Consider the following 163,799-nt stretch of genomic DNA (forward strand, 5'->3'; position numbering starts at 1 on the left):
GGACGCCAGGTCATGTTCATCGCAGTCGCCGTCTTCGGCTGGATCCGCTGGCGACAAGGCAAACGTGACGCCGACAGCCACGGCGTGGCCGTTGTGCCCCGCTGGGCGGGGCCGCGTGCGCGCATCGTCCTGGTGGTGACCCTCTTCCTCGGAACGGGCCTTCTCACGCCGCTCTTCTCCGTCCTTGGCTCCTACCCGCCGGTCTGGGCCGACGCCTGGACGTTCGTGGGCTCCCTGCTTGCGACCTACGGCATGGCCAAGGGCTGGACGGAGTTCTGGCTCATCTGGGTGGCTGTGGACGTGGTCGGTGTTCCGCTGCTGTTCAGCGCTGGATACTACGCCTCCGCGGTCATGTATCTCTTCTACGGCTTCTTCACGCTCACGGGCTTCTTCGTCTGGTGGCGGGCGCAGCGACGGGAGGCCGAGGGCGGCGCTCTGCGGGCGGCCCCGAGCACGACGGCGGGGGCTCACTGACATGATCACCTCGCCACAGCATCGTGCGGCCCTGCCGGCCGCAGAGGACACCGCCATGCGAGAGGCGCTGGCGGCGGCCCTCCATGGCCCCCGGGGCGCCAATCCACTCGTCGGCGCCGTCATCCTGGACGCGGAAGGGCGGGTCCTCGTGACGGGTCATCACCGCGGTGCCGGGACCCGCCACGCGGAGGCGGACGCCCTGGCCCAGGCCCGGGAACAGGGCATCGACGTCACAGGCGGCACCATCGTGGTGACCCTCGAACCGTGCAACCACCAGGGCCGGACCGGACCCTGCGCCCAGGCCATCATCGATGCGGGACTCGCCCGGGTGGTGTACGCCATCGATGATCCACACGATCCGGCGGCGGGAGGCGCCACGACGCTGCGTGAGGCCGGCATCGACGTGGAGAGCGGGCTCCACGCCGAGGACGCCACCGCCCTGAACGCGCGCTGGCTGCGCGGCGTCGTCGAGCGCCGTCCGTTCGTGACCCTCCACATCGCCCAGACCCTTGATGGTCGGATCGCCGCCGAGGACGGCACCAGCCAGTGGATCTCCGGCCCCCAGTCCCTGGCCCACAACCACGGCATCCGTGGCAGGATCGACGCGATCCTGGTGGGATCCGGCACTGTCGCCATCGACGATCCGCGCCTCACGGCCCGCACCCCGGACGGTGAGCTCTCCGCGCATCAGCCGGTCCGTGCCGTCATGGGCCTCAGCCCGGTTCCGGACGGCGCCGCGCTGATCGGCACCGACGGACGGTTCATGCACCTGGTGACGCGGGACCCCCGGGAAGCCCTGGGCCTGCTTTTCGAGTCGGGCGTCCGCCACGTCATGGTCGAAGGCGGCAGCCGGATCATCGGAGCCTTCCTCGCCGCGGGACTCGTGGACGAACTGGTGCTCTACCAGGCCCCGACGCTTCTGGGCTCCGGCAAGAATTCCGTGGGCGGGCTGGGTATCGGGACCCTGGCCGATGCACAGGCCTGGGCCTGGGACCACTCCGACGGCGGCGCCGTGCGGCACCTCGGCCGCGATCTTCTTCTCCACCTCCAGCCGGCAGCGCCGGCACAGTAAAGGATTCATCCATGTTCACCGGAATCATCGCCGAACGCGGCACCGTCGCCGCCGTGAGCCGTCAAGAAGGCAGTGCCGTCCTGACCCTCGATGTCCCCAGCATCGCGGACGATCTTGGCCTCGGAGGCTCGATCGCGGTCAACGGGGTCTGCCTGACCGCCATCACCCGCGACGGCGGGCGGATCGACGTCGACGTCATGGGGGAGACCCTGGACCGCACCACCGTCGGTTCCCTGCAGCCGGGCGACAAAGTCAACCTGGAACGCTGCGTGCCGGCCGGCGGCCGCCTGGACGGCCACGTCGTTCAGGGACACATCGACGGCGTCGGAGCGCTGCTCGAGCGTGAGAACCAGGGGAATTGGGACCGCCTGCGCTTCAGCATCCCGCAGCCGCTGGCCCGCTATGTCGCGGAGAAGGGCTCCATCGCCATCGACGGGGTGTCCCTCACGGTCACCGCAGTCAGCCCTGCCGACGCGCAGGACGCCTGGTTCGAAGTGGGCCTGATCCCCATCACGCTCGCCGAGACCGGCCTGGGCGCCAAGCAGCCCGGCGAGGGCGTCAACCTGGAGGTCGACGTCCTGGCCAAGTATGCGGAACGTCTGATGGCCTTCATCGCCCGTCCTGCCGTCGCCGGCTCCACCGAGGGGAGTGCGGAATGAGCGTCGCACCCGAGACCCCACTCGACTCCATCGAGGACGCCGTTCAGGCGATCGCCCAGGGGCGCGCCGTCGTCGTCGTGGACGATGAGGACCGCGAGAACGAAGGCGACATCATCTTCGCCGCCGCCTACGCCACGCCCGCCCTCATGGGCTGGACCATCAGGTACAGCTCCGGCGTGATCTGCGTGCCGCTCACGGGCGAGTCCGCGGACCGTCTCGGACTGCCGCCCATGGTGGAGGTCAACCAGGACGCCAAGGGCACCGCTTACACGGTCAGCTGCGACGCGGCCCACGGTGTCTCCACCGGGATCTCCGCCACGGACCGCGCCCACACCGCACGCCTGCTGGCCGATCCGGGCAGCCTCCCGGAGGATCTCAGCCGTCCCGGGCATATTTTCCCGCTCCGTGCCGTTAAGGGAGGAGTGCTGGTCAGGCCCGGCCACACCGAGGCCGCGGTCGATCTGTGCCGCCTCGCAGGGGCTGCGGAGGTCGGCGTGATCGCGGAGATCGTGCACGACGACGGCGAGATGATGCGCCTGGACGCGCTGCGGGAGTTCGCGGCCACCCACGGCTGTCCACTGGTGTCCATCGCGGACCTCGCCGAGCATCTTCGTAGCATGGAGGTCCAGGCTTGAGCGTCGCAGTGGAAACTTCAGGAGGAAACATGAGCCCGGAAAAGACTCACCGCAAACACCCCGTCAGCGGGGGACCCATCGTCAAGCTGCCCACCGCCTTCGGCGAGTTCGTGGCGCAGGCGTGGACCGATGACGCCACCGGGATCGAGCACCTGGCCGTGAGTTCGCCGCAGGCTCCGGTCAATGGCCAGGCGCCGCTGGTCCGGCTGCATTCCGAATGCCTCACGGGCGACGTGTTCGGCTCGTACCGCTGTGACTGCGGCGAGCAGCTGGCCCTGGCGCTCAACCTCATCCGCGAGCAGGGCGGCACGCTGCTCTACCTGCGCGGCCAGGAGGGCCGCGGCATCGGGCTGGCCAACAAGATGAAGGCTTACGCCCTCCAGGAGGCGGGTTTCGACACGGTGGAGGCCAACGAGCAGCTCGGCCTTCCGGTGGACGCCCGGTGCTACAAGGCGGCCGCCCAGATCCTGGCGGAGATGGGCCTGACGGAGATCCGGCTCCTGAGCAACAACCCGGACAAGGAACAGCGCCTGGCCGCGGCGGGCGTGACCGTCGTGGAGATGGTCCCCACCGAGGTGCCCAGCCGCGAGGAGAACCTCCGGTACCTGCGCACCAAGAAGGACCGCATGTCCCACCGCCTCCGCCTCGAGGCTGAAGACGTGGAGCTCCAGGGCGGAGCCTCCTGACGGAGGAGTCCGTCATACGAGGTCACAGACGGCCTTCCCGGCGCCCCAGGCGCCATTCCCATCGACCCAAGCGAAAGCGAGCCCAACCATGAGCGGTCACGGCGCCCCCACCCTCACCCTTGACGCGACGACGACGGCGGCCCCCGTACGGGTGGCGATCGTCGCCGCCAGCTGGCACCGGGAGGTGATGGACGGCCTGCTGGCCGGCGCGCGTGCCGCTGCGGCGGATGCCGGCCTGCCCGAGCCCGTGGTGGTGACCGTCCCGGGCACCTTCGAACTCAGCGTCGCCGCGGCCCGCCTGGCTCCGCACTATGACGCACTGGTGGCGCTCGGCGTCGTGATCCGCGGTGGCACGCCGCACTTCGAGTACGTTTGCCAGTCCGCCACGCAGGGCCTCACCCAGGTTTCCGTGACCACCGGTGTCCCGGTCGGCTTCGGAGTCCTGACCTGTGACAACGAACAGCAGGCGCTTGACCGGGCCGGACTTCCCGGCTCGTCCGAGGACAAGGGCCGCGAAGCCCTCGAAGCCGCCGTCGCCACGGCTCTGACACTGCGTCTCGCGGCTCCCCAGGTGGACTGACCGGTCCCATCGTGAGGCGGATCACGCGCCCATAGGGTGTAACGCCCCGGCCCGTTTCGGGCCGGGGCGCCGGTTCACAGTAGGCTAGGCACGTGAAGAATTTCGAGGCACTCTTCGCTGAATTGAGCGAAAAAGCCGCAACCCGTCCGGAAGGTTCCCGTACTGTCGCGGAACTGGACTCCGGTGTCCACGGGATCGGTAAGAAGGTTGTGGAAGAGGCCGCCGAAGTCTGGATGGCGGCGGAATACGAGTCCGATGAAGCGGCTGCGGAGGAGATCTCCCAGCTGTTCTACCACCTGCAGGTCCTCATGATCGCCAAAGGCCTGCGCCTCGAGGACGTCTACAAGCATCTCTAGCCGCTCGGCGCGCTCTGCGCCCGGCGGCTCTCTTCCGTGCCCGGGCTCCGATGCGAGTCCGGACACGGCTGAAGTCTCACGACCACAGACCCATCCGGGCGCGCCGCGCCCAGTGACGAAAGATGCTTGAACCATGTTGCGTGTAGCAGTTCCCAACAAGGGCTCCCTGTCCGAAGCCGCCGCCGAGATGCTCGCCGAAGCGGGATACCGCAAGCGGCGGGACAACCGTGAACTGGTCATGGTGGACCCGGACAACGATGTGGAGTTCTTCTTCCTCCGCCCCCGTGACATCGCCGTGTACGTCGGCCAGGGCACCCTGGACGTCGGCATCACCGGCCGCGACCTGCTCCTGGACGCCCAGGTGGAGGCCGTGGAGCTCCTCGAACTCGGCTTCGCCGCCTCCACGTTCCGCTTCGCCGGCCCCGTCGGCGACTTCCGGGACGTCACCCAGCTCGCCGGCAAGCGCCTGGCCACCAGCTATGACGGCCTGCTGCGCGACTATCTCGCGGGCCTCGGGATCGACGCCCGCGTGGTCCGCCTCGACGGCGCCGTCGAATCCTCCGTGCGCCTCGGCGTCGCGGACGCGATCGCCGACGTCGTGGAGACCGGCAACACCCTCAAGGCCGCCGGGATGGAGATCTTCGGCGAGCCGATCCTGAAGTCCCAGGCCGTGCTGATCGGCCGTCCCGGGGAGCGCAACGCCGCCGCTGAGGTCCTCATCCGCCGCCTGCAGGGCGTCCTGGTGGCCCGGCAATACGTCCTGGTGGACTACGACATCCGCAAGGACCTGGTGGAAAAGGCCGCGGCACTGACCCCCGGGCTGGAATCGCCCACGGTCTCCCCACTGCGTGACTCCGACTGGGTGGCGGTGCGGTCCATGGTGCTGAAGAAGTCCACCAACCAGGTCATGGACGAGCTCTACGACCTCGGGGCACGCGCCATCCTGGTCAGCAGCATCCACGCCTGCCGCATCTGAGCCGAGCGGGACGAAGAGAGGAAACGCCATGGCCGTCGCCATCCGTGTCATCCCCTGCCTGGACGTCGACGCCGGACGCGTCGTCAAGGGCGTCAACTTCAAGGGCCTGCGTGACGCGGGGGACCCTGTGGCACTGGCGCACCGCTACGACCGCGCCGGTGCCGATGAGCTCACCTTCCTGGACGTGACCGCGAGCTCCGGCAATCGCGAGACCACCTTCGACGTGGTCCGCCGCACCGCCGAAGAGGTCTTCATCCCCTTGACCGTGGGCGGCGGCGTCCGCGGCGTGGCCGAGGTGGACAAGCTGCTGCGCTTCGGCGCGGACAAGGCCTCCATCAACACGGCCGCGGTGGCCCGCCCCGAGGTGATTGATGAGATCACCCGGCACTTCGGCTCCCAGGTGCTCGTCCTGTCCGTCGACGCGCGGCGCGTGAACCCTGCTGAGGGTGCCGGCACGCCGTCGGGCTTCGAGGTCACCACGCACGGTGGCCGCCAGGGCACCGGGATCGACGCCATCGCCTGGGCGAAGGAAGCCGCCGACCGCGGCGTGGGGGAGATCCTCCTGAACTCGATCGACGCGGACGGCACCAAGGACGGCTTTGACCTGGAGATGATCCGGGCCGTCCGTGCGGCGGTCAACATCCCGCTGATCGCCTCCGGCGGTGCCGGCGTGCCGGAACACTTCCCGCCGGCCATCGCCGCGGGAGCGGACGCCGTCCTGGCGGCGTCGATGTTCCACTTCGGGCCGGACGACATGATCGCCCAGGTCAAGACCGCCATTCGGGAGGCCGGGTACGAGGTCAGGTAGGACCGAGCGACGAAGGGCCCGGCCGATGGCCGGGCCCTTCGTGCTGTCGGAGTTCAGTGCCGTCCGGAACCGGACGTTCGGAACGTGTCAGACGCCCAGCGCGGCGGACCGCAGCAGCGCGATCGCGTCCGGACGGCCCTCGAAGGAGACCAGAGCGTGGGAGGCGCGTCCGTAGGCGTGCATCATGAGTTCGCCGGGGTCTCCCAGAATCGCGACGGAATCCGGGGCCCGGCGTGCGACATGCCGCGGGCCGTTCGGGCGGACCAGGACGATCCCGAGGTCCACTCCCCGGTAGAGGAGGGCCGCACGGCGGATGAGGTCGGTCCACAGCGCTTCCGCGTAGTCGGCGTCGAGTGTGCGGGGCGCCCAGCGGTCGCCGGCGCGGCGGATGTCCTCCGCGTGGACGAAGAACTCCGCCAGATTGCCCAGCTCGGCCAGCTGGGGGACACGCCAGGGAGAGAGCCGTCCGGGGCCGGCGCGGAACTCCTCCACCAGGCTGCGGTAGGCGTCGCCGTCGAGGGTGGCGGCCAGTTCGGACACGGCACGCCCGGTGGCGGGGGCGAAGGCCTTCACGGCGAGGCCCAGGGCGCGCCGAGGGCTTGTCTCGCGGAGGTGGAGATGCGCCAGCAGATGACGGGTGTCCCACCCCTCACAGAGCGTGGGCGCATCTGGCCCGGCCGCGAGCAGGGTCTCGGCCAGGAAATCTCGGGAAGGTGCCACAAATCGCATCGATGTGAACGTAGCACGAGACGTCCTTCCGGGACGTGCATGACGCACTGTCGGCCTCCTCACGCACGGGCGGCGGTCTCGCCCGTACTAGACTGGAGGACGATGTCTGAGCAGCCCATTCCCGTATCTTCCGGCGTTTCCGGGGCCTCTGAACTGGACCCGGAAATCGCCGCCCGCCTCAAGCGTGATGACCAAGGCCTGGTGGCCGCGGTGATCCAGCAGCACGACACCTCCGAGGTGCTCATGCTCGGCTGGATGGACGACGAGGCCCTCCACCGCACGCTCACCACGGGCCGGGTCACTTTCTGGTCCCGTTCGCGGCAGGAGTACTGGCGCAAGGGGGACACCTCCGGGCACGTCCAGTGGGTCCGTTCCGTGGCTCTGGACTGCGACGGCGATGCCCTGCTGGTACGCGTCGACCAGGTGGGCGCGGCCTGCCACACGGGAACGCGGACCTGCTTCGACGGCCGGCAGCTGCCCGCCGTCGTCGGCCACGCCGATGCGACGACGGAAGGTGCGCTGTAGTGCTGGAGACCACGGCCCTGACCCCCAGCCTGAACGAATTCCGCGCGCTGGCGCGCGAGCACCGGGTCATCTCGGTGACCCTGAAGGTCCTGGCGGACGCCGAGACCCCCATCAGCCTCTACCGCAAGCTGGCGCTGGCCGAAGACGGCACGGCCCGGCCGGGCACCTTCCTCTTCGAGTCGGCCGCCGTCGGCGGTTCCTGGAGCCGGTACTCCTTCATCGGCGCGCACAGCCGCGCCACGCTGACCACGCGCGACGGCGAAACCCACTGGCAGGGCGAGCCCCCTCTCGGGGTGCCCACCTCCGGAAGCCCCGCCGAAGCCCTGCGCCTGACCCTTGAGGCGCTCCGCACCGAGCGTCACGCCGAGCTGCCGCCGCTGACCTCCGGCCTGGTCGGCTTCGTCGGCTGGGAGGCCGTGCGTCACTGGGAGAAGCTGCCGAATCCGCCCCAGGACGATCTCAAGCTGCCCGAGATGGCGTTGAACCTGGTGAGCGACATCGCCGTGCATGACAATGTGGACGGTTCGGTCCTCCTGGTGGCGAACGCCATCAACATGGATGACAGCCCCGAGCGGGTCGATGAGGCCTATCAGGACGCGGTGCAGCGCCTCGACGCCCTGCTGCACCGTCTGCAGGCGCCCGCCGCCGCGGCGGTCTCCGCGCTGGCCCCGGCCGCCGACTACCTGGAGTCCGTCCGGCACCGGTGGCCCGAGGACCAGTACCTGGCCGCGATCGACCGTGGCAAGGAGGCGATCGTTGACGGCGAAGTCTTCCAGGTGGTCATCTCCCGCCGCTTCGAACTGGACGTGCAGGCGGACGCCCTGGACATCTACCGGATGCTGCGCAACAGCAATCCCAGCCCGTACATGTACCTCTGCAACTTCCAGGACACGGACGGGCGCGACTATGCGATCATCGGCTCCAGCCCCGAGGCCCTGGTCGCCGTGAAGGACCGGGAGGTCATCACGCACCCGATCGCCGGCTCCCGCCCCCGCGGCAAGACCCACGACGCGGATCAGGCCCTGTCCGAGGAACTCCTGGCGGACACCAAGGAACGCGCCGAGCACCTGATGCTCGTGGACCTGTCCCGGAACGATCTCTCCCGCGTCTGCACCGCCGGCACCGTCGATGTCACGCAGTTCATGGAGGTGGAGCGCTTCAGCCACATCATGCACCTGGTCTCCACCGTGGTGGGGCAGCTCGCGCCGGCGTCCACCGCCTATGACGTCCTCGCCGCGACGTTCCCCGCCGGCACCCTCTCCGGGGCCCCCAAGCCCCGTGCTCTGAGCCTGCTGGACGAACTCGAACCGCACCGCCGCAGCGTCTATGGCGGCGTGGTCGGCTATCTGGACTTCGCCGGGGACATGGACATGGCCATCGCCATCCGCACCGCTCTCCTGTTGGAGGGCACCGCCTACGTCCAGGCGGGCGGCGGCATCGTCGCCGACTCGCACAAGCCGGATGAGGCGCTGGAGACCGTGAACAAGGCGGCCGCACCGCTGCGCGCCGCCCATGTCGCTTCGGCGTTGCACGCCGCCGAACCCGGCCTCGCCGCGGGCCTCGCGGACGCGGCGTCGTGATCGTCACCCCCGCCCCGCGATGGAGCCGCAAGGCCACCGTCGTCCTGATCACCCTGCTCCTTGCCGCCGCCGCGTTCGGCACCACGACGCAGAGCTGGATCAATGTCACCCTCGCCCAGAGCGGGGTGCGCATGCCGGACCTCCACGTGGCCGGCAGCAAGGCGGCCACCGCCGTGACGGCGCTGGCCGTGGTCGGCGTGGCAGGCTCGCTCGCGATCACCATCGCGGGGCGGATCGCCCGCTGGGTCATCGCAGTGGCCATCGCCCTCGCCGGCATCGGCATCGTGGCGGCCGGGCTGACGGTCATCACTGACCCGCACGCCGCGGCCGACGGGGAGATCGCACGTCAGACCGGCGTGTCCAACGGCCCGGCAGGGGTGGCTCTGACGGCCCTCCCGGCGGTCGCCGTCGTGTGCGGCGCTCTGCTGGTGCTGTGCGCGCTGTGGCTGCTGGCCGCCTCGCGTCACTGGGTGAGCCGTGGAAAGTACGACGGCGCCGGCTCCAAGGGGGCGGCACGCCCCGCCGCCCGGGACGCCTCCGAAGCCGCTGACGACGATCCTCTCGACGCGATCGACAGCTGGGACCGACTGAGCCGCGGAGAAGACCCCAGCTGAGTGTCGGGAGCGTCCCCGCCGTGGTGGATCCGCCGCGGCGCCGGCGCGTGATTCCAGCATCCGGGCACCGCTGCCGTCCTGCGCCGGCGGACGCCCGATCAATGGCAGAATGTAATCAGTTCCATCCTTGAGGAGTATCACCATGACCAACACCGTCTCTTCCGAGACCACCGCCTCGCACGCCGACGAGATCGGCCACGGCAACAGCCCGGCTGCGTGGACCTGTGTCGCCATCATGCTGGTCGGCGCCCTCGTGTCCTCCATCGCCTTCGTCCTGGCCAGCAGCCCGGTCTTCTGGGGCGGCATCGCCGTCATGGTCATCGGCCTCATCGTCGGTTTCGCCCTGCGCAAGGCCGGTTACGGTGTCGGCGGCAGCAAGCTGAAGAACGGCCACTGATTCTGTGACCGTCCTCGACGACATCATCGAGGGGGTCCGGGAGGATCTCCAGGCGCGGCGTCTGCCGCAGCGTGACATCGAGTCGGCGGCCCGTGCCGCGGCCCCGGCCCGTGACGCCTGGCTGGCCCTCGGCGGCGGCGAGGCGGACCCGGGACTGAGGGTCATCGCGGAGATCAAGCGCCGCAGCCCGTCCAAGGGGGACCTTGCCGGGATCGTGGATCCCGCGGCCCTCGCCGAGGAGTACGTCGCGGGCGGCGCTTCCGTGATCTCCGTCCTGACGGAGCAGCGGCGCTTCAAGGGAAGCCTGGCCGATCTGGACGCCGTGCGCGCCAGGGTGGACGTCCCGTTGCTGCGCAAGGACTTCACGGTGGACGAGTACCAGATCTGGGAGGCCCGTGCCCACGGTGCGGACCTGATCCTGCTCATCGCTGCGGCCCTGGACGATGCTCAGCTGAAGGGATTCAGCGAGCTCGCTCACGAGCTCGGCATGAACGTCTTGCTGGAGACCCACACGCGTGAGGAGATCGACCGCGCGGCGGCGGCCGGCGCCAGGATCATCGGCGTGAACGTGCGCAATCTGAAGACCCTGGATGTGGACCGCTCCGTCTTCGGCGGACTCGCCGCCTCGATCCCGGCAGGTGCCGTCGCGGTCGCCGAGTCCGGTGTCCGCGGTGTCGAGGACGTCACCCACTACGCCTCGCAGGGCGCTCAGGCGCTCCTGGTCGGCGAGGCCCTGGTCCGGACCGAGGATCCGCGAGGGCTCCTGCGGGAGTTCCGCGACGCGGGATCCGCGGCCATGGCCACGCGCCTGGCCTAGGCGCAGCAGACAAACACCCGACGGCGGCCACTGTGCCGCCGTCGTCGTCAATCATCACGAGTAAGGACGGTGAGTGCGATGGCTGAGGACGCCGCGCAGAACCCCGGGCAGAACGCGGAGGGGATCCTGGACGGGGACCCCGCCGAGAGCTTCCTGTCCCAGTACGGACACCTCCGCCATGCGGAAGGCCCCTACTTCGGTGAGTACGGGGGGCGCTGGATGCCTGAGTCCCTCATCGCCGCGCTCGATGAGCTCGAGGACACCTTCACCAAGGCGAAGGCCGATCCCGACTTCCTGGCCGAGATCGCCGAGCTGAACAAGAACTACTCGGGCCGCCCCAGCCTTCTGACCGAGGCCAAGCGCTTCTCCGAGCATGCCGGGGGAGTCCGCGTGTTCCTCAAGCGCGAGGACCTCAACCACACCGGTTCGCACAAGATCAACAACGTGCTCGGGCAGGCGCTCCTGGCCAAGCGCATGGGCAAGACCCGTGTGATCGCCGAGACCGGCGCCGGCCAGCACGGCGTCGCTTCCGCCACGGCGGCCGCCCTGCTCGGCCTCGAGTGCGTGGTCTACATGGGCGCGGAGGACTGCCGCCGTCAGTCCCTGAACGTAGCCCGGATGCAGCTCCTGGGCGCCACGGTCATCCCCGTGACCAACGGCTCGCAGACCCTCAAGGACGCCATCAATGAGGCGCTCCGGGACTGGGTGACCAATGTGGACCACACCCACTACCTGCTGGGCACCGCGGCCGGAGCCCACCCGTTCCCGGCAATGGTCCGCTTCTTCCACGAGGTCATCGGCGAGGAAACGCGCGAGCAGATCCTGGCTCAGACCGGCCGTCTGCCGGACGCCGTGTGCGCCTGCATCGGCGGCGGCTCCAACGCCATTGGCATCTTCCACGGCTTCCTGGACGATCCGGGCGTGGCCATCTACGGCTTCGAGGCCGGCGGCGACGGCGTGGAGACGGGCCGTCACGCGGCCACCATCACGCTGGGACGCCCCGGCGTGCTGCACGGCGCCCGCTCCTACCTCATGCAGGATGAGGACGGCCAGACGGTGGAGTCGCACTCCATCTCGGCCGGCCTGGACTACCCGGGCGTGGGCCCGGAGCACTCCTACCTGCACGATATCGGCCGCGTGACGTACGAGCCGATCACGGACACCGAGGCCATGGACGCCTTCAAGCTGCTGTCGCAGACCGAGGGGATCATCCCGGCCATCGAGTCATCGCACGCTCTGGCCGGCGCGATCAAGGTCGGGCGCCGCCTGGCCGAGGGCGTGGCGGATCCGAGCGAACTCATCGTCATCGTGAACCTCTCGGGGCGCGGTGACAAGGACGTCCAGACGGCGGCGGACTGGTTCGGGATGCTCGACGAGGACGGCAACGTCCGGGGCACCACCCTCTCGACCCGTCACTCCGCCGCGGGTGAGGAGAAGAAGGCATGATCGAGTCCAAGGCAGCCGCCGCCATCGACCGGGCCAAGGCCCAGGGCCGCGCGGCACTCATCGGTTACCTCCCGGCCGGCTACCCGGACGTGCAGGCCAGCATCGACGCCGGCATCGCTCTGGCACGCAACGGCGCGGACATCATCGAGATCGGCATCCCGTACTCCGATCCCGTCATGGACGGCCCGGTCATCCAGGCCGCGACCACCGAGGCGCTGGCCAACGGCTTCCGCGTCGCGAGTGTCTTCGACGTGGTCAAGGGCATCACCGACGCCACCGACGCCGCAGTGGTGGTCATGACGTACTGGAACCCGGTCATGCGCATGGGCGTGGACGAGTTCTCCCGCCGCCTGGCCGAGGCCGGGGGAGCGGGCCTCGTCACGCCGGACCTCATCCCGGATGAGGCCGCCGAGTGGATCGCGGCCTCGGACAAGTACTCCCTGGACCGGATCTTCCTGGTGGCGCCGTCCTCCAGCCCGGAACGCCTGGCCATGACGGTCGCGGCGAGCCGCGGATTCGTCTACGCCGTCTCTGTCATGGGCGTCACCGGTGCCCGTGGCCAGGTCAGCAACGTCGCGGAGAGCCTCGTGGCCGCCACGCACGACGCCGGCGCGGAGCGCGTCTGCGTCGGCCTGGGCGTCTCCCGTGCGGAGCACGTCCGCGAGATCGCGGCGTACGCGGACGGCGTCATCGTCGGCTCCGCCCTGGTCTCCGCACTGCGTGACGGCGGCGTGCCCGCCGTCGAGGCTCTCACCCAGGAGCTCAGCGCCGGCTTCACTCCGGTGGCCTGAGCGGACCGGCTTCCCGGATCAACGCCCCGGTGGCGGCTCAGTTCTTGAGCCGCCACCGGGGCGTTTGCCGTCGTGGACCCCGTCATGACGAGGGAATGTCATGTAACGGAAGAAAGCATCCAGAATGCGGAATCGTTCGTCTCAGATGCTGGTCCCCGTGGTACTCTCGCTGAAACACCAGACGAGGCCGCGGACAACGAAGTTCCCGCAGCAGAGACCTCCGCTGAGGATCCCACCCCCCGATCCGGCGATGCGGACACCATCCAGAAGCCCACCCGCCCGGCACCCGGGGCTGAGAGCCGGCTTCGGCCCGTCACCCTCCCTGAACGCTCATGCAGCAGACCGGTCCGGGTGTCACCCTTCGTCTGGTGCCCACTGGTGACCTACAATCGCTAGTGTCAATTGCCTGTTGCGCCGGTCACAGTGGCCCGCGCACGACAGGGGCCAACGGTGTCCCCTCCATCAGCACGACCAGGAGGAAGGACGCTACGTCATGACTCATACGCGAAACCCGGTTCCCGGGCCGGAGGCACCCGCTTCCGGCACCGCCGAGAACCCGTTCGTGCGCTTCGCGGCTCAGCCTGAAGCAGGCGGCCTGTATCGGCCCGAGCAGGAGAAGGATGCCTGCGGTCTCGCCGTCGTCGCCACCCTGCGCGGCGAGCCCGGCTACGACATCGTGGCCAACGCCCTCCACGCACTGCGCAAGCTGGAGCACCGCGGCGCCGTGGGCGCCGACGAGGGCACCGGCGACGGCGCCGGGCTTCTCACCCAGATCCCGGACGAGTTCTTCCGGGCCGTTCTGGACTTCGACCTCCCGGCCGCCGGTCAGTACGCCGTCGGCACGGCCTTCCTGCCGGCCGTGGCCGCGGAAGCCGATGCGGCCCGCGCCGGGATCGACGGACTCGCCCGTGAAGAGGGCCTGACCGTCCTGGGCTGGCGCGAGGTCCCCGTCCAGGCAGAACTGGTCGGCGCCATGGCACGGGCCTGCATGCCGTTCTTCGCCCAGCCGTTCTTCGCCACCGCCGACGGCGCCGACGTCGGCCGGGACGAACTGGACCGCCGCGTCTGGCGGATCCGCAAGCGGGCGCAGAACCGCTACGGTGTCTACTTCCCGTCGCTGTCCAGCCGGACGATCGTCTACAAGGGCATGCTCACCACGGCCCAGCTGGAGCCGTTCTACCCGGATCTCTCAGACACCCGTTTCAAGTCGAAGCTGGCGATCGTCCACTCGCGCTTCTCCACCAACACCTTCCCGTCCTGGCCGCTGGCCCAGCCCTTCCGCACCATCGCCCACAACGGCGAGATCAACACGGTCAAGGGCAACAGGAACTGGATGCGTGCCCGGCAGTCGCAGCTCTCCAGCCCCCTGCTGGGGGACGCGCCGGAGGAGCTCTTCCCGGTCTGCACCCCCGGCGCCTCGGACTCCGCCTCCTTCGACGAGGTGGCCGAGCTGCTGTGGCTCTCCGGCCGCCCGATCACCCACGCCGTGATGATGATGATCCCGGAGGCCTGGGAGAACCACGCCTCCATGGATCCCGCACGCCGGGCGTTCTACGAGTACCACTCGATGCTCATGGAGCCGTGGGACGGTCCCGCGGCCGTGTCCTTCACGGACGGCACACTGGTGGGCGCCACGCTGGACCGCAACGGCCTGCGCCCGGGACGCTACTGGATCACCGAGGACGGCATGATCGTCTTCGCCTCCGAGGTGGGCGTCCTGGACATCGAGCCGTCCAAGGTGGTCAAGAAGGGCCGTGTCTCCCCGGGCAAGATGTTCCTGGTGGACACCGGTGAGGGCCGGATCATCGCCGATGACGAGGTCAAGGCCGAGATCGCCGCCTCCAATCCGTGGGCCGAGTGGGTGGAGCACAACCTCATCAAGCTCGACGACCTGCCGGACCGCGAGCACGTGGTCCACACTCCGGCTTCCGTGAACATCCGTCAGCGCACCTTCGGATACACCACCGAGGAACTCAAGGTCCTGGTGGGTCCCATGGCCCGTACCGGCGCCGAGCCGCTCGGCGCCATGGGCTCCGACACGCCCGTCGCGGTCCTCTCGGAGCGCCCCCGTCTGCTCTTCGACTACTTCGTGCAGTCCTTCGCCCAGGTGACCAACCCTCCGCTGGATGCCATCCGCGAAGAGCTCGTCACTTCCATGCGCTGCGCCGTCGGGCCCAATGGCAACATGCTGGACACCGGCCTGATCCGCCAGCCGCAGATCGCCCTGCCCTTCCCGGTCATCAACAACGACCAGCTGGCCAAGATCGCCAATATGGAAGACCCGGACGGCGGGAAGATCGCAATGAAGGTCCGCGGCCTCTACCGCCCCGAGGGCGGTGAGCAGGCCCTGCGCACCCGGATCAAGGAGATCTGCGAGCAGATCTCCGGAGCCATCAACCGCGGGGTGCAGTACGTGGTCCTCTCCGACCGTGATTCGAACCCGCAGTGGGCCCCGATCCCGTCCCTGCTGCTCCTCTCCGCGGTGCACCACCACCTGCTCCGCAGCGCCAACCGCACCAAGACCGCCCTGGTGGTCGAGGCCGGCGATGTCCGCGAAGTGCACCATGTGGCCGTGCTCATCGGCTACGGCGCCTCCGCCGTGAACCCGTACCTGGCCATGGAGAGCGTCGAGGAGCTCATCCGCACCGGCGACCTCCACGGGGTCTCCCCGGAGGCGGGCGTCTACAACCTCATCAAGGGGCTCGGCAAGGGCGTCCTGAAGATCATGTCCAAGATGGGCATCTCCACCGTGGGTTCGTACTGCGGCGCGCAGACCTTCGAGGCGTTGGGCCTGGCCCAGGACCTGGTGGACGAGTTCTTCGCGGGCACGCACTCCCAGCTGGGCGGCGTCGGCCTGGACGTCATCGCCCAGGAGGTCCTGACCCGGCATCGCTTCGCCTACCCGGAGGAGGGCATCGAGCTGCCGCACAGCCCCTTGTACGGCGGTGGCGAGTACCAGTGGCGCCGTGACGGTGAGCCGCACCTGTTCGACCCGCAGACGGTGTTCCGGCTGCAGCACTCCACCCGTGAGCGCCGCTATGACATCTTCAAGGAGTACACGCAGGGCATCGACGACCAGTCGGGCAAGCTCATGACACTGCGCGGCCTGCTGAAGTTCAAGGACGGGCTGCGCGCGTCCGTACCGCTGGAGGAGGTCGAGCCGGTCTCCTCGATCGTGAAGCGTTTCTCCACCGGTGCCATGAGCTACGGCTCCATCTCCAAGGAGGCGCACGAGACCCTCGCGATCGCCATGAACCGGCTGGGCGCCAAGTCCAACACCGGTGAGGGAGGTGAGGACGTGGACCGCCTGCTGGACCCGGAGCGCCGCTCCGCGATCAAGCAGATCGCCTCCGGCCGTTTCGGCGTGACGAGCCTGTACCTGAGTAACGCGGACGACATCCAGATCAAGATGGCCCAGGGCGCCAAGCCCGGTGAGGGCGGCCAGCTCATGGCCCAGAAGGTTTACCCGTGGGTGGCCCGGACCCGTCACTCGACGCCCGGCGTCGGGCTCATCTCCCCGCCGCCGCACCACGACATCTACTCGATCGAGGACCTCGCGCAGCTCATCTACGACGCCAAGCGCTCCAACCCCTCGGCGCGCGTGCACGTCAAGCTGGTCTCCGAGGTGGGCATCGGCACGGTGGCCGCGGGCGTGACGAAGGCGAAGGCCGACGTCGTGCTGGTCTCCGGGCACGACGGCGGCACGGGCGCCTCGCCGCTGAACTCGCTCAAGCACGCGGGCGTGCCGTGGGAGCTCGGCCTGGCCGAGACCCAGCAGACGCTCATGCTCAACAATCTGCGCGATCGCGTCGTGGTGCAGGTGGACGGCCAGCTCAAGACCGGCCGCGACGTCGTCATCGCCGCCCTGCTGGGCGCCGAAGAGTACGGCTTCGCCACGGCTCCGCTGGTGGTCTCCGGGTGCATCATGATGCGCGTCTGCCACCTGGACACCTGTCCGGTGGGCGTGGCCACCCAGAACCCGGAGCTGCGGTCCCGCTTCAGCGGCAAGCCCGAGTTCGTGGTGAACTTCTTCGAGTTCCTGGCGGAGGAGGTCCGTGAAATCCTCGCCGAACTGGGCTTCCGCAGCCTGGAGGAGGCGATCGGCCACTCCGAGTTCCTGGACAAGCAGGCGGCGATCAAGCACTGGAAGGCCTCCGGCCTGGACCTGGACCCGATCCTGAACGGCCTGGACTTCGATGAGGACGCGCCGCTGCGCAACCTCACCGGCCAGAACCATGAACTCGACCAGCACTTCGACCAGCAGCTCATCCGGCTCTCCGCCGATGCGCTCGAGCGCCGGGAACCCGTCAAGATCTCCTTGGACGTGGTCAACACGGACCGCTCGGTCGGCACCATGCTGGGACACGTGGTCACCAAGACCTTCGGCGTGGACACCCTGGCCCCGGACACCATCGACGTGACCCTGACAGGCACGGCCGGCCAGTCGCTGGGCGCCTTCCTGCCGGCCGGCATCACGCTGCGGCTCGAGGGTGACTCGAACGACTACGTCGGCAAGGGCCTCTCCGGCGGCCGCATCATCGTCCGCCCGGACCGGAAGAACGTGTTCGCCGCCGAGCGGAACGTGATCGCGGGCAATGTGATCGGCTACGGTGCCACGAGCGGCGAGATGTTCCTGCGCGGCCAGGTGGGCGAACGCTTCCTGGTCCGCAACTCCGGGGCCACCGCGGTGGCCGAGGGCATCGGCGACCACGGCTGCGAGTACATGACGGGCGGCCAGGCCCTGGTCCTCGGCCGCACCGGCCGGAACTTCGGCGCCGGCATGTCCGGCGGCACTGCCTACGTCCTGGACCTGCAGCCCCACAAGGTGAATGCGCAGGCGCTGGACAACGGCGAACTCAAGCTCCTGGACCTGGACGAGGAGGACCGCGACATCGTGCTCGGTCTCCTCAAGCGCCACGCCGAGGAGACCGGTTCCCAGCTGGCCGTCCGCCTGCTGGAGAACTTCGACGACACCGCGGCCCGGATCACCAAGGTCCTGCCCCGTGACTACGCGGCCGTTCTGCAGACCCGTTTGGACGCACTCGAAGAGGGCCTCGACCCCGATGGCGAAGAAGTGTGGTCCCGTATTTTGGAGGTAACCGGTGGCTGATCCCCGTGGCTTTCTGAAGGTCCGCGAACGCGAGACCCAGCCTCGCCGCCCCGTGCCGGTCCGCATCATGGACTGGAAGGAAGTGTACGAGGCCCAGGAGAAGGGCGTCCTGAAGAGCCAGGCCGGCCGCTGCATGGACTGCGGTGTGCCGTTCTGCCATCAGGGCTGCCCGCTTGGGAACCTCATCCCGGAGTGGAACGATCTGGTGTGGCGGGACCGCGGGGAGGACGCGATCGAGCGCCTGCACTCGACCAACAACTTCCCGGAGTTCACCGGCCGTCTGTGCCCGGCGCCCTGCGAGTCGTCCTGCGTGCTGGGCATCAACCAGCCCGCCGTGACGATCAAGCAGATGGAGGTCTCCATCATCGATGAGGCCTTCGAGCAGGGCTGGGTCACTCCGCTGCCGCCCACGCGGCTGACGGGCAAGACGGTGGCCGTGGTGGGCTCCGGCCCGGCCGGCCTGGCCGTCGCCCAGCAGCTCACGCGGGTGGGTCACACGGTGGCAGTCTACGAGCGCGACGACAAGATCGGCGGCCTGCTCCGCTACGGCATCCCGGACTTCAAGATGGAGAAGGAGCAGCTGGACCGCCGTCTGGAGCAGATGACGGCCGAAGGCACGCGGTTCCGCCCGGGCGTGAACATCGGCGTGGACGTCACGTGGGAGCAGCTACGCCGCCGGTACGACGCCGTGGTGGTCACCACCGGGTCCACCGTACCCCGCGACCTGCCGATCCCCGGCCGTGGGCTGGAGGGCGTGCACTACGCCATGGACTACCTGGTGCCCTCCAACCGTGTGGTGGCCGGCGAGCAGCCGGAAGGCCACATCGACGCCCGCGGCAAGCATGTGGTGATCCTGGGCGGCGGCGATACCGGTGCCGACTGCATCGGCACCGCGCACCGCCAGCAGGCGGCGTCGGTCACCACCCTCGCCATCGGCAAGCAGCCGCCGAACGAGCGGCCCGTGCACCAGCCGTGGCCGATGTTCCCGAACCTCTTCGAGGTGGCCAGTGCGCACGAGGAGGGCGGCGAACGCACCTACCTCGCCTCCACGGTGGAGTTCGTGGGGGAGGACGGCCGCCTGACGGGCGTGAAGGTCGCGGAGACCGAGTTCGTGGACGGCAGGCGCGTGCCGAAGGCGGGTACGGAGCGGGTCATCCCCGCGGATCTGGTCTTCCTGGCACTGGGCTTCACCGGCCCGGAGCCGTCCGGGATCACGGAGCAGATCAGCGCCGAGTTCGACGGACGCGGTAACATCGCCCGGGACGCGGCGTACATGACCACCACGGAGGGCGTCTTCGTGGCGGGCGACGCCGGCCGCGGCCAGTCACTCATCGTCTGGGCGATCGCGGAAGGCCGCGCGTGCGCGGCCGCGGTGGACCGGTTCCTCATGGGGAGCACGATCCTGCCCGCTCCCGTGGCGCCCACCGACAAGGCCATCTCGCTTCTCTAGGCGGGCCGGTCACCCGGATTTCAACTGAAACAAATTCTTTAGTACGTGCGACGGACTAGGTTAGGTATATGAGACGCGCAAAGATTGTGGCCACCTTCGGGCCGGCACTGGGCACCTATGAGAAGGCCGTGGAGGTCATCCAGGCCGGCATGAACGTGGCCCGCTTGAACATGAGCCACGGCGACCACTCCATGCACGATGTCAACTACGAGAACATCCGCAAGGCCTCGGCCGAGCTGGGTGTGGCCGTGGGCATCATGGCGGACCTCCAGGGACCGAAGATCCGCCTGGGCAAGTTCGTCAATGACGAGAAGCACTACCTGAATGTCGGTGACCGGTTCACCATCACCACGGAGAACGTGCCCGGCACCAAGGAGATCTGCTCCACCACGCTCAAGAGCCTCACCGAGGACGTCAAGCCCGGCGACACCCTGCTGATCGACGACGGCAAGGTCGCCCTGAAGGCGCTCACCGTGGACGACGTCAAGGTCGTGGCCGAGGTGACGGTGGAGGGATACGTCTCCAACAACAAGGGCATCAACCTGCCGGGCGTGGCCGTCAACGTGCCCGCGCTGAGCGAGAAGGACGAGACCGACCTCCGCTGGGCCCTGGCCCGCGGCGTCGACATGATCGCCCTCTCCTTCGTCCGGGATGCGAGCGACATCAGCCGCGTGCACGAGATCATGGAAGAGGAAGGCCGGAAGATCCCGGTCATCGCCAAGATCGAGAAGCCGCAGGCCGTGGAGCAGCTGCACGAGATCGTGGACGCCTTCGACGCCATCATGGTGGCCCGTGGCGACCTGGGCGTCGAGCTTCCGCTCGAAGAGGTGCCGGTGGTGCAGAAGAAGGCCATCGCCGAGGCCCGCCGCTGGGCGAAGCCGGTCATCGTTGCCACCCAGGTCCTCGAGTCGATGATCGACAACCCCCGCCCGACCCGTGCCGAGGCCTCCGACTGCGCCAACGCTGTTCTGGACGGCGCCGACGCGGTCATGCTCTCCGGTGAGACCAGCGTGGGCAAGTACGCGATCGAGACGGTCAAGACCATGGCCCGGATCATCGAGTACACGGAGGAGACGGCCCTGGACCTGGTCCCGGCGCTCGGCTCCAAGCCGAAGACCCGTGGCGGCGCCATCACCCTGGCCGCGGTGGAGATCGCCGACCAGCTCGACGCCCGCTACATCTGCACCTTCACGCAGTCGGGTGACTCGGCCCGCCGTCTGTCCCGTCTGCGCCCCAAGAAGCCGATCTTCGCCTTCACTCCGGTGGAACAGGTCCGGAACTTCATGGCCCTGACCTGGGGCATCAAGCCGATCCAGGTCCCCATGGTGGGTCACACGGACGCGATGACCGCGCAGGTGGACTCCTTCCTGAGCGAGGAGAAGCTGGTGGACGACGGCGACCTGGTGGTCATCGCGGCCGGCTCGCCTCCCGGACAGGCCGGTTCGACCAACTCCATCAAGGTCCACAAGATGGGCGATCTGGCCGATATGGACAAGGCCGGGATGGAAGACCGCCGCGAGCCGATCGGGCCGTGGCCGACCAAGAAGAAGAACAAGAACAAGAAGCAGTAGTCATCGCTTCTGCGCAGGGGCGGTCCGCACGGGCCGCCCCTGCGGCGTCTCCACGAGGCACCGGGGGAGAACGACGGCGCCGCTCACCGAAGAGGTGAGCGGCGCCGTCGTGCATGAAAGGGAGGTGCGTCAGTTGACCTGGTTGATGATGGTCTCCGCGACCTCCCGCATGCTGAGGCGGCGGTCCATGGAGGTCTTCTGGATCCAGCGGAAGGCCTCGGGCTCGGTCAGACCCATCTTGGTGGTCAGGAGGCTCTTGGCGCGCTCCACGAGCTTGCGGGTGGCGAACTGCTCCTTGAGGTCGCCCACCTCCTTCTCCAGCGCCTTGATCTCCTCGTGCCGGGACAGGGCGATCTCGATGGCGGGGATGAGGTCCGCAGGGGTGAAGGGCTTGACCACGTAGGCCATGGCGCCGGCCTCGCGGGCGCGCTCCACGAGTTCCCTCTGGCTGAACGCAGTCAGCAGCACCACGGGGGCGATGCGGGCCTTGGCGATCTTCTCGGCAGCGCTGATGCCGTCCATGACGGGCATCTTGACGTCCATGATCACCAGATCGGGACGGTGCTCCTCGGCGAGTTCGACGGCGCGCTGGCCGTTGTCCGCCTCGGCGACGACGTCGTAGCCCTCGCCACGGAGGATCTCGATGATGTCCAGGCGGATGAGGGTCTCATCCTCGGCGACGACGATGCGCTTGGCCGGGAGAGAGGTCTCCGGGGCTGGTTCCTGGGCCGGGGATTCGCTCACAGGGTCTCCTTTGTGATGGGAACGGGACTCGGGTTCAGGTCTCTGGCTCCGTTGCCTGAAGGCCCTGAAGGGCAAATTGACGATCTAAGCCTATCGCCCTGTAGAGTTATCAGTCGTACGCGGGCCTCAAGGCCGCGTCGGTGCCTGCCCGAGTGGCGGAATTGGCAGACGCGCCGCACTCAAAATGCGGTATCGAAAGGTGTGTGGGTTCGAGTCCCACCTCGGGCACCAAATATGCCGTATGCGAACAGTGGACATGATCCATGGGCTTGCGGCTTGCAGTAGTTGATGAATGACCAAGAGCCTCGTCCTTAGGGACGGGGCTCTTGCTCGTTGTTGGAGTGCTGTGTGTGATGGCCGGGAACTGAGTGAACCGAGACGTCACCGCGCCGCGGCCGGATCACACGTGGGTCACGGACTTCACCTCCATGTGCACGTGGCCGGGCTGGGTGCATGTCCCGTCCATCCTCAACGTGTTCTCACAGCGGATCATGGCTTGCCATGCGCAGACCACCAAGCACGTCGACGTGGTGATGATCCCACTGCGCATGGCGCTGTGGGACGGCGGCTGGCAAGGGCGTCCCGTCGGACTTGGTCGGCTCCGGTATCACGGCGATGCCGGATCCCAGTACACCTCGATCGTGCTGACCGAGCATCTCGCGCGCGAGCAGATCGCCCTCTCGCTCGGGTCCGTCAGCGACGCCTATGGCAACGCGCTCATAGAGACGATCATCAGGCTTTGCAAGGCCGAAGGCGTACGCATGACATCGTCCACGACAGCGGGCTGGGTCGACTGTCACAGCCAATGCCGGTTGCCCGGCAGTCTCGGAATGGTCAGCCACACCGAATACGAGACCACCTACTGCGCGGCCTTCACTCGAGAGCCGCTCCCCGCATCTAGGCGGCTGAAACCCGGGACGGTTCACCCGGACGTTCTCGCTGGCTCGGACAGGCTCGTTGCAACCGGCGTCCGCCCCGGCCGCACTTCGTGGGCATCGGAGCGGAATCGGTGGCGATGACACGGATCCTGTCAGTCCCACCAGAGCTGGAATACGTCGCTCGCGGTGTTCGGAGCGTTTAGCTGTTCGAGGTCATCGCAAGCGGCTGCGAGCTCAGCTCGATACGCTGAGCGGTGCGGTTCATCGGTGGGAGGATTGACGACCACCAGCGTCAGGGTTGCTCGGTCAGTATCAGATAACCCGACGACTTCCGCTCCCCATAGTCGGTGCCACCGAGCCAGCACCAGGGAAAGTGCGGCCCGGCTGCCGGCATTGTCCGCGCCGTCCCACTCAAGTAGGGCCGGGATCCGGAACGACTCGGCACGAACCGCCATCCAGGTTCCCCCGTGGGCTGAGAGGAGACCTTCAATGTCTAAGGGCTTCGAAAGCTGAGCAGCAGTCGTGGCCGGTTGAGCCGTGGGATCCAGATGGAATTCCCGAAGCGCCTCGGTCTCCGTCAACTCCGTCATTTCGGTGACGGAGTCATATCCAGACTCCTCAATCTCCGCCAGCTGCGCGGAGAGATCATCCCCTGATAAGGGCCCCTCTGAACCCCAGCGGAAGATACTCCACTGCCCAGGCGATTCCAATTCTGCAAGCACTCGGCCGACCTTGGGATCTGGCTCGTCCCACACGGTGAAATCAGTCCCTCGGAAGCTGAAATCCTCCGGCATGTCCTTCCTCTCCTGTCCTGTCGTCACGACAATCATTTCATCCGGGAAACTCCGTTGACCGGCCCGGAACGATCCCCTTCCAGGCCTGAACCTGTTCGAGTGTGAAGCTGTACGTCGGCGGGTCATCATTCACGAAATAGTCCACCAGGAGACCTCGTGGACCGTAGAAGTCTTCGTTGAACACATCGATCCCCAGAGTCTGGCAGTACCGCTCCAGCATGTCCGAGGTGAAACGGTCCCGGACCCGGCGATTCTCGTAAGCCTCTGGCTCCTCGTAAGGCTGCACCTCTCCAAAGGAGTAAAATTCCCACTTGCTTCCACCACCGTGCACGGCCTGCAAGCCACGGATCTGGACAACTTCGCCTTGATCATTCGGCGCGAAGTAGTCAAATCTGCACCCTCCGTACCGGCCCTCACTGATTCCCTTGAGTTTCGGGCTGTTCAGGGTATGCGGAACGGCAGAAAGTGCCGCCGCCTCAACACCGGCATACTTCGCGACCATCTCGGCGGTGACTCCGGCGCCTGAGTCACCAACAGCATTATTGGTTAAAGCCACCCAATCGCTGTGCGTTTCCAGCAAGAGAACACGCCCGTTAGCACCCATTTCGAACGGGGCCAGGGACGCCTCCCACTGATGGACCCGACCGTTGACCTCGGTCACAGTGACCTGCCGTTCCAGTCTGTGATACCACGTCGCCAGCACGTCCGCGGCATGTTCCAACGGTGCCCTGATGAACCCGATTTCATCGGTCATCGGGGCGTAGAGCTCATTCGCCAGTGTCTTCACAGGTCATCCCGCCTCTTCATGTTCAGCCAATACCGTCCCACACATAGACGTGGCTGTTCGGGCCATTGTCACGCAGCGGAGTGAGCGGCAGGGCCAGACCGACTGCCTTGATCTTCATTCGCACTGTGGTCCGGACCCACTTGAACCCCCTGGCCAAGCCGCGGATGCTGGCTCCTGCCCGGCACTTCGCATCAGGGTCGAGGCGCACTGAAACTTGCCCCGGGGGTACGGGGAGTTAGTGGCTACTGGCGGCCAAATGTTGACGCTGGACTTCCAGACGTTGATTTCGGAGGCGGATAACAGGGGATGTCACCCCCCATCCGGTGGGTGACGAATCTGTCCTGGTGGGCAGAAGTTCCGACCTGCCATGCGGATGGGACCCATGAACGTCAGAAGACTCCTTCCCCTGCCCGCCGCCATCGTGCTCACGGCTTTGGCTCTCACTGCATGCCAATCGGATGCCCGAACCCCGGCTGCCAGTGAAACGGCGTCCGAGGCCGCCGCATCCGCATCAGCTGCGGCGCATGATGTGAAATCCATCCATTCTCCCGGCATCGTTGCCATCGACGAGAGACTTTCCGACGGCCAGTGCTCGGTCAAGGCCGTCAACGCCTCCTTGGGCGAGTACTTGCCGGACCCGATCTGTACACCCGGCGCCGTGGATCCAGCGGTCACCCAGGGCGACATCGACTCGACCATCTGCACGTCTGGCTACGCGGCAACGGTCCGCCCTCCCGCCTCGGTCACCGGCAAGGTGAAATCCGACAGCTTGCGTGAATACGCCCAGAGCGCCTCGAATACGACGGAACTCGACCACCTGATCAGCCTTGAGCTGGGTGGCACCAATTCGGTGTCCAATCTGTGGCCCGAGCAGAACAAAGCCGGAGCCACGGGCACCACGAACCCGAAAGACGAGGTGGAGAACATCTTGCACAAGGCCGTCTGCTCTCACTGGACCACCCTTGCGGCCGCCCAAGAAGCCATCGCCAGCAACTGGGTCACCGCGGTCAAGGATCTCGGCCTTTAGCCTGAAGGCACTCACAATAACCCGAGGATGCCCAGCTGCGGTCCATTCTGAATGTCCGGTAGCAGGAGTACAGTCCCGGCTATGGCTATTGCACGCATCCCCAACACCGTCATCGATTGTCCCAAACCCCAGGTCCTCGCCGAGTTCTACGGCGCCTTGCTCGACTGGCCGGTCCAGGGGGACCGGGACTGGTGCACGATCCGCGCCGACTACGGCGACTCGATCAGCTTCCAGAGGGTCGAGTCCTACAGACCGCCTCAATGGCCCGGCCAGGAGGTGCCGCAGCAGATGCACCTGGACGTCACCGTGGACGATCTCGATACGGCGGAGGCCGCCGTTCTGGATCTCGGAGCGACCAAGGCCGAGTATCAGCCGGGCGCGACCTTCCGGGTGTTCCTGGACCCGGCCGGCCACCCGTTCTGCCTGTGCCTTCCATGAGGCGAACTCCGGTTTCATCAGGAACTCCGCCATTTCGGCAAATGGATTGATAAAGAAAAAACGAGTACCCACTACTCGTGCCGTGGAGGCTCGCCGAACTTAAGCTCGAGCTTATGGGGCGCCGGGCGCGCTCTTCGCTGAGGACAAAGACGTCCGGCCCGCATGAACTATTGTTCGTTCGGAAATGAGCAATCCCATGGAAAAGAAAACGCTCAGAGAACTAGGTGCCGGCCTCGCCTCGCTCGGACTGATCCTCAGTGGGGTCAGCGCGGCACAGGCAAATCTTGCCGGCAGCACGTTCGAAGGAAACGACGGAAATCTGGTCACCAACACGCCCGGTAACAGTGACTGGGCCAGTCTGGATGTCGCGGGCATCGTCAACAAGGGCGTCGACAAGGCGTCCGGCAGCAGCGATAACGCTTTCGGTCAGGGGACCAAGGAGGACAGCTCCGCCGTCTCCGTGGTCACCGGGTCCATTCCCCCCAATAAGAACGACCTCACCCGGTTCTATGAGGCATCCGAGACGCCCTCCAATGGGCACACGTACCTCTATCTGGCCTGGGAGCGCCTGGTCAACATCGGCAACGCCAATCTCGATTTCGAGATCAGCCAGAATGTGACGGCCGGGTTCACCACCTCCACCACAGGGCCTGTGACCCTCAACCGCACCGCCGGTGACCTTCTGGTCTCCTACGACTTCGGCGGCAGCGGGACACCGACTCTGGGTATCAACACCTGGCTGACCGCTGCCGCGGGCAATACGGTGAGTCAGTGCTTCTCCGCTAACACCCTTCCTTGCTGGGGCAAGCATCAGACGCTCGGCTCGTCGTCATCTGAAGGCGCCGTCAACACGGTTCCAGTGGTCGACCCTCTTCAGCCTGGATCGCCGACGCTCGGCGTCGGCCTCTTCGGTGAGGCGGCGATCGATCTGACGGCGGCCGGCGTGATCCCTGTGGGGACCTGTGAGTCGTTCGGCAGCGCATTCGTCAAGAGCCGCTCGTCGTCCTCCTTCACGGCCGAGATCAAGGACTTCATCGCCCCGGTCCCGGTCACGATCAACAATTGCGGAAGCATCACCATCAAAAAGGTCACTCAGAACGAACCTGTCGGTGGGATGCAGTCGTTCACTTACACGACGTCGTCCAACCTGACTGGCTTCAGCCTGAGCAATGGCGGGTCCAAGCAGTTCAAGGCCCTCCCGACGGGGACTTACAGCGTGACGGAAGGCGACCAGTCGGCGCCCTGGAACTTCGTCTCCCTCAGCTGTGACACCTCATCAGGCGTCACCAAAACCGGACAGTCGGTGTCGATCGTGCTCGGCACTTCTGAGAACGTGACCTGTACCTACACCAACCACTACACCAACAGTCCGACGGTTGCGACCGTGCTGGTGCCCGCGTCACCGATCACGGTCGGCGGCACCATTCATGACACGGCGACCCTGAGCGGCGCGACGGCGACCGCCGGCGGCACCGTGACCTACAAGTACTACAGCAACAACACCTGCACGGGTGGCACCCAGGTGGGCCTGCCGGTGACCGTCACCAACGGCGTCGTGCCCAACTCGGACCCTGTCACCTTCACCACTGCCGGCACCTACTACTGGCAGGCCATCTACAGTGGCGACCCTGACAACGCGAAGGCAAGCAGTCCCTGCACGTCCGAGCAGCTCGTGGTCAACAAGGCACAGCCGACCGTCTCGACCAACCAGGATCTTATCCCGAACGACAACTTCGTCCTGTCGTCCGGATACAACCCCAGCGGGTCGATCACCTTCAATCTGTACGCCCCGGGTGACGCCATGTGCACCGGGCCCGTGGTCCTGACGCAGACCGTCACGGTCAGCGGCAACGGCACCTACAGCACCACCAACAGCACCGTCCACGCCACCCTGGTGGGGACCTACCGGTGGATGTCCACCTTCACTCCGGGTGCCTCCGATGTGAACAACCTCCCCGTCACGTCCGGCTGTGGCGTGGAGAGCTTCACCATCAACAACGGGTGATCCGCTTCCTGAACAACTCAGAACGGGGCGGCGCCCCCGGTCGATGACCGGGGGCGCCGTGCTGTCATACGGTACCGGGAGCCTACGGCGCGATCACCGTGAAGACCGCATCCGTCCGGTTGGAGAGGTCCCCGTCATTGGCACGGATGGACAGGGATGCGAAAGAGGACCCGAGCGCGGCCAGACCGGAATAGTCGCCCAGGAAGAAACCGCCGGCATTCGGTGCGGTCATCAGGTCGAACGGACCGGCCACGCGTGTCTCATTTCCGAACACCGGCGCGCCCAGCGGGGACATGGTGACCCAGTGGTCCGTCGGAAGGGTGCTCACATTGCCGACCGTGAGGTCGCGGAAGTCGTCATAACTTACGGCCACCGTGCCGCCCGCGACGCTGACGCCGGGGTTGAACGCCGGGACGCCCTTCGGCGTGTTGACCCGCGTCGGTGCGCTCCAGCTCGACCCGCCGTCGGTCGACGTCGAGAGTGCGACCTCGTCGTAGTGCCCGCCGTTGAACCTCGAATCCTGCCACACGACGTACAGCTGCCCGCTCACCGGGTCCACGGCCGCCTCCGGAATGATGTCGCCCGTCCGGATGGCCGCGCCGGTGTTGGGATCGGTCACGCCCGCAGTGTTGAGGCTCGCGATGATCTGCGGCGCAGTCCAGGTGGTCCCGCCGTCGGTGGACCTGGAGTACGCCACATTGGTCCCGTGCAGGCTGCCAAGGCCGTTCTTGCCAGTGCCGGTGATGAAGTCGAAGAAGTTGTAGAGCGTGCCGCCCGGGCCCACGACGATCTGATTACCGATGGTTTGCTGCTTGTTGGCCGTGGGGACGATGACCTTGGGTGCGCTCCACGTGGCGCCGAAGTCCGTGGTCTTGGAATACAGCGTCGGCCCCGTGTAGGCAGTCGCATGGGCCACTGAGCGGGGATTGCCGTTCGGTGAGACGAGGCGGTCCCAGACCGCGTAGGCCGTGCCGGGGATCGCAGGATCCGCCGTGACCGATTCCTTGTCATTGAAGAACTGCGGGGAGCCGAGGTCCTGGATGAGGGCCTTCGGTCCGCTCCAGGTGGCGCCGCCGTCTCTCGAGGTGGAGGCCAGGACGGCGTTGTCGTAGCCGACCCCTTGGAACGAAATGGAGACCGAGTACGCGGTGCCGTCCGGCCCGATCGACACCCATGGGTCCGACGCCCGGTCATAGCGTGACGGTCCTCCCGGGGCGCACGCCGAGAACGGCTGGGGCGTCTCATGCCAGGTCACGCCCCCGTCTTTGGAGTAGCCGGCCACGAGGCCGTGCGCGCCGCCGTCGGACCAGCGGTCCTGCTGCCACGCCCCGATGATGTTGGCCGGATCGGCCGGATTCACGGCCACCCAGGGTTCGACTTCGGCGTTCAGGTAGTTGATGGCGCCGGGTGCGGCGCCCAAGGTGCATGCCGAGAGCGGGTTGGCGCCGCTCACGACGACGGGCGGGAGGACCGTTGCGGCGGACGCCCCAGGCATGTTGAGCAGAAGGGCGGCCGGCAGGAGGGCGAGCAGTGCGGGCGCGCGGAGGCGGTGGGAGGTCATGGGTTTCTCCTTGGGTGCGGAGAGGGGGCTACGGGCTTCGCCGGGGTCAGGTGGCTTCGGCGGGCGGATGCGTTCCGGGAAGTCGAGCGTGCCGTGCACTCGCGGTGCACGCTGTCGGACCCATTCGCTTGTCACCTCATGGATCCATCGATCCATCGGTTGCGGCACATCACTTCTGATCGGGGCCGCCGAGGCCCAGACTACGCCCGGGACTCAGGGTTGAGAAGGGGCCGCTGAACCGGGGACGCCCTCTGCTCTGCTGGTCGGGATGCCGTGCGACGCCGCCCACTCCGTCACGTCGCGCCGCTCGATCGCGGTGGCCATGAGCTCCGGGAACTGGTCCGGTGTGCAGGCGAAGGCGGGCACCCCGACGCCGGCGAGCCGCGCGGCGTGGGCGGAGTCGAAGGACGGATGACCGTTGTCGCTCAGCGCGAGCAACGCGATCATGGTGGCCCCGGAGCCGACGATGCTTGAGGCGCGCCGGACCATCTCCTCGGCGATGCCTCCCTCGTAGAGGTCGCTGATGAGGATCAGGACCGTCTCATCCGGCGTGCTGATCTGTTCCTGACAGTAGACGAGGGCGCGATTGATGTCGGTGCCGCCGCCCAGCTGCACACCGAACAGCACGTCGACAGGATCATCCAGTTCCTCGGTCAGATCTACCACTTCGGTGTCGAAGACCACCATGCGGGTGCGGACCGTGGAGAGCGACGCCAGCACGGCGCCGAACACGCTCGCATAGACCACGGACTCGGCCATCGATCCGGACTGGTCGATGCACAGGATGATCTCCCGCTGGATCTCCGAGCTGCGCCGGGCGAAGCCCACCAGCCGTTCCGGAACCACCGTACGGTACTCCGGCTGATAGTGCTTGAGATTGGCCGCGATCGTCCGGTTCCAGTCGATGTCACGGTGCCGTGGGCGACGGGTCCGGGCGGCCCGGTTGAGGGCACCGCTGACCGCCTGCACCGTCTTGGAGCGCAGCCGTTCCTCGAGTTCCTTCGTCACGTGCCGGACCACCTCCCTGGCGGTATCCCGGGACCGCTCCGGGATGGCGCGTCCGAGGCCGATCAGGGTGCTGACGAGGTTGATGTCCGGCTGCACGGTGCGCAGCATCTCCGGCTCGAGGAGCAGCTGCCGCAGCCCGAGCCGGTCCATCGCATCCGCCTGCATCACCTGGACCACGGAGGAAGGGAAGTAACCGCGGATGTCTCCGAGCCAGCGGGCCACCCGCGGGCTGGACGAGGCCAGGCTCCCCGGGCCCTTCCGCGGCGATCCGTACAACTCGTCCAGGGCACGGTCCCGGCGGAGATCGGTGTCCGTCAGCCGGATGGCGCCGCCGGCGCCCGTCGTGATGCCATCGGCGTCATCCCCGCCGAGCACCAGCCTCCAGCGGGTCAGGCGGTCCCGCTTCCCGGGCTCCGTATCCGTCATGCGATCTCCTCCCAGCCGAGATACCGTGCCATGGTCTGAAGCGCCGGTCGCGCGGACGTGAGGTCCGGCGTCGTGGCCTCCGCGTGCAGTGCGCCGCCGTGGTGGCTCAGCTGTTCACCGAGCTCCCGGCGCTCGGGGCGGCCGAATGCCGAGAATGTCCGCCGGAGGAGGGGGAGCACGTCCTCGAACGTCTTCTCGTCGACGCCGGCGAGCCACTCATCGACGATCCGCAGCAGGTGCCGGTCGTGAATCAGCAAGGTGGCGTCCCCGGACAGGAGGCCGTCCAGCCAGGCGGCCGCGTGCGGAGCGGGGGCGGCCACGGACAGCCTGCGGCTGAGGCGGTCCCTGACCTCGTCCCCGTCCACCCGGCCCGCGTCGAGCAGCAGCCTCGTGGCGCGGCCCGTGACCGAACCGTGGAGCAGCTCGGAATCGGCGACGGTGCCCAGGGCCCGGAGCCAGTCATCCGGGGCGAGGTCCGGCACCAGGGACAGGCCGAGGTGTGCGGAGTCGATGGAGCGGCGCATGTCCCGGGCGCCGTCGTCGTCCAGCCCGGCACAGGCGGTCGCGAGGCCCACACCGGCCCTGACCACCACGGCGTCCAGGATCCTCCGGACCTCGGTGACGTCCACTCCCCGGACATTCCCGTACCGGCAGGTCCTGGCGAGCGGCTCCACGGTGTTCAGCAGCGCGGGAACATCCTGCTGCAGCGCCGAGCGTTCCGAGAGGACGGCCATGACCCCGGAGATCCCGTCGGGCAGCTCCGCCAGCAGACAGTTCCCGAGCAGGCTGCTGAGCTCGGCCAGGCTGCTCGCCGCCCGGGCTCGCTCTGTCACGGCGGTGGCGGCCCCGGCGGCCACCGTCGTGCCGAATCGGCCCGCCTCGACAACGGCCACCGCGAGTTCCGGCCGCCAGCAGATCGTCCAGACTTCCTTGAACGTGCCCGTGGTACGGCCGGTATCACTGGGAACACCCCACCCGATCCCGAGCAGGAGCAGACGGTGGAGCAGGACCGAGCGCGCCAGCTGAAGAGGCTTGCGCAGGTCCAGCGTCAGGACCTCCTCCAGCGGGGTGGCCTTCAGCCGCAGTGTCCGCTGAGCCGCGGTGAGATCCGCGGCCAAGGGAATGGTCGGGGTCTCTTCGGGGACGTTTCCCATCCCGCGGCCCACGGTCAGTTCCCGGCGGACGAGGTCCAGTGGCAGCGGAGAACCTTCGCAGAGGACCGTCTGGACCGCTTCGTCGAGTTCGGCGAGTCCAGGACCCGGGCGGCCGCGCAACGCGGCCAGAGCCTCCGCCATCCGGTTCGCCTCGATCACGGACGCCGTGGAGGCGTCCAGGTTCTCCTTCCGCAAGGCATGGGCCACCCGGACCAACCACGTGGTGGAGACGGAGCGTTCCGGGTCCCCGGCTGACCAGTGCTCGAAGAGGTGCTGGTACCACCCCGGCGCGGTGATCCCGGCACCATACCCACTGCTGCGGCTGAGCCGCTCCGAGGTCCACGGCACCCATGTCGCGGCGACCTTCACCTTGGGGAGCCCGGTCAGCAACCGCGCGTCGGCGGACGCCGGCGGGAACGACTCCGGCACCAGGGCCGGGGCGTGGTACGCACCGCAGACCACCACCACCCGACGGTGCCCCTCCCGGAGCACGCCGCGCATGATCCGCCGCATGGCCGCTTCACGGCGGCTGTTCTCGACGACGTCGGGGTGGTCGCCGCGCCGCTCGTCCAGTGAACGGACCTCAACCACGGCCTCGGTCAAGGCGGTGAACCGGTCCACAGGTCCCGCGCCACGGTGCTCGACGGCGTCCTCCCACCACCGCTCGGCGTCACCGTAGCCGGCGGCGCCGGCCAGGATGGCGATCGCGTCCGGACGGTACGCCTCAGCGGACTCGACGTCGGCATCCTCACCCACGCGCTCGCCGTCGTCCGCGGACGGAGACGCTTCGGCCGCCGCGCGAAGCGCGAGAGTGTGGGCTGCGGGCAGATCGATGGCCTGGACCCGCACACTCGCGGAGATCGCCCAACGGATCGCGATCCACTCCGGGGAGTACGCGGCCATCGGGTAGAACGACGCCGAGCGCGGCTGATCCGCCGCATAGATGAGACCAGCCACCGGCGGCACCATGTCGGGGTCGCCGAGGAGGTGCAGGAGGCCGTCGAGCTCCGGTGGCCCTTCCACCAGGACAGCGTCAGGGCGGAGCTCCTCCAGGGCCTCGGCGACGGACCGCGCCGATCCGGGACCGTGGTGCCGGATCCCGAGGACGTGAACCTCGGTCATGGATCAGTCCAGCTCGTCGAGCTCGCGGCAGGCGCGGTACAGATCGGTCCAGTCCGGGCGGTTCCGGACCACGGTTTCCAGGTACTCCTGCCAGATCACGCGATCCTGCACTGGATCCTTGATGACGGCACCCACCAGGCTCGCCGCCACGTCATGGGCCCGCACCGTCCCGTCGCCGAAATGGGCCGCGAGCGCCAGCCCGTTCGTCATGACCGAGATGGCCTCCGCCGTGGAGAGGGTCGCCGACGGGGACTTCACGGTGGCGCGCCTGTCCTCCGTCATGCCGGCACGGAGCTCACGCATCACGGTCACCACGCGCCGGATCTCCGTCAGGGCGCTCAGCTCGGCAGGGAGTTCAAGGGCCGCGCCGAGGCTGCGGACACGGCCGGAGACGATCTCGACTTCACGTTCCAAGCTGTCAGGCAGGGGCAGCACCACCGTGTTGAAGCGGCGCCGCAGTGCGGACGAGAGATCGTTGACGCCCTTGTCCCGGTTGTTGGCCGTGGCGATGACATTGAACCCCTTGCGCGCCTGAATCTCCGTGTCCAGTTCCGGGACGGGCAGGGTCTTCTCGCTGAGGATCGTGATCAGTGAATCCTGCACATCGGACGGGATCCGTGTGAGCTCCTCCACCCGGACCAGGGTTCCGGTCTCCATCGCACGCATGACCGGACCGGGGACCAGAGCCGCACGGGACGGGCCTTCCGCCAGCAGGCGCGCGTAGTTCCAGCCATACCGCAGGGCCTCTTCGGGAGTGCCGGCCGTGCCCTGCACCACAAGGGTGGAGGACCCTGAGATCGCGGCCGCCAGGTGCTCGCTGAGCCAGGTCTTGGCCGTGCCCGGGACGCCGAGCAGGAGCAGCGCACGGTCCGTGGCCAGGGAGGCGACGGCGATCTCCACCAGCCGCTCGGACCCCAGGTACTTCGGAGTGATCACGGTCCCGTCCGGGAGGGCTCCGCCGAGGATGTACCGGGTCACGGCCCAAGGGGACAGGCTCCAGTGCGGGGGCCGTGGCCTGTCATCGAACGTTGCGAGTGCGGCCAGCTCATCGGCGTGGCCTTCCTCGGCATGAGCGCGAAGAACATCGGCCACTGCGGGTGCATCGGTCATCGGAAGGCCTCCGTCAGGGATCGTCGGATCGAGTGATATCTGGTGATGTCGCCGAGAACGCGGCGGCACGCGTCGTCGTCGGGTGGTTCATGGCGCAGCGCGCGGTGCTTCAGCGTCTCGGGTGTCAGGCACAGGGGCAGGAAGGACGCCGTTCCGGCGGCCAGGGTGCCTCCGTCCTTGGTGAGGATGCGATCCAGCACGGCGGTGGAAAGTTCGCCGCCCCACGGCCGGGGCAATCCGTGAAGCAGCTGGAACACGGTGGCGGGGAGCGTGGAGCCGGTCTTGAGAAGCCGCACCAGGTGCTGTTCGCGTTCCTCCCCCGGAAGGTGCCCCAGGAGCTCCGCGTCCTCCCGGAGGTCCAGCAGTGCACGGATCCACGGAAGGTCACCCCGGATCCCGGCCGTGGTGGCGAGCGAATCGATGATGCGGGAATCACTGCGCAACATGCCGAGGACCGTGGCCGGCGGCCCGCCGGCCACCCGCGTCCAGACCTCCAGAGGAGCGCCCCTGATGATGACATGAAACTGCGCGACCCGGTCCGGATGACCGGTGCGGGGATCCGCTGGCACACCGTCCCGTACTGCCGCGTCGTCGGGCACACCCGGAAGGCTGATCTGGAAGTGCTTGCGCGGCAGCCGCTTGACCTGGAGCAGAGGCTCAAGGCGCGCCGCCATGCGAGCGGCGCGTGCGCTCGCAGGCTCGTGGTTCAGCAGCTCGACGGCGGTCTCCCGCACGCTCTTCGCTCTGTCATCCAGGGCCGCCTCCAGCAGTGGCTCGTCGTCGGCCTGGAGATTCTCTGCGAAGGCGCCCAGCCGGGCCGCGCGTTCGCGGGCCGTGAGTGACTTCCATTCCGCAGCGAGCTGTTCGCGTGCCCGGGCCGGGTCCAGGCGCCGGAGGGTTTCGAAGTCCTCGGCGGAGCCGGGCCGCTCCGCCGTCGCAACCGGGTCTTCCGGCCCCGTCCCGTCCAGGGACGTGTCCCGTCTGAGTTCCTGCAGCCAGAGGCCCCGTGCGCCGATGGCGGGGTGCAGATGCCCTGCCAGGGACGGACGTGAGCCGGCCAGGGCGAGCAGGGCGGGAAGGAGCCGGTGAGGGACTCTCCGCCCGGCCGCGGCAGCGGTGCGCAGCCACTCCTGGACCAGGTGGTCCCGCAGTTCCTTCCCCACTGGCGGCTGATTGAGCAGCAGTTCCAGCAGCCGTGCGGCCTCGGGCGGCGCGGCCGGGCAGTCGTCCGCCCCGGCCGGCCGGACCATCAGGTGATCCGATCCGCCTGCCACGCGAGCAGCCCGGGTGGCCACATCCGCCAATGCGGCTTGGTCCAGCAGGAGTGCTTCAGGGGAGACCGCGTCGGGAGGACAGACGCCGAGATCCACCGGAGGAGTGGGAGCGGGGTGGCGGCCCGTGCCGAGGAGAGCGGAGGTGCGGAGCTCCGTCAGCCAGCTCATGGGACCACCACCGTGCCGCCGATGACCAGTGACAGCGGCCGCACGTGGCCGTCCTCAAGCTCGCCGAAGAGGTCCACGGGATGGCCTCCTGTGAGCGCCAGCAGCGAATCCATCGGGGCTTCGATCAGTGGGAGGGCATCGCCGACCGCATCGATCAGCCAGCCTGGTCCGTCCGGATGGATGCGCACGCCGGCCAGGAGCACCGGATGGCGTTCGCGCCACGGGGAGACCGCCACGGCGGCCGACTCCTGCCGCAGCGCTTCGGCCACGCTGCAGCCCGTGCCAAGGCCGGGGGACGTTCCTCCCGGAAGGAGGGGAGCGGTGAAGAGGGCCCGGCGCGGCGCGGACCCCGGGTAGCGTGCCACCGTCGAGTCCACCAGGGTGCCGGCCAGTTGGGGCGCGGCGAGACCTTCGCCTCCTGCAGCGAAGTCGAGCACGACGACGATCCCGCCGTCGGGGCCGCGGAACCAGGTCCGCTGCTGCTGGATGCGTCCGTCCGAGCTCCGGTGAGCGCCCAGTGCCAGCCACGGACCGGCCATCGCTTCGGAGCCCTCGACCTCGGCGGACGGGATGGGCCATCCCAGCGCCACCCGAAGGTCCGCGAGTTCGTCGGCCGACAGCCGGTCCCGGCCCTCCCAGGCCTTCGTCATGGCCCACCAGCGGCCGGCGCACAGCAGCAGGTGGTCCGCCCAGTCGGCGCGGCCATGGACGGCCGACCCCATGGACCGCACCTGATCGGCGAGCCCGGGAAGCTGGGCATCCACCAGGCGTGCCGCGACCCCGTCCCACCAGCGGTACGGCTGTGACCGGGCCGAGGCGAGGCCTGTCCGCATCAGATCGCCCAGCCAGCGTGAGAAGTCCGAAACGCCCGCGTCCATGAGTTCCAGGCGGCCGGCGAGACGCTTCTCCTGCGCTGCCACGTCAACCGTCCGGTCCGCGCTTCGCTGCTCCCTGGCGGTGGCACGCGCTGCACGCTGCGCCGCCCAGTCCTGTGCGAAGTCGGCGGTTTCGGCTCCTGTGGCTGCCGCTTCACCGCGCGACCAGAGGAGCAGCAGGGCGAGGGCGTGCTTGCAGGGGAACTTCCTGCTGGGGCATGAACACCGGTAGGCGGGGGCGGAGATGTCGATGCTGACCTGGTAGGGCGTCTTGCCACTGCCCTGGCACTTGCCCCACACGAGGACGTCGTTGCTTCCGGTCTCCGACCAGGGGCCTGGCCGGGCCAGTTTTCGGGCGGCGACGAGCGAAGACTCATCCGGCGCGGATTCGATGACCCGTGCTTCGCTCCAACCCCCCATGCCGGATATTGTGCCCGACTTCCCGCCCGGGGGACAGCGGATCAACCGTCCGGCGTGGCGGGCGGCGGGATCCGCCGCGGGGAGGTGGCGTCACCCGGCCTGGTGACGCCACCTCCCGACGGTGCATCAGCGCGCTGTGCGGCGCAGGTGCTCATTCACCGCGAGCAGGTGCTGCCGGTGCGGCTGCACCACATGCTCGGCGTACTCCGGGTGCTTCGGGAGCCAAGCCGCCACGTAGGGGCACACCGGGACGACGGCGAACCCGGAGGCGATGACATCATCCACCGCGGCGCGGACCAGCACCGAGGCAAGACCCTGGCCGCCGTACTCCTCGTCGACCCCGGTGTGGAACAGCACGCGCTGAGAGGCGCCGTCGTCGTGCACGTCCACATAGGACTCTTCGCCGATGACCTTCTCCTGCGTGCCGTCCTCGCCTTGGTCCAGTAACACGTACCGGGACTCTCCGGGCCGGTCCTGAACGGTGAAGCGTTCCTGTGTCATAGCAGCCTGCCATCCTTTCCCCGGGGGCGGACCGGGTGTTCACTCAGAATCGAAATGCGGTTGAAGGCGTTGATGGTCACCGCGATCCACTCCGCCGCGGCGAAGGCATCGTCCCCGAGTTCACCTCGGGCGGCCTCGAGATCGGCCTTGGACTCCTCGGTCAGCGGCAGGAGCGTGGCGGCTTCTGCGATGGCCAGCACGGCGATCTCTCGGGCGCTGTAGACCTTCGTCTCCCGCCAGGCAGGGAGAAGATCGAGCTTCTGCTGCGGGATGCCGGAAGAGAGGGCCTCCCGGGAGTGCAGGTCCAGGCAGAAGGCACAGGCGTTCAACTGGGACGCGCGGACCTTGATGAACTCGGTCTCCTGGGCGCTGAGCCCGTGCCGGGTGGCGGCCTCGGCCACCACCGCCGAGTAGGCCCGGGCGGCCGCCCAGGCCTCGGGGACCGATTTGTCCAGATACGGTCGCATTCCACTCCTCACCATTCATGCCAGGTCGGAAGGACCCGGCGGTTCCAGTCAACCAGGTTCCCGGGCCGGACATTCCCGAGGGGTCTTCGTGTCCGTGAAAGTCACCGTTCACAGGAGGCGCCGTGTGTGAAAAGATCCGGGCATGGGGGAGCAGGAGTGGGGCGACGGACGCCCGGACGAGGACGGCGCGGTGCGGCCTGAGCCGCGGAAAGCCCCCGAGCGCATTCCCTTGTGGAAGCTCGAAGAAATGATGGGGGACCGGCCTGCGCCGCCGGAGCCCTGGCGGGCCTCCCCACCGCCGGTGGTGACCGCGAAAGGCACGCGGCGGCGTCGCCGGAGAAGGGTGATCACGATCTCCGGTGCCGTGATCCTCGCGCTGGTCCTCTTCGTCGCCGCGCCGGACCTGGGCCGTCTCGCCCGCTTCGCGGGCCTCATGGGACCGGACGTTCCGGCGGCCGCCGCACCGGGCGACATCCTGTCCGGTGGGGCGGCCATCCGGCCCGCCAACGGTCCGCCGCCGGGCAGTGGCGAACACCCGTCGCCGCTCGGCAAACCGGAGCGTGCACCCGCATCGGGCGGGCCCTTCGCCTACATGCAGCTGCAGACCGACGGTAAGCCGGTCACGTACGACCCCTGCCGGGAGATCCACTATGTGACCCGCTCGGATCACCAGCCGGAGGCGGGTCCCAGCCTGATCGAGCAGGCGGTCCGGGAGGTCTCACGGGTCACGGGATTGCGTTTCGTCAATGACGGCACCACCACGGAGAACCCCACCCAGGGCACGGTGACCTTGGGTCTGGGCGGGAGTGAAGGTGTGGCCGTCGGGAGCACAGGGGCCACGTACGTGACCGGTCAGGTGACTCTCAATGCGGCCGGGATGGTCAAGGTGATCCGGCGGGACGGACTGATCACCGCACGCGCGGTCGTCGAACACGAGCTCGCCCACGTGGTGGGCCTGAGCCACGTCGAGGATCCGACTCAGCTCATGAATCCGGTGGCCACGCCGGGCGTCGTCACGTTCGGGAACGGGGACCTCACCGGGCTGGCCACCCTCGGTACGGGCCCGTGCCGTCCGGATCTGTGACAGGGTGCCAGCTCACTTCCCGTCGAGCAGCCGGGCCGCCAGGCCGAGCTCGCCGCGCTTCATCACACGTCCGTGCGCGGCGGCGAAAAGGGGTGCCAGGACCGGGCTGAGCCGGATCATCCACGGCAGGACCGGCCTGACCCGCCATTCGATCCTGAGCACCGTAGCGCGCCCGCCATCCGCAGGGCTGAGCCTGAGGCGGCCGGTGCCGAGCAGGTCTCCGCCGGCGTCGGCGTCCAGAAGGTGAGGCGCAAGCAGGTGGCGCGGCTGGATGTCCACGCGCAGGCGATAGCCGAGCCCAGAGCGGAACTCGAGCCGCGCCGTCGTCGTCCGGAGCGACGGCGGCGAGCCGGACGCGAGCGGTGCCGTGAGCCTGCACCCGGGCCACCAGGGGAGAGGGCCGACCGGAAGACTCAGGTCGGTGATGACGGCCCAGACGTCTTCCACGGGCGCGGGGAGGTGCCACTCGGAACGCAGATCATAGAGATGAGGACTCCGGGCGGTGTCTGATCGGGTGGGCTGTGAGGCCATGCACGCACCCTACTCCGGGAGTCCAGGTCGTGAGACGGGGCGGGGAATGAGAAAAGGCTCCCGGTCATCGACCGGGAGCCTTCCGCTTTGTGCGCGGAGGGGGACTTGAACCCCCACGCCCTATTCGGGCACTAGCACCTCAAGCTAGCGCGTCTGCCATTCCGCCACCCGCGCATTCAGGTGATCCGGTCGGCTTCTTCAGCGTTTCCGCTGTTCAGCCCGCCGGGGCAACGAGAAATACTCTACACGCTTTTCGGGGAAAGGTGAAATCGGCGCTGACGTGGGCGGACGTGGGTTGCGGATGGTGAAGGATCTCCATGGACCGCCGGACTTGAGCACTACCCTTGAGGAAACGACATCCCCGCGCGGCACGGAAAGGCGACACATGAGCACCCCTGAGAACGGAACCGGATCCCTCGCCGAGACGGAAGTGGTGGACATCTGCCGCGAGCTGATCCGTTTCGACACCACCAACTTCGGTGACAACAACGGCCCGGGGGAGCGCGCGGCCGCCGAGTACGTGGCGGGACTCATGGCCGAGGCGAAGCTGGAACCGGAGATCTTCGAATCCTCGCCGGGCCGGGCCAGCGTGGTCGCCCGGATGGAAGGCCAGGACCCTTCTGCGAGCGCGTTGGTGGTCCACGGACACCTGGACGTGGTTCCGGCTCTGCGGGATCAGTGGAGCGTGGACCCCTTCGCCGCCGAGGTGAAGGACGGGATGATCTGGGGCCGCGGCGCCGTGGACATGAAGGACATGGACGCCATGATCCTGGCCACGCTGCGGGACTTCGCCCGCCGTGGCATCCAGCCCAAGCGGGACATCGTCTTCGCCTTCTTCGCGGACGAGGAGGCCGGCGGCGATTACGGTGCCCGCTACGCCGTGTCCAAGCGGCCCGAACTCTTCGACGGCGCCACCGAGGCGATCTCCGAAGTCGGCGGATTCTCCTCCACTATCGGCGGCAAGCGCGCCTATCTGCTGCAGACCGCGGAGAAGGGCCTCTCCTGGCTCCGCCTCGTCGCCCATGGCCGCGCCGGCCACGGCTCCCAGATCAACACCGACAACGCTGTCACCCGCCTCGCCGCCGCCGTCGCCCGCATCGGCCAGCATGAGTGGCCCATCGAGCTGACCGACACCACGCGCCGCTTCCTGGACGGGGTCACCGAGCTGACCGGCGTCGAGTTCGACGCCGGCAACCCGGACGTCCTGCTCAAGGAACTCGGCACCGTGGCCCGCTTCGTCGGCGCCACGCTGCAGAACACCGCGAACCCCACGCTCCTGAGCGGAGGCTACAAGCACAACGTCATCCCGGAGACCGCGGAGGCTCTGGTGGACTGCCGGACACTGCCCGGTCAGCAGGAGCAGGTCTTCGAAATCATCAAGGAGCTCGCGGGCGAGGGTATCGAGCTCAGCTACGTGAACAAGGACGTCTCCCTGGAGGTCCCGTTCTCCGGGAACCTGGTGGACGCCATGGTGGACTCCCTGAAGAAGCACGACCCGGAGGCCACCGTTCTGCCCTACACGCTCTCCGGCGGCACGGACAACAAGTCTCTGAGCCAGCTCGGCATCACCGGCTACGGCTTCGCCCCGCTCCGCCTTCCCGAGGAACTCGACTTCACCGGCATGTTCCACGGGGTGGATGAGCGGGTCCCGCTGGACTCCCTCAAGTTCGGCACCCGCGTCCTGTCCGATCTGCTGGCCGGCTACTGAGACCCGTCATGATCGACGCCGCCGCCATCCTGCCGGACGCGCTGCTGGAGCGGTTCCGCGAACGGGCCGCACGCTACGACGCGGAGAACTCGTTCTTCCATGAGGACCTGCAGGAGCTGAAGGACGCCGGGTACCTCCGCGCGTTCGTCCCGGTGGAGCTCGGCGGACTGGGAGGCGGGCAATGACGCGGTCCTCTTCGACTCGCGCACCAGCGCGGTGCCCGACGGCGACGGCGGCTACCGCTTCACCGGCACCAAGATCTTCACGAGTCTCTCTCCCGCCTGGACTCGCCTGGGCATCTTCGGCAAAGACGAAAGCGGCACGGAGCCGGTGCTGGTCCATGCGTTCATCACCCGTGAGACGCCCGGTTACCGGATCCTGGATGACTGGGACACTCTGGGCATGCGGGCCAGCCAGTCCTGCACCACGGTCCTGGACGGCGCCCACGCGCCGGCCGACCGAGTGTTCGGCAAGCTCCCCGTGGGCCCCAATGCGGACCCGCTGATCTTCTCGATCTTCGCGTGCTTCGAGACCCTGCTGGCCGCGGTCTACACCGGCATCACGGACCGGGCGCTCGAGCTCGCGGTGGCGAACGCCACGCGCCGAACCTCCTTCAAGAACGGCGGCGCCAGCTACGCCCAGGACCCGGACATCCGCTGGAAGGTGGCGGACGCGGCCATCCTCCGGGAGGGGATCGGTCCGCAGCTGGACTCGATGGCCCGGGACGTGGACGATCTCGCAGACCACGGGTCCCAGTGGTTCGCCAAGCTGGTGGCACTCAAGGTGCGGGCCACGGAGACCGCACAGGAGGTGGTCCGTCTGGCGATCCGGGTGTCCGGTGGCGGCAGCTACTACCGGGGCCGGGAGCTGGAACGGCTTTACCGGGACGTGCTGGCCGGGCTCTTCCACCCCTCTGACGACGAATCGGCGCACGGAACGGTGGCCACGGCGTGGCTGGGGCCGCTGAGCAAGGACTGAGGATTCTCAGATGGTGCGGGCGACATTCATGACCTTGCGCCGCATCCAGTAGCGGCGGTGGCCGCCCAAGTACAGGACGGAGCGGTGCAGCTCCCACTTCCCGTACTCGCTGTGCTCCAGCACCCGGCGCCGCGCGTCAGGCAAGGACTCGTCCCGGTCGACGCTGATCACCAGGTACTCATAGTTCTGTCCCTGGTACAGGCGCTGCTCCACGGACCGTGGCAGGATCTGTTCCTTCATGTGAGATGTCTACCACTGTTGTCTGGCAAAATCCGCAACCCGTGAAGCATTCCTGCATCTCAGCAGGCCATCCGGCCCCGGACCCCCGGAGGCCATGACGTAATGTCTAGTCCATGACGTGGATCGAAGCCGTACTCCTGGGGCTGGTGCAGGGATTGACCGAGTTCCTCCCCATCTCCTCCAGTGCCCACCAGCGCATCCTGGGCGAATTCCTCCCCGGTGCGTCGGACCCCGGAGCGGCGTTCACCGCCATCACCCAGCTCGGCACCGAGACCGCCGTCCTCCTCTTCTTCTGGAAGGACATCGTCCGCATCGTCAAGGCCTGGTTCGGCTCGCTGCGGGGAGGCGTGCCTCGGGACGACCCGGACGCCCGCATGGGGTGGCTGGTGATCTTGGGCAGCATCCCCATCGTGATCCTCGGCCTGGTCTTCCAGCACTACATCGAGAACACGTTCCGGTCCTTGTGGATCGTGGCCACCACGCTCATCGTCTTCGGCATGATCCTGGCCGTGGCGGACGCCTACGGACGCCAGGACCGTCAGCTGAAGGACCTCACGGTCAAGCACGGCATCCTGTACGGCCTCGCACAGGCGCTGGCGCTCATCCCCGGGGTGTCCCGTTCCGGAGGCACCATCACCGCGGGGCTCTTCATGGGCTACACCCGCGAGGCGGCGGCACGGTATTCGTTCCTCCTGGCCATCCCCGCCGTCTTCGGCTCCGGCTTCTACGAGCTCGTCAAGGTCCTCAAAGGTTCCGAAGCCGCCGGCCCGTACGGCCTGGGTGAAACCGCCGTGGCCACGCTGATCGCGTTCGGCGTGGGCTACGTGATCATCGGCTGGTTCCTCAAGTTCATCTCCAGCCGCGGATACCGCTCCTTCGTCTGGTACCGCATCGGCCTGGGAGCCGTGCTTTATGTTCTGCTCGGATTCGGGGTCATCCCGGCCTGAGCGATAGTCTGAAGGGCGTGAAAGCCTGGAAGACGCGTCCCGTCCCCGAACTGCCGGGGCACATGTCCCCGGTGTCGATCTTCGACACTTCCCGCGGAGGCCCCGCCGTCATCGAGCCGCAGGCGCGGCAGTCAATGTACGTCTGCGGCATCACCCCGTACGACGCCACCCACATGGGCCACGCGTCGACGTATCTGGCCTTCGATCTCCTGAACCGCGCCTGGCGCGATGCCGGTAGCCAGGTCGACTACGTCCAGAATGTCACCGACGTGGATGACCCCCTCCTGGAACGCGCCACGGCCACCGGCCAGGACTGGCGCGAGCTGGCCGTGGACCAGACCGAGCTGTTCCGCGAGGACATGGAGGCGCTCAATGTGATCGCCCCCGCCCACTACATCGGTGCCGTGGAGGCCATCGAGTGGATCGTCCCCGAAGTGGAGCGCCTGGTGGAGGCCGGGCTGGCCTACCGGGTGCAGGGCACCGGAGGCGAGCCGGACGGGGATGTCTACTACGACGTCGCCGCCGCGGCCGTCGTGGGACAGCATGTCGAGGCCTGGGAGCTGGGATCGGTGTCCGGCCTCAGCGAGGCGGAGATGCTTCCGCTGTTCGCCGAGCGCGGCGGTGACCCGGAGCGTCCCGGCAAGCGCAATAAGCTCGATCCGCTGCTGTGGCGCGTGGCGCGGGACGGGGAGCCGTGCTGGGATGGCGCGACACTGGGCCGTGGACGCCCCGGCTGGCACATCGAGTGCACCGTGATCGCCCAGCGTTTCCTGCCGTCCCCCTTCACCGTGCAGGCCGGCGGTTCGGATCTGATCTTCCCGCACCACGAGATGGGCGCGGGGCACTGGTTCTCCCTCTCCGGAGAGCCGATGGCCCGGCACTACGCCCACACCGGCATGGTCGGCCTGGACGGTGCCAAGATGAGCAAGTCCCTGGGCAACCTGGTGCTGGTCTCCTCTCTGCGCCGGCAGGGCGTCGAACCGGCGGCCATCCGCCTGGCCGTGTACGCCAACCACTACCGCACGGACTGGTTCTGGACGGACGATCTGCTGCAGCAGGCCCAGGAACGGCTCGCCACGTGGCGTGAGGCATTGGAGCACGCACCCGACGGCACCGCAGGTGCGCTTCTCGCAGCCCTCCGTGCACGCCTCGCGGATGACCTCGACGCGCCAGGTGCCCTGGCCGCCGTCGACGATTGGGCACGCCAGGCGCTCGACGCCGGCGGGCCTGCCAGCGCGGTGGACGCGAACCTCGTCTCCGATGCGGTGAGTGCGCTGCTGGGCATCGAACTCTGACCCCCTTTCAACGGCTGAGGGCCGGTGACGGAGCATCCGTCACCGGCCCTCAGCCGTTGAGCGTCCCGGACGCGCGCCTCTCAGGAGGCGTCGGGATGCGGGTGCCCGTGGCCCTTGCCGCGGCGGCGGAGATAGCGCTCGAACTCCCGCGCGATCGATTCGCCGGTGGCCTCCGGCAGTTCCGCGGTGTCCGTGGCCTCCTCCAGCTGGCGCACATACCCCGCGATGTCCGGATCGTCCGCCGCGAGCTCATTGACCCCGCGTTCCCAGGCCTCGGCGTCCTCGGCCAGGTCCCCGGGCTCCACGGGGACCTGGAGCAGTTCCTCGATCCGGTGCAGCAGCGCCAGCTGAGCCTTGGGCGACGGGGACTGCGCCACATAGTGTGGCACGGTGGCCCAGAGCGACACGGCCGGAAGGCCGGCCAGGCGCGCCACCTCGCCCAGCACCCCGATGATCCCGGTGGGCCCCTGGTACGTGGCGGGTTCCAGGTTCAGACGCTCTTGCAGCGCCCGGTCATCCGTGGTGACGGTGACCGGCAGAGGCCGGGTGTGAGGCACGTCCGCCAGCAGGGCCCCCAGAAGGAGGACCCGGTCCACGCCGAGTTCCTCGGCCCGGGCGAGGATCTCCGCCGTGAACGCGCGCCAGCGGTAGGAGGGTTCGACGCCGCTGACGAGGATCACGTCCAGGGGAGCGCCTGGGACGCTGGCACGGTGGATCCTGGTGCCCGGCCAGCGCAGCTTGCGTTCGCCGGACCCCGTGGTGCGGACGGTGGGCCTGGTGAACTGGAAATCGTAGTAGTCGTCGGGCTCCAGGACGGAGACCTTCTGCGCGTGCCACGCCTTGGACAGGAACCGGATGGTGTCGCTGGCGGCCTCTCCCGCATCGTTCCAGCCCTCGAAGGCGGCGATGAGAACCGTCCTGCGCGTCCCGTCCCCGTCGCGGGGCAGGAACGCCTCGTCGGAAGGACCGTGCTGGTCGTCGTAGCTCTCCATGGGGACTACCCTACGACGGAGATCCCGGGCTCTGTCACCTGGAGTCCCGGCAGAGCGGCAGGGTGCCGCCACGTAGACTGAACACCATGCTTTCCACCGCTCCACCGCCCCTGGCCGAACGACGTCCCGGAACGCTTCTGCGCGCCGCACTGTGGGACATGGACGGGACCCTGGTGGACACGGAACCTTACTGGATGGCGGCCGAACACGAACTCGTGGAGAGCCACGGGGGTGTGTGGAGCAAGGAGCAGGCGCTCCAGCTGGTGGGCAACGCCCTGGAGGACAGCGCCCGCGTCCTGCAGAAGGCCGGTGTGGGCCTGTCCGTGCGTGAGATCGTCACCACCTTGTCCGGGCGTGTCATGGAGCGCATCAGGGAGGCGGTCCCGTGGCGCCCGGGCTCCCGCGAGATGCTGGATTCCCTGGTCGGCCAGGGGGTCCGCTGTGCCCTGGTCACCATGAGCGAGCGCCCGCTGGCGAGCCTGGTGGTGGAGCAGCTGCCCAGGCCGTACTTCGAGTTCCTGGTCACCGGGGACGACGTCGCCAGGGGCAAGCCGGACCCGGAGGCGTATCTGCGGGCCATGGAGCTGATGCGCGCTGCCGAGCCGGCATTGGACGTGGACAACTTTGTGGCATTCGAGGATTCCGTGCCGGGCGTCAGCGCGGCTCTCGCCTCCGGTGCCGTCACCATCGGCATCCCTCATGCGGTGCCGCTGCCGGACTTCGCCGGCCGCTACAGCACCTGGGAATCCCTGCGCGGCAAGGACGCCGGCAGCGTCCAGGACGTCCTGGACGGCCATTGGGCGGGAATCGACGACGGCGGGCGGCAGGCGCCGGCCGGCAAGGTCAGCGCGTGAACCGGATCGCGGGCAGGGAGGGCATCCAGCTCGGAAAGCTCTGGGGCGTGCCGATCGTCCTGGCGTACTCCTGGGTCATCATCGCGGCGTTCACCGTGGTCTCCTTCGGCCCGATGCTGCTGGCCACGATGCCGGGCCTTGGCACGTGGGCGTACGCCGTCGCGCTGAGTTACGCGATCCTGCTGCTCCTCTCCGTGCTGGTGCACGAGCTTGCCCACGCATTTTCTGCCAAGGCGTTCGGCTGGGCCACGGAGAAGATCGTGCTGAACCTCTGGGGCGGGCACACGCAGTTCAATGAGTTCACCGCCACGCCGTGGCGCTCGGTGATCGTGGCCTTCGCCGGGCCGTTGGCAAACTTCATCCTGGCCGGTGCGGGCTGGATCGTCACGGTGTCCGCCGAGCCGTCCGGCGTGCCGGGCATCCTCTGGGGGATCTTCACCTGGACGAACTTCGTGATCGGGATCTTCAACATCCTCCCCGGCCTTCCGCTGGACGGCGGCCGCCTGGTCGAGAGCATCGTGTGGCGCGTGAGCGGGAGCCGCGAGAAGGGCACCATCGCCGCGGGCTGGACCGGCCGGGCCATCGTCGCCGTGATCGTCCTCTACTTCATCGTGTGGCCCTACCTTCAGGGGAACGGCCTCGACTTCAAGTTCGCGATCATCACCCTCCTGGTGGCCGGATTCCTGTGGATGGGCGCCAGCGAGGCCATCCGTTTCGGCGCCATGCGCCTGAGGCTGCCGACCGTCGTCGCGGGCGCCCTGGCCGAGCCCGCCCTCGGCGTCCCCGCGTGGGCCACCACGGCCCAGGTCCTCGATCAGCTTCGCATGGCTCCCGGCGTGAGCCTCGTGCTGACCGGTCCAGACGGCGCGCCTCAGGCACTGCTGGACGCCGCGGCACTCGCCCGGGTGCCCTCGGAGCTACTGAGCACGACGGCGGTGGAATCGGTCAGTATCCCGCTCGTGGCGGGCGCGTACGTGCCGGAGCACGCCTCCGGCAAGGAGCTCATCGACTACCTCTCCACCGTGGACGGACGCGAGTACGCCGTGGTGGATGCCCAGGGCCGGGTCACAGGCCTTCTGCGCCAGGCGGTTCTCGTCGCCGCCATCACCGGCAAGGCGGGCCGGGGCCCGGCCCGCTGACGGTAGAGTTGGTCACCGGACAAAACGCCCACGCCCGTTCCCGGGCACAGGAGAAGGACTTCACATGAGCACGCAGGACACCCCCCAGGCACCCGCCACCGACAGCCGTCAGGCAGTCGGCGCCGCCCGTCGCCGGGGACCGTTCCGGGTGGGGGAGCGCGTGCAGCTCACCGACGAGAAGGGGCGGATGAACACCATCACCCTGGAACGCGGCGGAGCCTTCCACACCCACCGTGGATTCCTGAACCACGATGACCTGATCGGCCAGCCGGACGGCTGCGTGGTGCACAACAACATCGGCCAGCAGTATCAGGCCCTCCGTCCGCTGCTGAGCGACTTCGTCCTCTCCATGCCGCGAGGCGCCGCCGTGGTCTACCCCAAGGACGCCGGCCAGATCGTCACCATGGCGGACATCTTCCCCGGCGCGCGCGTCGTCGAGGCCGGTGTCGGTTCCGGTGCCCTGTCCATCTCTCTGCTCCGCGCGGTTGGCGACCACGGCTACCTGCACTCCTTCGAACGCCGTGAGGAATTCGCGGACATCGCCCGAGGCAATGTGGAGACAATCTTCGGCGGCCCGCACCCGGCCTGGCAGATCAGCCTGGGCGATTTCCAGGACGAGGTGGTCAAGGCCGAGGAGCCCGGCAGTGTGGACCGGGTGGTCCTGGACATGCTCGCCCCCTGGGAGTGCATCGACGCCGTGGCCACGGTCCTGGCACCCGGCGGCGTCTGGATCAACTACGTCGCCACCGTGACCCAGCTGTCCCGCACCGCGGAGGCCATCCGCGCCGACGGCCGCTTCACCGAGCCCGACGCCTGGGAGTCCATGGTCCGCGGCTGGCACCTGGAAGGCCTGGCGGTCCGCCCGAACCACCGCATGGTGGGCCACACCGGATTCCTCCTGGTCACGCGTCGGCTCGCCGACGGCGTGGACGGACTGACGCTGAAGAAGCGAGCCAAGACCGAATTCACCGAAGAGGACATGAACGCATGGACGCCGGCGAGCGTCGGTGAGCGTCCGTACTCGGACCGCAAGCTCCGCCGTGCGGCCCGTGACGCCATCGCCGGCACCCGCGTGGAGGACGATTCCACGCCTGAAGAGGCTGAATAAGCGCAGGTGACGGCGCGGTAGTCACATCGTGGGCACGCCGGGGTGTCTCCACGCCTGAAGCGCTAGGCTCGATGGTGCAGGCATGAAGACTTTCCACGAGAGGGCTGGCCACCATGAGCGAGGAGCACCACGGGAACCCCGGTGACACCGGTCGTCCCACCCCGGACAGCACGGCGCAACTGAGCATCGCCGAGCGGCAGATCAACGTTCTGCGGGACAAACTCCGCAACGTGGACCGCCAGCTGTCCTCGGCCACCCAGCACAACTCGCGCCTCGTGGGCATGCTGGAAACGGCCAAGACGGAGATCCAGCGCCTCAAGGCGGCTCTGGAGCAGGAGGGGCAGCCCCCGTACAGCTTCGCGACCATCCTCCAGCTCAATCACCGGCGTGAACCCGCGGCCGGGGCCAGCGCGAACGCGGCCGTGGAGGAGTCCGTCGACGTCTTCAATGCGGGACGCAAGATGCGCGTCGGCATCAGCCCCCTGGTCAACATCAACCAGCTGGCCGTCGGCCAGGAGGTGCTCCTGAACGAGGCGCTGGTCATCATCGCCGGGCTCGGCTTCGAGCAGGCCGGCGAGGTGGTCACGGTCAAGGAACTGATCGGCCACGATCGCGTGCTGGTGGTCGGGCGGACCGACGACGAGCGCGTCATCCGGCTCTCCGGACCGCTGCGCCACCACGGCGTGCGGGTGGGAGACGCCGTCGCCGTGGACAGCAGGACCGGTTTCGCGCTGGAGAAGGTGGACCGCAGCGAGGTCGAGACCCTGGTGCTGGAGGATGTGCCGGACATCAGCTATGAGGACATCGGAGGCCTGGGCCCCCAGATCGAACAGATCCGGGACGCCGTGGAGCTTCCGTTCCTGCACCCGGGCCTGTACCGGGAACACGGGCTCAAGGCCCCCAAGGGCATCCTGCTCTACGGCCCTCCCGGCTGCGGCAAGACCCTGATCGCGAAAGCCGTCGCCAACTCGCTCGCCGCGCGCGCGGCGGAACGGTCCGGAGCGGCCGAGCTGAAGAGCTACTTCCTGAACATCAAGGGCCCCGAGCTGCTGGACAAGTACGTCGGCGAGACGGAACGCCACATCCGCCTGATCTTCGCACGCGCCCGGGAGAAGGCCAGCGACGGCAGCCCCGTGGTGGTCTTCTTCGACGAGATGGACTCCCTGTTCCGGACCCGTGGCACGGGTGTCTCCTCGGACGTGGAGACCACGATCGTCCCGCAGCTGCTCAGCGAAATCGACGGTGTGGAGCGCCTGGACAACGTCATCGTGATCGGCGCGTCCAACCGCGAGGACATGATCGACCCGGCCATCCTGCGCCCCGGCCGTCTGGACGTGAAGGTCAAGATCCAGCGTCCCGACGCCGAAGCCGCCGCGGACATCTTCGCGAAGTACATCACCACGCAGCTCCCGCTGCACCCCAACGACCTGGCGGAGCACGGCGGTGACCACGAGGCCACGGTGCGCGGCATGATCCAGCGGACGGTGGAGTCGATGTACTCCACGGACAAGTCCAACGAGTACCTCGAAGTGACCTACGCCAACGGGGACAGCGAGATCCTGTACTTCAAGGACTTCAACTCCGGCGCCGTCATCCAGAACGTGGTGGACCGGGCCAAGAAGTCCGCCATCAAGGACCTGCTGACCACGGGGGAGAAGGGTCTGCGGATCGAGCACCTGCTCCGCGCAGTGACGGACGAGTTCCGCGAGCATGAGGACATGCCCAACACCACCAACCCGGACGACTGGGCCCGCATCTCCGGCAAGAAAGGCGAACGGATCACCTACATCCGCACCATCGTGCAGGGCAAGGGCGGCCAGGAACCGGGCAAGACCATCGAGACGGCCAGCAACACGGGACAGTACCTGTGACCGCGGGCGCCTTCCCCGACGGAGGAGGCCACGGCGGGGTCCGTCGTGTCATGGGTTCGGAGACCGAGTACGGCATCCACGCGCCCCTGACGCCGACGGCGAACGCCACGGTGCTCTCCGCCCGCGTGATCGAGGCCTACGCCCGGCTGAACTCGTCCCGCCTGGCCGGTGAGGCCGGTGCCCGCCGGGCGACAGCCGGCTGGGACTACAGCGACGAGGAGCCGCTGCACGACGCCCGCGGGTGGACGATGCCACGCAACCGCGCCCACTACAGCCAGCTCACCGACGTCGAGCCCGTCCTGGACGCCACGGCCGTGGCCCTGGCGCATGGCCGCGCGGAGCTGGACTACTCGGATGTGGAGTCCGCCGAGCAGCCGCTCATGAACATGGTGCTCGGCAACGGCGCCCGCTTCTACGTGGACCACGCCCATCCGGAGTACTCCAGCCCAGAGGTGACCGGTCCGCGGGACGCGGTCATCTGGGACGCGGCCGGTGACCTCGTGGCGCTGGAGTCGGTCCGTGCTCTGCAGGAGGCTGACGGGACCGGCCCGGTCAACCTCTACAAGAACAACACGGACAACAAGGCCGTCTCCTACGGCAGCCATGAGAACTACCTCATGCCGCGCGAGGTGCCGTTCTCCTCGATCGCTGAGGGGCTCATCCCGTTCTTCGTCAGCCGGCAGGTCCTGTGCGGCTCGGGCCGCCTGGGCCTCGGCCAGGACGGCCGTGGGGTGGGCTATCAGATCAGCCAGCGTGCGGACTTCTTCGAGGCGGAGGTGGGCCTGGAGACCACCATCCGCCGCCCGATCATCAACACGCGGGACGAGCCGCACGCCACGGCGGACAAGTACCGTCGTCTGCATGTCATCATCGGCGACGCCAATCTGTCCCAGTACGCCAACTACCTCAAGTTCGGCACCGCCTCCCTCGTCCTGGGGCTCATCGAGGCGGGCCGTGTCCCGAAGCTGCAGGTGTTCGAGCCTGTGGCCGCGCTGCAGGACGTTAGCCACGACACAAGCCTGCAACACCGGGTGCGCCTCATTGACGGTCGGCGGCTCACCGCCGTCGAGCTCCAGTGGCTGTACTTCGAAGCGGCCAAGAGCTTCGCCGAAGAGACCGGTGCCGGGCATCCGAGCCAGGGCGACGGCGAGACCCACGCGCTGCTCACCGCCTGGGAGGAGACGCTGGGCTGGCTGGAGTCCGGTGACGAGCGGGCCGCGCAGCGCGTGGAGTGGCTGGCCAAGCTGCGGCTGCTGGAGGGGTACCGCGACCGCGGTGGCCTCGCCTGGAACGACGCCAAGCTGGGTCTGATCGATCTTCAGTGGTCCGACATCCGCCCGGAGAAGGGCCTCTACCACCGCCTCGCCCAGCACGGCCGGATGGAGAAGCTCGTCGACGACGCGGAGATCGCGGCCGCCGTCACGGCGCCCCCTGAGGGCACGCGTGCCTTCTTCCGCGGGATGTGCCTGAGCCGATTCCCCCGTGAGGTCACGGGGGCCAGCTGGGATTCGGTCATCTTCCGCCTCCCTCGCCAGTCCCGTTCCACCCGTATCCCCACCCGGGAGCCGTTGCGGGGCACCCGGGAACTCACCGGGGCGCTCTTCGACGCGCACCAGGACGCCGAGGACTTCCTGAGGGCTTTGCAGCAGCAGTGATCCGCCCCTGCGGACGCTCTGCGCGGCATACTGCGCACCCCGTCCCGAAGTGGCAGGATGACAAGTAGAAGAGAACACCACGAGGCTTCAGGAGGAGTCATGGCAGGGCAGGAACAGATCAACCCGAGCTCCCGCAACGAGGAGCAGGCCGAAGAAGCGGACGCCGCGATCCCCACCAGCCCCGCCGCCCAGTCGAGCGCGGCGACCCAGGGTGTGGACGATCTGCTGGATGAGATCGACGGCGTGCTGGAGAAGAACGCCGAGGAGTTCGTCAAGGGCTTCGTCCAGAAGGGCGGCCAGTAGGCCGTGTCCGGGGACGCCGTCCGCCTGGCGGCCGAGGCCAGCTCCTCGTTCCTGGAGCACCTCTCCGCGACAAGGCCTGAGCTGCTGCCCTTCGGGGTCACCCCTGTGGGCGGTGCGGCCGCGCTGCAGGTGCCGCACGCCACTACGATCGTGGCGCTCCAGACCGCCTCGGGTGTGCTGATGGCGGGGGACCGGCGAGCCACGATGGGCACCTTGATCGCCTCCCGCAGCATGGAGAAGGTCTTCCCGGCGGACGAGAGTTCCGTCATGGGGATCGCCGGGACGGCGGGTCTCGCGGTGGACATCGTCAAGCTGTTCCAGGTGGAACTGGAGCACTACGAGAAGATCGAAGGAACCCAGCTGAGCCTGGAAGGCCGGGCCAACCGCCTGGCCGCCATGGTCCGCGGGAACCTGAGCATGGCCATGCAGGGCATGGCGGTCGTGCCGCTGTACGCCGGCTATGAGCCCTCCGCTCCCACGGGGCGGATCTTCTCCTATGACGTCACGGGCGGCCGGTACGAGGAGCATGAGCACCACAGCGTCGGCTCCGGTTCCACCTTCGCCCGGGGCGCGCTCAAGAAGCTCTGGCGGCCGGGCCTCGAAGAAGGGGACGCCGTCCGCGTGGCGGTGGAGGCGCTGTATGACGCCGCGGATGACGATTCGGCGACGGGTGGCCCCGATCCGGTGCGCCAGCTCTGGCCGGTGATCTATGTGGTGGACGACGGCGGCAGCCGCCGGGTGTCCGAAGACGTGGTGAAGGAGGCGGCAGCGGCCGTCGTGGCCGGGCGCAGTGCCCAGAGCCGGGAGGCCTGAGATGTCGCAGCAGTTCTACGTCTCGCCCGAGCAGATCATGAAGGACCGGGCGGACTTCGCGCGCAAGGGCATCGCCCGCGGCCGGTCCGTCGTCGTGCTGTCCTGCGCGGCCGGCATCGCACTGGTGGCGGAGAACCCTTCGAGTTCCCTCCACAAGATCGGTGAGATCTACGACCGCATCGCGTTCGCCGCGGTGGGCAAGTACAACGAGTTCGAGAGCCTGCGGCAGGCCGGGGTGCGCTACGCGGACGTGAGGGGATTCTCCTATGACCGCAGCGACGTCACTGCCCGTGGCCTGGCCAGCGTCTACGCCCAGAGCCTCGGCACCGTCTTCACCGCCGAGCAGAAGCCGTTCGAGGTGGAGCTGGCCGTGGCGGAAGTCGGCAGGACCCAGGACGAGGACCACATCTTCCGGCTCACCTTCGACGGGTCGATCGCCGATGAACGCCACTTCGTCGCGATGGGTGGCCGGGCGGACAAGGTGACGGCGGCGCTCGAGGAGGGGTGGCGTGATGGGCTTGGTCTCGGGGAGGCCCTCCGGCTTGCCACCCGGGCTCTTGTCGCCTCGCGTCCGGCGCCGGGGAACGGCGCGTCGGCCGGTGATGGCGAGGCCCCGGCTTCCGAAGCCGCGCAGCCGGCCGAGGCTTTCGCACTGGAGGCCGCGGTGCTGGACCGTGAGCCGGGGCGCTGGAGGTCCAAGCGGCGGGCCTTCCGGAGACTGGACGCTGCGAGGCTCAAAGAACTTCTTCAGGAGTGAGGCCGTTTCCTGCAGAGAACGGTGGCACCACGGTGAAAGGACGGCATGGACCGACGGATTTTTGGCATTGAGACGGAGTTCGGCATCTCCTATGTGGGGAGCAATACCCGCCGTCTGGCCCCGGAGGAAGCGGCCCGGTACCTGTTCCGCAAGGTGGTGAGCTGGGGGCGATCGTCCAACGTCTTCCTGGCGAACGGCTCGCGCCTCTACCTCGACGTCGGTTCGCATCCGGAGTACGCCACCGCGGAATGCGACGCCCTGCCCCAGCTGATCGCGCACGACAAGGCCGGCGAGCTGATCCTGGACGAGCTCTGCCAGGAGGCGGAGCAGCGGCTGGCCGCGGACGGTTTCGAGGGGAAGATCTTCCTCTTCAAGAACAACACCGACTCCGCAGGGAACTCCTACGGCAGCCACGAGAACTACCTGATCCCGCGCAAGGGCGAGTTCAACCGCCTGGCCGACGTGCTGATCCCGTTCCTGGTGACCCGTCAGCTCCTGGTGGGCGCCGGCAAGATCATCAACACCCCGCAGGGATCGCTCTACGCGTTCTCTCAGCGGGCCGACCACATCTGGGAGGGTGTCTCCTCGGCGACCACCCGCTCCCGTCCCATCATCAACACCCGCGACGAGCCGCACGCCGACGCCGAGTACTTCCGGCGCCTGCATGTGATCGTGGGGGACTCCAGCATGTCGGAGACCACGGCCCTGCTGAAGACCGGCTCCGTCGACCTGGTTCTGCGTGCCCTGGAGGGCGGCGCGCTCATGCGGGACATGCGGATGGAGAACCCCATACGCAGCATCCGGGAGATCTCCCGTGACCTCAGCGGCCAGGTGCTGGTCCGGCTGGCCACTGGCCGGCAGCTGACGGCGCTGCAGATCCAGGAGGAGTACCTCGAATGGGTCACCGCATTCGTGGCCAAGGAGGGCGCGCACCACCCGCACGTGGAGCGGATCCTCGGCCTATGGCGCCGGACCCTGGACGCCATCCGTGTCGGTGACACCTCCGGCATCGACACGGAGATCGACTGGGCCATCAAGAAGAAGCTGATCGACGGCTACGCCGCCCGGCACGGGCTGGACCTCGATTCGCCGCGGCTGGCACAGATCGACCTGACCTATCACGACATCTCCCGCCAGCGAGGCCTGTTCTACCTCCTGGAACGCAAGGGCCTGGCCCAGCGGGTGGTCAGCGATGAGGAGATCCGTACGGCGGCCATGACCGCACCGCAGACCACGCGTGCCAAGCTCCGCGGCGAGTTCGTCCGGCGCGCCCAGGAACTCGGACGGGACTACACGGTGGACTGGGTCCACCTGAAGCTCAATGACAGGGCGCACCAGACCGTGATCTGCAAGGATCCCTTCGCCTCCACGGACTCCCGGGTCGACGCATTGATCGCCGGGATGAGCTGAGGCACAGGCCCTACCCAGTCTGCTCCGTTACGATGGTGGGCGTGCCGTTCCCTGGAACCGCACGCCCGCCTCTCGTTCTCTAGTGGAAAGACGACCATTGCGACGTATTCTCGCGGCCCTCGTCCCTGCGGTGCTGCTGCTTTCGGCCTGTGGCTCTTCAGATTCCGGGCCTTCCAGCCAGTCAGCCGGTGACACTTCCAAGCTGAGCACCGTCAAGGTCACCGACCAAGGCTCCGACAAGGCTCCCAAGGTGGAGTTCGCCAAGCCCCTCTCCGTCACCGAGCCCACTATCAAAATGATCCACGATGGCAGCGGCGACAAGGTCAAGGCAAACCAGAGGGTGGAAGTAGGCCTGGTGGTGTACAACGGCAAGGACGGCTCCCAGCTGGCCGACGACTACGTGTCGAATCACCAGCAGGTGGCGCTTAACGATTCAATGAAATCCGGCAACGCCCCGCTCTACAATGCAATGGTCGGGGCCAAGGTCGGCTCCGATCTCGTTTACGCTCTTCCGCCGGATGCGAGCAGCAACGCTCCTGCCACGCAGTTGTACATCCTGCACCTGTTCAAAGCTCAGGACATCACTCCGCCCCTGAGCAAACCGGAAGGTGATACAGTCACACCGCCTGCCGGACTGCCCAAGGTAACAACGGATAGCAAGGGTGTCCCGCAGATCGATATCAAGGGTGCAGATAAGCCGAAGAGCGTCGTGTCCCAAGACTTGATCAAGGGCAAGGGCGCGCCGGTTGAGGCCTCGGACACCGTCGTGGTGAACTATGTCGGCGTGAACCTCTCTGATGGGGTCAAGTTCGACTCGAGTTTCGACAGTGGGCAGCCGCTTGTTAAGCCCTTGAGCAGCTTGATTCCAGGATGGGCCAAAGGCCTGACCGGCAAGACGGTCGGTTCCCGTGTGCTCTTGGTCATCCCCGCCACTGATGCATATGGAGATCAAGGTCAGGGCAAGGCGAAGGGCGACCTCGTCTTCGTCGTCGACATCCTCGGTGTTCAGTAACACCCTCCAGTAAGCACTGACCTACAACACCCTCACTCACCCGAACCCCAAGGAGCAGCCATGTCCTTCGGACAGCGCAACTATGACCGCACCAAGCCGGAGATCGAGTTCCCGGAAGGCGAGGTTCCCAGCGAACTGCGCATCATCGACCTCATCGAGGGTGACGGCGCCGAGGCCACTCCGGGCTCGACCGTCTCCACCCACTACGTGGGCGTCGCCTGGTCCACCGGCGAGGAGTTCGACTCCTCCTGGGGCCGCGGCGCACCCTTGGACTTCCGCGTCGGCGTCGGCCAGGTCATCCAGGGCTGGGACCAGGGCCTGCTCGGCATGAAGGTCGGTGGCCGCCGCCGCCTGGAGATCCCGTCGGAGCTCGCCTACGGTTCCCGTGGCGCCGGTGGAGCGATCGCCCCCAACGAGTCCCTCATCTTCGTGGTGGACCTGGTCGGCGTCCGCTGATCCTCCCGGGAGCCGTTGCGCTCTCGGCGAAAGGAAGGGGCCGTTCCGTCAAGGGCGGTCCCTTCCGCGTATCCGGGGCCGGTGGTTCAGTAAGCTGGGCGGGTGTCCGCACGTAAGACCGAACGCATCCTCAACCTCCTGATCGCCCTGCTGTCCACCCGCAGGGGGCACACGCGCGCCTACCTGGAGTCCACCGTCTACGCCTACTGCCGCGAGGAGGGGATCGCAGGCCCGGCACTCGAACGTATGTTCGAACGGGACAAGGCGGAGCTCCGTGACATGGGTGTCCCTCTCGAAGCGGTGGTGGACGCCGACCTTGACGTGGACGACTCCACGGGCGTCCGGTACCGGGTCAGCCCGTCCGAGTATCTCCTTCCGGAGCTCCGTCTGGACGCCCAGGAGCGGTTGCTGCTCCAGCTGGCCGCCCAGCTGTGGGAGCAGGGCAGCCTGCGGGCCGCGGGAAGCTCGGCCCTGCGCAAGCTCGCGGATGGGGAGGCGGCCGACGACGCCGCGGTGCCGCCGATGCTGCCGCGCGTCACCACCGGCGGTGCCGCCCTGGAGGCCCTGCACGCTGCGCTGAGCCGCAGAAGTCCGGTGGAGTTCTCCTACCGCGCGGGTGGAGCCGCGCAGAGTGAGCCCCGGCGCCTTCACCCCTACGGCCTGGGCAATCGGGCGGGCCAGTGGTACGTGGTGGGCCTGGACCTGGACCGTGACGCCGAACGCACCTTCCGGCTCGGCCGGATCACCAGCGATGTCAAGATCCTGGGGGGAAAGCCGTTCGAGCGTCCGGCGGACTTCTCCATCGGTGACTCCCTGCGGCGCATGGAGGAGTACCCGGCGCAGCGGGTGACAGTGGCCCTCGCGTCCGGGCTCGGCGCAGACTGGCGCCACCGCGCCGTCGTGCTCGACGGTGATCTGGCGGCGCTCGAGTACCGTGATGAGGCGGCACTGCTCGATGAGCTGAGCACGCAGGCCGCGGTCGCGCAGGTCGTCTCCCCGCAGCGGCTCCGGGACGAAGTCACGGCGCGGCTCGGCCGCGCGGCGGCGGCCATGGAGCTGCCTGTCCCACCGCTCGAGTTCCACAAGCCGCCGGCCAAGCGCGGTCCCAGGACCACTGCCGAGTCCACGGTGAGGCGTCTGCTGGCCATGATCCCGTTCCTGGCCCGGCATGGCGGTATCAGCAAGCAGGAGCTCGCGGCCGAATTCGGCATCACGCGGCAGCAGCTCGAGGACGACCTGCTGCGCATCATGATGGTGGGCCGTCCCGAGGGATACCACGATGATCTCATGGACATCGTGGATGACGGCGACCGCGTCTGGATCGACAACGCCCTCGACTTGTCCCGGCCGGTCCGGTTCTCGCCGGAGGAGGCCTGGACCCTCCTGGTCGGGCTGGAGGCCCTCGCTGAGCTGGACGTCGCCGGCGACCGCGACGCCGTCGAGCAGCTCCGGCTGCGCCTCGGCGCCGCTTCCGGGGACGCGCTGGAACTGGCGTCCGCCATCGCGGTCCGCATGGCTCCGGAAGGCCGGGAGGCCGGTTACCTGGCCGCGCTCCGGGATTCCATCGCGGCCGGCCACAGGGTCCACATCGGCTATGTGGTGCCGAGCCGGGACGAGGTGACCGAACGCCTGATCGATCCGCGGAGTCTCCGCTCCGCGGGGCAGCGCTGGTACGTGGAAGCGTGGTGCCACCAGGCGGAGGGCTGGAGGAACTTCCGTCTGGACCGGATCACCGCGCTGCGCCGCACCGAGGAGCCCGTGGATCCCACGATCTGGGAGGAGCCGCCGGGAGAGGGCGTCTTCACGCCCAGCCGGGAGGACGCCTGCGTCACGGTCGTGTTCGCCCGGGAGTCCCGCTGGCTCGCCGGCCGCTATGGCGCCCTCCGTACCTCCGAACTTCCCGACGGCGGCCTGCTGGCAGAGCTGTCAGTGGCTTCACGGCCGTGGCTGGCCGGGCTCGTCGCACTGAGCGGGGGTGAAGTCAGGGTGGTGGCGCCCGCGGGAATGGTCGCCTTCACGCAGGAATGGCTCCGTGAGGGCCTGGGACGTTACCGGGGGACCGGCGGGGTCCTGCTCACGGACGGTGTTCCCGGGGACGAAGGGTAGGCTGGGTTGATGCCGTGGTGGTCGTGGATCGTGATCTGGGTGGTGCTTCTGGCGCTCACCGCATTGCTGTTCGTCCTGCTCGGTATCAAGCTTTTCCGGCAGTTCACGAAGATGATGCACGAGTTGGGCACGGCGGCGGATATGCTGGCCCGGTTGGACTCCGGGGCCGATCCCGCTCCTGCCGGGCGTGAGCCGGTGGTGCTGGGCATCTACGAGGAGCCGGGGGACATGAAGACCCGCTACGACGCCGGCAAGGCGGAGCGGCGAGAAGAGCGCCGGAAGCGCCGGGTCGCCCGCCGGACAGCAGCTCACCGGCCCCAGAATCTGCGCGATCTTGGACTGTGAGCGCACTATGATTTTAAGGAAATAGAAAGGACCCGGACATGGGACGACTTTTCGATGGCCCTTGGCCCATCGTCATCATCATCATCGTGGCGCTGTTGCTCTTCGCAGCGCCCAAGCTTCCGCAAATGGCCCGGAGTCTCGGACAGTCCATGCGGATCATGAAGTCCGAAGTCAATCAGATGAAGGATGAGGGCAAGGCGAAGTCGGCGCCGGCTGCATCGGACGAGCCCGTCGAGGGCAAGGTCGTGAACCACCCGGAGGCCGGCAAGGACAACGGCGGGGAGCAGAACCCGCCGTCCAGCAACGCCTGAGGACCGTGGCACTGACCAAAGGCCCTCGGAAGAATCCCGAGGGCCGCATGGCCCTCATCGAGCACTTCAAGGAGCTGAAGAACAGGCTCATCAAGAGCCTGATCGCGCTGGCGCTGGGCACCGTGGGGGGCTGGTTCCTCTATCCGCCGGTCATCGACGCCCTGTCGTCTCCGCTGGAGCAGATCGCCCGCGAGATGCACCGCAACGCCTCGATGAACTTCGCCTCGATCGCCTCGCCGTTCGAGTTCAAGCTGCGGATCGCTCTGCAGATCGGCCTGATCATCTCGAGCCCCGTCTGGATCTACCAGGTCTGGGCGTTCATCACACCCGGCCTGACCCGCAAGGAGCGGAAGTACACGCTCGCGTTCATGGCGGCGGCCATTCCGCTGTTCCTGGCCGGCGTGTATGTGGCGTGGTCCGTCATCCCGAACATCGTCCGGGCGCTGCTGCAGTTCACGCCATCCGAGGGCGTTTCCAACCTGATCACGGCGGACGAGTACTTGACGTTCGCCACACACACCATGCTCTTCCTGGGTATCTCCTTCCTGGTGCCAGTGGTGCTGGTGGGCGTGAACATGCTGGGCATCCTGAGCGGCAAGACCATCATGAAGGCGTGGCGGGTCACGGTGTTCGCCGTATTCGTCCTGGCGGCCATCGCCGCCCCGGGGGCTGACGCGCTTTCGATGTTCATGCTTGCGGTGCCGTTGCTGGCACTGTTCTTCCTGGCCATCGGCATCTGCCTGATGAACGACAGGCGACGTGCACGGCGTGAGTCCCAGGCGAACGAGGAGACGGACAGCTCGGCGGACACCGCCACGCCGTTCGAGGATCTCGGCAAACTCTGAAGTCCACCACGCTCCGGCCGGCCACTGCCCTGCAGAGGCCGGCCGGAGTTTTCTGTGCCGGGAATCTCAGCCCGGCGGCGCACCGCCGTCCCTCGGTGCCGATACCCTGAAGGAATGTCCCCGATGAACGAGCCCCAATCGCCGGCGGAGAAATACCAGGCCGCCCTGGTCCGGAACCGGGACAGCAAGAGCCTGCTGCACGCCTTCCGATCCACTCTCGCGTTCGACCTTGATGGATTCCAGGAGGAGTCGTGCCGTGCTCTGGAAGCCGGGCGGGGCGTCCTGCTTGCCGCCCCCACGGGCGCCGGCAAGACCATCCTCGGCGAATTCGCCGTCTTCAGTGCCCTGCAGCGCGGGCTCAAGGCCTTCTACACCACGCCCATCAAGGCACTGAGCAATCAGAAGTTCGGTGAACTCGCGGAGAAGTACGGCCCGGAGAATGTCGGGCTGCTCACCGGCGACAGCAGCATCAACGCCCACGCCCCGGTGATCGTCATGACCACCGAGGTCCTGCGCAATATGCTCTACGCGGACTCGGACAGCCTTGACTCCCTGGGCTACGTGGTGATGGATGAGGTCCACTACCTGGCCGACCGCTTCCGGGGCGCCGTCTGGGAGGAGGTCATCATCCACCTCCCGCGGAGCGTGCAGTTGGTCTCCCTGAGCGCCACGGTCTCCAATGCCGAGGAGTTCGGCGCCTGGCTCTCCACCGTCAGGGGGGACACGGCGATCGTGGTCTCTGAGCACCGGCCGGTTCCTCTGTGGCAGCACGTCCTGGCCGGCCGCCAGGTGCTGGACCTCTTCGCCGAAGGCACCGAGCCGCTCGACGAGGCCGGCCCCGGCCCGGCCCCGGGTGCCGAGGTCAATCCTGAACTGGTGAAGCTGGCCCGCGGGTCCACCCGCCGTGCGCCGCACGCGGTGCGGGCCCGCGGCCGCCGTGAACGGTCGCAGGGCCGGCCGGAGCCACGCACGGCGCCGGCCGTGACCCGCGCGTCGCGCCCCGCCGTCGTCCGCACCCTGGAGTCCCAGGGACTGCTTCCGGCGATTTTCTTCATCTTCTCCCGTGCCGCGTGTGACGCGGCCGTGCAGCAGTGCGCAGCGGCCGACGTCTGGCTGACCACCGAGCGGGAGCGCCGCATCATCGCGTCCCGGGTGGATGAGGCGAGCCGTGACATCCCCGGCGAGGACCTGGACGTGCTGGGCTTCTGGGCCTGGCGCGATGGCCTGATCCGCGGCATCGCCTCCCACCACGCCGGCCTGCTCCCCGCCTTCAAGGAGACCGTGGAGAGGCTCTTCGCGGACGGGCTGGTCCGGGTGGTGTTCGCCACGGAGACCCTGGCTCTGGGTGTGAACATGCCTGCCCGGTCGGTGGTGCTGGAGAAGCTGGACAAGTTCAACGGCGAGAGCCGCGTCAACATCACCGCTGGGGAGTACACCCAGCTCACCGGCCGTGCAGGCCGCCGGGGGATCGACGTCGAAGGCCACGCCGTGGTCCTCTGGCACGAAGGCATCGACCCGGCCGCGGTGGCCGGCCTGGCATCCAGGCGCACCTACCCGCTGAACTCGAGCTTCCGGCCCGGGTACAACATGTCCATCAACCTCCTGGCCCAGTTCGGCAGGGAACGGTCGCGGGAGATCCTGGAGTCCTCTTTCGCGCAATTCCAGGCGGACCGCTCCGTGGTGGAACTCGCCCGCGAAGTGCGCAGCCGTGAGGAGTCCCTCGCCGGGTACGCCGAGGCCATGACCTGCCACCTGGGCGACTTCCAGGAGTACGCCCGGCTGCGCAAGGAGCTCTCCGATCTGGAGGGCAAGGCCGCCAAGGAGAACAAGCGGGCCGCACGGAACTGGATGGTGTCCTCGCTCAGCCGCCTGATGCCGGGCGACGTGATCCACCTGGACAGTGAGCGTGTGCAGGGCTACGCCGTGGTGCTCAACGCCGACCCCGCGGCTCACGAACCCCGGCCGGCCGTGCTGACCAACGACCACCAGCTGCGGCGCATCGGCCTGGCCGATCTGCAGGGGCCGATCGAGCCGTTGTTCCGGGTCAGGATCGGCAAGAGTTTCAATGCCAAGACCCCCAAGGACCGCCGGGCTCTGGCCTCCGCCATGCGGCACGAACTGCACAAGCGCGGGATCCTGGACGGGCATTCGGCCTCGTCCACGTCCGGCCGGCGGCGGCCTCCCGGGGGCCGGGGCGGGGACGTGGAGGCGCGGATCGCCCAGTTGCGCAAGGAACTCGCCGCGCATCCCTGCAATGGCTGCCATGACCGGGAGAATCACGCCCGCTGGGGCGAGCGCTGGTGGAGGCTCCGCGAGGAGACGGACACCCTGCTGGCCCGGATCCAGGGCCGGACGAACACCATCGCCCGGACCTTCGACCGGTTGTGCGGGCTGCTGGACGAGTTCGGCTACCTCGAAGAAGTGGACGGCCGCGTGCAGATCACGGCGCCAGGGCGCCGGCTGCGCAGGATCTACGGCGAACGGGACCTGCTGATCGCGCAGGCACTGCGCGAGGGCGCGTTCAACGATCTGGACGCCGCGGAGATGGCGGCCTTCGCCAGCGTGCTGGTCTTCCAGGCCAAGAGGGACGACGGCGGCCTGCCGCCCCGGATGCCCAGCATCTCCTTGGAGAGCGCCGTGGAGACCGTGGTGCTGGAGTGGGAGAAGCTGTCCGAGGCGGAGGCGCAGCACAAACTGCCCGTGACGGGTGAGCCGGAGCTGCGGCTCGTGTGGCCGATGTACAAGTGGGCCAAGGGCCGCAGGCTACAGGATGTCCTGTCCGGGACCGAGCTCGCGGCCGGCGATTTCGTCCGCTGGGTCCGGCAGGTCATCGACCTGCTGGACCAGGTTGCGGCGGTGCCCGAACTGGACACCCGGGTGAGCAGGATCTGCCGTGAGGCGATCACCAAGATCAAGCGGGGAGTGGTCTCCTACTCCTCGTTGACGGACTGACCGAGACGGAACGGCGCGCGGGCAGAGGGTCCGGCGCGGGCAAGGAATCGAGGACGGGAATGACGCAGGGCCAGAACGGCACGAACCGGCTGAGGCTGTACGTGAACGGCAGCATCTACTCCGCGGCGGACCCGTTCGCCACGGCGATGCTGGTGGACGGCGGCACCGTGGCGTGGATCGGCTCCGAAGAGGCGGCCAAGTCGCTGCACGACGAGCGGATGGAGCTGGTGGATCTGCGCGGCGCGCTCGTCACGCCGGGGTTCGTGGACTCCCACGTCCACCTCACGGAGACGGGCCAGGGCCTGACCTCCCTGGACCTCGGCGGGGTGCGCCACCGGAATGAACTGCTGGACCTCGTGGCAGGACTCGGCGCCACCCTTCCGGCCGGGGAGACCCTGTTCGGCCACTCCTGGGACGAGACCTCGTGGTCCGACCCCACACTGCCCACCCTCGCCGAGCTGGACAACGCCGGCGGTGGGCGCGTCCTGTACCTCGCGCGGGTCGATGTGCATTCCGCACTGGTGAGCTCGGCGTCGCTGGAGCGTGCCGGATCCCTGGAGGGTCTCCGCGGCGCCGGCGAGGGCGCCGTCGTACGACTGGAGGCCCACGCCGCGCTCCGCCGCCGGCTCCGTGACTTCACCCCGGCGCAGCGCCGGACGTTCCAGCAGGCCGCCCTGGACGAGGCCGCCCGGCACGGCCACGTGGCGCTGGCCGAGATGTCCGGCCCGTCCATCGCGGGTGTGCAGGACCTCCGTGCGGCTGTCGCATGGAACGACGACGCCGCGGCCTCTCCGCTGATCCTTCCCTACTGGGGCGAAGCGGTCGGCAGCGCCGAGGAGGCGCGCGTGCTCCTCGACGCCCTGGGCATCCCGGTGCTCGGGCTGGCCGGTGACCTCAACATCGACGGCTCGCTCGGCTCCCGGACAGCCCTCCTCCGGGAGGACTACACGGATCAGGCCGGGCACCGCGGCTCGCAGTACCTGGACGCCGAAGCCGCGGCCGCCCACCTGGCGGCGTGCACCGAACTCGGACTCCAGGGCGGCTTTCATGCGATCGGGGACGGAGCACTCGACGTCGTGGTCGAGGCGCTCAGCAGGACCTCGGAGAGGCTCGGAGAGTCCGCCGTCCGACGCGCCGGCCACCGGGTGGAGCACGCGGAGATGCTGTCCGCGGAGCATATCCAAGAGTTCATCCGGCACTCCGTCACGGTCAGCGCGCAGCCGGCTTTCGACGCAGCCTGGGGTGGCCCCGACGGCATGTACGCGCGGCGTGTGGGGGAGCGCTGGGCGGCCATGAACCCGTTCGCCACGCTCTTCCGGGAGGGCGTCCCGCTCGCCTTCGGCAGCGACGCCCCCGTCACCCCGCTGCGCCCCTGGGCGAGCATCAGGGCCTGCCTGGACCACCGGACAGAGGGCCAGGGCATCTCCGCGCGGGCCGCCTTCATCGGCCACACGCGCGCCGGCTGGCGTGCCGCACGGGACGTCAACCCGCTCAACGGGCAGCTGGTTCCTGGGGCCCCTGCCAACTATGCCGTGTGGGAGGTCGAGGAACTCATGGTGCAGGTGGCCGATGACCGGGTGGCATCCTGGAGCACCGACCCCCGCGCCCGGACGCCACTTCTCCCGGCCCTGGACGGTGCGGAACCGAGGTGCCTGCAGACGGTCGCCGCCGGGCGCGAGCTGTACCGCGCCGAGGGACTCTGAAGGAAATCCACCACATCTCCTCTTCGGCTCAACCGGTGGATGACCTGGGGCGATAGGAGTCAGCCCAGTTCAGTGCCGGGGTTGACACGCTCCGGCAGCACCGTAGAGTAATACTCCAACGGATGGCTCCAGATCTTATCGGTCATCCAGCCTCGGGCGGGTCACGGGGCGCGTTCCTCCTCACGGAGGATGCCCTGCGGCTCCGAAGACGGCGCGCCTGGACGGGCCTGGTGGAAGCGGAAAACAGTGACAGCGGACGAGTATGCCGTCTGTGACTGGACCCGTACCGCCAGGCCCGTTCTTGTGCGTGGCCGGGACGCGGGAGATGCCCCCGCGGCTGTCCTATAATGAATCTTTGCGCCCCTCGTGAAAAGACACCTCCACAGGAACGGGCGTGTGCCCAGCCTTCCCGAGAAGAATGGAATGTGCCTTTGCGCGTCCTGACCATCATCCCCACGTTCAACGAGCTCGAGTCCCTCCCGAAGACGCTCGGCCGGGTCCGTGCCGCCGTGCCGGCCACGGATGTCCTGGTGGTCGACGACAACAGCCCGGACGGGACCGGCCAGCTGGCCGATCGCATGGCTGCTGAGGATTCGCAGGTCAAGGTGCTGCACCGCAAGGGCAAGGAGGGCCTGGGCGCCGCGTACATCGCCGGCTTCAAGTGGGGACTGGACGAGGGCTACGACGTCCTCGTGGAGCTTGACGCGGACGGCTCGCACCAGCCGGAGCAGCTGCCCCGCCTCCTGCAGGCCATCGAGGACGGCGCGGATCTGGCCATCGGCTCCCGCTGGGTTCCGGGCGGGACGGTCGTCAACTGGCCTGCGCACCGCCAGTTCATCTCCAAGGGCGGCTCGTTCTACGCGCGGACCATGCTCGGCCTCCCGGTGAAGGACCTGACCGGTGGCTTCAACGCCTTCCGTGCGTCCACCCTGCACACGATCGACCTGAACCAGGTGGAGTCGAAGGGCTACGGCTTCCAGGTGGACCTCAAGTGGCGCACCGCCAAGGCCGGGCTGGTCGTCAAGGAGGTGCCGATCACTTTCGTGGAGCGCGAGTTCGGTACCTCGAAGATGAGCGGCAACATCGTCGTCGAGGCGATGGTCAACGTGACCAAGTGGGGCCTCGGCGCCCGCTTGGCGAAGCTGACCGGCAAGGGCGGCCGCTGAACGGCGGGGACTCCCTGAATAACGGCTGAGGGCCGGAACCCGATTCGGGTTCCGGCCCTCAGCCGTTGATGCGTCGTCAAGCCACGCGAAAGCCGCTCAGCTGGCGCGGGAACCGCGGCGCTCGCGCAGGATCTTCAGGCGGTCTTCCAGGATCTGCTCCAGCTCCGGGATGGAGCGCCGTTCCAGCAGCATGTCCCAGTGGGTGCGTGCGGCCTTCTCATTGGCGTCCACGGGCTTCTCGCCGTCCACCAGGATGGCTTCCTTGCCGGTCTTCGAGGTCCAGACCGGGGGGATCTCCGCCTCGGCGGCGAAGGTCACGAAGACCTGCTCGCCGTCCGCGCAACGGTACTCCACCCGCTGGCGGGGGGCCGGCTCCACACCGGATTCGCTCTCCATGCTCTGTGCGCCCAGGCGCATGCCACGAAGGCTGCGATCGCTCATTCTCTCTCCCTCACTCGCCCCGACTGTGGCGCCAGGCCACGTCCTGACCTGTGCAACGCCCTGCGGGCCCGGCTTGTTCCCAGGCCAGGGCATAACCACACCATTTTAGGCCATGACGGCCCGCGGGCAAGAACGGGGTGGGAGGGCAAGCCCTCCCACCCCGTCAACGGTCAGTGACGCGGGGCGCCGGACGCGCCGTCGTCGCTGCTCTCCGGCGCCAGCGTGCCCAGCACGCCGCCGATGCCCTTGAGCGCCTCGCCCACCTCGCTCGGGATGATCCAGAGCTTGTTGGACGAGCCCTCGGCCAGCTTGGGGAGGGTCTGCAGGTACTGATACGCCAGCAGCTTCTGATCCGGCTTCCCGGCGTGGATGGCGTCGAAGACCTTCTGAATGGCCTGGGCCTCACCGTCGGCCCGGAGGATGGCGGCCTTGGCGTCGCCCTCCGCCTGGAGGATCGCGGCCTGCCGCTCACCCTCGGCCGTCAGGATCTGGGATTGCTTGGTGCCCTCCGCGGTGAGGATCGCGGCGCGGCGGTCACGCTCTGCGCGCATCTGCTTCTCCATGGAGTCCTGGATGGACAGGGGCGGGTCGATCGCCTTCAGTTCCACACGGGACACGCGGATTCCCCAGCGGCCGGTGGCCTCGTCGAGCACGCCGCGCAGCTGCCCATTGATCTGGTCACGGCTGGTCAGGGCCTGCTCCAGGTTCAGGCCACCCACCACGTTACGGAGCGTGGTGGTGGTCAGCTGCTCCACGGCCTGGATGTAGTTGGCGATCTCATACGTCGCGGCGCGAGCGTCGGTGACCTGGAAGTAGACCACGGTGTCGATGGAGACCACCAGGTTGTCCTCGGTGATCACGGGCTGCGGCGGGAAGGAGACCACCTGTTCACGCAGGTCCAGGAGCGGCAGGAGCCGGTCCACGAACGGGATCAGGATGGTCAGGCCGGGGTTGAGCGTGCGCTGGTACTTGCCCAGTCGCTCGACGACGCCGGCCCGTGCCTGCGGCACGATCCGCACCGAGCGGACCAGCACGATCAGGACGAAGATGACCAGGATGATCAGGAGGAAGGACAGGACGACGGGTAACGGATTCAACATCAGGAACCTTTCCTGGTGGATGGGAACCGGCCAAACGGATGGCCGGGGGACTTCAGGATGCGGCGTCCGGGGAGGTGGTACCGGGTGCGGACAGGCCGACGACGGCGTGCGCGCCGTCGATCTTCTGCACCTGCGCCGACTGGCCGGGGGAGAGAGGGGCGCCGTCGGTGCGTGCGCTCCACACGTCGCCGCCGATCTTCACGAGGCCGCCGCGGGCGGTGACCTCTTCGAGGACCACCACGGAGGCGCCGATGAGGCGGTCGACATTGCTCAGGGAGTCCGGCGGCCCCTTGCGCAGGTGCCGTAGGGCCAGCGGACGCACGAACAGGATCATCAGGAGGGCGGCCACGCAGAAGACCACCACTTGGAGCCAGAACGGCGCGCCGGTCAGAGCCACGAGCAGGGCGATCAGGGACGCTCCGGACAGCATGAGGAAGATGAAGTCCAGGCTGAGAAGCTCGATCACCGCGAACACCAGGAGTGTCACGAGCCAGAGCGCCCACAGGTTGTCGATGAGCCAGTTCATCCATCCCCCTTCGCTGCGGGGCGTTGCGGCCGCCAACTGCGGCAACGAGTCCCCACGATCGTTTCCTTCATCCTAGCCACAGGGCGGCGGGACGAGGTGAGCGCGTGTCGCGGTTCAGGAGTCCGTGGCCGGGCCGGGGCGCGGTGCGAACACGGAAAGGGTGAAGGACGCAGTCACCGGGGTCGCGTCCGGCAGGCCGGCGACCCGCTCCCGGAGCTGCTCCAGGCTCTGATGGTGTCCGGCCGGACCCATCAAGGTGACGGCGGCGACGTCGTCGCGGCTCAGCCGCAGCCCGGCGTCCACGGAATGCCGTTCAGCGAGGGTGAAGTGGCTGCCCATTCCGGCGTCCAGGCGGTCCAGTTTGCCTTCCTCGATGTCCAGGAGCCCGGCCGGTCCCGCGATCTCTCGGAGGTGGCCCGGCTGAGGTGTGACCACCAGGACCGAGCCGTCGGCGCGCAGGACACGGTGGAACTCCGCGGGGTTCCGGGGGGCGAAGACCACCGTCAGCGCATCGACGCTCGCATCCTGCAGAGGAAATGGCTTCCAGACGTCCCAGACGAAGACGGCGGCGTCCGGGTTGAGGCGGGCGGCACGGCGCAAGGCGAACTTGGAGATGTCGAAAGCGACGGCGCCGGGGCCGTCACCGGGTGCCGGAGTGCCGGCCGCGAGCGCTGCACACAGCGCATGAAGGTAGTAGCCGGTTCCCGCCCCGGCGTCGAGGAGGACGCTCTCAGCGAGCGGACGGGGCAGCCGGCGCCGCAGGACTTCCGCCATGGCGGTCACCAGCGACTGGTAGTGGCCGCGTTCCAGGAAGGAACTGCGTGAGGTGGCCATCTGGGCCGAGTCTGCCGTGAAGGAGGTGCCTTTGCCGGTCAGGAAATTGTAGTAGCCCTGACGCGCCGCATCGAAACCGTGCCTCCGCGGGCACTCCAGATGCGCATCCTCGGTGGCGAGGAAGGGCTCACCGCAGTGGGGGCAGCGTAGCAGCGCCCGTACGCGCTCCTTCACGCGTCGAAACCCAGGCCGGTGCGTGCGCCCTCGATGCCGGGTGCGGCCCAGTAGGTGCCGTACTCGCTGTTGAAGCAGAGCGAGCGTGTCACGGCCTTGTCCACGTACAGGGTGCCGTCCAAGTGGTCGGTCTCGTGCTGGACGATCCGCGCCTGCCAGCCGTGGAACTCCTCTCGGCGCGAGGACCCTCCGGGCTCGGTCCATTCGAGCTCCACCCGGTCCGGCCTCCGGACCACGGCCTGCAGCCCGCTCACCGAGAGGCAGCCTTCAAAGAAGGACGCGGTCCCGTCGCCGAGAGGGCGGTACCGGGGATTGAGGATCGCGAAGTAGGGCAACGGCAGGCGGTCACGCTCCGCCGCAAGATCCTCCGGCACCGGCCACTGGTCCTCCAGCACTGCGATCCGCAAGGGAATGCCCAGCTGAGGGGCTGCGAGCCCGACGCCGGGAGCGTCATGCATCACCAGGCGCATGAGTTCCAGGAACGCCTCGAGCTCCTCGCCGTCCAGCTGCCCGGTGAAGTCCCGTGCCTGTTGGCGCAGCACGGGATGGCCGGCCTGGACGATCTGCGCCGGACCGGGTGCGTCGAGCAGGGTCAGCACGGCCTGGCGGATCTCGGCATCGCTCACGACCGGGGTGGGGCTGGGCACGGGGTGGCCTTTCGGTGGTGCGGGACGGGAACGGCCGGCGCGCGGGCGCGGCTAGGATTGCAGTCTATGACAGTGAGAACACCCCGCGAACTGGTGCTGGAGTACGTGGCCGCGGTCGGCCGCCAGGCCCCCGTGGACGAGCTGGCCGCCTTCCTGACGGACGATTTCCACCTGCTGGAATGGCCCAACGCCCTCACCCCGGAGCGCTCGATGCGGAACCGCACCCAGGTGCTGAAGGGGCTTGAGCAGTCCCACCTGGTGGTGGGAGAGCAGGAGCACACGGTCCGGCGGGTCGTGGCCGACGGTGACACCGTGGTGGTCGAACTCGACTGGGAGGCCACCTCACGCATGGATCTGCCGCACTGGTCCGTCGGGGACCGGATGAAGGCCCGCATCCTGTCCGTCTTCACCGTGCGCGACGGGCTGATCGCCGCTCTGGACAGCTTCGACAGCTACGAGACTCAGGGCTGAGAAGCCCCTGGGGCCGAGAGCGTCTGGATGAGCCGGAGGAACGACTCACCGTCCGGGCTGAGACTCGTCCGTGCCGGCCATACCGCCCGCAAGGACCGGGCGAGGCGCAGGCCGGGTGTCCGGACCTCCACCAGCCGTCCGGTGCTGAGTTCGGCCGCCACGGCCAGGCGGCTGACGACGCCGGGGCCCAGGCCGGCCACGACGCTCGCCACGAGGGCGGCGTTGCTCCCCACTTCCAGGTACGACGGCAGGGAGCCGCCGGGCGCGAGTCTGGCGAGAGCCTGGTCCGTGACCTGCCGTGTCCCGGAACCCTCCTCCCGCACCACGAGGGTGGCGGACAGCAACTCGGCGGCGTCAACCTGCTGTGCCGCGGCCCACGAATGCGAGGGTGGCACCACCAGGAGCAGGTCGTCGCGCATGACGTCCAGGTAGCGGTGCCCGGTCCGCACCGTCGGTCCCTCCACGAAGCCCAGCTCTGCGGTTCCCTCCTGCAGGCGGCCGAACACGGACGCCGAGTTGCCGACGTCGAGCGTGATGGTCAGGCTGGGAAGCTGCTGGCGCGCGGTGGCCAGCCAGGCGGGCATGAGGTGCTCCGCCACTGTGAGACTGGCGCAGACGCGGAGCGTGCCCCGTTCCTCCGCGAGCGCCTCCACGGCGTGCCCTAGCTGCGCCGCGGCGGCCAGGACCTCGGAGGCCAGTCCGGCGAGCACCAGGCCCCGGTCCGTGAGGCGGCTGCCGCGGGGAGAGCGCACCACCAGGGGGAATCGGGCGCTGCGCTCCATCGACTCCAGAAGGCGTGACGCGTTCGGCTGGGCCAGGCTGAGCGTCCGGGCGGCCTCCCCGATGCTCCCGGAGCGCGCCAGGGCGTCGAGGAGCCGGAAGTGCCGGAGATCCCAGTCGTGAATGCTCATATCACCATGATATGAGTCCATGCTGAATCAGCGTCTACTGGGAGACCGCCGGACTTGAAAGCATGGCTTCATGCCCACTTCGCGTCAACTCCCCGGCCTGATCATCGCATTGAGCGTCGCGCTTCTGACCTGCCTCCTCGCGGTGGCCGTTCCCCAGCTGAGTGCCCTTCTGGTGGCCATGGTGGCAGGCGTGGCGGTCCGCAATCTCGGGCTGCTGAAGGGCCAGCATGATGCGGGGATGGCCTATGCGGCGCGGGTCCCGCTGCGGGCCGGCATCGTCCTTCTGGGCCTCCAGCTCTCCATCCCGATGCTCCTGTCGCTTGGCTGGGGCGTGCCTGTGCTGGCGATGGTGGTGGTGACGGTGGGAATCATCGGCACCGTTGGTCTGGGACGGCTGCTGGGTGTGGAGCGGCGCCAGGCGCTGCTGATCGCCTGTGGCTTCTCGATCTGCGGTGCCGCCGCGGTGGCCGGGGTGGAGTCCACGGTCGAGGCTGACGAGAAGGAGACCGTGACGGCGGTGGCTCTGGTGGTGCTGTTCGGCACGCTCATGATCCCTGTGCTTCCCATGCTCGCCGGTTTCCTGGTTATCTCCGAACACACGGCGGCGCTCTGGGCCGGGGCGTCGGTGCACGAGATCGGCCAGGTGGTGGCCATCGGAGGGATCCTCGGCGGGTCCTCCCTGGGACTGGCGGTCACCATGAAGCTGGCCCGCGTCCTCATGCTCGCCCCCGTCACGGCCATCCTCTCCCTGACCGGCGCCCGCCGGGGTGGCGAGCTGACGGCTGCGTCCGCGGAGGCCGGAACAGCCAAGCGCCCGCCCGTGGTGCCGCTCTTCCTGCTCGGGTTCCTGGCCGCCGTCGTGCTGCGCAGTGTGGTGCCGATGCCGCAGGACCTCCTTCAGCTCGCCTCTCTGCTGCAGCAGTTCCTGCTGGCCGCCGCCATGTTCGCGCTCGGCGCCGGCGTGCACGTCAAGAGCCTGCTGTCCCGTGGCGGCCGCCTGCTGGCGCTGGCTGTGGGGTCCACCGTGCTGGTGGGCGCTGTGGGCCTGGCCGGCGCTACGCTCATCGGCTGACGTCAGCCACCGAGGACCTGGCGCAGATGCCGTGCGATCGCAGCGTCCGCCTCCGCCTCGGACGGCAGGGCCTCAGCCCAGAGCCCCCGCTGCAACAGTCCTTCCAGGAAGGACACCAGATCCTCCGCCGCGACGGCGGGATCCGGGGCGCCGAGATCCTCGAACAGCCGTGCTGCCGCCGGGACGGAGAAGAGGCTGTGTGCGAGAGCCCGCCGGACGTCCTGGTCGAGGCCCGGCTCGCCCAGCAACGCGGCGCGCGCCAAGGCCTGGTTCCTCCGCGGGCCGAGTAGCTCCAGCAGCTGGCCCGACACCAGCCGGGCTGCCGCGTCGTGGGCCGGCAATCCGGCTGGCCGGGGTGCGGAGAGTGCCCTGGACAGGTGCTGCCGGGAGTCCTCCGCCAGCCATGCGGCGGTGGCCATCAGGAGAGCGTGGCGAGTCCTGAAGTAGTACGAGGTGGAGCCGAGGGCCAGGCCGAGCCTTCGGTCGATCCCGTGGTGGGTCAGGCTCCGAAGGCCTCCATCGGCCAGAATCTCGATCGCGGCCCGGCAGATCAGTGTTCTGCGGTCGTCCATGACCCTCCTCCCTCTATAGATGTAGAGTACCGGCATGCGGACACTGTGGACCAGGCCGGTGAAGGCGGCGCCTCGGGTGACTCTGGGGCGGTTACTGGGCGCGGCCGAGGACGACGGGATCACTCTGGACGGGCAGCAGCTGTCCATCGCCCGGGCGCTCTGCGGCTCGAACACGGAGTCCGTGTACCTGTGGGGAGGCGTCGGCCGGGGCAAGACCTGGCTCATGGATGCCTACTTCGGTTTGCTGCCCTCGGCGAGCACGCGCCGTCGTCATTTCCATGCGTTCCTGGACGATGTCCACCACGCGCTGAATGCGCGTGCGGGCCGCTCTGCGGAGGCTCTTGACTCCCTGTCCGAGGGGCTGGATGTGCTGCTGCTGGACGAGTTCCACCTCCACGACGTGGCTGACGCCCATCTGATGAACCGCTGGTTGCCTCGGGCCCTGGAATGCGGTCTCAGGGTGCTGGCCACCTCGAACTACCCACCTGAGGCTCTGCTGCCTGATCCGCTGTTCCAGCACGTGGCCGAACCGGTCATCGCCACACTCGCCTCACGGTTCACCGTCCTGGAACTCACCGGCGGTCCCGACTACCGCGCGGAGACGACACAGAGGCGGAGCGATGGATGGGGTCCAGGAGCCACCACGCCGCAGGTGTTGCGGAGTATCGCGTTGCCGTTGGGCGGTGGACGGTCCCTCTCCGCGGGCGAAGGCGTTGAGGGCGAGTTGATCACGACGTTCCGCGAACTGTGCGAGGCGCCTCTCTCCGTGGCGGACTACCGCGCCGTGGCGGCCCACTATGGGAGTTGGGCCATTGGGGACGTCCCGGGCCTCGAGTCCGTGGGGCGCGAGCCATTGCAGCGCTTCGCCCTGTTGGTGGACGTCCTCTGCGATGAGCGCGTCGACGTCTGTTTCATCTCGCAGGCTGCGCGCCCGCAGGCGGGCACGCTGGTGGCCCGGCTGAGGGACAGCGATCGTATGACGAGCAGGCTCGCCATGCTGGCGGGCAGGCCCTTCGCTTCATCTTCAGTGAATACATAGAATTCACAAGCGTTCACCGTTAGGCTCGCGCTCATGAACAACCCCTTCCGGCCCACCGCCGGCGCCACCCCTCCCGAACTCATCGGACGGGAGGGCCTGCTGGATGAGTTCGTGTACGGGCTGCGGCTCGGCTCGGGTGCACCGGGCCTGCTGACCATCTTCACGGGTGTCCGTGGTGTGGGGAAGACGGTCATGCTCGGGGCTGCCGAGGATGCCGCGCTCGCATCCGGCTGGGCCGTGATCTCGGAGACGGCCACGCCCGGATTCGTGGCGCGGATCGGGGAGCACATGCGCCGTCTGGCGCAGGAACTGGGGGAGGGGCGTGCGAGCCGGCGAGTGACCGCTCTGTCGGTGGCCGGTTTCGGCATCACCACCCAGCTCGCTCCCGAGGAGCAGGTCCAGTGGCGTGACCAGGCGATCGCGCTCCTGGCCCTTCTGTCGCGGCAGGGCACGGGGCTGATCCTGACGGTGGATGAGATCCATGCCGCCAACCGGGGAGAGCTGGCGCTCCTGGCCGCCGACGTCCAGCACCTCATCCGCGAGGGCCTGCCGATCGGCCTGATGTTCGCAGGCCTTCCATCCGCCGTCTCCGACCTCCTCAACGAAGGCGTGGCGACCTTCTTGCGCCGCGCCGACCGAATCGACCTGCACGCGGCGGCGGTCGACGACGTCGCGCGCTCTTTGCGCGAGACGCTCGCCGAGGGCGGCTGGCGGCTCACCCCGGAGCGGGCACGGCGCGCCGCCGACGCCACAGGCGGCTACCCGTTCCTGATCCAGCTGGTGGGCTACTTCCTGTGGAAGGAGGCCGAGGTGGGTGAGCTGGACGACGACGCCGTAGGACGCGCCGTGCTCGCCGCGCGCCGTCGTCATGACCGGACGGTGATCGAGGCGGCGCTCGCGTCCGTCTCGGCACGCGACCGGGAGTTCCTGGAGGCGATGGCCGAGGATGACGGGGGAGTCTCCGCCAGCGGGGACATCGGTGACCGGCTCGGCATGCGGGCCAGTGCGGTGGGGAACTACCGGACCCGGTTGATCGACGCCGGACTGGTGGAGCCGGCCGGGCACGGGAAGCTCCGCTACGCGATCCCGGGCATGGGGGACTACTTCCGGACCCGGTGACCCGGCCGGTTCAGCGCAGGACCCGGGCCGCCTCGTGCCGCAAGGCCGCTGCGACGGTGCTCAGGGCCGTGGACGCGACGGACCACTGCTGCCAGTGCAGTTCCACGTCCACGGGATGGCGCCGGTCCAGGACCACCAGGCGGCCGGCGGCAAGCCCGTCCTCCGCCTGGATGTCCGGGAGCATGGACCAGCCAAGGCCCAGCTCGGTGGCCTTGACGAACTCCGCGCTGGACGGGATGTGGGTGCACGGTGGTTCCGGTCTGCCGTCAGGAAACCAGGCGTCCAGGAACCGGTGCTGCATGGTGTCCTTGCGGTTGAAGTTGAGCATCGGGGCCCAGGCGAGGGAGTCGGCTGTGAGCCCGTCCGGGAATCAGCGGTCACGGAACGCCGGGCTCGCCATGGCGTGATAGCGCATGACGCCGAGCGGAGTGACCCGGCACCCGGGCACTGGGCTGGTGTCGGAGGTGATGGCGGCCATGGCCACGCCTTCGCGGAGCCAGGAGGTGGTGTGGTCCTGGTCGTCCACCAGGAGATCGAAGCTGACCTCATGCACCTGTGCGAGCGCGGGCAGGACCCAGGTGGCGAGCGAGTCCGCATTGACCACCAGGGGAACCCGGGCGCCGCTCGATGCTTCCAGACCGAGCTCCACTGAGGTCTCCTGCTCCAGCAGCGCGATCTGGCGGGCCAGGCGCAGGACGGTGCGCCCCGGCGCGGTGGGCGCGGCGGGTTTGGTGCGCAGGAGCAGGACCATGCCGAGCTGCTGCTCGAGAGCCTTGATCCGCTGGCTGACGGCGGAGGGGGTCACGTGGAGCGCCGCTGCGGCCGCATCGAAGGTGCCATGTTCGACGACGGCGCTCAGCGCGCGCAGTTGCTCCGGGTGGGCGATCACCTTAGCAAGTCTAATGGTGCTTCAGAATGTATAGCTTCCCTTAGATGGAGCGCCTGGATAGCGTTTCATCCGTGATTCTCAGTGTTCTTCCCATCTTCCTCGCCGGCCTGGGTGCCGGACTGTCCCTCATCATCGCCATCGGCGCCCAGAACGCGTTCGTCCTGCGGCAGGGGCTGGCGCGAGAACACGTGGCACCGGTGGTGCTGCTGTGCATGGCGAGCGATGCAGTGCTGATCTTGGCGGGGATCAGCGGCATCGGGGTGGCGATCAATGCGGCGCCCTGGATTCTTCAGGTGGCCAAATGGGCCGGTGCGGCATTCCTTCTGGTGTACGCGTTCATGGCGGCGCGGCGGGTCATGAGCAAGGACGCGCTGGTGTCTGCTGAGGGTTCCTCCGGTGCGGGGCTCTGGGCGACACTGGCCACGGTTGCGGCCCTCACCTGGCTCAACCCTCACGTGTACCTGGACACGGTCCTGCTGCTCGGTTCACTTGGGGCCGCGCATGGCGACGGGCGGTGGGCGTTCGGCGCAGGGGCTGCGCTCGGGAGCGTCCTGTGGTTCAGCCTGCTGGGATTCGGGGCACGTTTTTTGGCGCCGGTCTTCGCCAGGCCGTGGGCGTGGCGCCTGCTGGACGGTGCGATCGCCGTGACGATGGTCCTCATCGCCGCCCAGCTGGTGCTGAGCACCTGAACGGCGGGGCGATGTCAGGTGTGCACGAACTCCACGTGATGGATGCCGGCACGCGGTGGAGTCTACCCACGGTGTCCCTGGCGGTCCTCACCGGCGATCCACACCGCTGAGGACCACCAGGTCCTCATCAGGCTCCCTGCGTCAGATCCGCCACGGCGAAGCTCCACAGCTCAGCACCGGTGCCGACGGGGCGTTGGCGCGGTGCGTCGTCGCCCTCGGGCTTCCGGTGGCCGTGCCCGAAGGAGGCGGAGGCCTTCCAGGCTTCGAAGCTCTCTTCGTCGGCCCAGCGGGTGATGACCAGCCAGACGTTCCGGCCGTCGGTCGGCTGCAGGAGCTCGAAACCTTCGAAGCCGGGCTGGCCATCCACCGCGCCTGCGCGGGCGGCGAAGCGCTTGGCGAGTTCGTCGCCGGAGTCGGCGGGAACGGTGATGGCGTTGATCTTGATGACACTCATGACCCCTATTCTCACCCCTCAGATCATTGCTCCAGGTCAGCAGTGTGTTTCCTGACCGTTAACCGGATGGTTGCGCGGAGGCCGCCATGAGTTGGGTCCGGAGGAACCACATCTGGGTACCGTCACCGCTTGGCATCATCACACCGCACCGGGGACGCCACCCCACCACCGAGAGGCACTTCCTATGAGCAATGACCGTCCGGAATCGAATGGACTCTCCCGCCGCAATCTGTTCCGCGCCACCGGCGGGTCCGCGGCCGCCGTCGCGATTGTCGGCCTGGGTGAAGGCGCGGCGCAGGCCACAGCCACGCAAACCGCCAACGTCGCCGGGCTGAAGGCCGTGGGCCCGCACGCCTTCACCGCCCGAACGGTCGGAGCGGAGATCCGCGGCGCGGTCTCCGGCCCCATCCGCATCCTCCCGCTGAACCGCGCCAAGTTCCTGGCGGGTGCCCGCTTCGACCTTCGGGTCGAAGCGTCCCGAGTGGACCCGGCCACCGCCCGCATTGAGATCTCCGTCTCCGGTCCCAAGGGCCCCGCCGCCATTCTCGCCGGCGAGCCGGTCCGGACGAGCAACGCCGCGGACAGTCTTGAGGTCACCTACCGGCAGCTGTCCTACCCGTACGACGGCGACTTCACCGTCCGCGTGCGCGTCACCTCTGGCGGGAACACCACGGAGTTCTCCGTCCAGCATGAGGTGGTGCTCGCGAAGACCCAGGGACGCAAGGCGCGCAACGTCATCTTCTTCCTGGGCGATGGCATGGGCCAGGGCGCCATCACCGGCGCCCGCATCCTGTCCAAGGGCATCACGGAAGGCAAGTACAACGGCCTGCTGGAGATGGACCAGATGGAGGCGCGCGGCATCATCAGCACCTCCGGCTCGGACTCGATCGCCACGGACTCCGCCAACTCCATGCACGCTTACATGACCGGTCACAAGTCAGCCGTGAACGCACTGGGTGTCTACGAGTCCAACGCCACGGACGTCAACAAGCACCCCCGCGTGGAGACCATGGCGGAGCTGCTCAAGCGCAGCAAGGACATGGCGATCGGGGTCGTGACCACCGCGGAGATCCAGGACGCAACCCCGGCGGCCGTCATGGCCCACACCCGCCGCCGCAGCGAGTACATCGAGATCATGGACCAGATCCTGGACCCCGTCCGCACCCCGGACGTCCTCATGGGCGGCGGCATGGCCTACCTGATCCCGCAGAGCCAGAAGGGTTCCAAGCGCAAGGACGAGCGGAACCTGATCAACGAGTTCCGCACCAAGGGTTTCGCCGTGGCCACCAACGCCACCGAACTCCAGCAGGCCGTGAAGGGACGAGCACCGGAGAAGCTCCTGGGCCAGTTCCAGATGAGCCACCTGAACGTGTACCTGGACCGCGCCGTCCTGAAGGACCCGAAGGTCCTGGGTGACTGGAAGGACCAGCCCAAGCTCACGGACATGACGGCCGCGGCGCTGAAGGTCCTGTCGAAGAAGCCCAACGGCTTCTTCCTCATGGTGGAGGGCGCCTCGATCGACAAGCAGGAACACCCCATGGACGGCCCCCGGGCCCTCTATGACACCATCGAGTTCGACCAGGCTATCGGTCTGGCGAAGAAGTGGGCCGCCGAGAACGGCGAGGAGACCCTGATCGTGGTCTGCGCGGACCACAACCACTCCATGAGCATCGTCGGCACACACGACCGTCGCAAGGACCAGGACCGTCCCGCCAACGGCGTGTACGGCGAGGCCGGCTTCCCCACATACACGGACGGCAATGGAGACGGCTTTCCGGACGACCCCAACCCGGAAATCGGCCTCTTCTTCGGCTGGAACAACCACCCGGACCACACGGACCACTTCCTGCCGAACCCGGTCCCGGTGCAGCCGTCCCTCCTGGACGCCTCCGGCAAGGCCGTTCCCAACCCGGCCCATCAGCCGGGCGGTGAGTTGCAGCAGGGCAACCTGCCATACACGGAGACCAACTGCGTGCACTGCGTGGATGACGTCGCCCTCGTGGCATCCGGCCCCGGCTCGGCGGACTTCAATCGCTTCCACGACAACACCGAGGTGTTCTTCAGCGTGGTCAACGCCCTCGGCCTGAAGGTTCCCACCGCCCGCCAGGGCGGCAAGGCGCAGGACAGCCAGGCGGGCAACGCACAGAAGTGACACCCAGTGGGTGGCCGGGTGATCCCCAGCCACCCACTGCCGTGCCCGGCGCCCTCCCGGCGTCCTATGCGGACGTGGGGAGGGCGCCGTCGTGCGTGGGCTTCACCTGCAGCTGAAGGCGCAGCCGCGGCGTGGTGAGCAGTTCACCCGTGACGGTCACGCACAGCGCATCGATGTCCCAGCGCGAGCAGGCCGCCTCGAGCGTGCGGTGGCCGCCCGCCATGATCGCGGTGGCCAGGACGTCCGCGGTGACGATATCCGGTGCCAGCACCGACACCTGGCTGAACGGCGTGCGGCCGGAAGCACTCCAGATGTGACTCCCGCGCTCGGACACTCCCGAGGTCGCCAGGGCTCGTTGCCCGGGCAGCAGCTCGATACCCGCGAGGACCTTGGAGCGGTCCTCCGGATCCACGATGCCCACCTTCCACGGGGCTCCGTAGTTGTGGCCGCCCACCAGGACATCACCGCCGGCGTTCAGCAGCCAGTCGTGAAGACCTGTCTGCTTCAGGATGTTCCCTGCTCCTTCGATCGCCTCCGCTTTCACGATTCCGGCGAGATCCAGGATGCCGTCCGGGCTCCGCACGCTGAAGGCACCCGCCGTGGCCTCTTCCCATCCGAGTGCGCGGTGGAGGGTGGCCCGGAACTCGGGCCCTGCGGTGAGGGAGCTCAGATCTCCCCGGGCCACGCGGCTCAGCTCGGAGTCGGCGCGGTAAGAGCTGAAGCGTGCGTCGCGGGAGGTGAACTCCTCCCGGACGGCGCGTTCCAGGGACGCGGGAAGCTCCGGTCCCGGCCGCAGAACGCTGATCACGGTGCCCATCGAGGTGAACACGAGACGTGCCATGTGTCCTCACCCTGCTTGATCCAGGGCCGCCTGAAGCGAGGTCAGGTAGCCCTCAGAGGTGTAGGTAGCGCCGGAGACGGTGTCCACCGACGCGGATTGAGCGGTCAGGACCTCCTGGCGGAGGATCGGGGCCGCATAGTTGCTGATCTGTACCGACCGTCCCTCCCGGTCGGTCAGCTGCAGGGCCGTCACATCCGTGATCTTGCCCTGAGACAGGGTCACCTGCACCTGCACGTTGCCGTACTGGGTGCTCACGACACTTCCAGTGTAGGTGCCTGAAGCCTTGCCGGCAGAGGCGGTCGACGACGGCGCGGGGCTCGCGCCGCCGGTGGAACCTGAGCCGGCCGAGCCGGAGGTACCGGAGGAAGCGGTACCGCTGCCCGGCGTCGTCGTCCCCGTGGTCGTCGCGGCAGCCGCGACGTGGACGGCCTTCGGGGCACCGCTGAGGCTCCAGGCACCGATGAGGATCGCTGCGGAGGAGAACACACCGCCCAGAACTGCTCGCGTTCTCATGAGTCGAACCTCTCGAGGTGGATCTGATGGTCTTCCAGTCCAAGGGCCTTCGCCTCCTGCGCTACGAGCTCGGCCCAGGGGCCAGGGCCGCAGATGTACAGATCGGAGTGCAGAATTCGCGGGAAGACCGACTGGAGGGACACCCCGCGCCGGACGGCATCCGCGGAGAGCCAGGAAGACGTGGCGCGGGAACGCGGACCGACATCCGCGAAGGCGGTGCCGCCGTGCCATTCGCACAGCGTGTGCAGCTCCTCCCAGAGGTAGAGCTGGGATTCGTCGGAGGCGCGCACCAGCAACGCGGTCTCCCCACCCGAATGGCGGGAATCCTCCAGCAGCGCTCGCAGCGGGGTGACTCCGATACCGGCGCCGACGAGGGCGAGGTTCGGAGCGGAGCGGGCGTGGCGTGAGAACAGCCCGTACGGGCCTTCGAACCAGACGCGCGTTCCCCGCCTCAGCCCGGCGAGCCCGGCCGTCCCGCTCCCGGCGCCCCGGACGGTGATCCGCAGCAGATCGCCGTGGGGCATCGCGGAGAAGGACAAGGGGTGGGAATGCCACCAATTGCGGGCCGACCAGAATCGCCAGGTGGCGTACTGCCCGCCGGCGATGCCGAGCCGCCCGAGCTCGCGGCCGCGGAGGTGGATCGAGATGACGTCCGGGGCCAGCCGTTCGACCGAGACCACGCGGAAGTCGTGGCGCAGTGACAGGAGCAGCGGCTTCGCGAAGCGGTACCAGGCGGCGGCACCATAGGCGAGGAGGTAGAGGGCGATCCAGTAGATCCGCTCCACCGTGCCGGCTGCGAGGACTCCGCCGTAGCTGAGTTCGTGGGGGAGTGCGAGGAGCACTGCGGCGTAGCTGAGAAGGTGGATCAGATGCCAGGCCTCATACGGGAACTTCCTGCGCACCGCCACGAGGGAGGTCACGACGACGGCGAGCAGCAGTGCCAGCGCCAGGTACGCGAGGATCATGTCACGGTTGGAGAGGAAGGCGGCGGTCTCTCCGACGACGTCGAGGCCGTCCGTCGCGGCGTATCCGAGGGTGAGGAGCGCGGCATGCGCCAGGATGAGGTACAGGACCGGCTTTCCGAGGCGCCGGTGCCAGCCGATGGCCACGTCCTGCCCCACCGCCCGGTCCAGCCAGGGGATGCGGGCGGCCAGCAGGAGCATGATGAGGATGAGATTGGTTCCGGCCAGGCCGGCGATGATGCCCAGGGCGGTGACGGCGTCAGCCTTGCTGTGGATCTGGGAGACCCCGCCGCTGAGCAGATAGAGGGCTACGGCGCCAGCCGTCGACGCCCAGCAGAGAACGACGGCGAGATCCGCGGCGAACAGGCGCCGCCGGAGCGCAGAGCGGTAGTCCTCGGACGGCGCGGAGGCGGCCTCCGGGAGGCTCCACCCCCGTTCCGCGATGCCGGTGTTCATGATCGTTCTCCTGGGGCCGGGCGGCCGGCCGGCGAATGACCGCCGGCCGCTGTCTCATGCCTTCCATGGTGGTCCCGGGAACTATGCGGTGGCTGTGAAGCGGCTTTCCTCCGCCGGAGCGGTCAGGAGACTTCGAGGACCGTCCCCTTGGTGAGAGCGATCAGGCCGTCGAACGTGAGTGGCATGACCGTGTGGGGAGTGCCCGCAGCGGTCCAGACCTGTTCGTAGTCGCCGAGGGAGGAGTCCACAACAGTCGAAATCGGGCGCGGGTGGCCCACCGGCGCCACTCCGCCGATCGCCTGACCGGTGATGGAGCGAACTTCTTTCGCATTGGCCATGCGGACTTCGATCGCTCCGATCGCGGTGGCGAGGGTGGGGAGGTCCACGCGGTGCCGTCCGCTCGTCATGACCAGCACGGGGTCGCCGTCCGCGATGAAGAGGAGGCTGCTCGCAATCGCACCGACCTCGCAGCCGAGCAGTCGCGCCGCATCGACCGCGGTGTGGGCGGAGTCCGAGAGCTCGCGGACTCTGGTGTCCAGACCGGCGTCCAGGACATTTCGGAGGACGATCTGGCTGCGTTCAGGCAGTTCGGAGGTATCCACGGGGTTCCTTCCAGACGAGACGTCGGCTGCTGCGGGTCCCGTCAGGAGCCTTCGAGAACCGTCTTCGCCTTGCTGAGACCGGCGACCTCGGAGTCCATGGTCTTCTGCACCATGCCGGCCATCACCACAGCCTTCAGGCCGCCAAGTTCGGCAGAGAGGGAGAACGTGACCCGTGCGCCGCCGTCAGTGGATTCCACCCGGTATTCGCCGCGTGGCCGCACGGGCCCCGCGATGCCTTCGAAGCCGACGCGGTTCGGCGGGTCGTAGGCGGTGACGCGGACATCGGCCGGGATGGCCCTGCCGCCAGGACCCGAGACGGTCTGACGGTATTCGACACCGACGGCGAGGTCGCCCTGCCGCTCAATGGACTGGACCCCGGTGCGCCACTTCGGGTCGTTCTCGGCGTCGGCGAAGAACACGAAGACCTCCTCGACGGGCTTGGCGATCACGATGCTGTTGCTGGCGCTGACGGTTTTCGACATGAAACCAATCCAACAGGGCAGGACGGTGCGTGGCAAGAGTCCTGGGCAGTACCCTCCGCCGGGCGTTCTCAGACCGCCAGGATCGGCTCTCCTCGGTGGCGGGCCGCTTGCAGCACCATGGCGCGGAAGCGTTCAGTCATGGGCGGGAGGGCGTCGAGGGGGAACCATGCGACGTCGCTGGACTCGTCGTCAGCAGGGTGCGCGAAGCCGCTCACGTAAGGACATCGGAAGACGATCTCCAGGTATTGTGCCTGGTCTCCGTTGACGTGCACCACGGGAGGTGTCACGCCGAAGGTGACCAGGGAGCCCAGCTCGCACGTCACTCCGGTTTCTTCGAGGACTTCCCTGAGCGCCGCCGTCGTCGGCAGCTCGCCGGGGTCCATGATCCCGGTGACGGGCGTCCAGCGGCCGTTGTCCGAGCGCTTCACCAGCAGGACTTCGGCATCGCGGACGACGACGGCGGTGACACCGGCCAGCCAGAGCGGATCGTGTCCGATCTTCTCGCGGAGGCGGAGGATGAAGTCGGGGATCGGCATGACTTCACGGTATCGCGTGGCGGGGGCGGCGGTCCCTTGTGGCGCGAGCGGGGGACTGTCAGACTGGGCGGCTATGGAGCACATTGCCCGGGTTGAGCTGCGCGGAGCAGCACGTGAGGTGGTGGTCTTCCTCGAAGGCGTCAGCGACGTCGCCGCCGTCACCGTGCTCGCCGAACGCGCGGGAGTTGACCTCGCGCGTGTGGAACTGGTCAGTCTCGACGGGGTCACCAACATGCGGAAAGCCCTGACCGAGTGTGTCCTGGAACGTCCGGACGCCGGGACGTTCGGCCTGTGCGACGGCGGTGAAGTCCGATTTGTGATGAAGGCGCTGCACGCCGTGGGCCATCCGGTGGCCGACGTCGGTGAGTTGCCGGAATTCGGATTCTTCGTCTGCCGGGCCGACCTTGAGGACGAACTGATCCGCGCCCTCGGCCCTGACAGGGTGCTTGGCGTGATCGACCGGCTGGGCCTGCGCGTGAAGCTTGACACCCTGCAGCAGCAGCCGGCGTGGTCCAGCCGGCCGCTGGCGGAGCAACTGCACCGCTTCTGCGGAGTCGCGTCGGGCCGCAAGGAACTGCTGGCAAGGGAACTGGCTCGCGAACTCGCCGAGGACGAAGTGCCGGAACCCTTGAGGATGCTGGTGGCGCGGCTTCCGAGGTGACGCCGGTCCGGGGGAGTGGGGCCGTCAGGGGATCTGCTGCATGGCGGGATAGCGGCCCGAGCGGAGTGCACGGGCTTTGGCCTTGGTGGCTTCCTCTTCGCGGTTCTTCGGAGGCGTGGTGGCGACCAGTCCGTCCAGGAGGTGCTGGGTGATGTGTGCGATGTCATGGACCGCCTGATCGAACGCCGGCTGATTGGCCTTGGACGGCTTGGTGGTTCCGGCGATCTTACGGACGTATTGCAGGGCTGCGGCAAGCACCTCATCCGAGGTGGCGGCCGGTTCGAAGTTGTGGAGTGTGTGGATGTTGCGGCACATGATCCGACGATACGCCGACGCGGCCTCCACTGGGCTCACTCGAGACGGGCGAACGGTGCGGCATAGCGGAAGCGGCCGCGAGCGCCGTCATCGGCCGGGAGCAGGCGGACCTGGAAGAAGTCCTCCCACTCCGGCTCCGGGGCGGCGATGCCATGCCGGCTTGCAGGCTCCCAGCCGCGTTGGCCGTAGAAACCCGGGTCGCCGAGGAGGGCGATGAGACGCTCGTCTTCGCCGGTCGCGGCTTTGACGACTTCCTTCAGGAGACGAGAGCCGATGCCGTGCCCCTGGTGATCGGGGCTGACGGCCAGCGGTCCGAGGCCGAGCACCGGGATGTCCGGCGAGCCCGGGTCTTCGGGAGCGAGCCAGGCCCGGGTGCACAGCACGTGACCCACCACCGAACCATCGAGCTCGGCGACGAGGGCCAGCTCAGGCAGATATCCGGCGTCACTGCGGAGCCATTCGACCAGGACGGCTTCGCCGGGATCCCCGGTGGCGTCCAGCGGCGGAGCGGCGTGGCCGGCGCCGCGGAACGCTGCCGCCACCACGGCTCGCACCGCCGCGTAGTCGCTGGGACGCTCTGGTCTGACTGTCATCGTCTGACGTACATGGTCCGGTCCGGAAGCGTTCATGGTGCGAGCCTACGCCGCCGGGAGCCTGTTCAGGATTCCGTGAGCGACGCTTCCGGATCGTCCAGCTCCGCGACGAGCTTGGTGAGGCGAAGTGCCACCAGCTTGCCCAGTTCCACCCGGATCTCGTCGTTCTCGGCCTCGGGGGAGTGCGTCACCCTGCGCCGGAGTGCCGCCAGCATGTCGTCATTGGTCAGTCCGGTCGCGTAGATGAGGACGACGTGGCCGAACTTCGCCTCGTAGGCGTCCTGGGCCTCGTTGAGCTCCTGCAGCGCCTCCTCGTCCCGGTCCATGCGGGCGGATTCCTGCTTGGCCCAGCGCAATCGCCGGCCGCTGAAGCCGTCGTGGCGGGTTCCCAGGCGCCTCAGTCCCACGTGGGATGCGACCACATTGTCGTCGCTGAGCGCGGTTACAGCAGACTGAGCCTTCGTGATCAGGTCGTCGAAGTCGGCAAACGGTCTCTGGCGTTCGACGTCGACGGCCCAGTCTTCCACGGGAAGATGGCACAGTTCCGGCAGGACCTTGATGAACTCGTCATGGGAAAGTTCGTTGAGCCGCTGGACTCCAAGGGATCCGATCGATGTGTTCACAGCAGTTTCCTTTCATGGCCGGAATCCCTGACGTCCAGGTTCACGAAGCGTCTCATGCGGTCCGAAGGAAATCCATACTTTCGTCAGACGTCTTAGGAATATGACGTCCGCTCGACTCGCGTGCCTCCAGCAAACAGGCGTTTCCTGAACCGCTTCCTCGCCCGTCGGCGATAAGCCGATAATCCACATTATGTCAACTAATGTTCTGAGAACCCTCCCCGCCGAGGTGACCGGCTCCATCGCAGGCCACCGCGCCTTCGCCGGTGGGGCCCACCGGTATCCGGCGGACCCCACTGATCAGAGGCGCTCACTTACCGTCGTCCGAGCGCCTCCAGCACCGCTTGGGCCGCATTGTGCCCGGCGATGCCGCTGACGCCGCCGCCACGCACGGCACCCGAGCCGCAAAGCAGGATGCGGTCGTGCTCCGTCGCCACACCCCAGCGCTTGGCCGGGGTGTCGAGAACCTCGTCGTCCTCCGCGAATGGCCATGACAGCGGCGCATGGAAGATGTTGCCGCCCGGCATCGCCAGGGCCTCCTCGAGGTCGAGCGTGGTCTTCGTCTCGACGCACGGATTGCCCTCGCCGTCGAGCATGAGGACGTCCTCGATCGGCTCCGCCAGCACCGAATTGAGCGAGTCGAGCACGGCACGCTGCAGCCGCGCCCGCATCTCGTCATTGTTCTCGGCCGTCAGCAGACGATCCGGCACGTGCAGGCCGAACACCGTCAGGGTCTGCGCGCCCTGTGCCGCCAGTTCGGGCCCCAGGATCGACGGATCGGTGAGCGAATGGCAGTAGATCTCACAGGGCAGGATCTCCGGCACCTCGCCCTGATCCGCCTCGTGATAGGCCTGGGCGAGCTGCGAGTATTTCTCGTTGATGTGGAACGTCCCGCCGAATGCCGCTTCGGCCGCGATGTTCTCATCGCGAAGCTTCGGGAGCCTCTTCAGCAGCAGGTTCACCTTCACCTGGGCCCCCTCCGGCCGCTCGGAGCGGTCTTCCGGCTTGCCCAGCAGGCGGTTGAGGACATAGGGGGCGACGCCGGCCAGGACAGTGCCGCCGACGACGGCGCGTTGCGCTCCTTCGTGCGTGAACCTGACCTCGCCGTCGGGGCTGATCGAGGAGACTTCGGCTCCGGTCAGGATGACTGCGCCCGCTGCGCGGGCTGCGTCCGCCAGCTGTCCAGTCACCTGTCCCATGCCGCCGACCGGTACGTCCCAGTCCCCCGTCCCGCCGCCGATGACGTGGTACAGGAAGCACCGGTTCTGGGCCAGGTCCCCGTCCCGGGTGTCTGCGAAGGTGCCGATCAGTGCGTCAGTGGCCACCACTCCCCTGACCAGGTCGTCTCCGAGGCGCGATTCGATGAGTTCACCGATGGGACGCTCGAACACCGACTCCCAGAGCGCGTCGTCGTTCAGGCGCGCTTTTGCCTCACTGCGGGTGGGCAGCGGTTCGGTGACGCTCGGCCACATCGCCTCAGCCACTCGAAGCAGGTCGGAATTCAGTGCGGAGAACGCCGCGGCGTCATCGCTCGCGCCGATCCGCGTAAAGGAGTCCTTCGTGATGTGAGGATCGCCGTTGTCGATCAGCAGGCCGAGCCCACTCTCGTCGCCCGGCACCGGCGTGTACGAGGAGTAGCGGCGCCGGGCCAGCGTGAGCTCGAGTCCCAGATCCTCCTTGATCCGTTCGGGCATCAGGCTCACCAGGTAGGAATACCGGGAAAGCCGTGCGCTGAGCCCCGTGAACGCCGTCTTGCTGACGGCCGCTCCCCCGGTCGAACCGAGGCGCTCCAGGACGGCCACGGAAAGCCCAGCCTTCGCCAGATAGGCGGCGGCGGTGAGCCCGTTATGGCCACCCCCGACGATCACAGCATCGTAGTCAGGGGCCGGTGTGGTTGCGGACATGCACATCATCGCCTTCTCGTCGTTCCAAATTGACTGACTGATCAGTCAGAGTGAGAGCCTACACACGCCCATGTTCCGTGTAAACGGTGTTGCTGCGAATCCAGCGGGGAGCTACGCTACGCTGGCCTCGCGGCGGATAGGATCGAGCGATGGTGAGCAATCGAACCCAGGTGCGGCGCGAAGAGATCCTTGAGGCGGCCATTGAGCAGTTCACGGTCCGCGGCATTGCGGGAATCCGCGCGGCCGACGTCGCGAAGTCGCTCGGTGTCAGTAACGGCCTGATCTTCTACCACTTCGAGAGTAAGGACCAGCTCATCGCGGAGGCGTTCGCCTTCGTGGTCGATCATGGCCTTCAGGCGCTGCGTGCGATCGTCAAGGACGATCAGCCGGTCCTCGGCCGGATGGGCCGCGCGCTCAGCCTCTATGGCCCGGATGATGAGGTGACGGGCTGGAGGATCTGGGTTGACGGATGGTCTGCGGCGCAGCGGAACGACGCCCTTCGGGAGACCATCGTCCGGCTAAACGACTCCTGGGAGGACGCGTTCCTGGAACTCGTCCTCGACGGGATCAAGGCCGGGGTGTTCCGCATCGCCGATCCGGAGGCCGCCGTCGTCGGGATTATCGGAATTCTGGACGGCGCGGCCGTACAGGCCGTCGTGCGTGGCGGCAGCGACCGGATGCGTCGGCTGCGGCGCGCGGCAGCACGCGCCGTCGTCGACTCACTCGGGCTGAACGATGCCGACCGGGCAGCACTGATGGAGTCGATGGTCCAGGCGGCCTAGCCGGGAGCAAGACCTCCCTTGCCAACTGACTGGTCAGTCAGTGTAGTGTGTCTCACACCCTGGATCCCAGGGTTCCCCGGCACCGCGCAGGCAAAGGACCACCATGACGTTCACTCCGAAATCCGTCACCAGAACCGCTGCACTCTTCGCCGTATCGTTACTGGCTCTGACCGCGTGCACGAACGCTTCCGCGGGCGGCGCCGCGGACGCCAGCGGCTCGTCCACCTTCGATCCGGCGGCCGTCGCGAAAGATGAGGCTCTCGCCTCCCAGGTCCCGGCCGCCATCAAGGCGCGGGGAACGCTGCTGGTCGGCTCCGACACCACCTATCCCCCGGCCGAGTTCCTGGGCGGTCAAGACGGGCACACCCCCACCGGCTACGGTGCTGATCTGGCCCGCGCCATCGGCGCCAAGCTGGGTCTGAAGACCGAGATCCAGAGCGCCGACTTCAGCGGAATCCTGTCCTCCCTGGGTCCGAAGTACGACCTGGGGGTGAGCTCCTACACCATCACGAAGGAGCGGATGCAGGCGGTCAACTTCGTCAGCTACTTCAACGCCGGAACTGCGTGGGCGGTCAAGAAGGGCAACCCCAAGGGCTTCTCACTGGAGGATGTCTGCGGCAAATCCATCGGTGTCCAGACCGCCACCATTCAGGAGGACCCGGATCTCAAGGACCGGAGCGCGAAGTGTGTGGCCGCCGGCAAGAGCCCGATCAACGTGGTCTCGCTGAAGGACCAATCGGACGTCACCACCCGGCTCGTCAACGGAGGCCTGGACGCCATGGCGGCGGACTCTCCGATCATCGGGTACGCCATCCAGCAGACCGGAGGGCAGCTGGAAAAGCTCGGCTCGACGTACGATTCCGCCCCCGAAGGCATCGCGATCGCCAAGACGGACACCTCGTGGGCGGCGCTCGTCCAGAAGGCCGTGTCCGAGCTCATGGCGGACGGCAGCTACAAGAAGATCCTGGACACCTGGGGCACCGCCGATGGCGCCATCTCCTCCAGCCAGGTGAACCCTGCCGGCGCCTGATTCCGGCAACCTGACAGGAGGGGCACGGTGCTGCATCCTCGGATGCCGCACCGTGCCCTTTCCCGCCGTGGAAGCCTCAGTCCGCGGCTCCGTCCAGGAACGCCTTGAGCAGCGGCCCGCTGGTCTCGGCGCCGAATCCGCCGTCGTCCACGAAGACGGCCACTGCCAGATCTCCGTGTGTGGCGACGATCCATGCGTGGGTCTTCGGCGGATTCTCGGTCCCATACTCGGCCGTACCGGTCTTGGCGCCGACCGGAGCTCCGGAGACCGACGAGAGGAAACCGGCGTGGCCGGACGTGACCACGGCTCTCATGAGCTGGCGGAGCGGGGCCGCCTCCGCCGCGGTGATCGGCTTGTCGATCACCGGCGCCGACGGCGATGACGAAGCGGCGCCCGTCTCCCCCGCCACCAGGTGCGGAGTCACCGGTGCGCCCTTGGCGACGGAAGCGGCCATGACCGCACCGGCCAGCGGTGAGAGGAGGATCTTCCCCTGTCCGATCATGGAAGCGGCGTGTTCGGTGCCGGAAGCGGTCTCTGGGACGGACCCCAGGAACGCGTCGAAGCCGAGGTCGCTCTCGGGAAGACCGACGCCTAGGCCGCGGGCGGCGCTTTCCTGCTGCGCTTGCGTGACGGTGTCGCGTGCGTTGATGAAGGCGGTGTTGCACGAATGGGCGAACGCGGTCTCCAGTGGAACCTGCCCCATCGCCGACTCCGGATAGCCGGGGGCGTTCTTGAACACCCGCCCGTCCACCGTCACGGACGGAGTGCAGGACACGGTGGAGGATGGCGACTTGCCGTCGCGGACCAGCGCCAGTGAATCCACGATCTTGAACGTGGACCCCGGCGCGTACTGGCCGAGCATCGCGGTGTTGTAACCGTTGCTGCCCGGTCCTGACGCGGCCGCGAGAACGGCGCCGTCCGAGGGGCGGATCGCCACGAGAGCCGACGCCGTATTCGTGACCTTGGACAGGGTGCTGTCCGCCAGCTGCTGCAAGCGCACGTCCAGTGTTGTCTTCAGCGGCTGACCGGGTGTGGGCTTCTCCTCGAACAGGACCCTCGAGTCCTTCTGGGTGTCGGCCTCCTGAGAGGAGGACCCACTCTGTGCTTTCACGGCGTGGACCTCCACCCCGGACGTCCCACGGAGCTGCCGGTCATAACGTGATTGGAGGCCGCCGAGGCCGGCCATGTCGCCGGCCTTCAGCTCACCCTTGGATTTCTCCACCTGCTCCGCCGTGACCTCGCCGACCGTTCCGAGCACCGCGCGCGCGAACGTCCTGTCCGGCGCCAGAGCGAGGGTGCTGTCCACGGTGCGAGCTCCGGGGATGGATGCGAGCTTGTCCGGGGTGAGGGCCTTGGCTTCCGGGGAGTCCGCACGGTAGGTGATGGCTGACACGAACGCCTGCGCGCCTGCCGTCTTGACTCGGGCGGCGAACTCGCCCGCGTCAACGTCCGCGAGCTTGGCCAGCTGCCCGGCCACTGCGACCGGGTCCTTGCCGCCCAGTCGGGACTTGTCCAAGCCCAGTTCCAGCACAGGGCGGTTCGTCACCAGCACCGCATTTCCGGCGCCGGTGATGTCCGCTCGGGGCGGGGCGGTGGTCGAGACCGTGAGCGTCTCTCCTTGCTGCAGCCCCGGGGCCAGAAGATCTGGCTGCCACTGGGTCTTCCAGCTGTCGCCGTCCTTGCCCAGGTGCGCCTGGGTGGAGTACTTCCAATGACTCCCGGAGAGCGGCCAGTCGAAGGTGAGCGACGCCGTGGCCTTCTGCCCGTCCAGATTCACGGACGAGACGGTCACCACTGGGCGGGACGAGCCCATGCCGGCCGTGATCTCCTTGAGTGCCGCCGGCACGTCCGAAGTCCCGCCGGCGTCGAAGGGTGCCTTTCCGGCGTCCAGCGCGGCGAGGGCGGAGGCCAGCTGCTGCGAGGCCGCCTCGGCGCCTTTCCTCCCGTCATCGCAGGCGGTCAGGCCACCCACGAGGAGGGCGGCGGTCACTGTGCTGATGATGATCCGTGTTTTCCCCACGTGCGCCATTATGCCGCGGGGCTCCGACATCGTCGGCCGCAGGCCACTGTGACATGCGGGGATATTGCTTCGTTGTCTGAATCTGGGGGATCTGGTATAAGCGCGGAGAACGGCGGATAATCGATTCTAGGTCATGGCATTCGCCACGTACCTGCATAAACTGGAAAAGAGGAGCAGACCATGAGTTTCCTGGCTTTCCTTGTACTGGGTCTCATTTGCGGTGCGATCGCCAAGATGATCATGCCCGGTGAGCACGGCGGTGGTTGGGTTACCACTTTGATCCTGGGCGTTGTCGGGGCCATCCTGGGCGGCTGGATCGGCGGCGTCGTCTTCAACGTGGGATTGGCGGGCTTCTGGAGCCTGCAGACTTGGATCCTGTCCATTGTGGGTTCGGCCGTGGTGCTGTTCCTCTTCGGCCTCTTCAGCCACAGGGGACATGAGCACCGGACCAGCCACTGATCCCCAGGTATATGAAGGGACCGGCGTCTCGCGTCGGCCCCTTCCTTGTGTCCTGGACCTGGGCCGCGAACGCTAAACTGGAACAGCCATGCAATGTGACTATTTCGACGCCGGAACGTGCCGTTCGTGCACGGAGATGGGCGTCCCTTATCCGGACCAGTTGGAGCGCAAAGAGCGGCATCTCCGTCAGCAGCTTTCAGGGCTTCCGGAGCCGGTGTGGCTTCCGACCTTCGCCGCGAGCGAGTCGGGCTTCCGGAACAAGGCCAAGATGGCCGTGGCCGGAACGGCCGCAGAGCCGACGCTGGGCATTCTCGACACCGATGGCGCCGGGATCGACCTCCGCTCCTGCGGCCTGTGCTCCCCCGGCCTGACCGCAGCCCTTCCGGTGATCGCCGGCTTCATCACGCACGTGGGGCTGGAACCGTATTCGGTCCCACGGCGGCACGGCGAACTGAAGTACGTCCTTCTGACGGAGTCCCCCGACGGAGAGCTCATGCTCCGCTTCGTGCTGCGCAGCGCACGTCAGGTCCCGGCCATCCGCGAATCGCTGCCCTGGCTGTGTGAGCGACTGCCCACCGCCGTCGTGATCTCCGCGAACATCCATCCGGAACACAAAGCGGTTCTGGAAGGCGAGGAGGAGATCCTCCTGACGGAGCAGGAATCGCTTCCCATGCGCCTGGACGATGTCACGCTGCATTTGCGGACACGAAGCTTCTTCCAGACCAACACGGCGGTGGCGCGAGAGCTCTATCGTCAGGGCGGCGCCTGGGTTCAGGAGATCGCGCCGGCGAGCCTCTGGGACCTCTATTGCGGTGTGGGCGGCTTCGCGCTGCACACGGCCTCCCGTCTGCAGGAGCACGACGGCGGAGCGGCCGCACGCGGCGTCACCGGCATCGAGCTGAGCGGGGAGGCCGTGGCCAGTGCGCGCCTCAGCGCGGCCGAGGCGGGACTGGCCGGCGTGAACTTCCTCGTCGGGGACGCCACGGCGTTCGTCCGCGAGCAGACCTCGCTCCCCGAGATGGTCATTGTGAACCCGCCGCGGCGTGGGCTCGGCCCCGAGCTGGCCGATCTTCTCGAGGCCTCCTCGGTGGAGCACGTGGTCTATTCCAGCTGCAATGCGGTCACCCTGGCCAAGGACCTGGCGCGCATGCCGAGCCTGGTCCCCCAGCAGCTCCGGCTCATGGACATGTTCCCGCAGAGCCACCACTACGAGACGATGGTGTTGCTGCGCCGTCGTCCTTCCTGACCTCCGGAGGTTGACATGAAAACCCGTGGCAAGTCCGCGAAACTCTGGCTGGCGATCGTCCTGGACGCGGCCCTGATCCTGCTCTTCGCCGGGATCGGACGCGACGCCCACCACCAGGGCGAGGGTGTGCTCGGCATTCTGGCCACCGCCTGGCCCTTCCTCGTTGGGGCTGCCCTCGGCTGGGGTGTCGTGCGGGCGTGGCGCTCTCCCTCCCGCATCTGGCCGGCCGGCGTCGGCGTGTGGCTCGGGGCGCTCATCGGCGGAATGCTGCTCCGCGCGCTGACGGGTCAGGTGGTGGTGCTCGCCTTCATCATCGTGGCGTCCCTCTTCCTGGCGTTGATGCTCCTGGGCTGGCGCGTCGTCTGCCTCATCATCTCCGCGCTGCGGTCGAAGCTCAAGACGCTGTAATAGAGTTCTCCCAAAGCATCACCCGACGTCGACGCCAGGAAGGCCAGCCGTGATCACCGCTTTCGTGCACATCAAGACGGACACCTCATCGATTCCCGAGTCCGCTCAGCAGATCGCCGCCATCGAGGGCATCGAGGAGGTCTACTCCGTCACCGGCGAATGGGATCTCATCGCCATCGCCAAGGTCAGCAGGCATGAGGATCTCGCCGACGTGATCGCCGACCGTCTGTCCAAGGTCCCGGCCGTCGTTCACACCACCACGCATATAGCGTTCCGCTCGTATTCCAAGGCGGATCTCGACGAGGCGTACTCGATGGGTTTCGAGGGCTGACCGCCCGCAAGAATGTAACGACAGACGAAGGGGCACCGGATCATTCCGGTGCCCCTTTCTCGTCATTGACCGCGGTGGCGGCTCAGCTGCGGCTCGCGGCGACCCAGCGTTCGAGCACCTCGGCCGCTGCGCCGGAGTCGATGGATTCTTCGGCCGTCTTCTGCGCGGCGAGCAGCCGGTCCGTCAGAGAACCATCGTGGGCCGGGTCTGCGGCGACCAGGCCGGCGGCGGCATTGAGCACGACGGCGTCGCGCACGGGTCCGCGTTCTCCGGCCAGGAAGCGGCGGACGAGCTGAGCATTGCTCTCCGCGTCTGAACCTTTGAGTGCCTCGACGGGGACCAGGCCGACGCCGAAGTCACGGGGGTCGAAGCGGTGCTCGGTCACCGCGCCGTCGCGCACCTCCCAGATGGTGGACGAACCGGAGGTGGTGATCTTGTCCCGGCCGTCGTCACCGCGGAACACCAGCCCCCGTGTGCCTCGCCGGGCCAGCACCCCCGCCATCAGCGGGGCCATCCGCTCATTGGCCACCCCCAAAGCCTGCGCCGTGACGCCGGCCGGGTTGGTCAGCGGTCCGAGGACATTGAAGGAGGTCGGAACTCCGAGCTCCTTCCGGACCGCGCCCGCATGCCGGAGTGAAGGGTGGAACACCTGGGCGAAGCAGAGGGTGATCCCCACTTCGCGGGCGATCTCGGCCACGCGCCGCACCGGCAGATCCAGTCGCACGCCGAGAGCTTCAATCACATCCGCCGACCCGGTCTTGGTGGAGGCCCCCCGATTGCCGTGCTTGACGACCGTGTGTCCCGCGCCGACCACCACGAGGGAGGACATCGTGGAGATGTTGACGGTGTCCAGGCCGTCACCGCCGGTGCCGACGATGTCCAGGGCATCGCCCGGGACGGTGATCCGCTCCGCGCGGGCCAACATGGCCGCGGCCAGGCCGTCGATCTCCTCGACGGTCTCTCCCTTCGCGCGAAGGCCGACGAGAAAACCGGCAAGACGCGCCGGAGTGGCGGCCCCGTCCATGACCTCGCCCATGGCCCACTCGGTGGCCTCGGAGGGCAGATCCTCGCCCTTGATGAGGCTGCCGATCAACAGTGGCCAGCTCCAGGGAACTCGCGGGGTCTGAACGTCGTTAGTCACAGTACAGATCCTATCGACGCATGGCCGTCACGCCCGCAATGTGAACTGCCGCACGGTCCCGGAGCCGGAAATCCGCGGCTGTTTTCGCAGCTCTGTAGAAAAAGTCGGGCGAAACGGCGCTTTGCGTTGGGCAGTGCGCGGTTTTGCAGACATAATGTCTATGTGACCACAGCGACTCATGCCCCCAGTACCCCGGCGCATCCCACGCTGAACAGGCCAAACATGGTTTCCGTTGGGACCGTGGTGTGGCTGTCCAGCGAGCTGATGTTCTTCGCCGGCCTTTTTGCCATGTACTTCACCTTGCGCTCCACCTCCGGTGAGTTGTGGAGCGAGGAGACTGCGAAGCTGAACTTCCCCTTCGCGCTGGTGAACACCATCGTCCTGGTGCTCTCCTCCTTCACCTGCCAGATGGGTGTCTTCGCGGCCGAGCGCCTGCAGCCCCGTCGCTCGGGAGGCCTGTTCCAGTTCGCCCGTTGGGGTATGAACGAGTGGTTCATCCTGACGTTCCTCATGGGCGCCTTCTTCGTGGCCGGTCAGTCCACGGAGTACGCCATGCTCACCAGCGAGCACGTGACCCTGAACGCCAACGCGTATGGCTCCGCCTTCTACATGACCACGGGCTTCCACGGCCTGCACGTCATCGGCGGTCTGATTGCCTTCCTGTTCATCCTCGGCCGCTCGTTCGCGGCCAAGAAGTTCGGTCACTTCGAAGCGACATCCGCGATCGTGACCTCTTACTACTGGCACTTCGTGGACGTCGTGTGGATCGGCCTCTTCCTGGTCATCTACGTCCTGAAGTGACAAGTTCCTTGAGCACGGAACACGGCAAAGAAAACACCGCACCTGCCGGGCAGGCATGTGCACGATCGATCGAAGGAACCACCAAGTGAAGGCACTCTCCCTGAAGCGACGTCATCCGCTCGCGGCAATCGCCTTGCTGTTGTTGGGCCTGCTCTTCACCGGTGGCCTCTATGCTGCGGCCTCCACGGCAAACCAGGCCAAGGCCGACACTCAGAGCTACAGCGCCAGCGATGTCGCTGAAGGCAAGAAGCTCTTCGTGGCCAACTGCTCCACCTGCCATGGCATGGGTGCCTCCGGCACTCAAGCCGGTCCGTCTCTCGTGGGCGTCGGCGCCGCGGCTGTCGACTTCCAGGTCGGCACCGGCCGTATGCCCATGCAGATGGACGGCCCTCAGGCCCAGGTCAAGCCGGCTCAGTTCAACGAGGAGCAGACCCACCAGCTGGCCGCCTACGTGGCGTCCCTGGCCCCCGGCCCCAGCGTGCCGGACGCTCACATCACCGATGGTCAGGGCGACGCCGCCAAGGGCGGCGAACTGTTCCGCGTGAACTGCGCCATGTGCCACAACGCGGCCGCCGCCGGTGGCGCGCTGACCCGCGGCAAGTACGCCCCGAGCCTGCATGGCGTTTCGAGCGCGCACATCTACGAGGCCATGGTCACCGGCCCGCAGAACATGCCCGTCTTCAGTGACGCCAACATCTCGCCGGAGAGCAAGCGCGACATCATCACCTTCCTGAAGACCATCGAGAGCAACCCGTCCCCGGGTGGAGCCGAGCTCGGCTCGCTGGGTCCGGTCTCCGAAGGCCTCTTCGTCTGGACCGCAGGTCTGGCAGTGATCATCGGCTTCACCATCTGGCTGACGTCTCGCAGCAGCTGACGCCGCAGCAACACTTGGCCGCTGTTCTGACGGCGGCGTAGACATTGAAGATCCTCGGCAATAGCCGAACTCAGAGAGGGAAAAAGGGGAACCATGGGCAACCATAGTGACGGCAGCTCGACAAGCTCGAGCACCGTAGCTACGGCTGGTCAGCACGATGAAGGGGCATTCCAGGATCCTGGAATTCCTCCTCACCGTCCTCGACTCGCCGACAAAGACCCCAAGGCCGCCAAGCGAGCGGAGCGCCAGGTCGCAGTCCTGTTCATCGTGTCCGTGATTGGCACCTTGGTCTTCCTGGTGACGTACTTCGCCATCGACCTGACCAATACGTCGACCACTGGCACGATCGGCCTGCAGAACATGCTGCTGGGCATCGGCACCGCCTTCGCGATGCTCGGCATCGGCACCGGCATCGTGCACTGGGCCAAGACGCTCATGCCCGATCATGAGGTGTCCGAGGACCGCCACGCGCTGCGTACCGAGGAGGACCGTCAGGCCGCGGTGGCGATCGCCGACACGATCATCGAGGAATCCGGCATCAAGCGCCGCCCGCTGATCCGCAACACCCTCCTGGGTGCGGTGGCTCTGGCTCCCCTGCCGGCCCTCGCGGTCTTCGGCGATCTGGGCCCGCGCCCGGACGACAAGCTGGCCCATACCATGTGGGCGCCTCAGAACGGCAAGCTCAAGCGCCTCACCCGTGACCCCGACGGTACGCCCATCAAGGCGTCCGACGTCACCATCGGGTCCGCCTTCCACGTGATCCCCGAGGGGCTCAACGAGCTGGAGAGCGGCAAGCTGAACGAGAAGGCAAAGGCCGTCGTTCTGCTCATGCGCCTGAACCCGGATGAGCTGAACCCCTCCAAGGGTCGCGAGAACTGGGCCTACAACGGCATTGTCGCGTACTCCAAGATCTGCACGCACGTGGGTTGCCCGGTGGCACTCTACGAGCAGCAGACGCACCACCTGCTGTGCCCGTGCCACCAGTCGACCTTCGACCTGACGCACGAGTGCGCCGTGATCTTCGGCCCGGCCAGCCGCCCGCTGCCGCAGCTGCCGATTTCAGTCGACGAAGAGGGCTACCTGGTGGCCACGAGCGATTTCCACGAACCTGTCGGACCGAGTTACTGGGAGCGTGACGAGCATGAGCGCCGTCTCGACAGCTGAGCAGTCCACCTATCAGGCCGAGACGAAGTTCGGCCGCTTCACCGATTTCGTCGACCAGCGTGTCGGCGGATCGGGCATCCTCAAAGAGTTCGGCCGGAAGGTCTTCCCCGACCACTGGTCCTTCATGTTCGGTGAGGTGGCCCTGTATTCCTTCGTCATCCTGCTGATGACGGGCACCTTCCTGACGTTCTTCTTCGACCCCTCCATGGCGGAGACCCACTACCACGGCAGTTACTCGCCGCTGTACAACGTGGAGATGTCGGTCGCGTACAACTCCTCGCTCAACATCTCCTTCGAGGTGCGCGGCGGTCTGTTCATGCGTCAGGTGCACCACTGGGCGGCCCTGCTGTTCGTGGCCTCCGTGTCCGTGCACATGCTGCGCGTGTTCTTCACCGGCGCGTTCCGCAAGCCGCGTGAACTCAACTGGGTCGTGGGCGGTGTCCTGATCATCCTCGCGATGGCCGCAGGCTTCACCGGCTACTCCCTCCCCGACGATCTGCTCTCCGGCAACGGCCTGCGCATCATCGACGGCGTCATCAAGTCGATCCCGGTGATCGGTACCTGGATCTCGTTCTTCCTCTTCGGCGGTGAGTTCCCGGGGACGGCCATCATCGGCCGCCTCTACGTACTGCACATCCTGCTGGTGCCGGCCCTGATCCTTCTGATGGTCGCAGTCCACCTCTTCATGGTGGTCGTCCACAAGCACACGCAGTACCCCGGCCCGGGCCGCAACGACCGCAACGTCGTCGGCTACCCGCTCGGCCCGGTCTACGCCGCAAAGGCCGGTGGCTTCTTCTTCATCGTGTTCGGTGTGATCGCCCTGATGGCCGGTTTCTTCACCATCAACCCGATCTGGAACTACGGTCCGTACGACCCCTCCCCCGTGTCCGCAGGCACCCAGCCTGACTGGTACATCGGCTGGGTCGACGGCGCCCTGCGCCTCATGCCCGGTGTGATCGGCGCCGTCGACGGCTACCGCCAGCACTTCGAGTTCATCATCTTCGGCCACGTGCTGACGCTGAACGTGCTCCTTCCGGCGCTGGTTCCGGCCGGCATCGTGTTCACCGTTCTGTTCACCTACCCGTGGATCGAGCGCTGGATCACCAAGGACGACCGCGAGCACCACGTGCTGGACCGCCCGCGCAACGCCCCGACCCGTACCGCCATCGGTGTGGCCGGCTTCATCTTCTACTGCGTGATGTGGGCCGCGGCCAGCTCCGACCTCATCGCCACGCACTTCAAGGTGTCGCTGAACGATGTGACCTACTGGCTCCGTGCCCTGTTCTTCATCGGCCCGGTCCTCGGTTTCATCGTCGCGAAGCGTGTGGCCCTTGCCCTGCAGCGCAAGGACCGGGAGATCGCCCTGCACGGCCGCGAGACCGGCCGCATCGTGCGCCTGCCGCACGGTGAGTTCATCGAGGTCCACGCCCCGCTCAACGACTACAAGCGCTACCGTCTGGTGTCCTTCGAGTCGCCCAAGCCGCTGCCGGCCCAGCCGAACTCCCACGGCGTGGTGGACCGCAAGGAACGCCGTCGCGCGAAGTTCTCCACGTGGTTCTTCGAGGATCGGGTCGCCCCGATCACGCCCGCCGAGCTGGAGGCCGCGCACGCACACGGCCACCACGGTGAGGTCGAGTCCGGCGAAGAGACCAAGAGCCTGAGCCACTAGGCCAAGGTCTCCCCCGAAACGAAAGGCCCCTTCCAGAGATGATCTGGAAGGGGCCTTTCGCGTGCCCGGACACTGTCCCGTGAGAGCTGTGCTGTCGCCGGCCTGCCCGGTAGGAGCAGCCGGCCTTACGGCCGCGGCGGTGGGGCCGCGCGGTAGTTGCGTGGGGACTTCTTGCCCTGCCGCTGCAGAGGAACGCGCAGGGAGTAGCGATCGGCGCGGTAATAGGACACTGAATAGTCCACCACGGTGTCCGCGACGTAGGCATGGCGCTGGATCTTCAGCAGGGGCGAGCCGATGTCCACCTTCAGCAGCGTCGCCACGGACGGGCTGGCTGCAGTCGCCTCCACGATGTCCTCACCCCAGTCCATGACGAGCCCGTAGCTGGCCTCCAGCTCGCCATAGAGGGAGACGGGCGCCTTCCCCGCGGTGATCCCGGGAGCCCGTGACGAGAGGATGAAGTTCTCATCGACGCTCATCGGTTCGTTGTCGGCCAGCAGCAGGCGGCGGAAGCGCACCACGGGTGTCCCCTCGGCGACCTCAAGCTCCCGCGCGAGGTGAGGATTGGATCGGATCTCCTCGAAGCTCAGAACCCGTGACGTGGGCACCATGCCGCGCCGCTGCATCTCCTCGCTGTAGGAGGTCAGCTTCAGCTGGAGGTCGACCTTGGGCCGGTGGACGAAGGTGCCCACTCCCACCATGCGGTCCACGATATTGTCACGGGCCAGAGAGTCGAGTGCTTGCCGGACCGTCATGCGGGCCAGGCCGAAGCGGTCGCACAGGGCGCGCTCCGACGGCAGTTCCGTGCCCGGCTGGCAGCTGGTGTCGATGAAGGTCAGCAGAAGCGATTTGAGCTGCTCATAGAGCGGCACAGGGCTGTTCCGGTCAATCTCTCCGGCGATGGCTGAGGCGGCGGGGGGCATCGGGTCTCCCTGAGGGCGGCGTGCGTCGGACAGCTACTATTCTTATTCAGATAGCTGTACCGGTCTAATGAATCCGAGGAGAACACGTGCCCGTTGTCCGTGCCCGAGTCACTGCCGCCATCGGGCTGCACGCCAGGCCAGCGGCGGAGTTCGTCCGTGCCGTGGCCGAGACGCTGCTGCCCGTCACCATCGCCAAGCCCGGGGAATCGCCAGTGGATGCAAGGTCCCTGCTCGAAGTGATGACTGCGGACTTCGCCTCCGGAACCGAGGTCGTGCTGGCCCTGGACGACCACGAGCACCCCTCCCCTGCCGCTCTGGCGAGCCTGGAGGGTCTGAAGGACCTTCTGGAGTCCCAGGGATGATGAAAACCGCCGGGAGGCTCTGACGAGCCTTCCCGGCGGTCTTGATGCGAAACGACGGCGGCGCCCTCCCGAAGGAGAGCGTCGCCGTCGTCGTTCAGCTGCGAAGCGGAGCGTCAGTGAGCGTGGTCACCGCGGCTGTACTCGAAGACCCAGCCGACCAGGGCCACGACGGCCAGGCCGGCGGCCACGAACAGGATCCAGAAGCCGACCGCCAGGCCGAGGAACCCACCGGCGCAGGCGAGGCCCAGAACCAGCGGCCACCAGCTCCAGGGGCTGAAGTGCCCCTGCTCGCCGGCACCCTCATGGATCTCGGCGTCATCGCGGTCCTCGGGACGCATACCGACACGCTTGCCGGTGAAGCCGAGGTAAGCGCCGATCATGCCGGCCAGGCCGCCCACGAGCAGGATGCCCAGGATGCCGACCCACTCTTTCCAGTCGGTCAGGAAACCGTAGACGATGGAAACCGGGACGAAGAAGAAGACGCCGGTTCCGAAGAGCCAGGATTCGATTTTCACTTGGCTGCTCCCTTCGGTGCTGCGTGCGCGCCGGCCGGGGCGAGCTCCGGGTGGTGGAGGTCGAGAGCCGGACGCTCCGAACGGATGCGCGGGATGGACGTGAAGTTGTGACGCGGCGGCGGGCAGGACGTGGCCCACTCGAGCGAGGCACCGAAGCCCCACGGGTCATCCACGGTGACCTTCTTGTCACTGCGCCAGGTGATGTACACGTTCCAGAAGAACGGGATCAGGGAGGCGCCCAGGACGAAGGAGGAGATGGTGGAGAACTGGTTCATGGCCGTGAAGCCGTCCTGCGGCATGTAGTCCGCGTAACGACGGGGCATTCCGAGAACGCCGAGCCAGTGCTGGATCAGGAAGGTGCCGTGGAAGCCCAGGAACAGGAGCCAGAAGTGGATCTTGCCGAGGCGCTCATTGAGCATCTTGCCCGTCCACTTCGGCCACCAGAAGTAGAAGCCGGCGAACATGGCGAACACCACGGTACCGAACACCACGTAGTGGAAGTGAGCCACCACGAAGTAGCTGTCGGACAGCTGGAAGTCCAGCGGCGGGGAGGACAGGATGATGCCGGTCAGACCGCCGAAGAGGAAGGTGACCATGAAGCCGAGGCTCCAGAGCATCGGGGTCTCGAAGGTGATCGAGCCGCCCCACAGGGTTCCGATCCAGTTGAAGAACTTCACGCCGGTCGGAACGGCGATCAGCATCGTCATGAAGGAGAAGAACGGCAGCAGCACGGAGCCGGTCACGTACATGTGGTGGGCCCACACGGTGACGGACAGCGCGGCGATGGAGATGGTCGCGTAGACCAGGCCCTTGTAACCGAAGATCGGCTTGCGGCTGAAGACCGGGAAGATCTCGGAGACGATGCCGAAGAACGGCAGGGCGATGATGTAGACCTCGGGGTGGCCGAAGAACCAGAACAGGTGCTGCCAGAGGACCGCACCGCCGTTCTCCGGATCGAAGATGTGAGCGCCGAAGCGGCGGTCGGCGCCGAGACCGAACAGAGCGGCAGCCAGCGGCGGGAAGGCCATCAGGACCAGGATCGCCGTGATCAGCGTGTTCCAGGTGAAGATCGGCATGCGCCACATGGTCATGCCCGGGGCACGCATGCAGATGATGGTGGTGATGAAGTTGACCGCGCCCAGGATGGTGCCGAAGCCGGAGAGGCCCAGGCCGAACACCCAGAGGTCACCGCCCACGCCCGGGGAGAACGTGGTGTTGGACAGCGGGGCGTAGGCGAACCAGCCGAAGGAGGCGGCACCCTGCGGGGTGATGAAGCCGGAGACGGCGATCGTGGAGCCGAACAGGAAGAACCAGAAGGCCAGCGCGTTCAGACGGGGGAAGGCGACGTCAGGGGCGCCGATCTGCAGCGGCATGATGACGTTCGCGAAGCCCGCGAAGAGCGGGGTGGCGAACATCAGGAGCATGACGGTGCCGTGCATGGTGAACAGCTGGTTGTACTGTTCCTTCGTCTGCAGGATCTGCATGCCGGGCTCGAAGAGCTCCGCACGGATGAGCAGCGCCATCACGCCGCCCAGGCAGAAGAAGATGAACGAGGCGATCAGGTACATGTAGCCGATCGTCTTGTGGTCGGTGGACGTGATCCAGTTGACCACGATCCGGCCCTTGGACTTCGGCACCACGGGTGCGTCCAGGACCCCTGCGGGTTGAGTGTAGGTAGCCACGGCTGTCCCTTAGTTCTTTGCGTTCAGGTTCGGGTTGCGGTCGTACTTGTTGCCAAGCTCGCCCGTGTTGCCCTGCTGCTGGAGCTGTGCCATGTGGGCCTGGAACTCCGACTCGGAGACGACCTTCACGCGGAACAGCATCTCGGAGTGGTACTCACCGCAGAGCTCGGCGCACTTACCGTCGTAAGTGCCTTCCTTGGTCGGCGTGAAGTCCATGTAGTTCGTCTTGCCCGGGATCATGTCGCGCTTCTGCAGGAAGGCGGGGACCCAGAAGGAGTGGATGACGTCACGGGAGTTCAGCTCAAGCTCGACGCTCTTGCCGACCGGCAGGTACAGCGTGGGGAGCTTGTCCTTGTCCACGTCGTTACCGGTCAGGTGCGCCTGGACGCCGCCTTCGTAGACGGCCGTCTTGACGACGTCACCCTGCTTGTAGTTGAAGTCCCAGGCCCACTGCTTGCCGCGGACGTCGATGACGACGTCGGCCGGCTTGGAGCGGTCGTCGATGGCCTGCTGGTCACGATCCGTGAAGTAGAAGAAGACCAGGACCATGAACAGAGGAATGGTCAGGTAGAAGACTTCAAGCGGAAGGTTGTAGCTCAGCTGCTTGGGGAATCCGGTGGTGCCCTTGCGGCGCCGGTAGGCGATGATGCACCAGATGATCAGACCCCAGGTGACGAAGCCAACGGCAATGGCGGCAATCCACGAGTTCACCCAGAGGTCGATGATGCGGCCAGTGTGGTTGGTGACGTCCTTGTCGGACGGCAACCACCCCCTGGCGACCTCCGATGAACATCCGGTCAATGCCAACGCGCCGGCCACGGCGACGCCGGTGATCGCCGTGATCTTCCCGCGTCGGCTGCCGGTTCGGTTCTGCGAACTCACAGACGGCCCTTCCTCTTTGTTTCAGCATGTGGCCCCGTTTTTTGGCACCACTGCGTTGAGTTTTACTACCCGATGTAGAGCTTACCGCTAGCCACGGTGTTTTGCTCACACGACAGCCGTGTGCCCCGCACATTCTTGGATCGAATGGCGAGGCACACGGCTGTCGGGAGGAGAAGGCTCAGTGGAACGAGTCACCACAGGCGCAGGAGCCGCCCGCATTGGGGTTGTCGATCGTGAATCCCTGCTTCGAGATGGTGTCCTCGAAGTCGATGGAAGCACCGTTGAGGTACGGGACGCTCATCTTGTCCACCACCACCTCGACACCGTCGAAGTCACGTACGGCGTCGCCGTCCAGGATCCGTTCGTCGAAGTAGAGCTGGTAGATCAGGCCGGAGCAACCGCCGGGCTGCACGGCGACCCGCAAGCGGAGATCCGTACGGCCTTCCTGCTCCAGGAGGCTGCGGACCTTGTCCGCAGCCACATCACTGAGATTGACCTCGTGGCTGGGAAGGCCGTCCTCGATGGTGACAGCGACGTTCTCGCTGGTGCTGGTGCTCATGGCGCATACTCCTCTACACGGTGTCGTCCCAGGCCTGTCATGACCCGGACATCTCTCTCTATGCTACGGCGGATAGTCCCCTGCCTTAACACTTGTCTCAACGCGGATGCGGCCCGGGTTCTTCCCCGGGCCGGACCGGGATCAGGCTCCCGCGTTCAGTGCGGCCAGCAGAAGCGCCTCGGCCAGCACGGCCTTGCGGAACTCCTCGATGTGCAGCGACTCGTTGGCGCTGTGAGCACGTGAGTCGGGATCCTCCACCCCGGTGACCAGGATCTGGGCCTCCGGGTAGATCTCCACGAGCTCGGCGATGAACGGGATGGACCCGCCGATGCCGGTGCCCACGGACTCCGTTCCCCAGGCCTGGGCCAGGGCACCCATCATGGTCCGGGCGGCCGGTGAATCCATGTCGACGGCGAAGGGGTTGCCCATCTCGCCCGGGGTGAAGGTCACCTGCGCGCCGAACGGGGCATTCGCTTCCACGTGCGCCCGGACCGCTTCCATCGCGGTGGCGGGATCCTGGCCTGGAGCGATGCGGAGGCTGAACTTGGCGCCGGCGACCGGCAGGAGCGTGTTGCTCGCAACGGCGATGCTGGGTGCATCGATGCCGATGATCGACAGCGCCGGCTTGGTCCAGATCCGGGAGGTGAGGCTCCCCTCCCCCGCCAGCGTCACGCCGTCGAGCACGGACGCATCGGCGCGGAAGTCCGCCTCCGGCATGTCGACGTCGGTCTCATCGGTGGAGACCAGCCCGGCGATGGCGACGTTGCCCTTCTCATCATGGAAGGTGCTGATCAGGCGCGCCAGCAGAGTCGGCGCGTCCAGCACAGGACCGCCGAACATGCCGGAGTGCACGGCGTGATCCAGCACGCGGACTTCGATCACGCCGTCCACCAGGCCGCGGAGGCTCGTGGTCAGGGCGGGGATCCCCACCTTCCAGTTGCTGGAGTCGGCCACGACGATCACGTCGGCCGCGAGTTCGGCCTGGTGCTCCTCGAGGAACGCCCGGAACGTCGGCGAGCCGGCCTCCTCCTCGCCTTCGATGAAGAGGGTCACGCCCAGCCCGAAGTCCTTGCCCAGGACCTCGGCCACGGCCGCACTGGCGGCCATGTGAACCATGATCCCGGCCTTGTCATCGGCGGCGCCACGCCCGTACAGGCGGCCATCACGTTCGACGGCGATGAACGGCTCCGAATTCCACAGGGCCGGATCCCCCGGCGGCTGGACGTCGTGGTGGGCGTAGAGGAGAACGGTCGGCTTGCCGGTCTCCGCAGGGCGGCGCGCGACGACGGCGGGCCCGCCGGGCGTGCCGTCCGCCTTAAGCGCGCGGTGGATCCCCACCTCGGGGAAGCCGGCCGCGGTGGCCAGCGCGGCGACGGCGTCCGCACTGCGGTCCAGCTGGGCGGCGTCGAAGCTCGCCCAGGCGATGCCGGGGATGGCGACGAGTTCCTTGAGAGTCGCCAGGGTGGAAGCGAAGGAGGCGTCGACGGCGGCGCGCAGTGCGTCGGCCTGTGGGCCTGCCACGGCCACGGGAAGTTCCTCGTGAGTTGTCATGAGCCTAAGCCTAGTGCGCGGTGAGGAAGCCGGATGAGATCTCCGAGTATCCTTGGGGGGTGTTTGGACGTAAGAAGGAAGAGTCCCAGTCGCCCGCGGAGACGGAGGCCTCCCCCGGCACTTCCGTCGTCGGCAAGGGCGCGCCCACCCCGAAGCGCAAGGATCAGGAGGCCGCGCGGAAGCGGCCGCTGGTCCCCGAGGACCGGAAGGCCTCGAAGCAGGCCGAGCGGCTTGCCGTCGCCGAGCAGCGCTCCAAGGTGCGCATGGCCATGGAGACCGGCAACGAGCAGTACATGCCTGCCAGGGACAAGGGGCCGCAGAAGCGCTTCGCACGTGACTTCGTGGATTCCCGCTTCAGCGTTGGTGAGTTCCTGATGTTCGCGGCGCTGATCTTCGTGGTGGCTTCGCTCATCGTGCCGCAGCGCAGCGACGGGCAGTGGATCATCCTCGCCGCGTTCTGGGTCGTGTTCGCCGTGGTGTTCGTGGACACCTTCATCCTGAGCCGTCGGCTCAAGAAGGCCCTGAGCAAGAAGTTCGGCCAGGTGGAGCGCGGCACCGTCTGGTACGGCTCCATGCGGTCCCTGCAGTTCCGCAAGCTCCGCCTGCCCAAGCCGCTGGTCTCCCGCGGACAGCGCCCCGAGTGACCGGGGCCTGAGCTGATGGAAAGGGCCGGGCCCGAACCGTGAACGGTTCGGGCCCGGCCCTTCGACGTATCGGAGGCTTCAGGCGCGGAGCTTCGCGAGGCCCTTGTTGATGTGCCCGGCCCAGAACGGCCCCTCATACAGGAAGGCCGTGTACCCCTGGACAAGATTCGCCCCGGCGTCCAGGCGGGCCTGGACGTCCTCAGCCGTTTCGACGCCGCCCACGGAGATGATCACCATCTCCGCCGGCACCTGCCCACGGAGGCGGCGCAGAACCTCGAGGGAACGGTGCTTCAGCGGTGCGCCGGAGAGCCCGCCTGCGCCACACGCCTCGACCTTGCCGGCCGGCGCGGTGAGGCCTTCGCGGCCGATCGTGGTGTTGGTGGCGATGATGCCGTCCAGGCCCAGATCGATGGCCAGCTGCGCGACGTCGTCGAGGTCCTGGTCGTTGAGGTCGGGGGCGATCTTCACGAGCAGGGGAACGTGCCGCCCCGCACTGCGGTCGGCCTCCTCAGCGACGGCGGCGAGGAGGGGACGCAGGGACTCCACGTTCTGCAGCAGGCGGAGGCCGGGGGTGTTCGGCGAACTGACGTTGACCACCAGGTAGTCGGCGTGTGGGGCGAGGGTCCGGGTGCTGATCAGGTAGTCGTCCACGGCGTGTTCGAGTTCCACGACCTTCGTCTTGCCGATGTTCACGCCGATCACCGGCCGCACGCCCGGGTACTTGCGAGCAAGGGCCGCACGCGCGGCGGCGATGCGCGGCGCGACGTCCGCGGCGCCGTCGTTGTTGAATCCCATGCGGTTGATGACCGCGCGGTCCTCCACAAGGCGGAACAAGCGCGGCTTCTCATTGCCGGGCTGTGCAGCACCGGTGATGGTGCCCGCTTCGATGTGACCGAAGCCCATGGCGGCCAGCGCCTCGATGGCCAGGCCCTCCTTGTCGAAGCCGGCCGCGAGACCGAAGGGGGAAGGGAAGTCCAGGCCGAGGGCACGTGTCCTGAGCAACGGACGCGGGCGGTTGATGCGGTGCAGCAGTCCCCCGGCCCCGGCCGTGTTGAAGAAGCGGATGGCCTGGTAGCCGATCCGGTGGGCCTTCTCCGGATCCATCCAGGAGAACGCGAGTCGGAAGACGGTGGGGTAAATGCGCATGACCCCATTTTTCCTTTGCCGGTGCGGCACCACCAAACCGGGGGTGTTTTCAGGCTCCGGGCATAGGATGACGGCAAGCGCGACGGTCCGTCAGGAGGGGCGATGGAGTGGAAACCGGACATTCTGGGACCGGCCTTCGAGTCGCTCGAGTTGCACGCGCTGCGGGACGGGGTGCGGCAGACGTCCACCCTCATCCGGCACCTGCCCTCTGGCGGGGGCGGATCCGAGCGGGGGACGGTCCTCTTCCTCCATGGGTGGAGTGATTACTTCTTCAATCACGAACTTGCGGAGTTTTTCGCGGGCAACGGCCTGCGCTTCTATGCGCTGGATCTCCACAATCACGGCCGCAGCCTCCGCGCCGACACCCCCGGCGGTTACGTCGCGGATCTGGACCACTACGACGCCGATGTGCTGGCTGCGCTGGAGGCGATCGGCGCCGAGCGGCCGGCCGGTCCACTGATCCTCATGGGGCACTCCACCGGCGGGCTGGTGGCCGCTCTGTGGGCGGCCCGGCATCCCGAGCGGGTAGATGCACTGATCCTCAACAGCCCTTGGCTCGAGATGCACGGCAGTTCCGTGGTCCGGCACGCTGCACGCTCCCTCCTGGCGCCGCTGTCCCGGGTCCGGCCGGAAACGATCCTGAGGCTGCCCGAGCGGGGCTTCTACTGGCGCAGCATCAGTTCGGAGGCGGAGGGCGAGTGGGATCTGGACGCCAAATACCGGCCTCCCCTGGCCTTTCCGGTCCGCGCCGGCTGGCTCAGTGCCGTGCTGAGCGGGCAGGGGCGGGTGGCCCGGGGACTGGAACTGCCGATGCCGATTCTGGTCATCCTGTCCTCGGCGAGCTCCAACGGACCGCTCTGGCGTGAGGACATGAGGCGCAGCGACGCTGTCCTGGACGTCAACACGATGGCTCTGCGCGCCCTTGAACTGGGACGATCTGTGACCCTGGAGCGCGTGGACGGAGCCCTGCACGATGTCTTCCTCTCCCCCGCCACGGTGCGGCAGGAAGCCTATGATCGGCTCAGCCGTTGGCTCCGCATCCTCTGAGCCGGGATCGCCTCCATGAAAGGAACACTGGATGAACGACCTTCTTGCGCCCGCACGCGTGTGGAGCCAGGACGTCCTGTTCAATGACTTCGAACAGTGCACGCTTCCTCTGGGAGAGGACGAGGAAGGCCCCGTCTGGGCGACGCTCGTGCGCCGCAAGGAGCACCGCAACCTCTCCCACGCCGCACGCGAGCATGCCTGGCCGACGTGGCTGTCGGCCGTCCGCCGCCGGCACGGCGAGCGTCATGCACCGGCGGTACGGGACGTGGTCCTGTACCTGCACGGCTGGGCGGACTACTTCCTGCAGACGGAACTGGCCGACTACATCGAGGACCACGGTGCCGGCTTCTACGCCTTGGACCTGCGGAAGTTCGGCCGGAGCCTGCAGGAACATCAGACCGCGGGATTCACCCACGATCTGGACCTCTACGATCAGGACATCGAAGCCGCTTTGCAGGTGATCGAGGCGGAGGAAACGGCCCGGGGCGTGGATCCCGCCCAGCTCCGGATCCATCTGCTGGGGCATTCGCTGGGCGGCCTGATCGCCCCTCTCTGGGCCCATCGGCATCCGGGACGGCTGGCCAGCGTGATCCTCAACTCGCCCTGGCTGGAACTGCAGGGCAGTTCGCTCGTCCGCTCGATCGCGAGCCAGTTGGTGGAGCCGTTCGCGCGGGCGGATCCCAAGCACGTCTTTCCTCTGCCGGAGATGCCCGCGTACTGGAAGAGTGTCAGTGACAAGGCCTACGGTGAATGGCACATCGTCTCGGCCTGGCGGCCACGGGAGTCCTTCCCCATCCGGGCGGGGTGGATCCGTGCGGTGATGAACGGGCACTCCCGGGTCCAGCGCGGTCTGGACATCGATGCCCCTGTGCTGGTGCTGCTGAGCCAGCGCAGCAAGATCCAGGCGGAGTATACGGACGAGCTGAAGACCCTGGACGCCGTGATCGACGTCCACGAGACGGCGAAGAGGGCCCTCGGGCTGAGCCGGAAGGTCGCGGTGTTCCGCTACAAGGGCGCCATCCATGACATCTTCATGTCCGCTCGCGACGTGCGTGAACAGGCCTACAAGGAGTGCATGGACTGGCTGGTTCAGACGGCCGCGGAATCCACGGCCGCGCCGTAGCGGCGGTCGCGCCGGGCATACGTCTCCACGGCCTTGTACAGTGTGGTGCGGTCCACGTCCGGCCAGAGCTCATCGAGGAAGACGAACTCCGCATAGGCCGACTGCCAGGGCAGGAAGTTGGAGAGTCGCTGTTCCCCCGAGGAACGCATGAAGAGATCCACGTCCGGCAGATCCGGCTGGTACAGATACTTCTGCACGGTCTTCTCCGAGATCCCACCCGGCTTGAGGCGGCCCTTGGCCACGTCCTCGGCCATGCGGTTGAAGCCGTCCACGAGCTCGGCGCGGCCCCCGTAATTGATGCACATGGTCAGCACACACTGCGTGTTGCCCCGGGTGAGGCGCTCGGCGTCCTGGAGTTCTCGGATCACGGAGCCCCAGAGCCGGGGCTTGCGTCCGGACCACCGGACTTCCACGCCCCAGCGGTTGAGCTGGTCCCGCTGCCGGCGGAGCACGTCCTTGTTGAATCCCATGAGGAAGCGCACCTCCTCCGGCGAACGCTTCCAGTTCTCGGTGGAGAAGGCGTAGACGGTGACGTATTTGACCCCGAGTTCGATGGCGCCGGCCACGACGTCGAGAAGCGCGGGCTCCCCCGCCTTGTGCCCCTCGATGCGTGGCAGGCCGCGCTGATTGGCCCAGCGTCCATTGCCGTCCATCACGATCGCCACGTGTTCCGGGATCAGCTCCGCGGGGATCCGTGGCGGGACGGCTCCGCTCGGGTGAGCATAGGGGGGCTCATAGCGCTGCGTGGACTGCTCTTTGAAGGACACGGGTGCTGATTCCTTGCTCATGGCTGACGGTCGACATGCTGCAGGGACTTCACCCTGCGCTCCAGGTGCCATTGTAGATAGGCCGTGACCAGTCCCGCGGCCTCGCTACGCTCCCGCGGTTCGGAGGCCGCGGCGGTCTCCCAGTCCCCGCTCAGGAGTGCGGCAAGCAGCACGATCGTGCCGGGGGCCGGGGCCGGCGAGCCCGGGGGCCTGCAGTCGGCGCAGACCACTCCGCCGAGGGCGGCGTTGAATGCCGTGTGCGGCCCGGGGGCGTCGCACCGGGCGCAGGAAGTGAAACTCGGCGCCCAGCCTCCCGTGGCGAGTGCCCTCAGCAGATAGGAGTCGAGGATGAGGCCCGGTTCCTGAGCACCACGGCTGAGCGCGGCCAGCGCGCCCACCAGGAGCTGGTACTGGGCGGTGCCGGACTCGCCGTCGACATCGGTGAGCTTCTCCGCGGTCTCCGCCATGGCGGTGGCGACCGTGTACCGGGAGTAGTCGGAGGCGATGGCATGGCCGTACGCGCCCTTGCTCTGCGCCTGCGTCACCACCTCCAGGCTCCGCCCCGGGACGAGCTGCAGATCGGCCACCATGAACGGCTCCAGCCGGGAGCCGAATCGGCTGCTGGTGCGGCGAACTCCACGCGCGACGGCGCGGACCTGGCCGTGGTGCTTGGTGAGCAAGGTCAGGATGCGGTCGGCCTCCCCCAGCTTGTGAGTGCGCAGGACGACGGCGTCATCACGGTACGCGCGGGAGGTGAAACTAGCTTCTGCCACAAGATCCATTCTCCCACCGTGGGGGCGTGCCGGGACGCGGCAGGCCCCGGGTGTCCGCGCCGGATGGCGGCGGAAGCCCGGGGCCTGGAGGACCGGATCAGATGGAGCGGTCTCGGATGGCACGGTTGACGGCCGAGACCACGGCCCTCAGAGAGGCGGTGCTGGTGTTCGAGTCGATGCCCACGCCCCACAGGACGCGCTCACCGACGGCGCACTCGACGTACGCGGCGGCCAGGGCATTGCCGCCTTCGCTCAGCGCGTGCTCGCTGTAGTCGAGGACCCGGACGTCCACGCCGTCTTTGCTCAGGACGTTCAGCAACGCCGCGATGGGTCCGTTGCCGTGGCCCGTCCGCTCGATCTGCTGACCGTCCACGCGCATGGTCGCATGCAGGGTGACCGCACCGTTCTCATCGGACTCGGTGCGGGTGGCGCCAAGGGTGTAACGGCCCCACTGCTGCTCCGAGTCCTTGGCGGGCAAGTATTCGTCCTGGAAGATCTCCCAGAGCTCGGACGCGCTGACCTCGCCGCCCACCGTGTCCGTCCGGCGCTGGATGACACCGGAGAACTCGATCTGGGATCGGCGGGGCAGGTCCAGGTGGTGCTCGGACTTGAGCAGGTACGCGACGCCGCCCTTGCCGGACTGCGAGTTCACCCGGATGACGGCCTCGTAGCTCCGGCCGACGTCCTTGGGGTCGATGGGCAGGTACGGGACCTGCCAGGTGAAGTCGTCCACCGCGACGCCGGCTTCCACGGCGTCCGCTTCCAGGGCCTCCAGACCCTTCTTGATGGCGTCCTGGTGGGAACCGGAGAACGCGGTGAAGACCAGGTCACCGCCGTACGGCGAACGCTCCGGGACGGGCAGCTGGTTGCAGTACTCGACCGTCCGGCGGACCTCGTCGATGTCGGAGAAGTCGATCATCGGGTCCACGCCCTGGACGAACATGTTCAGGCCCAGGGTCACCAGGTCCACGTTGCCGGTGCGCTCACCGTTGCCGAAGAGGCAGCCCTCGATGCGGTCGGCGCCGGCCAGGTAACCGAGCTCGGCCGCGGCGACACCGGTGCCGCGGTCGTTGTGCGGGTGCAGGGACAGGATGATGCCCTCGCGGGGGTGCAAATTGCGGTGCATCCACTCGATCGAGTCGGCGTAGACATTCGGCGTGGCCATCTCGACCGTGGCCGGCAGATTGATGATCACCTGGCGGTCGGCGGAGGCTTCGAAGATGTCGGCCACCGCGTTGCAGACCCTGGCCGCGTATTCCAGCTCGGTTCCGGTGAAGGACTCCGGGGAGTACTCGTAGGTGACGTTGGTGTCGGTCAGCGTCTCCTCGTACTTCTTGCACAGGCGGGCGCCCTGCAGGGCGATGTCCAGGATGCCGTCCTCGTCCTGCTTGAACACGACGCGGCGCTGCAGGGTTGAGGTGGAGTTGTAGAGGTGCACGATCACGTTCTTGGCGCCGTTGATGGCCTCGTAGGTCCGCTCGATCAGGTGTTCGCGGGCCTGGGTCAGCACCTGGATGGTCACATCGTCCGGGATGTGGCCGCCGTCGATCAGCTGGCGCACGAAGTCGAAGTCCGTCTGCGACGCGGACGGGAAGCCGACCTCGATCTCCTTGTAGCCCATGCCGACCAGCAAGTGGAACATCTTCATCTTGCGCGCGGGGCTCATGGGATCGATGAGCGCCTGATTGCCGTCGCGCAGATCGACCGCGCACCAGCGGGGTGCGGTGGTGATGCGCTTCTCCGGCCAGGTCCGGTCCGGCAGGTCGACGGTGATCTGCTCGTGGAAGGGGACGTAACGGTGGATCGGCATGCCCGAGGGCTGCTGTGCATTTCGCATGGTGTTCCGGTGCCTTACTCGTGGTGTTCTTCGACGTGGCCGGGCGCAACGGACTCCGCGACGAGGAAGCCCGGCTTCATGGAAGCGTAGTTTCAGGCCTCGCCACGGCAGCTAAGAAGAAGCAGCCCTGCATGCACGTGGCCAGCGTAGCACGCCCCTAGGATGGTGGTGTCCCGCATCACCACGATGTCCAGCATGTGGCCCGGTCAAGGGCCAGTCCCCTCAGGAGAGCCCGTGAACCCATCCGGAATCGACCTCGCCCAGTCCGCTCCCTCGATCCGCCCCCAGGACGATTTCTACCGCCACGTCAACGGCACCTGGCTGGAGAAGACCGCCATCCGTGACGATCGCTCCCTGGAGGGCACCTTCACGGCGCTGCGCGATTCCTCCGAGGAGGCCGTCCGCACGATCATCGAGGACGCGGCCTCGCGCGGGCAGGAGGAGGGCGGTCTTGCGGCGCAGATCGGTGGGCTGTACGCGAGCTTCATGGACGAGGAACGGCTGGAGACCCTCGGCCTCGCTCCCCTGCGTGCCCGGCTGGACGCCCTGGAGGAGCTGAACAGCCCGGACGACGTCGTGCGCCGCATCGGCGAGCTGTTCCGCGCCGCGGTCCCGGGACTGTTCTACATCTACCCCTCCCCCGACGCCGGGGACCCCACCCGCGTCCTGGCATATCTGGGCCAGTCCGGTCTGGGCCTGCCGGACGAGAGCTACTACCGGGAGGAGCAGTTCGGGGAGACGGTGTCCAAGTACCAGGCCTACCTGGCGGACCTCTTCTCTCTGGCGGGCCGCACGGATCCCTCCGGGGCGGCCGAACGCATCGTGGCCCTGGAGCGCCGGATCGCTGCGGCCCACTGGGACAAGGTCACCCTCCGGGACCCGCAGAAGACGTACAACCTCCGGACGGCGGACGAAGTCGTGTCGGCGTTCCCCCTCGCGGCGACCTGGTTCGGCGCGGCCGGTATCGCCGAGGACGCCTGGCGCGAGGTGGTGCTGAGCACGCCGGACTTCTTCCCGGCCATGGTGGAGCTCCTGAACAGTGAGCCGGTGGAAACCTGGCGTGAGTGGCTCGCGGCGAAGGTGCTGGACTCCGCGGCGCCCTATCTCTCCCGTGACTTCGTCCAGACGCACTTCGCCTTCCATGGCACCGTCCTCAGCGGCACCCCGGAACTGAAGGACCGCTGGAAGCGCGGCGTCGCCGTCGTCGAGGACGCCCTGGGTGAGGCGATCGGCGAGCTGTATGTCCGTGAGCACTTCCCGGAGAGTCACAAGGCCCGGATGCAGGAATTGGTGAGCAACCTCGTGGAGGCCTACCGGGAGAGCATCACCGGGCTGGACTGGATGGGCGAGGAGACCAAGGAGAAGGCGCTGGCCAAGCTGGCCGCCTTCCGGACCAAGATCGGCTACCCGGAGAAGTGGATCGACTACTCCGCCGTCGTCATCGATCCCATGGACCTGATCGGCAATGTGGAGCGCGCCCACAGCGCGGACGTGGACCGGCATCTCGACGAGATCGGCAAGCCCGTGGATCTGGGCAAGTGGCTCATGACGCCGCAGACCGTCAACGCCTACTACCACCCGGTGCTCAATGAGATCGTGTTCCCGGCCGCGATCCTGCAGCCGCCGTTCTTCCAAGCGGACTCCGACGATGCCGTGAACTATGGCGCCATCGGCGCCGTGATCGGGCATGAGATCGGGCATGGCTTCGACGACAAGGGTTCACAGTACGACGGCGACGGCGCGCTCCGGAACTGGTGGACGGATGCGGACCGCGAGGCGTTCGAGGCCCGGACCGGCAGGCTGGTGGACCAGTTCAACGTCCTGGAGCCGTCCGAAGCGCCGGGCCACCCGGTGAACGGCGAACTCACCCTGGGCGAGAACATCGGCGATCTGGGTGGCCTGGGCATCGCCTTCAAGGCGTACCAGGCGTCGCTGGACGGCGCGGAGGCCCCGGTGCTGGACGGGCTGAGCGGCGCGCAGCGCTTCTTCTTCGCCTGGGCCACGGGCTGGCGTCAGGTGATCCGCAGCGAGGAGGCCATCCGGCGCGTGACGATCGACCCGCACTCCCCCAACGAGTTCCGGGCCAACGCGATCGTGAAAAATCTGGACGCCTTCCACGAGGCGTTCGGTGTGAGTGAAGGCGACGGCATGTGGCTGGCCGAGGACGAGCGCGTCCGGATCTGGTGACCATTCCCTGAACGGAGCCGGAACAGGAACGGCAAGGGGCGGGTGGCATGATCGCCACCCGCCCCTTGCCGTGTCTCATCGGTTCCGGCCGGCCCGGTCCGGCCTATCCCGTGTAGGCCGTCTGGCAGGTGCTCTGCGCCGCGGTCTGGCCGACGATGTCGCTGGGCAGCTGGACCGTCTGGTATGCGGTGCCGCTGGCGAAGTCCGTGCCCACGTACACCTGGACACCCAGGATGTCCGGGCTCGGCTTGAGCTGCGTCAGCGGGATCCCGAGATCGGCTGCGACCTTCTTGGCCGCACCCTGGTACTGCGAGGAGTAGTACACGATCGTCTGGTCCACGGAGTCACCGGGGATGGCCGCCTGCACCAGGAAGCCCTTGGCCTGGAGGAAGGTGTTCAGCTCGGCGCTCCGGCCCGGGACGCCGGTGCCGTTGGCCACGGTGACGGGGGCCTGCGACTGGTCGGGGCCGGCCGGCGTCGGGGTGCCCGTGGGCGTCGGTGTCGGCGTCGGGCTGGCGGAGGCGCTCGGCTTCGGGCCGTTGGGGTTGGTCAGATCGACGCCGTCGCGGAGCGCCTTGAAGAGCTGCGAGGCTTCCGGTTCCTTCGGCTGGACCCAGGCCGCCGGGTTGACGACGGCAGGCTCCCACGGCACGGTCACGAAGGCGACCTTGGAAAGGTCCACCTTCGCCAGACGCTGGGCGATCGTGATCAAGGTCTGAGGATCAGCAAGGCCGTCGTCCACGGTCAGGTTCTTGGTCACGGTGTCCGCGATCCCGAGCAGCTTCGGCACATCCGTCAGCGTGCCGTCGCTGCGCACCTTGCGGGCCATCGACGCCAGGAACTGCTGCTGCGACTTGATCCGGCTGATGTCACTGCCGTCACCCACACCGTGGCGGTTCCGCAGGAACGCGAGGGCCTGCGCCCCTTCCACCATGGACTTGCCGGCAGGAAGCTTCAGCCCGGAATCAGGGTCGTCGATGGCCGCATTGACGCAGACCTCGACGCCACCCACCTGCTTGGACAGCTCGGTCACGGCGTTGAAATCGGCCAGCATGAAGTGGTCGATCTGTTCCCCCAGCAGCTTGCTGACGGTGTCCACCGAACACCCCGGACCAGCCTCGGACATGGCGCTGTTGACCTGGGCGTTGTCATGGGCCGGGTAGACCTTGCCCGTCTTCGGGTCCGTGCACTGCGGGATGGAGACCACCAGGTCACGCGGGATCGAGAGGACACTGACGCGCTGGTTGTCCGCGGAGATGTCCATGACCATCATGACGTCGGAGTTGCCGTAGCCTCCGGACTGGTCCACCGAACCCCACGCCCCGTTCTTCCCGGCACGGGTGTCGGTGCCCATGATCAGGATCTGCATCCGGTCGGTCGGTTTGCTGACCGGGACCTCCTTGCCGGAGGCGGACAGGGGCGCCTTGCTGACGTTTCCCTGCAGGCGGAAGTACCAATAGCCGGCGAATCCGAGGGAGGCGACCAGAACAACGCTCAGCGTTCCGGCCGTGATCTTCATCCAGAGGGGCATGCCGCGGCGGAGGCCGAGGTGCCGTGCGCCGGGGACCTGGGAATCGGATGCGTGCGCGCGCGCTTTGCGGCGCTGGGCGTCAGCCCGGCGCTTGACTTGAGAAGGCGTGGTCACTCGCGACCCTTTCGAAGCAGACAGAACTGTCCAATTCTAGGGGCCGATCCTGCGATTCGCCTGGCAAGACGGCTCATGGCTCCATGGAACCGCCGCCTCAGAAGCCCAGGCGGCCCAGCTGCTTGGGGTCCCGCTGCCAGTCCTTGGCGACCTTGACGTGCAGATCCAGATAGACCTTGGTGCCGAGCAGTGCTTCGATGCCCTTGCGCGCGCGGGTCCCGACCTCCTTGAGACGCGAGCCGCCCTTGCCGATGATGATGGCCTTCTGGGAAGGCCGCTCCACGAACAGGTGGACCCGGACGTCCAGCAGGGGGTTGTCCTCGGAACGGCCTTCCCGCGGAAGGATCTCCTCCACCACGACGGCGAGTGAGTGCGGCAACTCGTCCCGCACGCCTTCCAGCGCGGCCTCGCGGATCAGTTCGGCGACCATGACGGCCTCCGGCTCATCCGTCAGCTCACCGTCCGGGTACAGCGGAGGGGAGGAGGGCATGTGGGAGATCAGCACGTCCTCCAGGGTGGCCACCTGGAAGCCGTCCTTCGCGGATACGGGGACGATGTCACGGAACCCGTCGTCGCCGAGCACTTCGCGGCCCAGTGCGGCGACCGCCAGGAGCTGCTCGGCAAGGGCCTCGCGGCTGACCAGGTCGGCCTTGGTGACCACTGCGATCACCGGCTTCCGGCCGAGCAGCGCCAGCTGCTGGGCGATGAAGCGGTCACCGGGCCCGACGGCCTCGTTGGCCGGCAGGCAGAAGCCGATGGCGTCGACCTCGGACAGCGTCGCCGCGACCAGATCATTCAGGCGCTGCCCCAGGAGCGTCCGGGGACGGTGCAGGCCGGGCGTGTCCACCAGGACCAGCTGGGCGTCGTCGCGGTGCAGAATGCCACGGATCGTGTGACGTGTGGTCTGGGGCTTGTTGGAGGTGATCGCCACCTTCTGGCCCACCATCGCGTTCGTGAGGGTGGACTTGCCCGCATTGGGACGGCCCACCAGGATGGCGAATCCGGCACGGTACCCGTCCGGCACCGCCCCCGTCATCAGGCCTTTCCGCTGTTCCGACATTCAGTCCACTTCCTCCCGGGCGGTAGCGCCCCCGTTGTCGGCGTCAGGCGCAGCCTGAGCCAGAACATGATTGACGCGATTGCGTCGTCCTTCAATACTGTGCGCCTCCAGGCGCAGACCGTGAGTGTAGGCCACACTGCCGAGAATGGGAACCCGGCCGAGCGCTTTGGCGAGCAAGCCGCCCACCGAGTCGACGTCGTCGTCCTCGATGTCCTTGTCGAAGAGCTCGCCCAGGTGATCGATCGGCATCCTCGCGCTGACACGGTAGGTGCCGGGCACCAGCTGCACCGCTTCCGCGGCCTCGGAGTCGTACTCGTCCACGATCTCGCCCACGATCTCCTCGATGAGGTCCTCGAGCGTGACCAGGCCCGCGGTGCCGCCGTACTCGTCGATCACGATGGCCATGTGAACCTGCTCGAGCTGCAGTTCCTTGAGCAGCTCGGCCACCGGCTTCGACTCGGGGACGAACCGCACGGGACGGGCCAGCGCGGCGAGCGAGCCCGTCGCCGCAGCATCGGAGCCGAAAAGAGCCGCGGCGACGTCCTTCAAGTACAGGATGCCCAGCACGTCGTCGGCGCTCTCCCCCACCACGGGGACCCGTGAGCTGCCGCTGCGGAGGAATAGCCGCATGGCCTGCTCCAGACTCTGGTTCTCGTGGATGTGCACGATGTCCGTCCGCGGCACCATGACGGCGCGCACCAGCGTGTCCTCGAGGTCGAAGACACTCTGGATGAGTTCGGCCTCGCCCTCTTCGATGAGTTCAGAGTCGCTGGAGCGTTCGAACAGGGCCCGCACCTCGGCGCCGGTCAGGGAGCCGAGCTCGTCCTGCAGGTCCACATCCCGGTCCGAACCGGGGAGCACCGCCGCGCCGAAACGCTGCAGCCAGTCCGGGACTGGGCCCAGGACCTGGCGCAGCAGGTGGACCAGCCAGGCCGTGTGGCGGACCGTCCCTTCCGGGTGCTGCCGGCCCAGACGCCTCGGCGAGACACCCACCAGGACGAAACCCACCACGGCCATGACGGCGGTGGCGATGAGGCCGGTGAGCCAGAGATTGTCGATCAGTTCCGTGACGGCCAGCGTGAGCGCGACGGCACCCGCCATCTCAAACCAGACGCGCCAGAAGCGGAGTGCCCGCAGGTGGGCCTGCGGATCGTCGAAGACCCGGTCCACGGCGTCCCCGGGGCGGGATTCCCGCAGCTCGTCCAGATCGTGGCGGGGCAGGAAGGCAAGCGCGGATTCGGCGGCCGAGAGGACCGCTCCGACGACCAGGAACAGGACCGTCAGGAGCAGCAGCACGGCAAGGGTCATTCGGTGGTCTCCAGGGGGGCGTCCTTGCCCAGGAAGGAGGAGAGCAGCTGGCGCTGCAGCCCGAACATCTCGGCCTTCTCCTCCGGTTCGGCATGATCGAAGCCGAGCAGGTGCAGGATGCCGTGGGTGCACAGGAGGAGCATCTCCTCGGCCGTGCTGTGGCCGGCGCCGCGAGCCTGGACCTCAGCGACCTGCGGGCAGATGGCGATGTCGCCGAGCATGCCGGCGGGCGTGATCCGGCCCGGGGCACCGGGCGTGAGCTCATCCATCGGGACGGACAGCACGTCCGTGGCGCCGGGCTCGTCCATCAGCTCGATGTGCAGCTTCTCCATGACCGACTCGTCGACCAGCAGGACGGAGAGCTCGGCCTCCGGGTGGATGTAGAGCTCCTCGAAGATGAAGCGGGCCAGACGGACCAGTTCCTCGGCGTCGACGTCCACGCCGGATTCGTTGTTGACCTCAATGCTCATGGATGACTCCTGAATTCTCCGCAGGGGCCGGAGCCTCCTGCTGCTGACGCGGCGTCGGCTGATGCCGGCGGCCCTGCTGGCGCTCCTGGGTCTCGTCCCAGCGGTTGTAGGCCGTGACGATGTCACCCACCAGCCGGTGCCGGACGACGTCGCTGGCGTCCAGGACTGAGAAGTGGATGTCCTCGATGCCGTCCAGGATCCCCTGGACGATCCGCAGACCTGATCTGGTGCCCATCGGCAGATCCACCTGGCTGGTGTCACCGGTGACCACCATCTTGGAGCCGAAGCCAAGACGGGTCAGGAACATCTTCATCTGCTCCGGGGTGGTGTTCTGCGCCTCATCGAGGATGATGAAGGCATCGTTGAGGGTGCGGCCGCGCATGTAGGCGAGCGGCGCCACCTCGATGGTCCCCGCCGCCATCAGGCGGGGGATGGCCTCAGGGTCCATCATGTCGTGCAGCGCGTCGAACAGCGGCCGCAGGTACGGGTCGATCTTGTCGCTGAGGGTTCCGGGAAGGAAGCCGAGGCGTTCGCCGGCCTCAACCGCGGGACGGGTCAGGATGATCCTGCTGACCTCTTTGTTCTGCATCGCCTGAACGGCCTTGGCCATGGCCAGATAGGTCTTACCCGTGCCCGCGGGGCCGATACCGAACACGATCGTGTTCTCATCGATCGCATCGACGTAGCTCTTCTGATTCATCGTCTTCGGCCGGATCGTGCGTCCACGGCTGGAGAGGATGTTCTGGGTCAGGACCTCGGTGGGGCTGGGGACCGAGCGCGCCTGGAGCATGGACAGGAGCTGGGTCACCAGATCACGGGTCACCACGGTCCCCCGGGACGCCAGCGACTGCAGTTCCTGCACCACACGGTGTGCCATCCGCACCTCGTGTGCCGGGCCCTTGAGGCTCAGCTCATCGCCCCGCACGTGAAAGGCGACGGCCGGGAATGCCGTCTCGAGGCCGCGGATGGATTCATCGTGTGCACCGAGCGCGCGGACCATCTCCTCGCTGCTGCCGAACACCAGCACCTCCGTCCGGGCCATGGGGGTGCTGTGCGGGAACTCGGCGCGGCCGCTCAGGGGGCCTGCTGCCATGGATTCTTCGCTCATGATGCCGGCCCTGGCGACCGGGTCCGCCTTTCCTGGAGGTGTCCGGCCGTGGAATTCACGGCCATCGTTCAGTCTACGTCAGGCCGGTGGACGGTCACGGCTTGGCCACGGGTGGGTATCGATCGGGTTGCACTTCCGCGAGGGCCCCGGCCCGGGTGCCGGGGCCGCTCCGGCATGTGGCAAGGTGGTTTGGGGGCTTGCCATGTGCAGCCCTTTGTGCTGTCCGGACCGGCGGCACGGCGGAAACGGACCGGATGGCGGGTGAGAGCATGGCGATGGACAAACGGCCTACGACGGCGCGGCGTCTCCGCGGCGCTCTCGCGGCGGCCGCGCTGGGCCTTCCTCTGCTGCTGTCCGCCTGCTCGGCGTCGCAGTCCTCCACCGTCTCTTCGGCCCTGCCGGAGCCCTCCGTGTTGGCCAGCTCCGTCCCCGAGGCGACCGCGACGCTGCCGGGTGGCTCCGCGGATCAGGCGACGCAGTCGCAGGCACAGATCTACTGGATCGGCCGGACCGGCGGGAACGCCTATCTCTTTCCCGAGCCACGCAAGACGGACAAGAACTCAGACCCGGTGACGGCGGCGCTGACGGTGATGATGGGCCAGAAGCCCACGGATCCGGACTACTTCACGGCTTGGCAGCCGCCGCACCGCGTCGCGGCCTCCATCTCCGGCACCTCGACCATCACCGTGGATGTCAGCAGCGACGCGTTCTCAAGGAACCTCGATCCCTCGATGGCCAAGCGCGCCATCCAGCAGCTTGTGTTCACGGCGGCCTCCGCCGCGCTCACCTCCGGGATGGTCGACGGGGGTGCCGAGCCCGACGTCGTCCTCCTGATCGACGGCCGCAGCGACGTCAAAGCCTTCGGCAGCATCGCGCTCGGCCAGAGCTTCCACCGGGAGACCGCCTATCTCTCCCCCGTCAGTATCACCAGTCCCCAGGAAGGGACGACGGCCGGCGCCGGCCCGCTCACGTTCAGCGGGATGGTGCTTGGCAGTTCCCTGGACGTCCGTTGGAAGGTGGTCCGCCTCGATGTCCAGAACGGCCAGCCGGACGTCGTGTCCGCGATGACCACGGCACACCTGGAGTCCGCGGGAGTCGGACGTTTCTCCGCCACGGTCAAGCTGACTCCGGGCCGTTACGAGCTCTCCGTGAGCAAGGACGGCGCACCGGGCACCCCTGCCGTGGTCGATACGAAGACGATCACCATCCGCTGAGTGGCACTCCCGGGACACCGGCCCCGGGCCGGTGGCTCACCAGCGGCCCAGGACCGTGCTCGCCACGACGATCGCCGCGGGTCCGGCGCTGCTGGACCGGAGCACGTGAGGGCCGAGCAGCGCGGTCTTCGCACCCGCCTCGCGGAACTTCGAGACCTCTTCGGGACTGATTCCGCCCTCCGGGCCGACGATCAGCAGGATCTCGGCGTCCTGGGCCTCGGTGCCACCCACTTCATCGCCCAGCCTGAGGCTGAGGGATTCCGCGGCGTCCTCGTGGAGGATGTACGCGTGGGAGGCCCGGGCGATGCGTCTCACCAGCCCGGCCGTGTCGACGGGGTCCTCGACCGCCGGTGTCCGGGAGCGGCGGGACTGCTTGGCCGCCGCACGGACCACGGATCTCCACTTGGCCAGGGCCTTGGCCGCGCGGTCACCTCGCCAGCGGACGATGGAGCGGTCGGCCTGCCAAGGCAGGACACCGTCGACGCCGAGCTCCGTGGCGCTCTCGATCGCCTGCTCATCGCGGTCGCCCTTCGCCAGCGCCTGGACCAGGACGATCCGCGGAGCGGGCGCCGGCTCACGGTGAACGTGCGCGACAGTGACCACCAGCTCGTCGCCGTGGGCGGACTCCACGGTCCCCGTGACCCGGGTCCCGTGTTCATCCACCAGGTCCACACCCTCGCCCGCAGCCAGCCGCTTGACGGTGGCCGCATGGCGCGCCTCGGGGCCGGTGAGCATCACGGACCCTCCCGGGACCGCAGACGCGAGGTCCTCGGGAGTGGCGAAGAAGACCGGATTGCTCATCTCAGAGATTGCCGAGCTTGTCGCGCAGCTTGGCGAACATCCCACCGCCGCTGTTCAGCTTGCCCGGGGTGAACTCCTCGTCCCGGAGCCCGGCCAGCTTCCTCAGCAGCTCCTCCTGCTCGGCGTCGAGCCGGGTGGGCGTCTCCACCTGGATCCGCACCTTCAGATCGCCCCGGCCATAGCCGCGCAGGTGGGTGACGCCGAGTTCGTTGAGCGTGATCACCTCGCCCGTCTGGGTGCCGGGCTTGACGCTGATGTTCTGGGCGCCGTCGAAGGTCTCCAGCTCGATGTCGGTGCCGAGCGCCGCGGCGGTCATGGGGACCTTCAGGGACGCGTGCAGATCGTCGCCCTCACGCGTGTAGGTCTTGTCCGCGTTCACCTTCACCTGGACGTACAGATCGCCGGAGGGACCGCCGGCGATGCCGGCCTCGCCGTGCCCGGAGAGCTGGATGCGGGTGCCGGTGTTGACACCGGCGGGCACCTTGATGGACAGCGAGCGGTGCGAACGGACCCGGCCCTGGCCGTTGCACTCGTTGCAGGGGTCCTTGATGACGGTGCCGAAGCCCTGGCAGCTCGGGCAGGTCGAGGCGGTCATGACCTGGCCGAGAATGGAGCGGACGGGCCGCTGGATCTGGCCGGCTCCGTGGCATATGTCGCAGCGTTCGGGACTCGTGCCCGGCTGGCAGCACGTACCGTCGCACGTCTGGCAGACCACGGCGGTCTCCAGCTCGAGGGTCTTCTCGACGCCGAACACGGCGTCCTTCAGATCGATGCGCACCTCGATGAGGGCGTCTTGACCGCGGCGGACCCGGGAGGCCGGTCCCGCGGCCGAGCCGCCGCCGAAAAAGGTGTCGAAGATGTCCTGGAAGGCGAAGCCACTGCCCGAGTACCCGCCGAAGCCGGTGTCGGTGCCGTTCTCATTACCCGTGGTGTCGTAGACGCGGCGCTTCTCCGGGTCGGAGAGCACCTCGTAGGCGTGGGTCACGGCCTTGAACTTCTCGGAGGCATCCTCACCCGGGTTCACATCCGGGTGCAGGGTCCGGGCCAGCTTGCGGTAGGCCTTCTTGATCTCTTCCCCACTGGCGTCGCGGGGAACCCCGAGGACTTCGTAGTGGCTGCTCACGTGTCTCTTCTTCTCTTCCTGTTTTGCGTACCGGATCCAGGAACGCCGCCGGCGCTCAGTTCGCCAGGATCCGTGACAGATAACGGGCCACGGCGCGTACCGCGGCCATCGACGACGGGTAGTCCATGCGGGTCGGGCCCAGGACGCCGACCTTGGACACGGCTCCCCTGCCGTAACCGGTGGCGACCACTGAGGTCCCGGCCAGTTCGTCGAAGGGGTTCTCGCGTCCGATGCTGACCGCCACACCGTGCTGGTCCTGGTGCATCTCGGTGAGGAGCCGCAGCATGACCACCTGCTCCTCCAGCGCCTCGAGGACCGGTCCGATGCTGAGCGGGAAGTCCATCGTGGCGCGGGCCAGGTTCGCGGTGCCGGCCAGGACGATGCGGTCCTCCGTGCCCGCCTCGGCCAGCGTCGTCAGCGCGGCGGCCAGATGAGCGGCCGCAGGCTGGAGTGCGGGAGCGAACGTGGCGGGAAGGCTCTCCAGCGCCTCGCGGAGGCCGTGCACGGCGCGGCCCGATCCTGCCGTGAGGAACGCCGTCCGCAGCTGGGCCACGTCATCCTCGGTCACCGCCTGCCCCAGGTCCACCACCCGCTGCTCGACGCTGCCGGCGTCGGTGATGAGGACGGCGAGGACCTGTGCGGGTCCCAGAGCGACGATCTCCAGGTGGCGGACGCGCGCCTGGCTGGCCGTCGGGTACTGGACGACGGCGACCTGCCGGGTCAGCTGGGACAGCAAACGCGCGGAGCGCTCCAGGACGTCGTCGAGGTCGTCCGCCTCATCGAGGAAGGTGTGGATGGCGCGCCGTTCCGGCGCCGAGAGAGGCTTCACCGAGGCGAGCTGGTCCACGAAGAGGCGGTATCCCTTGTCCGTGGGAATCCTGCCCGCGCTGGTGTGCGGGGCCGCGATGAGCCCCTCCTCCTCGAGGGCGGCCATGTCGTTGCGGATCGTTGCGCTGGAAACCCCCAGCTGATGGCGTTCCACCAGGACCTTCGAGCCCACGGGCTCTCGGTAATGGACGTAGTCCTCCACGATGGCGCGCAGCACGGCGAGCCGGCGGGGATCGCTCACGCTGTCACCTCCACTGTTCTGGCCTTCGGCGTTTCTCTTAGCACTCTACCTCTCCAAGTGCTAATTCTAGTATGTCCGCCGCGACACGGGCGCACCGTTGTCCATTCACTGCAGGGAGCACATCATGTCCATCCACACCTGGGGGCCGCAGGAGCTCGGCAAGCCCGTTCAGCGGACGCTCCGGGAGGTCCCAGTGGAACTCGGGATGGTGCTGGAGGATGTCCAGACCGGTTGGGTGGGCGCCGTGACCCGGGTGGAGAAGTCCGGTGGCATGCACATCCTGGCGCTGGAGGACCGGCGCGGCAAGGCACGCTCATTCCAGTTGGGCTTCGGTTTCCTTCTGGACGGGGAGCCCGTGAAGATCACGCCCCCGCAGGCCGCGAAGACGCCGCAGGGCCCGCGGCGCACCGCCAGCGGGTCCATCCAGGTGGACGCCAAGGCGCGGACCGCACTGGCCAGCCGCATCTGGGTGGAGGGCAAGCACGACGCCGAACTCGTGGAGCGTGTGTGGGGTGACGATCTGCGCGTGGAGGGCATCGTGGTCGAGCCTCTGCACGGCGTGGACGACCTGGAAGCGGCGGTGCGCGCCTTCGGGCCCGGGCCGGGGCGCAAGCTCGGCATCCTGGTGGACCACCTGGTGCCGGGTTCCAAGGAGCAGCGGATCGTGGATTCACTCCTGAAGCACCCGGGAATGGCGCAGCACGTCCTGGTGGTGGGTCACCCGTACGTCGACGTCTGGCAGGCCATCAAGCCCCAGACGCTCGGGATCCCCGCCTGGCCGGAGATCCCCCGCGGCATGGACTGGAAGACCGGGATCCTGAAGGCCTTCGGCTGGCCGCACGCGACTGCGGAGGATGTGGGCCTGGGGTGGCAGAAGCTCCTCTCCACGGTGCGCAGCTACGCGGATCTGGAACCCTCGCTGCTGGGCCGGGTCGAGGAAGTCATCGACTTCCTCACCGCCTGAGCCGCCAGCCACTATGCTGGAGGAGAACTCTCGGCCGTGGTGGATCCGCGGTGGCTGGAACTATCTCAGGAGTAACGCCGGTGTCGGACGCATCTGGACCACAGTCGCAGGGTAACCCCTCCGGGAGGCCCGGCCCCGATGGAGCTCCGGGCGCGTCCCGGCGCGGACCGGGAGGGTCGGACTACTCCGGAACCAGCGCCGTGCCGGAACCGCTGAGCCCGTCCGAGGACCGGCAGTGGGCGATGCTGGCGCACTTCGGCGGCATCCTGGGTTTCGTCCCGTCATTGCTGATCCATCTGATCTTCAAGGACCGCGGGCCGTTCACGGCCCAGGAGTCCAAGGAAGCCCTCAATTTCACGCTCCCCCCGACCCTCGTCGCGGTGGTCGCGAACATCCTCAGCCTCATTCCGTTCATCGGCGGGGCGTTCGCGGTGATCGCTGCGCTGATCTGGATCGCACTGACGATCTTCTCCGTGAACGCCGGCATCCATGTGAACCGTGGCCAGCCGTACCGCTACAGATTCAACCTCCGCCTGATCAAGTAGGAGGCACACAGAAGGCCCGCACCGATCGGTGCGGGCCTTCTGTGTCTGTCAATCCGGCAGCAGGCGGCGGACGACGGCGTCGGCCAGCAGGCGGCCGCGCAGGCTCAGCCGCACGGAGCCGGCGAAGGCGGCCTTGGCGTCGATGAGGCCGTCGGCGATCAGACCCGCGACGGCGGCACGGCCTTCCGCCCGCAGCGTCGCCGTCGGCAGCCCCTCGGCCAGCCTCACACGCAGCAGGACGTCCTCGACATAGCGTGCGCCGTCGTCGAGCACCTCCTTGCCCGCGGCGGGCGAGACGCCCGTGGCCAGGCGCTGGGCGTAGGCGCGAGGGTGTTTGACGTTCCACCAGCGAACGCCGCCCACGTGCGAGTGCGCGCCGGGGCCGATGCCCCACCAGTCACTGCCGCGCCAGTAGGCGAGATTGTGCCGGCACTCCTGGTCGGCTGTGCGCGCCCAGTTGCTGACTTCGTACCACTGCAGCCCACCGGCGGAGAGCCGCGCTTCGGCGTGCTCGTACTTGTCGGCGTGGTCGTCGTCGTCGACGTCGGGGACCTCACCGCGGCGGATCTGCGCGGCCAGCTTGGTGCCGTCCTCGATGATGAGCGCGTAGGCGCTCAGATGATCCGGCTCGCACGCGAGTGCGGCGTCCAGGGACCGCTCCCAGTCGGCCAGGGACTCCCCCGGTGTGCCGTAGATGAGGTCGAGGCTGACGTTCAGGCCCGCGGCCCGCGCCCACTCGACCACCTGGGGCACCCGCTCCGGGCGGTGCACCCGGTCCAGGACCTTCAGCACATGCGGCACGGCGGACTGCATCCCGAAGGAGACCCGCGTGAAGCCGGCCTCGGCTAGACGTGCCAGCGACTCCGGCGACACGGTCTCGGGGTTGGCCTCCGTGGTGACCTCTGCGCCTTCGGCAAGGCCCCACAGCTCGCGTGCCCGGCCCAGCAGGCCACCGAGCTCCGCGGCGTCGAGCAGGGTGGGGGTTCCGCCGCCGAAGAAGACGGTGGACACCTCCCGGGCGGGCAGGCCGGAGCGTTCCAGCACACCGGCCGCGAAGTCGAGCTCACCGAGGGCCGTCCCGGCGTACTCCGCCTGGCTGGCCCCGCCGCCGAGCTCCGTGGCCGTGTAGGTGTTGAAGTCGCAGTAACCGCAGCGGACCGTGCAGTACGGGACGTGGATGTACAGGCTGAAGGGACGCTCCGCCGCACCGACGGCCGCCTGGGCGTCCAGGAGGCCGTCGGCGGGCGCGGGGTCCCCGAGGGGCAGCACGCTGGGCATGCGTTACTTCTTGGCCTTGTCCTTGCCGGTGTTCTCGTCGTTGCTCAGGGCGGCGATGAACGCCTCCTGCGGCACTTCGACGCGGCCCACCATCTTCATGCGCTTCTTGCCTTCCTTCTGCTTCTCCAGCAGCTTGCGCTTACGGCTGATGTCGCCGCCGTAGCACTTGGCGAGGACGTCCTTGCGGATGGCGCGGATGTTCTCGCGGGCGATGATGCGGGCACCGATGGCGGCCTGGATGGGGACCTCGAACTGCTGGCGCGGGATGAGCTCACGGAGCTTGGAGGTCATCATGACGCCGTAGGCGTACGCCTTGTCACGGTGGGTGATGGCGCTGAACGCGTCCACGGTCTCGCCCTGGAGGAGGATGTCCACCTTGACCAGATCGGCCACCTGGTCCCCGTCCGGCTTCCAGTCCAGCGAGGCGTAGCCGCGGGTCTTGGACTTCAGGGTGTCGAAGAAGTCGAAGACGATCTCCGCCATCGGAACCCAGTAGCGCAGCTCCACGCGGTCCTCGGAGAGGTAGTCCATGCCGCGCATCTGGCCGCGGCGGGACTGGCACAGCTCCATGATGGCGCCGACGAATTCGTTGGGGGCCAGGATGGTTGCCGCGACCATCGGCTCGCGGACCTCGTGGATCTTGCCGGTGGGGAATTCGCTCGGGTTGGTCACGATCGCCGTGGACTTGTCCTCCAGCGTCACCTCATAGACCACGTTCGGAGCCGTGGAGATGAGGTCGAGATTGAACTCACGCTCCAGACGCTCACGGACGATCTCCAGGTGGAGCAGGCCGAGGAAGCCCACGCGGAAGCCGAAGCCCAGGGCCGCGGAGGTCTCCGGCTCGTACACCAGCGCGGCGTCGTTGAGCTTGAGCTTGTCCAGCGCCTCGCGCAGCACCGGGTAATCGGTGCCGTCCAGCGGGTAGAGGCCGGAGAACACCATGGGCTTGGGATCCGCGTAGCCGCCCAGGGCCTCCGTGGCCGGCTTGGCCAGATTGGTGACCGTGTCGCCGACCTTGGACTGGCGGACGTCCTTCACGCCGGTGATGAGGTAGCCCACCTCGCCGACGCCCAGACCGCGGGTGGGCTCCGGCTCGGGAGAGCTGACGCCGATCTCCAGGAGTTCGTGGCTGGCCTTGGTGGACATCATCTGGATGCGTTCGCGCGGGGAGAGCTTGCCGTCGACGACGCGCACGTAGGTGACGACGCCGCGGTAGGTGTCGTAGACGGAGTCGAAGATCATGGCCCGGGCCGGCGCGTCGGGGTCCCCGACGGGGGCGGGAAGCTCGCGGACGATCTTGTCCAGGAGGCCCTCGACGCCCACGCCGGTCTTGCCGGAGACCAGCAGGACGTCCTCCGGGTCGCCGCCGATCAGACCGGCCAGCTCGGCGGCGTACTTCTCCGGCTGGGCGGCCGGGAGGTCGATCTTGTTCAGGACCGGGATGATGGTGAGATCGTTCTCCATGGCCAGGTACAGGTTGGCCAGGGTCTGAGCCTCGATGCCCTGCGCCGCGTCCACCAGGAGCACCGCTCCCTCGCAGGCGGCGAGGGAGCGGGAGACCTCGTAGGTGAAGTCCACGTGGCCCGGCGTGTCGATCATGTTCAGGGCGTAGCTGGTCCCGTCCAGCTCCCAGGGCATGCGCACGGCCTGCGACTTGATGGTGATGCCACGCTCACGCTCGATGTCCATGCGGTCCAGGTACTGGGCCTTCATGTCCCGCGACTGGACGACGCCTGTCAGCTGCAGCATACGGTCCGCCAGGGTGGACTTGCCGTGGTCGATGTGCGCGATGATGCAGAAGTTGCGGATCAGCGCCGGATCGGTCGCGGCGGGCACCGGTGCAGTGCGGGCCATGGGAGACACTCGGGAGTCCTTACTGTTGCCTGTGGAAGCGGCCCTGCCGTGCGCGCACCGCCGGGGCGGAGGGCACGGCCGCAGGGCCAGGGAATCAATCCCCTATTCTCCCACGTTTCCCGCCCGGGTGCGCACCTCCATGCCAGACGCGCCCACGCCTTGTGGCGGCCTTCAGTAGTCTGTGGGCATGGCGAAGCTGCTGACCAGAATCCTGCGTGCACTGGGTCTCGGACGGAAGAGCACCCCGGGCGCTCCGACGGTGGCGAGGTATCCGGGTGACTACCGGGGCAAGGTCTCGGTCACTTACTCCCCCGCGCCCGATGGACGCCCGGATCCCGGGGAGGTCGTCTGGACCTGGGTGCCGTTCGAAGAAGACCATTCGCAGGGCAAGGACCGCCCCGTGCTGTTGATCGGCCGGGACGGGCGGTGGCTGCTCGGACTCATGCTGACCTCCAAGGACCGGAACAACACGTCCCACCAGGACCCCAACTACGTCGACATCGGCATCGGCCTCTGGGACCGGGCCGGGCGGCCCAGCGAGGTGAAGGTGAACCGGGTGCTCAGGGTGGATCCCGGCTCCATCCGGCGGGAAGGCTCGGTCCTGGACCGGGTGCGGTTCCAGCGTGTCGTCGCAGGTCTGCGCGGAGCCGGGCACTGAGGTCCCGATCGCCCCTCCGACACGCGGTTCCCGCTCCGGGGCCGGATTTCTGCTAAGATATTCTGCTGTGTGTCCGTACAGGTCGACGGACACTGATGATTGGCTGCCATAGGCATCCCCACGCCGCTCAGTCAATGGCCAATCTGACGCCCTCTAGACCCATCCGTCATAAAAAGAGAGTTCACTAAGTGGCTAACATCAAGTCTCAGAAGAAGCGCATCCTCACCAACGAGAAGGCTCGCCAGCGCAACGTCGCTGTCAAGTCTGAGCTCAAGACCCTCATCAAGTCCGTCAACGAGGCGGTCGAGGCTGGTAACAAGGAAGCCGCTGAGTCCGCCGTGAAGGCGGCCAGCCGTAAGCTGGACAAGGCTGTCAGCAAGGGCGTCATTCACCGGAACAACGCTGCCAACCGCAAGTCCGCCATCAACAAGAAGGTCAGCGCCCTCTAAGGAGCCCTTCCTGGCGGTGCCTGCACAGCCTGTGCACGTACTTCGCGAGAGGCCGGTCCGAATGGACCGGCCTCTCGTCGTTTAAGGCGAGTGTCACGCTCCCCCGGAGAGCGGGAGCCGTCAGCGGGCGCTCACGGAGGTGGCCACGAGGTGGACGATCCGCTCCACCGCGTAGACGGGGTCCCGGGAGAGTCCCTTCACCTGGGCGTCCGCCTCCGCCACGGCACGGATGCAGATCCGCAGCCGTTCCGGGGTCCATCGCCTGATGTCGCGCTGAGCCTGTTCCACCAGCCATGGCTGCATGCCGAGGTCCCGGGCGAGCTGCGCGGCGGATCCTCTGCTGCCGGCCACCCGGGCCAGCGTCCGCAGCTTTGCGGCGAGGGCGGCCACGAGCGGCACGGGATCCGCGCCGGTGGCAAGGGCGTGGCGGAGCGTCGCCAGAGCTCCGGCCGCATCGCCGTCGAGGGCCTTGTCGGCCACCTTGAAGGCGCTGGCCTCCACCCGTCCGCCGTAGTACTGCTCAACGGTCTCCGCCGTGACTGCACCGCTGGTGTCCTCCATGAGCTGCTGGCAGGCCGCCGCCAGTTCAGCGGTCTGGGAGCCCACGGCCTGGACCAGGGCGAGGACGGCGGGTCCTTCGATCCGGCGGCCGCCGGCACGGAACTCGGCACTCACGAAGGCGTTCTTGTCCGTATCCTTCTTCAGCGGCTGGCAGTCGACGACGGGCCACGCCGCCTTCACGGTGTCCAGGAGCTTCTTGCCGCGGGTACCGCCGGCGTGACGGAGCAGGATGACAGTGTCCTCGGCACCCGATCCTGCCAGCGCAAGTGCGTCTGTGAGGAACGCGTCGTTCATCGCCTCCAGGCGGCTGACCTCCAGCAGCTTGTACTCGCCGAACAGGGACGGGCTGCTGGCGAGAGCCAGCGATCCCGGCGCGTACTCCCCGGCGTCAAAGGACGTGACCTCCAGATCCGGGTGCGCGGCCCGAAGCTGTTTCCTCAGCAGATCCCTGGCCCGCTGGGCGAAGTACTCCTCCGGCCCGGACAGCAGAACGATCGGCGCAGGGGTCACGTCCCGCCAGCTGAGTGCGGTGCTGCTTGCGGCCTTCGCCATGGTTTCGGCTCCGTCTTCGTCCGTTGTCAGGTCCCTACGATCTTAACGCGCCACGCCGCGGATTCCGGGCCAGGGAGCGGTGCAGCCACCGGTAGGCGGCGGCCACCTTGCCAGGATGTGCCAGGGCCCACAGGATGGCGCACTCCAGAACGCCCAACGACGCCATGGTCGCCATGCCCCACGGACCCGGTGGCCAGTCCAGGACGGCTCCCGGCAGCTCCGCCAGGCTGCGCGCGATCCCCCAGATGGCCGTGGTGCACCACGAGGCGGGCACGAACAGCATCTCTCCCAGCACAGTGGAGACCGGCAGAAGCAGGAGAGCCCCCATGCCCAGCAGGGTCACCGGTGCGACAAGGGGTGCAGCGAGCAGATTGGCGGGTACCGCATAGGGCGTCAGCTGAGGCTGCAGGAGGACGAGAAGCGGTGAGCAGGCCGTCTGTGCCACCAGGGGGATGGCCAGCATGAGGGCTGGTCCGTACGGCATGATCCGGCTGAGCAGGCGAGCCATCGGACGGCCCGCCAGGACGATTCCGCCCGTGGCGGTCACGGAGAGAGCGAAGCCGGGGTCGAGGGAGAGAGCAGGTTCGGTGAGCAGTAAGCACGAGGCGCTCACGCACAGCAGAGGGATCCCCCGTGCGCCGTGGCCGCCCGCGAGCACACCGAGAGCGGCGGCCGACATCACAGCGGCCCGCAGGACACTCGAATCAGGGCCGATGAGGATGACGAACGCCCCCAGCCCGGCCAGGCCCGCAGCAGCCGCCGGGACGCGTGGCAGGCTCAGCGATCTGGCGCCGAGGAGGATCGCCGCGAAGACGATGCTGCAGTTCGCGCCGGAGACGGCGGTGAGATGTGTGAGCCCGGTGGAGGTCATCACGGCGATGAAACCGGGACCGTTCCGGGACCGCTCCCCCAGGACCATCCCTTCCAGCAGACTGCCTGGTTCTCCCGGGATCGCGGCGCTGCGCTGGAGGAAGGAGGTCCGGATGCCGCCTAGAAAGGATTCCAAGCGGCTCGGAGCCTGAAGCACGAGCGGCGCTCTCAAGACCGTGCCCTCGAGCCTGCCCGGCCTCTCGGGCTTGCGTGAGAGCCGCACCAGGGCCTCCAGCCGGGTGCCGACGGCAAGAGTGTCGTGGGGGCATGCGGTGGAACAGCGGAGCCGGATCTGAGCCACGACGGGGTTGGAGACGCCACGGTCCCCGATGCGCTGAAGGACGGCCGTGGCCATACAGCCCTGCCCGCATCGGTCCCCCTCCGCGGGGCTTTGTTCCGGCTCGGACGGCTCGGCGGGCCCCGTCACCACCAGTTCCACCGTGCGCACGGCTCCGGCATCCGCGGCGGCGATCACGGAGGATCCGACGGGATCCATCAGCCGGATCAGACCGAGGGCCGAGCCGAGCACCAGGATCACCGAGGAGAGCAGCGCGGTGTTCAGGAAGCCGCCACGCGACCGGTCTGGTTCCCGGCGCGTCCGCTGGACGGCGAGCAGCACCGTTGTCAGAGCGCCGCCGACCGCGCCCAGAGCCAGGACGTGCGGGAAGCTCCGCCATGTGACGGCCGCACTGACCGCCCAGAGCGCGAGCATACCGGGAATCAGACGGACGTCCTGAACAGACCGCGACACCTCCAGGACACGCCGCAGGCGCTCCTCCCGGTCGCGCAGAGTTAACAGGAACCGCTGGAGGATGCGGACCGGGCGCCCGGCTCGATCAGGAGGCCCCATCTCAGCCCAGGCTCACCAGCGGAAGAAGCTGTTCCAGCAGCTTGGGGCCGATCCCATCCACGGCGTCCAGGTCCTCGGTCCGGGTGAACGGGCCATGCTCCTGGCGCCAGGCGACGATCCGTTCAGCCAGGACCTTCCCGACCCGGGGAAGAGACATCAGCTCCTCCACCGATGAGCTGTTCAAGCCCACGACGGCGGCTCCCCCACCTGGAGCGGCCCCGGCGGCGCCGGCAGCGGCCTGTCCCTGAGATCTGGCAGGCTTCTCATCCTGGGCGAGCACGTGAATGTGCAGACCGTCGGTGACCTCGGCGGCGAGATTGACCGTCTCGAGCTGTGCACCGGGCTTCGCGCCACCGGCGGCCTCGAGCGCCTGGAAGACGCGCGCGTGTTCGGGAACCTTGACCACCCCCGGCTTCAGGACCGCTCCGGAGACGTGGACGAGCAGCTGCCTCGGCGGGCTCTGTGCCGGCGGCGGAGACTGGAGCGCCGGAGTGCCACCGCCCGGAGGACGGGACGCGCCCGGGCCAGGGGCGGGGACGGAGGCGGGACTGAGCAGCCACCAAGTGATCGGCACGCCGAGCACCAAGACCGCCAGAAGCGCGACGACAGCGCGCCATGGCGTTCCGGAGCGCAGCCGCGCACTCCTGTGGGCCCTCTGCCTCTCTGCGAGACCGGACGGCCCGCCGCCCCCGGGCACCGGGTCCGGTGGCACGGTCCCGGATGCCGCTCCGTGATTGAGGAGCAGATCCAGGCGTTCCGCCGTGGACCCCTGATCTCCGCTTCCGTGCCGCCGTCCGGTCCCCGATGAGCTCATGCAGCGAGGATACGGAGCACGGCGTGCGCCGCGGTTACCGGACACTCCTATGGGGACAAACGCTCCGGCGGCAACTGTGCGCTGACGATGGCCAGGACACCGAGGCCCACATGGGCGGCCAGAACCGCCGGAAGCGAGCTGATGACGGGAGGAGGTGCCTCGGGAAGCCTCGCCTGCAGCCGGTCGGCGAGTTCCCGGGCGGCCTGGGCGGAGCCGAAGTGATGGACCGCCAGCCCCAGAGAGGACTCAGGGATGTCCGCTGCGGCAGCGACAGCCAGCTCCTCGAGGCGGGCCAGGGCCCTGGCCGAGGACCGGACCTTCTCCACGGGCACCACCCGGCCGTCCGCGATCCCGAGGATCGGCTTGATCGCCAGCATGGTCCCCAGCCAGGACGCAGCTCCACCGATCCGCCCGCCCCGCCGGAGCTGCTCCAGGGACGGGACGTAGAAATGCACGGTGCTGCTCGCCAGGGACGTCTCCGCAGCGGCCTTCACCAGTTCGGAAGGCGCGCCTTGGGACGCCATGGCGCAGGCGGCCTGCACGGCGAAGCCGAGGCACATCGCCGCGGTCCGTGAGTCCACCACGTCTACGGGGACCGGGCAGCTTTCAGCGGCCAGACGTGCGGCGTCAGCGGTTCCTGACAGCTCACGGGAGAGGTGGACCGAGACGATGGCGCCATAACCGGCCGCGGCGAGGTCCCGGTAGGCGGCGGCCAGCGTCGCCGGTGACGGGCGGGAGGTCTTCACCGGCTCCCCCACCGCCATGGCGAGGCTCAGGCGCTCGAGGAGGGCGCCGTCGTCGTCCGCCAGATCGGCCGAGGAGAAGATCTCCTCCCCCACCATCACGGGAAGGGGGACGTGCCGGAACCACGGAGGCGCCTGCGCGAGCCATTCGGCGGGCAGCGCCGCGGCGGAGTCGGTCACCACGGCCACCCGGACGGCGGGCGGCTCCGGCACGCCCTTGCCCCGCGGCCCCCGGGCCGTCTGGCGAGGGGGCCGGAGACCGGCAGAGCCGAGGGCACGGAACGCTTCGAGGCGCTCGAGCAAGCGCCCCCAGCTCCACACCCCCGGCTCTGCCTTCACAGTCGCAAGCCTATTCAGGCCGGGACGATGTTGACCAGCTTCGGTGCGCGCACGATCACCGTGCGGATGCCGCGCCCGTCGAGGATGCGCTGCACGTTCTCCGAGGCCAGCGCCAGTTCGCGCAGGGCGTCCTCGGTCACGTCCGCCGGGACCTCCAGGCGGTCGCGGACCTTGCCCTGGACCTGGACCACGGCGGTCACGGTGTCCTGAACCAGCAGGGCCGGGTCGAACGACGGCCACGCGGCGTTGGCCACGAAGGTCTCCCGGCCCAGCAGGTGCCACATGTCCTCGGACGTGTACGGCGCGAACAGGGACAGGATGACGGCGACCGTCTCCGCGGCCTCGCGGACGGCCGGGTCCGCCGCGCCGGCACCCGAGTCGATGGTCTTGCGGGTCGCGTTGACCAGCTCCATCAGGCGCGCGACGACGACGTTGAACTTGTTCGCGGCGAGGAGCTCCTCGGCGTCGGCGATGGTCCGGTGGGTCACCGAACGCAGGGCCTTGTCACCGGAGGCGACCGGGGTGCCCGGCTCGCTCGCGACATCCTGGGCCAGGCGCCAGGCGCGGGCCAGGAACTTGGCCGAGCCGCCCGGGGAGACGTCGGCCCAGTCGACGTCGTCCTCCGGCGGGGAGGCGAAGATCATGGTCAGGCGGACGGCGTCCACGCCGAACTTGTCCAGCTGTTCGCCCAGGTCCACACCGTTGCCGAGGGACTTGCTCATGGCCTTGCCGCCGTTGAGGACCTGGCCCTGGTTCAGGAGCGCGGTGAACGGCTCGGTGGCGTCCAGCATGCCCAGGTCGTGGATGACCTTGGTGAAGAAGCGCGCGTAGAGCAGGTGCAGGATGGCGTGCTCCACACCGCCCACGTACTGACCCACCGGCATCCAGGTGTTGACGGCCTCCGGGTCGAACGGGCCCTCGGTGTAGTCCGGCGAGGTGAAGCGCAGGAAGTACCAGGACGAGTCGACGAAGGTGTCCATGGTGTCGGTGTCACGCTTGGCTGCGCCACCGCAGTTCGGGCAGCTGACATTGACCCAGGCTTCGGCGGCGGCCAGCGGGGAGGTGCCCTTGGGGGCCAGATCCTCACCGCGCAGGTCGTCCGGCAGGCGGACCGGCAGGTCCTCGTCCGGGACGGGGACCTCGCCGCAGGATTCGCAGTGGATGATCGGGATCGGGGTGCCCCAGAACCGCTGACGGCTCAGCAGCCAGTCGCGCAGGCGGAAGTTCACAAAGCCCTCGCCGGTGCCCTGGCGTTCCAGGATGGCGATGGCGGCCGGGAGGGCCTCGGCCTTGCTCAGTCCGTTCAGCTCGCCGGAGTTGATCAGGGTGCCTTCACCTGAGGTCGCGACGCCGGATTCGGCCGGGTTCTCCTCGCCGGTCTCCAGCACTGCGCGGACCGGGATGCCGAAGGCCCGCGCGAAGTCCAGGTCACGCTGGTCGTGGGCGGGAACAGCCATGATGGCGCCCGTGCCGTAGTCGGCCAGGACGTAGTCGGCAGCCCAGACGGGCAGCTTCTCGCCGTTGAGCGGGTTGATCGCGTAGCGGCCGGTGAACACGCCGGTCTTGGGGCGTTCGGTGGACTGGCGCTCGATCTCGGAGAGGGCCTTGACCTGCTCGCGGTAGGCGTCCAGTGCCTCGGCGTGCTCCGGGGTGACCAGCTCGACGGCCAGGTCCGAGTCCGCGGCGACCACGAAGAAGGTGGCACCGTACAGGGTGTCCGGGCGGGTGGTGAAGACAGTGGTCTCGCGTTCGGACTGCTCGCCGGCGGCTTCGATGACGAAGCGGACGTGGGCGCCTTCGGAGCGGCCGATCCAGTTGCGCTGCATGGCGAGCACGCGCTCGGGCCAGTGGCCTTCCAGCTGGTCCATGTCATCCAGCAGACGCTGGGCGTACTCGGTGATCTTGAAGTACCACTGGTTCAGGGACTTCTTGGTCACGGGGGTGCCGCAGCGCTCACAGGCGCCGTTGACGACCTGCTCGTTGGCCAGCACGGTCTGGTCCTTGGGGCACCAGTTGACCGGGGAGTCCTTGCGGTAGGCCAGGCCCTTCTCGTAGAAGCGCTTGAACAGCCACTGGGTCCAGCGGTAGTACTCGGGGTCCGAGGTGTGCAGACGGCGGGACCAATCGGCGGAGATGGCGTACCGCTTGAACGACGCTGCCTGGGTGTCGATGTTGGTGTACGTCCACTCGCTCGGGTGGGCGTTGCGCTTGATGGCCGCGTTCTCAGCCGGCAGGCCGAAGGAGTCCCACCCGATCGGGTGCATGACATCGTAGCCCTGCAGACGCCAGTAACGGGAGACGACGTCGCCCATGGCGAACGCCTCGGCGTGACCCATGTGAAGATCGCCGGAGGGGTAAGGGAACATGTCCAGCACGTAGCGGCGCTCGCGCGACCCGTCATCGACAGGGATGAACTGGGGGTTCTCGTCCCAGGCCTTCGCCCAGGCGGCCTCGATGGCGGCGAAATCGTATCCGCGCTCCCGCGCGGACTCACCGCCCATGGTCTCTTCAGCTTCTACGCTCACTCGTACTCTCTCACCTTCGCCGGCTCCGGCATCGTTCCTGCCACACTCCACACACACAAAAGCCCCTCAACCCTCGTCAGCAGCCGGCGCTGCGACAAGGGTTCAAGGGGCGGCCGTCCATCACGGGCCACAATGACCCGGAGGACGGCTAGCTAAGGAGGAGGATGACGTGCATGCCTTCCACTTTACCGCACCTCAGACCGCGGGTTTCCAGCAGGCCACGCGCGTTGCGGGGCACAATCCTCCTCCACCCGCTCGAGGCGAGCAGGAGTTCGGCTCCTGAGGGTGGCCGCACAGTGCCCGGGTGCGGCATCGGGCGTCCGCGTAGCGGGCGGGGTACTGTGCGGCCACCCTCAGGCGGAAGGGAGAACTACTTCACGTCCTCGTCCACCCACTCCATGGACTTCGTCACCGCCTTCTTCCACAGACGCAGCTGACGCGCGCGCTCGGCCTCGTCCATGCGCGGCTCCCAGCGCTTGTCCTCGCCCCAGTTGGCGGACAGCTCGCCGAGGTCCTTCCAGAAGCCGACGGCCAGCCCGGCCGCGTAGGCGGCGCCGAGGGCCGTGGTCTCGGTGACCACGGGGCGGACCACCGGGACGCCGAGGATGTCGGCCTGGAACTGCATGAGAGCATCGTTGGCGACCATGCCGCCGTCGACCTTCAGCTCGGTGAGCGGTACACCGGAGTCCGCGTTCACGGCGTCCAGGACCTCACGGGTCTGGAAGGCCGTTGACTCCAGCGCGGCCCGGGCGATGTGGCCCTTGTTGACGTAGCGGGTCAGGCCCACGATGGCGCCGCGGGCGTCCGAACGCCAGTACGGAGCGAACAACCCGGAGAACGCCGGGACGATGTACGTCCCGCCATTGTCCTGAACGGACGCCGCCAGCTGTTCGACCTCGGGCGCCGAGGTGATCATGCCGAGGTTGTCCCGGAGCCACTGGATCAGGGAACCGGCGACCGCGATGGAGCCTTCCAGCGCGTAGTGGGCCGGCTCATCGCCCAGCTTGTAGCCGACCGTGGTCAGCAGGCCGTTCTTGGAGTGGACGATCTCGGTGTCCGTGTTGAAGATCAGGAAGCACCCGGTGCCGTAGGTGTTCTTCGCCTCGCCGGCCTGGAACGCGGCCTGGCCGAAGGTGGCGGCCTGCTGATCGCCGAGGATGCCGGCCACCGGGACCTCACGCAGCAACTGGGAGGTATGCACCGAGCCGTAGACCTCGGAGGAGGATTTGATGGCGGGGAGCATGGAGGCCGGAACGCCGAAGGCGTCCAGGATGTCCAGATCCCAGGACAGGGTCTTCAGGTCCATGAACATGGTGCGGGAGGCGTTGGTGACATCCGTCGCGTGCACGCCGCCGTCGACACCGCCGGTGAGGTTCCACAGGACCCAGCAGTCGGTGGTGCCGAAGAGCAGGTCCCCGGCCTCCGCCTTCTCGCGGGCGCCCTCGACGTTGTCCAGGATCCACTTGACCTTGGTGCCGGAGAAGTAGGTGGCCAGCGGCAGTCCCACCTTCTCCTTGAAACGGTCGACGCCGCCGTCGGCAGCCAGCTCGTCCACGATCGGCTGTGTGCGGGTGTCCTGCCAGACGATGGCGTTGTAGACCGGCTCACCGGTGTTCCGGTCCCAGACGACGGCGGTCTCGCGCTGGTTGGTGATGCCGACGGCGGCGATGTCGTGGCGGGTCAGGTTCGCCTTGGACAGGGCGCTGGCGATCACCTCGCGGGTGTTGTCCCAGATTTCGGTGGCGTCGTGCTCCACCCAGCCGGCCTGCGGGAAGATCTGGGCGTGCTCCATCTGACCGCTGGACACGATGGTGCCCTTCCGGTCGAAGACGATCGCGCGGCTGCTGGTGGTGCCCTGGTCGATGGCGATGACGTACTCAGACATGTGATTCCTCAGTTCCTTCTCAAAGCTCGTGGACACGGTTACTAGGCTGCTGCGGTGAAGACGATCGGCAGGTGGGACGTGAGACCGCCGATGACTCCACCGATGATGGGGCCTGCGACGGGGACCCAGGCGTAGCCCCAGTCGCTGGCGCCCTTGCCCTTGATGGGAAGCAGAGCGTGGGCGATGCGCGGGCCGAGGTCACGGGCCGGGTTGATCGCGTAGCCGGTGGGACCACCGAGGGAGGCGCCGATGCCGACGACGAGCAGGGCCACCGCGAGCGGGCCGAGCTGGTTGGGGGACGTTCCGAAGGACAGGATGACGTAGACCAGCACGAAGGTGCCGACGATCTCGGTCAGCAGGTTCCAGCCGTGGCTACGCATGGCCGGACCGGTGGAGAAGGTGCCCAGCGTATTGGCCGGGTCGGGCTCCACGTCGAAATGCTGCTTGTAGGCCAGCCAGCAGACGACGGCGCCGAGGAAGGCACCCGTCAGCTCGCCGCTCAGGTAGGTGAGGATCGACGCGGCGTCCACGGGGACGCCGGGCACGAACTCCTTGGCACCCGATGCGGCGATGCCGAGGGTCACGGCCGGGTTCAGGTGGGCCCCGGACTTGGCGGCCACGAACACGCCGGCGAAGACCGCGAGGCCCCAGCCGAAGTTCACGAACAGGAACCCGGTGCCGTTGCCCTTGGTCCCCTTCAGGGCCGTATTGGCGACGACGCCACAGCCGAGGAGGGTGAGCATTGCAGTACCGAAGACTTCCGAGAGGAAGACGATTCCAAGAGACATCATTGACTCCTTGAGATGTGCTGTACTCACCGGGCCGGCGCCCGGTGGCTGTTCGCCCCGAAGGGCTACGCGACCAGGCTGTCCAGCTGCACGAGGTGCAGTCGCTCCAGGACATCGGCCGCGTGGTTGCACTCCTCCACGATCCGATCCTTGTCCCAGCCGAGCTGATCTGACAAGGCCTCGGCCGTTTCGCGGAGGAGCTCTCCCGTGACCAGGCCACGGAAAGCGAGGGAGGTGCGGCGGATGAGGACATCCACCAGGTGTCCGATCTGCTCGTGCCGCGCCATCCATTGGAGTTCGCGCACGCTCAGTTCGTGGGTCGAGTGCAGGAGGTGGTCCTCGCCGTGCGACAGGAAGGAGATGACCTCGTCGGCACGGGTGCCATAGCGCGCGAGGAGGGTGCTCACCCGGGCGGCGTCCAGGCCGCGCTCCGCGCTCAGGCGGGCCTTGATCCACTGCTGCACGCCGGCGTCGTCGGCCGGGAAGCCCGCGCCGCCGCCGATGGCGAGTTTCGCCGTCGACACCTCACGGCGAGCGCCGATCACGGCCAGGACTTCGTCGGCGAGGTGTTCGGACAGGGCGCGGAACGTGGTCCACTTGCCGCCGACCAGGCTCAGGACGGTGGCCTGGGCGGAGCCGAAGGACTGCATGCGCTTCTCGATGCGGTAGTCGCGGGAGACGAAGCCGGGGGCGGTGTCGTCGTGGCGCGGGAGGGGCCGGACGCCGGAGAAGGTGTAGACGATCTGCTCGCGACTCACGGCGATGTCAGGGAAGACGTGGGAGATCAGTTCGAAGAAGTATTCGATCTCCTCTTCCGTGCACACGGCGTCCTGGTTCATATCGGCGTCGATGTCGGTGGTGCCCACCAGGACGCGGTCACCCATCGGGTAGATGAGGACGATGCGCCCATCGGTGTGCTCGAAGAAGATCTCCCGCCCGCCCGTGGCGGCGAGGAGCTCGGGGTGGTCGAGCACGATGTGCGATCCCCTGGTTCCTCCCATGAAGCGGGTCGGGGAGCCGAGTGCGCCGTTGCTCTCATCGACCCAGGCACCGGTGACATTCACGACGACGTCCGCGGCGAAGTCGAACTCCTCCCCCGTCAGTTCGTCACGCAGACGCACGACGCCGGATGGGGACTCTGCGGCGCCGACGACGCTGAGGTAGTTGGCGGCGCGGGCCGTCTGGCCGCCGGCCGTGAGGCCGTCGTTCAGGACATCCAGGGTGAGACGTTCGGGATTGTGCACGGAGGCGTCGAAGTAGCTGGCCGCGTACTTGATGCCCGGGTTCAGCCGCGGCAGTTCCTGCAGGGCCTTCTCACGGCTGCGGAACTGGTGGCGAGGGACGCTGCCGCCGTCCCTGGAGAAGGAATCGTAGAGGCTCAGGCCGAGCTTGATGAGGAAGGCGCCGCGCTCCTGCGGCTTGCCCTGCCGGTGGGTCAGGAAGCGCAAGGGGGCGCTGAGGACGCCGGAGAAGGTGCTGAAGATGGGGATGGTGGTTTTCAGGGGCTTGACGTAGTGCGGGGCGATCTTCATCAGGCGGTTTCGCTCCACCACGGATTCCTTCACCAGGCGGAACTCGCCGTTCTCCAGATACCGGATGCCGCCGTGGATCATGTGGGATGAGGCACCGGAGGCTCCCTGGCAGTAGTCGCCGCGTTCCACGAGCACCACGTCCACACCCTGCAGCGCCAGATCACGGAAGGTGCCCACGCCGTTGATGCCTCCGCCGATGATCAGGACCGTGGCCGAGGGGCGGTCTGCGATGGCCTTGACGGCTTGGCGGGTCTGCTGGGTGCGGGGGGCTGCGTTCTGCTGCGGGGACATCGTCTCTCCGGGATCGGTTCACGTTTTTCGGTGCGCCTCAACGGCACGTCCCCTATTCTTGGAAGCGGTGAAAATTATCGTCAAGCTGAATGCACGAACGTGCAGAAAGGGTTCCGATGCGTAAGGACGGGGATGTCCTCAAAGCGGCTCAGCTCTATTACCTCCAGGACCTGACCATGGACGCGATAGCCCGGGAACTGCGCACTTCGCGCTCCACCGTGTCGCGTCTGCTGGCCACCGCACGGGAGACGGGCCTGGTGCAGATCGAGGTCCGCTCGAGCCTGGACATGGCACCTGAGCTTGAACACTTGATCAAAAAACTCTTCGGGGTGACCGCCCATGTGGTTCCGGTCCCCAGCAGTGTCGGTGAGGCCGAGGCCCTGGACCGGGTGGCCCTGTACGCCGCACGGACGATCACCCCGCATGTGGACTCGAACGCGGTCATCGGCGTGGCCTGGGGTGCCACGATGAGCGCCGTGAGCCGTCACCTCACCAGCAAGCCCACCCATAACAGCGTGATCGTCCAGCTCAACGGCGCGGGCAACACCCACTCCACCGGCATCTCCTACTCGAGCGAGATCCTCCACCGCTTCGGGCGAGCGTACGGGGCGAGGGTGGAGCAATTCCCCTTGCCTGCCTTCTTCGACCACGTCGAAACCCGGCAGGCGATGTGGCGCGAGCGCAGCGTGGAGCGCATGCTCGATCTCCAGTCCCGCATGAGCATGGCCCTGTTCGGCGTCGGCAGCGTCGAATCCGGCTACCCCAGCCACGTCTATGCCGGCGGCTACCTGGAGCGTGAAGACCTGCTCTCCCTGGCCGGGCACCAGGTGGTGGGCGACGTTGCCACCTATTTCTTCCGGGCGGACGGCTCCACCGACGGGATCCCCCTGAACGGCCGGTCCACCGGCCCGAGCCACGAGCAGCTGAAGAAGGCGCCCCGACGCGTCTGCGTGGTTTCCGGCGCGGGGAAGATCAATGGACTGAAGGGGGCGCTCGCGGCCGGCCTGGTGACCGAGCTGATCCTGGACGAGAAGACCGCGCGCCTGCTCGTGGAGAGCTGAGCCCGGTCCCTGTGATGACCCGCGGGTTCGGTAGAGTCTTTGACCATGAGCCGCATTCCCACCGTCGCCCTGAATAACGGGGTGGGCATCCCCCAGCTCGGCGTCGGACTGTACAAGGTCGCCCCCGAGGTGCTGCTGGATCTGGTGCCGACGGCGGTCGACGCCGGCTACCGGCATTTCGACACCGCCTCGCTGTATGGCAATGAGCTAGCTCTCGGGCGTGCTCTAGGCGCCGTCCTGGAGGACGGCAGCCTCGGCCGTGAGGACCTCTTCATCACCAGCAAGGTCTGGAACGACGATCAGGGCTACGACGCCACGCTCCGCGCGTTCGACGACTCCATGGTGAAACTCGGACTGGACGTCCTGGACCTCTACCTCATCCACTGGCCGGTGGCGGACCGCGGTCTCTACGCGGACAGCTACCGGGCCCTGGAGACCTTGTACCGCGAGGGCCGGGTCCGGGCCATCGGAGTCTCCAATTTCCAGCCGGGACACCTCCAGAGGCTCCTGGACGAGTGCGAGGTGGTCCCCGCCGTGAACCAGGTGGAACTGCACCCGTGGCTCCAGCAGCGGGAGCTCCGCTCCTTCCACGCCGGCCACCGGATCGCCACCGAATCGTGGAGCCCGCTCGCCCGTGGCCGCATCCTTGAAGACCCCGTCCTGCTGGAGCTGGCCGCACGCCATGGACGGACCGTCCCCCAGATCGCCCTGCGCTGGCAGCTCCAGGAAGGCCTGGTCGTCTTCCCCAAGGCGAGTTCGGCCGAGCGTCTCCGCGAGAACGCGGCACTCTTCGACTTCACGCTGGACGACGCCGAGCTCGGACTCATCGCCGGCCTGGACCGGGGCTTCCGCAGCGGCTCACACCCGGACGACGTCCAGTGAACGGGACCCTCGCCCCGGACACCGGCGGATTCATCTCCTCCGGATTGCAGACCCGGGAATCCCGCCACGAGGTGGAGCTGCCGGACGGCCACGTCGCCTACTGGGACCATGCCCCGGCCGAACCGGGCCCCTCCACACGGACCATCCTGGTCATCCACGGATTCCGGGGCGATCACCACGGGCTCCTGCGCCTGGTGGACCTGATGCCGCAGCACCGCTTCATCACGCCGGACCTGCCCGGTTTCGGGGCCTCCGAGGCGTTCCGGTCCCGAGAGCACTCCCTGGACGGCTACGCCGAGTTCATCTCCGAGTTCATGGACGCCCTCGGCCTCGGCCCGGACACCGTCCTGCTGGGCCACTCCTTCGGCTCCCTGGTCTGCAGCCGCTTCGTCACCGCCCATCCGGGCCGGGTCACCCCGCTGATCCTCATCAACCCGATCGCGGCGCCCGCCCTGGAAGGCCCCAAGGCGCTCCTGACCAAACTCGCCATCGCGTACTACCGCGCGGCGGCTGCGCTTCCCGAGCCAGCCGGGCACGCCCTGCTGGCCAACCCGACGATCGTGCGGGTCATGAGCGTGACCATGGCCCGGACCAAGGACAAGCCGCTCAGGCGTTTCATCCACGCTCAGCACGACGCCTACTTCAGCGACTTCGCCAGCCGGGAGAGCCTGCTCGAGTCGTTCCGGGCGTCCGTCTCCGGCACGGTGACCGAGCTGGCCGGCAGGATCACCCTGCCGACCCTCCTGGTGGCCGGCTCCACCGATGAGGTGGCCCCCCTGCCCGCCCAGGAGAAGCTGCAGGACGCACTGCCGGATTCCCGGCTGGTGGTGATCGACGGCGTCGGGCACCTCATCCACTACGAGACGCCACGGATCGCCGCCGCCGCTATCGAGAACTTCCTCCAGGAGCACCCCGCATGAAACTGGTGATCGACGCCCGCTTCACCCGCACGGACCACCATGACGGCATCAGCCGCTACGGCGCCAGCCTCATCGAGGCCTGCGCCAAGGTGGCCGACGTGACCATGCTGATCCACGACGAACGTCAGCTGAACCTCCTGCCGGAGGTGCCGTACGTCAAGATCGGCAGTCCCCTCTCCCCCCTCGAACTCTTCGTGGCCCGCAAGGTCAACGCGCTCGGCGCCGACGTCGTCGTCTGCCCCATGCAGACCATGGGCTCCTGGGGCCGCAAGTACGGACTCATCCTCACCCTGCACGATCTGATCTACTATGAGCACCCGGCGCCCCCCGGCTTCCTCCCGGCACCTGTCCGCGCGCTCTGGCGGCTCTACCACAAGGCGTACTGGCCGCAGCGGGTCCTGCTCAACCGCGCGGACGTGGTCGCCACGATCAGCCGGACCACGGAGTCCCTCATGGCGAAGTTCCGGCTCACCCGCCGTCCCGTGCGGATCGTCGGCAACGCGCCCCAGCCCGGCGCCGTGCCCCGGCCGGTGGGCGAGGAGCCTCTCAAGGAACTCGTCTACATGGGCTCCTTCATGGAGTACAAGAACGTGGAGACGCTCATCCGCGGCATGGCGGGGCTGCCCGGCTACACGCTGCGGCTCATGAGCCGCGTCTCCCCCGAGCGCCGCGCCCAGCTGGAGGCGCTGGTGCCCGACGGCGCGCAGGTCGTCTTCCAGAACGGCGTGACGGACGCGGAGTACGAGGAGTTCCTCCGCCGATGCACGGCCCTTGTGACGCTGTCCAGGGCGGAGGGCTACGGGCTCCCGCTCGTGGAGGCCATGTCACTCGGCACTCCCGTGGTGGTGGCCGACACGCCGATCTTCCGCGAAGTCGGCGGGGACGCCGCCGCCTACGTCCCGGCGGAGGACCCGCGGGCATTCGCGGACGCCGTGCGCGCACTGGAGGACGACGACGCCTGGACGGCGAGGAGCGCGGCCTCCCTGGAGCAGGCGGGACGTTTCTCCTGGGACCGCTCGGCGCAGGAGCTGCTGGCCGCGGCTGACGAAGTGCTGCGCCTGCGGGCAGGCCGCTGAGCGGCGCTCAGGCCATTCCGCGGATCAGAGCAGGTCGACGCCATCGAAGCGCACCTGTGCGGGTGCGTGGCTCCGTTTGGCCGACGCCGCGGCCTTGGCGGCCCGCAGCAGCCGTGCGGCCTCCGCGGCCATCGCGTACGGGATGAACGCCAAGGTCCGGTACTCCTCGCCCACCGGGACGGGCCCGACGGTGCGCACACCGGAGCCCTCACCCTGCAGAGGCAGGAGCGACTCCTGCAGATAGGCCACGGCCTCTTTGGGGCCAGTCAGGGCCGCCACACGGACCGCGGGCGGCAATCCGAGGCTCCGGCGCTCCTCCAGCTCCCGGGAGGCGAAGGACGCCGGGTCCCAGCGGACGAGTGAACCCACCGCGGTATCCTGATCCGCCGTCACCATGACCACGCCGCCGTCCTTGGCCGGCCGGACCAGGGCCGCCGCGTTGAACCAGCGGCGCACGGTCTCCTCCACCGCCCGCAGGTTCTCCCTGCGGAGCATCTGATCGCCGTCCAGCAGAAGGGCCGCGGAGTAACCCTCGGGAGCCACGGGTTCCGCGCCGAGTGTCGCGACCACCAGTGTGCCCGCCCCGCTCGCCTCGTCCTTGACCCGCCCGGCGGAGGAGGAGATCACGCGCGCCCCGGGGAACGCCCGGCCCAGCTGCTCGGCCGTGCGCAGCACCCCGTGCCCCGTCACCGTGTACCGGCCGGAGCCGCACTCACGGCACGTCATCACGCGCTGCACGGTGCCGCACCAGCGGCACTCCGGTGCCGCGCCCTGCGCCGGGACGTGCAGCGGCCCTTCACAGGCGGTGCACCGGAACCGGGTCCCGCACTGGGCGCAGAGCAGCGCCGGGGCGTAGCCGCCCCGCGCCACCTGGATCAGCACGGGCCCGAGCGCCAGCGCATCCTTGGCCGCCTGCCAAGCCGCATGCGGGAGCCGGGCGGCCGTGCTGAGAGGGTCACGCTCCTGGTGATAGGAATCGGCGGTGTTGACCACCCGCGGGGTCACGGCGCGCAGCAAGTGACGTTCCGCCTCGACCGACCGCGCCCACCCGTTCTCCACGAGCCTCTGTGCCTCGGTGCTGCGGGCATGAGCCGCCAGGAGACACGCCGCACCGTCCCCCTGCGAGGCTCTCAGCATGAGAACGTCGCGGACGTGCGGATAGGGGGCGCGGGGTTCGGCGTGGACGTCGTCCCCGTCGTCCCACAGTGCCACCAGGCCGATGCCGCTCAACGGTGCGTAGGCGGCCGCCCGCGTGCCGATCACCACCCGGGCGTAGCCACCCAGCACGCGCAGGTACTCCCGGTAGCGGACGGAGGGGCCGTCGTCGGCCGTCAGCCTGGCGACCAGGCCACGGGGCACCAGCTCGGTGACCGCCCGTTCCAGCCGTTTCAGATCCCGCTGGTCCGGCACCACCAGCAGGGCGTTGCGGCCGGAGCGGAGGGCCGCGGCGGCGGCCTGCGCCAGGACGTGGGGCCAGGCGTGCGGCCCGTAGCCCTCGGGGACGGTCACGGCCGCCCTGGGGTTCTCCCCCGTGGACAGGTGATGGATGAATGCGGCGCCGTTCCGGAGCCGGTCCCAGGAGGGAGCTCCGCCGTCCGGAAGTGCGCCGGCATCGGCGGCCCCGGCGAACGGAATCCAGTCCTTCTCGCAGCTCGCGACACGGCCGGGGACGGCCAGGCGCAGCACATCGCTCACCGAGCCGGCGCAGCGCGCCGCGACGGCGCGGCAGAGCTCCAGCACCCCGGGCGTGAGCACCGGCACCGGCGAGATCACCTTGTCCAGGACGCTCAGGCGCGTGCCGACGTCGCTGTCCGCTCGCCGCTCCACGATGTAGCCGTGCAGCTCACGGCCTGCGAAGCTCACCCGGACGCGCGCACCGGCCACGGCCTGCTCGTCGAGGGCCTCCGGGACGAGGTAGTCGAAGGTCCGGTCCAGATGCGGCAACGGGGATTCGACGACGACGCGCGCCACAGGGTCCTGGGCGGCGGGCTTCTCCGCGGGGTCGGCAGGACGCCACGGCTCTGCGGGCGCCTGGCCGGCGTGTGCCGGGTCCTCAGGATCCGGTGCGGGGAAGAGTCCGTCCTGCACGGGGCCTCACCGGCCTAGGCGTTGAAGAACGCCTTGAGGTCATCGACCTTGTCCAGACGCTCCCAGGTGAAGTCCGGATCCTCACGGCCGAAGTGGCCGTGGGCCGCGGTCTTGGCGTAGATGGGACGCTTGAGGTCCAGGGCGTCGATGATGGCGCGCGGGCGGAGATCGAAGACCTCACCGATCGCGGCGCTGATCTGCGCGGGGTCGACCGTCTCCGTGCCGAAGGTCTCCACGTAGATGCCCACGGGGCGGGCCTGGCCGATGGCGTAGCCGATCTGGATCTCGGCGCGGCGGGCGAGCCCGGCGGCCACGACGTTCTTGGCCACCCAGCGCATGGCGTACGCGGCGGAGCGGTCCACCTTGGACGGGTCCTTGCCTGAGAAGGCACCTCCACCGTGACGGGCGAAGCCGCCGTAAGTGTCCACGATGATCTTGCGGCCCGTAAGGCCGGCGTCGCCGACCGGGCCGCCGATGATGAACTTCCCGGCCGGGTTCAGGATGTGATGGGCGGCGGAGGTGTCCAGTTCGGCGGCGGCGAACACGGGCTCGATGACGTGGCTGGCCAGATCGGCTCGCAGCTGCTCAAGGCTCGCGTCCTCGGCGTGCTGGCTTGAGATGACCACGGTCTCGACGGAGACGGCCTTGTCGCCGTCATAGCCGACCGTGACCTGGGTCTTGCCGTCGGGACGCAGGTAGGCGAGCTCGCCGTTCTTGCGGACCTCGGTGAGGCGCTCGGAGAGGCGGTGGGCCAGCCAGATCGGTGTGGGCATGAAACTGGAGGTCTCATCGCTGGCATAGCCGAACATGATGCCCTGATCGCCGGCACCTTGGAGGTCGTAGTCGTCCTGCAGACGGCCTTCGCGCGCCTCCACGGAGTTGAACACGCCGTCGGCGATGTCATTGGACTGCTGGCCGATGGACACCGAGACGCCGCAGCGGGCGCCGTCGAAGCCGTTCGCCGAGGAGTCGTAGCCGATGCCGAGGATGGTCTCGCGGACGATCTGCGGGATCTCCACGTAGGCGTCCGTGGTGACCTCGCCGGCCACGTGCACCAGGCCGGTGGTGGCCATGGTCTCCACGGCGACGCGGGACTCGGGGTCCGCGGCCAGCAGCGCGTCCAGGATGGAATCGCTGATCTGGTCACAGATCTTGTCCGGATGTCCCTCCGTGACGGATTCGGAGGTGAAGAGCCGGAGGCCGGAGTGCGCGGAGTTCTGCATGGCGAAGGTCACCCGTACACTCTACCGGCCCGGTGGGTTCCCCCCGATTCCAGCATGACGATATGTGGACAGCCCCGGGCCTCTCAGACACCCAGCTCAGCGGCGACGCGGAGGATGATCGCCTGGGCCACCGTGTTCTTGGAGCCTTCGACGTGTTGCATCTCACTCGCCGTGCGGGACAGGATTTGAACGGAGTTCTCGTCCTGGCCGAACACCTTGCTCTCCCCCACATGGTTCACCACCAGGAGATCGCAGCCCTTGCGCTCCAGCTTCTGGCGCGCGTAGTCGAGCACACTGCCCGCACCGTCCCCGGTCTCGGCCGCGAATCCGAGAATCAGCTGGGACCGCTTTTCGCGGTTCCGGAGAGTCACGAGCTCGGCGAGGATGTCCGGATTGCGCACCAGCTCGATGACCGGATCGTCCCCGTCGGCGCGCTTCTTGATCTTGGTCCCAAGGCGTTCCGCGGGACGGAAATCGGCCACGGCCGCGGCCATGAGCACGACGTCGGCATTGCCGGTCTCCTCCACCAGGGCACTGCGGAGCTCCTCCGCGGTGCCCACGCGCAGCACGCGGACGCCGGCCGGCAAAGGCACCTCCACATGCGCGGCCACGAGCGTCACCTCCGCGCCGGCGTCTCGGGCCGCGGCTGCCAAGGCCACGCCTTGCTTGCCGGAGGAGCGGTTGCCGAGGAAGCGCACCGGATCCAGCGGCTCCTGAGTGCCGCCGGCGGAGACCAGGACCCGGCGTCCGGCGAGGACGCCCGGACCTCCGGACGATGCCGGCGGCTCCTGGTCCACGAGGGCCATGGCGGCGGCGAAGATGGAAGCCGGCTCGGGCAGACGGCCGGGGCCGCTGTCCTTGCCGGTGAGGCGCCCGACGTCGGGGTCCAGCACGTGCGCGCCGTGCGCACGGAGGGTGGCCACGTTCGCCTGCGTGGCGGGATGGCGCCACATCTCGGTGTGCATGGCCGGGGCGAACAGGACGGGACAGTTCGCCACGAGGAGCGTGTTGCCCAGAAGGTCGTCCGCGATGCCGTGGGCGGCACGGGCCAGGATGTTGGCCGTGGCCGGAGCGACCACCACGAGCTCCGCCTCCTGGCCGAGCCTGACGTGATTGACCTGCTCCACATGGTCGAACACGGAGGTGCTGACCGGGTTCCCGGAAAGAGCCTCCCAGGTGGCCTGACCGACGAAGTTCAGGGCCGCTTCCGTGGGAACCACGGTGACGTGGTGCCCGGCCTCGGTGAAAAGACGGAGGAGGGACGCAACCTTGAAGGCTGCGATCCCTCCTCCGACACCCAGGACGATCCGCATGCGCGTATTCCCGTTCTGTGGTTCTTGGTCCGGTGAGTGCTACTCGGCCGCTTCGGGCGCCTCGACGGGAGCCGGCTTGCATTCGAGCAGGCCCTCGTTGATCTCGCGCAGGGCGATGGAGAGCGGCTTCTCGTTCATCCGGGTCTCCACGAGGGGGCCGACGTACTCGAAGAGGCCCTCGTTCAGCTGGGCGTAGTAGGCGTTGATCTGGCGGGCACGCTTGGCACCGAAGATGACCAGGCCGTACTTGGAATCGGCGGCGGCCAGCAGATCGTCGATCGGCGGGTTGATGATGCCCTCAAGGTTGGTGGTCACACTGTTCTCCAGGATCTTCTCGTTCGTATGTTCAGCGGGGGTTCGGGGTCAAACCCATCAGCTGGACAAGTTCATCGGCAGCCCGCCGGACGTCGTCGTTGACCACGGTGTGGTCGAATTCCGGCTCGGCAGCAAGTTCCAGTTTAGCGGTTTCCAGGCGGCGCTGCTGTTCCTCCGGGGTTTCCGTGCCGCGGCCCACCAGGCGGCGCACCATTTCGTCCCAGCTCGGCGGGGCCAGGAACACGAACCGTGCGTCCGGGACGGCCTCCTTGACCTGACGGGCGCCCTGGAGATCGATCTCCAGCAGCACGTGCTTGCCCTGGGCCAGAGCGGCCTCCACGGTGCTGCGCAGCGTCCCGTAGCGGTTCACTCCGTGCACCACGGCCCATTCGAGGAACTCGCCCTCGCCGACCAGCCGGTCGAAGTCCTCAGTGCTCTTGAAGAAGTAGTGCACACCTTCCTCCTCACCCGGACGCGGGGAGCGGGTGGTGGCGGAGACGGACAGCCACACCTGGGGGTAGTTGTCACGGATGTAGGTGGATACCGTGCCCTTGCCGACGGCGGTGGGGCCGGCAAGCACGGTGAGGCCGGAAAGAGAGCTCACGGTGTCCTCTGGTCGTAGGCCGCCGCGGGCGGCCTGGGTTATTTTTCCTCCAGGAAATCTATCAGGGCCTGGCGCTGATGGACGCCCAGACCCCGCACGCGACGGCTCGCCGCGATCCGCAACTGGGTCATGATGGCCTGAGAACGCACTCGCCCGATGCCAGGAAACGCCTCCAGGAGTTCGGAGACCTTCAGCCGGGCGATCGCCGGGTCATCTGCCGCCTGCTCAAGGACCTGAGGAACCGTCAGCTCCCCCGTCTTGAGCGACTCTTTCAGCCTGGCACGTGCCTGACGTGCCGCAGCCGCCTTCGCAAGGGCGGCGCTTCGTTCCGTGCTGGTCAGGACTCGCAGGCTCATGACTTCTCCAACCTCCCGGCATCCGTGGCCACGGATGCGACTGACGGTTGATGCGAACCTACCCGAAAGAGGCCCACCACACCATAGCCGGGCGGCCACCGATTTCAGTGGCCGCCCGGTCATGGTCAGACTGCAGAGGGCTCAGCCCCCTGGAACGCTCACGCGCTGCTCAGCGCAGCCCGTCGAGAGTCCTCCCGATCGCTTCCACCAGCGCCTCCACCGACGGACCGGCCTTGAGGATGTCGCGGCTCGAAGTGCCGAGCACCTGAGGGTATGCGGCGCCGAAGGTGACCTTCAGGTCCGAGCCGGTGGCGCCCTGGGCCCCCAGCCCGGGGGCCAGCACGGGACCGTTGAGCGCGGCCAGGTCGATGCCCAGGTCCTCCAGGGCCGAGCCCACAGTCGCGCCGACCACCAGACCCACCGAGCCGAGGACGGGATCACCCGCATTCTCGGCCGCGGCCGCCTCCACGATCCGGCGGGCCACGGAGACGTCCCCGCCGACGTGCTGGACGCTGGCGCCCTCGGGGTTGGAGGTGAGCGCCAGGACGAACACGCCACGGCCGTGGGCTGCCGCCAGGTCGAGGGCAGGCCGCAGGGACTCGAAACCCAGGTATGGACTCAGGGTCACGGCGTCCGCGGCCAGTGGCGACGACGGTGAGAGCCAGGCGTCCGCATAGGCGGCCATGGTGGATCCGATGTCGCCACGCTTGGCGTCGGCGATGGTCAGCACACCGGCCGACGCGGCGTCGGCCAGCAGGCCCTCCAGGACGGCCATGCCGGCGGAGCCGTGGCGCTCGTAAAGCGCCACCTGCGGCTTGATGGCGGCAGCCCGGCCGGTGGCGGCCTCCAGGACACGGCTGGAGAACTCCCTCAGCCCGGCCGCAGAGTCGTCCAGGCCCCACGCCTGAAGGAGGCCAGGGTGCGGATCGACGCCCACACACAGCGGACCGAGGTCCGCCATCGCCGCCGCGAGCCGCGCCCCGAAGCCGAGGGCCGGCGACGCGGGGCGGCGATTCGTACCCTGTTCATGCTCAGACATTGCGTACCGCCTCAAGGTGCTTGGAGTGTTCCTGGAGACTGGTCACATCCCAGGAGTAGGTGCGGATCGCCTCCATGGCCTGTACGGCCACGTTGAACTCCGCCACGGTGGTGATGCAGGGGATGCCGATCGACGTCGCGGCGGCGCGGATCTCGTAGCCGTCGCCGCGGGCCTCGCCGCCGGACGGGGTGTTGAAGACCATGGCGATGTCGCCGGCCACGATGCGGTCCACGATCGTGTTCTCGCCCTCGCCGTCGCCCTGGCCCTCGGCCACCTTGCGCACCAGGGTGGCGTGGATGCCGTTGCGGCGCAGAACATCCGCGGTGCCGCCGGTGGAGACGATCTCGTAGCCGAGGTCGGACAGGCGCTTGACCGCGAGGATCACCGCACGCTTGTCCCGGTTGGCCACGGAGACGAACACCCGGCCCTCCCGCGGAAGCGGGTTGTTGGCGCCGGACTGGCTCTTGGCGAAAGCCGTGTCGAAGTGCTTGTCGATGCCCATGACCTCGCCGGTGGAGCGCATCTCCGGACCCAGCAGTGAGTCCACCACGTCGCCGGCCTCGGTGCGGAAGCGGCTGAACGGCAGCACGGCCTCCTTCACGGCCACCGGTGCGTCGAGAGGCAGGCTGGAGCCGTCACCCTCCTCCGGCAGCATCTTGTAGGCGCTCCGGAGCTGGTGGATGGTGGTTCCGACGCCGATCATCGCCGCGGCCTTGGCCATCTGGACACCGGTGGCCTTGGACACGAACGGCACGGTGCGGGAGGCCCGCGGATTGGCCTCGAGAACGTACAGGACGTCCGAGGCGAGGGCGAACTGAATGTTGATCAGGCCACGCACGCCCACGCCTTCGGCGATGGCACGTGTCGCCACGCGCACCCGCTCGATGACATTCGAACCGAGGGTGATGGGCGGCAGGACACAGGCGGAGTCACCGGAGTGCACACCGGCCTCCTCGATGTGCTCCATGATGCCGCCCAGGTACAGATCCGTGCCGTCGAAGAGCGCGTCCACGTCGATCTCCACCGCGTCCTCGAGGAAGCGGTCGATCAGCACGGGGTGATCCGGAGTGATCTCGGTGGCGTTGGTGATGTAGCGCAGGAGGTTCGCCTCGTCGTAGACGATCTCCATGCCGCGGCCGCCCAGCACATAGGACGGGCGGACCAGGACCGGATAGCCGATCTCATCTGCGACCTTCTTGGCATCGTCGAAGGACACGGCGGTGCCGTTCTTCGGGGACACCAGGCCGGCCCGGTCCAGGACGGCGGCGAAGGCGCCACGGTGTTCGGCCAGGTCGATGGCCTCCGGCGAGGTGCCGAGGATCGGGACGCCTGCGTCGGCCAGCTCCTGGGCGAGTTTCAGCGGGGTCTGACCGCCGAGCTGAACGAAGACGCCCAGGACGCCGCCGGTGCGCTCCTCCGCGGCGATGACCTCGAGCACGTCCTCCAGCGTCAGCGGCTCGAAGTAAAGGCGGGTGGACACGTCGTAGTCCGTGGAGACCGTCTCCGGGTTGCAGTTGACCATGACGGTCTCGTAGCCGGCCTTGCGCAGTGCCATGGAGGCGTGGACGCAGGAGTAGTCGAACTCGATGCCCTGGCCGATGCGGTTGGGGCCGGAGCCCAGGATGATGACGGAGGGCTTGGCGTGCAGGCCGACCTCGTCCTCCTCGTCATAGGAGGAGTAGTGGTACGGCGTGTACGCGGCGAACTCCGCGGCGCAGGTGTCCACGGTCTTGTACACCGGGCGGATGCCCAGTGCCTGGCGGACGCCCCGGACCACGGCCTCGGGGTTGTTGGTCAGAGCACCGATCTGGGCGTCGGAGAAGCCGTGGCGCTTGGCCAGGCGGAACATCTCCGGGGTGAGGGCCCCGCTCTTGCGGATGGTCTCCGACACCTCGTTGAGCAGCTGAAGCTGGTCCAGGAACCACGGGTCGATCTTGGTGGCTTCGAAGAGCTGCTCCACGGTGGCACCGCCCAGGAGGGCGCGCTGGACCTGGTGCAGGCGATCCGTGGTGGGGCGCTTCGCCTTCTCGATCAGCTCCTCGACGTCCCACTCCGGGACGGAGGTGAAGTCGAGCGAGGCGCCCTTCTGCTCCAGGGAACGGAGCGCCTTCTGCAGGGCCTCGGTGAAGTTGCGGCCCAGGGCCATGGCCTCGCCCACGCTCTTCATGGTGGTGGTGAGGGTGGGATCCGCGGCCGGGAACTTCTCGAACGCGAAGCGCGGGACCTTCACGACGACGTAGTCCAGGGTCGGCTCGAAGCTGGCCGGCGTCTTCTGGGTGATGTCGTTGGGGATCTCATCCAGCGTGTAGCCGAGGGAGAGCTTGGTGGCGATCTTGGCGATCGCGAAGCCGGTGGCCTTGGAGGCCAGGGCGGACGAGCGGGAGACTCGCGGGTTCATCTCGATGACCACCACACGGCCCGTCTCCGGGTTCACGGCGAACTGGATGTTGCAGCCGCCGGTGTCCACGCCGACCTCGCGGATGACCGCGATGGCCACGTCACGGAGCTTCTGGTATTCGCGGTCCGTCAAGGTCAGGGCGGGCGCCACGGTGATGGAGTCGCCCGTGTGGACGCCCACCGGGTCGAAGTTCTCGATGGAACACACGACCACGACGTTGTCGTTCTTGTCGCGCATCATCTCCAGCTCGTACTCCTTCCAGCCGAGGATGCTCTCTTCGAGCAGCACCTCGCTGGTGGGGCTGTACTGCAGGCCCTGTCCGACGATGCGGCGCAGATCGTTTTCATCGTAGGCCAGGCCGGAGCCGAGGCCGCCCATGGTGAAGGAGGGGCGGACGACCATCGGGTAGCCGAGGTCCTCGGCGGCCGTGAGGGCCTCATCCATGGTGTGGATGATGTGGCTCTTGGCGCTTTCGGCACCGCAGCGCTCCACGACGCCCTTGAACTTCTCGCGGTCCTCACCCAGCTCGATGGCGGCGATGTTCGCGCCGATCAGCTCGACGTCGTACTTCGCCAGCACGCCGTTCTTGTCCAGGGCGATCGCGGTGTTCAGCGCGGTCTGGCCGCCCAGGGTGGGCAGCACGGCGTCCGGGCGCTCCTTGGCGATGATCTTCTCGACCACCTCCGGCGTGATGGGCTCCACGTAGGTGGCGTCCGCGAACTCCGGGTCCGTCATGATGGTGGCCGGATTGGAGTTGACGAGGATGACCCGCAGGCCCTCCTCCTTCAGGACCCGCAGGGCCTGGGTTCCGGAGTAGTCGAACTCGGCGGCCTGCCCGATGACGATCGGGCCGGAGCCGATGACGAGGACACTCTTCAGATCAGTGCGTTTGGGCATTTCAGGCGTCCTTCTCGTTCTGGGAGGTCTGCGTCGTCGAGGCGTCCATGAGGTCGATGAACCGGTCGAAGAGGTAGGCGGCGTCATGGGGTCCGGACGCCGCTTCGGGGTGGTACTGCACGGAGAAGGCGGGGATGTCCAGGCAGGACAGACCCTCCACCACGTCGTCGTTGAGGCTCACATGGCTGACCTCGACCCGGCCGAAGCGGCTCTCCGGGGCCTGGGTGGCGCCCTCGAGCGGTGCGTCGACGGCGAAGCCGTGGTTCTGCGAGGTGATCTCCACCTTGCCGGTGCGCCGGTCCATGACCGGCTGATTGATGCCGCGGTGGCCGTACTTCAGCTTGTAGGTGCCGAAGCCGAGCGCACGCCCCAGGATCTGGTTGCCGAAGCAGATGCCGAAGTACGGCAGCTTCTCATCAAGGACGGAGCGCAGCAAGTTCACCTGCGCGTCCGCGGTGGCTGGGTCGCCCGGGCCGTTGGACATGAAGAACCCATCCGGGTTCACCGCCTTGACGTCCTCCAGCGTGGCCGTGGCCGGGAGGACGTGCACGCGCACTCCGCGCTCGGCGAAGCGCTGCGGGGTCATGGCCTTGATGCCGAGATCGATGGCCGCGATGGTGAAGCGGGGTTCATCCTCCCAGCCGTGTTCGGCCGGTTCGACGACGTAGGCCTCCTCGATGCTGACCTCCTCGGCCAGGCGGGCGCCCTCCATGGGCTGGCTGGCGAGAACGCTCCCGAGCAGCTCGGCGTCCGTGGCGAGAGCGGCCTCGCCGGAGAAGATGCCGGCCCGCATGGTCTTGTGCTCGCGCAGGTGCCGGGTCAGGGCCCGCGTGTCGATGCCCTGGATGCCGACGATGCCCTGCCGGACGAGTTCCTCGTCCAGGCTCGCCTCGCTGCGCCAGTTGGACGGCCGGCGCGCAGGGTCGCGCACCACGTAGCCGGCCACCCAGATGCGCCGGGACTCGGCGTCCTCGGAGTTGACGCCCGTGTTGCCGATGTGCGGTGCGGTCTGCACCACGATCTGACGTGCGTACGAGGGGTCGGTGATGGTCTCCTGGTACCCGGTCATGCCGGTGGTGAAGACCGCCTCACCGAGGGTGGTGCCCACGGCACCGTAGCTCTGACCGCGGAAGATGCGGCCGTCTTCAAGGACGAGAACTGCTGATCCGGGGTTCGTCCCGGGCGTTTCAATGCTCACTGGGTCCTCCGTATTGGTGGAAGGTGATGAATGTCTGAAAGGGGCTCAGGCGCCGGCCTGGCCGAGGAGCCGTTTCAGGGCGTGCTGAAGCGGCTCGGTGTCTGCTGCGTCACCGGGCATGAAGCCCGTGTCGAGGGACTGCTCCCCCAGGCGCCAGGTGGCCACGACGATCCGGTCCTGGCCGAGGAACTTGCCGGCCATCCCGCTGGTGCGTGCAACCTCCTGCAGCGAGGCGGCCGGAATGAAGAGCTCCTCGCAGCCGGGACGGGTGATGAGCACACCGCCCGCATGCACGGCCAGGCCCGCACGGCTGCGGATGCCCAGGCCGTGGACCGCCACCCGGTCCAGCCAGTCGCCCGCCGTCGTCGTCGTGACGTACTGCCCGACGACGGCGAGGTCCGGCTCGCCGAGCTCCGGCACCGCGGGAAGAGGCTCCAGGGCGTCCTGTCGCTGCTGCCGGCTGCGCCAGCCGCGGTAGATCATGATGATCACCGCGGCCGCGACGGCCAGCATGGCCATTCCGGGAAGGATCTTGTCCATCGCCGGGGCCGGGCTCAGGCGCCCGCGCCGTGACGCGGGGTGTTGAGGGCCCCGTCCAGAACCGTGGGGTGACCGTGGAAGAACGTGGCCGTGACCCTGCCGGGCAGTTCCATGCCCTGGAAGGGCGTGTTGCGGCCCTTCGTGGCCATCGCGGCACCGTCGACCTTCCAGCGGGCCGCCGGGTCCACCAGGACAATGTTGGCGGGCTCACCCACGGCGATCGGCCGGCCCTGGTCCTCGAGGCGGCCGATCCCGGCCGGTGCCTCCGACATGACCCGGGCCACATCGGCCCAGCCCATCAGCCCGGTCTCCACCATGGTGTGCTGAATCACGGAGAGCGCCGTCTCCAGGCCGGTCATGCCCATGGCCGCCTGAGCCCACTCGCACTCCTTGTGCTCGCTCGGGTGCGGTGCGTGGTCCGTGCCGATGACGTCGATGACGCCTTCGGCCAGCGCCTGGCGGAGCGCCAGGACGTCCTCCTGGGTGCGCAGCGGCGGGTTGACCTTGTAGACCGGGTCGTAGCTGCGGACCAGTTCGTCCGTGAGCAGCAGGTGGTGCGGCGTGACCTCGGCGGTCACCTTGATGCCGCGCTGTTTGGCCCAGCGGATGATCTCCACGCTGCCGGCCGTGGAGACGTGGCAGACGTGCAGGCGGGAGTCCACGTGCTGTGCCAGGAGCACGTCACGGGCGATGATGCTCTCCTCCGCCACGGCAGGCCAGCCGGCGAGCCCGAGGACCGCGGAGACGTCGCCCTCGTTCATCTGGGCCCCCTCCGTGAGGCGGGGCTCCTGGGCGTGCTGGGCGATGACGCCGTCGAAGGCCTTCACGTACTCGAGGGCCCGGCGCATGAGCACGGGATCGTGCACGCAGATGCCGTCGTCGGAGAACATGCGGACCTGGGCGCGGGACTCGGCCATGGCGCCCAGCTCGGCGAGGCGCTCGCCGGCCAGTCCGATCGTCACGGCACCCACGGGCCGGACATCCACCCAGCCGGCCGCCTGGCCGAGGCTGTGGACCTGCTCGACGACGCCGGCGGTGTCGGCGACGGGCGAGCTGTTCGCCATGGCGTGCACGGCGGTGTAGCCGCCGAGCGCTGCGGCACGGGTGCCGGTCTCGACGGTTTCGGCGTCCTCCCGGCCCGGCTCACGCAGGTGGGTGTGGACGTCCACCAGGCCCGGCAGTGCCACGAGGCCCGTGGCGTCCAGCACGGTGGCGTCCGCGGCCGCAGGATGCGCGGCGGCATCGGCACCGAGGGCCACCACGACGCCTTCGGCGATCAGGATGTCCTGCGGGGCGCCGCCCAGCAGGGAGGCGGAGGTGATCAGGTGGTTCTGGGTCATGCGGGGATTCCCTCCGTGGCTGCGTGGCTGGTGCTGGTCTCGTCGTCCCGGCCGCCGGTGAGCAGCAGGTACAGGGCCGCCATGCGCACCGAGACACCGTTGCTGACCTGGTCCAGGATGGTGGAGCGGGCCGAGTCGGCCGCGGCGGAGGAGATCTCCAGGCCCCGGTTCATCGGACCGGGGTGCATGATGATGGTGTCCTTGAGGCCGTGCCGGTCCAGCGCCTCGAGGCGGGCGTCGTCGAAGCCCCATCGCCGCGAGTATTCACGGGCCGAGGGGAAGAAGGATGCGTTCATGCGCTCCTTCTGGACGCGCAGCATCATCATGGCGTCCACGCCCTGCTCGAGTGTGGCGTCGAGGTCGTAGCTGACCTCGCACGGCCAGGCGTCCACGCCTACCGGGAGCAGGGTTGGAGGAGCGACCAGCGTCACGGTGGCGCCCAGAGTACGGAGCAGCCAGACGTTGGAGCGGGCCACGCGGGAGTGGAGCACGTCGCCCGCGATCGCCACGCGCATGCCGGACAGGTCGGTGCCCGCTGAGCCGGTGCCGGCCAGCTTGGCCCAGTGGCGCCGCATGGTGAAGGCGTCCAGCAGAGCCTGCGTGGGGTGTTCGTGGGTTCCGTCCCCGGCGTTGAGGATGCGGGCGTCGATCCAGTCGGTGTTGGCCAGGCGCTGTGGCGCGCCGCTGGCCCAGTGACGGATCACGACGGCGTCCGCGCCGATGGCGGCAAGCGTCTGGGCGGTGTCCTTGAGGGACTCCCCCTTGCTCACCGAGGAGCCCTTGGCGGAGAAGTTGATGACATCCGCGGAGAGGCGCTTGGCGGCGGCCTCGAAGGAGATGCGGGTACGGGTGGAGTCCTCGAAGAAGAGGTTCACCACGGTGCGGCCGCGCAGTGCCGGGAGCTTCTTGACTTCGCGCTGACCCACCTGGGCCATCTCCTCGGCGGTATCGAGGATGTCCAGGGCGTCCTTGCGGCTGAGGTCCTGAGTGGAGAGCAGGTGTTTCATGCGCCCGCCTCGATGACGACCTCGTCCACGGTCCCGTCGATCTCGCTGAGGTGGACCCGGACCTTCTCACTGCTGGCGGTGGGGAGGTTCTTGCCGACATGGTCCGCGCGGATGGGCAGTTCACGGTGGCCGCGGTCCACCAGGACGGCGAGGCGGACGACACGGGGGCGCCCGAGGTCAACCAGGGCGTCGAGGGCGGCACGGATGGTCCGGCCGGAGTACAGGACGTCGTCCACGAGCACCACGACCTTGCCGTCCAGACCGCTCTTGGGAAGCTGAGTGGGGAGGGGGGAGCGGGTGGGCTGGCGGGCCAGATCGTCACGGAACATGGTGACGTCCAGCTGGCCGAGGGAAGCCTTGGCGTCGAAGCCGGGCTGGGCCGCGGCGATCTTCTGAGCCAGGCGCTGAGCGAGAGGGAAACCCCTGCGCGGGATGCCGAGCAGGACCAGGTCCTGGGTTCCCTTGTTCGCCTCGATGATCTCGAAGGCGATGCGCGTCAGGGCACGGTCGATGTCACCGGAGTTGAGCACGACACGCTGGACTGACTGTCCGGCATCCGAAGCGCTGATGGCGTCGGTCATGCTGTTCACCCCTTTCCCCGCCTCACAGGACGGAATTAAAAGAAGGATTATTGCGCTCCAAAATTACCACATCCACAGGCCTCACCGTGGGGAGGCTCCGGCCGCGCCAGGCTGGCCCGTCACGGGCGAAGTCCATACGATGGAGGATCATGAGCTCTCCCCCGCACGGCCCCGATGACCGCTCCGGACGGCTGCCCGCCCCCGGCGCGCCGCCGTCGTCGTCCGCCCCCGATGACCAGACCCTGAATCCGAGCTGGATGGGGCGCGTGGACCCTGAGGCCTACACCGAGCCAGGGGCCAGATACGGCGGTACCCGTCCGTTCCGGGAGGCGCCTCTGCAGCCCGCGCCCGGGCACTGGCAGCAGCCATGGAACGGCCCACAGCTCCAGGGCCACCCGGCGGCTCAGCAGCACTGGCAGCTCCAGCAGGCCTTCCCGCAGCCGGTGCACCGCAACATCAATCCGGCGACCTTGGCCCTCATGATCATCGGAGGCGTCCTGGCTTTCCTCAGCCTGGTGCTCGTCCTGCCGATGCTGCTCTCCAATGTGGGCGGGCAAGGCTTCCTGGCGGGCTTCCTCACGTCCCTGATTCCGCTGGCCATCGTCCTGACGGCCGTGTACTTCATGGACCGCTGGGAGCCGGAACCCCGTAAGTTGCTGGTCTTCGCACTCCTCTGGGGCGCCACCGTGGCGGTGGCCACCACCACCATCATCCAGCCGTTCTTCCTGACCCTCGCCCCGCCGGGCTCCAGCAAGACCGATCTGCTGAACTTCCTCGCCACGGTGGAGGCACCGATCGTGGAGGAGTTCTCCAAGTCTCTGGGCCTGCTCCTGCTGGCGCTGCTGGCCCGCAAATACTTCGACGGCCCGGTGGACGGCCTGGTCTACGCCTTCACGATCGCGGCCGGCTTCGCCTTCACCGAGAACATCCTCTACTTCGGCAGGACCCTTGTGGAGGAGGAGGGCGCTGGGACGTCATTCTGGACCATCGTGTTCCTGCGCGGCATCCTCTCCCCCTTCGCGCATGCCTTGTTCACGGGAACCACCGGCCTGCTCATGGGCTTCGCCGCCCGGCGCTGGAACCGCGGCCTGACGGTCGCGGCGTTCTTCGTTGGCCTCCTGCCGGCCATGTTCCTGCACAACCGCTGGAACAGCATGGGCGCGGACTTCCTGTGGCTCTACATCGTGGTCCAGATGCCGATCTTCTTCCTGGCCGTCCTGGGATTCGTCTTCCTGCGGATCGCGGAGGCGAAGCTGACCCGGGCGCGGCTGGGCGAGTACGCCGCGGCGGGCTGGCTGACGTGGCAGGAGGTGACGCTGTTCGCAACCGGCGCCGGCCGCCGCTTCGCCAAGCGCTGGGCGGCCCAGTACGGCCGGCAGAAGGTGATGACCGATCTGATCCGCACCGCCACGGCGCTGGCTTACACGCGCCAGCGCATCCTCAGCGGCAGGGACCTGATCCGGCTCCAGGAGGATGAGCACCGGCTGCTGGAGCGCCTGGGTCAGCTGCGCGCCACCGTGACGGCCTGACGCCCGGCCGACGCTTCCGCTGCCG

General features: G+C 68.0%; 152 protein-coding genes, 2 tRNA genes and 4 pseudogenes (1 of these 158 only partly in view). 79 read left to right on the top strand and 79 right to left on the bottom strand.

What is annotated here, in order from left to right; translation table 11 throughout:
• The 9 genes from pnuC to hisF form a co-directional block, all read left to right on the top strand.
• Positions 1-474, top strand: partial view of a nicotinamide riboside transporter PnuC gene (gene pnuC, locus Q9R02_RS01880; RefSeq protein ID WP_305994934.1) — the 3' portion only. The gene continues 228 nt to the left of window position 1, outside the view; only the last 474 of its 702 coding nucleotides appear in the window; its start codon lies beyond the left edge, outside the window; it ends in the stop codon at positions 472-474.
• Position 475: 1 nt separating this feature from the next.
• Positions 476-1,546 (top strand): bifunctional diaminohydroxyphosphoribosylaminopyrimidine deaminase/5-amino-6-(5-phosphoribosylamino)uracil reductase RibD, encoded by a 1,071-nt coding sequence (gene ribD, locus Q9R02_RS01885; protein WP_305994935.1) that lies wholly within the window; start codon positions 476-478, stop codon positions 1,544-1,546.
• Between the two features lie 11 nt (positions 1,547-1,557).
• Positions 1,558-2,205, top strand: a complete 648-nt coding sequence (locus Q9R02_RS01890; RefSeq protein ID WP_305994936.1) for a riboflavin synthase — start codon at positions 1,558-1,560, stop codon at positions 2,203-2,205.
• Positions 2,202-2,840: a 3,4-dihydroxy-2-butanone-4-phosphate synthase gene (gene ribB / locus Q9R02_RS01895; RefSeq protein ID WP_305994937.1), complete on the top strand. Its 639-nt coding sequence runs from the start codon at positions 2,202-2,204 to the stop codon at positions 2,838-2,840. The genes Q9R02_RS01890 and ribB overlap by 4 nt, the downstream gene beginning before the upstream one ends.
• Positions 2,841-2,869: 29 nt before the next feature.
• The gene (gene ribA, locus Q9R02_RS01900) at positions 2,870-3,526 is read left to right on the top strand and encodes a GTP cyclohydrolase II (RefSeq protein WP_305994938.1); all 657 of its coding nucleotides are present in this window, start codon (positions 2,870-2,872) and stop codon (positions 3,524-3,526) included.
• 88 nt (positions 3,527-3,614) lie between these two features.
• Positions 3,615-4,106: a 6,7-dimethyl-8-ribityllumazine synthase gene (gene ribH / locus Q9R02_RS01905; RefSeq protein ID WP_305994939.1), complete on the top strand. Its 492-nt coding sequence runs from the start codon at positions 3,615-3,617 to the stop codon at positions 4,104-4,106.
• 92 nt (positions 4,107-4,198) lie between these two features.
• Entirely contained in the window at positions 4,199-4,462 is a 264-nt protein-coding gene (locus Q9R02_RS01910) for a phosphoribosyl-ATP diphosphatase (RefSeq protein ID WP_305994940.1), read from the top strand.
• A 133-nt stretch (positions 4,463-4,595) separates the two neighbouring features.
• Complete coding sequence (hisG, locus tag Q9R02_RS01915) at positions 4,596-5,438, top strand: ATP phosphoribosyltransferase (RefSeq protein WP_305994941.1); 843 nt, start codon at positions 4,596-4,598, stop codon at positions 5,436-5,438.
• A gap of 28 nt (positions 5,439-5,466) precedes the next feature.
• The gene (gene hisF, locus Q9R02_RS01920; RefSeq protein ID WP_305994942.1) at positions 5,467-6,246 is read left to right on the top strand and encodes an imidazole glycerol phosphate synthase subunit HisF; all 780 of its coding nucleotides are present in this window, start codon (positions 5,467-5,469) and stop codon (positions 6,244-6,246) included.
• A gap of 87 nt (positions 6,247-6,333) precedes the next feature.
• Here the strand turns inward: hisF and Q9R02_RS01925 are convergent, their stop codons facing one another.
• Positions 6,334-6,975 carry a TIGR03085 family metal-binding protein gene (locus Q9R02_RS01925; protein WP_305994943.1) on the bottom strand — a complete coding sequence of 214 codons (642 nt, stop codon included), beginning with the start codon at positions 6,973-6,975 and terminating at the stop codon, positions 6,334-6,336.
• A 102-nt stretch (positions 6,976-7,077) separates the two neighbouring features.
• Between Q9R02_RS01925 and hisI the strand changes: the two genes are divergently transcribed.
• From hisI to pyk, 10 genes are all read left to right on the top strand, one after another.
• Complete coding sequence (gene hisI, locus Q9R02_RS01930; protein ID WP_305994944.1) at positions 7,078-7,500, top strand: phosphoribosyl-AMP cyclohydrolase; 423 nt, start codon at positions 7,078-7,080, stop codon at positions 7,498-7,500.
• Entirely contained in the window at positions 7,500-9,080 is a 1,581-nt protein-coding gene (locus tag Q9R02_RS01935) for an anthranilate synthase component I (RefSeq protein ID WP_305994945.1), read from the top strand. The genes hisI and Q9R02_RS01935 overlap by 1 nt, the downstream gene beginning before the upstream one ends.
• Positions 9,077-9,694: a Trp biosynthesis-associated membrane protein gene (locus tag Q9R02_RS01940; RefSeq protein ID WP_305994946.1), complete on the top strand. Its 618-nt coding sequence runs from the start codon at positions 9,077-9,079 to the stop codon at positions 9,692-9,694. Before Q9R02_RS01935 ends, Q9R02_RS01940 begins: the two co-directional genes overlap by 4 nt.
• 142 nt (positions 9,695-9,836) lie before the next feature.
• Entirely contained in the window at positions 9,837-10,091 is a 255-nt protein-coding gene (locus Q9R02_RS01945) for an HGxxPAAW family protein (RefSeq protein WP_305994947.1), read from the top strand.
• Positions 10,092-10,095: 4 nt separating this feature from the next.
• Entirely contained in the window at positions 10,096-10,908 is an 813-nt protein-coding gene (gene trpC, locus Q9R02_RS01950; protein WP_305994948.1) for an indole-3-glycerol phosphate synthase TrpC, read from the top strand.
• Positions 10,909-10,986: 78 nt separating this feature from the next.
• Positions 10,987-12,354, top strand: a complete 1,368-nt coding sequence (gene trpB, locus Q9R02_RS01955; protein WP_305994949.1) for a tryptophan synthase subunit beta — start codon at positions 10,987-10,989, stop codon at positions 12,352-12,354.
• A complete protein-coding gene (gene trpA, locus Q9R02_RS01960; protein WP_305994950.1) occupies positions 12,351-13,145 on the top strand; it encodes a tryptophan synthase subunit alpha in 795 nt (264 codons plus the stop codon). The genes trpB and trpA overlap by 4 nt, the downstream gene beginning before the upstream one ends.
• A 493-nt stretch (positions 13,146-13,638) precedes the next feature.
• Complete coding sequence (gltB, locus tag Q9R02_RS01965; protein ID WP_305994951.1) at positions 13,639-18,255, top strand: glutamate synthase large subunit; 4,617 nt, start codon at positions 13,639-13,641, stop codon at positions 18,253-18,255.
• On the top strand, positions 18,248-19,705 hold the full coding sequence (locus tag Q9R02_RS01970) for a glutamate synthase subunit beta (RefSeq protein WP_305994952.1): 1,458 nt from the start codon (positions 18,248-18,250) through the stop codon (positions 19,703-19,705). The genes gltB and Q9R02_RS01970 overlap by 8 nt, the downstream gene beginning before the upstream one ends.
• A gap of 68 nt (positions 19,706-19,773) precedes the next feature.
• Positions 19,774-21,276 (top strand): pyruvate kinase, encoded by a 1,503-nt coding sequence (gene pyk / locus Q9R02_RS01975; RefSeq protein ID WP_305994953.1) that lies wholly within the window; start codon positions 19,774-19,776, stop codon positions 21,274-21,276.
• A 129-nt stretch (positions 21,277-21,405) separates the two neighbouring features.
• Here pyk and Q9R02_RS01980 read toward each other — a convergent pair whose 3' ends face one another.
• Entirely contained in the window at positions 21,406-22,020 is a 615-nt protein-coding gene (locus Q9R02_RS01980; RefSeq protein ID WP_305994954.1) for an ANTAR domain-containing response regulator, read from the bottom strand.
• Between the two features lie 146 nt (positions 22,021-22,166).
• Here Q9R02_RS01980 and Q9R02_RS01985 point away from each other — a divergent pair.
• Positions 22,167-22,251: transfer RNA gene (locus tag Q9R02_RS01985), tRNA-Leu, on the top strand.
• 137 nt (positions 22,252-22,388) lie between these two features.
• Positions 22,389-22,916: pseudogene (locus tag Q9R02_RS01990) on the top strand (DDE-type integrase/transposase/recombinase); the annotation flags it as partial.
• A gap of 134 nt (positions 22,917-23,050) precedes the next feature.
• Here Q9R02_RS01990 and Q9R02_RS01995 read toward each other — a convergent pair.
• Both Q9R02_RS01995 and Q9R02_RS02000 read right to left on the bottom strand, forming a co-directional pair.
• A complete protein-coding gene (locus tag Q9R02_RS01995; protein ID WP_305994955.1) occupies positions 23,051-23,692 on the bottom strand; it encodes a DUF4253 domain-containing protein in 642 nt (213 codons plus the stop codon).
• Between the two features lie 37 nt (positions 23,693-23,729).
• On the bottom strand, positions 23,730-24,479 hold the full coding sequence (locus tag Q9R02_RS02000; RefSeq protein ID WP_305994956.1) for a hypothetical protein: 750 nt from the start codon (positions 24,477-24,479) through the stop codon (positions 23,730-23,732).
• A gap of 382 nt (positions 24,480-24,861) precedes the next feature.
• Between Q9R02_RS02000 and Q9R02_RS02005 the strand changes: the two genes are divergently transcribed.
• The 3 genes from Q9R02_RS02005 (at position 24,862) to Q9R02_RS02015 (ending at position 27,949) form a co-directional block, all read left to right on the top strand.
• On the top strand, positions 24,862-25,506 hold the full coding sequence (locus Q9R02_RS02005; RefSeq protein WP_305994957.1) for a hypothetical protein: 645 nt from the start codon (positions 24,862-24,864) through the stop codon (positions 25,504-25,506).
• An 81-nt stretch (positions 25,507-25,587) separates the two neighbouring features.
• On the top strand, positions 25,588-25,944 hold the full coding sequence (locus Q9R02_RS02010; protein ID WP_305994958.1) for a VOC family protein: 357 nt from the start codon (positions 25,588-25,590) through the stop codon (positions 25,942-25,944).
• A 196-nt stretch (positions 25,945-26,140) separates the two neighbouring features.
• On the top strand, positions 26,141-27,949 hold the full coding sequence (locus tag Q9R02_RS02015; protein WP_305994959.1) for a hypothetical protein: 1,809 nt from the start codon (positions 26,141-26,143) through the stop codon (positions 27,947-27,949).
• An 82-nt stretch (positions 27,950-28,031) separates the two neighbouring features.
• On the opposite strand, the gene Q9R02_RS02020 is transcribed toward Q9R02_RS02015, so the two are convergent.
• The 8 genes from Q9R02_RS02020 to Q9R02_RS02055 all read right to left on the bottom strand — a co-directional run bounded on the left by Q9R02_RS02020 (position 28,032) and on the right by Q9R02_RS02055 (position 38,035).
• Positions 28,032-29,510, bottom strand: a complete 1,479-nt coding sequence (locus Q9R02_RS02020; protein ID WP_305994960.1) for a sialidase family protein — start codon at positions 29,508-29,510, stop codon at positions 28,032-28,034.
• 213 nt (positions 29,511-29,723) lie between these two features.
• Positions 29,724-30,944: a VWA domain-containing protein gene (locus tag Q9R02_RS02025; RefSeq protein ID WP_305994961.1), complete on the bottom strand. Its 1,221-nt coding sequence runs from the start codon at positions 30,942-30,944 to the stop codon at positions 29,724-29,726.
• Entirely contained in the window at positions 30,941-33,220 is a 2,280-nt protein-coding gene (locus Q9R02_RS02030) for a DUF5682 family protein (RefSeq protein ID WP_305994962.1), read from the bottom strand. Before Q9R02_RS02030 ends, Q9R02_RS02025 begins: the two co-directional genes overlap by 4 nt.
• 3 nt (positions 33,221-33,223) lie before the next feature.
• Entirely contained in the window at positions 33,224-34,330 is a 1,107-nt protein-coding gene (locus Q9R02_RS02035) for an ATP-binding protein (RefSeq protein ID WP_305994963.1), read from the bottom strand.
• Positions 34,327-35,772 (bottom strand): DUF5691 domain-containing protein, encoded by a 1,446-nt coding sequence (locus Q9R02_RS02040; RefSeq protein ID WP_305994964.1) that lies wholly within the window; start codon positions 35,770-35,772, stop codon positions 34,327-34,329. Before Q9R02_RS02040 ends, Q9R02_RS02035 begins: the two co-directional genes overlap by 4 nt.
• On the bottom strand, positions 35,769-37,067 hold the full coding sequence (locus tag Q9R02_RS02045) for an SWIM zinc finger family protein (protein WP_305994965.1): 1,299 nt from the start codon (positions 37,065-37,067) through the stop codon (positions 35,769-35,771). Before Q9R02_RS02045 ends, Q9R02_RS02040 begins: the two co-directional genes overlap by 4 nt.
• A gap of 126 nt (positions 37,068-37,193) precedes the next feature.
• The gene (locus tag Q9R02_RS02050) at positions 37,194-37,568 is read right to left on the bottom strand and encodes a GNAT family N-acetyltransferase (RefSeq protein ID WP_305994966.1); all 375 of its coding nucleotides are present in this window, start codon (positions 37,566-37,568) and stop codon (positions 37,194-37,196) included.
• Positions 37,565-38,035, bottom strand: a complete 471-nt coding sequence (locus tag Q9R02_RS02055; RefSeq protein WP_305994967.1) for a carboxymuconolactone decarboxylase family protein — start codon at positions 38,033-38,035, stop codon at positions 37,565-37,567. Before Q9R02_RS02055 ends, Q9R02_RS02050 begins: the two co-directional genes overlap by 4 nt.
• Before the next feature lie 142 nt (positions 38,036-38,177).
• Between Q9R02_RS02055 and Q9R02_RS02060 the strand changes: the two genes are divergently transcribed.
• Positions 38,178-39,119, top strand: coding sequence for a zinc metalloprotease (locus tag Q9R02_RS02060; RefSeq protein ID WP_305994968.1), 942 nt, complete (start codon positions 38,178-38,180; stop codon positions 39,117-39,119).
• Positions 39,120-39,131: 12 nt separating this feature from the next.
• On the opposite strand, the gene Q9R02_RS02065 is transcribed toward Q9R02_RS02060, so the two are convergent.
• Together Q9R02_RS02065 and Q9R02_RS02070 are read right to left on the bottom strand one after the other, a co-directional pair.
• Positions 39,132-39,650, bottom strand: coding sequence for an SRPBCC family protein (locus tag Q9R02_RS02065; protein WP_305994969.1), 519 nt, complete (start codon positions 39,648-39,650; stop codon positions 39,132-39,134).
• Between the two features lie 90 nt (positions 39,651-39,740).
• Positions 39,741-39,824 (bottom strand) — tRNA-Leu (locus tag Q9R02_RS02070).
• A 211-nt stretch (positions 39,825-40,035) separates the two neighbouring features.
• Between Q9R02_RS02070 and Q9R02_RS02075 the strand changes: the two genes are divergently transcribed.
• A complete protein-coding gene (locus Q9R02_RS02075; protein WP_305994970.1) occupies positions 40,036-41,358 on the top strand; it encodes a M20/M25/M40 family metallo-hydrolase in 1,323 nt (440 codons plus the stop codon).
• Between the two features lie 8 nt (positions 41,359-41,366).
• Positions 41,367-42,336: pseudogene (locus tag Q9R02_RS02080) on the top strand (acyl-CoA dehydrogenase family protein).
• Positions 42,337-42,342: 6 nt separating this feature from the next.
• Here Q9R02_RS02080 and Q9R02_RS02085 read toward each other — a convergent pair.
• Positions 42,343-42,576, bottom strand: coding sequence for a DUF5703 family protein (locus Q9R02_RS02085; RefSeq protein ID WP_305994971.1), 234 nt, complete (start codon positions 42,574-42,576; stop codon positions 42,343-42,345).
• 113 nt (positions 42,577-42,689) lie between these two features.
• Here Q9R02_RS02085 and Q9R02_RS02090 point away from each other — a divergent pair, with 113 nt between their 5' ends.
• Positions 42,690-43,523 (top strand): undecaprenyl-diphosphate phosphatase, encoded by an 834-nt coding sequence (locus Q9R02_RS02090; protein WP_305994972.1) that lies wholly within the window; start codon positions 42,690-42,692, stop codon positions 43,521-43,523.
• A 17-nt stretch (positions 43,524-43,540) separates the two neighbouring features.
• The gene (mshC, locus tag Q9R02_RS02095) at positions 43,541-44,818 is read left to right on the top strand and encodes a cysteine--1-D-myo-inosityl 2-amino-2-deoxy-alpha-D-glucopyranoside ligase (RefSeq protein ID WP_305994973.1); all 1,278 of its coding nucleotides are present in this window, start codon (positions 43,541-43,543) and stop codon (positions 44,816-44,818) included.
• Positions 44,819-44,898: 80 nt separating this feature from the next.
• On the opposite strand, the gene Q9R02_RS02100 is transcribed toward mshC, so the two are convergent.
• Positions 44,899-45,810: a PAC2 family protein gene (locus Q9R02_RS02100; protein ID WP_305994974.1), complete on the bottom strand. Its 912-nt coding sequence runs from the start codon at positions 45,808-45,810 to the stop codon at positions 44,899-44,901.
• An 86-nt stretch (positions 45,811-45,896) separates the two neighbouring features.
• On the opposite strand from Q9R02_RS02100, the gene Q9R02_RS02105 reads away from it, so the two are divergent.
• The 18 genes from Q9R02_RS02105 to Q9R02_RS02190 all read left to right on the top strand — a co-directional run bounded on the left by Q9R02_RS02105 (position 45,897) and on the right by Q9R02_RS02190 (position 66,616).
• Entirely contained in the window at positions 45,897-46,664 is a 768-nt protein-coding gene (locus tag Q9R02_RS02105; protein ID WP_305994975.1) for an HAD family hydrolase, read from the top strand.
• Positions 46,661-47,803 (top strand): site-2 protease family protein, encoded by a 1,143-nt coding sequence (locus Q9R02_RS02110; protein ID WP_305994976.1) that lies wholly within the window; start codon positions 46,661-46,663, stop codon positions 47,801-47,803. The genes Q9R02_RS02105 and Q9R02_RS02110 overlap by 4 nt, the downstream gene beginning before the upstream one ends.
• A gap of 64 nt (positions 47,804-47,867) precedes the next feature.
• A complete protein-coding gene (locus Q9R02_RS02115; RefSeq protein WP_305994977.1) occupies positions 47,868-48,911 on the top strand; it encodes a tRNA (adenine-N1)-methyltransferase in 1,044 nt (347 codons plus the stop codon).
• Between the two features lie 113 nt (positions 48,912-49,024).
• On the top strand, positions 49,025-50,782 hold the full coding sequence (gene arc / locus Q9R02_RS02120; protein ID WP_305994978.1) for a proteasome ATPase: 1,758 nt from the start codon (positions 49,025-49,027) through the stop codon (positions 50,780-50,782).
• A 50-nt stretch (positions 50,783-50,832) separates the two neighbouring features.
• Positions 50,833-52,437, top strand: coding sequence for a depupylase/deamidase Dop (dop, locus tag Q9R02_RS02125; RefSeq protein ID WP_305994979.1), 1,605 nt, complete (start codon positions 50,833-50,835; stop codon positions 52,435-52,437).
• A gap of 99 nt (positions 52,438-52,536) precedes the next feature.
• Positions 52,537-52,740 carry a ubiquitin-like protein Pup gene (locus tag Q9R02_RS02130; protein WP_305994980.1) on the top strand — a complete coding sequence of 68 codons (204 nt, stop codon included), beginning with the start codon at positions 52,537-52,539 and terminating at the stop codon, positions 52,738-52,740.
• A gap of 3 nt (positions 52,741-52,743) precedes the next feature.
• Positions 52,744-53,553 (top strand): proteasome subunit beta, encoded by an 810-nt coding sequence (prcB, locus tag Q9R02_RS02135; RefSeq protein ID WP_305994981.1) that lies wholly within the window; start codon positions 52,744-52,746, stop codon positions 53,551-53,553.
• A gap of 1 nt (position 53,554) precedes the next feature.
• Positions 53,555-54,310 carry a proteasome subunit alpha gene (gene prcA, locus Q9R02_RS02140; RefSeq protein ID WP_305994982.1) on the top strand — a complete coding sequence of 252 codons (756 nt, stop codon included), beginning with the start codon at positions 53,555-53,557 and terminating at the stop codon, positions 54,308-54,310.
• 45 nt (positions 54,311-54,355) lie between these two features.
• Positions 54,356-55,720, top strand: coding sequence for a Pup--protein ligase (gene pafA, locus Q9R02_RS02145; protein WP_305994983.1), 1,365 nt, complete (start codon positions 54,356-54,358; stop codon positions 55,718-55,720).
• A gap of 97 nt (positions 55,721-55,817) precedes the next feature.
• Positions 55,818-56,732 (top strand): FKBP-type peptidyl-prolyl cis-trans isomerase, encoded by a 915-nt coding sequence (locus Q9R02_RS02150; RefSeq protein ID WP_305994984.1) that lies wholly within the window; start codon positions 55,818-55,820, stop codon positions 56,730-56,732.
• A 60-nt stretch (positions 56,733-56,792) separates the two neighbouring features.
• The gene (locus tag Q9R02_RS02155) at positions 56,793-57,188 is read left to right on the top strand and encodes an FKBP-type peptidyl-prolyl cis-trans isomerase (RefSeq protein WP_305994985.1); all 396 of its coding nucleotides are present in this window, start codon (positions 56,793-56,795) and stop codon (positions 57,186-57,188) included.
• A 102-nt stretch (positions 57,189-57,290) separates the two neighbouring features.
• On the top strand, positions 57,291-59,294 hold the full coding sequence (locus tag Q9R02_RS02160) for a helix-turn-helix transcriptional regulator (protein WP_305994986.1): 2,004 nt from the start codon (positions 57,291-57,293) through the stop codon (positions 59,292-59,294).
• A gap of 9 nt (positions 59,295-59,303) precedes the next feature.
• Positions 59,304-59,639: a hypothetical protein gene (locus Q9R02_RS02165; protein WP_305994987.1), complete on the top strand. Its 336-nt coding sequence runs from the start codon at positions 59,304-59,306 to the stop codon at positions 59,637-59,639.
• Positions 59,640-59,677: 38 nt separating this feature from the next.
• Complete coding sequence (gene tatA, locus Q9R02_RS02170) at positions 59,678-59,950, top strand: Sec-independent protein translocase subunit TatA (RefSeq protein WP_305994988.1); 273 nt, start codon at positions 59,678-59,680, stop codon at positions 59,948-59,950.
• 47 nt (positions 59,951-59,997) lie between these two features.
• Positions 59,998-60,795 carry a twin-arginine translocase subunit TatC gene (gene tatC / locus Q9R02_RS02175; RefSeq protein WP_305995313.1) on the top strand — a complete coding sequence of 266 codons (798 nt, stop codon included), beginning with the start codon at positions 59,998-60,000 and terminating at the stop codon, positions 60,793-60,795.
• Positions 60,796-60,909: 114 nt separating this feature from the next.
• The gene (locus Q9R02_RS02180) at positions 60,910-63,747 is read left to right on the top strand and encodes a DEAD/DEAH box helicase (RefSeq protein WP_305994989.1); all 2,838 of its coding nucleotides are present in this window, start codon (positions 60,910-60,912) and stop codon (positions 63,745-63,747) included.
• Between the two features lie 59 nt (positions 63,748-63,806).
• Complete coding sequence (locus Q9R02_RS02185; RefSeq protein WP_305994990.1) at positions 63,807-65,450, top strand: amidohydrolase; 1,644 nt, start codon at positions 63,807-63,809, stop codon at positions 65,448-65,450.
• Positions 65,451-65,881: 431 nt separating this feature from the next.
• Positions 65,882-66,616, top strand: coding sequence for a polyprenol monophosphomannose synthase (locus Q9R02_RS02190; protein ID WP_305995314.1), 735 nt, complete (start codon positions 65,882-65,884; stop codon positions 66,614-66,616).
• Between the two features lie 96 nt (positions 66,617-66,712).
• Here the strand turns inward: Q9R02_RS02190 and Q9R02_RS02195 are convergent, their stop codons facing one another.
• The 5 genes from Q9R02_RS02195 to Q9R02_RS02215 form a co-directional block, all read right to left on the bottom strand.
• Positions 66,713-67,057, bottom strand: coding sequence for an RNA polymerase-binding protein RbpA (locus Q9R02_RS02195; RefSeq protein ID WP_305994991.1), 345 nt, complete (start codon positions 67,055-67,057; stop codon positions 66,713-66,715).
• 170 nt (positions 67,058-67,227) lie between these two features.
• Positions 67,228-68,157, bottom strand: a complete 930-nt coding sequence (locus tag Q9R02_RS02200; RefSeq protein WP_305994992.1) for an SPFH domain-containing protein — start codon at positions 68,155-68,157, stop codon at positions 67,228-67,230.
• Positions 68,158-68,209: 52 nt separating this feature from the next.
• Positions 68,210-68,683, bottom strand: coding sequence for an NfeD family protein (locus tag Q9R02_RS02205; RefSeq protein ID WP_305994993.1), 474 nt, complete (start codon positions 68,681-68,683; stop codon positions 68,210-68,212).
• 114 nt (positions 68,684-68,797) lie between these two features.
• Positions 68,798-69,691, bottom strand: coding sequence for a putative RNA methyltransferase (locus Q9R02_RS02210; RefSeq protein WP_425279191.1), 894 nt, complete (start codon positions 69,689-69,691; stop codon positions 68,798-68,800).
• A complete protein-coding gene (locus Q9R02_RS02215; protein ID WP_305994995.1) occupies positions 69,688-70,338 on the bottom strand; it encodes a peptide deformylase in 651 nt (216 codons plus the stop codon). The genes Q9R02_RS02210 and Q9R02_RS02215 overlap by 4 nt, the downstream gene beginning before the upstream one ends.
• 66 nt (positions 70,339-70,404) lie before the next feature.
• Between Q9R02_RS02215 and Q9R02_RS02220 the strand changes: the two genes are divergently transcribed.
• The gene (locus tag Q9R02_RS02220) at positions 70,405-70,809 is read left to right on the top strand and encodes a nuclear transport factor 2 family protein (RefSeq protein WP_305994996.1); all 405 of its coding nucleotides are present in this window, start codon (positions 70,405-70,407) and stop codon (positions 70,807-70,809) included.
• Here the strand turns inward: Q9R02_RS02220 and Q9R02_RS02225 are convergent.
• A complete protein-coding gene (locus Q9R02_RS02225; protein ID WP_305994997.1) occupies positions 70,800-71,720 on the bottom strand; it encodes a LysR family transcriptional regulator in 921 nt (306 codons plus the stop codon). The two genes, Q9R02_RS02220 and Q9R02_RS02225, sit on opposite strands and share 10 nt — an antisense overlap.
• 70 nt (positions 71,721-71,790) lie before the next feature.
• Between Q9R02_RS02225 and Q9R02_RS02230 the strand changes: the two genes are divergently transcribed.
• Entirely contained in the window at positions 71,791-72,792 is a 1,002-nt protein-coding gene (locus Q9R02_RS02230; protein ID WP_305994998.1) for a YeiH family protein, read from the top strand.
• 2 nt (positions 72,793-72,794) lie between these two features.
• Here the strand turns inward: Q9R02_RS02230 and Q9R02_RS02235 are convergent, their stop codons facing one another.
• Positions 72,795-73,364 carry a TetR/AcrR family transcriptional regulator gene (locus Q9R02_RS02235; protein WP_305994999.1) on the bottom strand — a complete coding sequence of 190 codons (570 nt, stop codon included), beginning with the start codon at positions 73,362-73,364 and terminating at the stop codon, positions 72,795-72,797.
• 34 nt (positions 73,365-73,398) lie between these two features.
• On the opposite strand from Q9R02_RS02235, the gene zapE reads away from it, so the two are divergent.
• Both zapE and Q9R02_RS02245 read left to right on the top strand, forming a co-directional pair.
• A complete protein-coding gene (gene zapE / locus Q9R02_RS02240; RefSeq protein ID WP_305995000.1) occupies positions 73,399-74,403 on the top strand; it encodes a cell division protein ZapE in 1,005 nt (334 codons plus the stop codon).
• Positions 74,404-74,436: 33 nt separating this feature from the next.
• Complete coding sequence (locus Q9R02_RS02245) at positions 74,437-75,522, top strand: ATP-binding protein (RefSeq protein ID WP_305995001.1); 1,086 nt, start codon at positions 74,437-74,439, stop codon at positions 75,520-75,522.
• 10 nt (positions 75,523-75,532) lie between these two features.
• Here Q9R02_RS02245 and Q9R02_RS16460 read toward each other — a convergent pair.
• Positions 75,533-75,868, bottom strand: a pseudogene (locus tag Q9R02_RS16460) (LysR substrate-binding domain-containing protein); the annotation flags it as partial.
• 24 nt (positions 75,869-75,892) lie between these two features.
• Complete coding sequence (locus Q9R02_RS16465) at positions 75,893-76,411, bottom strand: ArgP/LysG family DNA-binding transcriptional regulator (protein ID WP_342006869.1); 519 nt, start codon at positions 76,409-76,411, stop codon at positions 75,893-75,895.
• Positions 76,412-76,482: 71 nt separating this feature from the next.
• Here Q9R02_RS16465 and Q9R02_RS02255 point away from each other — a divergent pair, with 71 nt between their 5' ends.
• Complete coding sequence (locus tag Q9R02_RS02255) at positions 76,483-77,100, top strand: LysE/ArgO family amino acid transporter (protein ID WP_305995002.1); 618 nt, start codon at positions 76,483-76,485, stop codon at positions 77,098-77,100.
• A gap of 127 nt (positions 77,101-77,227) precedes the next feature.
• Here Q9R02_RS02255 and Q9R02_RS02260 read toward each other — a convergent pair whose 3' ends face one another.
• A complete protein-coding gene (locus Q9R02_RS02260) occupies positions 77,228-77,554 on the bottom strand; it encodes an antibiotic biosynthesis monooxygenase family protein (protein WP_305995003.1) in 327 nt (108 codons plus the stop codon).
• Between the two features lie 184 nt (positions 77,555-77,738).
• Here Q9R02_RS02260 and Q9R02_RS02265 point away from each other — a divergent pair, with 184 nt between their 5' ends.
• Positions 77,739-79,706 carry an alkaline phosphatase gene (locus tag Q9R02_RS02265; protein WP_305995004.1) on the top strand — a complete coding sequence of 656 codons (1,968 nt, stop codon included), beginning with the start codon at positions 77,739-77,741 and terminating at the stop codon, positions 79,704-79,706.
• Between the two features lie 64 nt (positions 79,707-79,770).
• Here Q9R02_RS02265 and Q9R02_RS02270 read toward each other — a convergent pair whose 3' ends face one another.
• The 6 genes from Q9R02_RS02270 to Q9R02_RS02295 all read right to left on the bottom strand — a co-directional run bounded on the left by Q9R02_RS02270 (position 79,771) and on the right by Q9R02_RS02295 (position 84,098).
• Entirely contained in the window at positions 79,771-80,547 is a 777-nt protein-coding gene (locus Q9R02_RS02270) for an FAD:protein FMN transferase (protein WP_305995005.1), read from the bottom strand.
• Between the two features lie 6 nt (positions 80,548-80,553).
• The gene (locus Q9R02_RS02275) at positions 80,554-81,060 is read right to left on the bottom strand and encodes an FMN-binding protein (protein ID WP_305995006.1); all 507 of its coding nucleotides are present in this window, start codon (positions 81,058-81,060) and stop codon (positions 80,554-80,556) included.
• Positions 81,057-82,478: a ferredoxin reductase family protein gene (locus tag Q9R02_RS02280; RefSeq protein ID WP_305995007.1), complete on the bottom strand. Its 1,422-nt coding sequence runs from the start codon at positions 82,476-82,478 to the stop codon at positions 81,057-81,059. Before Q9R02_RS02280 ends, Q9R02_RS02275 begins: the two co-directional genes overlap by 4 nt.
• 122 nt (positions 82,479-82,600) lie before the next feature.
• Positions 82,601-83,080: a YbaK/EbsC family protein gene (locus Q9R02_RS02285; RefSeq protein ID WP_305995008.1), complete on the bottom strand. Its 480-nt coding sequence runs from the start codon at positions 83,078-83,080 to the stop codon at positions 82,601-82,603.
• Between the two features lie 41 nt (positions 83,081-83,121).
• Complete coding sequence (locus Q9R02_RS02290; RefSeq protein ID WP_305995009.1) at positions 83,122-83,562, bottom strand: SRPBCC family protein; 441 nt, start codon at positions 83,560-83,562, stop codon at positions 83,122-83,124.
• 68 nt (positions 83,563-83,630) lie between these two features.
• Entirely contained in the window at positions 83,631-84,098 is a 468-nt protein-coding gene (locus tag Q9R02_RS02295) for an NUDIX hydrolase (RefSeq protein ID WP_305995010.1), read from the bottom strand.
• A gap of 73 nt (positions 84,099-84,171) precedes the next feature.
• On the opposite strand from Q9R02_RS02295, the gene Q9R02_RS02300 reads away from it, so the two are divergent.
• Positions 84,172-84,759: a hypothetical protein gene (locus Q9R02_RS02300; RefSeq protein WP_305995011.1), complete on the top strand. Its 588-nt coding sequence runs from the start codon at positions 84,172-84,174 to the stop codon at positions 84,757-84,759.
• Between the two features lie 24 nt (positions 84,760-84,783).
• On the opposite strand, the gene Q9R02_RS02305 is transcribed toward Q9R02_RS02300, so the two are convergent.
• The 4 genes from Q9R02_RS02305 to Q9R02_RS02320 form a co-directional block, all read right to left on the bottom strand.
• A complete protein-coding gene (locus Q9R02_RS02305) occupies positions 84,784-85,074 on the bottom strand; it encodes a DUF2277 domain-containing protein (RefSeq protein ID WP_305995012.1) in 291 nt (96 codons plus the stop codon).
• A gap of 35 nt (positions 85,075-85,109) precedes the next feature.
• A complete protein-coding gene (locus Q9R02_RS02310) occupies positions 85,110-85,667 on the bottom strand; it encodes a GNAT family N-acetyltransferase (RefSeq protein WP_305995013.1) in 558 nt (185 codons plus the stop codon).
• 65 nt (positions 85,668-85,732) lie between these two features.
• A complete protein-coding gene (locus Q9R02_RS02315) occupies positions 85,733-86,290 on the bottom strand; it encodes a 2-oxo-4-hydroxy-4-carboxy-5-ureidoimidazoline decarboxylase (RefSeq protein WP_305995014.1) in 558 nt (185 codons plus the stop codon).
• Positions 86,291-86,601: 311 nt separating this feature from the next.
• Entirely contained in the window at positions 86,602-88,191 is a 1,590-nt protein-coding gene (locus Q9R02_RS02320; RefSeq protein ID WP_425279192.1) for a phytoene desaturase family protein, read from the bottom strand.
• A gap of 152 nt (positions 88,192-88,343) precedes the next feature.
• Between Q9R02_RS02320 and Q9R02_RS02325 the strand changes: the two genes are divergently transcribed.
• Together Q9R02_RS02325 and Q9R02_RS02330 are read left to right on the top strand one after the other, a co-directional pair.
• Positions 88,344-88,973, top strand: a complete 630-nt coding sequence (locus tag Q9R02_RS02325) for a TetR/AcrR family transcriptional regulator (protein ID WP_305995016.1) — start codon at positions 88,344-88,346, stop codon at positions 88,971-88,973.
• Between the two features lie 103 nt (positions 88,974-89,076).
• Positions 89,077-90,003 carry an ABC transporter substrate-binding protein gene (locus tag Q9R02_RS02330; RefSeq protein WP_305995017.1) on the top strand — a complete coding sequence of 309 codons (927 nt, stop codon included), beginning with the start codon at positions 89,077-89,079 and terminating at the stop codon, positions 90,001-90,003.
• 76 nt (positions 90,004-90,079) lie between these two features.
• Here Q9R02_RS02330 and Q9R02_RS02335 read toward each other — a convergent pair whose 3' ends face one another.
• Positions 90,080-92,032, bottom strand: a complete 1,953-nt coding sequence (locus tag Q9R02_RS02335) for a penicillin-binding transpeptidase domain-containing protein (protein WP_305995018.1) — start codon at positions 92,030-92,032, stop codon at positions 90,080-90,082.
• Positions 92,033-92,203: 171 nt separating this feature from the next.
• Between Q9R02_RS02335 and Q9R02_RS02340 the strand changes: the two genes are divergently transcribed.
• From Q9R02_RS02340 to Q9R02_RS02355, 4 genes are all read left to right on the top strand, one after another.
• Positions 92,204-92,482, top strand: a complete 279-nt coding sequence (locus Q9R02_RS02340; RefSeq protein ID WP_305995019.1) for a GlsB/YeaQ/YmgE family stress response membrane protein — start codon at positions 92,204-92,206, stop codon at positions 92,480-92,482.
• Between the two features lie 88 nt (positions 92,483-92,570).
• Positions 92,571-93,728, top strand: a complete 1,158-nt coding sequence (gene rlmC, locus Q9R02_RS02345; RefSeq protein ID WP_305995020.1) for a 23S rRNA (uracil(747)-C(5))-methyltransferase RlmC — start codon at positions 92,571-92,573, stop codon at positions 93,726-93,728.
• Positions 93,729-93,743: 15 nt separating this feature from the next.
• The gene (locus tag Q9R02_RS02350; RefSeq protein ID WP_305995021.1) at positions 93,744-94,136 is read left to right on the top strand and encodes a DUF3054 domain-containing protein; all 393 of its coding nucleotides are present in this window, start codon (positions 93,744-93,746) and stop codon (positions 94,134-94,136) included.
• A 49-nt stretch (positions 94,137-94,185) separates the two neighbouring features.
• Positions 94,186-94,467: an Lrp/AsnC family transcriptional regulator gene (locus Q9R02_RS02355; protein ID WP_305995022.1), complete on the top strand. Its 282-nt coding sequence runs from the start codon at positions 94,186-94,188 to the stop codon at positions 94,465-94,467.
• An 82-nt stretch (positions 94,468-94,549) separates the two neighbouring features.
• Here the strand turns inward: Q9R02_RS02355 and trpD are convergent, their stop codons facing one another.
• Positions 94,550-95,608 carry an anthranilate phosphoribosyltransferase gene (trpD, locus tag Q9R02_RS02360; RefSeq protein WP_305995023.1) on the bottom strand — a complete coding sequence of 353 codons (1,059 nt, stop codon included), beginning with the start codon at positions 95,606-95,608 and terminating at the stop codon, positions 94,550-94,552.
• Between the two features lie 162 nt (positions 95,609-95,770).
• On the opposite strand from trpD, the gene ctaE reads away from it, so the two are divergent.
• From ctaE to qcrB, 4 genes are all read left to right on the top strand, one after another.
• Complete coding sequence (gene ctaE / locus Q9R02_RS02365; protein WP_437124363.1) at positions 95,771-96,409, top strand: aa3-type cytochrome oxidase subunit III; 639 nt, start codon at positions 95,771-95,773, stop codon at positions 96,407-96,409.
• Positions 96,410-96,494: 85 nt separating this feature from the next.
• Entirely contained in the window at positions 96,495-97,283 is a 789-nt protein-coding gene (qcrC, locus tag Q9R02_RS02370; protein ID WP_305995025.1) for a cytochrome bc1 complex diheme cytochrome c subunit, read from the top strand.
• 93 nt (positions 97,284-97,376) lie between these two features.
• Positions 97,377-98,447, top strand: a complete 1,071-nt coding sequence (gene qcrA / locus Q9R02_RS02375) for a cytochrome bc1 complex Rieske iron-sulfur subunit (protein WP_305995026.1) — start codon at positions 97,377-97,379, stop codon at positions 98,445-98,447.
• Positions 98,425-100,116 (top strand): cytochrome bc1 complex cytochrome b subunit, encoded by a 1,692-nt coding sequence (gene qcrB, locus Q9R02_RS02380; protein WP_305995027.1) that lies wholly within the window; start codon positions 98,425-98,427, stop codon positions 100,114-100,116. Before qcrA ends, qcrB begins: the two co-directional genes overlap by 23 nt.
• A gap of 125 nt (positions 100,117-100,241) precedes the next feature.
• Here the strand turns inward: qcrB and Q9R02_RS02385 are convergent, their stop codons facing one another.
• Complete coding sequence (locus Q9R02_RS02385; protein WP_305995028.1) at positions 100,242-101,036, bottom strand: GntR family transcriptional regulator; 795 nt, start codon at positions 101,034-101,036, stop codon at positions 100,242-100,244.
• An 86-nt stretch (positions 101,037-101,122) separates the two neighbouring features.
• Here Q9R02_RS02385 and Q9R02_RS02390 point away from each other — a divergent pair, with 86 nt between their 5' ends.
• Positions 101,123-101,398, top strand: a complete 276-nt coding sequence (locus Q9R02_RS02390; protein ID WP_305995029.1) for an HPr family phosphocarrier protein — start codon at positions 101,123-101,125, stop codon at positions 101,396-101,398.
• A gap of 113 nt (positions 101,399-101,511) precedes the next feature.
• Here the strand turns inward: Q9R02_RS02390 and Q9R02_RS02395 are convergent, their stop codons facing one another.
• The 5 genes from Q9R02_RS02395 to Q9R02_RS02415 all read right to left on the bottom strand — a co-directional run bounded on the left by Q9R02_RS02395 (position 101,512) and on the right by Q9R02_RS02415 (position 106,587).
• Positions 101,512-101,913 carry a cytochrome c oxidase subunit 4 gene (locus Q9R02_RS02395; RefSeq protein WP_305995030.1) on the bottom strand — a complete coding sequence of 134 codons (402 nt, stop codon included), beginning with the start codon at positions 101,911-101,913 and terminating at the stop codon, positions 101,512-101,514.
• Positions 101,910-103,595, bottom strand: coding sequence for an aa3-type cytochrome oxidase subunit I (ctaD, locus tag Q9R02_RS02400; RefSeq protein ID WP_305995031.1), 1,686 nt, complete (start codon positions 103,593-103,595; stop codon positions 101,910-101,912). Before ctaD ends, Q9R02_RS02395 begins: the two co-directional genes overlap by 4 nt.
• Before the next feature lie 9 nt (positions 103,596-103,604).
• Positions 103,605-104,477, bottom strand: a complete 873-nt coding sequence (gene ctaC, locus Q9R02_RS02405) for an aa3-type cytochrome oxidase subunit II (protein ID WP_305995032.1) — start codon at positions 104,475-104,477, stop codon at positions 103,605-103,607.
• Between the two features lie 178 nt (positions 104,478-104,655).
• The gene (locus Q9R02_RS02410) at positions 104,656-105,036 is read right to left on the bottom strand and encodes a HesB/IscA family protein (RefSeq protein WP_305995033.1); all 381 of its coding nucleotides are present in this window, start codon (positions 105,034-105,036) and stop codon (positions 104,656-104,658) included.
• A 141-nt stretch (positions 105,037-105,177) separates the two neighbouring features.
• Positions 105,178-106,587 (bottom strand): dipeptidase, encoded by a 1,410-nt coding sequence (locus Q9R02_RS02415; RefSeq protein ID WP_305995034.1) that lies wholly within the window; start codon positions 106,585-106,587, stop codon positions 105,178-105,180.
• Between the two features lie 59 nt (positions 106,588-106,646).
• On the opposite strand from Q9R02_RS02415, the gene Q9R02_RS02420 reads away from it, so the two are divergent.
• On the top strand, positions 106,647-107,231 hold the full coding sequence (locus Q9R02_RS02420) for a DUF3043 domain-containing protein (RefSeq protein ID WP_305995035.1): 585 nt from the start codon (positions 106,647-106,649) through the stop codon (positions 107,229-107,231).
• 78 nt (positions 107,232-107,309) lie between these two features.
• Here Q9R02_RS02420 and Q9R02_RS02425 read toward each other — a convergent pair whose 3' ends face one another.
• Positions 107,310-108,377: a quinone-dependent dihydroorotate dehydrogenase gene (locus Q9R02_RS02425; RefSeq protein WP_305995036.1), complete on the bottom strand. Its 1,068-nt coding sequence runs from the start codon at positions 108,375-108,377 to the stop codon at positions 107,310-107,312.
• Between the two features lie 102 nt (positions 108,378-108,479).
• Between Q9R02_RS02425 and Q9R02_RS02430 the strand changes: the two genes are divergently transcribed.
• Both Q9R02_RS02430 and Q9R02_RS02435 read left to right on the top strand, forming a co-directional pair.
• On the top strand, positions 108,480-109,424 hold the full coding sequence (locus tag Q9R02_RS02430; RefSeq protein ID WP_305995037.1) for an alpha/beta hydrolase: 945 nt from the start codon (positions 108,480-108,482) through the stop codon (positions 109,422-109,424).
• Positions 109,425-109,455: 31 nt separating this feature from the next.
• Positions 109,456-110,547: an alpha/beta hydrolase gene (locus Q9R02_RS02435; protein ID WP_305995038.1), complete on the top strand. Its 1,092-nt coding sequence runs from the start codon at positions 109,456-109,458 to the stop codon at positions 110,545-110,547.
• Here Q9R02_RS02435 and Q9R02_RS02440 read toward each other — a convergent pair.
• From Q9R02_RS02440 to leuA, 3 genes are all read right to left on the bottom strand, one after another.
• Positions 110,514-111,335: an isoprenyl transferase gene (locus Q9R02_RS02440; protein WP_305995039.1), complete on the bottom strand. Its 822-nt coding sequence runs from the start codon at positions 111,333-111,335 to the stop codon at positions 110,514-110,516. The genes Q9R02_RS02435 and Q9R02_RS02440 overlap by 34 nt on opposite strands.
• Positions 111,332-112,087 carry a DNA repair protein RecO gene (recO, locus tag Q9R02_RS02445; protein WP_305995040.1) on the bottom strand — a complete coding sequence of 252 codons (756 nt, stop codon included), beginning with the start codon at positions 112,085-112,087 and terminating at the stop codon, positions 111,332-111,334. Before recO ends, Q9R02_RS02440 begins: the two co-directional genes overlap by 4 nt.
• 97 nt (positions 112,088-112,184) lie before the next feature.
• Positions 112,185-113,924: a 2-isopropylmalate synthase gene (leuA, locus tag Q9R02_RS02450; RefSeq protein WP_305995041.1), complete on the bottom strand. Its 1,740-nt coding sequence runs from the start codon at positions 113,922-113,924 to the stop codon at positions 112,185-112,187.
• A 195-nt stretch (positions 113,925-114,119) separates the two neighbouring features.
• Between leuA and Q9R02_RS02455 the strand changes: the two genes are divergently transcribed.
• Positions 114,120-116,111: a M13 family metallopeptidase gene (locus tag Q9R02_RS02455; RefSeq protein WP_425279209.1), complete on the top strand. Its 1,992-nt coding sequence runs from the start codon at positions 114,120-114,122 to the stop codon at positions 116,109-116,111.
• A gap of 103 nt (positions 116,112-116,214) precedes the next feature.
• Here the strand turns inward: Q9R02_RS02455 and Q9R02_RS02460 are convergent, their stop codons facing one another.
• From Q9R02_RS02460 to Q9R02_RS02480, 5 genes are all read right to left on the bottom strand, one after another.
• A complete protein-coding gene (locus Q9R02_RS02460) occupies positions 116,215-117,756 on the bottom strand; it encodes an LCP family glycopolymer transferase (protein WP_305995043.1) in 1,542 nt (513 codons plus the stop codon).
• A gap of 97 nt (positions 117,757-117,853) precedes the next feature.
• Entirely contained in the window at positions 117,854-118,816 is a 963-nt protein-coding gene (gene era / locus Q9R02_RS02465; protein ID WP_305995044.1) for a GTPase Era, read from the bottom strand.
• Positions 118,817-120,124, bottom strand: coding sequence for a hemolysin family protein (locus Q9R02_RS02470; protein WP_305995045.1), 1,308 nt, complete (start codon positions 120,122-120,124; stop codon positions 118,817-118,819).
• The gene (gene ybeY, locus Q9R02_RS02475; RefSeq protein WP_305995046.1) at positions 120,121-120,594 is read right to left on the bottom strand and encodes an rRNA maturation RNase YbeY; all 474 of its coding nucleotides are present in this window, start codon (positions 120,592-120,594) and stop codon (positions 120,121-120,123) included. Before ybeY ends, Q9R02_RS02470 begins: the two co-directional genes overlap by 4 nt.
• On the bottom strand, positions 120,584-121,687 hold the full coding sequence (locus Q9R02_RS02480) for a PhoH family protein (protein WP_305995047.1): 1,104 nt from the start codon (positions 121,685-121,687) through the stop codon (positions 120,584-120,586). Before Q9R02_RS02480 ends, ybeY begins: the two co-directional genes overlap by 11 nt.
• 269 nt (positions 121,688-121,956) lie before the next feature.
• Between Q9R02_RS02480 and Q9R02_RS02485 the strand changes: the two genes are divergently transcribed.
• Positions 121,957-122,916: a GerMN domain-containing protein gene (locus Q9R02_RS02485; protein WP_305995048.1), complete on the top strand. Its 960-nt coding sequence runs from the start codon at positions 121,957-121,959 to the stop codon at positions 122,914-122,916.
• 36 nt (positions 122,917-122,952) lie between these two features.
• Here the strand turns inward: Q9R02_RS02485 and Q9R02_RS02490 are convergent, their stop codons facing one another.
• The 3 genes from Q9R02_RS02490 to hrcA are packed head-to-tail and all read right to left on the bottom strand — an operon-like array spanning position 122,953 to position 125,909.
• A complete protein-coding gene (locus tag Q9R02_RS02490; protein WP_305995049.1) occupies positions 122,953-123,717 on the bottom strand; it encodes a 16S rRNA (uracil(1498)-N(3))-methyltransferase in 765 nt (254 codons plus the stop codon).
• Position 123,718: 1 nt separating this feature from the next.
• Complete coding sequence (gene dnaJ / locus Q9R02_RS02495; RefSeq protein ID WP_305995050.1) at positions 123,719-124,840, bottom strand: molecular chaperone DnaJ; 1,122 nt, start codon at positions 124,838-124,840, stop codon at positions 123,719-123,721.
• 55 nt (positions 124,841-124,895) lie between these two features.
• Positions 124,896-125,909, bottom strand: coding sequence for a heat-inducible transcriptional repressor HrcA (gene hrcA, locus Q9R02_RS02500; RefSeq protein ID WP_305995051.1), 1,014 nt, complete (start codon positions 125,907-125,909; stop codon positions 124,896-124,898).
• Between the two features lie 124 nt (positions 125,910-126,033).
• On the opposite strand from hrcA, the gene Q9R02_RS02505 reads away from it, so the two are divergent.
• Both Q9R02_RS02505 and Q9R02_RS02510 read left to right on the top strand, forming a co-directional pair.
• Positions 126,034-126,873, top strand: a complete 840-nt coding sequence (locus Q9R02_RS02505) for a DUF3097 domain-containing protein (protein ID WP_305995052.1) — start codon at positions 126,034-126,036, stop codon at positions 126,871-126,873.
• A 200-nt stretch (positions 126,874-127,073) separates the two neighbouring features.
• Positions 127,074-127,418: a DUF4870 domain-containing protein gene (locus Q9R02_RS02510; protein WP_305995053.1), complete on the top strand. Its 345-nt coding sequence runs from the start codon at positions 127,074-127,076 to the stop codon at positions 127,416-127,418.
• Between the two features lie 48 nt (positions 127,419-127,466).
• Here the strand turns inward: Q9R02_RS02510 and hemW are convergent, their stop codons facing one another.
• Positions 127,467-128,696, bottom strand: coding sequence for a radical SAM family heme chaperone HemW (gene hemW, locus Q9R02_RS02515; protein WP_305995054.1), 1,230 nt, complete (start codon positions 128,694-128,696; stop codon positions 127,467-127,469).
• A gap of 3 nt (positions 128,697-128,699) precedes the next feature.
• Positions 128,700-130,559 carry a translation elongation factor 4 gene (lepA, locus tag Q9R02_RS02520; RefSeq protein ID WP_305995055.1) on the bottom strand — a complete coding sequence of 620 codons (1,860 nt, stop codon included), beginning with the start codon at positions 130,557-130,559 and terminating at the stop codon, positions 128,700-128,702.
• A gap of 178 nt (positions 130,560-130,737) precedes the next feature.
• Between lepA and Q9R02_RS02525 the strand changes: the two genes are divergently transcribed.
• Together Q9R02_RS02525 and rpsT are read left to right on the top strand one after the other, a co-directional pair.
• Entirely contained in the window at positions 130,738-131,208 is a 471-nt protein-coding gene (locus Q9R02_RS02525; RefSeq protein ID WP_305995056.1) for a type II toxin-antitoxin system PemK/MazF family toxin, read from the top strand.
• Positions 131,209-131,396: 188 nt separating this feature from the next.
• On the top strand, positions 131,397-131,657 hold the full coding sequence (gene rpsT / locus Q9R02_RS02530) for a 30S ribosomal protein S20 (protein ID WP_305995057.1): 261 nt from the start codon (positions 131,397-131,399) through the stop codon (positions 131,655-131,657).
• Positions 131,658-131,777: 120 nt separating this feature from the next.
• On the opposite strand, the gene holA is transcribed toward rpsT, so the two are convergent.
• The 8 genes from holA to Q9R02_RS02570 form a co-directional block, all read right to left on the bottom strand.
• The gene (gene holA / locus Q9R02_RS02535; protein WP_305995058.1) at positions 131,778-132,770 is read right to left on the bottom strand and encodes a DNA polymerase III subunit delta; all 993 of its coding nucleotides are present in this window, start codon (positions 132,768-132,770) and stop codon (positions 131,778-131,780) included.
• A 34-nt stretch (positions 132,771-132,804) separates the two neighbouring features.
• The gene (locus Q9R02_RS02540; protein ID WP_305995059.1) at positions 132,805-134,490 is read right to left on the bottom strand and encodes a ComEC/Rec2 family competence protein; all 1,686 of its coding nucleotides are present in this window, start codon (positions 134,488-134,490) and stop codon (positions 132,805-132,807) included.
• 1 nt (position 134,491) lies between these two features.
• Positions 134,492-135,064 carry a ComEA family DNA-binding protein gene (locus tag Q9R02_RS02545; RefSeq protein ID WP_305995060.1) on the bottom strand — a complete coding sequence of 191 codons (573 nt, stop codon included), beginning with the start codon at positions 135,062-135,064 and terminating at the stop codon, positions 134,492-134,494.
• A gap of 287 nt (positions 135,065-135,351) precedes the next feature.
• A complete protein-coding gene (locus Q9R02_RS02550) occupies positions 135,352-136,386 on the bottom strand; it encodes a DegV family protein (protein ID WP_305995061.1) in 1,035 nt (344 codons plus the stop codon).
• Between the two features lie 14 nt (positions 136,387-136,400).
• Positions 136,401-138,911, bottom strand: a complete 2,511-nt coding sequence (gene leuS / locus Q9R02_RS02555; RefSeq protein WP_425279193.1) for a leucine--tRNA ligase — start codon at positions 138,909-138,911, stop codon at positions 136,401-136,403.
• 370 nt (positions 138,912-139,281) lie between these two features.
• Positions 139,282-140,796, bottom strand: coding sequence for a glycerol kinase GlpK (glpK, locus tag Q9R02_RS02560; protein ID WP_305995062.1), 1,515 nt, complete (start codon positions 140,794-140,796; stop codon positions 139,282-139,284).
• A 41-nt stretch (positions 140,797-140,837) separates the two neighbouring features.
• Positions 140,838-141,584 (bottom strand): MIP/aquaporin family protein, encoded by a 747-nt coding sequence (locus Q9R02_RS02565; protein ID WP_305995316.1) that lies wholly within the window; start codon positions 141,582-141,584, stop codon positions 140,838-140,840.
• A 65-nt stretch (positions 141,585-141,649) separates the two neighbouring features.
• Positions 141,650-143,407: a glycerol-3-phosphate dehydrogenase/oxidase gene (locus Q9R02_RS02570; RefSeq protein ID WP_305995063.1), complete on the bottom strand. Its 1,758-nt coding sequence runs from the start codon at positions 143,405-143,407 to the stop codon at positions 141,650-141,652.
• A gap of 116 nt (positions 143,408-143,523) precedes the next feature.
• Between Q9R02_RS02570 and Q9R02_RS02575 the strand changes: the two genes are divergently transcribed.
• From Q9R02_RS02575 to Q9R02_RS02590, 4 genes are read left to right on the top strand one after another with little or no spacing between them, the layout of a single operon-like run.
• Positions 143,524-144,468, top strand: coding sequence for a sugar-binding transcriptional regulator (locus tag Q9R02_RS02575; protein WP_305995064.1), 945 nt, complete (start codon positions 143,524-143,526; stop codon positions 144,466-144,468).
• 45 nt (positions 144,469-144,513) lie between these two features.
• On the top strand, positions 144,514-145,350 hold the full coding sequence (locus tag Q9R02_RS02580; protein ID WP_305995065.1) for an aldo/keto reductase: 837 nt from the start codon (positions 144,514-144,516) through the stop codon (positions 145,348-145,350).
• Positions 145,347-146,270: an alpha/beta fold hydrolase gene (locus Q9R02_RS02585; RefSeq protein WP_425279194.1), complete on the top strand. Its 924-nt coding sequence runs from the start codon at positions 145,347-145,349 to the stop codon at positions 146,268-146,270. The genes Q9R02_RS02580 and Q9R02_RS02585 overlap by 4 nt, the downstream gene beginning before the upstream one ends.
• Positions 146,267-147,346 (top strand): glycosyltransferase family 4 protein, encoded by a 1,080-nt coding sequence (locus Q9R02_RS02590; RefSeq protein ID WP_305995066.1) that lies wholly within the window; start codon positions 146,267-146,269, stop codon positions 147,344-147,346. Before Q9R02_RS02585 ends, Q9R02_RS02590 begins: the two co-directional genes overlap by 4 nt.
• A gap of 24 nt (positions 147,347-147,370) precedes the next feature.
• Here the strand turns inward: Q9R02_RS02590 and Q9R02_RS02595 are convergent, their stop codons facing one another.
• The 13 genes and pseudogenes from Q9R02_RS02595 to pyrR form a co-directional block, all read right to left on the bottom strand.
• Positions 147,371-149,434: a primosomal protein N' family DNA-binding protein gene (locus tag Q9R02_RS02595; RefSeq protein ID WP_305995068.1), complete on the bottom strand. Its 2,064-nt coding sequence runs from the start codon at positions 149,432-149,434 to the stop codon at positions 147,371-147,373.
• Positions 149,435-149,448: 14 nt separating this feature from the next.
• Entirely contained in the window at positions 149,449-150,657 is a 1,209-nt protein-coding gene (gene metK / locus Q9R02_RS02600; protein WP_305995318.1) for a methionine adenosyltransferase, read from the bottom strand.
• A gap of 83 nt (positions 150,658-150,740) precedes the next feature.
• Positions 150,741-151,973, bottom strand: a pseudogene (gene coaBC, locus Q9R02_RS02605) (bifunctional phosphopantothenoylcysteine decarboxylase/phosphopantothenate--cysteine ligase CoaBC); the annotation flags it as partial.
• 36 nt (positions 151,974-152,009) lie between these two features.
• Complete coding sequence (gene rpoZ, locus Q9R02_RS02610) at positions 152,010-152,285, bottom strand: DNA-directed RNA polymerase subunit omega (protein WP_305995070.1); 276 nt, start codon at positions 152,283-152,285, stop codon at positions 152,010-152,012.
• A 31-nt stretch (positions 152,286-152,316) separates the two neighbouring features.
• The gene (gmk, locus tag Q9R02_RS02615) at positions 152,317-152,889 is read right to left on the bottom strand and encodes a guanylate kinase (protein ID WP_305995071.1); all 573 of its coding nucleotides are present in this window, start codon (positions 152,887-152,889) and stop codon (positions 152,317-152,319) included.
• A gap of 38 nt (positions 152,890-152,927) precedes the next feature.
• Positions 152,928-153,245 (bottom strand): integration host factor, actinobacterial type, encoded by a 318-nt coding sequence (mihF, locus tag Q9R02_RS02620; protein ID WP_305995072.1) that lies wholly within the window; start codon positions 153,243-153,245, stop codon positions 152,928-152,930.
• Between the two features lie 169 nt (positions 153,246-153,414).
• Positions 153,415-154,284: an orotidine-5'-phosphate decarboxylase gene (gene pyrF, locus Q9R02_RS02625; protein ID WP_305995073.1), complete on the bottom strand. Its 870-nt coding sequence runs from the start codon at positions 154,282-154,284 to the stop codon at positions 153,415-153,417.
• A complete protein-coding gene (gene carB / locus Q9R02_RS02630) occupies positions 154,277-157,579 on the bottom strand; it encodes a carbamoyl-phosphate synthase large subunit (protein ID WP_305995074.1) in 3,303 nt (1,100 codons plus the stop codon). Before carB ends, pyrF begins: the two co-directional genes overlap by 8 nt.
• 1 nt (position 157,580) lies before the next feature.
• Positions 157,581-158,777: a glutamine-hydrolyzing carbamoyl-phosphate synthase small subunit gene (gene carA, locus Q9R02_RS02635; protein WP_305995075.1), complete on the bottom strand. Its 1,197-nt coding sequence runs from the start codon at positions 158,775-158,777 to the stop codon at positions 157,581-157,583.
• A 45-nt stretch (positions 158,778-158,822) separates the two neighbouring features.
• Complete coding sequence (locus tag Q9R02_RS02640) at positions 158,823-159,317, bottom strand: PH-like domain-containing protein (protein ID WP_305995076.1); 495 nt, start codon at positions 159,315-159,317, stop codon at positions 158,823-158,825.
• 14 nt (positions 159,318-159,331) lie between these two features.
• The gene (locus tag Q9R02_RS02645) at positions 159,332-160,657 is read right to left on the bottom strand and encodes a dihydroorotase (RefSeq protein WP_305995077.1); all 1,326 of its coding nucleotides are present in this window, start codon (positions 160,655-160,657) and stop codon (positions 159,332-159,334) included.
• Positions 160,654-161,664 carry an aspartate carbamoyltransferase catalytic subunit gene (locus tag Q9R02_RS02650; protein WP_305995078.1) on the bottom strand — a complete coding sequence of 337 codons (1,011 nt, stop codon included), beginning with the start codon at positions 161,662-161,664 and terminating at the stop codon, positions 160,654-160,656. The genes Q9R02_RS02645 and Q9R02_RS02650 overlap by 4 nt, the downstream gene beginning before the upstream one ends.
• Positions 161,661-162,245, bottom strand: coding sequence for a bifunctional pyr operon transcriptional regulator/uracil phosphoribosyltransferase PyrR (pyrR, locus tag Q9R02_RS02655; protein ID WP_305995079.1), 585 nt, complete (start codon positions 162,243-162,245; stop codon positions 161,661-161,663). Before pyrR ends, Q9R02_RS02650 begins: the two co-directional genes overlap by 4 nt.
• A gap of 149 nt (positions 162,246-162,394) precedes the next feature.
• On the opposite strand from pyrR, the gene Q9R02_RS02660 reads away from it, so the two are divergent.
• On the top strand, positions 162,395-163,774 hold the full coding sequence (locus Q9R02_RS02660) for a PrsW family intramembrane metalloprotease (RefSeq protein WP_425279195.1): 1,380 nt from the start codon (positions 162,395-162,397) through the stop codon (positions 163,772-163,774).
• Positions 163,775-163,799 lie beyond the last annotated feature (25 nt).

The organism is Arthrobacter horti (assembly GCF_030731045.1).
Taxonomy (GTDB): Bacteria; Actinomycetota; Actinomycetes; order Actinomycetales; family Micrococcaceae; genus Arthrobacter_E; species Arthrobacter_E nanjingensis.

Excerpts from the sequence above, each read along its gene's own strand:
- ribD (WP_305994935.1), top strand. The coding sequence starts at position 476 with ATGATCACCTCGCCACAGCATCGTGCGGCCCTGCCGGCCGCAGAGGAC.
- Q9R02_RS01890 (WP_305994936.1), top strand. The coding sequence starts at position 1,558 with ATGTTCACCGGAATCATCGCCGAACGCGGCACCGTCGCCGCCGTGAGC.
- ribB (WP_305994937.1), top strand. The coding sequence starts at position 2,202 with ATGAGCGTCGCACCCGAGACCCCACTCGACTCCATCGAGGACGCCGTT.
- ribA (WP_305994938.1), top strand. The coding sequence starts at position 2,870 with ATGAGCCCGGAAAAGACTCACCGCAAACACCCCGTCAGCGGGGGACCC.
- ribH (WP_305994939.1), top strand. The coding sequence starts at position 3,615 with ATGAGCGGTCACGGCGCCCCCACCCTCACCCTTGACGCGACGACGACG.
- hisG (WP_305994941.1), top strand. The coding sequence starts at position 4,596 with ATGTTGCGTGTAGCAGTTCCCAACAAGGGCTCCCTGTCCGAAGCCGCC.
- hisF (WP_305994942.1), top strand. The coding sequence starts at position 5,467 with ATGGCCGTCGCCATCCGTGTCATCCCCTGCCTGGACGTCGACGCCGGA.
- Q9R02_RS01925 (WP_305994943.1), bottom strand. The coding sequence starts at position 6,975 with ATGCGATTTGTGGCACCTTCCCGAGATTTCCTGGCCGAGACCCTGCTC.
- hisI (WP_305994944.1), top strand. The coding sequence starts at position 7,078 with ATGTCTGAGCAGCCCATTCCCGTATCTTCCGGCGTTTCCGGGGCCTCT.
- Q9R02_RS01945 (WP_305994947.1), top strand. The coding sequence starts at position 9,837 with ATGACCAACACCGTCTCTTCCGAGACCACCGCCTCGCACGCCGACGAG.
- trpB (WP_305994949.1), top strand. The coding sequence starts at position 10,987 with ATGGCTGAGGACGCCGCGCAGAACCCCGGGCAGAACGCGGAGGGGATC.
- trpA (WP_305994950.1), top strand. The coding sequence starts at position 12,351 with ATGATCGAGTCCAAGGCAGCCGCCGCCATCGACCGGGCCAAGGCCCAG.
- gltB (WP_305994951.1), top strand. The coding sequence starts at position 13,639 with ATGACTCATACGCGAAACCCGGTTCCCGGGCCGGAGGCACCCGCTTCC.
- pyk (WP_305994953.1), top strand. The coding sequence starts at position 19,774 with ATGAGACGCGCAAAGATTGTGGCCACCTTCGGGCCGGCACTGGGCACC.
- Q9R02_RS01995 (WP_305994955.1), bottom strand. The coding sequence starts at position 23,692 with ATGCCGGAGGATTTCAGCTTCCGAGGGACTGATTTCACCGTGTGGGAC.
- Q9R02_RS02005 (WP_305994957.1), top strand. The coding sequence starts at position 24,862 with ATGAACGTCAGAAGACTCCTTCCCCTGCCCGCCGCCATCGTGCTCACG.
- Q9R02_RS02010 (WP_305994958.1), top strand. The coding sequence starts at position 25,588 with ATGGCTATTGCACGCATCCCCAACACCGTCATCGATTGTCCCAAACCC.
- Q9R02_RS02015 (WP_305994959.1), top strand. The coding sequence starts at position 26,141 with ATGGAAAAGAAAACGCTCAGAGAACTAGGTGCCGGCCTCGCCTCGCTC.
- Q9R02_RS02020 (WP_305994960.1), bottom strand. The coding sequence starts at position 29,510 with ATGACCTCCCACCGCCTCCGCGCGCCCGCACTGCTCGCCCTCCTGCCG.
- Q9R02_RS02025 (WP_305994961.1), bottom strand. The coding sequence starts at position 30,944 with ATGACGGATACGGAGCCCGGGAAGCGGGACCGCCTGACCCGCTGGAGG.
- Q9R02_RS02030 (WP_305994962.1), bottom strand. The coding sequence starts at position 33,220 with ATGACCGAGGTTCACGTCCTCGGGATCCGGCACCACGGTCCCGGATCG.
- Q9R02_RS02035 (WP_305994963.1), bottom strand. The coding sequence starts at position 34,330 with ATGACCGATGCACCCGCAGTGGCCGATGTTCTTCGCGCTCATGCCGAG.
- Q9R02_RS02040 (WP_305994964.1), bottom strand. The coding sequence starts at position 35,772 with ATGAGCTGGCTGACGGAGCTCCGCACCTCCGCTCTCCTCGGCACGGGC.
- Q9R02_RS02045 (WP_305994965.1), bottom strand. The coding sequence starts at position 37,067 with ATGGGGGGTTGGAGCGAAGCACGGGTCATCGAATCCGCGCCGGATGAG.
- Q9R02_RS02050 (WP_305994966.1), bottom strand. The coding sequence starts at position 37,568 with ATGACACAGGAACGCTTCACCGTTCAGGACCGGCCCGGAGAGTCCCGG.
- Q9R02_RS02055 (WP_305994967.1), bottom strand. The coding sequence starts at position 38,035 with ATGCGACCGTATCTGGACAAATCGGTCCCCGAGGCCTGGGCGGCCGCC.
- Q9R02_RS02060 (WP_305994968.1), top strand. The coding sequence starts at position 38,178 with ATGGGGGAGCAGGAGTGGGGCGACGGACGCCCGGACGAGGACGGCGCG.
- Q9R02_RS02065 (WP_305994969.1), bottom strand. The coding sequence starts at position 39,650 with ATGGCCTCACAGCCCACCCGATCAGACACCGCCCGGAGTCCTCATCTC.
- Q9R02_RS02075 (WP_305994970.1), top strand. The coding sequence starts at position 40,036 with ATGAGCACCCCTGAGAACGGAACCGGATCCCTCGCCGAGACGGAAGTG.
- Q9R02_RS02085 (WP_305994971.1), bottom strand. The coding sequence starts at position 42,576 with ATGAAGGAACAGATCCTGCCACGGTCCGTGGAGCAGCGCCTGTACCAG.
- Q9R02_RS02090 (WP_305994972.1), top strand. The coding sequence starts at position 42,690 with ATGACGTGGATCGAAGCCGTACTCCTGGGGCTGGTGCAGGGATTGACC.
- Q9R02_RS02100 (WP_305994974.1), bottom strand. The coding sequence starts at position 45,810 with ATGGAGAGCTACGACGACCAGCACGGTCCTTCCGACGAGGCGTTCCTG.
- Q9R02_RS02105 (WP_305994975.1), top strand. The coding sequence starts at position 45,897 with ATGCTTTCCACCGCTCCACCGCCCCTGGCCGAACGACGTCCCGGAACG.
- Q9R02_RS02115 (WP_305994977.1), top strand. The coding sequence starts at position 47,868 with ATGAGCACGCAGGACACCCCCCAGGCACCCGCCACCGACAGCCGTCAG.
- arc (WP_305994978.1), top strand. The coding sequence starts at position 49,025 with ATGAGCGAGGAGCACCACGGGAACCCCGGTGACACCGGTCGTCCCACC.
- dop (WP_305994979.1), top strand. The coding sequence starts at position 50,833 with ATGGGTTCGGAGACCGAGTACGGCATCCACGCGCCCCTGACGCCGACG.
- Q9R02_RS02130 (WP_305994980.1), top strand. The coding sequence starts at position 52,537 with ATGGCAGGGCAGGAACAGATCAACCCGAGCTCCCGCAACGAGGAGCAG.
- prcA (WP_305994982.1), top strand. The coding sequence starts at position 53,555 with ATGTCGCAGCAGTTCTACGTCTCGCCCGAGCAGATCATGAAGGACCGG.
- pafA (WP_305994983.1), top strand. The coding sequence starts at position 54,356 with ATGGACCGACGGATTTTTGGCATTGAGACGGAGTTCGGCATCTCCTAT.
- Q9R02_RS02155 (WP_305994985.1), top strand. The coding sequence starts at position 56,793 with ATGTCCTTCGGACAGCGCAACTATGACCGCACCAAGCCGGAGATCGAG.
- Q9R02_RS02165 (WP_305994987.1), top strand. The coding sequence starts at position 59,304 with ATGCCGTGGTGGTCGTGGATCGTGATCTGGGTGGTGCTTCTGGCGCTC.
- tatA (WP_305994988.1), top strand. The coding sequence starts at position 59,678 with ATGGGACGACTTTTCGATGGCCCTTGGCCCATCGTCATCATCATCATC.
- tatC (WP_305995313.1), top strand. The coding sequence starts at position 59,998 with ATGGCCCTCATCGAGCACTTCAAGGAGCTGAAGAACAGGCTCATCAAG.
- Q9R02_RS02180 (WP_305994989.1), top strand. The coding sequence starts at position 60,910 with ATGTCCCCGATGAACGAGCCCCAATCGCCGGCGGAGAAATACCAGGCC.
- Q9R02_RS02185 (WP_305994990.1), top strand. The coding sequence starts at position 63,807 with ATGACGCAGGGCCAGAACGGCACGAACCGGCTGAGGCTGTACGTGAAC.
- Q9R02_RS02195 (WP_305994991.1), bottom strand. The coding sequence starts at position 67,057 with ATGAGCGATCGCAGCCTTCGTGGCATGCGCCTGGGCGCACAGAGCATG.
- Q9R02_RS02200 (WP_305994992.1), bottom strand. The coding sequence starts at position 68,157 with ATGTTGAATCCGTTACCCGTCGTCCTGTCCTTCCTCCTGATCATCCTG.
- Q9R02_RS02205 (WP_305994993.1), bottom strand. The coding sequence starts at position 68,683 with ATGAACTGGCTCATCGACAACCTGTGGGCGCTCTGGCTCGTGACACTC.
- Q9R02_RS02220 (WP_305994996.1), top strand. The coding sequence starts at position 70,405 with ATGACAGTGAGAACACCCCGCGAACTGGTGCTGGAGTACGTGGCCGCG.
- Q9R02_RS02225 (WP_305994997.1), bottom strand. The coding sequence starts at position 71,720 with ATGAGCATTCACGACTGGGATCTCCGGCACTTCCGGCTCCTCGACGCC.
- Q9R02_RS02230 (WP_305994998.1), top strand. The coding sequence starts at position 71,791 with ATGCCCACTTCGCGTCAACTCCCCGGCCTGATCATCGCATTGAGCGTC.
- Q9R02_RS02235 (WP_305994999.1), bottom strand. The coding sequence starts at position 73,364 with ATGGACGACCGCAGAACACTGATCTGCCGGGCCGCGATCGAGATTCTG.
- zapE (WP_305995000.1), top strand. The coding sequence starts at position 73,399 with ATGCGGACACTGTGGACCAGGCCGGTGAAGGCGGCGCCTCGGGTGACT.
- Q9R02_RS02245 (WP_305995001.1), top strand. The coding sequence starts at position 74,437 with ATGAACAACCCCTTCCGGCCCACCGCCGGCGCCACCCCTCCCGAACTC.
- Q9R02_RS02260 (WP_305995003.1), bottom strand. The coding sequence starts at position 77,554 with ATGAGTGTCATCAAGATCAACGCCATCACCGTTCCCGCCGACTCCGGC.
- Q9R02_RS02265 (WP_305995004.1), top strand. The coding sequence starts at position 77,739 with ATGAGCAATGACCGTCCGGAATCGAATGGACTCTCCCGCCGCAATCTG.
- Q9R02_RS02270 (WP_305995005.1), bottom strand. The coding sequence starts at position 80,547 with ATGGCACGTCTCGTGTTCACCTCGATGGGCACCGTGATCAGCGTTCTG.
- Q9R02_RS02275 (WP_305995006.1), bottom strand. The coding sequence starts at position 81,060 with ATGAGAACGCGAGCAGTTCTGGGCGGTGTGTTCTCCTCCGCAGCGATC.
- Q9R02_RS02280 (WP_305995007.1), bottom strand. The coding sequence starts at position 82,478 with ATGAACACCGGCATCGCGGAACGGGGGTGGAGCCTCCCGGAGGCCGCC.
- Q9R02_RS02290 (WP_305995009.1), bottom strand. The coding sequence starts at position 83,562 with ATGTCGAAAACCGTCAGCGCCAGCAACAGCATCGTGATCGCCAAGCCC.
- Q9R02_RS02295 (WP_305995010.1), bottom strand. The coding sequence starts at position 84,098 with ATGCCGATCCCCGACTTCATCCTCCGCCTCCGCGAGAAGATCGGACAC.
- Q9R02_RS02300 (WP_305995011.1), top strand. The coding sequence starts at position 84,172 with ATGGAGCACATTGCCCGGGTTGAGCTGCGCGGAGCAGCACGTGAGGTG.
- Q9R02_RS02305 (WP_305995012.1), bottom strand. The coding sequence starts at position 85,074 with ATGTGCCGCAACATCCACACACTCCACAACTTCGAACCGGCCGCCACC.
- Q9R02_RS02310 (WP_305995013.1), bottom strand. The coding sequence starts at position 85,667 with ATGACAGTCAGACCAGAGCGTCCCAGCGACTACGCGGCGGTGCGAGCC.
- Q9R02_RS02320 (WP_425279192.1), bottom strand. The coding sequence starts at position 88,191 with ATGTCCGCAACCACACCGGCCCCTGACTACGATGCTGTGATCGTCGGG.
- Q9R02_RS02330 (WP_305995017.1), top strand. The coding sequence starts at position 89,077 with ATGACGTTCACTCCGAAATCCGTCACCAGAACCGCTGCACTCTTCGCC.
- Q9R02_RS02335 (WP_305995018.1), bottom strand. The coding sequence starts at position 92,032 with ATGGCGCACGTGGGGAAAACACGGATCATCATCAGCACAGTGACCGCC.
- Q9R02_RS02340 (WP_305995019.1), top strand. The coding sequence starts at position 92,204 with ATGAGTTTCCTGGCTTTCCTTGTACTGGGTCTCATTTGCGGTGCGATC.
- rlmC (WP_305995020.1), top strand. The coding sequence starts at position 92,571 with ATGCAATGTGACTATTTCGACGCCGGAACGTGCCGTTCGTGCACGGAG.
- Q9R02_RS02350 (WP_305995021.1), top strand. The coding sequence starts at position 93,744 with ATGAAAACCCGTGGCAAGTCCGCGAAACTCTGGCTGGCGATCGTCCTG.
- qcrA (WP_305995026.1), top strand. The coding sequence starts at position 97,377 with ATGGGCAACCATAGTGACGGCAGCTCGACAAGCTCGAGCACCGTAGCT.
- qcrB (WP_305995027.1), top strand. The coding sequence starts at position 98,425 with ATGAGCGCCGTCTCGACAGCTGAGCAGTCCACCTATCAGGCCGAGACG.
- Q9R02_RS02385 (WP_305995028.1), bottom strand. The coding sequence starts at position 101,036 with ATGCCCCCCGCCGCCTCAGCCATCGCCGGAGAGATTGACCGGAACAGC.
- Q9R02_RS02410 (WP_305995033.1), bottom strand. The coding sequence starts at position 105,036 with ATGAGCACCAGCACCAGCGAGAACGTCGCTGTCACCATCGAGGACGGC.
- Q9R02_RS02415 (WP_305995034.1), bottom strand. The coding sequence starts at position 106,587 with ATGACAACTCACGAGGAACTTCCCGTGGCCGTGGCAGGCCCACAGGCC.
- Q9R02_RS02425 (WP_305995036.1), bottom strand. The coding sequence starts at position 108,377 with ATGCGCATTTACCCCACCGTCTTCCGACTCGCGTTCTCCTGGATGGAT.
- Q9R02_RS02430 (WP_305995037.1), top strand. The coding sequence starts at position 108,480 with ATGGAGTGGAAACCGGACATTCTGGGACCGGCCTTCGAGTCGCTCGAG.
- Q9R02_RS02435 (WP_305995038.1), top strand. The coding sequence starts at position 109,456 with ATGAACGACCTTCTTGCGCCCGCACGCGTGTGGAGCCAGGACGTCCTG.
- Q9R02_RS02440 (WP_305995039.1), bottom strand. The coding sequence starts at position 111,335 with ATGAGCAAGGAATCAGCACCCGTGTCCTTCAAAGAGCAGTCCACGCAG.
- leuA (WP_305995041.1), bottom strand. The coding sequence starts at position 113,924 with ATGCGAAATGCACAGCAGCCCTCGGGCATGCCGATCCACCGTTACGTC.
- Q9R02_RS02455 (WP_425279209.1), top strand. The coding sequence starts at position 114,120 with ATGTGGCCCGGTCAAGGGCCAGTCCCCTCAGGAGAGCCCGTGAACCCA.
- era (WP_305995044.1), bottom strand. The coding sequence starts at position 118,816 with ATGTCGGAACAGCGGAAAGGCCTGATGACGGGGGCGGTGCCGGACGGG.
- Q9R02_RS02470 (WP_305995045.1), bottom strand. The coding sequence starts at position 120,124 with ATGACCCTTGCCGTGCTGCTGCTCCTGACGGTCCTGTTCCTGGTCGTC.
- ybeY (WP_305995046.1), bottom strand. The coding sequence starts at position 120,594 with ATGAGCATTGAGGTCAACAACGAATCCGGCGTGGACGTCGACGCCGAG.
- Q9R02_RS02480 (WP_305995047.1), bottom strand. The coding sequence starts at position 121,687 with ATGGCAGCAGGCCCCCTGAGCGGCCGCGCCGAGTTCCCGCACAGCACC.
- Q9R02_RS02485 (WP_305995048.1), top strand. The coding sequence starts at position 121,957 with ATGGCGGGTGAGAGCATGGCGATGGACAAACGGCCTACGACGGCGCGG.
- Q9R02_RS02490 (WP_305995049.1), bottom strand. The coding sequence starts at position 123,717 with ATGAGCAATCCGGTCTTCTTCGCCACTCCCGAGGACCTCGCGTCTGCG.
- Q9R02_RS02505 (WP_305995052.1), top strand. The coding sequence starts at position 126,034 with ATGTCCATCCACACCTGGGGGCCGCAGGAGCTCGGCAAGCCCGTTCAG.
- hemW (WP_305995054.1), bottom strand. The coding sequence starts at position 128,696 with ATGCCCAGCGTGCTGCCCCTCGGGGACCCCGCGCCCGCCGACGGCCTC.
- Q9R02_RS02525 (WP_305995056.1), top strand. The coding sequence starts at position 130,738 with ATGGCGAAGCTGCTGACCAGAATCCTGCGTGCACTGGGTCTCGGACGG.
- holA (WP_305995058.1), bottom strand. The coding sequence starts at position 132,770 with ATGGCGAAGGCCGCAAGCAGCACCGCACTCAGCTGGCGGGACGTGACC.
- Q9R02_RS02540 (WP_305995059.1), bottom strand. The coding sequence starts at position 134,490 with ATGGGGCCTCCTGATCGAGCCGGGCGCCCGGTCCGCATCCTCCAGCGG.
- glpK (WP_305995062.1), bottom strand. The coding sequence starts at position 140,796 with ATGTCTGAGTACGTCATCGCCATCGACCAGGGCACCACCAGCAGCCGC.
- Q9R02_RS02565 (WP_305995316.1), bottom strand. The coding sequence starts at position 141,584 with ATGTCTCTTGGAATCGTCTTCCTCTCGGAAGTCTTCGGTACTGCAATG.
- Q9R02_RS02570 (WP_305995063.1), bottom strand. The coding sequence starts at position 143,407 with ATGTCCCCGCAGCAGAACGCAGCCCCCCGCACCCAGCAGACCCGCCAA.
- Q9R02_RS02575 (WP_305995064.1), top strand. The coding sequence starts at position 143,524 with ATGCGTAAGGACGGGGATGTCCTCAAAGCGGCTCAGCTCTATTACCTC.
- Q9R02_RS02580 (WP_305995065.1), top strand. The coding sequence starts at position 144,514 with ATGAGCCGCATTCCCACCGTCGCCCTGAATAACGGGGTGGGCATCCCC.
- Q9R02_RS02590 (WP_305995066.1), top strand. The coding sequence starts at position 146,267 with ATGAAACTGGTGATCGACGCCCGCTTCACCCGCACGGACCACCATGAC.
- metK (WP_305995318.1), bottom strand. The coding sequence starts at position 150,657 with ATGCAGAACTCCGCGCACTCCGGCCTCCGGCTCTTCACCTCCGAATCC.
- mihF (WP_305995072.1), bottom strand. The coding sequence starts at position 153,245 with ATGAGCCTGCGAGTCCTGACCAGCACGGAACGAAGCGCCGCCCTTGCG.
- pyrF (WP_305995073.1), bottom strand. The coding sequence starts at position 154,284 with ATGTCTGAGCATGAACAGGGTACGAATCGCCGCCCCGCGTCGCCGGCC.
- carB (WP_305995074.1), bottom strand. The coding sequence starts at position 157,579 with ATGCCCAAACGCACTGATCTGAAGAGTGTCCTCGTCATCGGCTCCGGC.
- Q9R02_RS02640 (WP_305995076.1), bottom strand. The coding sequence starts at position 159,317 with ATGGACAAGATCCTTCCCGGAATGGCCATGCTGGCCGTCGCGGCCGCG.
- Q9R02_RS02645 (WP_305995077.1), bottom strand. The coding sequence starts at position 160,657 with ATGACCCAGAACCACCTGATCACCTCCGCCTCCCTGCTGGGCGGCGCC.
- Q9R02_RS02650 (WP_305995078.1), bottom strand. The coding sequence starts at position 161,664 with ATGAAACACCTGCTCTCCACTCAGGACCTCAGCCGCAAGGACGCCCTG.
- pyrR (WP_305995079.1), bottom strand. The coding sequence starts at position 162,245 with ATGACCGACGCCATCAGCGCTTCGGATGCCGGACAGTCAGTCCAGCGT.
- Q9R02_RS02660 (WP_425279195.1), top strand. The coding sequence starts at position 162,395 with ATGAGCTCTCCCCCGCACGGCCCCGATGACCGCTCCGGACGGCTGCCC.